228 protein-coding genes, 2 tRNA genes and 1 pseudogene are annotated in these 219,392 nt (G+C 68.0%); 95 read left to right on the plus strand and 136 right to left on the minus strand.

Translation table 11 applies throughout. From position 1 onward, the window contains the following. Positions 1-341: 341 nt before the first annotated feature. A complete protein-coding gene (locus ACP7A3_RS08955; protein WP_426255654.1) occupies positions 342-1,823 on the plus strand; it encodes a lipopolysaccharide biosynthesis protein in 1,482 nt (493 codons plus the stop codon). Positions 1,824-1,842: 19 nt separating this feature from the next. Here the strand turns inward: ACP7A3_RS08955 and ACP7A3_RS08960 are convergent, their stop codons facing one another. Continuing rightward, complete coding sequence (locus ACP7A3_RS08960) at positions 1,843-2,271, minus strand: CBS domain-containing protein (protein WP_426255351.1); 429 nt, start codon at positions 2,269-2,271, stop codon at positions 1,843-1,845. Between the two features lie 96 nt (positions 2,272-2,367). Between ACP7A3_RS08960 and ACP7A3_RS08965 the strand changes: the two genes are divergently transcribed. After that, complete coding sequence (locus ACP7A3_RS08965) at positions 2,368-2,676, plus strand: hypothetical protein (protein ID WP_043061179.1); 309 nt, start codon at positions 2,368-2,370, stop codon at positions 2,674-2,676. 214 nt (positions 2,677-2,890) lie between these two features. Here ACP7A3_RS08965 and ACP7A3_RS08970 read toward each other — a convergent pair whose 3' ends face one another. From ACP7A3_RS08970 to hisS, 4 genes are all read right to left on the minus strand, one after another. Continuing rightward, positions 2,891-3,817: a DUF4167 domain-containing protein gene (locus ACP7A3_RS08970; protein ID WP_426255352.1), complete on the minus strand. Its 927-nt coding sequence runs from the start codon at positions 3,815-3,817 to the stop codon at positions 2,891-2,893. A 280-nt stretch (positions 3,818-4,097) separates the two neighbouring features. Beyond that, a complete protein-coding gene (prmC, locus tag ACP7A3_RS08975; RefSeq protein ID WP_426255353.1) occupies positions 4,098-4,922 on the minus strand; it encodes a peptide chain release factor N(5)-glutamine methyltransferase in 825 nt (274 codons plus the stop codon). Between the two features lie 144 nt (positions 4,923-5,066). Beyond that, the gene (gene prfA / locus ACP7A3_RS08980) at positions 5,067-6,143 is read right to left on the minus strand and encodes a peptide chain release factor 1 (RefSeq protein ID WP_017980675.1); all 1,077 of its coding nucleotides are present in this window, start codon (positions 6,141-6,143) and stop codon (positions 5,067-5,069) included. A gap of 121 nt (positions 6,144-6,264) precedes the next feature. Further along, positions 6,265-7,509, minus strand: a complete 1,245-nt coding sequence (hisS, locus tag ACP7A3_RS08985) for a histidine--tRNA ligase (protein WP_426255354.1) — start codon at positions 7,507-7,509, stop codon at positions 6,265-6,267. A gap of 291 nt (positions 7,510-7,800) precedes the next feature. On the opposite strand from hisS, the gene ACP7A3_RS08990 reads away from it, so the two are divergent. The 3 genes from ACP7A3_RS08990 to ppa all read left to right on the plus strand — a co-directional run bounded on the left by ACP7A3_RS08990 (position 7,801) and on the right by ppa (position 11,210). Continuing rightward, positions 7,801-8,463 (plus strand): DUF1345 domain-containing protein, encoded by a 663-nt coding sequence (locus ACP7A3_RS08990; protein ID WP_426255355.1) that lies wholly within the window; start codon positions 7,801-7,803, stop codon positions 8,461-8,463. Between the two features lie 217 nt (positions 8,464-8,680). Continuing rightward, positions 8,681-10,597: a M61 family metallopeptidase gene (locus ACP7A3_RS08995; RefSeq protein WP_426255356.1), complete on the plus strand. Its 1,917-nt coding sequence runs from the start codon at positions 8,681-8,683 to the stop codon at positions 10,595-10,597. A gap of 34 nt (positions 10,598-10,631) precedes the next feature. After that, the gene (gene ppa / locus ACP7A3_RS09000) at positions 10,632-11,210 is read left to right on the plus strand and encodes an inorganic diphosphatase (protein WP_017980671.1); all 579 of its coding nucleotides are present in this window, start codon (positions 10,632-10,634) and stop codon (positions 11,208-11,210) included. Positions 11,211-11,466: 256 nt separating this feature from the next. Here the strand turns inward: ppa and ACP7A3_RS09005 are convergent, their stop codons facing one another. From ACP7A3_RS09005 to ispG, 5 genes are read right to left on the minus strand one after another with little or no spacing between them, the layout of a single operon-like run. After that, entirely contained in the window at positions 11,467-11,949 is a 483-nt protein-coding gene (locus ACP7A3_RS09005; protein WP_426255357.1) for a GNAT family N-acetyltransferase, read from the minus strand. After that, positions 11,946-12,839 carry a DMT family transporter gene (locus ACP7A3_RS09010; RefSeq protein WP_426255358.1) on the minus strand — a complete coding sequence of 298 codons (894 nt, stop codon included), beginning with the start codon at positions 12,837-12,839 and terminating at the stop codon, positions 11,946-11,948. Before ACP7A3_RS09010 ends, ACP7A3_RS09005 begins: the two co-directional genes overlap by 4 nt. Then, a complete protein-coding gene (locus tag ACP7A3_RS09015) occupies positions 12,836-13,219 on the minus strand; it encodes a type II toxin-antitoxin system VapC family toxin (protein WP_426255359.1) in 384 nt (127 codons plus the stop codon). The genes ACP7A3_RS09010 and ACP7A3_RS09015 overlap by 4 nt, the downstream gene beginning before the upstream one ends. After that, positions 13,216-13,491, minus strand: a complete 276-nt coding sequence (locus ACP7A3_RS09020; RefSeq protein ID WP_295562317.1) for an AbrB/MazE/SpoVT family DNA-binding domain-containing protein — start codon at positions 13,489-13,491, stop codon at positions 13,216-13,218. The genes ACP7A3_RS09015 and ACP7A3_RS09020 overlap by 4 nt, the downstream gene beginning before the upstream one ends. Positions 13,492-13,527: 36 nt before the next feature. Continuing rightward, positions 13,528-14,655, minus strand: coding sequence for a flavodoxin-dependent (E)-4-hydroxy-3-methylbut-2-enyl-diphosphate synthase (gene ispG / locus ACP7A3_RS09025; protein ID WP_043061168.1), 1,128 nt, complete (start codon positions 14,653-14,655; stop codon positions 13,528-13,530). 63 nt (positions 14,656-14,718) lie between these two features. Between ispG and ACP7A3_RS09030 the strand changes: the two genes are divergently transcribed. The 4 genes from ACP7A3_RS09030 to ACP7A3_RS09045 are packed head-to-tail and all read left to right on the plus strand — an operon-like array spanning position 14,719 to position 18,746. Next, positions 14,719-15,867, plus strand: a complete 1,149-nt coding sequence (locus ACP7A3_RS09030; RefSeq protein WP_426255360.1) for an acyltransferase family protein — start codon at positions 14,719-14,721, stop codon at positions 15,865-15,867. After that, positions 15,864-16,781 (plus strand): isoaspartyl peptidase/L-asparaginase family protein, encoded by a 918-nt coding sequence (locus ACP7A3_RS09035; protein ID WP_426255361.1) that lies wholly within the window; start codon positions 15,864-15,866, stop codon positions 16,779-16,781. Before ACP7A3_RS09030 ends, ACP7A3_RS09035 begins: the two co-directional genes overlap by 4 nt. A 16-nt stretch (positions 16,782-16,797) precedes the next feature. Next, a complete protein-coding gene (locus tag ACP7A3_RS09040; protein ID WP_426255362.1) occupies positions 16,798-17,838 on the plus strand; it encodes a DUF6624 domain-containing protein in 1,041 nt (346 codons plus the stop codon). A 47-nt stretch (positions 17,839-17,885) separates the two neighbouring features. Beyond that, on the plus strand, positions 17,886-18,746 hold the full coding sequence (locus tag ACP7A3_RS09045; protein WP_331361965.1) for a S1/P1 nuclease: 861 nt from the start codon (positions 17,886-17,888) through the stop codon (positions 18,744-18,746). A gap of 119 nt (positions 18,747-18,865) precedes the next feature. Here the strand turns inward: ACP7A3_RS09045 and ACP7A3_RS09050 are convergent, their stop codons facing one another. From ACP7A3_RS09050 to ACP7A3_RS09105, 12 genes are all read right to left on the minus strand, one after another. Beyond that, positions 18,866-19,102, minus strand: a complete 237-nt coding sequence (locus tag ACP7A3_RS09050) for a hypothetical protein (RefSeq protein ID WP_426268154.1) — start codon at positions 19,100-19,102, stop codon at positions 18,866-18,868. Continuing rightward, positions 19,089-19,310, minus strand: coding sequence for a hypothetical protein (locus ACP7A3_RS09055; protein WP_017980660.1), 222 nt, complete (start codon positions 19,308-19,310; stop codon positions 19,089-19,091). The genes ACP7A3_RS09050 and ACP7A3_RS09055 overlap by 14 nt, the downstream gene beginning before the upstream one ends. A gap of 12 nt (positions 19,311-19,322) precedes the next feature. After that, positions 19,323-20,219 (minus strand): SPFH domain-containing protein, encoded by an 897-nt coding sequence (locus tag ACP7A3_RS09060; protein ID WP_426255364.1) that lies wholly within the window; start codon positions 20,217-20,219, stop codon positions 19,323-19,325. A gap of 219 nt (positions 20,220-20,438) precedes the next feature. After that, on the minus strand, positions 20,439-20,963 hold the full coding sequence (pal, locus tag ACP7A3_RS09065; RefSeq protein WP_017980658.1) for a peptidoglycan-associated lipoprotein Pal: 525 nt from the start codon (positions 20,961-20,963) through the stop codon (positions 20,439-20,441). A gap of 56 nt (positions 20,964-21,019) precedes the next feature. Continuing rightward, positions 21,020-22,435, minus strand: a complete 1,416-nt coding sequence (gene tolB, locus ACP7A3_RS09070; protein WP_426255365.1) for a Tol-Pal system beta propeller repeat protein TolB — start codon at positions 22,433-22,435, stop codon at positions 21,020-21,022. A gap of 178 nt (positions 22,436-22,613) precedes the next feature. Then, positions 22,614-23,630, minus strand: coding sequence for a cell envelope biogenesis protein TolA (locus ACP7A3_RS09075; RefSeq protein ID WP_294213993.1), 1,017 nt, complete (start codon positions 23,628-23,630; stop codon positions 22,614-22,616). Next, positions 23,630-24,070 (minus strand): protein TolR, encoded by a 441-nt coding sequence (gene tolR, locus ACP7A3_RS09080; RefSeq protein ID WP_294314678.1) that lies wholly within the window; start codon positions 24,068-24,070, stop codon positions 23,630-23,632. Before tolR ends, ACP7A3_RS09075 begins: the two co-directional genes overlap by 1 nt. Positions 24,071-24,233: 163 nt before the next feature. Then, a complete protein-coding gene (gene tolQ / locus ACP7A3_RS09085) occupies positions 24,234-24,926 on the minus strand; it encodes a protein TolQ (protein WP_017980654.1) in 693 nt (230 codons plus the stop codon). Next, positions 24,923-25,387 (minus strand): YbgC/FadM family acyl-CoA thioesterase, encoded by a 465-nt coding sequence (locus ACP7A3_RS09090; RefSeq protein ID WP_017980653.1) that lies wholly within the window; start codon positions 25,385-25,387, stop codon positions 24,923-24,925. Before ACP7A3_RS09090 ends, tolQ begins: the two co-directional genes overlap by 4 nt. 63 nt (positions 25,388-25,450) lie before the next feature. Then, entirely contained in the window at positions 25,451-26,200 is a 750-nt protein-coding gene (locus tag ACP7A3_RS09095) for a hypothetical protein (protein ID WP_426255366.1), read from the minus strand. A 280-nt stretch (positions 26,201-26,480) separates the two neighbouring features. Next, entirely contained in the window at positions 26,481-27,467 is a 987-nt protein-coding gene (locus ACP7A3_RS09100; RefSeq protein WP_426255655.1) for an NAD(P)H-dependent flavin oxidoreductase, read from the minus strand. Between the two features lie 29 nt (positions 27,468-27,496). Continuing rightward, positions 27,497-28,756: an aspartate kinase gene (locus ACP7A3_RS09105; protein WP_017980650.1), complete on the minus strand. Its 1,260-nt coding sequence runs from the start codon at positions 28,754-28,756 to the stop codon at positions 27,497-27,499. Between the two features lie 53 nt (positions 28,757-28,809). On the opposite strand from ACP7A3_RS09105, the gene ubiG reads away from it, so the two are divergent. The 3 genes from ubiG to ACP7A3_RS09120 all read left to right on the plus strand — a co-directional run bounded on the left by ubiG (position 28,810) and on the right by ACP7A3_RS09120 (position 31,854). Beyond that, the gene (ubiG, locus tag ACP7A3_RS09110) at positions 28,810-29,571 is read left to right on the plus strand and encodes a bifunctional 2-polyprenyl-6-hydroxyphenol methylase/3-demethylubiquinol 3-O-methyltransferase UbiG (RefSeq protein WP_426255367.1); all 762 of its coding nucleotides are present in this window, start codon (positions 28,810-28,812) and stop codon (positions 29,569-29,571) included. A gap of 157 nt (positions 29,572-29,728) precedes the next feature. Beyond that, positions 29,729-31,138 carry a hypothetical protein gene (locus ACP7A3_RS09115; RefSeq protein WP_426255368.1) on the plus strand — a complete coding sequence of 470 codons (1,410 nt, stop codon included), beginning with the start codon at positions 29,729-29,731 and terminating at the stop codon, positions 31,136-31,138. Next, complete coding sequence (locus tag ACP7A3_RS09120) at positions 31,135-31,854, plus strand: DUF2334 domain-containing protein (protein ID WP_426255369.1); 720 nt, start codon at positions 31,135-31,137, stop codon at positions 31,852-31,854. Before ACP7A3_RS09115 ends, ACP7A3_RS09120 begins: the two co-directional genes overlap by 4 nt. A 369-nt stretch (positions 31,855-32,223) precedes the next feature. On the opposite strand, the gene ACP7A3_RS09125 is transcribed toward ACP7A3_RS09120, so the two are convergent. From ACP7A3_RS09125 to ACP7A3_RS09135, 3 genes are read right to left on the minus strand one after another with little or no spacing between them, the layout of a single operon-like run. Then, positions 32,224-33,408, minus strand: a complete 1,185-nt coding sequence (locus tag ACP7A3_RS09125) for a glycosyltransferase (RefSeq protein ID WP_426255370.1) — start codon at positions 33,406-33,408, stop codon at positions 32,224-32,226. 3 nt (positions 33,409-33,411) lie between these two features. Beyond that, positions 33,412-33,945 (minus strand): DUF2141 domain-containing protein, encoded by a 534-nt coding sequence (locus ACP7A3_RS09130; protein ID WP_017980645.1) that lies wholly within the window; start codon positions 33,943-33,945, stop codon positions 33,412-33,414. Continuing rightward, positions 33,942-34,886, minus strand: coding sequence for a hypothetical protein (locus tag ACP7A3_RS09135; RefSeq protein ID WP_017980644.1), 945 nt, complete (start codon positions 34,884-34,886; stop codon positions 33,942-33,944). Before ACP7A3_RS09135 ends, ACP7A3_RS09130 begins: the two co-directional genes overlap by 4 nt. 113 nt (positions 34,887-34,999) lie before the next feature. On the opposite strand from ACP7A3_RS09135, the gene ACP7A3_RS09140 reads away from it, so the two are divergent. After that, the gene (locus ACP7A3_RS09140; protein ID WP_426255371.1) at positions 35,000-36,142 is read left to right on the plus strand and encodes a glycosyltransferase; all 1,143 of its coding nucleotides are present in this window, start codon (positions 35,000-35,002) and stop codon (positions 36,140-36,142) included. Between the two features lie 6 nt (positions 36,143-36,148). Here the strand turns inward: ACP7A3_RS09140 and ACP7A3_RS09145 are convergent, their stop codons facing one another. Genes ACP7A3_RS09145 through pyrE form a run of 5 tightly spaced genes read right to left on the minus strand, consistent with a single transcriptional unit; the run spans position 36,149 to position 39,949 of the window. Then, positions 36,149-37,213 (minus strand): AI-2E family transporter, encoded by a 1,065-nt coding sequence (locus ACP7A3_RS09145; protein ID WP_043061155.1) that lies wholly within the window; start codon positions 37,211-37,213, stop codon positions 36,149-36,151. Positions 37,214-37,229: 16 nt separating this feature from the next. Then, positions 37,230-38,183 (minus strand): signal peptidase I, encoded by a 954-nt coding sequence (gene lepB / locus ACP7A3_RS09150; protein ID WP_426255372.1) that lies wholly within the window; start codon positions 38,181-38,183, stop codon positions 37,230-37,232. Then, entirely contained in the window at positions 38,180-38,590 is a 411-nt protein-coding gene (gene acpS / locus ACP7A3_RS09155) for a holo-ACP synthase (protein ID WP_017980640.1), read from the minus strand. The genes lepB and acpS overlap by 4 nt, the downstream gene beginning before the upstream one ends. A 49-nt stretch (positions 38,591-38,639) precedes the next feature. Continuing rightward, complete coding sequence (locus tag ACP7A3_RS09160; protein ID WP_017980639.1) at positions 38,640-39,371, minus strand: pyridoxine 5'-phosphate synthase; 732 nt, start codon at positions 39,369-39,371, stop codon at positions 38,640-38,642. Beyond that, positions 39,368-39,949 (minus strand): orotate phosphoribosyltransferase, encoded by a 582-nt coding sequence (pyrE, locus tag ACP7A3_RS09165; RefSeq protein ID WP_024310309.1) that lies wholly within the window; start codon positions 39,947-39,949, stop codon positions 39,368-39,370. The genes ACP7A3_RS09160 and pyrE overlap by 4 nt, the downstream gene beginning before the upstream one ends. Before the next feature lie 214 nt (positions 39,950-40,163). Here pyrE and coxB point away from each other — a divergent pair, with 214 nt between their 5' ends. From coxB to ACP7A3_RS09185, 4 genes are all read left to right on the plus strand, one after another. Continuing rightward, the gene (gene coxB, locus ACP7A3_RS09170; protein WP_426255373.1) at positions 40,164-41,315 is read left to right on the plus strand and encodes a cytochrome c oxidase subunit II; all 1,152 of its coding nucleotides are present in this window, start codon (positions 40,164-40,166) and stop codon (positions 41,313-41,315) included. Between the two features lies 1 nt (position 41,316). Next, a complete protein-coding gene (gene ctaD, locus ACP7A3_RS09175; RefSeq protein WP_426255374.1) occupies positions 41,317-42,978 on the plus strand; it encodes a cytochrome c oxidase subunit I in 1,662 nt (553 codons plus the stop codon). A 474-nt stretch (positions 42,979-43,452) separates the two neighbouring features. Further along, positions 43,453-45,201 carry a DUF1800 domain-containing protein gene (locus tag ACP7A3_RS09180; RefSeq protein ID WP_426255375.1) on the plus strand — a complete coding sequence of 583 codons (1,749 nt, stop codon included), beginning with the start codon at positions 43,453-43,455 and terminating at the stop codon, positions 45,199-45,201. A 5-nt stretch (positions 45,202-45,206) separates the two neighbouring features. Continuing rightward, positions 45,207-46,592, plus strand: a complete 1,386-nt coding sequence (locus ACP7A3_RS09185; protein WP_426255376.1) for a DUF1501 domain-containing protein — start codon at positions 45,207-45,209, stop codon at positions 46,590-46,592. A gap of 3 nt (positions 46,593-46,595) precedes the next feature. Here the strand turns inward: ACP7A3_RS09185 and ACP7A3_RS09190 are convergent, their stop codons facing one another. From ACP7A3_RS09190 to ACP7A3_RS09255, 14 genes and pseudogenes are all read right to left on the minus strand, one after another. Beyond that, positions 46,596-47,297, minus strand: a complete 702-nt coding sequence (locus ACP7A3_RS09190) for a GIN domain-containing protein (protein WP_426255377.1) — start codon at positions 47,295-47,297, stop codon at positions 46,596-46,598. A gap of 44 nt (positions 47,298-47,341) precedes the next feature. Then, the gene (locus ACP7A3_RS09195) at positions 47,342-48,067 is read right to left on the minus strand and encodes a head GIN domain-containing protein (protein WP_020486648.1); all 726 of its coding nucleotides are present in this window, start codon (positions 48,065-48,067) and stop codon (positions 47,342-47,344) included. Between the two features lie 66 nt (positions 48,068-48,133). Continuing rightward, positions 48,134-48,862: a GIN domain-containing protein gene (locus ACP7A3_RS09200; protein WP_426255378.1), complete on the minus strand. Its 729-nt coding sequence runs from the start codon at positions 48,860-48,862 to the stop codon at positions 48,134-48,136. A 148-nt stretch (positions 48,863-49,010) separates the two neighbouring features. Beyond that, the gene (locus ACP7A3_RS09205; RefSeq protein ID WP_017980630.1) at positions 49,011-49,544 is read right to left on the minus strand and encodes a CarD family transcriptional regulator; all 534 of its coding nucleotides are present in this window, start codon (positions 49,542-49,544) and stop codon (positions 49,011-49,013) included. A 209-nt stretch (positions 49,545-49,753) separates the two neighbouring features. Next, the gene (gene fdxA / locus ACP7A3_RS09210) at positions 49,754-50,095 is read right to left on the minus strand and encodes a ferredoxin FdxA (protein WP_017980629.1); all 342 of its coding nucleotides are present in this window, start codon (positions 50,093-50,095) and stop codon (positions 49,754-49,756) included. 102 nt (positions 50,096-50,197) lie between these two features. Further along, a complete protein-coding gene (locus tag ACP7A3_RS09215; RefSeq protein ID WP_426255379.1) occupies positions 50,198-50,491 on the minus strand; it encodes an RNA-binding S4 domain-containing protein in 294 nt (97 codons plus the stop codon). Beyond that, positions 50,484-52,958, minus strand: a complete 2,475-nt coding sequence (locus tag ACP7A3_RS09220) for a helicase-related protein (RefSeq protein ID WP_426255380.1) — start codon at positions 52,956-52,958, stop codon at positions 50,484-50,486. The genes ACP7A3_RS09215 and ACP7A3_RS09220 overlap by 8 nt, the downstream gene beginning before the upstream one ends. A 58-nt stretch (positions 52,959-53,016) precedes the next feature. Beyond that, on the minus strand, positions 53,017-53,202 hold the full coding sequence (locus ACP7A3_RS09225) for a Trm112 family protein (RefSeq protein WP_426255381.1): 186 nt from the start codon (positions 53,200-53,202) through the stop codon (positions 53,017-53,019). After that, positions 53,199-53,825, minus strand: coding sequence for an LON peptidase substrate-binding domain-containing protein (locus tag ACP7A3_RS09230; RefSeq protein WP_043061143.1), 627 nt, complete (start codon positions 53,823-53,825; stop codon positions 53,199-53,201). The genes ACP7A3_RS09225 and ACP7A3_RS09230 overlap by 4 nt, the downstream gene beginning before the upstream one ends. Further along, a complete protein-coding gene (locus ACP7A3_RS09235) occupies positions 53,822-54,730 on the minus strand; it encodes a tetratricopeptide repeat protein (protein WP_426255382.1) in 909 nt (302 codons plus the stop codon). Before ACP7A3_RS09235 ends, ACP7A3_RS09230 begins: the two co-directional genes overlap by 4 nt. A gap of 320 nt (positions 54,731-55,050) precedes the next feature. Next, a complete protein-coding gene (locus tag ACP7A3_RS09240) occupies positions 55,051-56,247 on the minus strand; it encodes an OB-fold nucleic acid binding domain-containing protein (RefSeq protein WP_426255656.1) in 1,197 nt (398 codons plus the stop codon). Then, positions 56,236-58,382, minus strand: a pseudogene (locus tag ACP7A3_RS09245) (PHP domain-containing protein); the annotation flags it as partial. The gene ACP7A3_RS09240 and the pseudogene ACP7A3_RS09245, both read right to left, overlap by 12 nt. A 157-nt stretch (positions 58,383-58,539) precedes the next feature. Continuing rightward, entirely contained in the window at positions 58,540-60,078 is a 1,539-nt protein-coding gene (locus ACP7A3_RS09250; RefSeq protein WP_426255383.1) for a Y-family DNA polymerase, read from the minus strand. Next, positions 59,990-60,760, minus strand: coding sequence for an ImuA family protein (locus ACP7A3_RS09255; RefSeq protein WP_426255384.1), 771 nt, complete (start codon positions 60,758-60,760; stop codon positions 59,990-59,992). Before ACP7A3_RS09255 ends, ACP7A3_RS09250 begins: the two co-directional genes overlap by 89 nt. A 152-nt stretch (positions 60,761-60,912) precedes the next feature. On the opposite strand from ACP7A3_RS09255, the gene ACP7A3_RS09260 reads away from it, so the two are divergent. Further along, positions 60,913-60,987 (plus strand) — tRNA-Gly (locus tag ACP7A3_RS09260). A gap of 279 nt (positions 60,988-61,266) precedes the next feature. On the opposite strand, the gene ACP7A3_RS09265 is transcribed toward ACP7A3_RS09260, so the two are convergent. Beyond that, the gene (locus ACP7A3_RS09265; protein ID WP_426255385.1) at positions 61,267-61,662 is read right to left on the minus strand and encodes a VOC family protein; all 396 of its coding nucleotides are present in this window, start codon (positions 61,660-61,662) and stop codon (positions 61,267-61,269) included. Between the two features lie 272 nt (positions 61,663-61,934). Here ACP7A3_RS09265 and ACP7A3_RS09270 point away from each other — a divergent pair, with 272 nt between their 5' ends. Then, on the plus strand, positions 61,935-62,582 hold the full coding sequence (locus tag ACP7A3_RS09270; RefSeq protein ID WP_426255386.1) for a YoaK family protein: 648 nt from the start codon (positions 61,935-61,937) through the stop codon (positions 62,580-62,582). 31 nt (positions 62,583-62,613) lie between these two features. Here ACP7A3_RS09270 and ACP7A3_RS09275 read toward each other — a convergent pair whose 3' ends face one another. From ACP7A3_RS09275 to ACP7A3_RS09310, 8 genes are all read right to left on the minus strand, one after another. After that, on the minus strand, positions 62,614-64,635 hold the full coding sequence (locus ACP7A3_RS09275) for a biotin carboxylase N-terminal domain-containing protein (protein WP_426255387.1): 2,022 nt from the start codon (positions 64,633-64,635) through the stop codon (positions 62,614-62,616). A 120-nt stretch (positions 64,636-64,755) separates the two neighbouring features. After that, positions 64,756-64,986 carry a hypothetical protein gene (locus ACP7A3_RS09280; protein ID WP_426255388.1) on the minus strand — a complete coding sequence of 77 codons (231 nt, stop codon included), beginning with the start codon at positions 64,984-64,986 and terminating at the stop codon, positions 64,756-64,758. After that, on the minus strand, positions 64,983-66,089 hold the full coding sequence (bioB, locus tag ACP7A3_RS09285) for a biotin synthase BioB (protein WP_426255389.1): 1,107 nt from the start codon (positions 66,087-66,089) through the stop codon (positions 64,983-64,985). The genes ACP7A3_RS09280 and bioB overlap by 4 nt, the downstream gene beginning before the upstream one ends. Next, complete coding sequence (locus ACP7A3_RS09290) at positions 66,086-66,772, minus strand: TlpA family protein disulfide reductase (protein ID WP_426255390.1); 687 nt, start codon at positions 66,770-66,772, stop codon at positions 66,086-66,088. The genes bioB and ACP7A3_RS09290 overlap by 4 nt, the downstream gene beginning before the upstream one ends. A 121-nt stretch (positions 66,773-66,893) precedes the next feature. Next, positions 66,894-69,098, minus strand: a complete 2,205-nt coding sequence (scpA, locus tag ACP7A3_RS09295; RefSeq protein WP_426255391.1) for a methylmalonyl-CoA mutase — start codon at positions 69,096-69,098, stop codon at positions 66,894-66,896. After that, entirely contained in the window at positions 69,085-69,504 is a 420-nt protein-coding gene (gene mce / locus ACP7A3_RS09300) for a methylmalonyl-CoA epimerase (protein ID WP_426255392.1), read from the minus strand. The genes scpA and mce overlap by 14 nt, the downstream gene beginning before the upstream one ends. Beyond that, the gene (locus ACP7A3_RS09305; RefSeq protein WP_426255393.1) at positions 69,501-69,806 is read right to left on the minus strand and encodes a TfoX/Sxy family DNA transformation protein; all 306 of its coding nucleotides are present in this window, start codon (positions 69,804-69,806) and stop codon (positions 69,501-69,503) included. The genes mce and ACP7A3_RS09305 overlap by 4 nt, the downstream gene beginning before the upstream one ends. Then, positions 69,787-71,313, minus strand: a complete 1,527-nt coding sequence (locus ACP7A3_RS09310; RefSeq protein WP_426255394.1) for an acyl-CoA carboxylase subunit beta — start codon at positions 71,311-71,313, stop codon at positions 69,787-69,789. The genes ACP7A3_RS09305 and ACP7A3_RS09310 overlap by 20 nt, the downstream gene beginning before the upstream one ends. Positions 71,314-71,413: 100 nt before the next feature. Between ACP7A3_RS09310 and ACP7A3_RS09315 the strand changes: the two genes are divergently transcribed. Further along, positions 71,414-72,814, plus strand: coding sequence for a helix-turn-helix domain-containing protein (locus ACP7A3_RS09315; RefSeq protein ID WP_426255395.1), 1,401 nt, complete (start codon positions 71,414-71,416; stop codon positions 72,812-72,814). A gap of 179 nt (positions 72,815-72,993) precedes the next feature. Then, the gene (locus tag ACP7A3_RS09320; RefSeq protein ID WP_426255396.1) at positions 72,994-73,794 is read left to right on the plus strand and encodes a DUF72 domain-containing protein; all 801 of its coding nucleotides are present in this window, start codon (positions 72,994-72,996) and stop codon (positions 73,792-73,794) included. A 68-nt stretch (positions 73,795-73,862) separates the two neighbouring features. Here ACP7A3_RS09320 and ACP7A3_RS09325 read toward each other — a convergent pair whose 3' ends face one another. From ACP7A3_RS09325 to ACP7A3_RS09335, 3 genes are all read right to left on the minus strand, one after another. Next, positions 73,863-74,249, minus strand: a complete 387-nt coding sequence (locus ACP7A3_RS09325; protein ID WP_426255397.1) for a hypothetical protein — start codon at positions 74,247-74,249, stop codon at positions 73,863-73,865. A gap of 240 nt (positions 74,250-74,489) precedes the next feature. Then, entirely contained in the window at positions 74,490-75,023 is a 534-nt protein-coding gene (locus tag ACP7A3_RS09330) for a YceD family protein (protein WP_426255398.1), read from the minus strand. Continuing rightward, on the minus strand, positions 75,020-75,538 hold the full coding sequence (locus ACP7A3_RS09335) for a ubiquinol-cytochrome C chaperone family protein (RefSeq protein WP_426255399.1): 519 nt from the start codon (positions 75,536-75,538) through the stop codon (positions 75,020-75,022). Before ACP7A3_RS09335 ends, ACP7A3_RS09330 begins: the two co-directional genes overlap by 4 nt. An 85-nt stretch (positions 75,539-75,623) precedes the next feature. Here ACP7A3_RS09335 and ACP7A3_RS09340 point away from each other — a divergent pair, with 85 nt between their 5' ends. Continuing rightward, positions 75,624-76,196, plus strand: coding sequence for an outer membrane protein assembly factor BamE (locus ACP7A3_RS09340; protein ID WP_053111676.1), 573 nt, complete (start codon positions 75,624-75,626; stop codon positions 76,194-76,196). A gap of 234 nt (positions 76,197-76,430) precedes the next feature. Here the strand turns inward: ACP7A3_RS09340 and pbpC are convergent, their stop codons facing one another. Continuing rightward, the gene (pbpC, locus tag ACP7A3_RS09345) at positions 76,431-78,551 is read right to left on the minus strand and encodes a penicillin-binding protein 1C (RefSeq protein ID WP_426255400.1); all 2,121 of its coding nucleotides are present in this window, start codon (positions 78,549-78,551) and stop codon (positions 76,431-76,433) included. A 255-nt stretch (positions 78,552-78,806) separates the two neighbouring features. Next, the gene (locus tag ACP7A3_RS09350) at positions 78,807-84,563 is read right to left on the minus strand and encodes an alpha-2-macroglobulin family protein (protein WP_426255401.1); all 5,757 of its coding nucleotides are present in this window, start codon (positions 84,561-84,563) and stop codon (positions 78,807-78,809) included. A gap of 238 nt (positions 84,564-84,801) precedes the next feature. Here ACP7A3_RS09350 and ACP7A3_RS09355 point away from each other — a divergent pair, with 238 nt between their 5' ends. Continuing rightward, positions 84,802-85,476 carry a glycosyltransferase gene (locus tag ACP7A3_RS09355; RefSeq protein ID WP_426255402.1) on the plus strand — a complete coding sequence of 225 codons (675 nt, stop codon included), beginning with the start codon at positions 84,802-84,804 and terminating at the stop codon, positions 85,474-85,476. A gap of 84 nt (positions 85,477-85,560) precedes the next feature. Here ACP7A3_RS09355 and ACP7A3_RS09360 read toward each other — a convergent pair whose 3' ends face one another. Beyond that, positions 85,561-86,775: a phage minor head protein gene (locus ACP7A3_RS09360; protein WP_017980600.1), complete on the minus strand. Its 1,215-nt coding sequence runs from the start codon at positions 86,773-86,775 to the stop codon at positions 85,561-85,563. Between the two features lie 152 nt (positions 86,776-86,927). Between ACP7A3_RS09360 and ACP7A3_RS09365 the strand changes: the two genes are divergently transcribed. After that, positions 86,928-87,533, plus strand: coding sequence for a hypothetical protein (locus tag ACP7A3_RS09365; RefSeq protein ID WP_017980599.1), 606 nt, complete (start codon positions 86,928-86,930; stop codon positions 87,531-87,533). A 112-nt stretch (positions 87,534-87,645) separates the two neighbouring features. Here ACP7A3_RS09365 and ACP7A3_RS09370 read toward each other — a convergent pair whose 3' ends face one another. From ACP7A3_RS09370 to ACP7A3_RS09405, 8 genes are all read right to left on the minus strand, one after another. Next, positions 87,646-87,894, minus strand: coding sequence for a hypothetical protein (locus tag ACP7A3_RS09370; protein ID WP_017980598.1), 249 nt, complete (start codon positions 87,892-87,894; stop codon positions 87,646-87,648). Continuing rightward, positions 87,891-88,070: a hypothetical protein gene (locus ACP7A3_RS09375; RefSeq protein ID WP_017980597.1), complete on the minus strand. Its 180-nt coding sequence runs from the start codon at positions 88,068-88,070 to the stop codon at positions 87,891-87,893. Before ACP7A3_RS09375 ends, ACP7A3_RS09370 begins: the two co-directional genes overlap by 4 nt. Then, entirely contained in the window at positions 88,070-89,632 is a 1,563-nt protein-coding gene (locus ACP7A3_RS09380; RefSeq protein WP_426255657.1) for a DUF935 domain-containing protein, read from the minus strand. Before ACP7A3_RS09380 ends, ACP7A3_RS09375 begins: the two co-directional genes overlap by 1 nt. Then, positions 89,632-91,233 (minus strand): hypothetical protein, encoded by a 1,602-nt coding sequence (locus ACP7A3_RS09385; protein ID WP_426255403.1) that lies wholly within the window; start codon positions 91,231-91,233, stop codon positions 89,632-89,634. Before ACP7A3_RS09385 ends, ACP7A3_RS09380 begins: the two co-directional genes overlap by 1 nt. Then, positions 91,230-91,772 (minus strand): phage protein Gp27 family protein, encoded by a 543-nt coding sequence (locus ACP7A3_RS09390; RefSeq protein ID WP_017980594.1) that lies wholly within the window; start codon positions 91,770-91,772, stop codon positions 91,230-91,232. The genes ACP7A3_RS09385 and ACP7A3_RS09390 overlap by 4 nt, the downstream gene beginning before the upstream one ends. Positions 91,773-91,776: 4 nt before the next feature. Beyond that, the gene (locus tag ACP7A3_RS09395; RefSeq protein ID WP_426255404.1) at positions 91,777-92,067 is read right to left on the minus strand and encodes a hypothetical protein; all 291 of its coding nucleotides are present in this window, start codon (positions 92,065-92,067) and stop codon (positions 91,777-91,779) included. After that, positions 92,064-92,522, minus strand: a complete 459-nt coding sequence (locus ACP7A3_RS09400) for a hypothetical protein (RefSeq protein WP_017980592.1) — start codon at positions 92,520-92,522, stop codon at positions 92,064-92,066. The genes ACP7A3_RS09395 and ACP7A3_RS09400 overlap by 4 nt, the downstream gene beginning before the upstream one ends. Before the next feature lie 102 nt (positions 92,523-92,624). After that, positions 92,625-93,569: a hypothetical protein gene (locus tag ACP7A3_RS09405; RefSeq protein ID WP_426257144.1), complete on the minus strand. Its 945-nt coding sequence runs from the start codon at positions 93,567-93,569 to the stop codon at positions 92,625-92,627. Between the two features lie 105 nt (positions 93,570-93,674). Here ACP7A3_RS09405 and ACP7A3_RS09410 point away from each other — a divergent pair, with 105 nt between their 5' ends. Next, positions 93,675-94,082, plus strand: a complete 408-nt coding sequence (locus tag ACP7A3_RS09410) for a hypothetical protein (RefSeq protein ID WP_145957888.1) — start codon at positions 93,675-93,677, stop codon at positions 94,080-94,082. 47 nt (positions 94,083-94,129) lie between these two features. On the opposite strand, the gene ACP7A3_RS09415 is transcribed toward ACP7A3_RS09410, so the two are convergent. The 12 genes from ACP7A3_RS09415 to ACP7A3_RS09470 form a co-directional block, all read right to left on the minus strand. Next, positions 94,130-94,804 (minus strand): thioredoxin domain-containing protein, encoded by a 675-nt coding sequence (locus ACP7A3_RS09415; protein WP_231292067.1) that lies wholly within the window; start codon positions 94,802-94,804, stop codon positions 94,130-94,132. Between the two features lie 349 nt (positions 94,805-95,153). Next, complete coding sequence (locus ACP7A3_RS09420) at positions 95,154-95,714, minus strand: hypothetical protein (protein WP_426255406.1); 561 nt, start codon at positions 95,712-95,714, stop codon at positions 95,154-95,156. Then, complete coding sequence (locus ACP7A3_RS09425) at positions 95,711-96,328, minus strand: phage protein GemA/Gp16 family protein (RefSeq protein ID WP_426255407.1); 618 nt, start codon at positions 96,326-96,328, stop codon at positions 95,711-95,713. Before ACP7A3_RS09425 ends, ACP7A3_RS09420 begins: the two co-directional genes overlap by 4 nt. Further along, the gene (locus ACP7A3_RS09430; RefSeq protein ID WP_426255408.1) at positions 96,321-96,503 is read right to left on the minus strand and encodes a hypothetical protein; all 183 of its coding nucleotides are present in this window, start codon (positions 96,501-96,503) and stop codon (positions 96,321-96,323) included. The genes ACP7A3_RS09425 and ACP7A3_RS09430 overlap by 8 nt, the downstream gene beginning before the upstream one ends. Then, a complete protein-coding gene (locus tag ACP7A3_RS09435) occupies positions 96,500-96,796 on the minus strand; it encodes a helix-turn-helix domain-containing protein (RefSeq protein WP_017980586.1) in 297 nt (98 codons plus the stop codon). Before ACP7A3_RS09435 ends, ACP7A3_RS09430 begins: the two co-directional genes overlap by 4 nt. Beyond that, the gene (locus tag ACP7A3_RS09440; RefSeq protein WP_331361890.1) at positions 96,793-97,074 is read right to left on the minus strand and encodes a hypothetical protein; all 282 of its coding nucleotides are present in this window, start codon (positions 97,072-97,074) and stop codon (positions 96,793-96,795) included. Before ACP7A3_RS09440 ends, ACP7A3_RS09435 begins: the two co-directional genes overlap by 4 nt. Then, positions 97,074-97,355 (minus strand): hypothetical protein, encoded by a 282-nt coding sequence (locus tag ACP7A3_RS09445; RefSeq protein WP_331361891.1) that lies wholly within the window; start codon positions 97,353-97,355, stop codon positions 97,074-97,076. The genes ACP7A3_RS09440 and ACP7A3_RS09445 overlap by 1 nt, the downstream gene beginning before the upstream one ends. Then, the gene (locus tag ACP7A3_RS09450; protein WP_331361892.1) at positions 97,356-97,730 is read right to left on the minus strand and encodes a hypothetical protein; all 375 of its coding nucleotides are present in this window, start codon (positions 97,728-97,730) and stop codon (positions 97,356-97,358) included. Positions 97,731-97,732: 2 nt separating this feature from the next. Further along, positions 97,733-98,383 (minus strand): hypothetical protein, encoded by a 651-nt coding sequence (locus ACP7A3_RS09455; RefSeq protein ID WP_017980581.1) that lies wholly within the window; start codon positions 98,381-98,383, stop codon positions 97,733-97,735. Further along, the gene (locus ACP7A3_RS09460; protein ID WP_331361894.1) at positions 98,383-99,132 is read right to left on the minus strand and encodes an ATP-binding protein; all 750 of its coding nucleotides are present in this window, start codon (positions 99,130-99,132) and stop codon (positions 98,383-98,385) included. The genes ACP7A3_RS09455 and ACP7A3_RS09460 overlap by 1 nt, the downstream gene beginning before the upstream one ends. Next, positions 99,129-100,937: a transposase gene (locus ACP7A3_RS09465; RefSeq protein WP_426255409.1), complete on the minus strand. Its 1,809-nt coding sequence runs from the start codon at positions 100,935-100,937 to the stop codon at positions 99,129-99,131. The genes ACP7A3_RS09460 and ACP7A3_RS09465 overlap by 4 nt, the downstream gene beginning before the upstream one ends. Then, complete coding sequence (locus ACP7A3_RS09470) at positions 100,934-101,161, minus strand: hypothetical protein (protein ID WP_017980578.1); 228 nt, start codon at positions 101,159-101,161, stop codon at positions 100,934-100,936. The genes ACP7A3_RS09465 and ACP7A3_RS09470 overlap by 4 nt, the downstream gene beginning before the upstream one ends. A 159-nt stretch (positions 101,162-101,320) precedes the next feature. On the opposite strand from ACP7A3_RS09470, the gene ACP7A3_RS09475 reads away from it, so the two are divergent. Further along, on the plus strand, positions 101,321-101,995 hold the full coding sequence (locus ACP7A3_RS09475; RefSeq protein ID WP_018250573.1) for a LexA family transcriptional regulator: 675 nt from the start codon (positions 101,321-101,323) through the stop codon (positions 101,993-101,995). After that, complete coding sequence (locus tag ACP7A3_RS09480) at positions 101,983-102,369, plus strand: thermonuclease family protein (protein WP_017980576.1); 387 nt, start codon at positions 101,983-101,985, stop codon at positions 102,367-102,369. The genes ACP7A3_RS09475 and ACP7A3_RS09480 overlap by 13 nt, the downstream gene beginning before the upstream one ends. Before the next feature lie 15 nt (positions 102,370-102,384). Here ACP7A3_RS09480 and ACP7A3_RS09485 read toward each other — a convergent pair whose 3' ends face one another. Together ACP7A3_RS09485 and ACP7A3_RS09490 are read right to left on the minus strand one after the other, a co-directional pair. Further along, positions 102,385-104,604 (minus strand): KAP family P-loop NTPase fold protein, encoded by a 2,220-nt coding sequence (locus ACP7A3_RS09485; protein WP_426255410.1) that lies wholly within the window; start codon positions 104,602-104,604, stop codon positions 102,385-102,387. Between the two features lie 38 nt (positions 104,605-104,642). Further along, positions 104,643-105,029, minus strand: a complete 387-nt coding sequence (locus ACP7A3_RS09490) for a hypothetical protein (protein WP_020486641.1) — start codon at positions 105,027-105,029, stop codon at positions 104,643-104,645. 202 nt (positions 105,030-105,231) lie between these two features. Between ACP7A3_RS09490 and ACP7A3_RS09495 the strand changes: the two genes are divergently transcribed. Genes ACP7A3_RS09495 through ACP7A3_RS09505 form a run of 3 tightly spaced genes read left to right on the plus strand, consistent with a single transcriptional unit; the run spans position 105,232 to position 106,147 of the window. Further along, the gene (locus ACP7A3_RS09495) at positions 105,232-105,441 is read left to right on the plus strand and encodes a YozE family protein (protein ID WP_017980573.1); all 210 of its coding nucleotides are present in this window, start codon (positions 105,232-105,234) and stop codon (positions 105,439-105,441) included. Further along, entirely contained in the window at positions 105,438-105,800 is a 363-nt protein-coding gene (locus ACP7A3_RS09500) for a hypothetical protein (RefSeq protein WP_231292065.1), read from the plus strand. Before ACP7A3_RS09495 ends, ACP7A3_RS09500 begins: the two co-directional genes overlap by 4 nt. Next, entirely contained in the window at positions 105,797-106,147 is a 351-nt protein-coding gene (locus ACP7A3_RS09505) for a hypothetical protein (RefSeq protein ID WP_426255411.1), read from the plus strand. Before ACP7A3_RS09500 ends, ACP7A3_RS09505 begins: the two co-directional genes overlap by 4 nt. On the opposite strand, the gene ACP7A3_RS09510 is transcribed toward ACP7A3_RS09505, so the two are convergent. Then, the gene (locus tag ACP7A3_RS09510; RefSeq protein WP_426255412.1) at positions 106,144-107,457 is read right to left on the minus strand and encodes a DUF6161 domain-containing protein; all 1,314 of its coding nucleotides are present in this window, start codon (positions 107,455-107,457) and stop codon (positions 106,144-106,146) included. The genes ACP7A3_RS09505 and ACP7A3_RS09510 overlap by 4 nt on opposite strands. 88 nt (positions 107,458-107,545) lie before the next feature. Between ACP7A3_RS09510 and ACP7A3_RS09515 the strand changes: the two genes are divergently transcribed. The 19 genes from ACP7A3_RS09515 to ACP7A3_RS09605 all read left to right on the plus strand — a co-directional run bounded on the left by ACP7A3_RS09515 (position 107,546) and on the right by ACP7A3_RS09605 (position 125,772). Further along, positions 107,546-108,484, plus strand: coding sequence for a hypothetical protein (locus ACP7A3_RS09515; RefSeq protein ID WP_426255413.1), 939 nt, complete (start codon positions 107,546-107,548; stop codon positions 108,482-108,484). A gap of 33 nt (positions 108,485-108,517) precedes the next feature. After that, the gene (locus ACP7A3_RS09520; protein ID WP_426255414.1) at positions 108,518-108,898 is read left to right on the plus strand and encodes a hypothetical protein; all 381 of its coding nucleotides are present in this window, start codon (positions 108,518-108,520) and stop codon (positions 108,896-108,898) included. Between the two features lie 47 nt (positions 108,899-108,945). Then, positions 108,946-109,896 (plus strand): capsid protein, encoded by a 951-nt coding sequence (locus tag ACP7A3_RS09525; RefSeq protein WP_426255415.1) that lies wholly within the window; start codon positions 108,946-108,948, stop codon positions 109,894-109,896. Positions 109,897-109,950: 54 nt separating this feature from the next. Beyond that, positions 109,951-110,289 (plus strand): hypothetical protein, encoded by a 339-nt coding sequence (locus ACP7A3_RS09530; protein WP_331361906.1) that lies wholly within the window; start codon positions 109,951-109,953, stop codon positions 110,287-110,289. Continuing rightward, positions 110,286-111,011 (plus strand): phage protein Gp36 family protein, encoded by a 726-nt coding sequence (locus tag ACP7A3_RS09535; RefSeq protein WP_426255416.1) that lies wholly within the window; start codon positions 110,286-110,288, stop codon positions 111,009-111,011. Before ACP7A3_RS09530 ends, ACP7A3_RS09535 begins: the two co-directional genes overlap by 4 nt. Next, positions 111,011-111,541: a phage virion morphogenesis protein gene (locus tag ACP7A3_RS09540; protein WP_426255417.1), complete on the plus strand. Its 531-nt coding sequence runs from the start codon at positions 111,011-111,013 to the stop codon at positions 111,539-111,541. The genes ACP7A3_RS09535 and ACP7A3_RS09540 overlap by 1 nt, the downstream gene beginning before the upstream one ends. Continuing rightward, a complete protein-coding gene (locus ACP7A3_RS09545) occupies positions 111,541-111,960 on the plus strand; it encodes a phage tail terminator protein (RefSeq protein ID WP_426255418.1) in 420 nt (139 codons plus the stop codon). Before ACP7A3_RS09540 ends, ACP7A3_RS09545 begins: the two co-directional genes overlap by 1 nt. Next, positions 111,961-112,167 carry a hypothetical protein gene (locus tag ACP7A3_RS09550; RefSeq protein ID WP_426255419.1) on the plus strand — a complete coding sequence of 69 codons (207 nt, stop codon included), beginning with the start codon at positions 111,961-111,963 and terminating at the stop codon, positions 112,165-112,167. A 4-nt stretch (positions 112,168-112,171) separates the two neighbouring features. Next, on the plus strand, positions 112,172-113,116 hold the full coding sequence (locus ACP7A3_RS09555; protein WP_426255420.1) for a hypothetical protein: 945 nt from the start codon (positions 112,172-112,174) through the stop codon (positions 113,114-113,116). A 12-nt stretch (positions 113,117-113,128) separates the two neighbouring features. Beyond that, positions 113,129-113,524 (plus strand): histidine kinase, encoded by a 396-nt coding sequence (locus tag ACP7A3_RS09560; protein ID WP_426255421.1) that lies wholly within the window; start codon positions 113,129-113,131, stop codon positions 113,522-113,524. Positions 113,525-113,661: 137 nt separating this feature from the next. After that, positions 113,662-113,871 carry a DUF1799 domain-containing protein gene (locus ACP7A3_RS09565; RefSeq protein WP_426255658.1) on the plus strand — a complete coding sequence of 70 codons (210 nt, stop codon included), beginning with the start codon at positions 113,662-113,664 and terminating at the stop codon, positions 113,869-113,871. Continuing rightward, entirely contained in the window at positions 113,868-117,608 is a 3,741-nt protein-coding gene (locus ACP7A3_RS09570) for a hypothetical protein (protein ID WP_426255422.1), read from the plus strand. Before ACP7A3_RS09565 ends, ACP7A3_RS09570 begins: the two co-directional genes overlap by 4 nt. Beyond that, positions 117,605-121,174, plus strand: coding sequence for a hypothetical protein (locus ACP7A3_RS09575; RefSeq protein ID WP_426255423.1), 3,570 nt, complete (start codon positions 117,605-117,607; stop codon positions 121,172-121,174). Before ACP7A3_RS09570 ends, ACP7A3_RS09575 begins: the two co-directional genes overlap by 4 nt. Positions 121,175-121,183: 9 nt before the next feature. Further along, positions 121,184-121,639, plus strand: a complete 456-nt coding sequence (locus tag ACP7A3_RS09580; protein WP_426255424.1) for a hypothetical protein — start codon at positions 121,184-121,186, stop codon at positions 121,637-121,639. Positions 121,640-121,654: 15 nt separating this feature from the next. Beyond that, positions 121,655-123,634 (plus strand): hypothetical protein, encoded by a 1,980-nt coding sequence (locus tag ACP7A3_RS09585; protein WP_426255425.1) that lies wholly within the window; start codon positions 121,655-121,657, stop codon positions 123,632-123,634. Beyond that, positions 123,627-123,992 carry a hypothetical protein gene (locus ACP7A3_RS09590; protein WP_426255426.1) on the plus strand — a complete coding sequence of 122 codons (366 nt, stop codon included), beginning with the start codon at positions 123,627-123,629 and terminating at the stop codon, positions 123,990-123,992. Before ACP7A3_RS09585 ends, ACP7A3_RS09590 begins: the two co-directional genes overlap by 8 nt. Then, positions 123,989-124,720, plus strand: coding sequence for a hypothetical protein (locus tag ACP7A3_RS09595; protein WP_017980552.1), 732 nt, complete (start codon positions 123,989-123,991; stop codon positions 124,718-124,720). The genes ACP7A3_RS09590 and ACP7A3_RS09595 overlap by 4 nt, the downstream gene beginning before the upstream one ends. 54 nt (positions 124,721-124,774) lie before the next feature. Then, positions 124,775-125,350 carry a glycoside hydrolase family 108 protein gene (locus ACP7A3_RS09600; protein ID WP_017980551.1) on the plus strand — a complete coding sequence of 192 codons (576 nt, stop codon included), beginning with the start codon at positions 124,775-124,777 and terminating at the stop codon, positions 125,348-125,350. Continuing rightward, positions 125,347-125,772: a hypothetical protein gene (locus ACP7A3_RS09605; protein WP_426255427.1), complete on the plus strand. Its 426-nt coding sequence runs from the start codon at positions 125,347-125,349 to the stop codon at positions 125,770-125,772. Before ACP7A3_RS09600 ends, ACP7A3_RS09605 begins: the two co-directional genes overlap by 4 nt. Before the next feature lie 29 nt (positions 125,773-125,801). Here ACP7A3_RS09605 and ACP7A3_RS09610 read toward each other — a convergent pair whose 3' ends face one another. Next, entirely contained in the window at positions 125,802-126,032 is a 231-nt protein-coding gene (locus tag ACP7A3_RS09610; protein WP_017980549.1) for a hypothetical protein, read from the minus strand. On the opposite strand from ACP7A3_RS09610, the gene ACP7A3_RS09615 reads away from it, so the two are divergent. The 6 genes from ACP7A3_RS09615 (at position 126,031) to ACP7A3_RS09640 (ending at position 131,940) form a co-directional block, all read left to right on the plus strand. Then, positions 126,031-126,312: a hypothetical protein gene (locus ACP7A3_RS09615; RefSeq protein WP_426255428.1), complete on the plus strand. Its 282-nt coding sequence runs from the start codon at positions 126,031-126,033 to the stop codon at positions 126,310-126,312. The two genes, ACP7A3_RS09610 and ACP7A3_RS09615, sit on opposite strands and share 2 nt — an antisense overlap. A 68-nt stretch (positions 126,313-126,380) precedes the next feature. After that, positions 126,381-127,277: a glycosyltransferase family 2 protein gene (locus ACP7A3_RS09620; RefSeq protein ID WP_426255429.1), complete on the plus strand. Its 897-nt coding sequence runs from the start codon at positions 126,381-126,383 to the stop codon at positions 127,275-127,277. Next, positions 127,274-128,290, plus strand: a complete 1,017-nt coding sequence (locus tag ACP7A3_RS09625; RefSeq protein WP_426255430.1) for a hypothetical protein — start codon at positions 127,274-127,276, stop codon at positions 128,288-128,290. The genes ACP7A3_RS09620 and ACP7A3_RS09625 overlap by 4 nt, the downstream gene beginning before the upstream one ends. A gap of 197 nt (positions 128,291-128,487) precedes the next feature. Further along, complete coding sequence (locus ACP7A3_RS09630; protein ID WP_043061052.1) at positions 128,488-129,402, plus strand: sulfite exporter TauE/SafE family protein; 915 nt, start codon at positions 128,488-128,490, stop codon at positions 129,400-129,402. Next, positions 129,399-130,187 carry a TIGR02186 family protein gene (locus tag ACP7A3_RS09635; RefSeq protein ID WP_017980544.1) on the plus strand — a complete coding sequence of 263 codons (789 nt, stop codon included), beginning with the start codon at positions 129,399-129,401 and terminating at the stop codon, positions 130,185-130,187. The genes ACP7A3_RS09630 and ACP7A3_RS09635 overlap by 4 nt, the downstream gene beginning before the upstream one ends. Before the next feature lie 67 nt (positions 130,188-130,254). Next, positions 130,255-131,940, plus strand: coding sequence for an ATP-binding protein (locus ACP7A3_RS09640; protein WP_017980543.1), 1,686 nt, complete (start codon positions 130,255-130,257; stop codon positions 131,938-131,940). Between the two features lie 138 nt (positions 131,941-132,078). Here the strand turns inward: ACP7A3_RS09640 and ACP7A3_RS09645 are convergent, their stop codons facing one another. The 3 genes from ACP7A3_RS09645 to ACP7A3_RS09655 all read right to left on the minus strand — a co-directional run bounded on the left by ACP7A3_RS09645 (position 132,079) and on the right by ACP7A3_RS09655 (position 135,474). Next, entirely contained in the window at positions 132,079-133,566 is a 1,488-nt protein-coding gene (locus ACP7A3_RS09645; protein ID WP_426255431.1) for a peptidoglycan DD-metalloendopeptidase family protein, read from the minus strand. Between the two features lie 151 nt (positions 133,567-133,717). Further along, a complete protein-coding gene (locus ACP7A3_RS09650) occupies positions 133,718-134,263 on the minus strand; it encodes an MAPEG family protein (protein ID WP_426255432.1) in 546 nt (181 codons plus the stop codon). Next, the gene (locus tag ACP7A3_RS09655) at positions 134,260-135,474 is read right to left on the minus strand and encodes a UbiH/UbiF/VisC/COQ6 family ubiquinone biosynthesis hydroxylase (protein ID WP_426255433.1); all 1,215 of its coding nucleotides are present in this window, start codon (positions 135,472-135,474) and stop codon (positions 134,260-134,262) included. Before ACP7A3_RS09655 ends, ACP7A3_RS09650 begins: the two co-directional genes overlap by 4 nt. A 557-nt stretch (positions 135,475-136,031) precedes the next feature. On the opposite strand from ACP7A3_RS09655, the gene ACP7A3_RS09660 reads away from it, so the two are divergent. Next, complete coding sequence (locus tag ACP7A3_RS09660; protein ID WP_147035065.1) at positions 136,032-138,359, plus strand: DNA translocase FtsK; 2,328 nt, start codon at positions 136,032-136,034, stop codon at positions 138,357-138,359. Between the two features lie 146 nt (positions 138,360-138,505). Here ACP7A3_RS09660 and ACP7A3_RS09665 read toward each other — a convergent pair whose 3' ends face one another. Further along, positions 138,506-139,234 (minus strand): Crp/Fnr family transcriptional regulator, encoded by a 729-nt coding sequence (locus ACP7A3_RS09665; protein WP_426255434.1) that lies wholly within the window; start codon positions 139,232-139,234, stop codon positions 138,506-138,508. An 11-nt stretch (positions 139,235-139,245) separates the two neighbouring features. Here ACP7A3_RS09665 and ACP7A3_RS09670 point away from each other — a divergent pair, with 11 nt between their 5' ends. From ACP7A3_RS09670 to ribA, 5 genes are all read left to right on the plus strand, one after another. Further along, complete coding sequence (locus tag ACP7A3_RS09670; RefSeq protein WP_426255435.1) at positions 139,246-139,857, plus strand: hypothetical protein; 612 nt, start codon at positions 139,246-139,248, stop codon at positions 139,855-139,857. Positions 139,858-139,917: 60 nt separating this feature from the next. Next, positions 139,918-141,843: a S9 family peptidase gene (locus tag ACP7A3_RS09675; protein ID WP_426255436.1), complete on the plus strand. Its 1,926-nt coding sequence runs from the start codon at positions 139,918-139,920 to the stop codon at positions 141,841-141,843. Between the two features lie 300 nt (positions 141,844-142,143). Beyond that, positions 142,144-142,758, plus strand: coding sequence for a LolA family protein (locus ACP7A3_RS09680; protein WP_017980532.1), 615 nt, complete (start codon positions 142,144-142,146; stop codon positions 142,756-142,758). Positions 142,759-143,197: 439 nt separating this feature from the next. After that, positions 143,198-143,980, plus strand: a complete 783-nt coding sequence (locus ACP7A3_RS09685; RefSeq protein ID WP_294218379.1) for an exodeoxyribonuclease III — start codon at positions 143,198-143,200, stop codon at positions 143,978-143,980. Then, positions 143,980-145,044, plus strand: a complete 1,065-nt coding sequence (gene ribA, locus ACP7A3_RS09690; RefSeq protein WP_426255437.1) for a GTP cyclohydrolase II — start codon at positions 143,980-143,982, stop codon at positions 145,042-145,044. Before ACP7A3_RS09685 ends, ribA begins: the two co-directional genes overlap by 1 nt. Before the next feature lie 6 nt (positions 145,045-145,050). Here ribA and ACP7A3_RS09695 read toward each other — a convergent pair whose 3' ends face one another. The 12 genes from ACP7A3_RS09695 to ACP7A3_RS09750 all read right to left on the minus strand — a co-directional run bounded on the left by ACP7A3_RS09695 (position 145,051) and on the right by ACP7A3_RS09750 (position 152,405). Continuing rightward, positions 145,051-145,539 carry an MmcB family DNA repair protein gene (locus ACP7A3_RS09695; protein WP_426255438.1) on the minus strand — a complete coding sequence of 163 codons (489 nt, stop codon included), beginning with the start codon at positions 145,537-145,539 and terminating at the stop codon, positions 145,051-145,053. Between the two features lie 49 nt (positions 145,540-145,588). Next, positions 145,589-146,251 carry a cell wall hydrolase gene (locus ACP7A3_RS09700; RefSeq protein ID WP_017980528.1) on the minus strand — a complete coding sequence of 221 codons (663 nt, stop codon included), beginning with the start codon at positions 146,249-146,251 and terminating at the stop codon, positions 145,589-145,591. Between the two features lie 153 nt (positions 146,252-146,404). Continuing rightward, complete coding sequence (locus ACP7A3_RS09705; protein WP_426255439.1) at positions 146,405-146,731, minus strand: DUF1491 family protein; 327 nt, start codon at positions 146,729-146,731, stop codon at positions 146,405-146,407. Continuing rightward, a complete protein-coding gene (locus ACP7A3_RS09710; protein ID WP_043061064.1) occupies positions 146,728-147,195 on the minus strand; it encodes a PaaI family thioesterase in 468 nt (155 codons plus the stop codon). The genes ACP7A3_RS09705 and ACP7A3_RS09710 overlap by 4 nt, the downstream gene beginning before the upstream one ends. Further along, a complete protein-coding gene (locus ACP7A3_RS09715) occupies positions 147,192-147,656 on the minus strand; it encodes a PTS sugar transporter subunit IIA (protein WP_295561969.1) in 465 nt (154 codons plus the stop codon). Before ACP7A3_RS09715 ends, ACP7A3_RS09710 begins: the two co-directional genes overlap by 4 nt. 66 nt (positions 147,657-147,722) lie before the next feature. After that, entirely contained in the window at positions 147,723-148,337 is a 615-nt protein-coding gene (gene hpf, locus ACP7A3_RS09720; protein ID WP_426255440.1) for a ribosome hibernation-promoting factor, HPF/YfiA family, read from the minus strand. 50 nt (positions 148,338-148,387) lie between these two features. After that, positions 148,388-149,083 (minus strand): DNA polymerase III subunit epsilon, encoded by a 696-nt coding sequence (gene dnaQ, locus ACP7A3_RS09725; RefSeq protein WP_043061066.1) that lies wholly within the window; start codon positions 149,081-149,083, stop codon positions 148,388-148,390. Between the two features lie 7 nt (positions 149,084-149,090). After that, complete coding sequence (coaE, locus tag ACP7A3_RS09730; protein WP_426255659.1) at positions 149,091-149,693, minus strand: dephospho-CoA kinase; 603 nt, start codon at positions 149,691-149,693, stop codon at positions 149,091-149,093. A gap of 11 nt (positions 149,694-149,704) precedes the next feature. Next, positions 149,705-150,517, minus strand: coding sequence for a shikimate dehydrogenase (gene aroE / locus ACP7A3_RS09735; protein WP_426255441.1), 813 nt, complete (start codon positions 150,515-150,517; stop codon positions 149,705-149,707). Continuing rightward, positions 150,514-150,861, minus strand: coding sequence for a hypothetical protein (locus ACP7A3_RS09740; RefSeq protein WP_426255442.1), 348 nt, complete (start codon positions 150,859-150,861; stop codon positions 150,514-150,516). The genes aroE and ACP7A3_RS09740 overlap by 4 nt, the downstream gene beginning before the upstream one ends. Next, a complete protein-coding gene (locus ACP7A3_RS09745; RefSeq protein WP_426255443.1) occupies positions 150,858-151,454 on the minus strand; it encodes a Maf family protein in 597 nt (198 codons plus the stop codon). Before ACP7A3_RS09745 ends, ACP7A3_RS09740 begins: the two co-directional genes overlap by 4 nt. 138 nt (positions 151,455-151,592) lie before the next feature. Then, complete coding sequence (locus tag ACP7A3_RS09750; protein ID WP_426255444.1) at positions 151,593-152,405, minus strand: pyruvate, water dikinase regulatory protein; 813 nt, start codon at positions 152,403-152,405, stop codon at positions 151,593-151,595. Between the two features lie 312 nt (positions 152,406-152,717). Here ACP7A3_RS09750 and hemE point away from each other — a divergent pair, with 312 nt between their 5' ends. The 4 genes from hemE to ACP7A3_RS09770 all read left to right on the plus strand — a co-directional run bounded on the left by hemE (position 152,718) and on the right by ACP7A3_RS09770 (position 156,678). Continuing rightward, the gene (gene hemE, locus ACP7A3_RS09755; protein WP_426255445.1) at positions 152,718-153,737 is read left to right on the plus strand and encodes a uroporphyrinogen decarboxylase; all 1,020 of its coding nucleotides are present in this window, start codon (positions 152,718-152,720) and stop codon (positions 153,735-153,737) included. After that, positions 153,737-154,183 carry a CopD family protein gene (locus ACP7A3_RS09760; protein ID WP_426255446.1) on the plus strand — a complete coding sequence of 149 codons (447 nt, stop codon included), beginning with the start codon at positions 153,737-153,739 and terminating at the stop codon, positions 154,181-154,183. The genes hemE and ACP7A3_RS09760 overlap by 1 nt, the downstream gene beginning before the upstream one ends. A gap of 166 nt (positions 154,184-154,349) precedes the next feature. Then, the gene (rho, locus tag ACP7A3_RS09765; RefSeq protein WP_024310316.1) at positions 154,350-155,606 is read left to right on the plus strand and encodes a transcription termination factor Rho; all 1,257 of its coding nucleotides are present in this window, start codon (positions 154,350-154,352) and stop codon (positions 155,604-155,606) included. Positions 155,607-155,973: 367 nt separating this feature from the next. Next, entirely contained in the window at positions 155,974-156,678 is a 705-nt protein-coding gene (locus ACP7A3_RS09770) for a TerC family protein (RefSeq protein WP_029720500.1), read from the plus strand. A gap of 33 nt (positions 156,679-156,711) precedes the next feature. Here ACP7A3_RS09770 and ACP7A3_RS09775 read toward each other — a convergent pair whose 3' ends face one another. Beyond that, entirely contained in the window at positions 156,712-157,422 is a 711-nt protein-coding gene (locus tag ACP7A3_RS09775; RefSeq protein WP_426255447.1) for a dienelactone hydrolase family protein, read from the minus strand. A 72-nt stretch (positions 157,423-157,494) separates the two neighbouring features. On the opposite strand from ACP7A3_RS09775, the gene ACP7A3_RS09780 reads away from it, so the two are divergent. Genes ACP7A3_RS09780 through ACP7A3_RS09810 form a run of 7 tightly spaced genes read left to right on the plus strand, consistent with a single transcriptional unit; the run spans position 157,495 to position 163,939 of the window. Then, on the plus strand, positions 157,495-157,740 hold the full coding sequence (locus tag ACP7A3_RS09780; protein ID WP_024310317.1) for a DUF6489 family protein: 246 nt from the start codon (positions 157,495-157,497) through the stop codon (positions 157,738-157,740). Continuing rightward, positions 157,740-159,014 (plus strand): tRNA uridine-5-carboxymethylaminomethyl(34) synthesis GTPase MnmE, encoded by a 1,275-nt coding sequence (mnmE, locus tag ACP7A3_RS09785; protein ID WP_426255448.1) that lies wholly within the window; start codon positions 157,740-157,742, stop codon positions 159,012-159,014. Before ACP7A3_RS09780 ends, mnmE begins: the two co-directional genes overlap by 1 nt. Before the next feature lie 54 nt (positions 159,015-159,068). Next, a complete protein-coding gene (mnmG, locus tag ACP7A3_RS09790; RefSeq protein ID WP_426255449.1) occupies positions 159,069-160,904 on the plus strand; it encodes a tRNA uridine-5-carboxymethylaminomethyl(34) synthesis enzyme MnmG in 1,836 nt (611 codons plus the stop codon). Continuing rightward, positions 160,901-161,518, plus strand: coding sequence for a 16S rRNA (guanine(527)-N(7))-methyltransferase RsmG (rsmG, locus tag ACP7A3_RS09795; RefSeq protein ID WP_426255450.1), 618 nt, complete (start codon positions 160,901-160,903; stop codon positions 161,516-161,518). The genes mnmG and rsmG overlap by 4 nt, the downstream gene beginning before the upstream one ends. Beyond that, a complete protein-coding gene (locus tag ACP7A3_RS09800; protein ID WP_017980507.1) occupies positions 161,515-162,297 on the plus strand; it encodes a ParA family protein in 783 nt (260 codons plus the stop codon). Before rsmG ends, ACP7A3_RS09800 begins: the two co-directional genes overlap by 4 nt. Beyond that, entirely contained in the window at positions 162,294-163,199 is a 906-nt protein-coding gene (locus tag ACP7A3_RS09805; protein ID WP_426255451.1) for a ParB/RepB/Spo0J family partition protein, read from the plus strand. Before ACP7A3_RS09800 ends, ACP7A3_RS09805 begins: the two co-directional genes overlap by 4 nt. Beyond that, positions 163,196-163,939, plus strand: coding sequence for a dienelactone hydrolase family protein (locus ACP7A3_RS09810; protein WP_426255452.1), 744 nt, complete (start codon positions 163,196-163,198; stop codon positions 163,937-163,939). Before ACP7A3_RS09805 ends, ACP7A3_RS09810 begins: the two co-directional genes overlap by 4 nt. A gap of 100 nt (positions 163,940-164,039) precedes the next feature. On the opposite strand, the gene holA is transcribed toward ACP7A3_RS09810, so the two are convergent. The 4 genes from holA to ACP7A3_RS09830 all read right to left on the minus strand — a co-directional run bounded on the left by holA (position 164,040) and on the right by ACP7A3_RS09830 (position 168,572). Next, positions 164,040-165,059, minus strand: a complete 1,020-nt coding sequence (gene holA, locus ACP7A3_RS09815; RefSeq protein ID WP_426255453.1) for a DNA polymerase III subunit delta — start codon at positions 165,057-165,059, stop codon at positions 164,040-164,042. Beyond that, a complete protein-coding gene (gene lptE / locus ACP7A3_RS09820; protein ID WP_063687028.1) occupies positions 165,056-165,571 on the minus strand; it encodes an LPS assembly lipoprotein LptE in 516 nt (171 codons plus the stop codon). The genes holA and lptE overlap by 4 nt, the downstream gene beginning before the upstream one ends. Next, entirely contained in the window at positions 165,568-168,066 is a 2,499-nt protein-coding gene (gene leuS / locus ACP7A3_RS09825; RefSeq protein WP_426255454.1) for a leucine--tRNA ligase, read from the minus strand. The genes lptE and leuS overlap by 4 nt, the downstream gene beginning before the upstream one ends. 62 nt (positions 168,067-168,128) lie before the next feature. Then, positions 168,129-168,572 (minus strand): DUF3576 domain-containing protein, encoded by a 444-nt coding sequence (locus ACP7A3_RS09830; RefSeq protein WP_017980501.1) that lies wholly within the window; start codon positions 168,570-168,572, stop codon positions 168,129-168,131. Positions 168,573-168,825: 253 nt separating this feature from the next. Between ACP7A3_RS09830 and ACP7A3_RS09835 the strand changes: the two genes are divergently transcribed. Beyond that, positions 168,826-169,521, plus strand: coding sequence for a hypothetical protein (locus tag ACP7A3_RS09835; protein WP_426255456.1), 696 nt, complete (start codon positions 168,826-168,828; stop codon positions 169,519-169,521). Between the two features lie 157 nt (positions 169,522-169,678). Here ACP7A3_RS09835 and ACP7A3_RS09840 read toward each other — a convergent pair whose 3' ends face one another. Next, positions 169,679-170,155 carry a thiamine phosphate synthase gene (locus ACP7A3_RS09840; protein ID WP_426257143.1) on the minus strand — a complete coding sequence of 159 codons (477 nt, stop codon included), beginning with the start codon at positions 170,153-170,155 and terminating at the stop codon, positions 169,679-169,681. Between the two features lie 69 nt (positions 170,156-170,224). Here ACP7A3_RS09840 and ACP7A3_RS09845 point away from each other — a divergent pair, with 69 nt between their 5' ends. Continuing rightward, positions 170,225-170,917, plus strand: a complete 693-nt coding sequence (locus ACP7A3_RS09845) for a YggS family pyridoxal phosphate-dependent enzyme (RefSeq protein ID WP_426255458.1) — start codon at positions 170,225-170,227, stop codon at positions 170,915-170,917. Next, positions 170,914-171,579: an HAD family hydrolase gene (locus tag ACP7A3_RS09850; protein WP_426255459.1), complete on the plus strand. Its 666-nt coding sequence runs from the start codon at positions 170,914-170,916 to the stop codon at positions 171,577-171,579. Before ACP7A3_RS09845 ends, ACP7A3_RS09850 begins: the two co-directional genes overlap by 4 nt. 92 nt (positions 171,580-171,671) lie before the next feature. Here ACP7A3_RS09850 and ACP7A3_RS09855 read toward each other — a convergent pair whose 3' ends face one another. Beyond that, positions 171,672-172,271 carry an ankyrin repeat domain-containing protein gene (locus ACP7A3_RS09855; RefSeq protein ID WP_017980496.1) on the minus strand — a complete coding sequence of 200 codons (600 nt, stop codon included), beginning with the start codon at positions 172,269-172,271 and terminating at the stop codon, positions 171,672-171,674. 60 nt (positions 172,272-172,331) lie between these two features. Between ACP7A3_RS09855 and ACP7A3_RS09860 the strand changes: the two genes are divergently transcribed. From ACP7A3_RS09860 to ACP7A3_RS09870, 3 genes are read left to right on the plus strand one after another with little or no spacing between them, the layout of a single operon-like run. After that, positions 172,332-172,925 (plus strand): SCO family protein, encoded by a 594-nt coding sequence (locus tag ACP7A3_RS09860; RefSeq protein WP_426255460.1) that lies wholly within the window; start codon positions 172,332-172,334, stop codon positions 172,923-172,925. Then, positions 172,922-173,350: a YcgN family cysteine cluster protein gene (locus tag ACP7A3_RS09865; protein WP_043061080.1), complete on the plus strand. Its 429-nt coding sequence runs from the start codon at positions 172,922-172,924 to the stop codon at positions 173,348-173,350. Before ACP7A3_RS09860 ends, ACP7A3_RS09865 begins: the two co-directional genes overlap by 4 nt. Further along, on the plus strand, positions 173,347-174,021 hold the full coding sequence (locus ACP7A3_RS09870) for a M48 family metallopeptidase (protein ID WP_426255461.1): 675 nt from the start codon (positions 173,347-173,349) through the stop codon (positions 174,019-174,021). Before ACP7A3_RS09865 ends, ACP7A3_RS09870 begins: the two co-directional genes overlap by 4 nt. On the opposite strand, the gene ACP7A3_RS09875 is transcribed toward ACP7A3_RS09870, so the two are convergent. The 4 genes from ACP7A3_RS09875 to ACP7A3_RS09890 all read right to left on the minus strand — a co-directional run bounded on the left by ACP7A3_RS09875 (position 173,997) and on the right by ACP7A3_RS09890 (position 179,113). After that, the gene (locus tag ACP7A3_RS09875; RefSeq protein ID WP_294313794.1) at positions 173,997-176,195 is read right to left on the minus strand and encodes a transglycosylase domain-containing protein; all 2,199 of its coding nucleotides are present in this window, start codon (positions 176,193-176,195) and stop codon (positions 173,997-173,999) included. The genes ACP7A3_RS09870 and ACP7A3_RS09875 overlap by 25 nt on opposite strands. 94 nt (positions 176,196-176,289) lie before the next feature. After that, positions 176,290-177,372 (minus strand): NAD(P)/FAD-dependent oxidoreductase, encoded by a 1,083-nt coding sequence (locus ACP7A3_RS09880; protein WP_426255462.1) that lies wholly within the window; start codon positions 177,370-177,372, stop codon positions 176,290-176,292. Continuing rightward, complete coding sequence (locus ACP7A3_RS09885) at positions 177,351-178,040, minus strand: methyltransferase domain-containing protein (protein WP_294218253.1); 690 nt, start codon at positions 178,038-178,040, stop codon at positions 177,351-177,353. The genes ACP7A3_RS09880 and ACP7A3_RS09885 overlap by 22 nt, the downstream gene beginning before the upstream one ends. Then, positions 178,037-179,113 carry a type III polyketide synthase gene (locus ACP7A3_RS09890; protein WP_426255463.1) on the minus strand — a complete coding sequence of 359 codons (1,077 nt, stop codon included), beginning with the start codon at positions 179,111-179,113 and terminating at the stop codon, positions 178,037-178,039. Before ACP7A3_RS09890 ends, ACP7A3_RS09885 begins: the two co-directional genes overlap by 4 nt. Positions 179,114-179,317: 204 nt before the next feature. On the opposite strand from ACP7A3_RS09890, the gene ACP7A3_RS09895 reads away from it, so the two are divergent. Then, positions 179,318-179,806, plus strand: a complete 489-nt coding sequence (locus ACP7A3_RS09895) for a hypothetical protein (protein WP_426255464.1) — start codon at positions 179,318-179,320, stop codon at positions 179,804-179,806. Positions 179,807-179,837: 31 nt separating this feature from the next. On the opposite strand, the gene ACP7A3_RS09900 is transcribed toward ACP7A3_RS09895, so the two are convergent. After that, a tRNA-Leu gene (locus ACP7A3_RS09900) sits at positions 179,838-179,924 on the minus strand. Between the two features lie 123 nt (positions 179,925-180,047). Here ACP7A3_RS09900 and ACP7A3_RS09905 point away from each other — a divergent pair. Continuing rightward, positions 180,048-181,412, plus strand: a complete 1,365-nt coding sequence (locus ACP7A3_RS09905; RefSeq protein ID WP_426255465.1) for an MATE family efflux transporter — start codon at positions 180,048-180,050, stop codon at positions 181,410-181,412. Here the strand turns inward: ACP7A3_RS09905 and ACP7A3_RS09910 are convergent. Further along, positions 181,381-182,169: an MJ0042-type zinc finger domain-containing protein gene (locus ACP7A3_RS09910; RefSeq protein WP_426255466.1), complete on the minus strand. Its 789-nt coding sequence runs from the start codon at positions 182,167-182,169 to the stop codon at positions 181,381-181,383. The genes ACP7A3_RS09905 and ACP7A3_RS09910 overlap by 32 nt on opposite strands. A gap of 181 nt (positions 182,170-182,350) precedes the next feature. Between ACP7A3_RS09910 and ftsE the strand changes: the two genes are divergently transcribed. The 4 genes from ftsE to ACP7A3_RS09930 are packed head-to-tail and all read left to right on the plus strand — an operon-like array spanning position 182,351 to position 185,172. Beyond that, the gene (gene ftsE, locus ACP7A3_RS09915; protein WP_426255467.1) at positions 182,351-183,061 is read left to right on the plus strand and encodes a cell division ATP-binding protein FtsE; all 711 of its coding nucleotides are present in this window, start codon (positions 182,351-182,353) and stop codon (positions 183,059-183,061) included. Next, the gene (locus tag ACP7A3_RS09920; RefSeq protein ID WP_426255468.1) at positions 183,058-183,942 is read left to right on the plus strand and encodes a cell division protein FtsX; all 885 of its coding nucleotides are present in this window, start codon (positions 183,058-183,060) and stop codon (positions 183,940-183,942) included. Before ftsE ends, ACP7A3_RS09920 begins: the two co-directional genes overlap by 4 nt. Positions 183,943-183,955: 13 nt before the next feature. Then, a complete protein-coding gene (locus ACP7A3_RS09925; protein WP_017980483.1) occupies positions 183,956-184,492 on the plus strand; it encodes a YdcF family protein in 537 nt (178 codons plus the stop codon). Then, positions 184,489-185,172 (plus strand): lysophospholipid acyltransferase family protein, encoded by a 684-nt coding sequence (locus ACP7A3_RS09930; protein ID WP_426255469.1) that lies wholly within the window; start codon positions 184,489-184,491, stop codon positions 185,170-185,172. The genes ACP7A3_RS09925 and ACP7A3_RS09930 overlap by 4 nt, the downstream gene beginning before the upstream one ends. Before the next feature lie 158 nt (positions 185,173-185,330). Here ACP7A3_RS09930 and ACP7A3_RS09935 read toward each other — a convergent pair whose 3' ends face one another. Together ACP7A3_RS09935 and hisC are read right to left on the minus strand one after the other, a co-directional pair. After that, complete coding sequence (locus ACP7A3_RS09935) at positions 185,331-186,236, minus strand: prephenate/arogenate dehydrogenase family protein (protein WP_426255470.1); 906 nt, start codon at positions 186,234-186,236, stop codon at positions 185,331-185,333. Beyond that, complete coding sequence (gene hisC / locus ACP7A3_RS09940; protein WP_426255471.1) at positions 186,236-187,342, minus strand: histidinol-phosphate transaminase; 1,107 nt, start codon at positions 187,340-187,342, stop codon at positions 186,236-186,238. Before hisC ends, ACP7A3_RS09935 begins: the two co-directional genes overlap by 1 nt. Before the next feature lie 75 nt (positions 187,343-187,417). On the opposite strand from hisC, the gene metX reads away from it, so the two are divergent. The 4 genes from metX (at position 187,418) to ACP7A3_RS09960 (ending at position 190,065) form a co-directional block, all read left to right on the plus strand. Further along, positions 187,418-188,548, plus strand: a complete 1,131-nt coding sequence (gene metX / locus ACP7A3_RS09945) for a homoserine O-acetyltransferase MetX (RefSeq protein WP_426255472.1) — start codon at positions 187,418-187,420, stop codon at positions 188,546-188,548. After that, positions 188,548-188,988 (plus strand): GNAT family N-acetyltransferase, encoded by a 441-nt coding sequence (locus ACP7A3_RS09950; protein WP_426255660.1) that lies wholly within the window; start codon positions 188,548-188,550, stop codon positions 188,986-188,988. Before metX ends, ACP7A3_RS09950 begins: the two co-directional genes overlap by 1 nt. Next, complete coding sequence (gene metW, locus ACP7A3_RS09955; RefSeq protein ID WP_244057242.1) at positions 188,985-189,572, plus strand: methionine biosynthesis protein MetW; 588 nt, start codon at positions 188,985-188,987, stop codon at positions 189,570-189,572. The genes ACP7A3_RS09950 and metW overlap by 4 nt, the downstream gene beginning before the upstream one ends. Before the next feature lie 85 nt (positions 189,573-189,657). Beyond that, positions 189,658-190,065, plus strand: coding sequence for a response regulator (locus ACP7A3_RS09960; RefSeq protein ID WP_017980476.1), 408 nt, complete (start codon positions 189,658-189,660; stop codon positions 190,063-190,065). Here ACP7A3_RS09960 and ACP7A3_RS09965 read toward each other — a convergent pair. The 6 genes from ACP7A3_RS09965 to ACP7A3_RS09990 form a co-directional block, all read right to left on the minus strand. Continuing rightward, the gene (locus tag ACP7A3_RS09965) at positions 190,062-191,585 is read right to left on the minus strand and encodes a sensor histidine kinase (RefSeq protein ID WP_426255473.1); all 1,524 of its coding nucleotides are present in this window, start codon (positions 191,583-191,585) and stop codon (positions 190,062-190,064) included. The two genes, ACP7A3_RS09960 and ACP7A3_RS09965, sit on opposite strands and share 4 nt — an antisense overlap. 14 nt (positions 191,586-191,599) lie before the next feature. Beyond that, positions 191,600-192,178 carry a single-stranded DNA-binding protein gene (gene ssb, locus ACP7A3_RS09970; RefSeq protein WP_426255474.1) on the minus strand — a complete coding sequence of 193 codons (579 nt, stop codon included), beginning with the start codon at positions 192,176-192,178 and terminating at the stop codon, positions 191,600-191,602. A gap of 17 nt (positions 192,179-192,195) precedes the next feature. Then, a complete protein-coding gene (gene feoB / locus ACP7A3_RS09975; RefSeq protein ID WP_426255475.1) occupies positions 192,196-194,058 on the minus strand; it encodes a ferrous iron transporter B in 1,863 nt (620 codons plus the stop codon). 13 nt (positions 194,059-194,071) lie between these two features. Beyond that, complete coding sequence (locus ACP7A3_RS09980; RefSeq protein WP_063686980.1) at positions 194,072-194,344, minus strand: FeoA family protein; 273 nt, start codon at positions 194,342-194,344, stop codon at positions 194,072-194,074. Between the two features lie 122 nt (positions 194,345-194,466). Continuing rightward, positions 194,467-195,138 carry a COQ9 family protein gene (locus ACP7A3_RS09985; RefSeq protein WP_426255476.1) on the minus strand — a complete coding sequence of 224 codons (672 nt, stop codon included), beginning with the start codon at positions 195,136-195,138 and terminating at the stop codon, positions 194,467-194,469. Then, a complete protein-coding gene (locus tag ACP7A3_RS09990; protein WP_426255477.1) occupies positions 195,135-196,088 on the minus strand; it encodes a DMT family transporter in 954 nt (317 codons plus the stop codon). The genes ACP7A3_RS09985 and ACP7A3_RS09990 overlap by 4 nt, the downstream gene beginning before the upstream one ends. Before the next feature lie 52 nt (positions 196,089-196,140). Here ACP7A3_RS09990 and ACP7A3_RS09995 point away from each other — a divergent pair, with 52 nt between their 5' ends. Next, the gene (locus tag ACP7A3_RS09995) at positions 196,141-197,214 is read left to right on the plus strand and encodes an alkene reductase (RefSeq protein ID WP_426255478.1); all 1,074 of its coding nucleotides are present in this window, start codon (positions 196,141-196,143) and stop codon (positions 197,212-197,214) included. A 45-nt stretch (positions 197,215-197,259) separates the two neighbouring features. On the opposite strand, the gene ACP7A3_RS10000 is transcribed toward ACP7A3_RS09995, so the two are convergent. The 3 genes from ACP7A3_RS10000 to recQ all read right to left on the minus strand — a co-directional run bounded on the left by ACP7A3_RS10000 (position 197,260) and on the right by recQ (position 200,089). Further along, positions 197,260-197,679, minus strand: a complete 420-nt coding sequence (locus ACP7A3_RS10000) for a hypothetical protein (RefSeq protein ID WP_063686974.1) — start codon at positions 197,677-197,679, stop codon at positions 197,260-197,262. A 7-nt stretch (positions 197,680-197,686) separates the two neighbouring features. Next, positions 197,687-198,121 (minus strand): TIGR01244 family sulfur transferase, encoded by a 435-nt coding sequence (locus tag ACP7A3_RS10005; RefSeq protein WP_043061013.1) that lies wholly within the window; start codon positions 198,119-198,121, stop codon positions 197,687-197,689. A gap of 198 nt (positions 198,122-198,319) precedes the next feature. Then, on the minus strand, positions 198,320-200,089 hold the full coding sequence (recQ, locus tag ACP7A3_RS10010; protein ID WP_426255479.1) for a DNA helicase RecQ: 1,770 nt from the start codon (positions 200,087-200,089) through the stop codon (positions 198,320-198,322). Positions 200,090-200,241: 152 nt separating this feature from the next. On the opposite strand from recQ, the gene ACP7A3_RS10015 reads away from it, so the two are divergent. After that, positions 200,242-201,153, plus strand: coding sequence for a hypothetical protein (locus ACP7A3_RS10015; protein ID WP_426255480.1), 912 nt, complete (start codon positions 200,242-200,244; stop codon positions 201,151-201,153). On the opposite strand, the gene ACP7A3_RS10020 is transcribed toward ACP7A3_RS10015, so the two are convergent. Then, positions 201,154-203,001, minus strand: coding sequence for an ABCB family ABC transporter ATP-binding protein/permease (locus ACP7A3_RS10020; RefSeq protein ID WP_426255481.1), 1,848 nt, complete (start codon positions 202,999-203,001; stop codon positions 201,154-201,156). A gap of 96 nt (positions 203,002-203,097) precedes the next feature. Between ACP7A3_RS10020 and ACP7A3_RS10025 the strand changes: the two genes are divergently transcribed. After that, positions 203,098-203,328 carry a hypothetical protein gene (locus ACP7A3_RS10025; RefSeq protein WP_017980462.1) on the plus strand — a complete coding sequence of 77 codons (231 nt, stop codon included), beginning with the start codon at positions 203,098-203,100 and terminating at the stop codon, positions 203,326-203,328. 140 nt (positions 203,329-203,468) lie between these two features. Here the strand turns inward: ACP7A3_RS10025 and ACP7A3_RS10030 are convergent, their stop codons facing one another. Beyond that, positions 203,469-204,143 (minus strand): energy transducer TonB, encoded by a 675-nt coding sequence (locus ACP7A3_RS10030; RefSeq protein ID WP_426255482.1) that lies wholly within the window; start codon positions 204,141-204,143, stop codon positions 203,469-203,471. Between the two features lie 222 nt (positions 204,144-204,365). Next, positions 204,366-205,712 carry a glutamate--tRNA ligase gene (locus tag ACP7A3_RS10035; RefSeq protein WP_426255483.1) on the minus strand — a complete coding sequence of 449 codons (1,347 nt, stop codon included), beginning with the start codon at positions 205,710-205,712 and terminating at the stop codon, positions 204,366-204,368. A gap of 91 nt (positions 205,713-205,803) precedes the next feature. Here ACP7A3_RS10035 and ACP7A3_RS10040 point away from each other — a divergent pair, with 91 nt between their 5' ends. Further along, entirely contained in the window at positions 205,804-206,739 is a 936-nt protein-coding gene (locus ACP7A3_RS10040) for a ribose-phosphate pyrophosphokinase (RefSeq protein WP_024310320.1), read from the plus strand. 109 nt (positions 206,740-206,848) lie between these two features. Here the strand turns inward: ACP7A3_RS10040 and ACP7A3_RS10045 are convergent, their stop codons facing one another. Together ACP7A3_RS10045 and ACP7A3_RS10050 are read right to left on the minus strand one after the other, a co-directional pair. Beyond that, complete coding sequence (locus ACP7A3_RS10045; protein WP_426294696.1) at positions 206,849-207,199, minus strand: PilZ domain-containing protein; 351 nt, start codon at positions 207,197-207,199, stop codon at positions 206,849-206,851. 24 nt (positions 207,200-207,223) lie between these two features. Then, positions 207,224-207,739: a sterol desaturase family protein gene (locus tag ACP7A3_RS10050; RefSeq protein ID WP_147036346.1), complete on the minus strand. Its 516-nt coding sequence runs from the start codon at positions 207,737-207,739 to the stop codon at positions 207,224-207,226. Between the two features lie 131 nt (positions 207,740-207,870). Here ACP7A3_RS10050 and sucC point away from each other — a divergent pair, with 131 nt between their 5' ends. The 3 genes from sucC (at position 207,871) to ACP7A3_RS10065 (ending at position 211,077) form a co-directional block, all read left to right on the plus strand. Continuing rightward, positions 207,871-209,070 (plus strand): ADP-forming succinate--CoA ligase subunit beta, encoded by a 1,200-nt coding sequence (sucC, locus tag ACP7A3_RS10055; RefSeq protein ID WP_017980456.1) that lies wholly within the window; start codon positions 207,871-207,873, stop codon positions 209,068-209,070. Positions 209,071-209,404: 334 nt separating this feature from the next. Then, a complete protein-coding gene (locus ACP7A3_RS10060) occupies positions 209,405-210,151 on the plus strand; it encodes an electron transfer flavoprotein subunit beta/FixA family protein (protein WP_426255484.1) in 747 nt (248 codons plus the stop codon). Continuing rightward, positions 210,148-211,077, plus strand: coding sequence for an electron transfer flavoprotein subunit alpha/FixB family protein (locus ACP7A3_RS10065; protein ID WP_426255485.1), 930 nt, complete (start codon positions 210,148-210,150; stop codon positions 211,075-211,077). The genes ACP7A3_RS10060 and ACP7A3_RS10065 overlap by 4 nt, the downstream gene beginning before the upstream one ends. Before the next feature lie 357 nt (positions 211,078-211,434). Here the strand turns inward: ACP7A3_RS10065 and ACP7A3_RS10070 are convergent, their stop codons facing one another. From ACP7A3_RS10070 to ACP7A3_RS10105, 8 genes are all read right to left on the minus strand, one after another. Then, positions 211,435-211,674, minus strand: a complete 240-nt coding sequence (locus tag ACP7A3_RS10070) for a hypothetical protein (RefSeq protein ID WP_043061002.1) — start codon at positions 211,672-211,674, stop codon at positions 211,435-211,437. A gap of 12 nt (positions 211,675-211,686) precedes the next feature. Continuing rightward, the gene (locus ACP7A3_RS10075) at positions 211,687-212,466 is read right to left on the minus strand and encodes a gamma-glutamyl-gamma-aminobutyrate hydrolase family protein (protein ID WP_426255486.1); all 780 of its coding nucleotides are present in this window, start codon (positions 212,464-212,466) and stop codon (positions 211,687-211,689) included. Further along, a complete protein-coding gene (gene epsC, locus ACP7A3_RS10080) occupies positions 212,466-213,434 on the minus strand; it encodes a serine O-acetyltransferase EpsC (protein WP_426255487.1) in 969 nt (322 codons plus the stop codon). Before epsC ends, ACP7A3_RS10075 begins: the two co-directional genes overlap by 1 nt. 90 nt (positions 213,435-213,524) lie before the next feature. Beyond that, positions 213,525-214,763, minus strand: coding sequence for an MFS transporter (locus tag ACP7A3_RS10085; RefSeq protein ID WP_426255488.1), 1,239 nt, complete (start codon positions 214,761-214,763; stop codon positions 213,525-213,527). Beyond that, the gene (nhaA, locus tag ACP7A3_RS10090; RefSeq protein WP_426255489.1) at positions 214,750-215,943 is read right to left on the minus strand and encodes a Na+/H+ antiporter NhaA; all 1,194 of its coding nucleotides are present in this window, start codon (positions 215,941-215,943) and stop codon (positions 214,750-214,752) included. The genes ACP7A3_RS10085 and nhaA overlap by 14 nt, the downstream gene beginning before the upstream one ends. Then, the gene (locus tag ACP7A3_RS10095; protein ID WP_426255490.1) at positions 215,940-217,154 is read right to left on the minus strand and encodes an MFS transporter; all 1,215 of its coding nucleotides are present in this window, start codon (positions 217,152-217,154) and stop codon (positions 215,940-215,942) included. Before ACP7A3_RS10095 ends, nhaA begins: the two co-directional genes overlap by 4 nt. A gap of 215 nt (positions 217,155-217,369) precedes the next feature. Next, the gene (locus ACP7A3_RS10100) at positions 217,370-218,953 is read right to left on the minus strand and encodes a lysine--tRNA ligase (RefSeq protein WP_426255491.1); all 1,584 of its coding nucleotides are present in this window, start codon (positions 218,951-218,953) and stop codon (positions 217,370-217,372) included. A 58-nt stretch (positions 218,954-219,011) separates the two neighbouring features. Beyond that, complete coding sequence (locus ACP7A3_RS10105; protein WP_018250585.1) at positions 219,012-219,323, minus strand: hypothetical protein; 312 nt, start codon at positions 219,321-219,323, stop codon at positions 219,012-219,014. Positions 219,324-219,392: the final 69 nt, after the last annotated feature.

A 219,392-nucleotide genomic window follows, 5' to 3' on the forward strand; every position in this document is an offset into this window, starting at 1 on the left:
AGACATACGAACGGCCTATTTGCTTAACGTGCATCCCGGGCCTTGAGGACCCGAAACACACGAGCCGCCGCCCACATGTCCCTTCATCTTACCTACAATGTCAAAGAGCCGACAAAAACCGACGCCCAGTCAATCCCTCTTTTTGGAGGGCGACCCCGGCGCCTGGATTTCGGTGACCGTAGAAGCGAACCGTGTGGTCCGTCGCTGCGGTGACGTCCCTCTAGGCGGGGTGTTCCGAACGGTCAAACACTTTTTTGCATTTTTCTTTCAGGGGACGTGCAAACCCGCAGAAAAGCTGGGATTTACGGGATGTGAAGACCCCCTCCCCTACCCCCCGCCGGATGGCCACCACCGCGAATCACGCCGACAACCCGCCCGAATCACTCGAGAATCAGGTGCGACGCGCGATTCTGTGGCGATCGGGCAGCCAAATTTTCGCGCAGACGGTGCAATGGGCCGCGACCTTCCTGGTCATCCGGATCCTCGATCCGCGCGATTACGGTCTGTACGCGATGACCTCGGTCGTGCTGGTGTTCCTCAACATGCTCAATGGCTACGGTCTGGCGAGCGGGCTGATCCAGCGCGATGACGTGACGCCGCATCAGACGCGGCAGCTGTTCGGGATGCTGATCGCGCTGAACGGCACGCTCGCGATCGTGCAGCTGATCCTCGCGCCGGTCGCCGCCGCCTATTACCGCCAGCCCGAAGTCGCACAGCTGTTGCGCGTGCAGGCGCTGATCTATTGCGTCACCCCCTTTGCGGCGCTGCCCTATGCGCTGCTCAGCCGGCAGATGGAGTTCCGGCGGCAGGCGACCGCCAATGTCGCCGCGTCGCTGGCGGGCGCGGCGACGGCGCTCGCGGGCGCGCTCGCCGGCCTTGGCGTGTGGACATTGGTGTGGGCGCCGATCGCGCTGTTCGCGGTGCGCGCGACGATGCTGACGTGGGGCGCCCGATCGCTGATGTGGCCGAGCTTCGACTTTCGCGGCGCCGGCCACCTCGCCCGCTATGGCGGGGTGATGGCGGCGGGGCAGTTCTTCTGGTTCCTGCAGAGCCAGGCCGACGTGTTCATCGGCGGCCGCTGGTTCAGCGCCCACCAGCTCGGCATCTACACCACCGCACTGTTCCTGGCGCAGATCTTCGTGTCGAAGTTCGTGCCGCCGCTCAACGAGGTGGCGTTCAGCGCCTATGCGCGCATCCAACATGACGACGCCGCGGTGTCGCGCGCCTTCGTGCGATCGGTGCGGATCATCATGCTGGCGGCGATGCCCTTCTACGCCGGCCTTGCCGTCACTGCCTATCCGTTGGTGCTGACGGTGCTCGACGCGAAATGGGTCGAGGTGGCGCCGGTCGTGCAGATCATCGCGCTGGCGATGCCGTTCATGACGATCCAGGTCCTCTATTCCCCCGCCTGCGATGCGCGCGGGCGGCCGGGAATCGGTGCGCGCAACGGCGCGTTCGGCGCGCTGGTGCTCGCCACGACCTTCCTGATCGGGGTGCATTGGGGGCCGGTCGGGCTCGCGTGGAGCTGGGTGGTGGCCTATCCCGTGTATCTGGCGGTGAGCAGCTGGCGGTCGCTGCCGGTGATCGGCGTCGCACCGCTGGCGCTGGTCCGGGCGGTCGCGCCGGCGGTGATCGCCGCCGCCGTAATGGCGGGCGTCGTCCGACTGGTGGAGGCGCTGCTGCCACCGCTCGCGCCGCCGGTGCAGCTGGCGATCCTCGTCGGCGTGGGGGCCGCGACCTATGGCAGCTGGCTCGCGCTGTTCGCGCGCGGCACGGTGCGCGAGCTGATCGCGATCCTGCGCAAGCGGCCGCTGCCGGCCTGACGGGGTCGTTCGACCCGTCCTATCCCTGCTGGATATAGTCGCGCATCGCCGCGGCATCCGCCTCGATCCGGTCGATACGGTATTTGACCAGGTCGCCGATCGAGACGAAGCCGACCATCCGCCCGTCCTCGACCACCGGCAGATGACGGATGCGCCGCCGCGTCATCAGCGACAGCGCGCCGATGACGTTTTCCTGCGCGCCGACGCTCTGCACCGGCTGCGTCATCACCTCGGACAGCGGCCGGTCGAGCGCGCCCGCGCCGGCCTGCGCCAGGCAATGGACGACGTCGCGTTCGGAAAAGATGCCCACTGGCACGCCATCGTCGCAGACCGGCACCGCGCCGATTCGCTTCTCCGCCAGCACCGCCACGGCCTCGCCGACGCTCGTCTGCGGGGTCAGCGCGATCACATCGTCGCCCTTGGTGCGCAGGATTGCCGCGATCGTCATGTTCATCCTCCTCCGTCACATCCGACTCGGTTTCGTCCGGCTCTTCGGGCCGGATCGGGGTTGAGCAGATCATGTTTGCGCGTCATTGGCAAAGCCATGGATCAGCGCCCCGCCGGACTGGACGATCCCGCGCTCGCGGCGCACGCCTGGGCGCGGTTTCGCAGCATCATGGCGTGGATGATCGCCGTCGCCGCGGCGTGCAGCGCGGGTGCGATCGTCGGCCTCGCCTGGGTGCATGGGCCATTGCGGCTGATCACCATGGCGGCGGTAATTGGCGGGGTCGGCGGATCGATCGCGCTCGCCGGCGCGCTGATGGGTCTGGTGTTCCTGAGTTCGGGCACCGGGCATGATGAACACGTCGAGCGGCACGACCCGCCCGCGCCGGGACCACGGCACGATCGCTAGACGGCGGGCGCGGAGGCACGCGTCCCCCCGCATCTTTGCACAACGATCCCCTCGTCGGCGTGAGCGGGGTCACGCGGCGCTCCCCCCGCATGCGTTGCGGCGAACGCCCGCCGGTGCAGGAGCGGCGTGTCCGAGTGGATGCCGCGACCACCAAAGCAAAATGGGCCGGCTCCTCATCGGAACCGACCCCTTCTGATATTCGGATAGCGCGCGCTTATTCGGCCGCGGGCACTTCCACCGCGGGCGTGCGCGGGGTGCGACGGCGGCGCGGCTTGGGCGCCTCTTCGTCGGAATCGTTCGCCGCAGCGATGTTGAGCGAAGGCGGCAGGCGATCGGCGTCGACGCCATTGCCCTGATCCTCGGCCGCGGGCGCTTCCACCTGCGCATCCCGACGCGGGCGACCGCGGCGCTTGGGCGCGGGGGCGTCGGCGGCGATCACGGTCTCGGCGCGCTCGGTGAGCGATTCGCCCTCTGCGATCGGATCGGCACGATGCTGGCCGGCGACCTCGACCGGCGCCTGCTCCGCCTCGAAGCGGGGCCGGCGGACGCGGTCCTCGCGCTGCGGGCGATCGTCACGCTGCTGGCGATCGTCGCGCTGGGGGCGATCCTCCCGATTGCCGCGCTCTTCGCGATTGCCGCGATCGTCCCACGTCCGGCCCTGGCGCTGGTCGCCATCCTGGCGGTCGCGATCCTGCCGATCCCGATCCTGACGGTCGCGGCTCTGGCGCTGCGGGCGGTCCTCGCGGCCCTGCCCGTCGCGCGCCTGCCCCTCGCCGTCCTGCTCGCCGGCCCGGATCGGTTCGCCTTCGTCGCCGTAATCCTCGTCGTCGTTCAGGTCGAACGGCTGCTGGCGGCGCGGCTGATTATCCTCGAAGCGGCCGCGCTGATCGGCGAGCACGCGGAAATAATGGTCGGCGAACTGCAGATAATATTCGGTGTTGACGCGGTCGCCCTGGCGCTGCGCCTCCATGGCGAGGTTCTTGTACTTCTCGAACAGCTGGTTCGCGTTGCCGCGCGCGCGGCTGTCGATGCGGTTGCCATTGTCGGGACGCCCCTGGCCACCCTGCCGCGGCCCGTTGTTGCCGCCGCCGTTGTTGCCACCACGGCCGCGACGGCGGCCGTTCTGCCGATTGTTAATCAAGCTGATGTCCCATGATCTGAGTAATGGTCCTCAAAACCAATCCGGCCCTTCGGGCCTGACGCACGGTCAAACGGTGCCATCCTTTGCGTCCGCGGCGTGCCCTGCGGGGCGACGCTGGAGCCTGTCACGGCCCCCGCCCATGCGGCGACCTGATGACGAAAGGATGCGGGTAACCGTCCTACGACCCCTTGTGATCGTCGATGGTGCTTGCCCCGGCCCGACCAATAGCTGGCGCGAGGGCGTTCCTACAAGCGAAATATGTGGATGGTCGTGCCATCTTTCAACCGGCGGCGCGGGGCGTGACGAGAAGGCAGCGGTCGCGTTGCCCCAGATCGCGATGGACGACGCTGTCGAGGCCGGCCGCAGCGAACAGCGCGGCGACCGCTGGGGCCTGGGTATGACCGATCTCCACCGCCGCACAGCCGCCGGGCGCGATCAGCCGCGCGAGCTGCCCCGCGAGCAGCCGGTAATCGTCGAGGCCATCGGCGCCCGCAAACAAGGCGGAGCCCGGTTCATGGCGGCGCACTTCGTCGGGCAGCGGCTCGTCGGTGCCGATATAGGGCGGGTTGGCGAGGACGAGATCGAAGCGCGCATCGATCGCCGCCGCCCAGTCGCCGCGGACGAAGGCGGTGCGGTGCGCCATCCCCAGCGCCGTGGCGTTCGATGTGGCATAGGCCAGCGCCTGCGCGGAGCGATCGACACCGATCCCGCGCGCCGGCCATTCGTCGAGCGCGGCGAGCAGCAGCGTCCCCGGGCCGGTGCCGAGGTCGAGCACGGTCGCGGGCGCGCGGCTGCCGAAATGCGCAAGTGCGGCGATCAGCAGCGTCTCGCTATCGGGTCGCGGCACCAGCGCACCGGGACCGACGGATAGGTCGATCGTCCAGAAGCCGCGCGTGCCGGTGATATAGGCCACCGGCTCATGCGCGGCGCGCCGTTCGACGAGGTCTGCGAAGGTGGCGGGGACGGGCCTCTCCATGTCGAGCAGCAGCGCGTTGCGATCGATCCCCAGCGCGTGCGCCATGAGCAATTCCGCATCGAGCCGCGCGGTGGGGGAAAAGCCGAAGCGCGCGGTGGCGTCGGCGAGCGCAGTGCGGAGTGGACTCACCGTCCACCCACTTCGTCATCCCGGCGAACGCCGGGAACCATGGACACGCGACGCATCGGTTGCACCCTCACGCTGGCCATACCGCCGTCCATGGATCCCGGCGTCCGCCGGGATGACGGAGGAAGGAAGCGGGGCCCTGCGCCCTCACCCATCCAGCGACGCCAGCCGTTCCGCCTCGTCCTCGGCGATCAGCGCGCCGATCAGTTCGTCCATCTCGCCCTGCAGGATTTCGGGCAGGCGGTGCAGCGTCAGGTTGATGCGATGGTCCGTCACGCGGCCTTGCGGGAAGTTGTACGTCCGGATGCGCTCGGATCGGTCACCGGATCCCACCATCGCGCGTCGCGTACCGGAGCGTTCGCTCGCCAGCCGCTCGCGTTCGGCTTCGTACAGGCGGGTGCGCAGCACCTTCAGCGCCTTGGCCTTGTTCTTGTGCTGCGACTTTTCGTCCTGCTGGATCACGACCAGGCCGGTCGGCAAGTGCGTGATACGCACCGCGCTGTCGGTGGTGTTGACCGACTGGCCGCCGGGGCCCGACGAGCGATAGACGTCGATGCGCAGATCCTTGTCGTCGATGCGCACGTCGACCTCTTCGGCCTCGGGCAGCACCGCGACGGTGGCGGCCGAGGTGTGGATGCGGCCGCCCGCTTCGGTGACGGGCACGCGCTGGACGCGATGGACGCCCGCCTCGAACTTCAGCTTGGCGAACACGCCCGTGCCGGTGACGCTGGCGACGACTTCCTTGAACCCGCCCGCATCGGACGAGGAGCTGGAGATCACCTCGACCCGCCAGCCCTGCGTTTCGGCATAGCGCTGATACATACGCAGCAGGTCGCCAGCGAACAGCGCCGCCTCGTCACCGCCGGTGCCGGCGCGGATTTCGAGCATCGCCGCACGTTCGTCCGCCGCATCGCGCGGCAGCAGCGCGAGCGCGAGGCGCCGGTCCGCCGCCTCCAGCGCGCGGGCGTTGTCGCGCAGCTCTTCCGCGGCCAGGCTGCGCAACTCCTCGTCGCCGGTATCCTCCGCCATATAGGCGAGGCTGTCCGCCTCCTGCCGCAAGCGCCGCACCTCGCTCGCTGCCTGCGCGACGGGTTCCAGCTCGGCATATTCCTTCGACACCGCGACGAAGCGGTCAGACGGCAGGTCGCCGGTCGCCATCTGCGCCTGCAACTCGTCCCGCCGCGCCTCAATCTGCGCGATCCGTTCGGGGGAGATGGTGGTCATGCGCGTGCCGCTCCCACTCCGTCATTCCCGCGCAGGCGGGAATCCGGACGCGCAGGCGTTGCGGCTCCTGCCAGACGGCAGCGGTTATGGATCCCCGCCTGCGCGGGGATGACGACGGGGGTCATCGCAGCGCCTCGGCCACGTCCGCAAAGGCGACCTTCCGCTGGTCCCCCGTCACCAGATCCTTCACCGCCACGACGCCCGCCGCCAGTTCGTCGTCGCCCAGGATCAGGGCATAGCGCGCGCCGAGGGCATCCGCCTTGGCGAGCCGCTGCTTCATCTTGCCCTTATACGCCATGTCGACCGCAACGCCGCCGCGACGCAGGTCGGCCAGCAGGCCAAGCGCGCGCGTTTCCGCAGCAGCACCCATCGGCACGATCACTGCGTCGACCGTCGCTTTCGCCGGCTCGTCCAGCAGCATCGCCAGCCGCTCGACACCCGCCGCCCAGCCCACGCCCGCTGTCGGCGCGCCGCCCAGCGACTCCACCAGTCCGTCATAGCGCCCGCCGGCGAGCACCGTGCCCTGTGCGCCGAGCCGGTCGGTGACGAACTCGAACGCCGTGTGCCGGTAATAGTCCAGCCCGCGCACCAGCCGCGGGTTGCGCGTCCACCGCACCCCCGCCGTATCCAGCCCCGCCGTCACCGCATCGAAGAAGGCGCGCGCCTCAGCCGTCAGATAGGCGTCGATATCGGGTGCGGCATCGGCGATCGGCCGGTCGCGCGGGTCCTTCGAATCGAGGATGCGCATCGGGTTCTTCTCGAGCCGGGTCAGGCTGTCTTCCGACAGGTCCCCGCGATGCGCCTCGAAATGCGCCACCAGCCCCGCGCGCCATGCGTCGCGCGTCTCGGCGTCTCCCAAGGTATTGAGCTGCAACGTCACGCCCTCGGCAATGCCTAGCTCGTGCAGCAGTTGGTCCGCCATCACCAGTAGCTCGACGTCCGCTGCCCGTTCGGGTGCGCCCAAAATCTCGGCGTCGATCTGGTGGAATTGGCGATACCGCCCCTTCTGCGGGCGTTCGTAGCGGAACACCGCGCCACTGGTCGCGACCTTCAGCGGCGCATATTGCTGCCAGCCTTCGGTCAGGAACGCGCGCGCGATACCGGCAGTGAACTCGGGCCGCAGGGTCAGCGAATCGCCGCCGCGGTCGGGGAAGGTGTACATCTCCTTCGACACGACGTCGGTCGTCTCGCCGATCGATCGCGCGAACACCTCGGTCGCCTCGAACACGGGCAGGTCGACACGGCTGAAGCAATACAGGCGGCGAACGCGTTCGAACGTCTCGATCACCGTTGCGAAGCGGCGCTGCTCGTCGCCGAAGATATCCTGGGTCCCGCGCACCCGGCGCGGCGTTTCGATACGGGCCATATGGTGGCGGTATCTAGGGTCCAGACCCATAACTGACAACGGCCGTGACGGAGCCGTATTTGGCGCCAGGCCAGGAGCAAGGAGGGAGCGATGCCGAAGCATCGTAACCGACGCGCGACGCCGCCCGGCGCCAAATACGGCCCGCCGGACGGCGTCGCTTGCTTGCGCGTGGCGCAGCCACGCGTCTGCGCTGCGCTCCTTGCCGGCGGGCGGCTCCGCGCGATCACGGTCATTGGCAGTTGTGGGTCTGGACCCTAGGCGACGCCGATGCCAAGCGCTAGCACCGGAAACATGACCAATCCGCGCCGCTATTGGGGAATCGGCAACCGCATCGCACCGCCGCGCTTCGCGCTGTTCGGGGCGATCTTCGCCATCGGGTTAGCCGCCCTGATCCCGATCGTCGGCAAGGGGCGCGGGATCATGGGGGCGTTCGATGCCGCCGCGATCGTCTTTCTCCTGTCGCTCGTCTCGCTGTTCCGCCACGCCAATGCCGCGCGGATGCGGCGGGCGACGCGGGAAAACGACGCCAATCGCGCGCTGCTGCTGGCGATCACCGCAGCGACGATGGGCGTGATCCTGGTCGCGGTGGCGGGCGAATTGAAGGGGCGCAACGATACGCTGGCGATCGTGCTGGTGGTGACGACGCTGGCACTGAGCTGGCTGTTTTCCAACATGGTCTACGCCATGCATTACGCGCATCTGTTCTACACCGCCGACGACGATGGCGAGGGGGACGCGGGCGGCATCGACTTTCCGGGGTGCAAGGAACCCGATTACTGGGACTTCCTGTATTTCAGCGCGACGCTGGGCATGACGTTCCAGACGTCGGACGTCTCCATCACCTCGCGCCGCATCCGCCGCGTCGTGCTCGGCCAGTGCCTTGCCGCCTTCGTCTTCAATCTGGGCGTCATCGCCTTCACCATCAACGTGCTGGGCGGCGGCGGCGGAAACTAAGTCCTTCTCGTCTCGTCACCCCGGATTTCATCCGAGGTCCCGCTGTTGCTCACAGAGAAAGAAGAAGCGGGATCCCGGCTCAAGGCCGGGATGACGGGCAGGGATTGCGGATGGTGCCAGATCACGGGGCGGAATTCCCCCTTGCCCGCGTAAGGGCTGGACGCCGCGGCTTTGCGAAGCTTACACCGGCGTATTCGTTTCTTGCCGAAGGCTCGCCATGCTCCGTTCCATCGCCGTCGCCTCCCTGCTCCTGTCCACCGCCGCACCGGCCCTTGCACAGGTCCCGCCGGGCAATTCGGCACCGCAGCCGGTGCCCTTCGTCGATACGATCCCGGCGCCGCAGGACACGCCCTATCCCGGCACGATCCTGCTCAACGTCGATGCGACCAACACCGAACAGGGCATCTTCCGTGTGAAGGAGACGATCCCCGTCGCCAAGGCGGGGCCGATGGCGCTGCTGTTCCCCAAGTGGCTGCCCGGCGCGCATAGCCCGCGTGGTGAGATCGAGAAGCTTGCCGGCCTCGTCATCAAGGCGAACGGCCGCGTCATTCCGTGGACGCGCGACATGGTCGACGTCTTCGCCTTCCACATCGACGTGCCGCAGGGCGCGCGCAATCTGGACGTCGAATTCCAGTTCATCTCGGCGACCAAGCCCGATCAGGGCCGCATCGTCGCGACGCCCAATATGATCAGCCTCGAACCCAATTCGGTCAGCCTGTATCCCGCGGGATATTTCACCCGTCAAATCCCGATCCAGATGACGGTGAAGTTCCCGACCGGCTGGACCGCGGCGGGCGCGGTGCCGGCCAAGGCGAACGGTTCGACCTACGTCTATGACAAGACGAATTACGAGATCCTGGTCGATTCGCCGCTGCTCGCCGGCCGATACGGCAAGACGTGGCCGCTGTCGGAGCGCGTGAACCTCAACGTCTTCGCCGACGATCCCAAGGAACTCGCCGCGACGCCTGAACAGATTGACGCGCACAAGCGGCTGGTTGAGCAGGCCGAAAAGACGTTCGGCTCGCATCATTACGACCATTACGAATTCCTGCTGTCGATCAGCGACCAGCTGGGCGGCATCGGGCTGGAGCATCACCGCTCGTCGGAGAACGGCGTGACGCCGGGCTATTTCACCGAATGGAATGCCAGTCCCGGCCGCCGCAACCTGCTGCCGCACGAATTCACCCACAGCTGGGACGGCAAGTTCCGCCGCGGCGCGGAGCTGTGGACGCCCGACTATCGCACGCCCATGCGCGACAAGTCGCTGTGGGTCTATGAAGGGCAGACGCAATTCTGGGGCTATGTGCTCCAGGCGCGCTCGGGCCTCGTCAGCAAGCAGGACACGCTGGACGCCTATGCCGGCATCGCCGGCAGCTACGATCTTGCCCCGGCGCGCCAGTGGCGCGACCTGATCGATACCACCAACGATCCCATCATCTCGGCGCGCCGACCCAAAGGCTGGACCAGCTGGCAGCGCAGCGAAGACTATTACAACGAAGGCCTGATGGTCTGGATGGAAGTCGATGCGATGCTCCGCCAGAAGTCGGGCGGCACCAAGTCGATCGACGATTTCGCCAAGGCCTTCTTCGGCATCCGCAACGGCGACTGGGGTGAGGTGACCTATACGTTCGACGACGTCGCCAACACGCTCAACGCCATCGTCCCCTATGACTGGGCAAGCTTCCTCACCAAGCGCCTGACCGAGACGGGCCAACCCGCGCCGGTCGATGGCTTCGCGATGAACGGCTACAAGCTCGTCTACACCGCCGAACCGACGAAATACTTCACCAACGCCGAGAAAAGCGGCGGCGTGAACGTCACCTATTCGATCGGCCTGTCGGTGGCCAAGGACGGCGAGGCGACCGCAGTGATCTGGGACAGCCCGGCGTTCAAGGCGGGCATGGACGTCGGCACCGTCATTCAGGCGGTCAACGGCACCGCCTATAGCGGCGACGTGCTGAAGGCGGCGATCGTCGCGGCACAGACCTCGAAGGAGCCGATCAAGCTGCTGGTCAAGAGCGGGCCGCGTTATCGCGAAGTCGCCATCGACTATCACGGCGGTCCCCGCTATCCGCGCCTCCAGAAGACTGGCACCGGCGAAACCGGACTCGACAAGCTTCTGATGCCGCGCTGAGGGGCAGCAGGCATAAGATTATCAAGGGACTTTCATGCGTATCGATCTGATTCCGGTCGGCAAGAGCCCGCCCGACGACCTCAACGTCATCATCGAGGTGCCGACCGGCGGCGAGCCGGTCAAATATGAGTTCGACAAGGCGTCGGGCGCGCTGTTCGTCGATCGCATCCTGCACACGCCGATGCGCTATCCGGCGAACTACGGCTTCGTGCCGCACACGCTGTCGCCGGACGGCGATCCGCTCGACGCGCTCGTCGTCGCGCGCTCGCCGTTCATCCCGGGCTGCGTCGTGCGCGCGCGTCCGATCGCGGTGCTCAATCTGGAAGACGAAGCCGGCGGCGACGAAAAGCTCGTCTGCGTGCCGGTCGATTCGACCTTCCCCTATTATTCGAACGTCGGGGAAAAGGACGATCTGCCCGAGATCGTCTTCGAACAGATCGAACACTTCTTCACCCACTATAAGGATCTGGAGAAGAAGAAGTGGGTGCGCATCGGCACCTGGGGCGACCGCGAGGAAGCGCGCCGCATCGTGATGGAAGCGATCGACCGCTACGACGCCGCCAAGAAGCAGGGCGAAGAGCCGCACGACCACGACGTCCCCGGCCGCGACTGATCCACGCCTAAAGTCCTCCCTCGCGTCAGCGGGGGAGGGGGACCGTTCGCGAAGCGAATGGTGGAGGGGGCGGCGCCACGCGCAACGCCCCCTTTTTCACGCCGCAAGCAACCGAACTCCTCCCCCACCAGGGGAGGTGGCAGCGCACACGCGCTGACGGAGGGGGAGGGATGCGGCGCCCGTGCTGCACGCAAATCGCTTATCTCTCCCACCATCCCTCGGCGGGCGCCGCGCGGCCCCCCCACCAGGGGAAGAATCAGGCCCCCGCCATCTGCCTGAGCGCCTCGCCCTCGACGCGCTGCACCGTCCAGTCCTCCAGCCCCACCGCACCCATCCGGCGATAGACCGCGATTGCATCGACATTCCAGTCGAGCACCGACCATTCGAAGCGCGCGCAGTTCCGCTCCACGGCTATGCCGGCCAGATGGCGCAGCAAGGCGCCGCCCACGCCCCGCCCACGTGCTGCCGGCGTCACGTACAGATCCTCCAGATACAGGCCCCGCCGCCCCTTCCACGTCGAAAAATTGTGGAAGAACAGCGCGAAGCCGACCGGCGCCCCCGCATCTTCGGCGATCACCGCTTCCGCTGCCGGCTGCGGCCCGAACAGCGCCTCGCCCAGCATCGCCTCGGTCGCCTCGACCGCATCGGGCTCGCGCTCGAACGCGGCGAGGTCCTGCACGAAGCGCAGGATCGTCGCGATATCGTCGGGCGTCGCGGGGCGGATCGGGATGTCGGTCATAACGATGCTTCCGTTTGCGGGGCGGGAATCGGGCGGCGCACCGCGACCAGGCACCCGGCGATGATGAGCACGGCGCCCGCGACCGTCCACGGCGACACGCGCTCGGCGAAGACCAGCCAGCCGAACAAGGCGGACCAGACGAAGGCGGTATATTCGACGGGCGCCAGCACCTGCGCCTCGGCGCGGGCATAGGCCCAGGCGAGTGCCACCGCCGACACCGATCCCAGCGCCGCCGATGCGGTGATCGCGGGCAGTTGCTCGACGCGTGGCACGCCTGCGAACCAGGGTGCGCCGATCAGCAGCAGTCCGCCCAGCACGATGCTGGTGAACAGCGCCACCTCCAGCGGATCGGCCGCCTGCGCCTGCCGTCGCAGCAGGATCAGGCTGCCCGCATACAGGACCGACGCGATCAGGATCGCGACGCTGCCCAGCACCATGTCTTCCGACGCGCGCGCCTGTACCTGACCCGCGGCGATCGCGAACACACCGAGGCTTGCGACCAGCGACCCACCGATCGCGCTGCGCTGGATGCGTTCGCCGAGCGTCAGCGCGGCCAGGAACAGCGCAATCAGCGGCGCGAGGAAGGTCAGCGCCACGCCCTGCGCCATCGGCACGCGCACGAGGCCCCAGAAGAACAGCAGCACCGACGCACCACCGACGCTGCCGCGCGCCAGATGCAGCCGCAGCGCCGCCCACGCCGGCCACCGCCCGCCCCGCGCGATGAAGATCGGCGCCAGCAACGCCACCCCCGCCACCGATCGCCAGAGCACGGCAAAGTAAGCGCCGCTCGCAATGGACAACCCTTTCATGATGGCGTCCATACCCGCGTAGACGGCAATCCCGCCTGCGGCGACGCCGAAGGCGGTGACGGGGGATGTAACGCGGCTCATCGGATCAGGCGGATGTCGACATCCAGTCCCAGCCCCATCCATTTGGCATCAGCGGTCAGGACGGTGCCATCCAGCATCAGTCCCATCGACAGACAGGCTCGATCGGCAAAGGACGTATCGGTCCCGGTCAGCTGCGAATGAAGGGCTGCCGAAATTCGAGCCTGACGGGCATCGAACGCGACGACCGAAATGCCCAACCGCGAGAGTTGCGTTTCGACCAGAATCGGATCCATGCCGCGGCGTGCGACCTTGTGGAGCACCTCATCGAGATTGACGGCGTTCAGCACAGCGCCATCGCAGACGTCCGCAACCATGTCGCCGCCCGTCTCGTCGAAGATCATCGCGAGAATGGCGGACGCATCGATGACAAGGGTGCTCACGCGCCCGTCTCGCCTGCTTCTCGCCGTGCCTCCGTCGCGCGGTCTTCGAGCAGCTCGGCAACGACGCTGCCGTGCGGAGCGATGTCTTCTCGCATCGACCGGAAGGATTGCCGGACGTCATCGACGATCTGCTCACGCGTTCGCAACACGACGGCGCCTTTGGCGTCGCGATCGATGACCAGCGAATCGCCGTCCTTGATGCCGAGCTCGCGGCGGATATCCGCCGGGATCACCACCTTGCCGCCCGCGATCACCTTGGCATGATAGGTCATGTCAGAACCTCCAGGTCCTGACCTATAGCACAGGACCTATTCGGCCGCCACGACCTGTGGCTCGGCTGACGCCGCCTCGATCTCCGCTGCCTTAGCTTCGACCAGCCGGACGATATGGTCGATCATGCCTTCGTCCTGCACGTGGTGGTCTGTCACGCCGGACAGATAGACCATGTGCTTGCCGTTGCCGCCGCCGGTGATGCCGATGTCCGTTTCACGCGCTTCGCCTGGGCCGTTGACGACGCAGCCGAGCACCGACAGGCTCATCGGTGTGCGGATGTGCTGGAGCCGTTCCTCGAGCGCCTGCACGGTACGGATCACGTCGAACCCCTGACGCGCGCACGACGGGCACGACACGACACGCACGCCGCGGTTGCGGATGCCGAGTGCCTTCAAGATTTCGAAGCCGACGCGCACCTCGTCCTCCGGCTCGGCGGAGAGTGAGACGCGGATAGTGTCGCCGATCCCGTACCAGAGCAGGCTGCCGATCCCGATCGCCGACTTTACCGTGCCGCCGACGAAGCCGCCCGCTTCGGTGATGCCGAGGTGCAGCGGGCAATCCACCGCCTCGGCGAGCTGCTGATAGGCCGCGACCGCCAGGAACAGGTCCGACGCCTTCACCGCGACCTTATATTCGTGGAAATCGTGGTCCTGGAGCAGCTTGATATGATCGAGCGCGCTTTCTACCAGCGCATCCGGGCACGGCTCGCCGTATTTTTCGAGCAGGTCTTTTTCCAGCGACCCACCGTTGACGCCGATACGGATCGCGCAGCCATTGGCCTTGGCGGCACGCACGACCTCGGCCACGCGCTCCGACGACCCGATATTGCCCGGATTGATGCGCAGGCACGCCGCTCCCGCATCCGCCGCCTCCAGCGCGCGCTTGTAGTGGAAGTGGATGTCGGCGACGATCGGCACGCGGCTGCCGCGGACGATCTGCTTCAGCGCCGCGGTCGATTCGACGTCGGGGCAGGAGACGCGGATGATGTCGACGCCTGCATCCTCGCAGCGGCGGATCTGGTCGATCGTCGCGCGGATATCGGGGGTGGGCGTGTTGGTCATCGTCTGCACGGTGACGGGCGCATCGCCGCCGACGGGAACGGTGCCGACCATGATCTGGCGGCTCTGACGGCGGACGATGTCGCGCCACGGACGTAAGGACATCGCGTCTATATACAGCAGCCGGGTTGCGGTTCAAAGACGCTGGTGTAGGGCAGCAGCAGTTCCATGACGCGTCCCCCAATTCCTCGCCATTACGGCCTCGACTGGCTGCGCGTCGCCGCCTTTGCGATCCTGATCGTCTATCACGTCGGCATGGTGTTCGTGCCCTGGGGCTTCCACGCCAAGAGCGCACATGGCGCCGACTGGGTGGTACTGCCGATGCTCGCAGTGAACGCTTGGCGATTGAGCCTGCTGTTCGTCGTATCGGGCTATGCCAGCCGCGCGTTGCTGGCCCGCGCGCACGGTCCCGGCGGCTTCCTGCGCCAGCGTTCGCTGCGCCTGCTGGTGCCGCTGGCATTCGGCGTCGCGGTGATCGTGCCGCCGCAAAGCTGGGTCGAGCTCGTCACGCAGCACGGCTATCGCGCCGGCTTCGCGACCTTCTGGACCCACGATTATTTCCGCTTCGGCAGGCTCGGCGGGATCGGCCTGCCCGCGCTCAACCATCTGTGGTTCGTCGCCTATCTGTGGTTGTACACGGCTGTGCTGACGGCTGGCGTCGCGCTGATCCGCACGCAGGCGCCGCAGCGGATATTCGACCGGCTGTTCGCCGGGCCGCTGCTGATGATCATCCCGACCGCGTGGCTGGTGTGCATCCACGGCTGGTGGTTCCCCATGGGATATGAGACGCACGATCCGCTCCATGACCTGATGGCGCATCTGAGCTACCTGCCCGCCTTCCTGTTCGGCTTCGCGCTGGCGGGATCGGCGCCGGTGCTGGCGGCGTGCGTACGCTGGCGCTGGGCGGGGCTAGCGATGGCGATCCTGGGCTATGGCTTCATCCTGGCGGTGGAGCTGGTCGGCGGCGACGCACCGCGCTGGCTATATCCCACCTACGGGGCCGCACATGCGCTGCAGCAATGGGGCGCGACGCTCGCGCTGATCGGCATGGCCGAGCGGCACTGGAATCGCGACGCGCCAGCGCGCGCCACGCTCACCGAGGCGGTCTTCCCATTCTACCTCGTCCACCAGACGATCATCGTCCTCGTCGCCTATTGGTTGATCCCCCCGCGGCTGGGCGGCGGCGCCGAATTTGCGGTGCTGATCGCCGCGACGATCGTCGGCTGCTGGGCCTTTTATGCGATCGGCCGCCGCATCGCGATCCTGCGCCCGCTGATCGGGCTGCGTCCCCTGTCGTCACAGAAGGTAGCATCATGAGCTGGTCCCTTGTCCTGCACGGCGGCGCCGGATCGATCGAGCGCCACCGCCTGACGCCCGAACAGGACGCCGGCGCGCGTGCCGGCCTGTCCCGCGCGCTCGACGCCGGCGGGGCGATCCTGTCGGACGGCGGCAGCGCGCTCGATGCAGTGGCAGCCGCCGTCCAGGTGCTGGAAGACGATCCGCACTTCAACGCCGGCCGCGGCGCCGCCTTCACCCGCGATGGCGGGATCGAACTGGATGCGGCGATCATGGACGGCGCCACGCGGGCGGCCGGCGCCGTCGCGGGGATCACGCAGACGCGCTCCCCCGTCGCGCTCGCGCGTCGGGTAATGGCGGCAAGCCCCCATGTCCTGCTGAGCGGCACCGGCGCCGAGCAGTTCGCACGCGACCAGGGCCTGGAGGTCGCACCCGAAGGCTGGTTCGAGACGCCCGAGCGCCGCCGCCAGCTCGACGAGATGCTGTCGCGCAACGCCGACGCCTTCGACGTCGACATGAAATATGGCACCGTCGGCGCGGTCGCGCGCGATGTGGCGGGCCATGTCGCCGCCGCCACCTCGACCGGCGGCGTCACCGGCAAGCGCTGGGGCCGGATCGGCGATTCGCCGCTGATCGGCGCGGGCACCTTCGCCGACGATCGTGCCTGCGCGGTATCGTGTACCGGATCGGGCGAATTCTTCATCCGCGTCGGCGTGGGGCATGAGATTGCGGCGCGCATCCGCCTCGCCAGGGACACAGCACAAGCGGCCGCGGACGCCGTGATGGCAGAGGTGCGCGCGCTCGGCGGCACCGGTGGCGTCATCGTCACGACGCCTGCGGGCGATGCGGTGTGGAGCCTCACCACCCCCGGCATGTACCGCGCCCGCGCCACCGCGGCCGGCGTGCGCGAGGTCGCGATCTACGGCGACGAGTGATCGTCACGATCCGGCCATGATCCGCACCGAGCATGGCATCATGATCCGCCGCCTCGCCCTGCTCGCCGCCGCTTTCCTCGCCACCGCCGAGGCGCCGTCCCCGCCCGCCACGCTGGCCCCCTATATCGCCGGCGGGACGTTCCGGCCGGGCGACTATGGCTGGCTGCGCGGTGCCTTCGATGACGCGACGCCTGCACAGAAGGCCGAATGGCACGTTCTCGAAGCATGGCTGAATCTGTGTCGCCAGGACAGTGCCGCACAGACCCGCGCCGAACTGATCGCGCTCGGCATCGCCGATCCTAAGATTCTCCCTACCGCTTACGGGGATGCGCCCTGCGGCGCGGTGGATCGGGCCTTTCCACAAGGCGACATGGGTAACGATTGGTCGCTGTTCCAGACGAAGCTGACAAGCGCCCGGCGCGTCGCCGACACGCTCGTCTGGTCGGCCGCGCTGGCGCAGGCGGTCGGCGACGAGGCGGGCGACATCCTGACCGCGCAGCTGATCGCCCGGCCGATCACCGATCAAGTCCTGCGCACGTCGCTCGCGTGGAATCAGGGTCCGACGAAGGGCGCGCCGCCGCTCGATCCGATGGAGGCGGGAATCGTCCGCGGACTCACCTGGTCTGCGATCGCCGCGCGCGATCATGCCAATACCGCATGGATGAAGACGGTGGTCGCCAAACACGGCTGGCCCACGATCGCCCTGGTCGGAGCGCAGGCGTCGTCGAGCGCCTGGATGTTGGTTCAGCATGCCGACGACGATCCCGTCTTCCAGCTCAAGATGCTGCGACTGATGGAGCCGCTTGCCGCCAAGGGCGACGTTTCGCCGAAGAATTATGCGCTGCTCTACGACCGGGTGATGCTGCAAATGGTGGGCACGCAGCGCTACGGGACGCAGATGAGCTGCGCGACGGGCAGCTGGCAGCCCTTTCCCTTGGAGGATGCTGCGAAGGTCGAAGGCTATCGCCGCGCCGCAGGACTCAACACGATGGCGCAGAACGCCGCGCGCATCCTGCGGGAAAACGGCCCCTGCCCGCCGATGCCCACAGCCCACTGACGCAAAGCCGCTTCTGCCCGTCACATTCCGACGCTAATACTAGGGTTATGACACTCGTCCGCTTTGCCCTTGCCGCGCTGCCCGCGCTCGTCCTCGCCGCGCCCGCCCAGGCCTATTGGGAGTTCGGGCATGAGACGGTCGCGAAGATCGCCTATGCCAACGTCACGCCGCAGACGCGCCGCGCGATCGACCGGCTGCTCGCGGAGACGCCGAAGCTCGACACGCCCGAATGCCCCGCGACGACGATCGAGGGCGCGAGCACCTGGGCCGATTGCGTCAAGCCGCTGAAGGGCCCCGATGGCAAGTCGCGCTTCGGCTATGCCTACACTTGGCACTTTCAGGACGTGAACATCTGCCAGCCCTTCACGCTGGAAGAGGCGTGCAAGGACGGCAATTGCGTGTCCGCGCAGATCACCCGCGACGTCGCGATCCTGAAGAACAAGCGCCTGCCGGCCAAGGAGCGGGCGCAGGCGCTCGTCTTTCTGATCCACTTCGTCGGCGACCTGCACCAGCCGCTGCACGCGGGCGAAAAGAACGACAAGGGCGGCAATGACGTCGCCGCTGCCTATGGCAGCTACAGCCCGAAGCGGTTCAACCTGCATTCGATCTGGGACGGCACGCTCGCCGAACGCGCGATCACGACCGGGCCGAGCCTCGTGCGCCGCTACCCCGCCGCCGAAAAGCGCCGCATCGCCGCGGGCAATGTCGTCGACTGGAGCCGCGAATCGTATCAGGTCGCCCACGACGTCGTCTATGCGAGCGCGCTGAAGGGCGATCCGTGTGCGCCCTCCCCCGCCAAGGTGACGCTGGACGAAGCGACCATCGAAAAGCTGGTTCCGGTCGCGCGGCTGGAAGTGGAGCGCGGCGGGCTGCGCCTCGCCAAGCTGCTGGATCAGGCGCTCGGGTGATCCAGCACCCCTTCGTCATCCCCGCGTAGGCGGGGATCCATAGCCTCTGACGTCGCGGCTCTGGTAAGACCTCCGAGGCTGGATTCCCGCCTCCGCGGGAATGACGGCGAGGGCGGCGGTTATCGCCAGCCCCGCCACGTCCAGCCACCGCGGGTCTTGGCGTACGCCACCCACACCACCGCGATCGTCGCAGGGATCACCACGAACACCGCCGCATGCGGCCATAGCCGTGGCGCCCCGATCACCACCGCCAGATAGGCCACCAGCACCGCCCATCCCTGCCACGCGATCGGCAGGCCCGCGCCGTAACCGAACCGCTTGGGCGCGAACCACGCGCCATCGTCACGCTCCTGCATCATCGTCCTCCTGCTGCTTGGGCGGGCGGCCGCGCTTTGCCGCGACCGGCGCTTCCAGCTTCACCCCCCGTCGGGCGAGCGCCTCGCGCAGCAGGCATTCGACCTGCGCATTGACACTGCGCAGGTCGCCCGCCGCGCTCCGCTCGATCGCCGCGTACAGCGCGGGATCGACGCGAAGCGGAAAGGCCTTTTTGGGGGGAGAAGCCATCGATCGATACGCTTACTGGTAGAGCGAGCCCGCATTGACGACGGGCTGCGTGTCGCGCTCGCCGCACAGCACGACCATCAGGTTGGACACCATCGCCGCACGCCGCTCGTCGTCCAGCTCGACGACGTTTTTCGCCGACAGTTGGTCTAGCGCGAGCTCGACCATGCCGACCGCGCCTTCGACCAGCGTCGTGCGCGCCGCGACCACCGCCTGCGCCTGCTGCCGGCGCAGCATCGCGCCCGCGATCTCCTGCGCATAGGCGAGGTGCGTGAAGCCGCATTCGTCGACGGTAATCCCCGCCACCGCCAGCCGTGCAATCAGCTCCGCACGCAGTTCCGCCCCCACCTGATCGTGGTTGCCGCGCAGCGTGATCTCCTGATGCTCGTAATCGTCATAGGGGTAGCGCGAGCCGATCGTGCGCACCGCCGCCTCGATCTGGACGTTCACGAACGCCTTGTAATCGTCGACGTCGAACAGCGCCTGTGCGGTGTCGGTGACGCGCCAGACGACCTGCGCCGCCATCTCGATCGGGTTGCCGCGCAGGTCGTTGACCTTGATCCGGTCCGAAATGACGTTGTTGGCGCGGACCGACACTTTCCGGCGCATCAGCCACGGCAGCACCCAGCGCAGGCCCGATTCGCGATCGGTGCCGGCATAGCTGCCGAACAAGGTGATCGCGCCCGCCTGATTGGGCTGCAACATGTAGAAACCGGCCGCGATGAACACGGTGCCGATCGCGCATAGCAGCGGCAAGATTGCAAGGATCGGCGGCATCGCGTCGGATGCGAGTTCGACGATGACGAACACCGCGATCACAACCAGCAGCGCCGCCAGCGCCAGCATCGTATAACCGCTCGCCGTGGCGGCACGCCGTTCCTGCGACCGCGTAAGACTCCCCTGTTGCACCACCCTGTCCTCCAATTAATGTGATATCACATTTATATCGGATTTCAGGGGATGCAAGGGGATTCGCTTTGACCCATCCCGTCACCCCGGCCGAAGAGTCGGGGTCCTGCTTTTTCATTCGGTCGGAGGAAGAAGCGGGACCCCGGGTCAAGCCCGGGGTGACGGGAGGGATCGGATCGTCAGCGGCCCATCGGGCCCGGGAGGGGAGCGCCCCTCGGTGCGTCAGTTCAGGACGACCGTTACCGCACGGCGGTTTTGCGCCCAGGCCGCCTCGTCCGAACCCAGCGCAACCGGGCGTTCCTTGCCATAGCTGATCGTGGTCAGGCGCGACGGATCGATGCCCTTGGCGACCAGATAGTTCTTGGCCGCATTGGCGCGGCGATCGCCCAGCGCCAGATTGTATTCGCGCGTGCCGCGTTCGTCGCAATGGCCCTCGATCGTCGCGCGGACGTTGGGATAGCGCTGCATCCACGCCGCCTGGCTGTCGAGGATCGCACGCGCGTCGGCGTCGATGTCGCTCTGGTCGGTGCCGAACAGCACCGTGTTCGACGTCACCGAGCGGCGGAAGTCGGCGTCGGAACCGGGCACGATCGCGCCATCGACCGGGCCGGTGTTGGCGGGCGGCGCGGTATTGAGGCCGGCGGTGTTGTCGACCGGGGGCGGCGGCAGCTGCTTGGGCTTGTGCGCACAGGCGGCGAGCGACGCCAGCGCCGCGCCGGTCAACAGGATGTTGGTCAATTTGGTCATCGTCGTGACTCCGTTGGTGATCGTTTCGCCCCCGAAACACCCCTGCCGAAAACGCGTCAGGGCCGCAAAGGTCCCCAGGCCGGATCCGAGCCGTCGAGCGGCGTCGGAATCTTGCGCTCGACCTGACCGGTCAGGTCGACCATCCATAGATCGGCCTTGCCCGAGCTGCCCGGCGTCGAGCGGTAGAAGGTGATGACGCGGCCATTGGGGGACCAGCTAGGCCCTTCGTCCTGCCAGCCATCGGTCAGAATCTTTTCACCGCTGCCAGACGGGGACATGATGCCGATCCGGAAATTGCCACCCAGCTTGGTGAAGGCGATCAGGTCGCCGCGCGGGCTCCACACCGGGGTCGCATAGCGCCCGCCGCCGAAGCTGATTCGCTGCTGGCCGGAGCCATCCGCATTCATCACATAGATCTGCTGGCCGCCCGACCGGTCGCTCTCGAACACGATTCTAGACCCGTCGGGCGAATAGCTGCCGCCGGTGTCGATGCCGGGCGAGGTGGTCAGCCGCTGCGGCGTGCCGCCCTGCGCCGAGACGCGGTAGATGTCCGTGTTGCCGTTCTGCGCCATCGAGAACAGGATCCAGCGACCATCGGGCGAGAAGCGCGGCGCGAAGGTAAGGCTGACGTTCTGCACCACCCGGCGCGGACGCCCGGAACCGAGGTCGTAGACGTAGATCGCCGGCTTGTCGTTTTCATAGCTCATGAAGACGATCGACTGCTGGTTCGGCGCGAAGCGCGGCGTCAGCACGATCGACTGGCCGTTGGTCAGGAAGCGGTGATTGGCACCGTCCTGGTCCATGATCGCCAGGCGCTTGATACGCTTGGCCTTAGGGCCCGTTTCGCTGACATAGACGACGCGGCTGTCGAAATAGGGGCCTTCGCCGGTCAGGCGCGCATAGACCATGTCGGCGCATTTGTGCCCGGCGCGCCGCCAGTCGGACGGCGCGACGACGAAGCCGGTGCGCTTCAGCTCGATCTTCGAAAAGACGTCGTACAGATAGCAGCCGATCGTCAGATTGCCGTCGCCATTGGCGCGCACGAAACCCTGCACCAGCGCCTGCGCCCCCGTGCCGCCCCAGTAATCGAAGGCCGGCGCGTTGACTTCCTGAAAGCCGACCGGGCGCAGCTGGTTGGCGCCGAGCGGCGTGAACAGGCCGGAATTGCGCAGGTCGTTGGCGATGATGTCCGCCATCTGCCGGCCAAGCGCATCGGTGCGGCCCGCGGGCGTATCGACCACCTCCGCTGTCGGCATGGCCGGGATGGCGATCGGCATCGGTGCGGAGACGCCGCCCGTGACCGACACTTCCAGCGGTGCGGGCGTCTGCCCGGCAGGCGCGGCCTGATCCTGCGGCGCCGGGGCGGCGGTGGCGGACTGCGCCGGGACGGGCGCCTGCTGCGCGAGGGCAGGCAGGGTTAGCGCAGGCAGGGCAACGGTAACGCTCAGCGCGACCAGCAACGACCGGATCATGACCATCCTCTCACATTCGATTCGCACGCTATCGGTTCCGCCTCCACTTCGTCACCCCGGACTTGGTCCGGGGTCCACCAAGCCGCATGGGCAACGCTGGAGCGGCTTGCCACTCCCCAAGCCCCAGAGTGGACCCCGGACCAAGTCCGGGGTGACGGAGTGGGTGGAGCCGGTGCCGTCACTGCAATTTCCAGTTGAAGCGGATCGCGTTCCATCCGCCCGACGGCGTCGAATAATATTCGGGTGGCAGTTTGAGCGGCGAACAGCCCTTGAACGCGGCGATCCCCAGATCGATCACGCGCTGCTTATACCGCTCGTTCTCGTCGGTGATGCCCGACTGGCGTACCATCTTCGGCGTCGCCGCGAGCGAGCCATCCTCGTTGAGCCGCAGGTCGAGCACCGTCAGGATTTCGTTCGCACCCGGCCCCGGATTGACCTGTCGCATCGCGCACGGCCGGATCTGGCGTTCGATCGCGTCGATGATCCCGGCCAGCGCCCGCGCATCGATCTTGGCGGCGCGCGGCGCGGTGGAGGTGCTGGTCGACTTCTCGCTGGTCAGCCCGGCGAGGAAGTTGTCACCCAGGCGCGAGCCGCGTGGACGTGCCGCCTTGGCGGTTTCGCTGCTACCGCTGCCCTTCGCGGCGGACGATTTGGCGGCGCTCGCCGACTTGCCTGTCCCGGCCTTCGCCGGTTCGGCGGCGGGTTTCGCCGCGGCTTTGGCGGGCGCGGGCTTCGCGGCCGGTTTGGGCGCCGCCTCGGCGACGGGGCGGGGCTTCGGCGCGGCCTTTACCGGCGCGGGTTTCGGTTTGGGCTGCGGCTTGGGTTCGGGTTTTGCCGGCTTCGGCTCCGCCTTGGGGGCGGGCTTGGGCGCCGGTTTCGGTTCGGGCTTGGGCTGCGGCGGCGCCGGCTTGGGTTCGGGCGGCGCGGGTTCCGGTTCTGCGGCGGGTTCGGGCTCGGCAGGCGCGGCGGCATCCTCCGGCTCGCCGGCATCGGGCGCGACCGACTGCGCCGGGGGCGTCACCGATTGCGGTGCCGTCGCTTCCAGCCCGACATCCTTGACGAGGCTGACCTCCATCGGCGTCTGCTGCAATTTCTCCGGATTGGGCGTAGCGAGAAAGCCGATCGACAGCAGGCCGAAGAGCACGATGTGCCCCGCAACCGCGATCCCCAGTCCGACCTTCTCGACGCGATCCATTAGTTCTGCTCGCCGCCTTCCACCGTCAGCAGCGACACGCGGTTGAGCCCGGCACGGTTCAGCTCGCCCATCACGCGCATCACCTGCCCGTAATCGAGCGCGCGATCGGCGCGCAGAAACACCTGCGGCGGCTGGCCACCCGCCTGCACCGCGGCGATCTGCTCCAGCCGCTGCGGCAGCGCCGCGGCGCTCACTTCCTCGTCATCGATGTACGTCTTGCCCTGCGCATCGAGCGACAGCTGCACCGGCTTCTGGTCTTGGTCCAGCGCCTTCGCCCGGCTGTCGGGCAGGTTCACCGGCACGCCTGCGGTCAGCAGCGGCGCTGTCACCATGAAGATGATGAGCAGCACCAACATCACATCGACCAGCGGCGTGACGTTGATGTCCGCCATCGGCGCGCGCCGGCCGCGGCCGCGCTGCGAGGGGAGGTTCATCGCCATCGTTAATGCCTCCCTCGCTTTAGCGGGCGAGGGGGACCGCACTCACAGAGCGTGGTGGAGGGGACGGCGGCGTAGCCGCCGTTCCACGGCGGCCCCCCTCCACCATGCTGCGCATGGTCCCCCTCCCCCGCTGAAGCGAGGGAGGACTGGATCGCGACGCCCCTCACCGCGAACCGTCCAGCTGGCGGGACAGCGTGGTGTGGAAGCCGTCGGCGAAGCGGTTCAGTGCCGCCTCGATCCGGTTCACGCCGTGGCTGAAGCGGTTGTAGGCGATCACCGCCGGAATCGCCGCGAACAGGCCGATCGCGGTGGCGAACAGCGCCTCGGCAATGCCCGGCGCGACGACGGCGAGCGACGAATTCTGCGCCTGGGCTATGCCGGTGAAGCTGCGCATGATCCCCCACACCGTGCCGAACAGCCCGACGAAGGGGGCGACCGATCCGATCGTCGCGAGGATGTTGAGCCGGTCGCCGATCCGGTCGATCTCGCCCGCCGCCGCCGCGCCCATCGCGGTGGCGAGGCGTTCGCGCGTGCCGTTCTTGTCGATCGTGCCGCCCGCGGTGGAGCGGCGCCATTCCTTCACGCCCGCGACGAACACGCGCGCCGACGGCAGGTCCTTGTCGCTTTCCGCCTTGTAGAAGGCGTCGATATCCTCCGCCTTCCAGAAATCGCGTTCGAAGCCGGCCATGCCCTTCCGGATCCGGCCCAGCCGCCGCCAGAAGGCGATGATCAGCGCCCAGGTCCAGATGCTGGCGCCGAGCAGGCCGAGCATCACGACCTTCACGACGATATCCGCCTGCAGGAACAGTGCGACGGGCGACAGCGTCGCCGCATCCATGTTGAACACCGGATTCATGAATTGGTCCCCTGCCAGATCAGGCGTTGGTAGATGGCGAGCCAGTCGGCCGGTTGACGCTTCGGCCGTCCCGATGGCGCGACGAGCGCCGCCGTGACCTCAGCTTCGGTCAGCACAAGCGAACCGCGCCTGACTGTTTGATGAATGACCACGCTCGCCGGGCTGGCGCGGATCACGCGGCTGGCGACGATCAGCGCGTCGTCGAGCCTGGCGGGCGCGCGATAGCGGATGGCGAGGTCGACGATCGCATAGGCGCCCTCGCCCGCCTCATGAACGGCACGCTGGTCGATCCCGGCGACGCGCAGCATGTCGGAGCGGGCGCGCTCCATGTAGCGCAGGTAATTGGCGTGGTAGACGACCCCCGACAGATCGGTGTCTTCGAAATAGACGCGCAGCGGGAAAAGGTGCTCGCGCCCCTCGAACCGTCCACCCGCGGGCTGGTCGATGCATCCCTCGTCCATTGCGAGGCGGCGTTAACCCAACCCGGCCCTAGGGGAAACCCTTAGCCGCGCCTGCGCACCGCCTTATTGCGTGACGGTGCCGGCATCGGCGAAGGCACTGGGGTCCAGTTTGAGGCGCGGATGCGCCGCCGGCGTCGCGGCCGGCACCGCCTGCACGACCAGCGGGCGCGGGGTGAACGACGTCACGCTCGCCATCCGCGTCGCCGCGGCCTGTTGCGCGCGCCATGCGTCATAGGCCGCGTAGAAATCGGTAAACGGCTTTTCGAGCACGGCGAGCCGGCCGGCGGCGAAGGCGGGCAAGTCTGCGGGTGCGACGCTCTGCACGTCGGTCAGCGTCGCAGCGGCGGCGTTGCAGAAGGCCTCATGCGCCGGCACCTGGCTGAAGAAATTGTAGAGCCGCGTCATCGCGTCGTCGTAACGGTCCTGCCAGTCGCCACCACCCGCCTTGAATTCGCTCGCGAGCCGCGTCTGCGCGGAGGCAAGCATCGCCTTCTGCGCGGTGAGCAACGTGTTGTAATCCGCCACGACCTGCACCGATTCGGGACCGCGGCAAGCTAGCGCCGCGACGTTCAACGCGGCGCGCAGGTGCCAGACCGCGCCGTCGGCACTGAGGTTGCGATTGGGAGTCGCATAGCGGCCATCGGCCATCAGTGCGGGGATCGGCATGCCGACATAGGCGCCCTTCGGCATCGTCAGCGGCGCGGGGGCGGGCTTGGGCAGCGTCGCCACGACGGGCGGCGGCTGCACCCGGCGCGTCGCACAGCCGGCGAGCAGCGCCAGCACGGTCATGGAAATGGCAATCGAACGGCGCATCGTCCCGGCGTCCCTTTCGCCCCCCGGCGTGTGAGGGCGACTCTGCGGTCGGATGGTTAACGAAGCGTTAGCGGTGCGATGAGCCGCGAACGGCTCGGGACAGGGCGCGCTACGCAATGGAGCGGCACCTCGCCTCTCTCCTTCGTCACCCCGGACTGGTTCCGGGGTCCACCGGGCCGCACGGGGAAGGCAGGAGGGTCACGCCATTCCCCTCGCCGCAGAGTGGACCCCGTAACGAGTCCGGGGTGACGGAGGGGTTGGGCCTATTATATGACCCCGATCACGCCGCCCGCTTGTCCAGCGCCGTGGCCGCTTCCGTCATCAGGCTGGCGATGATGTCCGCGATCGGCTCTTCCTTGGTCACCATGCCGACCGACTGGCCGGCCATCACGCTGCCGTGCTCGACGTCGCCGTCGATCACCGCGCGGCGCAGCGCACCGGCCCAATAATGTTCGATCTGCAACTGCGCCTCGGCCATCGCGACGCTGCCTTCGTCCAGGCTCTGCGCCACTTCGCGCTGCTTGGCGGTGAACAATTCGCCGCCGGCGTTCTTCAGCGCGCGCACGGGGATTACCGGCAGGCGCGGGTCGATCTGCACGCTCGCCACCGCGTCGCGGGCGCTGGCGCGAATGAACGCCTTCTTGAAATTGGGATGCGCGATCGATTCGGTCGCGCAGACGAAGCGTGTGCCGAGCTGCACGCCCGCCGCGCCCATGTCGAGATAGCCCGCGATCGCCTCGCCGCGGCCGATGCCGCCGGCGACGAACACCGGCACCGATTCGGCGATCTCGGGCAGCATCTCCTGCGCGAGCACGCTGGTCGAAACGGGGCCGATATGGCCACCGGCCTCCATGCCCTCAATCACCAGCGCATCGACGCCCGACCGGATCAGCTTCTTGGCGAGCGCCAGCGTCGGCGCGAAGCAGATGACCTTGGCGCCGCTCTCCTTGATCGCTTCCAGCGACCCCTTGGGCGGCAGGCCCCCGGCGAGCACGACATGGCCGACCTTGTGCTTGGCGCACACCGCGATCAGGTCGAAGAGCGCCGGGTGCATGGTGATGAGGTTCACCCCGAACGCCTTGTCCGTCAGCGCCTTCGTGCCCGCGATCTCGGCATCGAGCAGTTCGGGCGTCATCGCTCCGCACGCGATCACGCCGAACCCGCCGGCGTTCGACATGGCGGCGACGAGGTTGCGCTCGCTGACCCACGACATGGCGCCCGCCATGATCGCGACCTCGCTGCCGAGGAACGCGGCGCCGCGCGCCATGCGGCGCGTCAGGCGCTCTTCGCCGACGCTCACGCCGCCGCCTCTGCGTCGAGGCCATAGGCCGTGTGCAGCACGCGCACCGCGAGCTCGGTCTCGTCCTCGTGGATCAGGACCGACACCTTGATCTCGCTGGTCGAGATCGCCTGGATGTTGATCCCGCGCGCGCCGAGCGTCGTGAACATCGTGCTCGCCACGCCCGCATGGCTGCGCATGCCGACGCCGACGACCGAAATCTTCGCGACGCGCGTGTCATGGACCAGCTCGCCGAAGCCGATCGCCTCGCGGCCCTGATTCAGCGCCTCCAGCGACCGCGCCAGATCGGCGGACGGCACCGTGAAGGTGACGTCGGTCGAGCCGTGGTTGTGCGCGATATTCTGGATGATCATGTCGACGTTGATGTTCGCCGCCGCCAGGGGCTCGAAGATCGCGGCCACCGCGCCCGGCTTATCGGGGACGGATGTCAGCGTGATCTTCGCTTCGTTCTTGTCGTGCGCGATGCCGGTGATCAGCTGGCGTTCCACGTCGTCAATCTCCTCTTCGCCGACGATCATCGTGCCGGGCAATGTATCCGCCATCGGCGCGTCCTCGCCCGTGAAGGACGAGAGCACCTGAACGCGGACCTGTTCCTTCATCGCGAGGCCGACCGATCGGGTCTGCAACACCTTCGCGCCGACGCTGGCGAGTTCCAGCATCTCTTCGTACGTCACCTTGGCGAGTTTCCGCGCGCGCGGCACGATGCGCGGATCGGTGGTGTAGACGCCGTCGACGTCGGTATAGATGTCGCAGCGGTCCGCCTTCACCGCAGCCGCGACCGCGACCGCCGACGTATCCGACCCACCGCGCCCCAGCGTGGTGACGCGGCCATCCTCCGATCGGCCCTGAAAGCCGGGGATCACCGCCACCTCGCCCGCCGCCATGCTGGCGAGCAGCGCGTCCGTCTCGATCGTGCCGATCCGCGCCTTGGCGTGCGCGTCGTCGGTGTGGATCGGCAGCTGCCAGCCGAGCCAGCTGCGCGCCTGCACGCCTGCCGCCTGCAAGGCGATCGCCAGCAGGCCGCTGGTAATCTGTTCGCCCGCCGCGACGACGACGTCATATTCGCGTGGGTCGTACAGCGACGAGGCTTCGCGGCAGAAGCCGACCAGCCGGTCCGTCTCGCCCGCCATCGCAGACACGACGACCGCAACCTCGTTGCCCGCCTCCACCTCGCGTTTGACGCGCGCCGCAACGCTCCGGATGCGCTCGATCCCGGCCATCGACGTGCCGCCGAACTTCATCACGATACGTGCCATCGCGTCTCGCCAAACTCCTTGGGTGAAAGGGTGCGCCCTGATAGGTAGCGGCCATGGCAAGCGCAAGCAGCACGATCGATCCCTCCGGCGGCATTACCGGCGCCACCACCATCGACCCCCGCGAGGCCGATCATTTCGGACGCATGGCGAAGGACTGGTGGGACCCCAAAGGCTCGTCGGCGATGCTCCACAAGCTCAACCCGGTGCGGCTACGCTACATAAGGGCCGCGATCGACCTGCACTGGGACGGTGACGACACCAGCTTCACGCCGCTCGCCGACAAGGCGGCGCTCGACGTCGGCTGCGGCGCCGGGCTACTCGCCGAACCGCTCGCCCGGCTGGGCGCGGCCGTCACCGGCATCGATGCGGCGGCGGAAAATATCGCGGTGGCAGAAGCGCATGCGGCGCAGAGCGGCCTTGCCATCGATTACCGCGCGACCGGCATCGAACGCATGTCCGGCCGCTTCGACCTCGTCACCAGCCTCGAGGTCATCGAGCATGTCAGCGACCCCGCCGGCTTCGTCCGCGGCCTCGCCGAAGCGCTGAACGACGATGGCCTGCTGATCCTCTCGACCCCCAATCGCACCCCGCTCTCCCGCCTCGCGCTGATCACGCTGGCGGAGGGCACCGGCCGCATCCCGCGCGGCACGCACGATTGGGACAAGTTCCTGACCCCCGACGAACTTACCGACCTGCTAACCCGCGCCGGCCTGACGGTGACGGACGTGACGGGGCTGAGCTTTTCGCCCGCAACCGGCTTCACCTTGAGCGATTCGACCGCCCTCGATTATTTCGTGACGGCGAAGCGCGTCTAAGTCCTCCCTCGCTGAAGCGAGGGAGGGGACCGCGGCCGAAGGCCGTGGTGGAGGGGGCGTTTCCACCAACACGACGCCCACCGCGTCCGCCCCCTCCGTCACCGCTATCGCGGCGCCACCTCCCCCTGGCGGGGGAGGAATGATAACGGGGCGGCCCATGCCACTGCTTACCAACCCTCGTTTGCGGCTGCCCCTGCTGATCCTCGTCGCGATCGCGGCACGGGCGCTGACGTTCGGCAATCCGGTCGTCCATGTCGACGAGGAATTCTATTATGTCGCCGGCACCGCGCTGTGGCACGGCCTGCTGCCGTTCGTCGATGTGTGGGACCGGAAGCCCGTCGGCCTGTTCCTGCTCTACGCCCTCCCCGCCGGGCTCGGCTTTCCCGCCGGCATCTGGGCCTATCAGGCGATGGCGCTCGCGAGCCTGATCGCCACCGCGGCGCTCGTCGCGCGCCTCGCGACCCGCGCCGGATTCACCGCTGGCGCCACCGCAAGCGCGCTGGCTTATATCCTCTGGTTCGACCTGCTCGGCGGACAGGGCGGGCAGTCGCCGGTCTTCTACAATCTGCTGATGATCGGCGCCGCCCTGCTCGCACTGCGCGGCACGCGGCGCGCCGGTCTCGCGGCGATGGCGCTGGTCGGCGTTGCGCTGCAGATCAAATATTCGGTGGTGTTCGAGGGGCTGTTCCTCGGCCTGTGGCTGCTCTTCGACGACTGGCGCACGCGCAAAAGCCCCAGCGGCCTCGTCGGATACGGCATCGCCCTGATCGCCCTCGCGATGCTACCCACCGCGCTTGCCGCTGTCGCTTATGCGGCGATCGGCCAATGGGATGCCTTCGTCTACGCCAATTTCCTGTCGATCTTTCACCGCAACCCCGATCCGCTCGGCGAACTCGCCGGCAATCTCGGCCAGATCGTCCTCGTCATCTCGCCGATCGTCGCGATCGCCAGTCTGGCGCTGCACCGGAGCGCGATGACGCGCGCGCGCCGCTTCGTCGCACTCTGGCTCGCGGTGTCGATCGCAGGCGTGATCGTGTTCCGGCCGTGGTTCGACCATTATAGCCTGCCCGTCCTGTTGCCCGCCTGCGCCGCTGCGGCGGGCCTGCTGGGGCGCGACGACTGGCAGCGCTGGCGCACGCCCGCCCTGCTGCTGACCGCCGCGCTTGCCGGGCAGATCACGCTCGTCATCCAGCGCCTGGAGCGGGGCGAAGCGCGCCAGTTCGCGGCCCTCAGCGCCGCGGTCGGGCGCGGGCCGGGGTGCCTGTGGGTCTATTCGGGCAGCACGATGCTGTACGTCTCGACCGCACGCTGCGCGCCGTCGCGCTATATCGTCCCGAGCCACCTCGCCCGCACGCGCGAAGCCGGCGCCACCGGCATCGACCAGCAGCAAGAAATCCGCCGCATCCTCGCCGCCCGCCCCGCCGTCGTCGTCATGCGCCCGCCCTATGGCGGCGAACGGCCCGAAGCGCGCGCGGCGGTGATGGCGGCGATGGCCGCCGACTACGCCCTCGCCGCCGCGCTGCCGATGGGCAACGAGACGATCAGCGTCTATAAACGGCTGCGATGAAACGCCTGTTCGCCTCGATCCACGACGTCTCGCCCCGCTTCGAGGGCGAGGTCGACCGCCTGCTCGACCATCTCGCCCCCCATGTCGGCCGGCGCCTCGCGATGCTGGTGGTGCCGGACCATTGGTCGAGCGCGCCGATCACGCCAGCCTTCGCGACGCGCCTGCGTGGCTGGGCGGACGAGGGCATCGAGATGTTCGTCCACGGCTGGACGCACCGCGACGACAGCGCCCATACCGGCGCCGCCGCCTCGCTGAAGGCGAAGCACATGACCGCGGGCGAAGGCGAGTTTCTGGGCCTCAGCCATGCCGAGGCGCTGATCCGCATGCGCCGCGGCAAGGCGTTGGTCGAGGACATCACCGGCCGCGCCGCCACCGGCTTCATCGCGCCGGCCTGGCTGTATTCGCCGGGCGCGCGCGCGGCGCTGAAGGACGCCGGCTTCGCGTTGGCGGAGGATCATGCGCGCGTCTGGCAGCCCGGCGGCGAGGTCGTCGCCCGCGGGCCGGTCATCACCTGGGCGAGCCGCAGCCGGCCGCGGCAATTGAGTTCGCTGTTCGCCGCGGGCGCACTGCGGCATGTGCTGCAGCCGACCAGGAACGTGCGCATCGCGGTGCATCCGGGCGACACGACCGTGCCGGCGCTGATGCGCAGCATCACGACGACCTTCGCGGCGTTCGGGGGACACAAGCCGGCAGCCTATTCGGAGTTGCTAGGCTAAACTCACCTCCGTCACCCCGGACTTGGTCCGGGGTCCACAAGGCCGCAAGGGGATGGCAAGAGGCTCAAACCGTCCCCCTCGCCGCGGAGTGGACCCCGGAACAAGTCCGGGGTGACGTAGAGAGAAGGCCGCCTGCTTAGGCTGCAAATGCGACCCAGCGCCCTTGGCGATCACCTCGGGTTGATCCAACATGCAAGGCACAAGTCCGCGATCCACATGGATCGTCTGACGAACCCTCGACCCACCCACCCCGTCACCCCGGACTTGGTCCGGGGTCCACCGGGCCGCAAGGGAGTGGCAAGAGGCTCAAAACGTCCCCTCGCCGCGGAGTGGACCCCGGACCAAGTCCGGGGTGACGTGGGAGAAGCCTCAAGCGCTGAGCCGTATCCCGTCCTTGCGCGCGATTACGCCGGCGTAATGCGCGACCAACTCCGCCGCATGCTGCTCGTCGGTGCGCACCTTGCCCGCCGCGACGCCGGCCGCGCGGCGCACCACGGCGCGGTCGCGTGCCAGCATCCGCAGGATCGCATCGGCGCACGAATGCGCGTCGCGCTGGACATAGACCTCGGCGAACAACGGCTCGGCGATTTCCGCGGTGCCGCCGCCATCGGGCACGATTAGCGGCGTGCCGCTCGCCAGCGCCTCGGCCGGCACCAGCCCGAACGTCTCCGTCCCGCAGCCGTGGATATAGGCGTCCGCGCTCGCCATGATCGTCGCGAGGCGCCGGCGGTCGTAGACCGGGCGGAACAAACGGATGTGCGGGTTGGCGCCGATGTGACGTTCCAGCGTCTTGGTATCCATGCCCTGGCCCAGGATGACGAGGCCGACCGGCGCCTGCGTGCCGACGCGGCGCACCGCGTCGATCACCGTCGGCCAGCGCTTTTCGGGATGGTGCCGCCCGACGCCGAGCAGCAGGTGCGCGTCCGCCGGCAGCCCGCATTGCTGGAGCAGCGCGACGCGCAGCGCCTCGTCACGCAAACTGGGCGAGAAATGCGCCCGCTCGATCCCCAGCGGCATCGTCGCATCGACGCGCACGCCGCGCGCGCCCAGCTGCTTGGTCAGCGACGGGCCGTTGGTGACGATCGTGTCGTACTGGTCGAAGCAATGCGTCAGATAGCGGTCGTACCACGAAAACGCCCGCTCGATCCGCGGTGCCGAGGCGAAGGTCTTGAGCCAGCGCTTCGGATACGCCTCGACATTGTCGTTGTGCAGGAAGAAGGATCGGATCGCCCGCCCCTTCCACTGCGCGACGATCCAGGCCGAGCGCCACGGCGAGCAATTCTCGACGACGTCGGGGTCCAGCGCATCGAGCCGACGGTGGATCGGCTCGGCATCCCAGAACAGGCCGTAATTGGCGTCGAACGGCATGCCCGGCGCCTTGATATAGTGGATCGCGCCGCCGCCGGGTCGTTCCTCGATCCGATCCTCGCGACCGGGGGCGAGCACGATCAGCTCATGCCCCATCGACGCCAGCACCTCGATCTTGCGATCGATATAGGTGCGCACGCCGCCGCCGGTCGGCGAGTAGATCTCGTTGACGTCGACGATCCGCATCGCTCAGTCGCCCTTGACCGGGCCAAACCCGCCCAGGCCGCGCAGATATTGCATGCGGACGGTCCGCTCCACGGTGCCCCCGCCGACATCGATGATCGCCTGATCCACCTTGGGCCGCGACATGCCGAGCTTCCCCGTGCCGACGAAGCCGGCACCGTCCTGGAAGAAGTTGAACTTGTTCTTGCCGTCGCGGTCGTGCGTGACGAGCAGCGCATAGCGGCCGGGGCGCGGCACGCGGATGCAGACGTTGACCGGGCCGCTACCCGGCGTGTTCGCCCAGACGCGGCGGAAGGTCTTGCCCTCGGCGACGAGATTGTCGTCGTCCTTCAGGAAATCCGCCTCGGTCGCCGGATACAGTTCCAGCTTGATGCGGCCCTTGCGGTCCTTCAGGCCCGTCACCTGCACCAGGATCGCCGACCCGCCGCCGGCGCTGCACGCCGCGGCATCGCTGCCCAGCACCTGCGCGCCAGCCGGCGTTGCCGCCATCAGCAGTGCCGCGGCGAGGATCGCGCGCTTGGTCATATCCGGCGTCTTCATACCCGTTTCCTGGTCGCGAGATGGTAAAGGCTGAACCCCAGCACAAGCACCGCGTGCAGCAACAGCACGGCGGCGGCGGTGAAGGCGATCAGCTCCGACAAGGCCTGATCCTGCCCGATCATCAGGATCGCAAAATTGGCGAAAAGGAGGTCCTTGTTGGGCAGCAAAGGCAGGCGCGAGAACAACATACGCCCCGCCGACAGGAACACCCAGATGCCGAGCGGCACGCTGGGCATCGCGAGCGCCCAGGCCAGCGCCAGGAAGAACGCCCCGCCGACGAGGCGCAGGCAGTGGATCCCGAACACCGCCCACAGGTCGGCGCGCGGCAGCGAGAACACCTTCCGCGAAAAGATCAGGAAGGGCAGCGACGTGCCGAAGATCACCGCGAGGCTGCCGTAGACGTAGCGGACCATGTCGTGCGGGATCAGGTTGCGCCCGACCGGCAGTGCGATCGCGATCATCGCCAGCGTCACCGCATTGCCCGCGATCGCCGACAGGATCGACACGTCCTTCACCGCCCCGAACGGCGCCGCGACCAGCTGCGCCCGCTGGCGGGCCCAGGCGTAGAAATAGGCCTCGCCCGAATAGCCCATGACGACGTCGTTCGAGATGCGCTTCTTGTTGAGGGCGACGAAGCCCGCCGCGGGAATCCGCCACAGCCGGTAGAAGATCCAGTAATCCGCAAGCGGCGGGATGAAATACAGCGCCAGGAATGCGAGATAGAACCACGGGCTGTGCGGCGTCGCCCGCTCGAGACCGTCCAGCCCCGAGCTCAGCAGCTCGTGCGCGAGACCGCCGAGCATGGCGAGCGTCACCAGCCCGCCGATGATCGCCGGCCAGCGGCTGCGAATCGTCTTCAGGGGCTGCAGCCCGTCGATATCAGAGGAGGAGGACGGTTCGGTCTGGTCCGGGAACCCGTCTGCTTTATGATCGATCTGCACCCAGTGGTCCGAACATGAAGGTGGCGCGATGTAGCCGGCAGCGCGCCGACTTGCACATGAATTCCCTTTCACTGTCGTCTCGGGCAGCAATATGGCAAGAGGCGTAACGAACCATGGCCGCGACCCACATCCTCACCTATGCGCAGGACCTGGCCGGTGGCGGCGTCGAGCGTGCGCAATTGCGCCTTGCGCGCGGCTGGCTGGCCGCCGGACGTCGCGTCACGCTCGCGATCGGCGATGCCAGCGGCCCCCTGGCGTCCGAAATTCCACCCGGGCTGGAGATCGTGCCGCTCGGCAATCGCGGCTATCTGACGCAGGCGCGAATCGCCGACTGGGTCCGCAAACATGACCCCGATCTCATTTTCTGCGGTGGCAGCCATTACACGTTGGTCGCCGCCTGGCTGCGCTGGCGGCTGGGTGCGGACTGCCCGCCGATCGTCGGGAAATTGTCCAACGCCGTGACGCGCGGCGACCATGGCCGCGTCGCGGATGCCGCGCATCGGCTGTGGCTGGCGCAGCATGGCCGGTTCCTCGACCATCTCGTCGCGATGACGCCCGCCACCGCGGCGCAGGCCGCGCGCCTCACCGGCATGCAGCGGCGCACCAGCGTGATCCCCAACCCACCCGCGCCGCGGATTATCGATCCCACCGCGCCGGCGATCCCGCTGCCGCCGGGCCGCGTCGTGCTGGGCGTCGGCCGCCTGGTGCCGCAGAAGCGCTGGGACCGGCTGATCGCCGCGCTGCCGCTGATGCCCGAGGACGTGCAGGTCGTAATCCTGGGCGAGGGCGAATTGCGCGGGGCGCTGGAGCGGCAGGCGCGCGAGGCGGGGCTGGCGAACCGCGTCCATCTGCCGGGCCATGTCGCGGACCCGATCGCGGCGATGGCGGCGGCCCGCGTGCTCGCGCTGCCCTCCGACTACGAAGGCGTGCCGGGCGTCTTGCGCGAATCGCTGTCGGTGGGGACGCCGGTCGTATCGACCGCGTGCAGCCCGTCGGTACGCGAGATCGTGTCCTCGCCCGCGTTCGGCACGGTGGTGTCGGCGGACGACCCCGCCGTCTTCGCCGCGGCGCTGACGCGCTGGCTCGATGCGCCGCGCCCCGATCCGGTCGCGCAACCGGGCAGCGATTCGGCCGACCGCTATCTCATGCTGTTCGATCGACTTGCGGGCGAAGTCCGCGCCAGCCAGAAGGCGCGGCGCGGGGCCTATCCAGGCCCTGGCACATTACCCGTGCCGGCAACCCAGCCGCTGTCCTGACCGGCGTCAGCCCTCGGCGGTGTCGTCCCGCTCCGATTCGCGTTCGGCGCTGCGCTCCAACGCAGTCTTGACCATCGCGGTCATCGGGTCGGCCAGCGCCAGCCCCAGAATGCCGAACAGCGCGCTCGCCATAATCTGTGCGCCCAGCGTCAGCGCCGGCGGCAAGTCGACGGTCTTCTTCGCGACGATCGGCAGCAGCACATAGCCGTCGAACCCCTGCACGATCACATAGGTGCCGATCGCCCAGAAGCCGACATGCGTGCCGGCCGAAAAGCCCACCGCGATCATCAGCGCGCCGCTGATGAAGGCCCCGATATTGGGGATGAAGGCGAGCAGGCCGGTGAGGATGCCGAGGATCATCGCCATCGGCACGCCGCCGATCGCCAGCGCGGTGCCGGTCAGCACGCCCTCCGCGACCATGCCGAGCAGGCGCCCGGCGAGCAGGCGACGCAGCGTCTTGCCCATGCGTTCGAGGACGGTCGCGAACTCGGCGCGGTGATCGCGCGGCACCATCCATTCCAGCCCACGCTGGTAAGTGCGCGGGTCCATCGCGACGAACAGGCCGATGACGATGATCATGAACATCGTCGTCAGCGCACCGAAGGCGGTGCCGACCCACGAGGTGATCCGCCCGACCGACGACAGCGCCTGTTTGGCGATGCCGCTGACGTCGGACGCGCCGGGCATCAGCCCTTGCGAACTCAGCCAGCTCGCCGCGCGATTCGCCTGCGTTTCCAGCGTCGAGCGCAGCTGCCCGAACTGGTCGGCGACCTGCACGCCGGTGAGATAAAAGGTGCCGATCAGGAAGGCGATCGTCAGCAGCACGACGATCAGCAGTCGCCAGCCACGCCCGATCGGAAGCACCTTGCCGAGCAGCCGCACGCCGCCGTCGAGCAGCGCCGCAAAGACGAGGCCGGCGAAGATGATCAGCAGCGGCTGCACCAGGATCACCGCCAGCGCGATCGCGCCGGCGAGGCCCAACCAGACGGTCGCGCGCTTCAGCTCACGCCGGACGAACGGATCGCGCAGCTCATTGGGGCTGGCCTCCCGCGTGAGCGGCGCGTCCGTCATCGTGATGGTCCTTGCGTCAGTGGGTCTGGGCGGGATGGAGCGACAGGCCAGCCCGGCCCGAGCGCAGCGATCCCCACCAGGTCAGCGGGTTGAGCGTCGCATCGCCGTCGAGGCTGAAGGTCAGGAATTCCGCACGGCCGCCGAGATTCTCATACGGCACCGGCCCGCCCAGACCCAATTGGGTCAGCGGGAAACGGCTGTCCGCCGAGCGATCGCGGTTGTCGCCCATCAGGAAGACATGGTTGGCCGGAATGGTCACCGGGCCATAATTGTCGCCGGGGCTGTCGGGTTCCAGATCGACGGTGTCGTAATGGCGGCCGTTCGGCAGCGTTTCGGTGACGATCGGCAGGTGGCATACCTCGCCCTTGCCCCCCGGCGCCGGGCGCTTGGCACCGTAATAATCGGTTTCGCTGCACGGGCTGTTGGTGTCGACCGGAATGTCGACATAGTGGAGCGGCCCGCGTTTGATCGGCTTGCCGTTCAGGATCACCGTGCCGCCACGCACCGCCAGCGTATCGCCGGGCAGGCCGATGACGCGCTTGATGTAATCGTTCTGCGTACCCGGCGGCGTGACGATGACGACATCGCCGCGCGTCGGCATGCTGCCGAACAGGCGGCCTTGGATGAACGGCAGGCCGACGCTCCAGCTTTCCTCGGGCCGGCGCAGCACCAGCCCCTTGAAGATCGCGACCGGGTTGGGGATCGTCGGCGAGACGAACGACCAGCCATAGGCGAATTTCGACACCACCAGCCGATCGCCGACGCGCAACCCCGGCAGCATCGATTCGCTCGGGATATAGAACGGCTTGGCGACGAAGCTGTGGAAACCGAGCACGATCAGGACGAGCCAGAAGATGCCCTTCACCTCACCCCACCAGTCGGTCGTCTTCTTGGGCGACGCCTCGGCAGGCGGCGGCGCTACCGTCCCGTTCTGAGCGGACTCGTTACCGTCCAACACCGCTTCCTTCATGCTCTGGGGTCCGGGATCGCCTCGATGATCACAAAGGCCTGCGCCCAGGGATGATCGTCGGTCAGGGTCAGATGTACATGCGCGAGGTGGCCCTCGGGGATCATGGCGTCAAGCCTGTCCTTTGCACCGCCGGTCAGGCTGAGCGTCGGCGCGCCGGAGGGGGCGTTGACGACGCCGATGTCTTTCATGAACACGCCCGCCTTGAAGCCCGTGCCGACCGCCTTCGAAAACGCTTCTTTCGCGGCGAAGCGCTTGGCGAGCGTGCCGGCCTTGGTAAACGGCCGCTTCGCGGCCCGCGCGCGCTCGGCATCGGTGAAGACGCGGGTTTCGAAGCGATCCCCAAACCGGTCGAGCGACTGCTGGATCCGCTCGATATTGCACAGGTCGGAGCCGAGGCCGACGATCACAACCCCATTCCTCCCTGCGCGCAGCGCGGGGAGAGAAATAAGGCAGTCCTCACCCACGCGCGGCATCCATGTCCTCGCGCATCCGCCGCACGGCGCCGTCGAGGCCGACGAACAGCGCCTCGCCGATCAGGAAATGGCCGATGTTGAGTTCGCGCACCTGCGGGATGGCGGCGATCGGACCGACATTGTCGAAGGTCAGGCCATGGCCCGCATGCACCTCGATCCCGTTCTTCGCCGCCAGCGCCGCGGCGTCGGACAGGCGGCGCAGCTCGGCGGTGCGCGCCTCGCCGTCCAGTTCGGCGTAGCGGCCGGTGTGCAACTCGACGACCGGCGCGCCGAGGCGGATCGCCGCATCGATCTGCGCCGCATCGGGCTCGATGAACAGAGAGACGCGCACCCCCGCCTCGCGCAGCTGCGCGACGATGGGCGACAGGCGCTCGAACTGCCCCGCCGCGTCGATCCCGCCCTCGGTCGTGCGTTCCTCGCGCTTTTCGGGGACGATGCACGCCGCGTGCGGGCGGTGCTTCAGCGCGATCGCGAGCATTTCGTCGGTCGCCGCCATCTCCAGATTGAGCGGCACGGTCAGGCCGGTCGCGAGCCGCGCGATATCGTCGTCGGTGATGTGCCGGCGATCCTCACGCAGATGCGCGGTGATGCCGTCCGCCCCCGCCTCGACCGCCAGCAGCGCCGCCCGCACCGGGTCGGGATACCCCGACCCGCGCGCGTTCCGCACCGTCGCGACGTGATCGATGTTGACGCCGAGACGCAGATGCCCGGTCATGCCGCCCGGCTCCCCGGCTTGATCGCGGGGATCGCTTCCAGTTCGGGCGGCAAGGCGTCGGGCTGGTAGGTCGGCACGTCGAGCCGGATCAGCGGGAAGAAAGGCACGTCGAACGCCGCCTTGCCACCCGAACGGTCGACCAGCGAAGCCATGGCGATCACGCGCCCGCCCGCCGCCTCGATCGCGGCGATCGCCTCGCGGCTCGACAGGCCCGTGGTGACGACGTCCTCCATCATCAGCACCTCCTGGCCCGGCTCCAGGCGGAAGCCGCGGCGCAGTTCGAACGTGCCGGTGGGACGCTCGACGAACATCGCCTCGACGCCCAGCGCACGCGCCATCTCATGGCCCGCGATCACGCCGCCCATCGCGGGGCTGACGACCGCGCTGATCCTAGCCTTCAGTTCGGCGGGAATGCGCTGCACCAGCGCGTCGGACAGGCGGGCGCCGCGGCGCGGGTCCATCAGCACGCGCGCGCATTGCAGATAGCGCGAGCTGCGCAGGCCCGACGACAGGATGAAATGCCCTTCGAGCAGCGCGTCCGCGGCGCGGAATTCGGCCAGCACGTCGTCGTCGGTCATCGTCATTCGTCCCGCACAGGAAACCGTATCGTCGGCGCTCATAGGTACTCCGTCCCGCCCCCTCAAGCGCCCGGCCACCATAAACATGGGGGTAACGCTTGAGGCGGGGCGCCCTGCCGCGTATAGCCGTGGCAAAAGGGGTGCATTCGTGTGCCCATAACGGCCCGTTGCCGGGCGGGCGAGGGAACTGAACGGGGTGACGACACGCATGCGCATGAGGTTCAAGGGAATCGTGCTGGCCGCAGGGCTGGCGCTGACCGGCCTGGGGGCGAGCGCCGTGGCGCAGGCCCCCGCGTCGCCCGCTCCGCAAGGGGCCGCCGCCCCCGCGGGCGTGTCCAACATCGCCCCCACCACCGCCAACGCGACCGCGCCTGCGGCGCCGGAATCGCCTGCGCTCGCGATGGACGGCGCGCCGGCGATGACCGCCAAGCCCGGCGTCGGCCACCCGGTCGCCGGCCGCATCGGCTTGCAGCCGCAGGTGACGACCAATGGGCAGTTCGCCCACTGGTTCCACGATTCGATCCTGCTGCCGCTGATCATCTTGATCAGCCTGCTGGTGCTGGTGCTGCTGATCTGGGTCGTGATCCGCTATCGCCGCGCCGCCAATCCGATCCCGTCGAAGACCAGCCACAACACCGCGATCGAGGTGATCTGGACGCTGGCGCCGGTCATCATCCTGGTGCTGATCGCCGTGCCCTCGATCGGTCTGCTGCAAGCGCAGTTCAAGCCGGCTCCGGCGGGCGCGGTGACGCTGAAGGCGATCGGCAACCAATGGTATTGGTCGTATCAGTACCCGGATAACGGCGGGTTCGAAGTCACCGCCAACATGCTGAAGGAAAAGGACCAGGTCGCCAAGGGCGAACGGTTCCGCACCGATGCCGACGGTCCCCGCCTGCTCGCGGTCGACAATCGCATCGTGCTGCCGGTCGGCGTGCCGATCCGCCTGATCACCACCTCGCAGGACGTGATCCACAGCTGGGCGGTCCCCGCCTTCTGGATCAAGCTCGACGCGGTGCCCGGCCGCCTGAACGAGACGAGCTTCACGATCAAGGAACCCGGCCTGTACTTCGGCCAGTGCTCCGAATTGTGCGGCGCGCGCCACGCCTTCATGCCGATCGCCGTCGAGGCGGTGTCTCCTGCGCAGTTCGCCGCGTGGGTGAAGGCCAAGGGCGGCACGATGCCCGGCACCAAGGCGCCGTCGGACAAGGTGATCCCGCAGCCGGGCGCCGAGGGTTCGGCGACCAAGCAGGCGGAAGCCAAGGCAGCCGACGCCGCCACCGGCCCGGTCACCAACGCGACGACCGCCGCCCCCACCACCTCGCAGGGTGCGACCGGCAACCCGGCCACCGGCAACGCGGGACAGTAAGATGACCGATACCGCCCTTCACCCCAACGCCTTCGTCGCGCACGACGATCACGCGCATCATGACGCGGACCACAAGCCGGGCTTCTTCGCCCGCTGGTTCATGTCGACCAACCACAAAGACATCGGCACGCTGTACCTGATCTTCGCGATCGTCGCGGGGATCATCGGCGGCGCGATTTCCGGCCTGATGCGCGCCGAGCTCGCGCAGCCGGGCATCCAGTATCTGGTCGGCTGGGCGAACTTCCTGCCCGGCGGCGACGGCGGCCTCGACCACGCGCTTCACCTGTGGAACGTGCTCATCACCGCGCACGGCCTGATCATGGTGTTCTTCATGGTGATGCCGGCGATGATCGGCGGCTTCGGCAACTGGTTCGTACCAATCATGATCGGCGCGCCCGACATGGCGTTCCCGCGGATGAACAACGTCAGCTTCTGGCTGCTCATCCCGGCGTTCACGCTGCTGCTCGCCTCGCCCTTCTTCGGCGGCGCCGGCACCGGCTGGACGGTCTATGCCCCGCTGTCGACCTATGGCGAGCCGGGACCGTCGGTGGACATGGCGATCCTGTCGCTCCACCTTGCCGGCGCAAGCTCGATTTTGGGCGCAATCAACTTCATCACCACCATCTTCAACATGCGCGCACCCGGCATGACGCTGCACAAAATGCCGCTGTTCGTGTGGTCGGTGCTGGTCACCGCCTTCCTGCTGCTGCTCTCGCTGCCGGTGCTCGCCGCGGCGATCACGATGCTGCTGACCGATCGCAACTTCGGTACGACCTTCTTCGATCCGGCCGGCGGTGGTGACCCGATCCTGTACCAGCATCTGTTCTGGTTCTTCGGCCACCCCGAAGTGTACATCATGATCCTGCCGGGCTTCGGCATCGTCAGCCAGATCATCGCGACGTTCAGCCGCAAACCCGTCTTCGGCTATCTCGGCATGGCGTACGCCATGGTCGCGATCGGCGTTGTCGGCTTCGTCGTGTGGGCGCACCACATGTTCGTCACCGGCCTCAGCGTGAACGTGAAGATGTACTTCACCGCCGCGACGATGGTGATCGCGGTGCCGACCGGCATCAAGATCTTCAGCTGGATCGCGACCATGTGGGGCGGTTCGCTGACCTTCAAGACGCCGATGGTCTGGGCGATCGGCTTCATCTTCATGTTCACCGTCGGCGGCGTCACCGGCGTCGTGCTCGCCAACGGCGGCATCGACGATTACATGCAGGACACCTATTACGTGGTGGCGCACTTCCACTACGTGCTGAGCCTGGGTGCCGTGTTCGGCCTGTTCGCCGGCTTCTACTATTGGTTCCCGAAGATGTTCGGGAAGATGTACAACGAGTTCCTTGGTCAGGCGCACTTCTGGGTGTTCTTCATCGGCGTGAACGTGTTGTTCTTCCCGATGCACTTCCTGGGCCTGCAGGGCATGCCGCGTCGCTATCCGGACTATCCGGATGCCTATGCGACCTACAATGCGCTGGCGACGCACGGCTATGAGATCATGGCCGCGGGCATGGCGATCTTCTTCGTCAACGTGATCTATTCGCTGATCGCGGGTCCGAAGGCGCCGGACAATCCCTGGGGCGAAGGCGCGACGACGCTGGAATGGACGCTGTCCTCGCCGCCGCCGTACCACCAGTTCGAGACGCTGCCGAATATCGACTAAGGGGATGAGGCGGATAGCCGATGGCTATCCGCCGGTGCGATCGGCACAGCCGATCGCACGGCCCCGCCCGGCCGACGCGGCAAGGCCGCGATTGATCCCCGCCTCCGCGGGGACAGGCTTACGGGATTTACTCCCGTGACGGGCCAGCGATGAGAGACGAAGCCCCGGAGCGTTCCTCCGGGGCTTTTCTTTTGCCGAGCGTCCTCACCGGATTGGCGCGCGGAGAACAGGATGGGCAAGCATCCCCCCGCGGCGCGGTGGACCCCGGAACACGTCCGGGGTGACGACGTGGGTGGCGCGAGCCGTACCTGCCATTCCCTCGGTTCGTTACGCATACGACCAATCCGGCTCTGTATGCGCCGACTTGAGGCCGCACCCTGCTTATCCGTTAACACTTTGACACGTATGATGTCGGCGTCTTCGATACGTCGGCAGGTGGGTGCCGCCGTCGCGGGGGTGGGGACCGACAATCATATGCTGGACGCGGAACGGGCGGGCGCGGGGGCGTCGCCGGAAGACGTGGGCGACACCGGAGCGGACGATGCGCCGACGCTACCGATCGCCCTGGGCGGAGCGACGGGCGCTTCCGCCGCGCTGAAGATCGGCAGCGCGATTGCGCCCGCGGTGCTTCTCGCGGCCTGCGGTGGCGGAGGCGGCGGGTCGACGCCGACGCCGACCGCATCGACGCCGGTCGTCGTCACCCCCGCCGCGATCACCGCGACCCAGGCGAGCCGCTTCCTCGCGCAGACCACGATGGGCGCGACGCGCAGCATGATCGATACGGTCATCAGCCGCCGCTACGAAGGCTGGATCGACGACCAGTTCGCCTTGCCGCGCGCGACGTCGCATTGGGACTGGCTGGTGGCGAACGGCTATAACGTTGCCGCCAACATCAACAGCGAAACCGGCTTCGATGCGACGATGTGGCGGCAGATGATCGTCGAGCCCGGTCAGCTGCGCCAGCGGATCGGCATGGCGCTGCTCGACATGCTGGTGGTCGGCATCGGCGGCGTGAACCTCAACTGGAAACAGTTCGCCACCGCGGCGTATGTCGACGTGCTGCTGGACAATGCGTTCGGTAACTACCGCACGCTGCTGGGCGCGATCACCACCAACGCGGCGATGGGATCGTTCCTCACCTTCCTCGGCAATCGCAAGGCGAACACGACGACCGGCGCGCAGCCGGACGAGAATTACGCGCGTGAGCTGATGCAGCTGTTCACGCTAGGCCTCTACCAGCTCAACATGGACGGCAGCGTCAAGACGAACGGCGGCACCCCGCTGGAAACCTACGGCCCCGCCGACGTCAGCGGTCTCGCCTGCGTGTTCACCGGGCTCAGCCTGGCGAGCAACGTCAGCACGACGCCCGATCGCTATCGCCAGCCGCTGGTGATGAACGCATCGATCAACGAAACCGGCAGCGCGACCTTCCTCGGCACCACCGTCAGCGGCGGCGGTACGGCGGCGGTGGACAAGGCGCTCGATACGATCTTCGCGCATCCCAACATCGCACCCTTCGTGTCGAAACAGCTGATCCAGCGGCTCGTCACCAGCAACCCCAGCCCCGCCTATGTCGGCCGCGTCGCATCGGTCTTCGCCAACAACGGCTCGGGCACGCGCGGCGACCTGAAGGCCGTGATCAAGGCGATCCTGCTCGATACGGAGGCGCGTAGCGACGACGCGTTGACCGGCACGACCGCCGGCAAATTGCGCGAGCCGGTGATGCGGCTCACCGCCTGGGCACGGCTCGCCAAGATCAACTCCGCATCGAACGCCTGGGCGTTCGGCGACACGTCCAGCCAGTCCACCCGGCTCGCCCAATCGATGGGGCGCAGCGGATCGGTCTTCAATTTCTTCCGCCCCGGCTATGCGCCGCCCGCCACCGGGATCAGCAACGCCGGCCTCGTCGCGCCCGAATTCCAGATCACCAACGAACAGAGCGTCGTCGCCTACGTCAACTACATGCAGGGCTTGGTCGCCAATGGCACCGGCGACATGAAGCCCGATTACAGCGACCTGACCGCCAAGGCATCCGACAGCGCGGCATTGGTCGATGAGATCAACGTCGTGCTGGCTGCCGGCCAGCTAAGCAGCGCCACCGTCACCGCGATCCGTGCGGCGGTGGACAGCGTCGCGACGACCGCGACCAACGCCGCGACCAACCGCGTCGGCATCGCCCTGCTGCTGACGCTCGCCTCCCCCGACTTCCTGACGCAGCGGTGACCATTATGGACACGACCCGCGATTCCTCCCGCCGTGCCTTCCTGAAGCGCTCCGCCGCTTTGGGGCTTGCCGGCGTCGCCACACCCTTCGTCACCAGCCTTGCCGCGATTGGCGAAGCCGCCGCGGCCACCGCGACCGATTACAAGGCGCTGGTCTGCGTCTTCCTGTACGGCGGCATGGACTATGCCAACACGCTCGCCGCCTATGACGCGGACAGCTACGCCAAATATCTGGCGGCGCGATCGAACATCGCGCTGACCCGCGAATCGCTCAGCAGTACGTTGCTCAACCCGGCGACCGGCCTGCCCAATGGGCGGCAATATGCGCTGGCGCCGACGATGGGATCGCTGCTGCCGCTGTTCGACGCGGGCAAGCTCGCGGTGGCGCTCAACGTCGGCACGCTAGTGCAGCCGACGACCAAGGCGCAATATCAGGCGAACAGCGTGAAGCTGCCGCCCAAGCTCTTCAGCCACAACGACCAGCAAAGCTATTTCCAGGCGTCCAACCCCGAAGGCGCGACCAGCGGCTGGGGCGGACGGATGGGCGACCTGTTCCAGTCGGGCAATGGCGCGGCGACGCTGACCTGCATCAACGCCAGCGGCAATGCGGTGTACCTGACCGGCAAGTCGGCGGTCCAATATGCCATCGGCACCGGCGGCCCGATCGCGTTGCTCAACAATGCGACGTCGCTCTACGGATCGACCGTCGCGGCGGCGACGTTGCGCAGCCTGATGACGGGCAGCAACGGCAATCTGTTCGCCGACGAACATGCCCGCGTTTCGAAGCGCGCGCTCGACACCTATTCACAGGTCACCAGCGCGCTCGCCGGAGCGCCGGCCAGCGGCTTCTCGCTATTCCCCGGCAATAACGGCCTTGCCGATCAGCTGAAGATGGTCGCGCGCCTGATCGCCGTCTCGTCGCAGCTGGGCGCGAAGCGGCAGGTGTTCTTCGTGTCGATCGGCGGGTTCGATCTGCATGACAATCTGGTCGCGCAGCATCCCGGCTTGATGGGCAAGGTCGCCGATGCGATGCGCGCCTTCTACGACACCACCGTCGTACTCGGCGTCGCGGATCAGGTGACGAGCTTCACCGCATCCGATTTCGGGCGGACGTTGCAGTCGAACGACGACGGATCGGACCATGGCTGGGGCAGCCATCATTTCGTGCTGGGCGGTGCGGTGAAGGGCCGGCGCTTCTATGGCACTCCGCCGGCGATCGGCAACAACACCGCCGATGACGTGGGACAGGGCCGCCTACTGCCGACGATCTCGGTCGATCAATATGCCGCGACGCTGGCGAATTGGTTCGGGGTCAGCGGCGGGAACATGACGACGGTGCTGCCCAACATGGGCAATTACAATGCGTCGAGCTGGAACCTGGGCTTCGTCTGACGCTCAGCCGCAGGTGACCGGGGCGCCGGCGGGCGCGACGACGCGGCACTTCGGCCGGCCGGAGACCTCGACGGTGCCGAGGCCGGTACTCGTCACCTGCGCGGTATAGCGCGCCTGCGCCCGAACGGTCCCCGGTCCGTCGAGACGGACGACCACGTCGCCCGCGTCAAGGGCGCGTGCATCGATCGTCCCCGATCCGCCGTCGAACAGCCGCGCGGCGCCGACGCGGCCGGCGAGCGTGATCTGCCCGTCACCGACCTGCTGCGCGGCAAGGCGATCGCCATCGACCGACGCGGCGCCGATCGTTGCCGCGCCCATTGCGGCAAGATCGATGCTGGCGCCCTTCAGTTGGGCGGCCGAGACTTTGCTCGCCCCCGTCACGCTGATCGCGCTTAACCGCGGCGTCGACAACAGAATGCGCAGCGGCGTGGTGGGACGCGCCCGATCCTGCTCGGTCCAGGTGCCGGCGCGCGCGGTCCGGATCGTCAGCGTCGATCCCTCGACGCGGATGTCGACGTCCCCGATCGCGCCGTCGTTGCCCACCACGGTCGCGCCGGGCGATCCCGTCGTCACGGCCACCTCAAAGGCACCGAACACTCGCAACCGATCGAAGCTGCCGATCGACACGCGTCGCTCCCCCGCGCTCGCCGCCGACGGCAGCGCGAGGGACGACAGGACCAGCAGGGCGGAGACGGGACGGATCATGGTCGCAGCCTCGCACCGCCGCCACGCGGCGGCAAGAGCCTGCGTTATCGGCCGCAGCGGACCGAACCCGATCCCTTCTTCGACACGTCGCACTGCGCCGCCGCGCCCAGATCGACGTTGCCCGATCCCATCAGCTCCACCTTCGCCCGGCCGCTGACCGCGGCGCGGACGTTGCCCGATCCGGCGACGGTCACGTCCGCCTCGCCGACGCGCAGTCCCGCCGCGTCGAGGCTGCCCGATCCCATGACGTTGGCCTCCAATCGCTTGATCGCTCCCCCGGCCCGCAACGTGCCCGCACCCGCGATATTCACCTCGGCCGCGTCGGTGGTTAGCGCAGCGATGTTGAGATCACCCGATCCGGCGATATTCGCCTCGAACGTCGTGCCTTCGATCCGGTCGACCGTCATCGTGCCGGATCCGACGATATTGGCTTCGGACAGGCGCGGCAGCGTCACGAAGACCTTTACGCCCTTGCCGCCGCCGAAGCCGAACACACGCTTCTGGCGGCCGATGACCAGATCGCGGCCATCACGCGCGATGCGCAGCCTGTCGAGTTCGTCCGCCGGCCCCTCGGCGCGCACGGAAAAGGCGGTGCCGGCGCGCACGTCGACATCGTCGCCACCCGCCACCGCGATCCGGTCGAACCCCTCCACCGCATAGGTACGTGTCGGGCCGCTGCCGCTTGCAGGCACGGTGCTGCCCTCGTCGCTGCCGACCGAACAGGCGGTCAGCGATGCCGCTCCCATCAACGCGATTGCAATCCGGTGCATGGCCTGTCCCCTCTATGTGTATTGCTTAATTAATACACATAGAGGGGCATCGCAAGTCGCCTGTGGTCAGTTGCCGCAGCGCACCCGCCCGCCGCCGACCTTGCTGACCGTGCAACGCGCCTGCGGCCCCAGATCGACCATGCCGCTGCCCGCCATCGACACCTGCGCCGGACCGCTGACGGTGGCACGGACCGTGCCCGACCCGCCGACGGATACCTGTGCGTTGGAGGCGCGCAGACCGGTAGCGGCGATCCCGCCCGACCCGCCGACATTGGCCTCCAGCGTCCCCACCGTTCCCGCGGCAGAGATCATCCCCGATCCGCCGACGTTGAATTCTGCGGTCCGCGCATCGAGCGCGTCGATGCGCAGCGATCCCGATCCGCCGACACCGGCCGAGAACCGGTCACCGCCCGCGCGATCGGCGTTGAGGCTGCCCGATCCGCCGACACTGGCGGCACGGAGTGCAGGCATGGTGACGTGGACGACGATCTGCCGCTCCATCGCGCTGCTCTCGCGCTCGTCATAGCGCCGTCCGACGACCAGCGCCGATCCATCGCGCGCGATGCGGAAGTTGACGAACGCCGCCGCCGGCCCCTCCGCCCGCACGCTATAGCCATTGCCGATATGGACGACGACACGTTCCGACCCACCCAGTCGGATCGCATCGAAATCGCGCACCGGATAGACCATCGCCTCACCCTGCCGCTGCCCGGCGATACCAGGGCCATGGTCGCGTTCCGCGGTGATCGCAGCGGTGGCGGCGAGCGGGATCAGGGCAAGCGCAAGATATTTCATGGCGGGCATCCTCTCGTGGTGTGGCCGGATGCTAGCCGATCGCCTACAGATGTAAACACCAGATCGTTCGGAGGGGGGCACGACCGGCCAAACGAAAAAGGGCGGCCCGTTGCGGGGCCGCCCTCTTCGCTTGCACGCGGCGAACGGCTTACGCCGGCACCTTGTCCTTGTTGTAGATCGCCGCGGCGGCGCGCAGAATATCGAGGATCTTTTCCTGCGCCTTCAGCTCGTCCACCTCTTCCATCGCGGCGAGTTCGCGCGCGAGGCGGCTGCACGCCGCTTCGAAGATCTGGCGTTCCGAATAGCTCTGCTCGGGCTGGTCGTCGGCACGGAACAGGTCGCGGACCACTTCGGCGATCGACGCGAGGTCGCCCGAATTGATCTTCGCTTCATATTCCTGCGCGCGGCGCGACCACATGGTGCGCTTGACCTTGGGCTTGCCCTTCAGCGTTTCCATCGCTTCGCGCATCGTCTTGTCCGACGACAGCTTGCGCATGCCGACCGACTCGGCCTTGTTGGTGGGGACGCGGAGCGTCATGCGCTCTTTTTCGAAGCGGAGCACGTACAGCTCCAGGCTGGTTCCGGCGATCTCCTGCTTCTGCAGTTCGATCACACGGCCGACGCCGTGCTTGGGATAAACAACGTAATCACCGACATCGAAGGACAATGCCTTGGCAGCCATGAACGGGCCTTTCTAAGGTCGCATCGCTCGCGTGAACGGTCCGTGGCGGAAAACCGCTGGGCAGGACCGACGAGGATGGTTGGTACGAGTGTCTCCTGATCGGGCATGACTCATCCTGCCCGTCGTGGACCCATTTAACACACTCGCAACAAAATTACCAGCGCGGTTGAGTCGCTTAGCTTCGCTCAACCCACTGGAATCGCGCAACCTCAGTCGCCGGCACCCGGCTCGGGCGAGAAGAATTTGTCGTACTTGCCCTCGACACCCTTCATCGCGTCCGCGTCGGGCGGCGTCTGGTCCAGCTTGCGCGTGACGTTGGGCCATTGCGCGGAGAAGGTCGTGTTGAGCTCCAGCCACTGTTCCAGGCCGCTCTCGGTATCGGGCAGGATCGCCTCGGCCGGGCATTCGGGCTCGCACACGCCGCAGTCGATGCATTCGCTGGGGTTGATGACGAGCATGTTCTCGCCTTCGTAGAAGCAGTCCACCGGACACACCTCGACGCAGTCCATATACTTGCAGCGGATGCAGGCATCGGTGACGACGTAGGTCATGGGGCTTCCTTGCGGCCTTGGGCGATCGATCTCCGCCCTATGAACCAGGGGACGAAGAACGGGGTACGAACGCGAGGCTGCTATGCCGCGTTCCGGCTCACGTCAATCGATCGCGGGTGTCTGCGATACGTTCGCAACCAGTTCCTGGTAGCAACCTTGCGCTTCGGGTGCCGGTCCACGGCGCAGCGGCAGCGCCTCGACGCGCAGCACGCGGACGCGCCCCTGGTGCGCGAAGGTCAGGATATTGCCGACGCGCACCGGCGCCGCGCTGCGCCCCACCGGGCGGCCGTCGATGCGCAAACGCCCCTCGCACGCAATCGCCTGCGCCGCCTCGCGCGTCTTGGCGAGCCGCACGAACCACAGGTAGCGATCGAGCCGCATCGTCGCGTCAGCCATGCCCGCTCCATCCCGCGAGTGCCGCAAAGGCGCCGGTCGCAGGCGGTGCGGGCCGCGCCTCACGCCGGACCGTACGGCGCCCCTGCCAGATCCACGTCGGTGCCTCGCTGCCCCTCACGCTGCGAAAGCCCAGCTCTGCCATCAGCCGTTCGAACGTCGCCGGCTCGACGCCCATCGAAATGCCGAGCGCCGGATCGGGCGCGAACGGCTTCCTGCCCTGCCGCGCGTCATGCGCCGCGCGCGCGATCCGCTCGACCAAGTCGAGCCGCACCGCCTGGGCGCCGAGCGGTCGAAAACCACTAGCGACCTGCGCCCCCGGGCTGCCACGTGCCAGCACGCTCGCGCCTTCGCGTGGCAGCACGGGTGCCGGCCCCCGCACGCCGAGCAGCGCCGTCCGCCAGCGCGCCGCGCCGGGCTTGAGCAATCGCGCATCGAACAGGTCGAGCGCGCCGATCGTCACCCCCGCCTTGCGCAGCCGCTTGCGTTCGTCGGGCGACAGGCCGTCCACCGCCTCGCGCAAGGCAATCCGGGGGGCGAGCCCACCGGCCGCCTCCAGCTCGCCGGCCACGACGCGTAAGGCTGGCGTCGCCTGCGGATCGCGCGCCATATCGGCCAGCGCGATCAGTGCCGGCACGTGGCGGCGGAGCATCGCGTCGAACCAGCGGACCAGCCGCGCCTGCACGGCCTCACGCTGCGGCTTGGCGAGGCAATCGAGATCGCGCTCCAGCACCAGCTGCGGCCGCGCCAGCGAGCGCCCCGGCATCAGCTTGGCGACGCCATGCCCGTTCCAGACGATCATGCCGTCGACGAGGGTCAGCGCCGCATCATCTGCCGCCGCCAGCGCCTCGCCCCGCCGACCGCGTTCGGTCACCAGCCGTTTTTCTGCTGCGGCGAGCAACAGCCGGCGATCCGCGGCCCGCGCGGCCGGATCGACGGTGAAACGGAAGCCATCGAGCCGCCCGATCGGATGATCCTCGACCAGCACCTCGCCTTCCGGCCCGATCGTCACAGGCAGCAACGACGCATCCGCGCCGATCTGACGGATCAACGCCGTCGTGCGCTTGTCGACGAAGCGCTGCGTCAGGCTCGCGTGCAGCCCGTCGGACAGCCGTTCCTCGATCGCCTTGGCGCGATCGGCGCCCGCGGCGGGATCGGCGAGCCAGTCGGGGCGCTGCGCGATATAGGCCCAGCTGCGGATCGCCGCGATCCGCCCGGCGATCGTCTCGACATCGCCCGAAATCGTGTCGAGCCGTGCCACCTCGTCGGCGAACCATTGATTGGGGACGACGCCGCGCCCTTCGGACAGATAGGTGAAGACGCGCGACACGAAGCGTGCGTGCGGGTCGAGCCCCAGCTTGCGGAAATCGGGCAGGCCGCACGCCGCCCACAGCCGCTTCACCATCGCCGGCGATCGCACCCGGTCGCGCACCCAGCTCTCGTCCGCCAGCCGTTTCAGCACCGCAAGATCGGTCGCCTGCGGCGCGGCGAGCAGCACGCCCGGTTCGGGCCGCCGCTCCAGACTGGCGATCAGCGCGTCGATGCTGGCCAAGTCCGGCTCGCCATTACGCCAATAGAGGTTGCCGATCGGGGGGAAGCGATGCTCCTCGATCGCGAACACCTCTTCAGGCAGGAACGCGCCCGGCCCTTCTTCCGTCACGCCGCCGAACGTGCCATCGCGCTGGTGACGCCCGGCGCGGCCCGCGATCTGCGCCATCTCGGCAACGGTCAGCCGCCGGGTGCGGCGTCCGTCGAACTTGTGCAGCCCGGCAAAGGCGACGTGCGCGACGTCCATGTTGAGGCCCATGCCGATCGCATCGGTCGCGACGAGATAATCGACCTCGCCCGCCTGAAACATCGCGACCTGCGCGTTGCGAGTGCGGGGGGACAGCGCGCCCATCACCACCGCCGCGCCGCCGCGCAGCCGCCGCAGCATCTCGGCGACGGCGTAGACCTCTTCGGCGCTGAACGCGACGATCGCGGAACGCTTGGGCAGGCGGCTGATCTTCTTGGCGCCCGCATAGGTCAGCTTCGAAAAGCGCGGCCGCCCGATGATCTCGGCATCGGGCACCAGCGCGCGGATCATCGGCCTGAGCGCTTCAGACCCCAGGATCATCGTCTCCTCGCGGCCGCGCCGCCGCAGCAGTCGGTCGGTAAAGACGTGCCCGCGCTCCGGGTCGGTCCCCAGCTGCGCCTCGTCCAGCCCGACGAAGGCAACGTCGGTTTCCGGCATCGATTCGACCGTACACAAATGCCAGCGCGCGTTCGGGGGTACGATCTTTTCCTCGCCCGTCACCAGCGCGACCTGATCGGCACCCTTCAGCTTGACGACGCGGTCGTACACCTCGCGCGCCAGCAGCCGCAGCGGAAACCCCATGATGCCGCTGGAGTGCGCGCACATCCGCTCGACGGCGAGATGGGTCTTGCCCGTGTTCGTGGGTCCGAGGACCGCCGTAACCGCCGCTTTCATGGCAACAACATCGTGCGTCGCGGGCCGGTGCGCAATGATGGAGATGAAGGCGGGCGGGCTACAGCCGCCGCGCCTCCTCGGGCAGCATCACCGGTACGCCGTCGCGGATCGGATAGGCGAGGCCCGCCGCATCCGACACCAGTTCCTGCGCCGCCTCGTCATAGCGCAACGGCTGGTGCGTCACCGGGCAGACCAGCCGTTCGAGCAGCCAGGGATCGAGTGGGGCGGGGGCGGCGGCGCTCATTGCAGCGTCACCCGCTCGTCGCCGTCATGCCGGCCGAAGAATTGCATCAGCTGGATGATGAGCTCCGCGCGCGATTCAATATCCGACGCTTCGAGCAACGCCTGCTTCGCCGCGGCGTCGAACGGCGCGATCTGTGCGATGCCGTTGACCAGGCTTTCGTCGTCCAGCCGCCCCACCGCGTCCCAGTCGACCGCATAGCCCTGCGCATCGGCAAAGCGGCGCGATTCCTGCTCCAGCGACGATCGACGGCCCAGGGACAGCGTCTCGTCCGCCCGCACCGGCAGCAGCTCCGCCTCGATCTGGCGGAACGGCGTCGTCACGTCGAGTTCGCGCAACACGCGGAACAGCGCGACGCCCTCAAGCACCAGATTGTACCGGCCATCGTCCAGCGCCTCGACCTCGGCGATCTTGCCGACGCAGCCGATGTCGTACAGCGCCGACCGTTCCTCGACTGTCGCCGGCATCGTCAGCGGCTGGATCATCCCGATCCGCCGGTCGCGCGCCATCGCGTCCGACACCATCGCCCGGTAGCGGGGTTCGAAGATGTGCAGCGGCAGGTGCATCCCCGGGAACAGCAAGGCCCCGGGCAGCGGAAAGATCGACAGGCGGGTCGCTTGCGTCATCCGAAGAGGATCGCGGACAGGCGGCGACGCTGCGTGGACACCCAAGGGTCCATCAGGCCGACGACCTCGAACAGCTTGAGCAGTTGCTGACGCGCCGCGCCCTCGTTCCAGTCGCGCTCGGCAGCGATGATGTGGAGCAGATTGTCGGCCGCCGCGTCGCGATCGCCCGCCGCCATCTGGGCGTTCGCCAGCGCGAAGCGGCGCTCGTGATCGTCGGGATGCGCGGCGACCTCGGCGGCGAGACCCGCGGTGTCCTCGCCCTGCGGCGCGCTCTGTGCGAGCGCGAGCGCCGCCTTGGCGCGCTCGATCCCGGCGTCCTTGATGTCGGCGGGCAGCGCGTCGATCGCGGCCTGGGCTTCGTCGGTCTGCCCCGCCGCGACGAGCGCGCGAATGCGACCCGACAGGATGGCCGGATTGTCCGGCGCCATCTTGAACAGCTGGTCGAAGATCGACAACGCCCGCTCGGCATCGCCGCTCGCCAGCACATCCTCGCCCATCGCGATCAGCGGTTCGATCTCGGCGGCGGCATCGGCCGCTTCGGACTGGATCGGCAGCTGCTTCAGCAACTGGTCCAGGATCGTGCGCAGCTGCGATTCGGTGCGCGCGCTGGTCAGGTCGGCGACCAATTGCCCCTGGAACATCGCATAGACTGTCGGGATCGACTTGATCTGGAATTGCGCGGCGATGAACTGGTTCTTGTCGGTATCGACCTTGGCCAGCACCACGCCCTTGTCGGCATAGGCCGCGGCGACCTTGTCGAGTACGGGGCCCAGCGCCTTGCACGGCCCGCACCATTCCGCCCAGAAATCGATGATGACGAGGGACGTCATCGACGGTTCGACGACGTCGCGGCGGAAATCCTCGACCGCCTGCTTGTCGGCTGGCGACAGTCCTAACGTGGCCACGTCTTGCTCCCTTCGTCCATTCTTGGCGCCCATGTGGGGCAGGCAAGCGCCGACGCCAAGGCTTTTACTGCCAACTCCTCCCCCGCCAGGGGGAGGTGGCAGCGCGCCAGCGCTGACGGAGGGGGCGGACGGCGGTGTACTCACCCGCATAGACGCCGCCTACCTCCCCCTCCGTCACGCCTCCGGCGCGCCACCTCCCCCTGGCGGGGGAGGACTTGAGGTGGAAGCCAAGCGACGCCAGGCAGGGTGGCCTGAGCCTCCCGCTTTGCCCTTGTCGCTCGGTGGACGATGGAACGAATCGGAGTGGTCGACGGCGGACCTCAATGAAAGTCCCGCGATTTCGGCAGGATGCGCACATCCCGCGGATGCCGGCCGCGTGGATCCTGGCTGACGATCGGCTTCGGACGGATCACCTCATCCACCGGCGCGAGGGGCATCTGGCCGTCATAGTCCGACGACAGCCGCCGAAGCTCCACGGTGCGGTCATAGGCCTTGACCGTCATCAGATGGACGACGCCCTCCTCGCTGCGCTGGATCACGCCCTCCAGCACCAGCAAGCGCGCCGCCATGATCGCGCGCCGGTTCGCCTCGAAATCGCGCGCCCACAGCAGCGCGTTGGTGATGCCCGTCTCGTCCTCGATCGTGACGAAGATCGCATTGCCCTTGCCCGGCCGCTGGCGGACCAGCACCACGCCGGCGACGCGCGCGCGCCGCCCGTCCTTCGCCCGCGCCGCCTGCTCGCTCGACAGCACGCCCTCGGCGGCGAACAGCGGCCGCAGGAAGCGCATCGGATGGCCCTTCAGCGACAGGCGCGTCGTCTGGTAATCGGCCGCCACCTCTTCGCTGATCGGCATCGCGGGCAGCGGCGGATCGGCCTCTTCGCGCAATTCGGGTGCCTCCGCCGCGGCGAACAGCGCCAGCTGTTTGGGCGGTGTCCGCCGCACGTCCCACAAAGCGGCACGGCGGGGCAGCGCGATCGATCCGAACGCATCGGCATCGGCGAGCAGGTTCAGCCCCCGCGTCGGCAGGCCCGCACGGCCCGCGACCTGTTCGACGCTCGCAAAGGGCACCCCTCCCCGCGCATCGACCAGCGCGGTCGCCCAATCCTGCCGAAACCCATCGATCTGCCGAAACCCCAACCGGATCGCGAGATCGCCGTCCTCCGTGCGCTCGAGCGCATTGTCCCACGCGCTGGCATTCACGTCGATCGGCCGCACCACCACGCCATGCGCGCGGGCGTCCTCGACCAGTTGCGCCGGCGCGTAAAAGCCCATGGGTTGCGAATTGAGGATCGCGCAGCCGAACACCGCCGGGTGGAAGCATTTGATCCACGACGACACATACACCAGCCTTGCGAAGGACAGCGCATGGCTTTCGGGAAAGCCGTAGCTGCCGAATCCTTCGATCTGCTTGTAGCAGCGCTCTGCGAAATCGCGGCTGTAGCCGCGGCGGACCATGCCCTCGACCAGCTTTTTCTGAAAGTTGTCCATGCCGCCCACCTTGCGGAATGTCGCCATGGCGCGGCGCAGCTGGTTCGCCTCGTCCGGCGTAAAACCGGCCGCGACGATGGCGAGCTTCATCGCCTGCTCCTGGAACAGCGGCACGCCGTAGGTGTCCTTGAGCAGGTTACGCAATTCGTCCGGCGGACCGAAAGCAGGGTCGGGTGAGGGATAGTCGACCGCCTCCTCTCGGCGCGGCGACGCAGATAAGGGTGGACCATGTCGCCCTCGATCGGCCCTGGCCGTACGATCGCCACCTGCACGACCAGATCGTAGAGTCTCTTCGGCCTGAGGCGTGGCAGCATATTGATCTGCGCGCGGCTTTCCACCTGGAACACGCCGATGCTGTCGCCCTTGCACAGCATATCGTAGACGGCGGGATGCTCGTCGTTGGCGATCGTTTCGAGCTGGTGCGTCCCCAGACCATGCGCCGCCATCAGGTCGAACGCCTTGCGGATGCAGGTGAGCATGCCGAGCGCCAGGATATCGACCTTCATCAGGCCCAGACAGTCGATATCGTCCTTGTCCCATTCGATGAATGTCCGCTTCTCCATCGCACCGTTGTGGATCGGCACCGTCTCGTCGAGCCGGTTCTGTGTCAGCACATATCCGCCGACATGCTGCGACAGGTGGCGCGGAAATTCGAGCAATTGCCCCACCAGATCGCGCAGGCGGGCGATCTCGGGCGTTTCGATATCGAACCCGGTCTGGTTGAGATGCTTGTCCTCCAGCCGATGCGCGAAACTGCCCCAGATGGTACTGGTCAGTCGCTGGGTCACATCCTCGGACAGGCCAAGCACCTTGCCCACCTCGCGCACGGCACTGCGCGGGCGGTAATGGATTACCGTCGCCGCGATCGCCGCGCGATGCCGACCGTAGCGCTCGTAGATATACTGCATCACCTCTTCGCGGCGCTCATGTTCGAAATCGACGTCGATGTCGGGCGGCTCGTCCCGCTCGGCCGATACGAATCGTGAGAACAGCAGGTCGTGCTGCATCGGATCGACCGATGTGACGCCCAGCACGTAACAGACCGCCGAATTGGCCGCCGAGCCGCGCCCCTGGCACAGGATCGGCGGGTCGAGTGTGCGCGCGAAGCGGACGACATCGTGCACGGTCAGGAAGTAATGCGCGTATTCTCGATCCCGAATCAGCGCGAACTCTTCACGCAACAACCCAAGCAACTTGTCCGGCACATATCCGTCGTATCGATCGATCGCACTCTGCCATGCGAGGTGTTCCAGCCAGTCCTGCGCCAGCCATCCCGTGGGCACGGGTTCGTGCGGATATTCGTAGCGCAACTGATCCAGGCTGAACGTGATTCGATCGAGCAGACGAAGGCTTTCGGTCGCCGCATCGGGCCACGCTTCGAACAGGCGGGCCATTTCCTGCGGTGGCTTCAGATGACGCTCGGCATTGGCGGCCAGCAGACGGCCGGCGCGCGCTACCGTCCGCCCTGCGCGGATACAGGTCACAACGTCGTGGAGGGGCCGGGCGTCGGGGTGCGCATACAGCGCATCGGTCGTCGCCAGCAGCGGTACACCGGCGCGACGGGCCAAATCGACATAGCCCGCCAGTCGCCGCCGATCGGCACCGGCCCGCGGCATGGTGACGCCCAGCCACACACGCCCCGGCGCCATGTCCATAAGCAGCGAAAGGGTGGCGCCAAGTCCCCCATCGCTCCGCGTCGGTGGGAGCATCGCATCCGGCATGGCTTCGACCGGCGTCGCACTGCTCTGCGGCAAGGCGATCAGGAGGAGATCCTCACAATGACGGGCCAGGTCGCCGAGTCCCAGGATGCAGCCGCCCTTCACGGCGCGCCGGTTGCCGACCGTCAGCAGCCGGGTGAGCCGACCCCAGCCATGGCGGGTCGCTGGGTAGGCGACGATGTCTGGCGTGCCATCGGCGAACACCAGTCGCGCGCCCACGACCAATCGGAAGCCGATCGGCGGCAAGGCATTGCCAAGCAATCCCTTCTCCGCCCGTTGCAAGGCATCATAAGCGCGGACGACGCCAGCGACCGTGTTGCGATCGGCAATGCCGATCCCGGCAAGCTTCAGTTGCACCGCGCGGGCGACCATGTCGCTGGGCGGACTTGCGCCGTACAGAAACGAGTAATTGGTCGCCGCGACCAGCTCGACGAACCCGCTCATGATGCGATCGCACCGCCGGCCCCTTCTACCTCGTCACCCGAGAATCGTTCCGGGGTCCACCGGCTCGCCAGGGGGCGGCAGGAGCTTCCAGCCATCCCCCTCGCCGCGGAGTGGACCCCGGACCAAGTCCGGGGTGACGGAGTAGGCGGGGCGCCCCTCATGCGAACAGCCCATGGACGTACCAGCGCGGGTGCGCCTGTTCGCTGTGCAGGCCGTGGCGGAAGATCCAGAAGCGCCGTCCCCGGCGATCCTCGATCCGGTAGTAATCGCGCGTCGGGATGGCGCCGTCGTGCCGGCGCCACCATTCGCCGGCGATCCGCTCGGGCCCCTCGGCGCGCGCGACCTCGTGGACGCGGCGGCGCCAGCGGAAGCGGTGCGGCGGGCCGTCGGGCACCTCCGCCATCACCGCCTCGATCGGCTGGGGCGGATCGAACAGATAGATGGGCCTCAGCGGCGGTTCCCCCGCCTCCGTCTGCGGCCAGTCCCCCGCGGGCGGCGGTGCGGCAGCGGGCAGCATCAGTTCGGCCTGCTCGGGGATATGGCTGTCGCGCGGGGCGAATCGCCGCACCCGCTCGCGCCCCAGCCGGGTGGAGAGGCGATCGATCAGCTCCGCCACCGCCGGCGCCTGGGTCGCCCCCTCGCCGCCCTCCAGCCGCAGCTGCGCCGCATCGAGTCGCTCGGCGAGCGTCACGTCGAGCCGGATCAGGTCATAGCCGTAGCCGGGATCGAGCGGGTCGGCGAGCGCGTCGATCCGCTCGGCGAACAACCGCATCAGCAGCGCAATGTCGCGCGTCGGCTGCCCCGTCTCGATGCGCAGCGACTGGATGTGGCCGTCGCTGCGGAACAGCCGCGCCTCCCATCGGCGCCCGCCCTGATGGCGCTGGCCGAGCGTGTGTCCCGCCTCGCCTGCCAGTTCCTCGATCACCTCGAGCGCATAGTCGGTCCGCGCGATCGGTTCGGCAAAGCGCCGTTCCACCACCACCGGCGCGACGCGCACGCGGGGCCGGACCGGCGCCTTATAGTCGCCCGACAGCCGCCGCACCGCCGTCGCCGCTTCCTCGCCGAAGCGCGCGGCGATGCCGGCGAGCGGGCGCGCCATCACGTCGCCCACCGTCTTCAACCCCGCGCGGGTCAGCGCCACCGTCGCATCCGCATCCAGCTCCAGCGCCGCGACGGGCAGCCGCTTCACCGCACGCGTCTCGTCGGGCGCCGGCGCGCCGGCATAGCGGGCGAGCGCACAGGCGATTTCGGGCGTGTCGCCGAACGCATGGCGCGCCAGGATCCCACGCCGCGCCATCCGCGATTCGACATCGGCGGCGAGCGGACGCTCCCCTTCGAAAGCATGGACGCACCCCGCAATGTCGATCACCAGCGCGTCGGGGGGCAGCAGCGCCACCGTGGGGCTGTAGCGCGTGCAGCCATCCGCCAGCCGCTCCAGCCAGTCCATGTCGGCATGCGGATCGGCCGGAAACACCTCCAGCTCGGGCACGCGCGCGCGAGCATCGGCCAGCGTCAGCCCCGGCTCCAGCCCGGCGCGCGCTGCGGCCAGATCCGTCGCGGTCAGCCGGATCGCCTGACCCACCGTCTCGACGAAGGCGACCGGCGCCTCACCGCCGACGAACAGATGCGGCCGGGTGGCGCGCAGCCGCTCGATCGGGAGCCACGGAAAGACCAGCGCCAGATAGCGGCGCGTCACGGAAACTCTTGGCATCACGATCCCACTCCACACGCCAGCGCTGCCCCGCGGGGCCGCCACGCCGGCGCACACATTCGACGTCGAAAGCCGGCAGGCCCGGCGCGCCCTCCCCCAGCCCCTGATCCAGCGCGGTCGAAGGCACGGCGGCGACGCTCCACCGGGTGGCGGCAGCGCTTGCCACCGGTTCCGCGCCGATCCGCAGCGACAGCAATGTGACGCCCGACGCCTCCGCAGCCAGCATCAGCCGCCGCGTCGCAGTGAGGTCCAGCCCCGGCATCGGCCCGATGCTTTCGACCAGCACCATGCCCAGCCCCCCGCAGCGCGCCGCATCCGCCGCCGCGCGCAGCAGCGCCGATTCGTCGGCGACGACGACCAGCAGCACCGAATCGGCCGCCAGCCCCAGGTCTGCGAGGCCGCTGGCATGCAGCCGGCCTTGCGCGCGCTCCCCCGCCTCGGTGCGCAGCCACAGCAGCGGCACCGCCCCGGCGGCGAGCGCCAACGCCAGTCCGAACCCTGCGGCGCTCGCCCCGTCTTCGCCCTCCAGCGCATAGATTTCATGGAGTTGCGCCCGCGCCAGCCCTTCCTGTCGCCAGGCATCGACCGGTGCCGCCGCTGCTTGCGCAGACCCGCCGGCAGCGGCAAGGCCACGCAGACGGGCGATCAAAGCGGACGAGTCGGACATATATGTTCTTGTAATGTTCCATATATCGAGTCGCCAAGTCGAAATCGTGTGCGAAAATCACAAGATGGGGCTTGCGGCCCCGCGCAGTCGCCGCTAGTGGACGCGCCTCACCCAGCCGGTGGCTCCAACGAGCAGCCGGCACAGGCGCCAGAGCGGGCGTAGCTCAGGGGTAGAGCACAACCTTGCCAAGGTTGGGGTCGAGGGTTCGAATCCCTTCGCCCGCTCCAGTTTACTGAATAGTGTCATGTGGTTACGGCGGTCCTTCGGGGCCGTTTTTCAGCGTCCTCGGCCTGCCGCTCGGTAACGCAGTAGCATGGAGGAAGGCGACGCGGTCCAGTGACCGGCGCGCTGAGTCTTCATGGCACCAAGCGTTTTACCCCTGACCGCGGATGTGCCTCGCTCATCCCGATCCGATCTTGAAGAGTTGCCGGTGACCCCGGCAGGCATGATTCGCGCTCATCAGGCAATCCTGACCTCGTCAGTCATTCGATTCGTCGGCCATAGCGTCAGTCGAAGGGGGCCATGACGTCGGCAGGATGTTTGGTCGTGTGTTCGACATATTCGACCAGCATGCCATCGGCGTGACGCACCAGCATGTTGCGCCCGGTCGGAACCGGCTTTGCCGCTTCCAGAATCGTGCTGCCGATCGTCGGGAGATGCGCGGCGAACGCGTCCAGATCCTCGACCATGAAGGTCGCTTCGGTGGCACGGAACGGCGCCAGGCTTGCGTCGGTGCCGGCGATGAACAGGATCGAGGCGACCTGCGCCAGCTTCAGGTCATGTTCCGGATAGTCGAACGCCAGACGCCGCTTCTGCCCGATCAAGGCTTCATAGAAGCTGACGGCCGCATCGATCTCGTCGAGCGAAAGGTAGCGGCGGACGAGGATGTTCAGGATTCGCATATCGGTGGTGCTCCGAAGGCCGTGATGCCGACCATATCGCACCAGCCTGGCCGAACGCGCGCTGCGGGTCGAGCCCGGCGCCCGCGGGGCACTGGTGCAGGGCTTTGGCGGGGTAATGCTCTGCGGCGCGGTCTGCGCCACCGGCCTGTCGGGGCTGAGTTCGCTCGTCTTCGGCCGTCGGAAGGCTGCGATCGTCGATGCAGACGATGCCCCTCAACCCTCCCACGTCGCCCCTTGAGTCCCCGCCCGCTCTCCCCCAACACTCCCGGCTGATGACCCGCTACGACCGCCGCTTCTGGTTTCTCGCCGCCGGTCTTTCGGCGACGGCGGGTTATGTCGACGCGATCGGGTTCCTGCGGCTGGGCGGGTTCTTCGTGTCGTTCATGAGCGGCAATTCGACGCGATTCGCGGTCGGTGCGGTGACGGATGCGCATGTCGCCTATGTGGCGGGCGCGTTGATCGCGGGATTTGCGGCCGGCGTGGCGGGCGGGACATGGCTGTCGGTGCGGCACGGGGGTGGGCGCCTGCCCGTCTCGCTGCTGCTGATGGGCGCGCTGCTGGCGCTGGCTGCGGCGAGCGATGGACGATGGCCCGCAATGGCGACCAGCCTGATGATGGCGGCGGCGATGGGCGCGGCGAACACCCTCTTCCAGCGCGATGGCGAGGTGAGCATCGGCGTCACCTATATGACCGGCACACTGGTGAAATGCGTGCAACGGCTGACGGCGGCGCTGATGGGCAGCGGGCCGCGCTGGGCGTGGCTGCCCTATGCTTTGCTGTGGATGGGGCTGGTCGCGGGCGCGTGCGGCGGGGCCGCCGTCTATGGCGCGGTGGGAACGGCGGGCGTGTGGCTGGCGGTCGCCGCGATCGCGTTGCTCGCCGTCTATGCGCGCGCGATCGGGCAGCCACACGCCCCCTGACCGCCGGGCGCGCACGCCCGGCGGCGGTGGCTCATTCCATTTCGAGGATGATCTGGTCGACCGCCAGGCTGTCGCCCGCAGCGGCGGAGACCGCCTTCACCCGGCCCGCCTTCTGGGCGCGCAGGATATTCTCCATCTTCATCGCCTCGACCACGGCGAGCGGCTGGCCCGCTTCCACCGCATCGCCCGCGCCGACGTCGAGGCGGACGAGCAGGCCCGGCATCGGCGCGATCAGGAAGCGCGACAGATCGGGCGGCACCTTCTCGATCATATGCTGCGCGTACGGCGCGGCATGCGCAGGCAGGACGCGGACGTCGTGGCTCGCGCCGCGCGTCGTCAGGCGGAAGCCGCTGCGAATCGGCAGGATGCGCACGGTAAGCTGCGCATACTCCCCGTTTTCTCGGCCGATCTCAGCCTCTACCATCCGATCGCCGGGGGTATATTCCAGCGCGATGTCCAGCGCGTCGCCGTCGACGATGATGCCGTCGGTCGAAACCGCCACGGCATGGTCCTCGCCATCGATCCGCACCGCCCAGGCATGCGGCGGCTGCAGGCGGCTGCCGAGCTGGCCGTCGATCCGGCGCGCGCGATCGGCCTGCGCGGTCGCGGCGAAGGCGGCGATGGCGGCGAGATGGCGCTTGAGGTCGGCGTCGGCGGGAGCGCCGTGGAAGCCGTCGGGATATTCCTCGGCGATGAAGCCCGTGGTGATATTGCCCGACCGGAAGCGCGGATGCTGCATCAGCGCCGACAGGAAGTCGATGTTGGTGCCCGGCCCCTCGATCTCGAACGCGTCCAAGGCCGCGATCTGCGCGTCGATCGCCGCCTCGCGCGTCGGCGCCCAGGTGACGAGCTTGGCGATCATCGGATCGTAGAACATGCTGACCTCGCCGCCCTCGGCGACGCCGTCGTCGACACGGATGCGGGGTTCGTCAGCTTGCGTCGACGACGGCGTGGATTCGGGCGGATTGTACCGCACCAGCCGCCCGATGCTGGGCAGGAAGCCGCGATACGGGTCCTCGGCATAGACGCGGTTCTCGACCGACCAGCCGTTGATGCCGACCTGATCCTGGGTGATCGACAGCGGCTCCCCCGCCGCCACGCGGATCATCTGTTCGACGAGGTCGAGGCCGGTGATCTCCTCGGTCACCGGATGCTCCACCTGCAACCGGGTATTCATCTCGAGGAAGTAGAAGCTCTCGCCGGTCGTATCCGCGCCCGACACGATCAGCTCGACCGTACCCGCACTATAATAGCCCACCGCGCGGGCCAGCGCGACCGCCTGTTCGCCCATCGCCTTGCGCATCGCCGGCGTCACGAAGGGCGAGGGCGCTTCCTCGACCACTTTCTGGTGGCGGCGCTGCACCGAGCATTCGCGCTCGTTGAGGTACAGGATATTGCCGTGCTGGTCGCCGAGCACCTGGATCTCGATGTGGCGCGGCGATTCGATGAACTTCTCGATAAAGACGCGATCGTCGCCGAAGCTGGCGAGGCCCTCGCGCTTGGTCGCCTCGAACCCTTCGCGCACGTCCTGTTCGCTGTAGGCGAGGCGCATGCCCTTGCCGCCGCCGCCGGCGGACGCCTTCATCATCACCGGATAACCGATGTCGGTCGCGATCCGCACCGCCTCGTCGGTGTCGGCGATCTCCCCCAGGAAACCGGGGACGACGTTGACGCCCGCGTCCTTGGCGAGCTTCTTCGATTCGATCTTGTCGCCCATCGCGGCGATCGCGTTCGGCGGCGGCCCGACAAAGGCGATGCCCGCCTCGGCGCAGGCCTTGGCGAAGCTCTCGCGTTCGGACAGGAAGCCATAGCCGGGGTGGATACAGTCCGCGCCCGTCTCCTTGCCGGCGAGCAGGATCAGCTCGGCCTTGAGGTAGCTTTCCGCCGCGGGTGCCGGCCCCAGGCGCACCGCCTCGTCCGCCATCAGCACGTGGGGGGAGCGCGCGTCGGCATCGGAATAAACCGCGACCGTCTTGATCCCCATGCGCTTCGCGGTGCGGAACACGCGGCAGGCGATCTCACCGCGATTGGCGACCAGGATTTTCTTGAACATCCTCTTCTCCCCTCCCGCTCGCGGGAGGGGCCGGGGGAGGGCCTGTCCGCGCGGGATCGTTCTGATGGTGGGGAGGACAACCCCTCCCCGAACCCCTCCCGCTCCCGGGAGGGGCGATGGTTATGTCTTTCCGGTTTGCTTCACGATGCGACGAGCAAACCAATGGCAGAAAGTCACCGTGACGACGGCATAAATGGCCGTCACCACGACATTCGCCGCCATCATCATGGGAACCACGGCACGGCTTCCGCCAGCCAAGGTGATTGCCACAATCACCATTGGGGCGATCGTAAACCAATAGAGTGCCGAACCTACGGCAAACGCTATTGCCGGCCACCGAATGCGGTTCACTCCGCCGCCTCGGCCAACACCGCGTCACCCCGGGCTTGACCCGGGGTCCCGCTTCTTTCCACGGAGCCGCAGGCGCGGGACCCCGGCTCAAGGCCGGGGTGACGGGCACTGGGCTCCGCCGCCATCGGCGTCACGCCCAGCTTCGCGAACAGCGCGGCATCCTTGTCGTCGCCCGCATTGCCCGCGGTGAGCAGCTTGTCGCCGGTGAAGATCGAATTGGCCCCCGCCATGAAGCACAAGGCCTGCGCCGAATCCGACATGCTCTCGCGCCCCGCCGACAGGCGGACCATGCTCGCCGGCATGGTGATGCGCGCGACGGCGACGGTGCGGACGAACTCGATCTCGTCGATCTTGGCGAGCGGCGTGTCGGCGAGCATGTCGCCGAGAACGGTGCCTTTCACCGGCACCAATGCATTGACCGGCACACTGCCGGGGTGCTCGGGAAGGGTCGCCAGCGCATGGACGAAGCCGACGCGATCTTCGCGCGTCTCGCCCATGCCGACGATGCCGCCGCAGCACACGTTGATCCCGGCGCTCCGCACCGCATCGAGCGTGTCGAGCCGCTCCTTGAAGCTGCGCGTCGTGATGACGTCGCCATAGCGTTCGGGCGAGGTGTCGATATTGTGGTTGTAGTAATCGAGGCCCGCGTCGGCGAGTTGCTTGGCCTGGTGCGGCTCCAGCATCCCCAAGGTCATGCACGTTTCCATGCCCATGCCGCGCACGCCCTCGACCATCGCGACGATCGCGCCCATGTCGCGGTCCTTGGGGTTGCGCCACGCCGCGCCCATGCAGAAGCGGGTCGATCCATTGTCCTTGGCCTGCGCCGCCGCCTGCAGAACGCTGCGCACGTCCATCAGCTTCGTCGCCTTGACCCCGCTGTCGGCGCTGACCGACTGCGAGCAATAGCCGCAATCCTCGGGGCAGCCGCCGGTCTTGATCGACAGCAACGTCGACAGCTGCACCTGCCCCGCCGCGTGATGGGCGCGGTGGACGGTCTGCGCCTGCCACATCAATTCGTCGAAGGGCAGGTCGAACAGCGCTGCGATCTCGTCCCGCGTCCAGTCGTTGCGAACCGCGTTGCGCTCTGGCGTGGGCGCGCTCACTTGGCCATCGCCTGCTTCAGGCGCGCTTCCAGCGCCGGGGCCTCGGATGGCTGAAATCCATAGGACGTATAGACCTGCCGGCCTTTGCTGTCGAAGAGGTAGACCCGCGGGATGCCGACCTTTCCGTCGGGGATATCCTTGAGGTCGGCGGCGACGATCTGTTGATAGGCTTTGACGTCGGCAACGACATAGTCGCTATCGGACAGGCCGCCGCGCGCGAGGAAGCGGGCAATGGAATCGGCAGGCTGCGACGGATCAGGATTCCCATCCCTGCGATTGACGTAGACGAAGTTGTACCGGCCCGCCAAATCCTTGCGCATCTTGTTGAGATAAGGCGCCTCGACCATGCAGGGCGGACACCAGCTCGCCCAGATCGAGATGAGCGTCGGCTTTCCCGACACGATGCGTGATCCGAGCGTGATCGGCTTTCCGTCGCGCGTCTTCAACGGCACGCCGGCCAGGCTCGCGATCGAGCGTCCGTTCGTCGCGGCGCGCTCCTGCGCGGCGGCTGGGGAAGCGATCGCAAGGGACAGGCCAAGCGACCACGCTAATGTTGTTCCAAACCGCATATTCACTCCTACGCCGCCTGCAGCGAAATTTCTCGATCCGAATCGATCGCGCGTGTTGCCCGCCGCCCGGATAGATGCCGTGGCGGCGTAAACGCTCGTCGTCCGCGCTGCCATTGCACATTCTTCAACTGTGCCGCCCGCTCGCCTGTCAACCGCGTGGGGCATTAGCTGTGTATCAGCCGTCGCATCGATCCGCCCGCATAGTTCCCGCGCGCGGCGGTTAGGGCCAAACGGATCACGCGGCGTCCTCCTGCGGCGGCATGTTGTGGCCGAGCAGGCGCAGCACCTCTTCGGCCGCCTTGATGAGGTTGGTCCCGGGGCCGAAGATCGCCTGTACGCCCGCATCGCGCAGCGCCTGATAGTCCTGCGCCGGGATCACCCCACCGGCGATCACCTTGATGTCGGCGCGGCCGGCGTCGCGCAGGTGGCCGATCAGTTCGGGGATCAGCGTCTTGTGCCCGGCGGCGAGGCTGGAGGCGCCGACGACGTCAACATCCTTTTCCAGCGCCAGCACCGCAGCCTCCTTGGGCGTCTGGAACAACGGGCCGGGGACGACCTCGAACCCCAGATCGCCGAACATGCTGCTGACAAGATTGGCGCCGCGGTCGTGCCCGTCCTGCCCCATCTTCGCGACGAGCATGCGCGGTTTGCGCCCCAGCCGGCGTTCGGTAGCAGCAACGCCCTCGGCAAGCCGCTCCCAGCGCATGTCGTCGGTATAGGCGCCGCCATAGATGCCCTTCACCGGCGTCGGCTGCGTGCCAAAGCGGCCGAACACATCCTCCATCGCGGAGGAAATTTCGCCAAGCGTCGCGCGCGCGCGGGCCGCGTCCACGGCGAGCGCGAGCAAATTGTCCTTACCGCGCGCGCCCTCACGCAGCGCATCGAGTGCGGCGCGGCACGCCGCCTCGTCGCGGGTCGCCTTGACGCGTTCAATGCGGCGGATCTGTGCCTCACGCACCGCGACGTTATCGACATCGAGGATGTCGATCGGGTCCTCGTCGGCCTTGCGGTATTTGTTCACACCGACGATCACGTCCTCGCCGCGGTCGACGCGCGCGGCGCGGGCGGCGGAGGCTTCCTCGATCATCGCCTTGGGCCAGCCCGCCGCGACCGCCTTGGCCATGCCGCCTTCGGCCTGCACGCGCTCGATGATCTCCCACGCGCCATCGACCAGGCTCTGCGTCAGGCTCTCGATGTAATAGGAGCCGCCGAGCGGATCGACCACCTTGGTCATCCCCGTCTCTTCCTGGATCACGATCTGCGTGTTGCGCGCGATACGGGCGGAGAAATCGGTCGGCAGCGCAATGGCTTCGTCGAGCGCGTTGGTGTGGAGCGACTGCGTGCCGCCGAGCATCGCCGCCATCGCCTCGATCGTCGTGCGCATGACGTTGTTGTAGGGATCCTGCTCGGTCAAAGACACGCCGCTAGTCTGGCAGTGCGTCCGCAGCATCTTGCTGCGTTCGTCTTTCGCGCCCAGCTGCGTCATCGCGCGATGCCACAGCACGCGCGCGGCGCGCAGCTTGGCGATCTCCATAAAGAAGTTCATGCCGATCGCGAAGAAGAACGACAGGCGCCCGGCGAACTTGTCGATGTCGAGGCCGCTCGCCACGCCGTATTTCACATATTCCATGCCGTCGGCGATGGTGAAGGCCAGCTCGTGGAGCTGCGTCGCCCCCGCCTCCTGCATGTGATAACCCGAAATCGAGATGCTGTTGAACTTGGGCATCTCGCGGCTGGTATAGCCGAAGATGTCCGAAATGATCCGCATGCTCGGTTCGGGCGGGTAGATGTACGTGTTGCGGACCATGAACTCCTTGAGGATGTCGTTCTGGATGGTCCCGTCGAGCAATTTGCGGTCGACGCCCTGCTCTTCCCCCGCAACGATGAAGAAGGCGAGGATCGGGATCACCGCGCCGTTCATCGTCATGCTGACGCTCATCTGATCGAGCGGGATCCCGTCGAACAGGATCTTCATGTCCTCGACGCTGTCGATCGCGACGCCTGCCTTGCCGACGTCGCCGGTGACGCGCGGATGATCGCTGTCATAGCCACGATGGGTGGCGAGATCGAAGGCGACGCTCAGCCCCTTCTGCCCGGCGGCGAGGTTGCGGCGGTAGAAGGCGTTCGATTCCTCGGCGGTCGAGAAGCCGGCATACTGGCGGATCGTCCACGGCCGACCCGCATACATCGACGCGCGCACGCCCCGGGTGAAGGGCGCGAAGCCGGGCAGGCCGGGGTCTGCCGTCACGTCCTCGGCGGTGTAGAGCGGCTTGACCGCAATGCCTTCGGGCGTCGGCCAGGTGAGGTCCTTGCCCTTCACCTCCTTCGCGGCGGCGGCCTGCCAGTCGGCAAGCGTGGGGCGCGGCGTCGGTTCGGGGGTGGCGGGCGCCTTGGGCGCGGCGCCGCTGTCCTCGCCGGTGTTAGTCTCAATGATCGCCATGCGGCGTCTCCATCAGTTCGACGAGCACGCCGCCCATGTTCTTGGGATGTACGAAGACGATCGGTGTGCCGTGCGCACCGATGCGCGGTTCACCGAGCACGGTCGCGCCCTTGGCCTTCAGGTCAGCAACGGCGGCGTGGATGTCGGGCACTTCGAAACAGACGTGATGCTGCCCGCCCGCCGGGTTCTTCTTCAGGAAGCCCGCGATGGGGGAGCTATCATCATACGGCTCGATCAGCTCGATCTGCGTGTTGGGCGTGTCGATGAAGCACACCTTCACGCCCTGCGCCGGCAGGTCGAACGGCTCGCCGATCACGGTGGCGCCGAGCAGGGTGCGATAGGTCTCGATCGATTGGGAGATCGAGGGCGTGGCGATGCCGACGTGGTTGAGGCGGCCGAGGGTCATGCTGTTTCTCCGGTCGTCCGGCGCTGCTGGACTTCGTCTTTCAACGCCTGCTTTGTCTCGGCGGACAAGTGTGCGCTCGCTACGCCATCGATCGCCCCCTGAAGCGCCCAGACGGCGCATAGACTGACCTCGCGCGGGTGCGCCGCCTTCATCCGGCAATAGGTTCCCACCGCGCCCAACTCAGCTAACCGCTCGGGGCTATCGACGCCAACCTCGATCATCCAGCCAGCACTTTTCGCCGCCACATTGCGCAGCGCCGTCAGGCGGGCGAGACGTTCATCGTCAAAGGGGGATATTGTCATGCTTCTTCCACGGATTCTCGAGGCTCTTGCCGCGTAGCTTCCGCAAGCCCAGCGCGATGCGGCGACGCGTCGAGTGCGGCTGGATCACCTCGTCCACGAAGCCCTTGCTCGCCGCGACGAACGGGTTGGCGAAGCGCGCCTCATATTCCGCCGTCCGCTCCGCGATCTCCTCGGGCGTCTTTCCGCGGAAGATGATCTCCACCGCCCCCTTCGCGCCCATCACCGCGATCTCGGCGGTCGGCCACGCATAGTTCAAATCGCCGCGCAGGTGCTTCGACGCCATCACGTCATACGCGCCGCCATAGGCCTTGCGCGTGATGACGGTGATCTTCGGCACGGTCGCCTCGGCATAGGCGAACAGCAGCTTGGCGCCGTGCTTGATGATGCCGTTATGCTCCTGCGCGGTGCCGGGCAGGAAGCCGGGGACGTCGACGAACGTCAGAATCGGAATCTCGAACGCATCGCAGAAGCGCACGAATCGCGCCGCCTTCTTCGAGCTGTTGATGTCGAGCACGCCCGCCAGCACCATCGGCTGGTTGGCGACGATGCCGACGGTCTTGCCCTCGATCCGGCCGAAGCCGGTGATGATGTTCGCCGCATGCGCCGGCTGCGTCTCGAAGAAGTCCCCTTCGTCGACCACCTTCCGGATCAGCTCGTGCATGTCATAGGGCTGGTTGGCGCTGGCCGGCACCAGCGTGTCGAGGCTTGGCTCCAGTCGGTCCCAGGCGTCGGCGGTCGGGCGTTCCGGCACCGCCTCGCGGTTCGACAGCGGCAGGAAGTCGATGAAGTCGCGCGCGGCGAGCAGCGCCTCGATATCGTTCTCGAACGCATTGTCGGCGACGCTCGTCTTGGTGGTGTGCGTCACGGCACCGCCCAGCGCCTCCTGCGTCACCACCTCGTTGGTTACCGTCTTCACCACGTCGGGGCCGGTGACGAACATGTACGAGGAATCCTTCACCATGAAGATGAAGTCGGTCATCGCCGGCGAATAGACCGCGCCGCCCGCGCACGGGCCCATGATGAGGCTGAGCTGCGGCACCACGCCGGATGCCAGCACGTTGCGCTGGAACACCTCGGCATAACCGCCAAGGCTCGCCACGCCCTCCTGGATGCGCGCGCCGCCCGAATCGTTCAGGCCGATGACGGGCGCGCCGACCTTCATCGCGGTGTCCATCACCTTGCAGATCTTCTGCGCGTGGCGTTCGGACAGCGATCCGCCGAAGACGGTGAAATCCTGGCTGAAGACATAGACGAGCCGGCCATTGATCGTGCCCGATCCGGTGACGACGCCGTCGCCGGGGATCACCTGCTCCGCCATGCCGAAATCGACGCAATTGTGCTCGACGTACATGTCGATCTCTTCGAAGCTGCCTTCGTCGAGCAGGATGTCGAGCCGTTCGCGCGCGGTCAGCTTGCCCTTGGCGTGCTGCGCGGCGACGCGCTTTTCGCCGCCTCCGGCCCTGGCGGCGGCGCGACGGCGTTCGAGTTCGTTCAGCGTGGAAGACATGGGCAAACTCCTGCGCGGCTGTTTCTGCCGGTCTAGGCGCTGCTTTCAACTGTGGGTTTGCAAAATTGCAATTTGCATCTTTGCAAACTAGGCCCGTGCGATGACCGCCGAGCCGCCCCGCCCCCGTCTGTTCGCCGGCGATCGGGTGCGCACGCTGCGCGCGCGGCTGTCGCTCAGCCAGACGGCGCTCAGCCAGCGCCTTGGCATTTCGACCAGTTACCTGTCGCAGATCGAAAGCGGTGACCGGCCGATCACCGGCGGCGTCCTGGCGGCGCTGGCGCGCGCCTTTCCGCTCGACTGGGTTGACGTTGCGCCGGAGGAGGAATCGGCAGCGCTGGTCGCCGCGCTGGCGGCCGGGACCGACCCGTCCGTACCCGCCGCACAGCTCGACGAGGATGCGGTGCGCCGCGGCGTGCGCCAGCAGCCCCTGCTCGCACGACGGATGGCGGCGCTGCATGCCGCGCTTCAGCGCACGCAGGAGCAGCTGCGCGTGCTCGATGACCGCGTCGATGCCGGCGGCAGTCAGCCCGTGCCCCTGCCGTGGGAAGAGGTGCGCGACTGGTTCCAAGGCAGCGGCAATTACATCGACGCGCTCGATCGCTTCGCCGAAAGCCTCGCCGCCGATCTGTCCGGCGCGCGCGCCTATGCCGAACGGTTGGAGCGCGCCCACGGCATCCGGCTGATCGACGATGGCGATGCCCTGCGCAGCTACGATCCCGCCGCCGCGACGCTGCGCATCGACGCCGCGCAACCGATTGCAACGCGCGCCTTCCAGATGGCGCACCAGCTGATCCGGCTCGAGGCGGCGGACCTGATCGAGCGGATCGTCGCCGACGCTCCGTTGCAGTCGGAGGCGGCGCGCGAGCTGCTGCGCGTCGGCCTCGCCAATTACGGCGCGGGGGCGCTGATGATGCCCTATGCCGCCTTCCGCAGCGCCGCGCGGCAGCAGCGCCACGACGTCGACGCACTGCGTCAGCGCTTCGGCGTCAGCTTCGAACAGGTGTGCCACCGCCTCTCGACGCTGCGCCGGCCCGGCGCACCCGGCATCCCCTTCTTCTTCTGCCGAATCGACATGGCGGGCAACATCACCAAGCGGCATTCGGCGACGCGGCTGCAATTCGCGCAATATGGCGGCGCCTGCCCCCTGTGGGTCGCGCACGAGGCGGTGGCGATCAGCGACCGTATCCTCGTCCAGGTCGCCGAGATGCCCGACGGCGTGCGCTACGTTTCGATGGCCAAGGGGCTGGTGAAGGCCACCGCGAGCTACCGCCGCTCCCCCCGCCGCTATGCCGTAGTGCTCGGCTGCGAGGTCGAGCATGCCGCCGCCTTCGTCTATGCCGATGGGCTCGACGTCGCCGGTGCGGACAGCGCGACGCGGATCGGCCCCTCCTGCCGTATCTGCCCCCGCCGCGACTGCGACCAGCGCGCCTTCCCGCCGGTGGGCCGCGACCTGCTGATCGACCCCGACCGCCGCGGGATCGTGCCCTATCGCTTCGACTGAGTGCGCGCAGAGGCGCGGAGGACGCAAAGACGCCTCGTGCGCGGCAGCGCCTTTTCCCTGCTCATGCCCATTGTAGGGAGAGGACCGACGCCACCGGCGCAACCTCTCTGCGCCCTCCGCGTCTCTGCGCGAAAAATCTGCCTCGCCGCGAGGCATGTCCCCCGGTCGCACACGCCGTTATGCTCCCGCCCATGACGATACGAATCGGGATCGGCGGCTGGACCTATGAGCCGTGGCGCGGGACCTTCTATCCCGAAAAATGGCCGCAGAAGCGCGAGCTGGAATATGCCGCATCGCAGATGACCGCGATCGAGATCAACGGCACCTATTATTCCAGCTTCAAGCCCGCCAGCTTCGCCAATTGGGCCGCCGCGGTGCCCGACGGCTTCGTCTTCTCGCTGAAGGCGTCGCGCTACTGCACCAACCGCAAGGTCTTGGCCGACGCCGGCGACTCGATCGAACGCTTCGTCGGACAGGGCATCACGGAGCTGGGCGACAAGCTCGGCCCGATCCTATGGCAGTTCATGGCGACGAAGACGTTCGACGCCGACGACATGGGTGCCTTCCTCAAGCTCTTGCCAGCAAAGCACGACGGCATCCCCCTCCGCCACGCCATCCAGGTCCGCCACGACAGCTTCGCCGACCCCGCCTTCATCGCCATGGCGCGCGCGGCGAACGTCGCGATCGTCTACGCCGATTCGGCCGACTATCCCGCCATCGCCGACGTCACCGCCGACTTCGTCTACGCCCGTCTGGAAAATGCGGTGGAAGCGGAGCCCGCGGGCTACACTGACGCGGCGCTCGACCGCTGGGCGAAAGCGGCTCGCGACTGGCAAGCCGGCGGCCGCCCCGAGGGCCTGCCCTACGTCACCCCCGACACGCCCGCGAAGGCCCAGCGCGACACGTTCGTCTTCTTCATCAACGGCGCAAAAGTGCGCGCGCCGCACGGAGCCAAGGCGCTAATTGCACGGGTGGGATGATAGGCGAGGTCGACGCTGTACGCCAAATAGCGGACACTGCGGACGCACCGTACAATGCTGCGAAGGCCTTATGGCAGAGAACCTGGCTGCCAAGGCTGTTCTTTGAACTCGCGCAATGCGAACGAAGCCCATCTATCGAAGCCAACGTCTTTTGTAGCCCGCGCCGTGCATTCTTTCATGGCGGGAAATACTTGTTTGGGATCATCCTTCATGGCTTCAACCAGCTCTTGCGCTTCCGAAGCTTGATCAGGCTTCACTTGCCTAAAATACCAAGTTCTAAATACAAATATACTTTCTCTTTCAAGATCACTGGCGTTCGAGCGATCGGTATTCTTTTCAATATTGAGGAATATCACGGCGCAATCAAGATCTTTAGCCGGGTCTATCTTTTTAATTGAAGCCCCTCCGCACCCTGCAAGGACAAAAATAGCAAAGAATGGGACAAATATCTTCATAGATAGCCCTACCGTCCCATCCCCAATTTCATAGTTTCGTCATCATATGCAAAAACTGTAAAGGAATGTTTTAGTATTTCTCACTAAATTTTGGCGAATCATCAATAAAACATACAATCTCTAAATATAGATAATTTTAGTGATATTTATTCCGTTGTATGAAGGCCATCCGACCCACTGTCGCAATAGCGGACAAAGTGAATCGAAGATTGGGCTGGAATCCGTCGAAGACGGACAGCGTCAGCCAGCCTTTTGTCGCCCCCCCGCCAGCTTCGCCTTCAAATCCTTCAGCGCCCCGAACGGCCCGGCTTCTTCCTCGCTAATGACGCCGGCGGCCTTCAGCGCGTCGGCGGCGTCTGGGCTGCGGGGGAAGGGGTCGAGCGACAGCGCGAGGGTTTCGGCGGCGACCTCGCCGAGGTCGATTCCGCCGCCCTCGATCTCCACCGTGTCGAGCGCGCCGGCGTCGAGTTCCAACTCGTCCTGGCCGTCGAGCCGTTCGACGAACAGCAGCGCGACCGGTTCGTCGATCGTTGCAGGCAGCGGCACGCCCGTGACCGAACACGCCTGCGTCACCGCGCCCGTCACCCGACCGCGCACGGCGATGCCGGCGGCCTCGCGGCGTAGCGTCAGCTCTGCCTCCAACCGCTCGACCGCGATCAGATCGAAGCGCCGTGCCAGGGCGGCGCGTTCGTCGGCATCGGCATGGATGTGGACGGCACGATCGCCCGCGCCGATCGCGTCGAGGCGTTCGGGGCGGCTGAATTCGGGGGTCATGTCTCGTCTCCGGGCAGGTCTCCGGCGGTCAGGCGGTCGAGCGGCGTCGCGTCGAGCGCGGCGCGGAACGCAGTCAGGTGCTGCGCCACATGCGCCACGGCCTCCGGCGCAGGGGCCTCGCCGCGGTACAGGTTGCGGACCAGCGCCGGCGTCAGGTCGCCCGCCGCCAGCCCGTCGCGATAGGCGCCGAGGCGGCCGCCGAGCATGCTCATCATCTTGCCGACATGCTTGCCGACGACCAGGTCGCCCATGCCCATCTGCCGAAGTTGCCCGTCCATGTCGTCGACGAAGCGTTCGGTGAGGTGCGCCGACAGCGTCGCGGCGGCCGGCTCCGCCTCCAGCCGCAGCAGCACCATCGTCAGCACCGCGGCGATCATGTCGAACCGGCCATCGACCGTGTCGGGCACCGCGCCGGCCAGATACCAATGCTCCGCCCGCCCGCGCGTCACCACCGCATTGTACAGCGGCAGCGCCTGGTCCTGTCGCTCGCCGAACAATCGTCCCCACCAACCCACTGTGCGCCCGTCCTCCCTGCCACGCCCCGCGGCACTGCCGCTTGAAGCCTTGTCGTTCCTCGCATATCGAGGCGATCGGCGGGCGATGCAATCGATCCTGCGCGCGCCATGGGCGGGAAAGCCGCCGCTGGAGATTGTGATGAGCGTATCCGTTGCCCGTTTCGGCGCCCGCGCCCGTGCCCGCGTGGGTCTGATCGCGGGAGTGGCCTGTGTCCTGGGTGCCGGCGCCTGCACGCCGCTGCGGTCGCACCAGGGCTATATCATCGACGCCGATCTGGTGAATTCGGTGCAGCCTGGCGTCGACAACCGTGCATCGGTGGCGCAGGTGCTCGGCCGGCCGACGATCGCCAGCCAGTTCGGGGCGCAGGACTGGTATTACGTCTCGCGCGACAGCCGGAACCTCAACTTCCAGAAGCCCAAGGCGAAGGACCAGATCGCGCTGAAGATCACCTTCGATCCCAACGGCACGGTCAAGTCGGTGACGCGCACGGGCATCGATCAGATCGCCAACGTCGACCCGTACGGCAAGACGACGCCGACGCTGGGCAAAAAGCGCGGCTTCTTCGAGGATCTGTTCGGCAACATCGGCACGGTCGGCGCGGCGGGCGCCGGCGGCCCCGGCGGCAGCAACACCGGCGGCGGTCGCAACACGCCGTAAGGGCCCGGGCCTGCGCGGGCCGATCCGACGACCCTATAACGTCACCCCAGCACAGGCTGAGGCGATGGGCTGGCGCAGGCGTATCTTACCACCACGGCGTTGGCCGCGCCGCCTGCTACGCATCGGCGCGGCCGTGCCGTGCTTGGACCGGCACTGATCCCAAAAGGGGTTAAGGGATCAGTGGCGGCTAACGCGTCATGCGGGCTTTGGTTCGTTCGCGCCGCACGATTTTCGTCAGCGCACCGTGAACAGGATCTGGTCGACGATGCGGCCGCCGCCATCGACCAGCCGCAAGCGATGCAACCCCGGCCCCGGCATCACGGGTTCGCCGTGATCCGCCGGCCCCAGATCGCGCGAATCGAGCTGGATGCGATGCGCGGCAGCACTGCCGCTGACCCCGATCACCAGCCGCTGGCGATCTGCCGGAATGTCGGGATCGAGCGCATAGACGCTGCCCGCCACCGGATTGGTGAAGCGCGGGCGATGCGCCTCGGCCGGCGCGGCGGCGACCCGCGTCTGCGCGGTGCCCCGCACGAAAAACTCCTGCCGCGCCTGTTCGCGCGTGTCGGTGAAGGCGACACGGCTCGCGACGACATCGGCCGGCTTCGGCGGCGCGCGACCGGGCACGCGGGCATGCAAGGCCAGCATCACGTCGCGCCACACCGGCGCCGCGCCGCTGGTGCCCGACACCGCGCGCATCGGGTCGCCCTCCGCATTGCCGACCCACACGCCGACGGTGAAGCGATCCGAATAGCCGATGCACCAATTGTCGCGCATCGCCTTGGACGTGCCCGTCTTCACCGCCGCCCAGAACGGCAGGCGCAGAGCCGAATCGAGGCCGAAGGTCGCGGCGCGCGCATTGGGATCGGATATCATGTCGCCGACGATCCACGCCGCCGCCGGCGACACGATCGCGCGCGGCGCCACGCGCGGCTGGTCGAGTGTCAGCCGCAACGAGCTCCACCGCCCGCCTTGCGCCAGCGTGCGATACGCGTCGGCCTGCTCCAGCAGCGTCACCTCCGCCGATCCCAGCGCGAGCGAGAAGCCGTAATAGGCGCCGTCCTCCACCAATCCGCGATAGCCTAGGTCCCACAGACGATCGCGGAACGGCTCGACGCCGACGAGCAGCAGCGTCCGCACCGCCGGCACGTTGAGCGACCCCGCCAGCGCGATCCGCGCCGACACCGGTCCCTTGAATCCACGGTCGTAATTCTGCGGCACGTACAGGCCCGACGCGGTGTCGAGCTGCACCGGCGAATCGTCGAGGATCGACGCGGGGGTGAGGTAGCGCCGCTCGATCCCCAGCGCATACAGGAACGGCTTCAGCGTCGATCCCGCCTGGCGATAGGCATTGGCGTTATCCACCGCCGGTGCGGTCGACGCGCCGCCGATCCCGCCGACATAGGCGAGCACGTCGCCGCTCGCGTTGTCGACCACCACCACCGCGCCATCGCGCGCGCGCGTGCCACCGAGGCCGAGCAGCTGCCGCCGCAGCGCCGCGGCCGCCATCCGCTGCACCCCGGCGTCGAGCGTCGTGGTGATGCGCAGCCCAGGCTTCGTCAGCAACCGGTCCGACAGATGCGGCGCAAGGCCGGGATCGAGCGCCAGGCTGCGCGCCGGCCCCAGCATCGCCGCGACCTGCGGCGCGAACCGAGCACATGCCGTATCGCCCGACAGCGCACACGCCCGCCGCGCGATCGTCGACGCATCGGCGCGCGGATCGGGCAGCAGCGCGGCGAGCAGCAGTGCATCGTCGCGGGTCAGGCTGCCCGGCGTCTTGCCGAACAGCCCTAGCGCCGCCGCGCCGATCCCCTGCGCCTCGCCGCGATAGCCGGCGAGGTTCAGATAGGCTTCGAGGATCTGGTCCTTGCTCCACCGCGCCTCTAGCGCACGCCCCGCGCGGATCTGGCGCACCTTGTCGATCCACCCGCGCGCGCCCGGCCGCGCCAGCGTCGGCGACAGGAATCCCGCGACCTGCATCGACAGCGTCGACGCACCACGTGCCCGCTGCCGCTCGAGCCGCGCGCGCGTCGCCCCGGCCAGCGCCAGCCAGTCGACGCCGCCATGATCGAAGAAGCGATGATCCTCCGCCCGCACGATCGCGGCGCGGGCATCGGGCGCGATGGCTGACAGCGGCGTCCAGGCGAGCCGCCGCGCCGCGAAATCGACGCGGGCGCTGTCGATCAGCGCGCCGTGCCGATCGTACAGCCACGCCTCCGACGGCCGCCACCGCGCACGGACGGTGGCGTAATCGGGGAGGGGTGGTGGCCGTGTGGCATAGTCGAGGCCGCCACCGAGAACGGCGACGGCGCCGACCAGTGCGAGGGCGCGCCGAGGGGTGAAACGGAACGCCACGTCAGACGCTCAGGCCAGCAGCCCCGCCGCTCTGCCACCCCGCTTGCCCCACCCACTCCGTCACCCCGGACTGGTGCCAGAGTCCACCGTGGGGCTGGGGGGACGGCCTGCGCGTCCAGCCTTCCCCCTCGCCGCGGAGTGGACCCCGGACCAAGTCCGGGGTGACGGGGGATGTGAGGCGACCGCAGCGCCCCCATCCAGGGCGTCCTGATCCGGCGCTGCATCGCCGCGCCCTCCTCGCAATGACAGCCCCCCTCACCGCTGCCCCACCACCACCGGCTGGTTCGGCACCTGCGCCCGCACGCTCGGCGAATACATCGCCTCCACCCGCGTCGGCGGCAGGCTGAACCGGCCCGCGCCGTTCAGCCGCAGCGCATAGCTTACCGTGAAGCGCCCGCGCGGCACCCAGGCGAAGAAGCCGCGCCAGCTGTCGTTGCCGCGCTCGATGTACGACGGTTGCACGCCATCGCTATCGCCGCCCTCCCCCAGCATCTGCGACTGGTTGGCGAGGTCGCCGATGATCGTCGCGCCCGCGGGGATCGGATCGTCGACCACCACCCAGTTGCGCTCGGCGCTGGCATCGACGGTGATCGTCACGCGCAGCACGTCGCCGCGCGTCAGCTGCCCGGCTTTGCGCGCCTGCACCACCTGCACCGTCCGCGTCGCGCGGTATCCGGCGAAGACCGGACTGGTCAGTGGCACGGCGGCGCGCACGAGCACGGTCGCCCATGGCCCCGCCCCGCCGCTTTGGCGCAGCACCAGCGGCGTCTGTGCGGACGGCAGCGGCAGGCTGACCGTCCGCGCGTCGGCAGCGAGCGGCCAGCTGCGCGACGCGCTCGCCGCGCCCAGCTGCAGCGTCGTCGTGCCCACGATCGCCTGCGCCGGATACAGCCCGGCGAACTTGCGCACCGCCACCGCACCCCAGGCATTGGCGGTCGTCGTGTCCCAATGGCCGCGCGACTGGCGCAGGCTGACGCCTACCATCATCTTCGCCGCCTCGTCCTGCCAGCCCGGTCGCCCGAGCGTGACGAGCAGCGCCTTGATCGCCGCCTCGTCGCCCGACGCCATCAGCCACCACGGCGCCGACGACGCGTCGGATAGATCGAGCCGCGTGCCTTCGTACACCAGCCGGCTGCGCAGCACGCCTTCCGCCTGCGCCTTCAGCGCCGCCGCATTGGCGGCGGGCACCCGGTCGAGCGCGGCGATATAATCGGCGAGCAGCGAGGTCGGCATGTCCTGTGCCGGCAGGCCGATCTGCCCCAGCATTGCGGGCGTGGCTTCCCCGGCCCGCGCGAGCGCTGCGAACGCCACCAGCTTCTGCTGGCGCGGATCGCCATAGGTCTCATGCCGGACGCGGCCGTCGAGCACCGCCTTCAGCCCCTCCACCATCCGCCCGCGCGAAGCCGGCGGCAGCGGCAGCCCCGCCTCGCTGGTCAGCGACAGCACATAGGCGGTCAGCGCCTCCGACCCGTCGAGCGATTCGCGCGGCCAGTAGCGCAGCAGGCCGTCGGATGCCTGATAGGTCGGGATCGCCCCCGCCAGCGCGCTCCACCGCGCCGCATCGCCGAGCGCGACGATCCGGCTCAATTGCTGTTCGAAGCAATTGTACGGATAGCGCGTCATGTAATCGCGCACGCCCGCCAGCGGCGGCGCGAGCGTGTCGGTCAGTTGCACGTCGACCGATCCGCGCCCAGGCAGCGCCCCCGCCGGTGCCGCGATCGGCAGGCTGGTAGCGTCGCTGACCCGGGTCAGCGCTGCCGCCCAGGTTTCGACCGGCACCGCCGCCACCACCTGCTGGCTGACGGACAGCCGGTCGCTTGCCTTGCCGTCCTTCGACGTGGCCGTGACCTGCCAGCGCAGCGTCCCGCTCGCCTGCGGCGCGGTCAGGTTCCACGCGACCGGCACCGCGCGTCCGGCGGGGATCGTCACTGTCAGCGGCCGCCCTTGCGCGATCCGCGGGAACACCTCCACCTTGGCAGTGACGGTCATCGGGTGATCGCTGCCGTTGCGCAGCGTAAAGCCCGCCGCATACCAGTCGCCGCTGCGCACCAGCGGCGGCAGGCCAGCATAGACCGACAGGTCCTGCGCGGTGCGGATCGCCGTCGATCCGGTGCCGAACAGGCCGTTGCCGTCGGTGGCGATCGCGACCAGCTTGAACGACGACAGCGCATCGGACAGCGGCACGCGCAGCGTCGCCCGCCCGCTGGCGTCGAGCGGCACCTGCCCCTGCCACAGCAGCACCGGCTTGAAATTCTCGCGGTTGATCGCCGCCGCGGCATCGCCGCCGCCACCGCCCGCTTCCACCGCCTTGCGCCCGTAATGCCGCTTGCCGACGACCTGCATCTGCGCGGTCGAGGTGAGCACCGACAGCGGCCGCTCGCCCATCATCGCCGTCAGCACGTCCCAGCTGTCGTTGGGGGCGAGCTGCAACAGCGCCTCGTCCACCGCGACGAAGGCGACATCCGCGCTGGTCGCCGGGGAGCCATCAGGCCGCTTCACCTGCACTGCGACCGCCGCCGTGCCGCGCGGCGCGAACCGTTCGTGATCGGCTCTCACCGTCACGCCCAACGTATGCGTCTCCCACCCCACCTTCACCTTGGCGATACCGAGCCGGAAGGCGGGCTTGGCGAGGTCGACCAAAGCGGTCGGTTCGGGCGCGGGTTCGCTCTTCACCAACCCCAGCGACTGGCCGATGCCGCGCAGCCAGCTGGTCCAGCCGCTTTCCACCCGCCCGCGCACCGCGAGCACGGAGACGAAGACGTCGGGTGCATACGATCCCGGCATCGGCACCTCGACCACCGGATCGGTGCCGCTGAGGTCGGTGACGAAGCTCGACAGCACGCCCTCCCGCTCCACCGTCACCAGCGCGGTCGCGGCGCGGAACGGCATGCGCACCTGGAATCGCGCCGTCTCGCCCGCCTTGTAGGCAGTGCGTTCGGGGATCACGTCCATCCGGTCGCCATTGTCGCCGCCGAACCACCAGGCGTCGTCGCCGACCAGCCACACCGATTGCACCGCCCGCGCGACATTGCCGTCCGCATCGGTCGTCGTCGCCACTGCATAGACCTCGCCCGACACGCCGGGATCGATCGTGCAGCTGGCCAGCCCCTGCGCATCGGTGGTGGCGCTGCAGGCCGCCGCCAGCTTCGTCGTGCGCATCTGGTTGTCATAGGCGTAGAAGCCGCCGATCAACCGCCGGCGCGCGGTGAGAATCTGGCGGCTGTACAGCGCGACCGAGACCGTCTGCCCCTTGATCGGCTTGCCGCGCGCATCGAGCGCGACGAACTTCAGCCGCAGGTCGTCCTGTTTCATCAGCCAGCCGTCGGTCTTGATGCCCAGCTGCACCGCGGACGGCAGGATCGGGATGACGCGGCTGGCGGTCAGCACCTCGCCATTGGCGTCCTGATAATCCATCTCGACGCGCATGTCGGCGAGTCCGTCGAGCGCGGGCACGTCGACGTTGATATGGCCCGTACCGTCGCCGCTGAGGGTCGCCGGCAGCGTCTGCGTCGGGGGCAGCGGCGTCTCGCGATCGTCGCCGTCGCCGTTCATCGCGCGCTTACCTTCCTCCACCTTGGCACCGCCGAAGGTGTACGCCTCATAGCCTTCCGGGTTGGCGCTATGCGCGAACCAGCCGACGCGCACGTCGACGGGCAGGTTGCTCGCGCCGCCGCCGGACAGGTAGCCGACATACAAATCGAGCGGCAGCGACTTGGGCCGCACCGCCGGCGCCTTCGGCCCGGTCACGCTCGCCCGCATCGTCGGCAATTTGTATTCGTCGACCTTGAACGACTGCGATGTGTAGGTGACGTCGTCACCCCGCACGCCATCACGCACGATACGCAGGTCATAGTCGCCCATCGGCGCGCCCTGCGGCACGGTCCAGCTCGTCTCGCCCACCCCGCGCGCATCGATATTGAGCGGCAGGTCGAACTGCGTGTCCGATCCCCGATGCGCGAGGCGCAATGTGCCGCTGAATCCCGGCGGGATCGCAAAGCCGCTGCCGTCCGGCCGGCGGACGATATGCTTCATGTGGATCGTCTCGCCCTGGCGCACCAGCGCGCGGTCGAAGACCGTATGGAACGTCTCGGACGGCGCCGAATAGCCATAGGGCAGTTCGAAATCGTACGGCCGGATGCCCTCGCCCCACGTCGTCAGCGCAAAGCTGAAATCGTCGCCGCTGCGTGCAGACACCATCAACGGATGCGCGGTCGAGGTATCGGAACAGCTGCCGTACGTCTCCGGCTCGGGCAGCCCCTTGGGCACCATCAGACCGCCGCTGCGATCGGTGACGCCGCGCGCCAGCACGCGGCCGGTGCAGCTGTCGCTCACCTGCACGCTGGCATTGGCGACCGGCTTACCGCTGTCGAGCGCCGTCACCCAGGCAAGGCTGCGCTCGCGGCCCCATTTGAAATGCACCGCCATGTTGGTGACGAGCGCCGCGGTCGCGACATAGCGCGGCGCGTTGCGTCCCAGCAGCGACCGCCCGAGCCGCGGGCTGGCGAGTTCGACGACATAAAAGCCGGGTTTCCCCAGCGGAATGCCGACGACCTCGAATTCGCGGCCCTTGCCCGGCAGGCCCAGCTTCAGCCCCGCGCCCTGGTCGCCGAGGATCGACCGGTCGCCGGTGTGGTTGATGCGCGCCACGACCTCGTCACCGCGCTTCACGTCCTCGATACGAGTCTCGCCCGCCGCGGCAACGGTGCGAAGCCATTCGGCGACCGCCGCATCCGAATCGCCCACCTTCAGCGTCCGCCCGCCGATCGCCAGGCTCTTGCCCTGCAACGCCGGTTCGACGTTGCGCACGGTGACGGGCAGCACGCCCCCTTGCGCCGATTCGAGGATGCCGAAGTCAGCGGCGAACTTCACCAGCGGCGGTGCTTCGTCGAACTTCACCTCCAGCGGGAAGCGTTCGGCGTTGCTCAAGACTCGTCCGCTCTCGTCCTTGATCCCGGCGGGCAGCGTCAGCTTCGCGGTCGCATCGGCGGGCAGCGGCGCCTTGAAGATGACGTCGCTGATCGTCGCCTTCTTCCTGTCGTCGTCATCGAACGTCGGCGCGATCGATTTCCCGTCCGCAAAGGTCAGGCGAATCGCCGCGGCCTGGCTCATCGGCACCGGCGCGGTGAAGCGGACGTACGCCGGCTGCACCGGACTGCACCCGGCCTGCGGATTGGTGCGGCTGCATTCGAAGCGCGCCGCGAACGGCTTGCGCACGGTGAAGTCGAACCGCTGGTCCGTGCCCGCGAGCTTGCCCGACGCCGAGGCAATCCCCTTGCCCCACACCAGCGCCATGTCGCGCCCCGGCGGCAGCGCGCGGCGGCATTTCAGCGCGGTGATCCCCGCATAGGCGGCCTGTCGCTCCGCAGGCGTGGCCGGCACCGCTTCGGGCAGCCCCGCATTATCCAGGAAGCTGCGCACCGACCAGTTGCGCGTCCCCATCTCGCCCAGCAGCTTCGCCGGCAGGCCGGCATCGAGCACGTCGACCGGAATCTTCTCGCCTAGCCCATCGACCGCACAATAGGCGTTGGCGGCCACCGAAGCGCGCGTCGGCACCACGGGCGCGGCGACCAGGAACACCTGATCCTCTTCGATCTCGTCCCCCGACGGCAGCACCGCGAGCGCGCGCGGCCCGCCCGCCTCGACCGTGTAATTCGCCCGCCCGGAGAAGCTGTAGCCCGATACGCTCTTCAGCCCCTCGACCGCGTCGAAGCTGCATTTGGCATCGCCGGTCAGCGGCGCGGCGAAATCGAACACCCAGGTCTGCGGATCGACCCAGCGGCCTGTGCCGGCACAGCCGGTCTTGAACGGCGCCTTCGCCCGCGGGTCGCCCAGCGGCACCATCGCCTGATTGAAGCGGATCGTATAGCGTTCGATCGCACCGCCGCCATTCGCACCGGCGCCGCCCGTGCCGGGCTGGGCGAGCACCACCTGCGGGCTGTCGTCACCGAACGCCGCGACGGGCGCCAGAGCCAGTGCCAGCACCGCCAACCGTACCGCCGCATTCCGCCGCATGCCCGCCCCCCGCTGTTGCGCCATGTCTAGGCGGTTCGCGGGGCCGAATCCAGCGGGCCGAAGCTGCCTGCCCCACGCGAATATGCAGGCGATTATTGATCCGATTCGCGCGAACACCTCGAAGCCGGCGGCAAGACCGGCCCGTTATCTTGGGCCAATTCATATCGATGCCAGAAGCGACTTGCCGAACTTTGGTCCGTAATGGAGGTTTGTAACCGGGCGGACCGGGGGGTGGCGCGTGGATTGGATCACCGCGATTATTGACGCCGCTGCGCGCGAAACCATGTTGTTCGCCGCGGCCGGCCTGTTGATCGGCGGGCTGGACGATCTGATCGTCGACCTGTGTTTCCTGGTACGACGCGGAATGGGACGCGGCGCCATTCCCGCGCATCTAAATCTACTAGCGGCGCCGACCGACAGCGGATGCCTCGCGATCTTCGTGGCTGCCTGGGACGAACAGGCGGTGATCGGCCAGATGCTCGCCACCGCCGTCGCGCGCATCGATCATCCCGATTATCGGCTCTACGTCGGCGTCTATCCCAACGATCTCGGCACGATTGCCGCGGCGCGTGCGGTGGCGGCGACCGACCCGCGCATCCGCGTGATCGTCTGTGGTTGGTCAGGGAACCGGGAAGGCGGTCGGGGCGGGATACAATGGGATCGGGTGGGATCGATCGGGCTGGATATCGCGGAAAACGGCGGCTGGGCGGTGCACGCACGGGCATTTCGAGGTTGCTGGCCAATCCGACGGCGGCGTTCCCAGTTCGGGTGGCGGGGTCGCGGCGATCGCTGGGCGGATGAGGCGCATTTCCCGATTCCCGGTTCGGCCGCGTTCCCGGTTTGCCGATCGGCGCGATTTGCACGTGGGCTGCAAGCGTCCTACATCGGCGATGCGACGCGCGTGACACGGTGAATCTGCCTGCCGTAGGACCGCTCCGGGCAGGGAGCGGGATCGCATGCGAGGGGATGGCAGTCCTCGCCGCGCGTCGTCCCTTCCTTACAGATCGATCCTGTCGGCGCCGGCGATCAGCTGCGCGATCGTGCGCGGGTTCGCGAAGCGATAGCTGACGAGGTACAGTTCGCGCCCGCCCGCCGCCGCCTTCACCACCGCGAGCCGCTGGCGCCCGTCGGCCTCGCGGAACAGAAGCAGCCGGTTGTCGCCCTGGCGATAGACCGCGTCGGGCGCGGCGCCGATCTGCGGCAGCTGGCGATAGTCGGCGACGGAGAGTTCGGGATGCCCCTCGCTCCGCCCCGTCCGGCCGAGCTGCTTGGCGAAGGTATCGCTCGACAGGCGCACGACATGCGCCTCGCTGCCGATCGCAGCGGAGAGGTCCGGCGCCAGCACCATCACCGGGAACACGCCGCCCGGTTCGTGCAGCGTTTCGAGGAAGGCATCCGACTGGACGAGGTCGTCGAGCGTCGCGCGCGCCGCGGCAAGGTCGACCGGCGCCGCCGCCTCCAGCGAGCGCATCGCCTTTTCGGCGACCGCGCGCAGGCTGGCCTTGCCCGGATTGTAGCCGAAGCCTGGCGAGATGCCTGCCGGCACCGCGATCGGCGCGGCGCCCGCGGGCGTGAACGCCACCGGCGGGCCATCATCGGGCACGTCCGAAACCGTCCACCCCTTCGCCGTCATCTCGCGCTGCGACAGCTGGCGCACCGTGCAGCGGCAGAACCAGCCGCAGGGCGGGAAATGCGTGTCCCACCAAGGGTGGTCGACGGGCAGGATCACGCCATGCCAGCGCCGGTGCTCCGGCCGCGTCCGGCTGTCCATGACCGCGACGTAGCGGAGGAAGGGGCGCACGTCCTTCAGCTCCTGGATGCGCGCCCAGCGCCCGGCGGCGCGGCTGACGCGCAGGTTGGTGTCGTAGATCGTGCGCAGCCGCCGCGCGCCGACGTGCACGATGTCGTCGGTGCCGGTCAGGCTGCGATCCTGCACCTCGCCCCACCAGCCCTGGCGCTTCAGAAAGGGGACAAGGTTCGCCTGCCAGTGTTCGAACGTGCCGCCGTTCGCCAGCATGTCGGCGAGGCTCGCCTGGATTTCGGCAAGCAGATCGAGGTTGGCGACCTTGGCGACGGTGAAGGCGCGGGCGTGTTCCTCGTGCATCATCTCCGACCAGCGCACCGTCGCGCGCAGCGTGTCCCGCGCCTCGAAGGCGCGGACGGTGGCGTCGGGCGCGAGGTGGATCAGGCTGCTGATAGGTCTGTTAGTCATGCTGTAATGTTCATCGAACTAACGTGCCGACCAGACCGCGATTTTTGGCGAGTGAAATGAATAGCGAAGCAACAACAAAAATAGCTTGGGGATAGTACAGCCTTACACCCAATGAATGGACCGCATTTTCGGCGGTTGCCACGCTTGGCGCGATGGTTGTCGCGATTGTGGCGGTCATCGCAACGGGGGCAGCTGTTTGGGCGTCCATCCGTATCCCTCAAAAAGTCGCTAACCAGGCGAAGGAGGATGCGAAGGCGGTAGATAAAGCTCGTAAAGACGAAGAACAGAAAAAAGCGGATGCGGCAGCCAAGGCCGAGGAAGCCGCGATCGCGATGCGTTACCGTGAGGTGGCCAATGCCGTTTCGGGGGCGCTTGACCTCCTTCGTGACACGGTATCCCGCGTACAAGCCGCTTATGATCCGACAAATCCTGAAAGAGGCGCGACGGCCGATTTCCGAAAAGAGACGAACCGCTTCGGCGCCCAAGCCGCATACAAGTCTGGAACTTTGGATATTCTTGCGAGAATGCCTGGACTGACCGACGGAGCGATCGACAGCTGCGTGGGTGCATCCATTGCGATGCAACGCATTGTGAGCGCAGTTCAGAAGGGCTTTTTTTCGGGCGGCACAGGCCCCGAGAACCTGCAAGCCGCTTTGGTGATCGGCCACGAGGTTAAAGGTCGGATCGAGGGAGTTATCCTCTACAATGATGTGAAAGACGCCGGCCCTGTTTCGCCGTTGCCACCAACGCTTTTCTGACGAACATTTGTGTAAGCGACGATCTTCGACAAACGCACACTGATCTACCCACTTCATCTTTTCGCACTCAACGTCGAGGTGGCTCACGCCTGAATCGCGACTGCTCCCTCCGCTACAAGTTTTGCCGGGCGATCCCCGCATCGGTCAGCCGGAAGAAGCTGATGTAGGGCACCTTCAGCCACGTCGCGGGCTTGAGGTCGACCTGTCGCGCGAGCGCCGGGCGGCCGGGGGCATCGCGCATCAGGCTGACCAGCGTCGCCCAGGCGACGCCCTGCGCCTGCAGGTCGGCGAACTGGCGCAGGATCACAGGGTCGAGCGTGGCCAGCGCCCGGCGCTGAGGGCGGGTCAGGCGGCGGGTCATCGGCGGCGCCCGTCGCGGCAGGGGGCGCAGCGTCCGCCGACGAGGCGCGGCGACCAGCTGTCGCACGTCCGGCAGTCGCCCGGCTCCCCGGCCGGCACAACACGCACCGCGCCCGCGATCTGGCGTTCGAGCAGGCGGTCGGCGATGTCGCCGGCGCGATCGGCGTCGTCGGCCATCAGGCGTCTCCGCCCGGATCGGTCAGCGCGTCGAGGCGCAGCGCGAAGCCGGCGCGTGCCAGCCGCTCGACCAGCGGGTCGAGGTCGGCCAGCTCCGCCTCGCGCGCCAGGATCGCGGCGGCCTCGTCGGGCGAGCGCGCGGCGGCGAGCTGGCGGACGAGCGGATCGACCAACGCGTCCGCGGCGCGGCGCCAGCCCTCGTCGGCCATCGCCGCCTCCACCGCCTCGTCCACCACGTCGCGGGGGTGGAGGACGGGCACGAGCGCCTCGGCCAGCGCCACCTTCAGCGGCGCGGCATCGTTGGCGGCTGCGGGCGGCGCGTCGGGCGGCGCATCCGCACCGGCGGGCGGCTCGACCGGCGTGGGGGCGGCCTTGCGTTCGTAGCCGTCGCCATAGCGGTCGCGGAAACTGTCGTCGGTTCGCACCCAGCCCAGGCGGCCCAGCACCTCGTCGGTGTCCGCCGCGGCCTTCAGGTCGTCCTCTTCCTCGACGATGCGCACGACGCGCGGGGACGCCACGTCGGCACCGAAATTGAGGTCGGTCCACCAGCGTGCCGGGCCGGCGTTGAACCCGTCCGACAACAGGTCTGCATCGGCCTTCACGACCTCCAGCTTCACGTCGGCGTGGACTTCGCCCTGCGCACGGCTCGACCCGTTGTCGGTCGTCATCGTCTGCGACAGGATCACCTTGGCGATCGCGCCGTCCATGTAGCGGCAGACCGCCTGGAAATCGGCGCCGGACTGGGCGAGCGTCAGCAGCTCGACATCCATGCCCGCCGGAATCGCGAAGCCGCTGTCGTTGGCGATCGCCTGGATCGCGGCGAGCAGCTTGTCGATGTCCTTCTGCGCCGATCCGCGCGGGTAGATGCCCTTGGCGGTCGGCACCGCGAACTTGTCGAGGAAGATGTTCCAGAAGCGGACGCCGTTCCGCTTGAACAGCGTCGGCCAGTAGAGCCATTCCGCCAGCCCCTCGCCATAGGGCGTGTCGTCGTCGGTGCCGCCCGCCGTCACCACCCAGAACTTGCGCGGCGGCAACGCCTCGCCCGCGGGCGCGGTGCGGGTGAGCAGGCGCAGGTCGCCCCTGGCGTCATAGCGGAAGCGGCGCGCGTGGCGGACGTGGATCGGCAGGCTCTGCGCGCCCGGCACCCAAGTCAGCAGGCCGTCGAGCATGCCCCAGTGCAGTTCGGCGACCTGGATCCCGTAGAAGCTCGCCCACAGCATCTTTTCGGTCAGCCGGTCCCAGCCGATCCGCTCCAGTGTCGCCTTCAGCGCATCGCCCGCGGCGACGGCGCGGGGGTCCGCCTCGTCGCCGGGCAGCACGTCCCATTCGCGGCTGACCACCGCGCGGATACGCTGCTCCATACAGCTTTTCACCTGGTCGTCGCGGCGGATGCGTTCGTAGACGCCCCAGTCGGGCGAGGCGCCGAGCTTCGGGTCGCGCGCCTGCTGCAGGTCCTGGATGTAGGGCCGGGTGATGTCGCGGCCATCGCCGGTCGTCGCGATGCTGGCGGCAAGGTCGGCGGGCACGCGCGCGGGCGCCTTGCGGGAAAAGGGCCACACCATCACCAATCCCCCCGGCCGCCGAAGCGATCGTGCCGGCGCACCGTGCCGAAGCCGGTGTCCGTCGTTTCATAGTCGCCGCCCTGGCTGCGCGGCTGGCCGGCGGCGTGCACGTCGATCGGCTGGACATCCTCGTCCGCCGCGCCGACCAGGTTCATCAGCGCGATCGCATAGTCGCCGTGGCGCTTGCCCTTGGCGCCGTCCGCCTTGGCGTCGATCCGGTCGACCACCATCGGCACGCCGCGCACCAGCTTTACGAGGCGCAGGTCGTCGAGCACGCCGTCGCTGCGCGGGATCAGCAGGGTGCGATCCTCGAACCGCGCCTTCAGCCGGGGCATGCGCGCGAGGTAGATCGCCTGCGTCGCCATCACGCCCTCGATCCGGTCGGCGCCGAATTCCTCGACCATGTCTTCGGCGAGCTGCTGGCCGTTGCCGCGCGCGTCCATCTTGCCGGCCGACCAGTTGGGCAGCGTGCGACACAGCCAGACGAGGATGCGGAACTGCGCCCAGAAGGGCACGCCCAGCATCTCGATGCCGAGGCGGTTGTGAAGGACGAGCTGCGCATCCTCCTGCCCGCAGGCGATCACGGAAAGGTCGGACGAACGCGCGAAATCCTGGCCGAAGAACGACCGGGCGTGGGGATCGAAGGTCGCGACGACGGGCGCCAGCACGCGCTCGATCCACTCGTCGATCCACGCCTCACGCCAGGCGCGCACTGCGTCGCGCACGGCGTCGCCGATCGGCGCGCCCGGCCCCGCCAGCAGACCGCCGGCGGTGTCGAAATCCTTGCCGGGCACGAGGCGGACGACGGCATAGGCGGGCGACATGCACGCCTCGATCGTCGCACGGGGCAGGAAGACGCCCGATCCCTTGGCGGGGACGACGTCCAGCTCCTCCTCGGCGGCATCCTTGTAGGTGTTGCGCAGGTCGGCCTCCCACGCCGCCTCACCTTCGGCGGTCCATGTCTTGCCGGTGCGCAGGCAGATGCGGCGGTAGAGGCCGTGGGCGATCGCATCCTTCAGCGTCAGCCGCTGGACGACGCCCTTGCGCTGCCCGCCGCGAATCTCGCCGATCAGCTCGTTGAACGGATTGTCGGCGCCGTCATGCGTCGAGATGACGACGACGCGTCCACCCCACATCAGCAGCGCCAGCGCCGCCTTCAGCACGCCCCAGAAGTCGTCGTGGAAGGCGGCTTCGTCGATGATGACGACGCCCTGCATGCCGCGCAGCGACCGCGGCTTGGACGACAGTGCGACGATCGCCTTGCCGCTGGGAAAGTCGATGCGAAGCGCCAGGATGCCCTTGTCCGACCCGTCGTCGAACAGGAATTCGTCGGACGCGGTCGCCGCGGCGTCGAACGCCTTCGCGAAATCGCCGCAATAGGCGATGAATTCGCGGGTCATGTCCTTGTTGTAGGCCAGGTAATAGACGTTGGACGGGCGATGCGCGGGCGATGCGGTCAGCACCGCATCCGCCGCGAAGCCATAGGTCAGCCCAGTGCGGCGGCTCTTCTCCGACACGAACAGCGGGTGCGCATGACTCAGCTCGATCGCCTCGATCTGATATGGCAGCAGGACGGCGGGCGCCTCGGCGGGCAGGGTCATGCCGACAGTCCCAGGATACCGAGCCGTACCGCGCGCAGCGTCGCCTCGCTGGCGCCCGCGGCGCGGCCGGCGGTTTCGGCATCGGCGGCGGCGCGTTCGCGCGCGCGGCGCGCTTCCTCCTCGCGGATTTTCGCCTCGCGCTCGATGTCGATCTTCGACGCGCTGGTCGCGTCCTTCACCGCCTTCGCCAGGCGCGAGAGGTCGAGGACGGACAAATCCTCCTCCGCCTCGCCGGTCATGTGCGGCATCAGCACGCGCGTCGTCAGCGAGGTCATCAGCTGGATCATCATCCGGCCCTGCAGGTCGTCGGCGCTGCCGAATTCGCGGCCGAACGCCTCGGCGACGCTGCGCATGTCCCGTTGCTGCTTCGCCAGTTCGGCGAAGCCCTTGGTGTAGCGGCCGACCGCGGAGCGCGATGCGTCGCCGCCCATGTCGCGGATGCGCGCGACGATCGCGTCGATCGTCTCGCGCCGCTCGATCGCGTCATGCACCGCCGCCAGGATCGCGGGCGGCAGCGCATCGATGGTGGAGCGCGCCATGGCGTCAGTCTCCGGTGCGGTGCCGACTGACGCCCTCGACCGTCAGCTGGCCGGTCGCGACATCGCGGCCGTCGGCGAGCACGCGCGCGACGGTGTAGGGACCCAGCGCCTCGGCATGGACCAGCCCGGCAGCGCCCAGCCACAGCAGCTGCTCGGCCACGTCACGTGCGGCGACGCGATGGCCGAGGCTGCGCAGCTGCAGCGCCAGCGTGTCGTGATTGTGCTCGCCGCCGATCTCCTCCAGCAGGTCGAGGATCGCGCGGCGGACGATGGGGAGCGCGAGCGGCGGGATCATTCGGCGCTCATCCCGCGCTCGATCAGCATGCGCAGATATTCCTGCGTCGTGTCGTGCTGCTTCGACAGGCCGCCGATATGACGTTCGAGGCCCTGGACCGAGGCGACGACCTTGGTCAGTTCGGTGTTGAGCGCGTGGCGGGTCGGCGGCTTGACCAGCTCGGCCTCGGCGACCTTCAGCCGGCTTTCATGGTCGCCCAGCTGATCCTTGATTCGCTCGTAGCGGGCGTCGCGCTCGCGCCGGTCGCTGGCGAGTTCGGCATCGATGCGCGTGCTTTCGGCGCGCGCGTCCTGGCGCACCGTGGTGAAGGCGCCGTCGACGCGGTTCTTCTCGACGACCGCGTCCGCCTTGGTAACGAACTGCGCCTTCAGCCACAGCACCGCGCAGCCGACCATCATCGGCGTGAGAAAGACCGCGACCTGCCAGCTGACGGTCCAAATTTGAAACCACGACAATGAACGCACCCCGGTTGTGTCGGGGTGGGTGTGCTGGAAGGAACGCGCCGGGGACGCCTTCCGCAACCGGAAGGGCGATCCCGGCGATCACCCCCGATGCGTTCAGTCTCGCTTTCCTCGTGGGAAAAGTTCATCCATCCGCTTGTTGACGCACATCGTTACCTCCTGCTTCTCAACGAAGCCGCGTTCGATGCAGCGGAGCAAAACCGAGCATCCGATACGATCGATTTTCTTGTCGCCGCTGCTCTCGGTCGCCCTGCAGAATCGCTCGCTTCTGCTGACTTTCCTGATCGATAGCTTCATTCTCTGAAAACTGCGGGCCAAGACAACAATATCATCCTGGCTGGTCACCTCGTTACCATTATCCTTCTGAGGCACAGATGGAGTCAAAACATCCGCGCTAGGCCTGGCCGGCGCGATGATGCTCGGAGATATCTCAGCGGAACGCGCAATCGGCGCCACGGACTGTGGCGATCGTGTTTCGACCTCACTCGACAGCGACTGGCGCGTTGACAATGGAGGCACGGCCAGCGGAATTGCCGCTGCGGTGCTACCATCATTCACCGTTCCTTCCGATTTCTCGCACGGCCCAATCAACCGGCCAATGATCGTCTTCCTGCCAGACGAGCGCCCCCCCGATCGGTTCAGCACGTCGGTATACTCGTCGATCTCAAAGGACGTATCGCTTATGATACCGGAATATCGGTACGAAAAGTCGACCGATATCGTGCTGCATCTCCGGCGGCCGGAAAGACGGTCATTTTTCAAGTCGATAGTAACCGTGGAACACTTTTCCATCATGCCTTCACGGCGCTGTCTCTCAAGGACGCTCTGAAGCGCGCTCAGACCGTTTCTGTCCCCCACACACACTTTCTGTGGCTGCCGCGTCTCGACACTCTGACCGCGCATCCGGGCCGGCAAAGTCTCGCGCACCTCCCACTCGCCGGCAGCCATTTTTGGTAATTTCCCATTGACTACAATATCTTGATCCTGAGCAAATACATAGCTCCCAAAGCAAGCCAAGGCTGATATCGCGGCGATACGCAAAAGGGATCTCATGAGATAACCGTCCTTTTATTTCTTGCGGAGCGAGTTACTGCATGCATAACATGTTGTTCCGCATTCTAGCGGAGTAAAACGGGAGGATTATTGATGAAGAGCGTAGCCATTGCCGCCGCGATTCTACTTTTCCCATCTGCTGCCTTCGCGCAATCGGCACAAACTGGCCCTGACGGACGTTACAAAAACGCCGTCGCAACACGAGCATTTCCCGCTACCGTATCATCAAGGCTTTCGGCGGAAGAACCCTTCAAAAACGCAGTACTGCTTCGATCTGGATCGGGGAACGTCAACGCAAAATCGCTCCTGAAAAGAGTGGCCGATCCTGATAGGTTCGACGATCCAATATGGGAGGCGCGTCAGGAATGCATCTACAATTGTCACGCTGACGCAGATTCCTTGGCGTGGCAAAATTGCGTAGGCCTCAACTACGATGCGCAATATTACTGCGAAGACTCGTACAGGCAGCAGGCGGAAAACTGCGAAAGTGGCTGTGGGTAACAATAGGCGATAAGAGAGGGGTGTAGGGGTTTTGTCCTGCACCCCCGCTAAAAGGGCTTCTTCAAAGGATTCCATCCCTTGAACAGCTCTCCTCTTGTTATAAAAACAGGTGTTCCTGAAGCCCCGACTCGCCTGAAAAAATCTCTGTTTCGCCTGATAATCACATCTGACTTAGACAGAGCAGGTTCGGTAATGGCTGCCTTCGGATCAATACCGACATTCATCGCAAGCTTTTCCGCGTAGGCGCGACTGGGCCGATCAATCGCCATTAATCCCTCAAAGTATTCCGCGAACTCTTCGTTCGATTGCGCCATCATACCGATCCGAGCGAAGTATGCGGAATCCTCCCCCAGGATGGGAAGATCGTGAATGAATATTGAAACCTCCCCATTCTTGAATTTCGGATCGTTGATTAATGATTTGATAGCTTTTTTGCACACTGCGCAATTATAGTCCGTGAACATCGCCACCTTGATCGGCGCATTCATGCTGCCCAAGCGATTTCCGTATTCATCTGAGTACAACCAGGAAGAGCTAGCGGAAATCGCCGCCATGACGGCCTTGGTATCCTCCTGCTCCTGATATTGAGCCAAGCGGTTGAGCGCTTCTTGAAGGGCTTCCGGGTGCTTTATATAATATTGAGACAGCCGCTCCCCGGGATCTGCGCAAGCCGTCAACCCGGCCAGCAAAATCGCGGCTGCTACAAAACACGTCGCCTTCATTATCCCCCCCTGCCACGCGCGCAGAATAATTATCAGCTTCTGTGACACCCGTCATGCTCGGGGGATTTAGCGGTGCGGTCAACAGAAATAAGCTTGTCTCGAAATCACTATCGACAGGCTTATTTACCGATAGGTGATTTCCGCGCTTTCTGGTTCCGAACAACGATTTATAGGAACGATTGGAAGATCGTCTTCTATGTATTTCGGTGAGCCAACAGCGAAACAGCACACTCGGATTGGTGCATATCTGGCGGCGGCGCGGCTTGGTCGCGGCAAGCCAACGGTGCGGCCTGTCGAGGCAAACCTGCAGGTCCGTGACGGGCGCGCCCACCCGCGAAATGGATAAGCCTTAGGCGCGGCGATCGCAACGAGGATCGGTCAGCAATGCGAAGAGGTCTCCCTGCCGGGGAAAGCGTGATACCGCCGCGGCCGGCTCCATGGCGCATCCCTCGTCCGTCTCGTTGAGGAGGTGACTTAGATACGTGCGGCTCGTGCCCAGCACCTTGGCCGCGTCCGCCCCGCTGATCCGCTTGGCACGTACCGCAGCGAGGACGACAGCCCGCCGCGCGCGCGCGATCGCCACCCGTCCGACCGGCACGAGCAGCCGGTTGCCGCCATAGATGTCGGCGATCGCTGCCGCAGTCGCTGCGTCGACCACCTCGGCGAAGGGCGAACGCGCGGGATCTCGGCCGATATAGACCTGCGTGCCACCGAATCGAGCGACGATACACAGCGTCGTATACGCGCCGATGTGATCGGCCATCTCGGTCATCTGCTGCGTCCAGCCGGGGCCGGGCCGCACGTCGGCGGGGATCGGCAGTTCGTCGAGGCGCGGGAGCCGGCCACGCGCCTGCCAGCGGTCGAGCGCGGCGGCGGCTTCGGGCAGCGCGGGGACGGCGGCGTCCGTCATCGCGCGCGCTCCCGGCGCCAGCGCTTGCCCAGCGCCCGAATCGCCTCGTCCCAGCTGCCCGCCGGCCATTGCACCGGATCGCCGGGCAGGATCGCGCGCAGCATCGTGTCGACCGGGGTGGCGGGATCGATGCGGGTGGCGATTGCGGTCGCAACGGCGCGGCGATCGGCGATGGGATCGCCCGGCATCGGCCAGGCCACGCCTTCGCGCGTTGCCCAGTTCTTCAGCGCCTCGATCACGCGATGCGCGGCGCGGGCGTCGAGGAAGCGGAGCGCGTCGCGGCCAGTCTGGCGCTTCACGAACGCACCGATCGCGCGATCGTCGGGCTGGTCGATCGCGCCCAGCCAGTAGAGCGTCCACCACAAGGCGCGGACCTTGCCGACATGCGCGCGATCGCCGCCGCGCGGCGCCTGCGTGCGGTTGAGCCGGTCGAGCACGCGGGCGAGGTCGGTCGTGTCCATGTCGGCCTGCGACGCCTTGCCGGTCGCGGCGAGCTGGATCGCGCGGCGGTCGTCGTCGCCGATTCCCTGCGCCCGGCAAGCGGCACGCACCGCGCGGATCAGGCGCACGCGCGCGTCGGCGCCAGCGGCTGGCTTGCGGTGCGCCTCAGCCATGCGCCACCTCCGGCGCCAGTGGCAGCGCGGTGCCGCAGCGCCCGCATTCCGCCGCGTGCCGGCCGAGCAGCCAGGCGCGGTGCCCGCAGCCGGGACAGGCGGTGCCGGCGACATAGCTCGGCTGATAGCCGCGGCCGGCCTGCGCGGCGCGATAGTCCCGGCGCGGCGCGATCATGGCTTATCGTGCCCCAGGATGCCGCGCAGCAGCTGGTCGGTCAGCTGGCGGAACGGCGCGTCGCTCGCGCGCAGTGCCTCCGCGCGACGATGGGCGTGGAGCGTGGTCGAATGATCGCGCTCGCCAAGCGCGCGCCCCAGCCCGGCGAAGCTCGCGCCGGTCGCCTGCCGTGCCACCCACACCGCGGCGAAGCGCGCGCGCAGCACGCGGTCGCGCTCCAGCAGCGCCGGCACGGTGACGCCGAACGCCTCCGCCACCTCGGCGACGATCGCCGCGACGGCCGGCGCGGTCACTGGACGCTCCCGACGACGGTGGTGGCGGCCGCGACGACGCTTTCGCCATAGACGCGGACGATCAGGTCGCCGAGCCGCCCCATGCCGGCATCGCTGAGGTAGCAGACGAGCGCGGTGCCGTCGGCATGCCGCAGGGTGAGCGCGAGTCGCCGGTCGTCGCCCTCACCATCCAGGCCGATGGCGATCCCCGCGGCCTGATTGGGAACGGGATCGCGCAGGACATGTGCGATCGAAGCGGTGAAGCCGTGCATCGGCGTCAGCCGGATGATGTCGGTCATCAGTGCACCCCTGGAGCACGGGGCAAGACCGCGCCCAGTCGCTCGCGCTGGAAAGCGGCGAGGCCGGTGAGGTCGGCGGCGCGATTCTCGATGCCGGCGAACAGGTCGCGCAGCACCATCGCGGCGAGCGTCCCCGCCTTTTCCTCGGCGCGCGCCTCGCTGGCGACAGCGGACAAGGTGCGGCGCATCACCTCCAGTTCGGTGCGGCCCATCGGCTTGCCGCTGGCGATCGCGGCCGACACGTCGGCGACAAGGGTCTGCAGGTCGGTTGCAACGGTCATTCAATCCTCCTCGGGACGGTCGGTGTTGTTGGGGCAGTCGGGGCAGGCGCGGGCGAGCTGGACCTGCGCCCAGTTCGCGGGGCGCGTGCGGCGGCGGTTGGCGATGCAGCGCTTGAGCGGCGTCACCCCGAACACCGGGCACATCACCTGCTCGGCGCCGAGCGCAGCGCGGACGAGCGTTTCGACCTCGGCGAGGTCGCCGGGGTATTTGGCGTTGACGATGCGGCTGACGACCGCGCTGTTATAGCCGATGCGGTTGCCGGCGATGCGCTGCCCGCTGCGGTCGCATTCGTCGGCGAGCAGCAGCACCCAGGCGGGGGCCTCCGCCCCCCAGGCGGCAAGCGCCTTGTCGCGGTTGGTAAGGTTAAGAGACATGGTTAACCCTCCCCCCCGGCCGCAGCGGGGTCGGTATCCTTCCGCCGCAGGCTGACCGCGGCGGGCGAGATGTCGGTGGCGATGCCGGTGTTGCCGTCGACGACCAGGCGGCGACGAACGCCGTCCGCCACCTGCTGGCGCACGACCGGCGCTTTTGGCCCGGTGTTGCGGACGAGGCGATAGGTCGACCAGCTGCCGGTCTGGCTGTTGCCGCGGGCGAGCTGGCGGACGTGGCCCGAGCGGTGGAGGACGTTGAGCATCTCCTCCGTCGACCGGCGCGAGACGCCCGCGGTCATCTGCAGCGTCGGCACGTCGAAGCTGCCGTGACGCGACAGGACGCGCATCGCGCTCCACAGCGCCTCGCGCGCGGTGCGGCGGCGCACGGCGATGCGGCCGGTAAGGTCGACGCGCGGGGGCCTCGGCGTGCGTTCGGTCGTGTCGGTCATGGCAAAGCGCCGGGGCGAACCCTCCGTCCGCGTGACCAGGCCGGCGCTGACCCAGCGCGACAGGCGGTGCTGGATCGCGTTGGGGTGTGCCGCGGTGGCAAGGTGCAGTTCGTGGACGGTGGCCGGCGCCGCGGCATCGCTGAGCGCGCGCCACAACGGTTCCTCCACCTCCGGCCGGACATCGAGATAGACGGCATAGCCGGGCATCACGCCGCCTTCCGGGTCAGCACCGCGCCGGTGCGGAACTTGCGCCCGTCCCAATCGGCCAGCGCGATCCGGGCGCGGCCGGCGGCGATCGCGTGCTTCTGCACCATCTGCAGGTTGGTCACGAGGCGGCGGGTGATGCCGCCGGTCGCCGCCAGGATCGCGTCGAGCAGATCGTCGGCGACATCGACCTTCTGGCAGTAATAGGCACGCAGCAGCCGCGCGTCGCGCAGGTCGGCGGGCTGCGCCGGCGTGGCGACCAGGATGCGGTTGTCGAACCGCTCCCACGCCTTCAGCTTGGCGGGCAGTGCCTCCTCGCCGATCATCAGCACCGGCACGCGGGCGTTGTCGTGGATGTCGCGGATGATCTCGACCGACTTTTTCGTCACGAGGTGATCCATCTCGTCGACGATCAGCGGCTGCGGTTCCTCCAGCAGCTGGTCGACCACCTGATCGAGCAGCCGGGGCGCGGTGCGCGCCGGGCTGGTGATGCCGATCTCGGTCGCGATCGCCTCCAGCAGCGAACGCTGCGTCCAGATCGATTTGGCGACCACATAAGCGGCGTTCAGCCGGGCGGCGACGGTCGCGGCGGCGACCGACTTGCCGTAGCCCGACGGGCCGTAGAACAGGCCCATGCGCGGCGAGCCTTCCTCGGCATCCTGGCAGTCGAGCATCGTCGACAGCCCCAGGCGCATGTTGGTGAGCTGCGCGGGTTCGCTGATGCCGCGCGCGATGGGCATGGAATCGGTCACTGGCTGATCTCCCTCAGGGGCTGAAGCGGGGCAGGCGCGGCGGATCGCCGCGCCTGGAAGGGACCGCGCAAGATCTTGTCGGCGCGATATTCGGAGGACTGGGCGTGCAGCCGGGCGGCGGCGAGCGCATCCGGCGCGACGGTCTGGCCGGCGGCATGCGCGGCCAGGATACGGTCGGTGTCGGCGATGCGATCCTCGACCGGGACGGGCGCGCGGCGCGCGGGCGCGCGGCGGGTCGTCGCCTCCAGCGCCGCATCGTCGGGCAGGTCGGGTGCGGCGTCGGGGATGCTGGCGAGCATCGGCGTGACGTGCGCCGCGGCGCGGACGGGCAAGGTCGCGAGCTTGCCCGCCGCCTCGGCATCGCGGCGCAACAGGTCGTCGCGGGCGCGCTCGAACGAAAAGTCGCGGCGCTTGGCGCGCAGCTCGGCGCGCTGTTCGGCCATCCATGCCGCCTGCTGGCGCCGGGCCTCCACCGCGAACCGCTCTTCCGACAGGCCGGAGCGTTCGGCGTTGACCGCGGTGGCGATATACTGGCCATCGGCATCGAACACGAAGATCGCGCCCAGATCGTCCTCGTCGCGGCGGAGCATCACCTGCCGGCCGACCCAGGCGGCAAGCGGCGCCGCCCAGTAGCGGCCGTGCTTCCACTGCACGCCGCGCTTGGTGACGGTGGCGGGGCCGATCGCGGCGGACAGCGCCAGGCGCAGCGCCGCCTCGTCGGGGGCGGCGCGGGCGGGTCGCGGTGAATTGGTCCAGCGCGCGATCGGGCTGGCGCCAGTGCCGGCATGGTCGCGGACGTGGTACACGCCGTCCAGCCAGGCGTTGATGACGACCTGCAGCTCGGCCGCTGTCAGTTCGGGGACGATCACCGCGCGGCCGGTGCGCACCTTCGCCGCCTGGCGCAGCTTTGCCGCCTGGGCGACATTGTGGCCGGCGAAGCCGTCGAGCAGCGCGGCGCGTTCGCGGGTGAAAGTGCCGAACATGCGCTCGACGAACGGTTTCTTGTCGCCGCTGGCGGGCGGCACCGGCTCATGTTCGATGCCGAGCAGCGGCAGCGCGGTCGCCATCGTCTGGTTGATGTAGCCCGATCCCTGATCGGTGCGCAGCCGTTCGGGCATCACGCCCCAGGCGGTGATCGCGGCGATCAGCGTGCGGCGCACCGCCTGCGCGCTTTCCGAATCGACGACCAGGTAGAAGGTGCGGCGCGACCAGACGTCGACGATGCCCAGGATCGACTTGCGCCCTTCGCGGCACAGCACGTCGGCGCGGGTGGTGTCGATCTCCCACACCTGATGCGCATGGGTGACGGCGGCGTCGGCGCGACCGAGCGCCAGGCGGTAGCGGCTCTTGTACAGATCGGGATCGCGCATCGAGGCCAGCAGCGCGGGTTTCTCGGCTTCGATCCGGCCGATGAAGCGGGCGAGTGTGCGGCGCGAGGGCAGCACAGCAAAGCGCGTCGACAGCAGTTCCAGGATGCGCGCGGCCGACAGCGGCCGTTCGGCGAGCAGCACCTCCACCGCATCGGCGACCGCCGGGTTCTGCGTGAAGAAATCGGTGCCCTTCGGCCGGCCGATCGCGGCGACGCCCGCCTGCGCCGCCCAGCGATCGGCAAGGTCGCGGCGCGCCGCTTCCGGCAGGTCGGCGACCGCATATTGCCGCCCGCCGCCCCGCCCGACGCGCGCGATCGACGCCCAGCCGGCCCGCTCGGCGAGCAGCTGCACGCCGCGCTTCGTTTCCGGCAGGCCGTCCAGCGCGAGCGCTGCGATCTCGCTGGGGGACAGATGGGTGCGGCCGACCAATGTCATGCCGACTTGCCAGACCGAGTTTCGGGCCGGTAGTTATCCACCACGCCCCGGATGTCCCGCGGCGCATCTTGGAAGAGGCCGTTGATGGCGCGCTGCACGCGATCGCTCTTGCGACCCGCCAACACTCCGCTGACCGACTTGAGCGGCAGATTTTCCGCGCGTTCGAACGCCTTGAGGCTGCCGAAGCGTTTGCGGATCGCAGCCTTGACGTCTTCGCGGTGCAAACGCGGCCTCCACCTGTTGCCTGCTGACAAATCAGCAAGGGGGTCTTTCATGCCGAAAAGTCGGCCTGAAAACTCGTTATGCTCAAATGTGGGCGGCATCAAGCCGAAAAGTCAGCATGAGGCGTGGTCCATGCCGAAAATTCGTCGCGAGAATGCGGCATGACCGTCGATGTTGATCATCAGTCGATGGAGGACCGCATCGCAGCAGCGCTGGGCCACCGCGATTATGCCTGGCTGTCGCATGCGGCAGGCATCCCGATCAGCACGCTCAACGGCTACCGTCGCAAGGGCTTCGTCAAGACCGAGGCGGTGATCGCGATCGCCGCGGCGCTGGAGGTCAGCCTGGACTGGCTGCTGCTCGGCCGCGGCGAGATGCGCGACGGCCATGTCGCGACCGACGACGGCGACGTGCTGAGCGTGCCGGAATTCGACATCGAGGTCGCGGCCGGCGCCGGACGCTTCAGTTTCGATCGGCAGGAGCCGATGGGCTATTGGCCTTTCCCCAGCGCCTGGCTCGCCCAGTTCGGCAATCCCAAGCACCTCAAGCTGGTGACGGTCGTCGGCGACAGCCAGGAACCCGAGTTCGGCGACGGCGACCGCGTGCTGGTCGACACCAGCGCGAACCGCCCGCGCGACGGCATGCACGTCGTGCGTCGCGACGGCACGCTGCTAGTGAAGCGCCTTCAGATGCAGGGCGCGACGATCGTCCTGAAGAGTGCCAACCCGGTCTACACCGACATCGTCGTCGAGGTGGAAAGCGAGGAGGGCACGTTCGAGGTGCTGGGCCGCGTCGTCGGCGCGATCAAGGTGGTGGGCAACCCATGGCGCCGCTGATCGCGCTTGCCTGGGTGACGCTGGCCGTCCCCTGCCACGCGATCGACGGCGACACTATCAAATGCGGGACCGAACGGATCCGCCTGCTCGGCATCGATGCGCCGGAGATGCCCGGCCATTGCCGCCGCGGGCGCGTCTGCGTGGAGGGCGATCCCTATGCGTCGAAGGACGCGCTGGCGGCGATGCTGAAGGGCAAGGTGCGGATCGACCGGGTCGGGTACGACCACTACGGCCGCACGCTGGCCCTGGTGGAGGCCGGCGGGCATAATATCGCGTGCATGGCGCTTGAAGAGGGGATTGCGACCTACAAGGCTTGGTATGATAACGAAGGCCGAATACGACAAGCATGCAAGCGATCGTCTGCGCGACAATAAATAGCGCTGCATGGCCTAACCAGTTTGGTCCGCCTCGTGTTGCTGCCAAGTTGCCATTAGTGCGTCGAGATCCTCTCCGTCGAAGCGCATATTAGATTTGAGTGAACGGATTGCAGCCTCCGCGGCCGCCACAGGGGGAACGCCTTGTGCGAGCTGGCTGAGCCGCTTTACGATCTTCGATGGCTGCTTGAAGAATGCCGATAGTGCGTCGAGCGACAACGAGGAATTCACCGAGTAAAGCTTAGACACAAAAGTCAACAACCAGCCGTCGGATTGCGCACGGGCCTCGATGCGGCTTTTAAGGTCGTCCCGGCCGCCCGCCTGTGACCAGGCATAAAGGATATTCGTCGCGGCTTGGTGATTCAGTACGCCATCGAGACCCATGGCGTCGTATCGACGCAACATACCGATGCGAATCTCTTCGAACGTCTGAGCAGATGCCAGACATTCGTGCACGTTTCCACGGTCGCCGAAAAACCCCTGATTGAACGTCTCGTCCCGAAGCAGATAGGTCAGAAACCCAAGCGATGTTCCGTTGGTAAATAGCAACCGGAAAAGGCGCTGGAACCGTTCTGGTTCCACACCGTCATGGAGCTGCCGCAATACAGCTCGTAACAGATACCAGACCTGGGGATAGCCCCAATCATCGATCCCAACCGCGGCGAGATCATCCGCTGCTTCGCTCAGGCCCATCACGAGAGCCTCCAGCGGCCATGTGCTATACACCTCCCGGTCCGTGTACCGAAACTCGTCGAGCAATCTTTCGGCTTTGCTAGCGCCCGCGTCACCCTTTTGCAGCCCCATCGAGACGATCAGATATTTTACATTTTCGGCGCTCGCGTTTGCTGCAGTCAAAAGACGTTGAACGTCATCTTCCGTTACAGCGTCCGGCGAGTCTATAAGAGTAAAGAAAAGGCGTGTATAACTCGGATTGGCAAGCAGCCCGTCGTTACTCCTTCCACCATAACGCCCTTTCTTTAACTGGTAAAAAAGACGTTCATCCTTCTTCTTATTGAAGGCTTGAGTTTGGATTCCGGGCAGATGACGCTCAAGTTCAAACTGAATTTTGTCCCATTCAAGCCCGTCGGCTGCAAGCGCGGCGTTCAAGCCCTTTCCCATTTCCGCTTGCTGATCTGACGATACGACTACTCGACCGCTGGAGAGGGCTACGCTTGCGACAAGATATTCCTCAATCCAGCCGTACAAATTTGGATGCCCAACCGCGATCATGCGCAACCATACAAGATCGGCCAAATCCACGCGTGACTGAAGACTAGGCCAATAAACCCGCAGGCTGTCCAGCACTCTGACAACGGCGCGGGGTGTGCCCATAACTCGACCACCTGTCTGATCAATGACCTGCTGGAGCTGGCTGACCCGGTCTTGACGACCTTGTGCGAAGCCTTGCAGCTGCGTCGAGAACCAGCGGCGGAGCGCGAAGGATTCTGGCTGCGGGACCGCAACTGCAGTCTGAATAATCTTTTCGAGATAATTATTGCCGTTGGGCAAGCCCATGCCCGCTTCGATTGCATGAGCAAGAATGCGTCTGTCGTAGCAGAGCAGGTAGGACACGTTCGGAAAATCGGCGACGGAACGCACAAGGCGCAGCAGCTCCGCAATTTCCTTCGGCTCCAGCCTGTCGACATCGTCAATCGTTACGACAATCCGACAGTCGAGCTTGAGGAGGGACGCTGATAGCCTCTCCTTCTGTTCTACCAAAGTGGGGCCTTCCGTTTGCTCAGCGGCTGCGGCGGCGATCTTTTCGATGATATCACCGGCAATGGTCGCTCCGGGAACAAATAGGCCAGCGACGCCAGCTAATTTGCCGACGGGACCCAGATGACGGGCGAAACTCTTCACCTGGGCCGCAACATCCTTTGCGGCCAACGTCGTTGCCCTCGTCGCATCTCCTCCCTCGCGTTCCAAGCCGGCAATCGCCTTGGCGAGTTCCTCGAAAAGAGAGTTCAGCAGTTGATCGCGGTCTCCGATGAGCCATGGCCGGAACTCGACCGCTGCAACTTTTCCTGTGTCCATGGCGCGCAGCTTTTTGAGGGAAAGCGCGAGTAAGCTGGACTTCCCTGATCCCCATTTCCCCTCAAGGCCAAAGACGAAACCCTTACTGCCGGGTTGTACGGTGAGCGCATCGGCGATGCGATCGGCTAATGATGAAAAGCCAAATCGGTCTTCGTCATCCGTACGGATCGGGCGATCACCGTCAAATTCTGCCATGCTCATGTTGAACACTATGGAGTGCGAGTAGCTGAAAGCAATACTTACAATATTCGACGCGGCCCTTCCACGGTTCGGGTCGTGCAATGAGTCTGCCAGACGCTATCAAATGACACACGATTGTTCTCAAGTGCAGCTTCACCAGCGCCGTTGGCTGCGTGCCACCCCTCATGCATCTCGACCTGCCCGTATTTCCGCACCAGATCGTACACCAACCGCAGCGTCGGCTTGCCTGCCCCCGGCGGCGCCTTAATCTCGGCGCACGCGAGAAACCCCGGCTCGCCGCCCGCGTACCAGCTGGCCACAACCGGCGCGGGGGCCGGGGCTTGTTCCTGAGCAGCGAAGCGTTCGACCGCCGCCTGATCCTCCGGTTTCAGCGCCTGGCTTGAACACCCCGCGAGCGCCAGCGCGGCCAGCAGTGCCTTTCGCATCGAATCCCCCATCCTTCCGATCGCGACCGTAAGGCCTCTGGAGGCGCGCGTCAGCGGCTCGACGATGTCCGGTCTCCGAAAGGGTGCGCATCGCGCTGTGCGGGCTGCACAGGGGCAGGACGGCGGCTTGGCGATCGACGGACTCGACAGATGACCGACCCGGCGGCATGTTCCTGTTCTGTTCTGCGAATCGGGAGGTCATATGCAGCAGCAGTTCGGCGGGTGGCTCGTCACCCAGAAGGGGCGGATCGACTGGATCGGGCAGCTGGCGGACAGCGCGGCGCGCGATCCGCGGTTTCCGCAACGCGCTGATCCCGATGGGGTACGCGCGCACCTGATCGCGCGCGGCGCCGACGGCGACATGTTCGAGATGCTGGACGATGCCGAACGCGAATGGCGGCGCGGCGCATGAATCGCGATCCCCTGACCGGCCGTTTCATCAGCCATGCCGAAGCGTGCGCGCTGATCGTGGCAGCGGGCGATCGGCGTCGCCGCTGGGAGCGGCGCGAGCGGCTGGGGCCGCCGGCCGCGGTGATCCTCGCCAATCCAACCGACCGCTTCCCGCGCTGGCGCCTGCGCGTGTTCGATCGCTGCTGGCCATGGCGGGCCTCGCGCGGGCAGGCGGTGGCCGACGCGCTGGCGAGCCGCAACGGCCGGCGCGAGGACGGCACCTTCTATCTCGACGCCTGCGCCTTCATCCAGCGCGACCCGCCACCGTTCCTAGAGCTGGCACGTCGACGCTACGCCGCGATCGAGGATGTCGAACGATGAGCCTGAGCCGGTGCGAGACGATCGGCGACTGTGCCCGGCATGGTATCGTGGTCGAGGTCACATGTCGGGGATGCGGACGCCGCCGGTATTTCGTCCCCGGCTGTCTGCTCGCCTCTCGCGATCCGCGGCGGCGGAGCCTGCGGTCGAACATCGACCTTCAGCGTTTGGGCACGATGATGCGTTGCAGCGGCGGGAACGGTCACGTCGGTTGCAATACGCGCGGGGCCAGTGTGCGCGGCATCCATCCCGATTTTCTGCCGCGCACCCCCGCTGGCGTACCCGCGATCGCCTGGCTCAACGCCAACGATCGCGAGCGCCGCCGCCTGGAGCGGATCGCGCGGGGTTAATTGTTACCGCCCTTCGCGCTGGCGATCGACGACAGCAGCGCGGCCGGTGTGATCCCTGGCGGGCCATCGTCGCGCACCATGCCGTCCTGCACCGGGCGGAACAACGCCTGGAGAACGATCGGCCGGTCGGCCTTATTCGCCGCCTTCGCCTCGATCAGACCGAGATATGCTTCCATCATCGCGCCCCGCGCGCTGGCGTCGATCGCGAGATGATGCTCCGTCGTATATAGCCGCACGAGGATGCGCATGGCCCAGAGATACATGGTCAACCACGCCAGCGTGATCGCCCCGGTGAAGATGAGTTCGTAGTGAAATGTGGGTCGGAGCGTGCCAGCAGTTGTTTGAGTCGGCTTGCCGGGGATGATCGCCGCGTCGAATAGTGGTCTAGCCCACTGGAACGCCCGTACTGCGATAAATACGGCCAGCACCAACCCGACGATACCAACGACGACTGACCGCGCTCTCCATTTATTTGCGTCCGTGGTATGTTTTAGCGCACGCTCTTCCCAAAGCTTGGCGGGCTTTGCCAGCTGGCGCTGTTCCTTTTGAGCGGCGACCCACCCATCCACTTGAGTTTGCGCATCCCGCATGGTGCTCGCAAAATTACTCTGCGCAGCTGCGACTGCCGATTTGTTTGATGCCTCAATCTCAGCAGTCTGATTGCCGAATTTACGCCAATTTTCGACGGCCTCGGCCTTATAGGTTGTTAGCTCCGCATCGATTTGAGCTCTCTGCTGCGCAGCGGTTTCAGCAGTCGTTGCTATTAGTTCGTCCGCTTTGCGGATTGCTTTCGTTAGATCGTCCAAACGCGTGTTGATGCTGACTGCATGCGTATTGAACGCATCCTCCTCATCTTGCCTATCAAACTCAGTTCGTATGTTTTTCATGCGATCAAAAAGAAAGATTCCTTTGAACGCTATATCATCCTCCCAGTCTAATTTTCCTTGCGCAAATCCAGCGGCAAGCGCAGCACTATCCGCAGCCACAAGACCCAATCGCCCCGCAACGAAAATTAGAGCCTGACCGGACGGAGAATCGATCATGACCAGATCACGTCGGCGATCTTTATGAACATAACTGTCAAATTCACCGTCTTGATCTCCCTTGCGTCGGACCCCATCAAGGAAAATCTTCAGTTCTTTCCACCCCTCTAAAGGCGCAGTCGAGGGACGCATCCCTTCAAGGCCAACGACATTAAAAGCCTGCTGCCATCGCTCGATCTCGTCCTGCACCCAAAGAGTCGCCGCCCTGACATCAGGGAATTCTCTTGTCGAACCTCTGGCCCGATCGAGTATTTCAATTTTTACCATCCTACCCCTCCCCGAATGTTGAACGCTATCCCACGACTTCCGCGAGCGGAAGTCCTGCGCTGATCGCGCGCGCGCGTAATTCCGCGGCATGGCCCGCGCTATTCGCATCCTCCGTCCCGGCACCTTCACCGATATTCATGGCACCAAGGTCACGTTCGCCCAGGCGGACCTCGACGACCTGATCGCCTCCTACGACGCAGGGAGCGATCCCGCCCCGCTGGTCGTCGGCCATCCCAGCACCGACGCCCCCGCATATGGCTGGGTCGGCGCGCTCGCGATGGAGGACGGCAACCTCGTCGCGCTGCCGTCCGAAGTCGCGCCCGCATTCGCCGAGGCGGTGGAGGCCGGGCATTACCGCAAGGTTTCGCCGCAGCTCTATCCGCCGCACAGTCCCGCCAACCCCAAACCCGGCCACTGGTATCTCCAGCACGTCGGCTTCCTCGGCGCGGCGGCGCCGGCGATCAAAGGGCTGGGCACCTACGCCTTTTCGGACGCGCCGGCCGGCGCGGTTACGCTCACCATCGAGGAATTTCCCGTGACGACTGCCTCCCAGCAGCCGGTGGACGCGGTCGCGTTCGCCGAACAGATCGCCGCGCTCGACGCGCGCGAGACCGCGATCACCGCCCGCGAGGCGGCGCTGGCCAAGGAACGTCGCGACGCCGCGCATGCCGATCACGTCGCCTTCGCCGAGGCGCTCGTCACCGGCGCGCGGCTGGCACCGGCGGGCCGCGACCGGGTGGTCGGCCTGCTCGACCATCTCGACGCGACGCAGCCGATCGCGTTCGACGAGGGCGATGCCAACCGGATGACGCCCGCCGCGGCGTTCCGATCTTTGCTGGACGGCGCGCAGCCGGTGATCGCGCTGGGCGAACATGCCGGCGCCGATCGCCCCGCCCCCGACGCGGAGGCCGACCCTGCGCTGATCGCCCGCCGCGCGGTCGCCTTCGCCGAGAAGAGCCGCGCCGCCGGCACCGCGATGACCATCCAGCAGGCCGTCCGCATCGTCACCGACGATCCGGCCGCCTGATCCTCCACCCCCTCACACCACAGGACACCCATCATGGCCGGACGTACCGACGGTCTCATCAAGACCTTCCGCGCCGGGGCGGCGATCGCCCCCTATCTCTTCGTCAAGTTCGGCGCCGACGACCAGAGCGTCGTCCCCGCCGCCGCCGCGACCGACGACATCCTCGGCAGTAACGTCGAACTCGCCGCCGCGCAGGGCGAGCGGATCGACGTGGCGCTGGGCGGCCTGCCCGAAATCCGCCTGGGCGGTCCCGTCGCCCGCGGCCGGCCGATCACCTCGGACGCCGCCGGGCGCGCAGTCGAGGCGGCGCCCGCTGCCGGTGTGCGCGTGCGCATCGCCGGCTTTGCGCTGTCGACCGGCGTCGCCGGCGACATCGTCGCCTACCGCGCCGCGCCCGGCTTCGTCACCGGCTGACGCCCCCTTTCACGCCCCCTTCACCCCGCTTTCAGGACACATTTCCCATGGCCGTTTCGCCTTATCCCATCGACCCCGCGCTCACCGCGATCGCCATCGCCTACAAGAACCAGGGCTATATCGCCGACATCGTCGTGCCGCGCATCACGGTCGGCAAACAGAACTTCACGTTCATGCAGTACGGCATGAACACCTTCTTCGACACGCCCGACACGCTGATCGGCCGGCGCGGGCAGGCGAACCAGGTGACGATGGACGGCGTCGAAATCCCCGACGTCACCGAGGATCACGGCCTGGAGGCGCCGGTGCCGCAGGCGGATGTCGCCAACGCCGATGCGCGCTACGACCCGCTCGGCAATGCCGCAGCGCTGACGACCGAGCTGATCGAGGTGCGGCGTGAAATCCGTGCAGCGGCGCTGATCTTCAACCCCGCGACCTACGATCCCGGCCTGCGCGTCACGCTGGCGAGCACCGACCAGTTCGACAACAAGGACGCGGACGCCGACCCGGAGCGCAACGCCGTCACGCGCATCTCGGACGCGCTCGACAAGTCGCTGCTGCGCCCCAACCAGATGGTGTTTGGCCAGCGCGGCTGGACCAAATTCCGCCGCCTGCCGAGCATCGTGAAGGCGATCCGCGGCGATCGCGGCGGTGGCCTCGTCACCCGCGACGAGGTGGCGGCGCTGTTCGAGGTGAACGAGGTCGTCGTCGGCCAGGCGTTCGGCAACCAGGCGCGCAAGGGCCAGGCGGCGCAGATGAGCCGGCTGTGGGGCAACCACCTCGCGCTCACCTACAAGGCGCCGGTGCTCAGCCGCGAGACGCCGACGTTCGCGGGCACCTTCACCTGGGGCGAGCGCGTCGCATCGCAGCGCGAGATGAAACCGGGCGAGATGGGCCTGCGCGGCGGCACAGCGGTGCTGGTCGGCGAGAGCGTGAAGGAGCGCGTGATCGCCGCCCAGGCCGGCTATTTCTTCGAAAGCGCCTTCTCCGCTGCCTGATCCCCGCCGCGCGGCGGGCATCGATCCGCCGCGCGCCCAGCCCCAGAGCCTGCCATGACCTACCCCTATCGCGTCGCGCGCACCGTGATCTTTCGCGGCAAGGAACACGCGCCCGACACCCCCATCACCTTCGACGCCGACCATCCCGCCGAGGTGGCGGCCCGTGACGACCTGCTCGACCTGGGCGCGATCGACGATGATCCCGACTTCGCCGAGGTGGAACAGCTGAAGGCCGCCGCGCCGTCGAAGCCCCGGCCGCTGTCCCGCCAGACCAATGCGGAGCTGCTTGCCACCGCCGCGGCCGAGGGCGTCGACGTGCCCGGCGACGCCACCAACGCCGTCCTGATCGCCGCGATCGAGGCGAAGCGCGGGGCGGCCGGTGCCGGCGCATGATCGTCACGCTGCTCAAACAGCCGGGCGAAACGCTGCGGCCGGTCGTGCCGTTCGCCACCTCGGCGCCGATCGCGGCCATCCTCGCCACCACCACCGTCGCGCGCGGCCTCGTGCCCGGCGGTCCGCCGCTTGTCGCCGCGGCGAGCGTCGCCGGCGGCAGCGTCACGCTCGCGCTCGTCGGGGGTGCGGACGGCGAACGGTATCTCGTCACCGTTCGCGCGCGCGACGCCGCGGGCGCTGAGCTGGAGAGCGAGGTCGAGGTGACGGTGATCGACTGCACCTGGGCCTTGCCGGACGGCGGTGCGCCGTGGCTGGGCATCGCGGGCTTCGTCCGCCGCTTCGGCTTGGACGAGGTGGTGCGGATGACCGACGCCGACGGATCGGGGCGGATCGATCGCGACCTGCTGGTCGATGCGCTGACCGACGCGCAGGCGATCGCCGCCGCGCATGTCGCTGATCGCTATGCGCTGCCGCTCGCCAGCGTGCCGCGCGTGCTGGAGATGGCGGTCGGCGACCTCGCTCGCGCCCGGCTCTACCCGCGCGGCGCACCCGACGGCGTCGCCGACCAGGCGAAGGCGGCAGCGCGGCTGCTCGAACGGCTACAGGCGGGGCAAGTGTCGCTGGGCCTGCCCGCCGCCGAGGCGCCGGCCACCGCCAGCGACACGCCGGTGCTGATCGCACCGGGCCTGCGCGCCTATCCCGACCGGCTGGCGGATTATTGATGGCCGCGTTCGATGTCGCGATCACCTTGCGCGACGACGTGTCGGACGCGCTCGGCCGGCTGGCGACGGCGGGCGTCGACATGACGCCGGTGATGAAGGATATCGCCGGCCACCTCGCCGACACGACGCGCGAGCGGTTCGAGACGAGCCGCGATCCCGATGGCGTGCCCTGGAAGCCGTCGCGCCGCGTGCTCGGCCTCGACGGCAGCAGGGACGGCCATGGCCCGTATCGTCCCGACGGCAAGACGTTGGTCGACAGCGGCGACCTGCTCGCCTCGATCGCCGAGGACTGGGGCAGCGACTATGCCGCCGCCGGGCCGGAGGCGTCGGGCGGCGCGGCGATCTATGCGGCGATCCACCAGTTCGGCGGCACGATCCGGCCCAAGGTGAAGGCGGCGCTGTCGTTCGCCGGCCGGCTGTTCGCCAGCGTCCTCATCCCGGCCCGCCCCTATCTCGGCTTCAATAACGAGAACGCCGATTATGCGATCGGCGCGATCGACGACTATCTCGCCCGCGCGATGGCCGGCTGATGCACCTGTCGCTGACCCCCATCGTCGAACGGCTGCGCGCGGCGGGCTTTCGCCAGGTCGAGGGCGTGCTGGAACTGGCCGGCAAGCCCGACGAGCCGCGCATCGTGCCGGCGCTGTTCGTCGTGCCCACCGGCGAACGCGCCGGCGCCAATGCCAACGATGTCGGCCGCAACCAACCGGTCGATGTCGGCTTTTCGGTGTTCGTCGCGGTCGACGGCGCGCGCCGCAACGCCGCCGGCATTTCCGAGGAGCTGACCGTCCAGGTGCGCGCCGTGAAGGACGCGGTGGTCGGCTGGACGCATCCCGATGCCGCGCGCGCGTGCGCCTATTCGGGCGGGCGGCTGGCTTCCGCAGCCGGAAGCCGGGTCAGCTGGGAGGTGCGGTTTACGACACGCTATCACGAACGAAGGACGAGCTAGGTGGCCCGCGACATCAAGACGACCCAGGCCGATCCCACGGCCCCGCGCCCCGTCGATCCCGACGGCCGCCAGCGCGACGACTGGGGCCTGCCGCTGAACGGCCCAGCCCGCGCGCGTGCGCTTGGCCTCGCCGGCAAGCCCGACCCGCGCGACGATCCCGCCGCCTGGGCGCCCGCCCCTGTTTCCGCCACCCCGCCCCAGGACTGATACGATGGTCGCCACCACCAAGGTCATCTTCCGCAAGAAGGAAGCGACCTACGCCACCGACGCCGCGCCAACCGGCGCCGCCAATGCCGCGATCACGCGCAATTTCACCGCCAAGCCGGTCGTCACCGATCGCCTGGCGCGCAACCGCGACAGCAATGTGCGCGGCCGGACCAAGGACGCGCCGTCGAACGTGCGCGCGACCTTCGGCTACGAACTGGAAGCCGCCGGCAGCGGCACGCCCGGCATCGCTCCGGCCTGGATGGAGGATTTGGAGGCGTGCGGCATGGCCGCGCCGGTGCTGACCGCGGGCGCCAGCGCGGTGCAGCGCTTCGCCCCGATCGGCGCAGCGCTGTCATCGCTCACCGCCTATCACTTCCACGGCAACCAGCGGCGCATCAACATCGGTGCGCGCGGCACCTTCTCGTTCGACTTCACCGCCGGGGCCGAGCCGGTGTTCAAGCTCGACTTCACCGGCCTGCTGCCGGCGACCGCCGACTTCGGGATCAGCGATACCGCGCCCGGCGCAATCACGCTCGACCAGTGGAAGGACCCGGTCGAGGTCAACGACGACAACACCGATTTCACCCTGGGCGGCTATGCCGCGGTGCTGCGCGCCTTCACCGGCGATGTCGGCGCCGAGGTGAAGCTGCGCAGTCTGGTCGGCGCACGCTACGTCAACCGCGGCAACCATGCGATCACCGGCCGCATCGTGTGCGAGGCGCCGACGATCGGCGCCAGAAACTATTTCCGCACCCTGAAGGCCGGCGACGAGATCCCGGTCCAGCTGATCCACGGCACGACGCCGGGCAACATCGTCCAGCTCGACGGCGCACACCTGCAGATCACCGAGATCGACCTGCAGGAGGAGGACGACACGCTGATGCTGTCGATCGCCTACGGCCTCAACGTCGGCACGACGCCCGACGACCTCGTCATCACCGCCAAGTAAGGACGCCGTTCCGTGACCACGCTCCCCTTCAAGATCGTGAAGCAGCCGCGCGCCTGGTGGCCGGTCGCCTGGCCCGGCGTCGCCGAGGACGGCGGCATCGTCGACAATCGCATCGAGCTGCGCATGCGGCTGCTGAAGGTCGACGAGGCCGGCCAGTTCATCCGCGACGCGATGCAGGCCGCCAAACGCGAGGGCGACGAGGGTGTCGACCTTGCCGCCATCTACGCCGACCTCGTCGCGCGGATCGCCGACGACTGGCGCAACGTCCATGCCGAAAACGGCGAGCCGTTGCCCTGGAACGCGGCGAACCTGCGCCTGCTGATGAACGAGCCGAACATGTTCACCCACGTCTTCCGCGCCTTTCGCGCCTGCCTCGCCGGACAGTCGGGGATTCGCGAGGGAAACTGATAGCCATCGCGCGCGGCTGGGCCGGCGGGCGCGGTGGCGGACAGCCGGCCTACGACGCCGCGACCGGCAGCGCCGCCGCCGCGATCGCCGCGATCGCGGCGCGCCGGGCGGGTGGGCGGAGCGACGACGCGCCCGAAATCGGGCCTGAGGACTGGGATGCGGTGCGCCTGTTCTACCGCCTGCACGGCCAGTGGCGGGTGCATGCGATGTCCGGCGTGCGCCTGGGGATTGATTATGCCGCGGTCGCGCCGACCGCGACGCTGATGGGGATCGACATGACGCCGGCGCTGTTCGACGACATCGCAATCATGGAGCGCGCGGCCCTCGCCGTGTTCGCCGCCGCATGACCGAGCTCGTTGCCCGCGTCGTCCTGCGCGCCGATTCGCGCAGCCTCGTCACCGAAGCCGATCACGGCACCGCGGCGGTCGACCGGCTGGGCGATGCCGCCACCAGGGCGGGCGCCGACGCCAAGGCGCTGGGGGCCGGCGCGGAGAGTGCCGCCGCCGGGGTGCGCGAGACCGGCACGGCCGCCACGGGCGCGGCCGGCGCGGTCGCGGCGCTGGGTGCGGCGGGGCGCCAGGCCGGCGCCGCCGCGCAGGGCCTCGCCACCGACCAGCGCCAGGCGGCCGCCGCCACCGCAGACCTCGGTGGCCAGCAGCAGCAGGGCAGCGCGCGCGCCGCATCGCTCGCCGCGGCGAACGCCCAGCTCGCCCGCGAGATGGAAAGTGCGCGGGCCGACGCCGCGCAGCTGACGACCGAACTGCGCCAGCTCCAGGAGATCAACGCCAGCCTGGCGGGCCGCGTCGACGTGCTCGAATCGCGGCTGAAGAGTGCGAACCGCGAGCATCGCGACGGCGCCGTCTCGTCCGAGCGGCACGCATTCGGCATCCGCAACCTGGGTCAGCAGTTCGGCGACCTCGGCCTGTCGATCGCTGGCGGGATCAGCCCGGCGCGCGCCTTCGGCCAGCAGGCGGGGCAGATCGGCTATGCCATGTCCGAACTGGGCGGCAAGGCGGGCAAGGTCGGTGCCTTCCTCACCGGCCCATGGGGTATCGCGCTCACCGTCGCCGCCGCGGTCGCCGCGCCGTTCGTCGAAGAGCTGTTCAAGGCCGGCGATGCCGCCGACGCCGCGAAGGTCGGCGCCGATGGGCTGAGCGAAGCGCAAAGCGTGCTGGGTGCGGTGTTCGACCTCACCACGGGCAAGCTCAAGAAGCAGAACGAAATGCTGCTGCTCAACGCGCGGCTGACGGCGATCAACCTGCGCGGCGAGGCATCGAAGCTGCGCCAGTCGTCCGCGCAGGCGTTCGAGGGAGCAGGGCGCCAGTCGATCGCGGACAAGCTGACGGGCGCGGCGCAGGGCAGCGGCCAAGGCCTCGGCGGGATGCTCGTCGGGGCGCTGGCCGGCACGGACACCGGATCGCAGAACGCCCGCAACCTGCGCAGCGTCGTCACCGGGCTGCAATCGGGCAAGATCACCTCCGCAGCGGCGCTGCGCGCGTCGGAAAAGATCGATTTCTCCGGTGTCAAGATCAATCGCGAGCAGTTCCAGCAGGCGCTGATCGACGCGGCGACCGCGCCGGTGAAGGATCGCATCGCCGATCAGATCGACAAGTCGCTGACCGATGGCGTGCTGGCGCCGGAGCTGCGCCGCGACAAGCCTGCGGGCAAGCCGAAGAAACCGGCCTCGACCGCCGCACGCGACGAATTTGGCCGTGACGCCGGCGACCGGATCGCCGCGATCACCGGCCAGTTCGACCGCACGCCCAGCGCATTGCAGAAGACCAATGTCGAGATCGCCAAGCTCGACGACCTGATCGACGACCTCGGCCGCCGCAAGCCGCCGGGGTTCGAAGGGCTGATCGCCTCGGCCGAGGCGGCGAAGACGGCGGTGCGGCGCGGGTTGATCGAGACGGTCGCCGAATCGTTCGACCGGCCGCGCACGCTCGCCGACCAGGCGGCGAAATCCTACCGCCAGCTCGACGCGATCGCCGCCGACCTGGAACAGCGCCGCCCGCCCGACCTCGGTCCCCTGCTCGCCTCGGTCGAGCAGGCACGTGGTGCGATCGCCGAGGGCCTCAACCGGCCGTTGCGCGAATTCGTCGAGAGCCAGGAACAGTCACTGGCGGTCGGCCGGCTGATCGCCGCCGGCCGCGACGACGAGGCGGAGGCGCTGCGCGTCATCAACCAGCTCCAGCGCGAGATGGGGCCGCTGACCGAACGCCAGAAGGCGGCGGTGCTGGCGACGACGCAGGCGCTCGCCGCGCAGGATCGCCAGATCGAGCGCAATCGTCAGCGCCAGCAGCTCTACATCGACGCGCTGTCGCAGATGCGCGACATCGTCCGCGCCGCGACGCAGGATTTCGCGCGCGGCGACCTCGGCCAGTTCCTGAAGGCGCCGGGGCGGCTGCTCGACACCTTCCTGTCGCTGAAGGCCGACGACCTATTCGACCGCTTGTTCGAGGATGCGTTCCGCGACCTGCGCGACCAGGTGAAGGGGACGAGCGTCGTCGAGGATGCGTCCGCGCGGATGGCGGATGCGGTCGACGCCGTGTCGGGCCAGACCCGGCAGACCACGCACGCGCTGGGCGACCTCGCCGACGCGGCGAGCGGTGCCGCCGGCGCGATGCGCGGGACGAGCGCCGGCCTGCCCGCGGCGACCCCGGACGGCGGCGCCGACATCGTCGTCACCGGCCGGCGCGACCGGCTGAAGCCGGAATCGCTCGTCGCCAGCGGCATCGAGCGGCTGGCGACGAAGCTCGGCCAGCAGATCGGCATCGACAAGGACAAGGCCGGCCAGATCGGCAAGTGGATCGGCGAGAAATCCTCGACCGCGCTGGCCGGTGCCGCGACCGGCACCGTCGTCGCCGGTCTCGCCAATTCGCTGGGGCTGAAGATGAGCGGCGGCGGCGCGCAGATCGGCGGCGCGATCGGGAATTTCCTGCCCATCCCCGGCGGGTCGATCATCGGCGCGATCGCCGGCGGCCTGCTGGGCGGGCTGTTCAAGAAGGCGAAGTACGGCACCGCGACGATCAGTTCGGACGGGACGTCGACCAGCGTCGGCGCGTCGGGCAACAACGGCGCGGCGAAGGGCACGGCCACGGGCCTCGCCGGCCAGGTGCAGCAGGGGATCGCGCAGATCGCCCAGCAGCTGGGCGGCGTGCTCGGCAAGTACACCGTGTCGATCGGCACCTATGACGGCAAGTATCGCGTATCGACCAGCGGCCAGACCGGCGAGATGTCGTTCGGCAAGAAGAACCGCGCGAACTGGGCGACGCTGAAGGATTTCGGCGACGACCAGGCGGGCGCGATCGCCTTCGCCATCGCCGACGCCATCGCCGACGGCGCGATCGCCGGCATCTCGCCCGCGGTCGCGCAGGCGCTGCGCTCGTCGAGCGACATCAACGCAGCGCTGGCCGAGGCGCTGAAGGTCGCCGACCTCGAAAAGCTGCTGGGCGGGGTGACAGGCCAGCTGCAATCCATCTTCAAGACCTTCGACACCACCGCGGCCGAGCGCGTCCGGCTCGCCAAGGCCTATGGCCTCGACCTGCTGGCGGTCGAGAAGCTCAACGCCGAACAGCGCGCCGACCTGCTCGACCAGACGCTGAAGGGGCGGATCGGGTCGCTGAAGGAGCTTTTGTCCAACCTGACCTATGGCGACCTGTTCGAAGGGTCGGCGGTGGATCGCCGCGCCGCGATCCGGCGCGAGATGGAGGAGGCGAAGGCGGATGCGGAGGCGGGCGTCGCCGGCGCCGCCGATCGCTATGCCGCCCTCGCCCGCCAGCTGATCGAAACGTCGAAGGAAGCCTTTGGCACCGCCGGCCCCGAATATGCCGCCGACCGGGCAGAGGCGCGCGCCGAGATCGAGCGGATCATCCAGCTCGAAACGCAGCGCGTCAACGCTGCCGCCGGCGTGGGCCAGGCGACCGCCAACGCCGTCGTCGCGGGCAATGCGCTGACCCAGCAGCTCGTCGCACAGCAGGGCGAGACCAATGCGCTGCTCGGCGCGCTGGTCGACCTCGCCGCCGCGCCGCGGGGCGGCGCCGTGTTCGCCGACCTCGCGCTCACCACGCGGGGGGCGGCATGACCGCGGTCGTGGCGGTGGAAGCCGCACCCTGGGATGCGGCGACCGGCGCGGCGGTGCCGGTGCGGCTCGCCGGCGGCGGGCAGCGCCATCACACCTGGAAGGGCGGGACCGACTGGCGCGGCGGCATCGTCAGCGTGCCGCTGGCGCAAGCGGCGCTCGGCTTCGACCGCGACGGCTTCACCGGCGGCGCGATCGCCACCACCGCCGCATTAGGCTTCATGCCATCGATGGCGTCGACCGCCGCCTTCCTCGCCGCGCTGATGTGGGAGGATGCGCCGATCACCGTATCGGTCGGCGACGATGCCGCAGGCGAACCGGTGCTGACGCCGCTGATCGCCGGCACCGTCGCGGGCTATCGCATCGGCGGCGGCCGGTTCGAATTCACCCTGTCCGACATGGCGGCGGGCCTCGCCAAGCCGCTGGTCACGGCGACCTTCGCCGGCACCGGCGGGATCGAGGGCGACGCCGCCGCCACCGGACGCCTCAAGCGGCGCAGCTGGGGCGCGTGCGCCAATGTCGAAGGGCGCATCCTCCTTGCCGCGCACAATATCTGGGAATTCGGCGATCCGGCGCGCCCACTTGCGGGTTTCGGCGCGGTGCGCGACCGTGGCCGGGCGGGGCCGCTGATCGTCGTCGGCTGGGCGGGATCGATCGCCGACACGCTGGCGGCGCTGAAGGCCGCTGCGCCACCAGCCGGCGGTGCCGCGGTGGCGCCGGCGATCGCCTGCGTCAAATGGTGGACGCAACCGTCGGGACCGCTCACCGCCGACCTTCTGGGCGAAACGGGCAACGGCTATGTCGAGACCGTTGCCGCGATCGCCGCGCGGATCGCCGCGGCCGCGGGCGTGACGCACGTCGCGGACCTGGCGGCGTTCGTCGCAGCCCGGCCGCACCCCGCCGGGCTGCACGCGGGCGAGGCCAGCGAAAGCGCTGCGGCGATGCTCGACCGACTGTTGCTGCGCACCTCGCTCGCCTGGGGCGTGTCGCCGGCGGGGGTGCTGGAGCTGCGCTCGCTCGCCTTCGCCGATCCGGTCGAAACGATCCGCTTCGCCTCGGTCGAGCGGGTGGGCGGCTTCGCGCCGGTGACGACGCTGTCGATCGGCTATGCGCACAATCACCGCCCGCATACCGATGCCGAGATCAGCGCAGCGGTGCTGGCGGGCGATGTCACCTATGCCGACGGCACGCCCGTCGAGGCGCTGAAGCCCGCCGAAGCCGGCGCGACCAACAGCGCTGATCCGCAAAGCGCGTTCGGCGGCAAGAAGGTGATCGACGCGCTCCAAGTGATGGAGCGGGTGCCGGTGATCGCCGCCGACGTGTCCGACCTGCGCGATGCGCGCGGCCGGCTCGATGCAGCAGTGGCTGGCTTGCGCGAAGACAGCGACGCGGCCGGCGCGGCGATCGGCGCGCTGGACGATGCGATCGCCAACGGCGCCGCGGCCCGCCGCCAGATGGAGCAGGACGCCGGCCGGTTGTCGGCCGCGTCGCTCCAGCTGCTGCTGATCGCGGACGGCCTGACCCAGCGGCTGCGCGACGCCGGCATTGCCGTCGACCCGAACACCGGCGTCGTCCGCATCTATGCCGTCGATGCGCTCGCCGAACGCCAGCGCTCGGCGGAGATCACGCTCGATGCGCAGGCCGCGCTCATCCGGTCGAAAACGTCGAGCAGCGAGGTCGACGAGAAAATCCTGAAGGCGGTGCTCGATCCCGCCCAGGTCGCCCAGCTCGAACCGATCATCGCCCGCCTCGCCGCGATCGAGGTCGCCCAGGACGGTATCCGCGCCGAGCTGCGCACCAAGGCCGAGCTGGTCGAGCTGTCACGCGCGGTCGCCCGCCTCACGACCGCCGAACAGGCGATCAGCGCCACCGACGCGCTGGTGCGGACCAAGGTCGCCCAGACCGCGTTCGACCAGGCGCTGTTCCGCATCACGTCGGCCGAGCAGACCCTGCAAGCCTATGGCGACGTGTCGCGTCTGTCGCTCGAACTGCGCCAGACGCGCGCGGACAATCGGGAGAGCGGCGCCGGCCTGCTCGCCGCGGTGCTGGCGGGCAACGACGCGGCGGTGCGGCAGATCAGCGCGCAGGCCGATTTGCGGCAGGAGCTTTACGCCAGCATCACCGGTGTCGGCGATGCGCTGACGTTGGAGGTGCGGGCGCGGACGCTGCTCGCCGCGACGGTCGGCGACCTGGATGCGCGCTCCGTGCAGGACCGCCAGTTGCTGATCCGCGCCGACGCGGTGCTCGCGCAGGATATCGACGGGCTGCGCGCGGCGTCCGACAGCCAGGCCGGCGAGATCGCGACGCTGCGCAAGACCTCGGTGGATGCCATCGGCGGCATCACTGTGCTCGGCACGACGCTGCGCCAGCAGGTCCGCCGCGCGAGTGAGGCGGACGGCGCGACGCTCGCCGGCGTGCTGGCGGGTGACGAGGCGGCGCGGCGGATCGCCACCGGGCTTGCCGAGGTGCAGACGCAGCTGACCGCGACGCTCGTCGCCGGTTTCTCGGCCGCGGCGGGCGAGCGGCTGGCACTGCGCGCGCAGATCGACGCGGCCGACGCGCGGTACACGCGTGAGGTGCGGGCGACCGCCGACCGCTTCAAGTCGGTGACGCAGGCGATCACGGCGCTGGAAACCGAATACGGCCGCCAGTCTGCCGACCTCGTCGCGACGCGAGCCGAGATCGCCGATCTGGCGCGCACGACCAGCGCGGCCGACAAGGCGACCGCAGAGCTGATCACCGGACTGCGCGCGATCGTGAACGATCCGGCGACGGGGCTTGGCAAGACGCGGGCGGAGCTGACGGCGCTGACCGATACGGTCGCGACCCAGAACACCGCCGCAGTCCGCCGGCTTGAAACGCTGGAGGCGAGCGTCAACGACCCGACGACGGGGCTCGCGAAGACGCGGGCGGCGCTGGCGGACCTCGCAAAGGCATTCTCCGACGAGCTGTCGGCCAATGCCGAATCCTTGCGCGAGGTGCGCGCCAGCATCGGGACGGCGACGAAGGAGGTCGCCGCCCAGGCGGAGCAGGCGCGCAGCGCGGGCGAAACCCGTCTGCGCACCGATATCGCGGACAAGTACGAACACACGATGGACGCCATCGACTTGGCCAACGTGCTGCGCGATGCGGGTGATGCTGCAAATCGCTCCGCGATCGGGCAGGTCGACAGCCGCGTTACCGACGTCGCTCGCGCCCAGGCGAGCGACAAGGCGGCGCTGGCGGAAAGCATCAAGCAGGTGTCGACGACGGTCGGCGGTCATACGACCACGATCGACTTTCTGCTCCGATCGCTCGACGGCAAGGAAGCGGTCGCCCAGCTGACGATCAACGCCAATGGCAAGATCACGGGCTTCGTCATCAACGGCCAGGAAAGAGTCTTCGCCGTCGCGGCCGACAAATTCGTCGTCGGCAACAGCCAGATTTTCGAGATCGACACGGCCACGGGACAGACGGTGGTCAACGCCATCAAAGCGGGGATCATCACCGCGCGCGAGATCGCCGCGGGCGCCGTTCAGCAGACGGTCTTTGCCGTCACCGATGCCGACATCGTGATCCAGTACGGGTGAGGGGCGCGCATGGCGGTTGAACAGACCCCGGACGAACCGGGCATCGGCGATCCCGGTGGCGGTGGCGGCGGTGGCGGCGGAGGCGGCGGGGGCGGTGGAGGCGGAGGCGGAGGCGGAGGCAACACCGGCGTCGTCGTTCGAACGCTGACGATTCCCAAGTCACAGGACGCCAGCCTGTTGCGTGTGCTGGTCAGCGCCGACCTGTCCAGTCCCGACGACCTTCAGCTGATCGCCTACCTCACGATCGGGGGCGTCATCCGCAAGGTGACGCCGGTGAACCTGATCTTTGATGGCCTTGCTAGCAAAGCACAGGGGCCGCTCACGATGGTGACGGCCGTACCTGGGCTGCCTGCCGGCCAATACGAAGCCGTTCTCTCGATCCGCAATCTGGAGCCGGACGGCGCGCTGACCGTGAAGGCCGGCCTCTACATCGAATTCGTTGAAATCAAGCGCGCGGCGCTCTGAGCAGAAGGAAGAATCATGACGTGGTATCAGAGCGGCAGCGTGACCGTGACGCAGGGATCGGCGACTGTCACGGGCGCCGGCACCGACTTCATGGCGCCCAACGTCTTCCCCGGCGACGGCTTCGTCGACGAGGCGGGCTACACTTATGAGGTGGTGGGCGCGCAGTCGTCGACGCAGCTGACGATCAGCCCGGCCTATCGCGGCGCGAGCGGCGGGGGCCGCGGTTATAAGATCATGCCGCTTCAGGATTACCAGCGATTGCTCGCCCAGCGCGCGGCCGATCTGATCGGCAGCTTTGCCTCCGTGCGCGATGGTGTCGGCCAAGGAATGTTCCCCGACGGCACTGCGGCGGCACCTGGCATCCGCTTTTCCGCGGACCAGGACTCTGGGCTTCGACGCCTCGGTTCGAACATTATCGCCCTTGTTGCCGGCGGCGTCGATCGCCTGACGCTGGATGGCGACGGTGCGACCGTCAGCACGGGGGGTGGGCCAGCCAGATTGACGATCGCCGCTACTGCGGAAGCGGGTCGGGGTGGCTCCATTCTCTTCACCCGAGCCGGGGCGGCGTCGGGCTTCATCGGTGACGCTGGCGCGGCGCTCGGCGGCACGGAAACGACCGGCTTGGTGTATTATACGTATGGCGGCGATCCTCATCGCTTTTTCGCAGGCGGTGCGGAACGCATGCGAGTTACCAATGCAGGGGCCGTCGGGATCGGCACGCCAACGCCCGCCGCCAAGCACCACGTCAACGAAGCCAGCGCAGCGCCCTGTTACTCAATGATCGGCAATCCGAGCGGGATGACACGGATTGGGGTGCGTCCGGATGGCGCCTCGCAGGTGCTGTCTTACGCGGGCCAACCGCTGTTGCTGGGCAGCGATAATCTCGGCGGTGTCGTCACCGAATGGGGGCGCTTCGACGCTGCCGGCAACCTGCTGGTCGGCGTCGGCGATGGTTCTCGCCATCGCATTACGAAGACGGGCGCCGAGACGCAGATCGTAGTGGAAATCGGCACGCCGACCGCCATCAATGCACTGTTCTATGCGGTGACGGGCGGGGTCGGGTCGAGTGTGCGGTCGGGCATGACGTCGCGCGCGGACAGCACGACGGGCCGTTCGATCAATGCTGGCGGCACGATCAACGCCAGCGGCGCCGACTATGCGGAATATGTCCGCAAGTCGCTGGCGTGCGGCACGATCCTGAAGGGGGACGTCTGCGGCATCGACAGCAACGGCGAGCTGACGCGGACCTGGGCTGACGCCCGCCGCTATGTCGTCAAATCGACCGATCCGAACCTCGTCGGCGGTGACACCTGGGCGGCGCACCTCGGCCCGCGCCCCGAAGAGCCGCTGTATGCCGCGCCGACCTATGGCGGATCGGCCGAGCCGACCAAGCCGATCGAGCCGACCGCCTTCGTGCCGCCGGTGATCGAGATGCCGGTGCAGCCGGTCCGCGCCGATGGCGAGGATGACGACGCCTATCTGCTGCGGCTCGCCGCGTTCCTCAACGACCGGAACGCCACGATCGCCATGGCGCAGGCGGCGGCTGACGCCCAGGTCGAAGCCGCCAAGGCGCAGGTCGCCTATACGGCGGCCGTCGAACAGTATCAGGCGGACCTCGCCGCCTATCGCGATGCGCAGGCGGCATATCGCACCGCGGTCGACGCGGCCGAGGCGGCGCATGCCGTCGCGCTCGCCGCGCATGGCGAAGCGCTGACCGCCTGGGAGGCCGAGCTGGAAGCCGCCCGTCAGACGGTCGACCGCATCGCCTTCTCGGGGCAGGTGCCGGTCAACGTCGACGCCGATACCCTCGCCGCGTGCCAAGCGGCGCTGGGCGATGGCGTGGCGGTCTACCTCGTCGCGGTCGCCCGCGGCGCCGGCATCGGCGTCACCGCCGTGCGCGAAGCCGACATGACGCTGCCGCTCTACATGCGCCGCCTTGGCGCCGTTTGGGCGATCCGCGACGGCCGCCCCTGGATCGACGTGCAGCATGGCTGACGCCGCCGTCTCTGCCGGCTTCGCCGCTTGGCTTAAGGCCGAACAGCGCATGCTGCCCGTCGCCGTGCCCGGCGCCACTCGCTGGCCGCGCGGACGCACGATCGCGGTCGCCACCCCCTTCGCGACGGTGGAAGGCGCCCAGGCAGAGGGTGCGCGCCTCACCGCCTTCTACGCCGCCCCGCTCGTCCTGGATCGCGCGATCGTCGTCGGGCGTCGCGCCGACCTGTGGGGGCGCTGCATCGCGGTCGATTACGCACGCTACGGCTATGCGCCCGGCGACCTCGTGTTCGTGATCGGCGCGCAGGAACTGGACAACGGCACCACCCAGCTCACCGTGCTGCGCAGGCTGGCGGCATGACGCTCGCGATCCTCCAGCCGCTCGCCCTCACCCTCGACGCCGCGCGGTCGAGTGCGGGCAGCGGCCTTGCCAATCTCGCGACGCCCAACCCGCGCGAGGCGTTCGTCGCCGCCGGCACCGCCGCGACGATCATCGTCGACCTGGGCAGCGTGCAGGCGTTCGACACGGTGCTGCTGGGCTTCACCAACGCCGCCGCCACCGACCGTATCGCAGTCGCGCCGGGGCTGGACGCCGAGGCGGTGGCAGGCAGCTTCGCGCATTCCTTCCGGCGCGCGCCGGTACTGCGCCATGGCCTCGCGATGCTGCCCGCCCCGGTGCGGTCGCGCTACCTGCGGCTCCAGGTCGAGACGGCCGCGCCGCTCGTCGCCGGCATTGTCGTCGTCGGCGAGGCGCTGCGCCCGAACCACGACTGGAACGCCGGCCGACCGATAATCGACACCGGCCGCGTCGAGCGCCTGCTGGGCGGCGGTTTCGGGAAGGACCGCGGCGTGGCGGCGGGCGGTTGGCAATGGGTGATGCCGGACCTGTCGCCGGACCTCTCCGAGCGGCTCTACGCGCTGGCGCTCGATGTCGGCCTCGCCGGCGAGTTGCTGGTGATCGAGGACCCGGCGGTCACGCCCGCGCTCAACGAGCGCATCCACTGGTCGCTGTTCGGCAAGTTCGAGCCGTTCGAACGCCAGCCGGACGGCACCGCCAAATGGGCGATGCAGGTCCAGGACTGGGCCTGATCGTCCGCGCGCGGAAGCCGAACCCATCCGCCGCGACGCGATACCCCGCCACCCATGCCCGCCCCTTCCGATCCCTTCGCCCTCGCCGCCGCCCACACGCTCGGCATCGAGGGCGGCTATGCCGACGACCCCGCCGACCGGGGCGGCAAGACGCAATGGGGCATCACCGAAGCGGTCGCCCGCGCCGACGGCTACACCGGCGACATGCGCGCGCTGCCCAAGGCGCGCGCGCTGGCGATCTACCGTCGGCTCTACTGGGATCGCATCGGCCTCGACTGGATCGCCGCGGTCGATTCCGCGGTCGCGTGCGAGGTGTTCGACACGGGCGTGAACCAGGGCGTCGCCATCGCCGGGCGCTTCCTCCAGCGCGTGCTCAACGTGCTCAACCGCGCGGGTCGCGACTATCCCGACCTCGTCGTCGACGGCGTCGCGGGTCCCGCCACCGCGGACGCGCTGCGCGCGCTGATCCGCGTGCGCGGGCGCGAGGGGCGCGACGCGCTGCTCGCCTATCTCGATGCCCTCCAGGGCGCCCGCTACGTCGAGATCGCCGAGGCGCGTGCGGCGAACGAGGCCTTCACCTTCGGCTGGGCGAAGCGGCTCGGCACCCTGTTCACGAGGACCCCCGCATGACCCCTGCCTTCCGCACCGCCGGAACCCCTTCGCCGCTGGCGGCAGGGACGCACGACGACGACCGGCTGGCGCCGGCGATCCCGTTCGACGCCGACCGCGCCGGCACGCCCGAACCGATCGGCGTCATGGCGCTCGCCGGCGAGATCGTCGACCTCGGCGCCGACGCCCCGCGCTGGCTGACCTTCGCGCTGCGCTCGATCAGGCCGCTCTGCATCGGCGCGCTGATGGCGATCCCGACGGTCGGCGCGGCGAGCGTCGGGACGGTGGCGCTCTTCAGCCCCGCCCGCGCCGACGCGATGGTCGTCGCCTCCACCGCGTTCCTGCGCGGCATCCCCGCCGATGTGCTGATCCTGATCGGCACGCTCGCGTCGGGCTACGGCTTGGCGAAGACGGTCGAGCGGCTGCGGGGCACGCGGCCGTGACCGGCGCCTTCAGCGGCGTTGCACGGCTGTTACCGGGCGGCTGGCCGGTCGCCGGGGCGGCGCTCGTCGCGCTGCCGCTGGCGTTCGGGCTGGGCCGCTGCACGGTCGACACCTCCGCCCGCTGCGCTGCCAGGACCGCCGGCCACGCGGCCGAAACGCTGCGCACCGACCGCGCCGCTGACGCGCAGGCCACCACCACCCGCCGCACCGACGACCAGACCATCGCGGCCAAGTCCCGCGCCATCCAAGAGGCCACGCATGCGCTTCCCGACCACGCCCCTAGCGCTCGCCAGCATGCTCGCGCTTGCCGCCTGCTCCACCAGCAGGGTGCCGCCCCAGACCTTCTCCGCACCTCCGGCTGTTGACCTCGCGATCGAGGCCGAACCCGCCATCCCGCCCACCGCCGCCACCAGCGAAGCGGCCTACGAGGATTACAACCAGGCGATCCTCGACTGGGGCCGCCGCGGCTGGTCCGCCCTGCAACGCATCTGCCGCTGGACCGCCGACCACGCCGTCCCGCTAGACTGCACCCCACGCTGAAGGTTGGCCAAAAACTCACCTGACAAATCGCGCCGACCGCGCCGAGCGCGACTTTTTGGCCAACTTTTTTGGCCAGCTACAATGTCGTCCACGCCGCCGAACTCACCGTGTTCGACACGCTGATCGAGGGATGCGCCGTGGTGCAGCTGCCCGTGCTGCCGCTGGTCCGCCGCGGATCGTTGGTATCCGGCCATTATGCCGACGAATTCGCCTATGCGCATATCGTCCAGCAGCCGGTGCGCGCGATGCTGGGCGCTGCGATGCCGCTCGCCGGCACGGGCTGTGCGATCGCGACCGACATGCTCGCGGCCATCGCCGCGGATCGGGGCGGCGCGCCGTTCGACGACACCAGCCTGACCGAGGATTACGAGCTCGGCCTTCACATCGCCGAACGCGGTGGCCGCAGCCGCTTCGCCCGCGTGCGCGATCCCCGTGACGACAGCCTGATCGCGGTGCGCGCTTATTTCCCCGACAGCGTGCCCACCGCCACGCGGCAGAAGGCGCGGTGGATGACCGGAATTGCGCTCGCCGGATGGGATCGCACCGGCTGGGGACGGCCGCAGGCGCTGGCCGATCACTGGATGCGCTTTCGCGACCGGCGCGCGCCCGTGTCGGTGCTGGTGCTCGCAATCGCTTATGCCGCGATCCTCCTGTGGCCGCTGTCGGTCGGCCTGCACTGGCTGACCGGCACTGCGGTGGCGGATGACCGGCTCGCCGACTGGCTGCTGACCGCAACCACATTGCTGCTCGTCTGGCGGCTGGGCATGCGGGTCGGCTGCACCGCGCACGATCATGGCTGGCGCCAGGCGGGCTGGTCGCTGCCCCGATTCTTCGTCGGCAACATCATCGCGCTGATCGCCGCGCCACGCGCGATCCGGCGCTACCTCACGCTGCTGCGCGGCGGCCCGCTGATCTGGGACAAGACCGCGCACGCCTTTCCGGAGCCAGGCACGCCGCTGGCATGACCGGCGGGCGCCCCTTGCGCTTTCTCGCGATCGTGCTCGGCGGCTGGATCGGCATGCGAACCCTGGCCCTGTTCCGGACAGGCGACCTGCCGCTGGCGCCGCTCGCTGGCCCGGTCGAGCATATCGTCGCCGCGCTCGGGATCGGACCGGCGGAGGCGGCCGCGCGCGGGCCGCTCCCGCCGAGCGGAGCCACACCGATCCCACGGCCGAACCGCCCGCCGATCGCGCCGCCACCACCACTGTCGCGCATCCCGACCGCCGCCGCCGGGACGGACGGCGACCGCCCCGCACCCGCCACGACGACGACGACGACGACGACGCCCCGCGCCACGCCGCCCCCGCCCCTGCTCCCGCTCGCAACGCCCGCCGCGATCACCCCGCGGGGACCATCGCGTCTTGCCGGCAGCGTCTGGGGTATCACCCGCGACGGCGGGATCGGGCAGGCCAGCGGCGGCCAGCTCGGCGGATCGCAGGCGGGGATCCGCCTTACCTATGCGCTGGGCGCATCGCGCCGCGTCGCGCTCGCGGCGCGGCTCTCGACTCCGCTCGCCAGCCGCGGTGCGGAAGCGGCGCTGGGCCTCGACTGGCAGCCGACCCGATTGCCGATCCACCTGCTCGCCGAGCGCCGCATCGCGATCGACGGCGGCCGCGGCGGCACGATGCTCGGTCTCGTCGGCGGCTATGGCCCCGCGCCCGTCGCCGGGCCGGTGACGGTCGAGGGCTATGGCCAGGCGGGACTGATCGCGCGCGACGGCACGGAAGCCTTCGTCGATGGCGCACTCCGCCTCGCGTATCCCGTCGCGCGCCGGGGCAAGGCGCGCCTCGACGTCGGAATCGGTACATGGGGCGGCGCGCAGCGCGGCGCCGGGCGACTCGACATCGGCCCGTCGCTCGGCCTCGTCGTGCCGGTCGCAAACCACAGCCTCCGCCTCACCGCCGACTGGCGCCAGCGCATCGCCGGCGATGCCCGCCCCGATTCGGGTCCCGCCCTCTCGATCGGCACCAACTTCTGACGGCGGGCCCCGAGCGCCCCCTCCCGTCACCCCGCCCTCGAGACGAGGCCCCGCTTTTCCGGCGGTCAATCCAAAGCGGGACCCCGGATCAAGTCCGGGGTGACGAGATACGACTAGTCACTGTCCGGCACGACCCGCCAACCCGCACGATGACGATGGTCCTAGTCCCGCGGCGCCAGCCGCGTATAAAGCCTTTCGTGGACCTCTACCTCCCCATCGCCAACCTGTCGGTCAACGCGCTGGTCATCATCCTGCTGGGCGGCGGCGTCGGGCTGCTGTCGGGCATGTTCGGGGTCGGCGGCGGCTTTCTGACGACGCCATTGCTCATCATCTACGGCATTCCCCCCACCGTCGCCGCCGCCTCCTCGGCCAGCCAGGTGACGGGCGCGAGCGTGTCGGGCGTCTTCGCGCATTTCCACCGCGGCGGCGTCGACGTGAAGATGGGCAGCGTCTTGGTTGCCGGCGGTATCCTCGGCAGCGGGGCGGGGGCGTGGATCTTCCAGCTGCTCAAGGCGAGTGGCCAGATCGATACGGTGATCGGCGTCGTCTATGTCGCGATGCTGGGGTCGATCGGCACGCTGATGGCACGCGAATCGATCGGTGCGATCGGCGTCGCCAAGGGCCGCGTCCGCCCCCGCGCGCGCAAGCGGCGCCACCACCCGCTGGTCGCCGCGCTGCCGCTGCGCACGCGGTTCTACGCCTCGGGCCTCTACATCTCGCCGCTCGCGCCGTTGCTGCTCGGCTTCTTCACCGGCATCCTCACCATCCTGCTCGGCATCGGCGGCGGCTTCATCCTGGTGCCGGCGATGATCTACCTGCTCGGCATGGCGACCAGCGTCGTCGTCGGCACCAGCCTGTTCCAGACGCTGTTCGTCACCGCGGTCGCGACGATGGTCCACGCCACCACCACCAAGGCGGTCGACATCGTGCTCGCCGGCCTGCTGCTGCTCGGATCGGTGACGGGGGCGCAGCTGGGCGCGCGCTTCGCCAGCCGGGTGAAGCCAGAATATCTCCGCCTCGCGCTCGCGATCATGGTGCTGCTCGTCGGCCTGCGCATCCTGCTCGGCCTCGTCTGGCGGCCGGAGGAAATCTTCACGGTCGAGCTGACGTGAGCGCCCGCGCGGCTCTGCTGCTCGTCGCGCCGGCGCTGCTTGCGTCGTCGGCGCCGCCGGGCGGCTTTGCGACGGCAAAACCGGTGCTCGTCCCCGACGTGTCGCAGCGCCAGATCGAGATCGCCTACAGCTTTACGGGCGCGGAGCTGCTGCTGTTCGGCGCGATCCTCTACCCCGGCGGCCGCCTGCCCCCCGGCGAATCGCCGACCGATATCGTCGTGATCGTGAAGGGCCCGACGCAATCGGTGCTGGTCCGCGAAAAGGAAAAGATCGCCGGCATCTGGGTCAATGCCCAGCATCAGCGCTACAGTTCCGCGCCCAGTTTCTACGCGCTCGCCTCGTCGCGCCCGATCGACCGGATCGTCGACGAACGCACCCGCGCGATCTACGAACTGGGGCTCGACAGCCTGCAATTGTCCCCCGGCTCCAATGCGGTCAGCACGGTCGAGCATCGCTTCCAGCAGGGCCTCGTCGACCTGCGCCGCCGGGCCGGCCTGTATGTCGAGGCGCCGCGCGCGGTCGAGATCACCGACGACGTCCTGTACCGCGCGCGACTCACCATCCCGGCGCGCGTCCCCGTCGGGCGATTCACCGCCGAAACCTTCCTGATCCGCGACGGCCGCGTGCTGGCGGCAGCGGTACGCGACATCGATATCCGCAAATCGGGCTTCGAACGCTTCGTCGCGCGCGCCGCCGAACGGCATGCGTTTCTCTACGGAATCGCGGCGGTGGCACTGTCGATCGCGCTCGGCTGGGGCGCCGGCTGGGTCGCGCGCCGTGTGTGACCGTTCCCAACGCTAAATTAACCAGCGCCCTCTACCTTTGGTCCGGTATGAACGGGGATCGGGCGTGATGAACGATATGGCGGGGGCGGGTTCGTTTTCGCAAGGTACGCCGTTGAGCGCGGCGGACGTGCAGGAAACGATCGGCCTGTCCGGCGCACCGATCGGTTGCGTCCTGACGATCGCGGGCAGCAGCAGCCGTGTGCTGTTCGACCGCAATGCGCTGGCCCTGTCCGCGCAAGGATCCGATCCGGTTTCCGCCGGCGCGGGCCAGGTCGGCACCCAAATTAAGATGCGCATCGGCCAGTCGTGGCTGGTCGCCAACGTCCGCAGCCTGACGCTGCGCGACGGATCGAGCGACTGGGTCGCGGCCGAAATCGACTTCCTCGGCGAAGGCATGGAGGAGCAGCTGACCGGCCGTCTGTACGGCTTCCGCCGCGGCGTGACGCGCTATCCGATTCCGGGGTGCGAGGTCTTTCCGATCACCACCGCCGACCTTCAACAGATCTATTCGGCCAGCAACCGCGCGCATATCCAGATCGGCACCGTCTATCCGACCCGCGACGTGCGCGCCTCGCTCTACATCGATGCGATGCTCGGCAAGCATTTCGCGCTGGTGGGTTCGACCGGCACCGGCAAATCGACCAGCGCCGCGCTGATCCTCCACCGCATCTGCGAACTGGCGCCGCAGGGCCATGTGCTGATGATCGATCCGCACGGCGAATATGGCGCCGCCTTCGGCAACAACGGCGCGCTATACGACGTCAACAATCTCCAGATGCCCTATTGGCTGATGAACTTCGAGGAGCATTGCGAGGTCTTCGTCACCGCCCGCGGCGAAGACAGCCAGCTCGACCGCGACATCCTGGCGAAGTGCCTGCTCATGGCACGCGGCAAGAATCGCCTGGGCCAGGGCGTCGCCAAGCTCACCGTCGACGCGCCGATCCCCTATCTGCTCAGCGACCTCACCAATTTCATCAGCCTCGAAATGGGCAAGATGGATCGCGCCGGCGATACCGCCCCCTATCTCCGCCTCAAGACTAAGATCGAAGAGATTAAGGCCGATCCGCGCTACGGCTTCATGTTCTCCGGCATGCTCGTCGCCGATTCGATGGCAGATTTCCTCGCCCGCATCTTCCGCATGCCGGGCGGCGGCAAGCCGATCTCGATCATCGACGTGTCGGGCGTGCCGTCGGAAATCACCTCGGTCGTCGTCGCGATGCTCAGCCGCATGACCTTCGACTTCGCGATCTGGGCGCGCAACGAGCCCAGGCGCCCGATCCTGCTCGTCTGCGAAGAGGCGCACCGCTACATCCCGAGCAGCCTAGGCGCCGACGGGCGCAACGCCTCGGTCGGCCGCATCCTCGGCCGCATCGCCAAGGAAGGGCGCAAATATGGCGTCAGCCTGGGGCTGATCACGCAGCGCCCGTCCGATCTCGAGGAAGGCGTGCTGTCGCAATGCGGCACAATCATCGCGATGCGCCTCAACAACGAACGCGACCAGGCCTTCGTCCGCGCCGCGATGCCGGAAGGCGCGCGCGGCTTCCTCGATGCGATCCCGGCGCTGCGCAACCGCGAATGCATCGTCTGCGGCGAAGGCGTCGCGGTGCCGATCCGCGTCAGCTTCGACAACCTCGAACCCGCCAAACAACCCGCGTCCACCGACCCCATTTTCTCGCAACTCTGGTGCGACGCCGGTGGCGAAGACGATATCATCGCCCGCACCATCCTCCGCTGGCGCGCCCAGGGGCGGTGAGTCGGACGCGCTGCGCCCAATCCAGCCGTCATCCCAGCGCAGGCTGGGATCTCCCGATGATGGCGCGCCGCAGGAGCCGCTGAAGACCCCAGCTTTCGCTGGGGTGACGCTCTCAAACGGGCGCCAAGCGGGACCCGTCTACCGCCCGCCCACTGGCACCGCGAGCAGCCCCGCCGCGTAATTCCGGAACCGCCGCAGGTCGCTGCCCGATAGCGCCGCGACGCTGGCGAAGCTGATCGAGCGCGGGTTTACCGTCTGGCCGTTGCGCCACACTTCCCAGTGCAGATGCGGCCCCGTCGACAGGCCGGTCGAGCCGACATAGCCGATCACCTGCCCCTGCCGCACATGCTGGCCACGCGTCACCGCGATGCGGCTCATATGGCCATAGCCGCTGGCAAGGCCGCCGGCATGGCCGAGCTTGACGAAATTGCCGTAGCCGCCCGATCGCCCTGCGCCCTGCACCACGCCATCGAGCACCGCATAGATCGGCGCGCCATAAGGCGCACCGATGTCGACGCCCTTGTGCATTTTCAGATAGCCGAGCAGCGGATGCATGCGAAATCCGAAGGACGAGGTGATCCGCCCCGCCACCGGCATGCCCATGAAGCCGCGGCGTTCGCTCTGCCCCTTGGCGTCGAACCAGCTCGCATGGCCGTCCGCATCGTCCCAGCGGACGAGTTCGACCTTGCGGCGCCCCTGGTCGATGCCTGCGAACAGCAGGTCGCCGAGCCGCTGTTCGCCCGTCGCGGCGCGATCGCGCTGAATGATCAGGTCGAAGCTGTCGGCGGCCCCCACGTCGCGGCCGATCGACAGGCGCGTCGCAAGCGCCTTGATATAGCTTTCCACCACCCGCGCCGGCGCACCCGCGGCGCGTGCCGAGCGGTACAGGCTGGAGCCGACGAGGCCCTGGATGCGCAGCGGCGTGCGGTCGACCGCGATCGGCTGGCGCGTCAGCACCAGGCCGGTGGCAGCCCGATCGAGCGTCAGCGCCAGATCGAAGCGCGCGCGCAGCGACAGCTTTTCGAGCGGCCGGGCGACGGTGCGCGTCGGTCGGCGGCCGAGCGTCAGCGACAGGCGCGTGCCCGGCTGGATGTCGTCGAGCGATACCGCCTGCGCGATCAGCTCCGCCGCACGCGCCGCATCGGCGCGGCCGACGCCGGCACGGGTGAGGACGTGCGCCAGCGCATCGCCCTCGCCCAGCGTCGCGCTCAGCTCGACATGCGGGCGTTCGGGTGCCTCGGCGAGTGGCGAGACGAGGTCGTTCGCCGCCATGCGATGGCCAGTGTCGCCGCCCCAAGCCAGCGGCGCGATGGCCTGGCCGCGCGCCTCTTCCCAGGCAGTGCCGTCGAGCGCCGCGGGCGCCGCGCCGACCAAGGGGCGGATACCGGGATTGAGCGCCCAGACCGTCGCCAGCAGGCCGGTCAGCGTCGCGAGGCCGCGCCACCAGTCGCGCGTGCCGATCTGCGCGCCGAGGTCGGGCGCCCAGTCGATCGCGCCCCAATCGATACCGAACAGCCCCGGCGTCCGCACCGCCGGCCGCGCGCCGGGCACGCCCGGCAGGCGCACGAACGGGCGCGCCGCGGTGCCGCCGGCCAGCTCATAGCCTTGATCGTTGCGCAAAAACACGCGGGCGGCGCCTCATGATCCATGCGCCGCGTCCCCCCGGCGTCAGGGTGGCAGCGTTGTGGGGCCAAAGCGCTAAAGTCAAATTAACCGCGGAATGTGCGGGTTACGCCTGCGACGAGCCGGTTGCCCGCTGCGGCAGACGGGGGCCGGACTAGCGCAGCAGCGCCAGCGCCGCCATCAGCAGCGCCGCAACGCTGGGATAGAAGGTCAGGCCGAAGCCCAGCGCGCGCGCCGCCGCGCCGTCGCGATAGCCGCTCCAGAACAGCAGCCGCCCGGCCGAGAAACAGGCCGCGAATAGCGCAACGGCCACGCGCGCATGATCGTCGAGCAGCGTCAGCGCACCATAAGCGATCGCGGCGAGCAGCGCCTGTTCGGCGGTGTTGCGCAGGATGGCATTGGCCGCATCGACACGCGGGTCGACGCCGTCGCCGCCATCGATCGCGCTGGCCGAAGCGAAGCGCCGCCGCGCGACGTCGCCGATCGCCGCCGCCACCCACAGGCCCAGCGTCAGCAGCGCGACGCCCAGCGTCCAGCCGCGCGCCTCCAGCATCATCGCGTCGCCACGGCGATAGCCGATCAGCGCCAGCGCCACCGTCACGACGATGGCGATGCCCATGGCGCGCGTCACGCCCGCCTGCGCGCGGGCAAGCGGCGTCGCGGGTGCCCGCTTCGCCGGATCGACCGGCGTCTCGCTCACACCAGCAGGCCCTGCAGCAGCTTGGGCAAGGTGCCGCTTTCGCCCCGCGCCTCGGCCATAAAGCGGTCCTTCAGCGGCGGCAGGCGATCGACCGCCGAAATGCCGAAGCGGCGCACCGCACTCGCCGTCTTGCCCGGAATGCCGAACAATCGCGTCAGCGTATCGGTGGCGGCGGCGACCATGAACGTGTCGAGCCCGCGCCAGCGCTGATAGCGTTCGAGCAGCGCCGGATCGCCCAGGTCCAGACCCAGCCGTTTGCCCTCGACCAGCACCTCCGCCAGCGTCGCGACGTCGCGCAGGCCCAGGTTCAGCCCCTGCCCCGCGATCGGATGGATGCCGTGCGCAGCGTCACCGACCAGCGCCAGCCGCTCCGCAGTGATCCGCGCGGCATGGTGGAAGCCCAGCGGATAGCTTGCGCGCGGCGATGCTGCGCTGAGTTCGCCCAGGAACCCGCCCATCCGCTTGGTCGCCTCTGCCAGGAAGGCCCGGTCGCCCAGCTTCATCATGCCCGGCCCGTCCGCGCCCTTCACCGACCAGACGATCGCCGATCGATGGCCGATGTCGTCGTCGGGCAGCGGCAGCAGCGCGAAGGGCCCCGCGGGGTAGAAGATTTCGTAGGCGACGTCCTCATGGGGATATTCGTGATGGAAGGCCCCGACGATCGCGGCATGGTCATATTGCCAGCGCGCCACCGGGATACCCGCCGCCTCGCGCGTCGGCGAATTGCGCCCCTCCGCCACGATCACCAGCGGCGCGGTGACGGTGGTGCCGTCGCTCAACGTCGCGGTGACCTGATGCTCGCCGCGTACCAGATCGGTCGCGCGTGTCTGCATGCGCAGGTCGACGTGGTGCGCGGCGGTCGCGGCGGCGAACAGCGCGGCGCGCAGCGCCTTGTTTTCGTACATCGTGCCGAGCGGATCATCGTTGTCGCCAGGCCGGAAATCGAGCTTGCCGGGCGCCAGCCCGTCGCTGACCCGGATATGCCGGATCGCGCAGCCCTTGCCCGCCAGCGCCTTGCCCACGCCGATCGCATCCAGCATCCGCCCGCTCGCGCTGGCGATCGCCGACGCGCGCCCGTCGAAGCCGGGGGCATGGACCACCGCGGGGTCGGCGGGATCGACGACGATGCTCGTAACCCCATGCGCGTCGAGCGCCAGTGCGAGCGTGGCGCCGACCAGGCCGCCGCCGAGGATGATGACGTCCGAATTCATGTGCATCCCTCTACAGGTCGCTGCGCACCGTGCCAACGCTCCCTACGGTCGTGGGGCAGGCGTTGTTCCCGGCGGGGGAGCGGTTCGGAAAGTCACAAAAGTCACGCCGACGCACGTGGTTTTCGAAACGGGGGGCCTGCGGTGAGACAGAGCGTGGGCAGGCGTGACACGGATGGGGCGTGTAGGACAGCGGGAATGTGGTCGGCCGCATTCGTCTCCGCCATTCAATGGGTTGGCGGGCGGCGGCGGTAGCGGCGATCCAACGGGTCCGATGCTTCGTAGCCGACGCCTTGTCCCTGAACTGTTTTGTCCCATCCCCGTTCACCTGGTGAGCAGGTTGCCGAGCCTCCAAGGCTCGGCTGAAACCATCCGGGGGATGGTTTCACCTGCTCACTGTCGAAGGGCGGCTATCCGCGAGCGCGTCGCTGATGGCACGCGCCCTTCGACAGGCTCAGGGCGAACGGGTGAAGCAGGCGATCGGCCCGCCATCTTGACGGAATCGCGCCATCGGCCGATGAACCCGCGTTAACTTTTCGGAACATTGAAGGAATCGAGCGATGGCGAGCCGTGCGCAGCCAGGGCTGTTGCGTGAGACGGTGAAGGCGGGCGCCGTGCGGGGCGGCGCGTTGGTCGCCGCGATCGCGCTGTTCGTCGCCACCGCGGTGATGGTGCTCGCGCTGGCAAGCTATCGCGCCAGCGACGCCGCGCTCAACACCGCCTCCGGGGGCCCGGTGCAGAATCTCGCCGGCCCGCCCGGCGCCTGGTTCGCCGACCTCGCGCTCACGCTGTTCGGCCCGGCGGTCGCCCTGCTGCTGCCGATCGCGCCGATCGTCGCCGCGCGGCTGTGGCGCGATCGGCCCGCGGGGCGCTGGCTCGCGATGCTGCGCAATGCCGCGATCGGCGTGGCGCTGATCGCCGCCGCGCTCGCCTTCGTCTCCGATGCGTCGGTGCTGGCGCTGCCGGCCGGCTGGGGCGGCGTCGCCGGCCTGTCGATTGCGAAGGCGGTGGAATGGGGCCTGTCCTTCATCGGCCAGCCGGGCGCAGAGCGCTGGGCGGCACGCGGCATCGGCCTGATCGTCGGCATCGCCGGTATCGTGATCTGGGCGAAGAGCCTCGACATCGACCTCGGCGACCGCCGCTTCCGCCTGCGCCGCACGCGTGGCGACGCGATCGGTGCCGATGACGATGGCGACGATCTGTACGACGACGCCTATGACGACGGGGACGAGGAACCGCTCCAGCTCGCGCGCAAGGTCGTCGAACCGCGCGCGGTCGCGACGCCAGACCCGCGTCCCGCCCCCAACATCGCCGACCGCAATCTCGCGCCCTCCGCCGCCAAGCCCAAGCCCAAGCAGCAGAGCCTGGATCTCGGCCACAGCTATACGCTGCCGCAGCTCGACCTGCTGACCCCTGCGCCGCCGGCGCCGAAGGGCACGATCGACAAGGCGTCGCTGGAGCGCAACGCGCGCCTGCTCGAAAACGTGCTCGACGATTTCAAGGTGCACGGCGTCATCAACGAAGTGCGCCCCGGCCCGGTCGTGACGATGTACGAGCTCGAGCCCGCGCCGGGCATCAAGGCCAGCCGCGTCATCGCGCTCGCCGACGATATCGCGCGCAACATGTCGGCGATCTCGGCGCGCGTCGCGGTGATCCCGGGGCGCAACGTCATCGGCATCGAACTGCCCAACCAGAAGCGCGAATCGGTGTCCTTGCACGAACTCGTCGGCAGCCAGACGTTCGAGGATCAGGCCGCACAGCTTCCCATCATCCTCGGCAAGAACATCGCCGGCGATCCGGTGATCGCCGACCTCGCGCCCATGCCGCACCTGCTCGTCGCCGGCACCACCGGTTCGGGCAAGTCGGTCGGTCTCAACTGCATGATCTTGAGCCTGCTCTACCGGCTGACGCCCGAGCAGTGCCGGATGATCATGATCGATCCCAAGATGCTCGAACTGAGCATGTACGACGACATCCCGCACCTGCTGTCGCCGGTCGTCACCGATCCCGCCAAGGCGGTACGCGCGCTCAAATGGGCGGTTGAGACGATGGAGGATCGCTATCGCCAGATGTCCTCGGTCGGCGTGCGCAGCCTGGCGGGCTTCAACGACAAGGTCCGCGCGGCGAAGGCCAAGGGCCAGCGCCTCGGCCGCCGCGTCCAGACCGGCTACCACCCCGACACCGGCCAGCCGGTGTATGAGGAAGAGCAGCTCGACTACGAACCGCTGCCGCAGATCGTCGTCATCGTCGACGAGCTTGCCGACCTGATGATGACCGCGGGCAAGGAGGTGGAATTCCTGATCCAGCGCCTCGCGCAAAAGGCACGCGCGGCGGGCATCCACCTCATCATGGCGACGCAGCGCCCGTCGGTGGACGTCATCACCGGCGTCATCAAGGCGAATTTGCCGACGCGCATCAGCTTCCACGTCACCAGCAAGATCGATAGCCGCACGATCCTGGGCGAACAGGGCGCCGAACAGCTGCTGGGCCGCGGCGACATGCTCTACATGCCCGGCGGCAAGGGCATCGTCCGCGTCCACGGCCCCTTCGTCAGCGACGACGAGGTGCGCGCCATCGCCGATCACTGGCGCGCACAGGGCCAGCCCGATTACATCAGCTCGGTCACCGAAGAGCCCGAGGACAGCTTCGCGCTGGACGGCGCGCCGGAGGGCGAGGACACCGCCGAGGACCAGCAGTATCGTGCCGCGATCCAGCTGGTATGCGAATCGCAAAAGGCGTCGACCAGCTGGCTGCAACGCCAGTTGCGCATCGGCTACAATTCCGCGGCGCGGCTGATCGAACGCATGGAAAAGGACGGCATCGTCGGCCGCCCCGACCATGTCGGCCGCCGCGAAGTGCTGCGCGATACCGAAGGCCACGCGATCTGAGGCAGGGGGGGGTGCGCTTCACGTCCCCTATTCGTCATTCCCGCGCAGGCGGGAATCCATACACTCCGAACCGTCTTGGGTCCCACGAACGGTAGCCAGTCTGGATTCCCGCCTTCGCGGGAATGACGGGATCTTTTGCCGCCCCCCTACCGCGCCGCCGGCAGCCACGCCGGCTCGAACGCCGGCTGGCGCGGCGGCAGCGGCGAAAGCTGCCGCAGGCGATCGACGTCGAGCAGCCGCACGCGATGCCCCGTCCGCGCGATCAGTCCCTCGTCCTCCAGCGCACGCACCGTGCGGTTGACGTGGACCCCGGTCAGCCCGAGCAGATCGCCGATCACCTCCTGCGTCAGCGGCAGGTCGAACGCATCGTCCTCCACCATGCCGATCGGCGTCAGCCGGGTGTGCAGGTCGACCAGCAGCCGCGCGAGCTGTTCGCGGGCCGAGGCGTTGCCGGTGATCGCCAGCATGTCCATCAGCGCCAATCGCTCCATCTGCACCGCCACCGTGAACAGCGCGGCGAGCCGCGGCGCCGTCTCGTACAACCGCCCGAACCGCGCATAGGGCACGAGGGCCGTCACCGATTCGGTGATCGCGGTCAGCGTGTCCGCCGCCTTCGACAGCACCATCGTCGGCGTGCCGAGCATGTCGCCGGGCAGATGCACCTTCTGGATCAGGCGGTTACCGCTGCGCAGGATGATCGACGAGGCCACCCATCCTTTCAGGTGCAGGTAAAAGCCGCTCACCGCATCGCCTTCGCGCTGGAAGGTTTCGCCGCGTCGGCGCACTACCTCGCCATCGCCGAGCGTGCCGAGCAATTCGACTTCGGTGCGGGTGAGATCGGCGAACGCGCGGTAACGGTGGATCGGGTACGTCATATGCGTCAGGTTTGCCGACCGTTACGCTAGCGTTCAAGCTGAACCCCCTTGATGCAGAGCAGGACGCCGGCATGATGGCGCGCTCGCGCCGAAGGGCGGCATCGATCATGACACGCATCACCGGCCGCGCGCGATCCTGTCTGGCGCTCCCGATCCTCGCACTGCTCGCGACCGCGGCCGCCCCGGTTCCGCCATCAGCGCGCGAGCGTGCGGTGATGGACGCGATCGAGCGCAGCATCGTCCTGCCGGCAAAGGCTTGGCCGCTGGCCGCCTATGGGCGCAACTATGCCTGGGCGGACCCGACGCAAGTGGTCGCCACCTACCTGTTGCCCAGGCCTTCTTCCCCCCCGGCCGAGCAGTGCAGGGTCATGCAAGACTCCGTGATGCGGCCCTGTTCCGGCCGGGATATCTCGGATATTGCACGACAGGAGGCCGAAGCCCGTGCCGCCGAAACGCCCGCCGGGCATCGTCGCTGGTTCGCGCGCCCGGGGGAATGGCCCACAATCTTCGATGGCGGCTGTGCGCAGGTAAATGTCGCCTATGACGTTCCCAATCAGCGGATCACCCAGGTGGCGTGCAACGGCGACCTGACGGCCCCGCCCCCCGATCGTCAATTCCCTTGATCCCCGGCGTCAAGCTGGCAAGGTGTAGCTAAGACATAATACACCGGGGAGTATCGTTCGATGAAACGCATCGCCGCCGCCGCCGCGCTTCTGCTGGCCGGCACCGCCATGGCGCAGGACAGCGCCACCATCGCTCCGCCCGCCGCGATTCAGGCGGATGGTATCCCGCCGGTGCCGCAGGCGCTCGCCGATGCGACGCGGCCCTATATGGAGTCGCGCTCGTCGGCGTTCGGCGGCTGGAATCCGGTGACGCGCGGGGTGCTGATCGCGACGCGCTTCGGCAATACGGTGCAGGCGCACGAGGTTGCGATGCCGATGGGCGCGCGCCGCCAGCTGTCGTTCGAAGCGGATGCGATCGCCCGCGCGAGCTACGCGCCCAAGCGCGGCGACGTGATGGTCGTGCAGAAAGACGTCGGCGGCAGCGAATTCTGGCAGCTCTACACGCTGCGGGACGGCCGCCTGACGCTGCTGACCGACGGCAAGAGCCGCAACGCGATCAACGCCTGGAGCCATGACGGCCGCTGGCTCGGCTATTCGTCGACGCGGCGCAACGGCGCGGACAACGACCTCTACGTCATCGATCCGCGCAATCCGAAGAGCGACCGGCTGGTCGCGCAGGTGAAGGGCGGCGGCTGGGCGATCAGCGACTTCGCACCCGATGCGAAGACCGCGGTCGTCACCGAATATCGCTCGGTCAACAAGACCAACCTGTACCGGATGGACGTCGCGACCGGCGCGATGACACCGATCGGCGATCCTGCCGCCGCCATCGCCTATGGCGAGGCCAAGTTCGCGCCCGATGGCACCTTGTGGGTGACGTCGGACGAGGGATCGGACTTCCAGCGCCTCGGCACGATCGATCCGAAGACGGGCCGCTTCACCGCGGTCGCCCCCGAACCTAAGTGGGACGTCGACGCCTTCGACATTTCGGACGACGGCCGCACCATCGCCTATGTCGTCAACGAAGCCGGCATCGACCGGCTGAAGCTGCTCGACGTCGCCAGCCGCCGCGCCCGCACCGTGCCGCTGCCCGCCGGCAGCATCGGCGGCGTGGCATTCGCGCCCTGGGGCGCGCTGGGCTTCTCGCTCAATTCCGCCAAGGCGCCGACCGACACCTATTCGCTCGATCCCGCGACGCTGACGGTGACGCGCTGGACGGCAAGCGAAACCGGCGGGCTCGATCCCGCGCGCAACGTCGAGCCGGAATTCGTCGAGGTGAAAAGCTTCGACGGCGAACCGGTGTCGGGCTTCCTCTACCGCCCCGATCCCAAGCGCTGGCCCGGCAAGCGCCCGCTCCTCTTCAACATCCACGGGGGACCGGAGGGGCAGTCGACCCCCGGCTTCCTGGGGCGCAACAATTACCTGCTCAACGAATTGGGCATCGCGCTCTTCTATCCGAACGTCCGCGGCTCGACCGGGTTCGGCAAGCGCTTCGTCGCGCTCGACAACGGGCCGTTCAAGCGCGAGGATTCGGTGAAGGACATCGGCGCCTTCCTCGACCGGTTCGACAAGGACCCACGCATCGATTCGAAGCGGATCGCGGAGACCGGCGGCAGCTACGGCGGCTATATGTGTTACGCGCTCGCGATCCGGTACGGCGACCGGTTCAAGGCGGCGAACTGCATCGTCGCCATCTCCAACTTCGTCACCTTCCTCGAAAATACGCAAAGCTATCGCCGCGACCTGCGCCGCGTTGAATATGGCGACGAGCGCGATCCCGCCCAGCGCGCCAAGCTGGTCGAGATCAGCCCGCTCACCCGCGCCAAAGAGCTGAAGATCCCGCTGATGGTCGTCACCGGCGGCAACGACCCCCGCGTGCCCGCATCGGAAGCCAATCAGATGGTCGCTGCGGTGCGCGCCAATGGCGTCCCCGCCTGGCACCTGCTCGCCAAGGACGAAGGCCATGGCTACGCCAAGAAGGAGAATCAGGACTATCAGTTCTGGACCAGCCTGATGTTCTGGCAGGCGAACCTGCTGGGGAAGTGATGGATCGGGTGGCATTTAAGCACTTGCGATCAAACGATGAATTAGAATCACCGCCCTCATACCCCGGCCGTACCGCACCCACCCTCACCCTTCGCCGCCTATGGCGGCTCCCTCCCTCTCCCAATGGGAGAGGGAGGGAGCGGCGCAGCCGCGGAAGGGGGGAGGATGGGCCCACGACATCACCTTCAAAAACGAACCGATCGTTTTCTTTTGGGTGTTCACGTCGTCCATGTTCCCGGCACCAACACCCGCCCCGACAGTTAAGGGCCGGTTCAACGCCTTCCCCCCATCAGGACCCGCATGACCCGATACGCTCTTGCTCTCGCCCTGCCGATCGCACTCGTCGCGCCGGCCGCTCTGCCCGCCCAGGCGACCGGCGACCTCGCCGCGGTGCAGCGCCACCTCCAGTCGGTCGAGACGATGACCGCCGACTTCACGCAGACCGACCGCAACGGCAAGGTGCTGACCGGTACGTTCACGCTGAAGAAACCGGGCAAGCTGCGCTTCCAGTATGAAAAGGGCGTGCCGATCCTGATCGTCGCGGAAGGCGGCGCGCTGACCTTCATCGATTATTCGGTGCGGCAAGTGCAGCGCTGGCCGATCAAGAATTCGCCGCTGGGCGTGCTGCTCGATCCGACGCGCGACATCACCCGCTATGCCAAGCTCGTCCAGACGGGGAACGACCGCGTCGTCTCGGTCGAGGCGAACGATCCCAAGCATCCCGAATATGGCAAGATCACGTTGATCTTCGCCCGCGACTCGGCGGCCCCGGCAGGACTCGCGTTGCAGGGTTGGGTCGCGCTCGACAGCCAGAACAACCGCACGACGATTCGCCTGTCGAATCAGCGATTCGGCGTGCCGGTGAGCGACCAGACGTTCAAATGGAACGATCCGCGGAGGCCGAACGTCCGCTAGGCCGGGTTCATTCATGTACCCGACAGGTTTGCTGGCCTAGAGACGTCCTCGCGGATGTGGGGCGTTCGGGATTTTTTCCCCCTGTTGCCCGGATGACCATCAACCACTTCCCGCCTGCGTGACGAACGCTAGGTCGGCCCTCGCTCCATGCCCCCGGAGCGAGGGCCTTTCTGCGTAGGGCGGCTTGCGCCACCCTGGCGCAAGACTCGCCCAAGCGCGGCCAGCGGGCAGAGCCCGTCCGACGTAATGGGCTTCGCCCATGACGCACCCCTCTTCCCGTTTGCCCCGAGCCGGTCGAAGGGCACGTTGCCACCAGCGTGAAGCTCGGGGAAAGCTGCCCTTAGACAGGCTCAGGGCGAACGGAATGCGCGTGGCGCATACGGCCCCAAGGTCGGCCCGAACCTTGCCCCCCTCCCCGCCCCCGCCTAGATGCACCGGCGTGAAGATCGTCTCCTGGAACATCAATTCGGTCCGCTTCCGGATCGCCATCGTCGAACAGTTCCTGCGCGAGGTGGAACCCGACATCCTGTGCCTCCAGGAAACCAAGGTCGTTGACGCCGACTTCCCGTTCGATGCTTTCAGGGCATTGGGTTACGACCATATCGTCATCCACGGCCAGCGCATGCACCATGGCGTCGCGATCCTCAGCCGCGTGCCGCTGATCGAGGACGACCGCTTCGACTGGCAGGCGAACCAGGAAGCGCGCCATGTCGGCGTCCGCCTGCCCAACGGCGTCCGACTGGAAAACGTCTACGTCCCCGCCGGCGGTGACGTTCCCGATCGCGACGTGAACCCCAAATTCGGCCAGAAGCTCGACTTCGTCGAACGGATGACGCGCTGGTCGGAAACGCTCGACGTGCCGACCATCCTGACCGGCGACTTCAATATCGCGCCGCTGCCCAGCGACGTGTGGAGCCACAAGGCGCTGCTGAAGGTCGTCAGCCACACCCCCATCGAGGTCGAGGCGCTCGATCGCCTCCAGGCCTCGAACGATTGGGTCGACCTGGGGCGGCATTTCCACCCCGCCCCCGCGCGCCTTCACACGTGGTGGAGCTATCGTTCGCCCGATTGGACCAAGAACGACCGCGGCCGCCGGCTCGACCATATGTGGGCGACGCGCGACGTCGCGGAGAAGGCCACGGCGCATGTCGTGCACGAAGCCTGCCGCAGCTGGCTGAGCCCATCGGACCATGTGCCGATCCTGACCGAGTTCGCCTTCTGATGAGCGCGTCCGCCCGCGATGTCGCGCGCGCGATCGACGCGCTGCGCCGCGGCTGGCCGATCGCCATCGCCGCACCGGGTGAGGCCCCCCTGCCCCTGCTCGCGGTCGAAACCGCCGATCCGATCGGGCTCGAATCCTTCGTGGGCGAGGGCACATTCCCGCTGCTCATCTCCAACGGCCGCGCCGCGACGCTGAAGCTGTCCAACCAGCTTGCCGCCGCCGATCCCGATACGCCGGTCGCGGTCGAACCGGCGCCGTGGCTCGACTTTTCCACCGCGGTCGCGCTCGCCGATCCGCAGTTCGATCTCGCGACGCCGCTGAAAGGGCCGTTCCGCACGATGGCGATCGATCGCCCGGCGGCGAGCCTCGCGGCGATCCGGCTGGCGCGGATCGCGGGACTGCTGCCGGCCTTCGTCCTCGACGGCACCGGCGCGGAGGTGACGATCGATCCGGCCGCGATCGACGCGCATCAGGCATCCGGCGCGTTGCGTCTCGCGACGCGCGCCCGGCTGCCGGTCGACGGCGCCGAGGAAGCCGAGATCGTCGCGTTTCGCTCGCCCGATTCGAGCGACGAACATGTCGCACTCCTGGTTGGCCAGCCCAATGGGTCACCGCCGCTGGTCCGCCTGCATAGCGAATGCCTGACCGGCGACGTGCTCGGCAGCCTGAAATGCGACTGCGGGCCGCAGCTGCGCGCGGCGATCGAGGCGATCAAGGCGCAGGGCTGGGGCATGTTGCTGTATCTGCGACAGGAAGGCCGCGGGATCGGCCTGGTCAACAAGCTGCGCGCCTATGCGTTACAGGATCAGGGGTTCGACACGGTCGATGCCAACACGCGGCTGGGCTTTGCGATCGACGCGCGCGATTTCGGCGTGGCGGCGCGGATGCTGTCGCTGCTGGGGCAGCGCACCGTGCGGCTGTTGACCAACAACCCGGCCAAGGTTGCGGGGCTGGAAGCGGCCGGCGTGACGGTGATCGAACGCGTCGCGCATGCGCTGCCGCCCAACCCCCATAATGCGCGCTATCTGGCGACGAAGCGGGACCGGACCGGCCACCAGCTCTGACTCCGCTCAGACGAACGCCTCCGGATCGGTGAATCCCGTCAGCCGTCGCGCTGCACGCCGCGCGAAGGCGAGGGTGCAGCGTTTGCGAACGTGCGCGGCCAGCGGCACGCTATGCGCCTCACGCAGGATCGCCGCATCGTAGCGATCGGCGACGATCACGCCCGTCCGCTCCGGAAGAAAGGCCGCACCGTCCAGCGGCGCGGTATCGAACCCCGCCGGCACCGCCCAATAATAGCGGTCGCAGTGACCGAGATAGTCGGGCCATTTACCGTCACCCATCAGGTCGGCGCGCGACACCTTGATCTCGACGATCACCAACTGTCCGCGCGCGTCGATCGCCATCAGGTCGGCACGGCGGCCGCCCTCCAGCGGGACTTCGGGGATGGTGACGAGGTCGTGGCGCAGCATCATCCGCGTGACGCCGCGCGCGACGTCGGCGGCGCAGATCGCGGGATCGCCGCCCTCAACGCAAGAAACCGGAGCCATGTCGAGCATGACTCCGGTTTAGAACATTCAGCGAACGAGGCAAGCGCCCCGTTGCGGATCAGCGATAGAAGACGTGGTTGCCGATCATCGCGATCTTGGTGACATTGGCACCGGGGCGACGGTTCGGCGTGTTGAAAAACAGTGCCTTGGGCGCCGGGCTGTCCCAGGCCGCGTCCAGCGCGACGCGCGCGACGGCGAGGGCGGTGCGGTAGGTCGCGCGGCCTTCGTCGATCGCCGGGATTTCACCGTGGCGTACGAAGCTGAACTGGCCGCGCTGCTTCACGACCGAGCAGATATCGCTGGGGAAGCGGCCCGACTTCGAGCGGTTGATGATGACGTTGGCGACGGCGAGCTGGCCAGCGAGCGGTTCGCCCTTCGATTCGAAATAGATCGCGCCGGCGAGGCAGCGCTGCGTCTCGTCGACGTCGGCGCTGTCCTGCGCGGCAACGGCTTCGGCGAGGCTGTTATACTCTTCGTCTTCGCTGGCTTCGACCGTGGGGAGCGGCTGGACCACCGGCTTGGCGGGTCCGAACGTCGCGGCAACGGGAGCGGGAGAGACGGGGACCGATGCCGGAACGACCGGATCGGTGGAGGGGGCGGTCGGTGCGGGAATCGCGGTGCGATTGAGATCCGAGGCCCGGACCGGCGAGCTGTGGCTGATCAGGCCCGCCAGAGAGAAAGACATCACCGCGATGGCCGCGGCGCGCTGCAAAATCGTCATCAACGTATTCGATATGCGGTTGGACCACGGACCCGATCAGTCAGGCTGATCGTCCGGGCATCCCCCCGACTGCGTCACCGACCCGGATCGCACCCAGGCGCGGCACAACGCGCATTCAACGTGCGCGAGCCATCGTCACACATCCGTCACGAGTCAATTCGACAGGATCGTTTCAGCGGCGAACCGTTCGGCTTCCGGGATATCCAGTTCGACGACCCATAGATCGGGGTCGCGACTGCGCCGCCGTCGCCAATAGGCTTCGGCACCATCGGGCGGGACCGATTCGGCTAGAATTGCCACGCCATCGAAGTCGATCGTGCGTTCGAGAACCCGAACCAGAGATGAACGGGACTCGATCAGCAGCAGAATGGCGCCCCCTTGCGGATCGCCCTTCGCCCGAACCATCGCCATGCCGCCCGCATCGTTGATCCGGCGCAGCAGCGCACCGACCACCAGATGCGTCGGCAGCCGCTCGCTCACGATGCGGCGCGATAGCCGGGCAGGCCGGACAGCGCGATCTGCGAGCGCATGAACGTGCCGGTGCCGCGCGCCGCCTCCTCGCCATCGGCGTCGATCAGCCGCGCATCGGCGACATAGACGCGGCGCTTGCCGCTGATCCAGCGCCCTTCGGCGATGACGGGCCCCGCCTTCATCGGCCGGGTAAGCAGCAGGTTGAATGCCGTCGTCAGCAGAAACCGGTCGGTGACGAGGCTGTTCGCCGCATAGAAAGCGGCGTCGTCCAGCATCTTGAAATAGCTGGTGCCATGCGCGGCGCCGGCCGCGTGATAATGTTCGGGCCCGATCAGGAAGTGGATGCGCGCGACACCCGCCGCCACGATTTCGAGCCGCGATTCGAACAGGCGGTTGATCGGTGCGGCAGCGTAGAGCGATTCGAGGCTGCGATAATGCGCCTGTGCGCCGCTGTCGTCGGCCGTCCCGCTCACGCCGCGTCGCGTGCCGCGTCGGCGGTGAACAATGCGTAGAGCGCATCGGGCGATCCCGCGCCGCGCAGCTTCGTAAGGAACGTTCGGTCGCGTAAGCGCCGCGACACGCGGGCGAGCGCCTTCAGGTGATCCGCACCGGCATCGACCGGCGACAGCAGCATGAACACCAGATCGACGGGCAGATCGTCGACCGCGTCGAATTCGATCGGCTGGGCAAGGCGCATGAAGACGCCGGTCACCGCGGGCAGATCGGGCAGGCGCGCATGCGGAATGGCGACTCCGCCGCCAAAGCCGGTCGAGCCGATCTTTTCGCGCGCCGCCAGCAGTTCGGCGGTCAGGCGACCGTCGATACCCAGACCCTCGGCCGCGGACGCAAGCTGCGCGAACAAAGCCTTTTTATGCGCGACGGCGACGTCCTTATAGACCGCCTCGGGGCGCAGCAGATCGCTGAAGTCGTTCATCCCGGTCTCGAATAAAAGAAAAGGGCCCCGCCGGGCCCGTAACAGTACCGGCGGGGGGTGGAAAGATCAGCTTGCGGCGGGCTGCTGTGCCTGCACGCTGCCGCGCTGGGGCTCGACCCAGCCGATGGTGCCGTCGCCGCGACGATAGACCATATTGTAGGCGCCGGTGCCCGCATTCTTGAACAGGAGCGCCGCGGTATTGCGCAGATCGAGCATCATCACCGCATCCGACACGCTGGCATCGGGGATGTCGACGCGCGTTTCGGCGATGATGAGCGGCGCGTCGCCCACATCGTCCTCGCTCGCTGCCGGCTCCCGGAACAGCGTATAGCCCGCATTGTCATAGCCCATGTCTTCCTGAATGGCCGCCGCCTCGCTGGCGTGGCGATCCTTCAGGCGGCGCATGTAGCGACGCAGCTGCTTTTCGATCTTTTCGGCTGCCCCGTCGAACGCGAGGTGCGCCTCTTGCGCCTGGTGGCTGCCCTTCAGCACCAGACCCTTCATGACGTGCACCACGATATCGCAGCGGAAGCCGACGTCATGCGGCCCCTTGCCGAACGTCACTTCGGACGAAATGGCGCGCGCGAAATGCTTGGTGGCGATACCCTGAAGCCGGTCGCTCACATGATTCTTGAGCGCGTCGCCGGTTGCGACCTGATGACCAGAAATCCGGATATCCATCGTCTTCTCCATTGATAGGGGCTGACCTGTTGGCCTTTGCCCGGTTGGCGTTAATCGAACGCCGCGACCCCCCAGATTGGATCCTGCAACTTGGAAACAAATGCCGCATGGGCGGCAAGTTCCGCCTCGGACGGGCGGAAGGTGCGCGGCGGGCGTACCGTGACCGGACGGCGGACGACCGGCGCCAGCGTGTCCGCGGTCGCGACCTCGCTGACCAGCCCCAGGCCGATCTGCCGTCCGCCCATCAGCTCGACATAGACCTGCGCCAGCAGCTGTGCGTCGAGCAGCGCGCCGTGGTGGACACGGTGCGACCGATCGACACCATAGCGGGTGCAGAGCGCATCGAGCGTATGCTTGGCGCCGGGATGGCGGCTGCGCGCGATCTGCAGCGTGTCGACCATCCGCGTCTTGTGGCAGATCGGCGGGAAGCCGAGCGCGCCCAGCTCGCCGTTCAGGAAGCCGAAGTCGAACGAGGCGTTGTGCGCGACGAGCGGCGCATCACCCAGAAAGTCGAGCAGCTCCGCCACGCCCTCGGCGAACACCGGAAACTTCGACAGGAATGCCGCGGACAGGCCGTGGACGCGCTCGGCCTCGGCCGGCATGTCGCGTTCGGGGTGGTAATAAGCGTGAAAGGTGCGGCCGGTTTCGACCCGGTTGACCATCTCGACACAGCCGATTTCGACCAACCGATCGCCTTCGCTGAATTTGAAGCCGGTGGTCTCGGTATCGAAGACGATCTCACGCATTACCCTCTTATCCGCCTGCTTCGGCCCTCATGCAAGCGATGACGCGGCGGACGGCCTCTCGCGTCTGGTCGATCGCGACATCGGTGGCGATGACGACGTCGGCACGCGTGCGCTTCTCCGCATCGGGCATCTGGCGTGCGAGAATGGCGTCGAATTTGGCGGGCGTCATGCCGGAACGGGCGAGCGTGCGCGCCCGCTGCACCTCGGGGGCTGCCGAGACGACCGCGATCCGGTCGACATGCGCGTCGCCGCCGGTTTCGAAGAGCAGGGGAATGTCGAAGACGACGAACGCCGCATCGGCGTTGGCGGCGAGGAAAGCCGCACGCTCCTCCGCCACGGCGGGGTGGACGATCCCCTCCAGCCGGCGCATCGCGTCGTCATCGCCGAGGACGGCCGCCGACAGCTTCGCCCGATCCACACCCCTATCCGACGTGGTGCCGGGAAACGCCGCCTCGATCGCCGCGACGACACGGCCGCCGGGGCCTTGCAGGCGATGCACCGTCGCGTCGGCGTCGAACACCGGCACCGCCTCGGCGGCAAACATCGTGGCAACCGTCGACTTGCCCATACCGATCGAGCCCGTGAGGCCGAGGATAAGCGGGCGCGCGATCGACGGAGCGGTCACGCCAGCAGCGCCTCGCGAAGCTCATCGTCGCGATCGCGTGGGGGTGCGACGCCGAAGAACAGTTCGAACGCCAGCGCCGCTTGGCCGATCAGCATCTCGAGTCCATCGACTGTCTCCAGCCCTCGCGCGCGCGCTGCCGCGAGCAGGGGCGTTTCGAGCGGCGAATAGACGATGTCATACACGACGCTATCGTCGTCGAGGTCGGGCAGGTCGACGGGCAGGGGGGGCTGGCCGGTCATGCCGAGCGTGCTGGCGTTGACCAGCAGCGCGGTGTCGGGCGGCACCGGTGCGGTCAAAGGCAGCGCCTGCCCCTTGAGGCCGAAGGACGACAGCAATACCCCCGCCTTCAACACGTTGCGGTTGAGCAGCGTCACCGGCCCCACGTTCATCCGGGCGAGCGCGAACAGCACCGCGCGCGCCGCGCCGCCGGCCCCGATCACCGTGACCGGCCGATCGGCGATATCGAACCCAGCGATCGGCGCATAGAAGCCGCCGGCATCGGTGTTGGTCCCGACCAGCGCGCCGTCCTCGGCGCGGAAGACGGTGTTGATCGCACCGATGCCGCCGCGCACGTCCCCGCGATCCTCGACATGGTCGAGCGCGGCAAGCTTGTGCGGCATCGTGATGTTGCAGCCACGCCAGGCGGGATCGTCGCGCCGCTCGGCGAAGAAGCGCGGCAGGTCGTCGGTCGTGACCAGCGTCTTGCGATAGTCGGCGTCGAGGCCCAGCTGATCGAGCCAGAACCGATGGATGATCGGCGATTTCGACTGCGCGATCGGATCACCGATCACGTCTGCATAAGGGGTCATGAAGAATTCCGGCATTCGAAGCGACCGTCGCAGACGAGGTCGATGGTGAGCGCGCCCACACCGATCAGCACGACCGGCGCGGCCAGCGCGAGGATGGCGGCGAGCAGCAACGGACGACGTTTCGCCGCAAACTTTGCCAGCGCCGCGACGATGCCGAGGACCAGCGCCCCGATCAGGCAGGGCAAGGCAGACATCAGGCCGACGAACAACACGGTCAGTGGCCAGCCGCCCGCATTCGGTGAATCATAGAGCATCGGCGAAAACAGGATCGCCATCGCCGCGAACGGCAGGCCGAGGCCGGCGATCACCGCCACGATGATGGCCAGCGCGCGATCGCCGTTCATGCGAGCAGCATCCCGCGGACGCGCAAATAATCGAGCACGTTGAGCAACGGCAGCCCCAGAACGGTGAATTGACTCCCCTCGATGCGGCTGAACAGCTGCGCGCCGGGTCCTTCGATCCGATAGCAGCCGACGCAGCCGCTGATCGCCGGCCATTCCTGGTCGAGATACGCCTGGATGAAGACGGGGGAGAGGGGGCGGACATGCATCCGCGCCGCCTCGACATGGCGCCAGACCGGGCGTCCGGCTTCGGCGATCACCGCGGCGCTCCACAATTCATGGCGCGTGCCCGACATGGCGGCGAGATGCTCGGCGGCCTGGTCGCGCGTCTCGGGTTTGTCGAGCAGGCGACCATCAGCGAGCGCGACGACGCTGTCGCTCCCCAGCACCAGCCGGTCGGGGTGGCGCAGGCTGACCTTCACCGCCTTCAATTCGGCAAGCGCATCGGCCAGGTCGCGCGGGGATCGACCGGCGAGCGACGCCTTGGCGGCATCCTCGTCGACGCCCGCCGCAGTCGCGTCGAACGGAACGCCAGCCGCGGTGAGCATCGCTCGGCGCGAGGCGCTTTGCGAGGCGAGGAGGAGGGGTTGGTTCAAGATCTCACCTTCATTCGTCATCCCGGCGAACGCCGGGATCCATGGATACGACGCATCCCGAGGTGGCGCACACCACGAGCGGCGCGTGACCATGGATCCCGGCGTTCGCCGGGATGACGCATATAAGGGGCACAGCGATCACGCTGCCTTCCGCTCGTTCGCCAGCGCGATGATCGCCGCCGCCGTCTCCTCGATCGAGCGGCGCGTCACGTCGATCACCGGCCAGCCATTGTCGGCGAACATCCGCCGCGCAAAGGCGATCTCGCGTGTCACCGCTTCCTCCTCGACATAGGCCGTATCGGGCATCTGGTTGAGCGACAGCAGGCGGTTGCGCCGGATCTGGATCAGCCGGTCGGCGCTGGTCGTCAGCCCCACGACGAGCGGGCGCTTCAGGTCGAACAGCATCCGCGGCGGCGGACTTTCGACGACGATCGGGATGTTCGCGGTCTTCCATCCGCGGTTGGCGAGATAGATGGAGGTCGGAGTCTTCGACGACCGCGACACGCCCGCCAGGACGATATCCGCTTCCTCCCAATCCTCGTGCGCGATGCCGTCGTCATGCGCGATCGTCCATTGGATCGCATCGACGCGGGCGAAATAGGCGGCGTCGAGCGCGTGCTGGCGCCCCGGCCGTGCCTTTGCCTGCTGGCCGAGCAAGCCCGACAGCGCATCGTTGACCGGATCGAGCGGCGCCACCGCCGGCAATCCCAGCGCCAGACAGCGCTGCTCCAGGATGCGGCGGGTCGCGGCGTTCACCAGCGTGAAGATCACCAGACCCGGGTTCTGCGCGATCTCCTGCAGGATGCGCTCCAGATGCGCCTCGGTGCGCACCATCGGCCAAAAATGGCGCACGGTCTCGACGTCGTCATATTGCGCGAGCGCGGCCTTCGCGATGTTCTCCAGCGTCTCACCGGTCGAGTCCGATAGAAGGTGGAGGTGGAGGCGAATCATCGCGACCTCCGGGGCAGACCTGTGGACAACATGGGGATGATCGATAGGACAAGTCGGCAGGTCCGCCAAGCGACCCTCATGCCGTGGACAACCCGCATTTCATCCACATGTTCGCCAACATGGCACGTTTTTATCCACAGATCGTGGAAAACGGGGACACGGCGAACCGAATCGACACGATTCCGCGCGTCCTTGCCCGTCAACCTGTGGGTGATTAGGGCATGAAACCGCTTATCCCGTATTCCACGTGCCAATCACTTCATCATCCTTTCTAAGAATCTTATTATAGGAAGAAGGACGCTGACCGATCCTGTGAACAAGCCGCTGCTCGCCACGCTGAAGGGTGCGAAGCCGGCCGTGCCGCCGATGTGGCTCATGCGTCAGGCTGGGCGCTATTTGCCCGAGTATCGCGCACTGCGGGCGGAGAAGGGCGGCTTCCTGGCGCTGGCCACCGATCCGGTCACGGCGGCGGAGGTGACGTTGCAGCCGATCCGCCGCTTCGGTTTCGACGGCGCGATCCTGTTCTCCGATATCCTGATGGTGCCCTGGGCGCTGGGGCAGGAGCTGACGTTCGGACCGGGCGAGGGGCCGCGGCTGACCCCGCCGTTGGTCGATCATGCGCTGGGGGCGCTGGAACGGGTGCCTCAGCGCCTCGAACCGGTCTATGCCACCTGCGCACGGGTGGCGGCCGCCTTGCCGCCCGAGACCACCTTTCTGGGCTTTGCCGGCAGTCCCTGGACGGTCGCGACCTATATGGTGGCGGGGCAGGGGTCGAAGGATCAGGGCGAGACGCGCGGGTTCGCTTATGCCGACCCGGCTGCGTTCGGCGCGATCATCGATGCGATCGTCGCGATGACGATCGACTATCTCGCCCGCCAGATCGAAAGCGGGGTGGAGGCGGTGCAGCTGTTCGACAGCTGGGCAGGATCGCTGTCGCCGGATCAGTTCGAACGCTGGGTGATCGCGCCCAATGCGGCGATCGTCGCCGGACTGCGGGCCCGCTGCCCCGATGCCGTCATCATCGGCTTTCCCAAGGGGGCAGGGGGCAAACTCCCCGCCTATGCCCGTGAGACCGGCGTCGACGCGATCGGGCTCGACGAGACGGTGGACCCGGCCTGGGCGGACGCGGTGCTGCCGCAGGGGTTGCCGGTACAGGGCAATCTCGACCCGTTGGCGTTGCTGGCCGGCGGTGCGGCCTTGGACGCGGGCATCGACCGGGTGCTCTCCGCCTTCCGCGACCGGCCGCACGTCTTCAACCTCGGCCACGGCATTGGCCAGTTCACCCCGATCGCGCATGTCGAGCATCTGATCGAACGGGTAAGGAGCGCGTAATGGAAGCCCTGGCAGGCGCCTATCTGTGGATCGTCGCGGCGCACGTGATCTTCGTCATCTTCTGGATGGCGGGGCTGTTCATGCTGCCGCGCTACCTCGTCTATCATCAGGAGGCGCTGGCGGCGGGGCGCAGCGACGAGGCGGCGCAATGGGTGGAACGCGAGGGCAAGATCCGCAGTATCATCCTGACCCCGGCGATGATCGTGGTATGGGTGCTCGGCCTGACGCTCGCCACCGTGGGCCAGCATTGGGGCGAGGGGTGGCTGCACGCCAAATTCGCCCTCGTGCTGCTGCTGTCGGGCTATCACGGCTGGGCGGTCGGCTATGCCAAGCGGCTGGCGCGCGGCGAGATGCGGCTCGATGGCCGCACGCTGCGCATGATCAACGAGGTGCCGGCGCTGCTGGCGACGGTGATCGTCGTGCTGGTGTTCGTAAAGCCGTTCTGAGCGCAACGCCGTTCTGCGCTTGACGAGGGGCTTGCCCCCTCTTACCTCCTGCCGACGCGTAGAGCCGCCGCCCGGTGGCTCCGCGTTCCTCCTCCGGCTGTTCGTCGCTGCGGTTCCTTCGCCGATCTGAAGCCTCTCCCCACTGCCTACGCATTCGGATTATTCCATGCATCTTAAAGACTTGAAGAAGAAGACCCCCGCCGACCTGGTCAGCATGGCCGAGGAATTGGGGGTCGAGGGCGCCTCGACGCTGCGCAAGCAGGATTTGCTGTTCGCGATCCTGAAGGTGCAGGCGGAGAATGGCGACCAGATTATGGGCCTCGGCACGATCGAGGTTCTGCAGGACGGTTTCGGCTTCCTGCGCTCGCCGGAAGCGAACTACCTCGCCGGCCCGGACGATATCTATGTGTCGCCCAATCAGGTCCGCAAGCACGGCCTGCGTACGGGCGATACCGTCGAAGGCGAGATCCGCGCGCCCAAGGATGGCGAACGCTATTTTGCGCTGACCAAGCTCACCTCGGTGAACTTCGACGATCCCGAAGCCGTCCGCCACCGCGTCAACTTCGACAACCTGACGCCGCTGTATCCGGAATCGAAGCTGACGCTCGATCCCGCCGATCCGACGCAGAAGGACAAGTCGGCGCGCGTCATCGACATCGTGTCTCCGCAGGGCAAGGGCCAGCGCACGCTGATCGTCGCGCCCCCCCGCGTCGGCAAGACGGTGATGCTCCAGAACATCGCCAAGGCGATCACCGACAATCACCCCGAGGTGTTCCTGCTCGTCCTGCTGATCGACGAGCGGCCCGAGGAAGTCACCGACATGCAGCGCAGCGTGAAGGGCGAGGTGGTGTCCTCGACCTTCGACGAACCCGCGCAGCGTCACGTCCAGGTCGCCGAGATGGTGATCGAAAAGGCCAAGCGCCTGGTCGAGCACAAGAAGGACGTCGTGATCCTGCTCGACTCGATCACGCGCCTCGGCCGCGCGTACAACACCGTCGTGCCGTCGTCGGGCAAGGTGCTGACCGGCGGTGTCGACGCCAATGCGTTGCAGCGCCCCAAGCGCTTCTTCGGCGCGGCGCGTAACATCGAAGAGGGCGGCTCGCTCTCGATCATCGCCACCGCGCTGATCGACACCGGCAGCCGCATGGACGAAGTCATCTTCGAAGAGTTCAAGGGCACGGGTAACTCCGAAATCGTCCTCGACCGCAAGGTCGCCGACAAGCGCGTCTTCCCGGCGCTGGACGTCGGCAAGTCGGGCACGCGCAAGGAAGAGCTGCTGGTCGACAAGGACAAGCTCAGCAAGCAGTGGGTCCTCCGCCGCATCCTGATGCAGATGGGCACGATCGACGCGATGGAATTCCTGCTCGACAAGATGAAGAATTCGAAGACCAACGAAGACTTCTTCGACAGCATGAACCAATAGCCGCAGCCGAGTGCGGCCTGCCGCATGCTGCGGTAGGACTCGCACCGGCTCGGCCGGCGGGTGCGCCCAGGCGCAACCCGTCCGACGCGGGCTTTGCGCGCGTCCGGCACGAGGCCCCCAACTCCTCCTCCGCCATGGGGAGGTGGCATGCCGAAGGCATGACGGAGGGGGAGACCGCGACAACCTCCGTGTCTTTTACCTCCCCCTCCGTCACGGCTTCGCCGCGCCACCTCCCCCTGGCGGGGGAGGAATTGTTGTTTGTTGGCTTTTCTGTTCAAGCCCCATCACCAACTCCCTCATCGCTTTCGCGCGCTGCCGCGTTATGCACAGGCATCAACCGGGAGTTTGAATAGTGTCCATCATCGCCATGCTGAGCGCGGCCGCCGCCAGCGGGCCGGGGTCTCCGGCCGAGATCTGGCAGCATATCATCAACGATTTTTCGAACATCACGACGCCCGCTGCGCTGTCCGCGTTCGTGCAGGTGCTGATGATCGACGTCGTGCTGGCGGGCGACAATGCGATCGTCGTCGGCGCGTTGGCCGCGGGCCTGCCGGTCGATCAGCGCAAGAAGGTCATTCTGATTGGCATTCTTGCCGCGCTCGTCCTGCGCATCATCTTCGCGCTGGCGGTCAGCTGGCTACTCGGCGTGATCGGGCTGATCTTTGCGGGCGGCATCCTGCTGCTGTGGGTTGCATGGAAGATGTGGCGCGAACTGCGGGGCGAGCACAACGCCGGCTCGCCTGAGGTCGACGGCGACGAGACCGCCGGCTTGAAGCCGGCCAAGAGCTTCGCTGCCGCCGCCTGGGCGGTCGCGGTCGCCGACGTGTCGATGAGCCTCGACAACGTGCTCGCCGTTGCCGGCGCGGCGCGCGACCATCCCGGCATCCTGATCATCGGACTGCTGCTGTCTGTCGCGCTGATGGGCATCGCGGCGAACCTGATCGCCAAATATATCGAGCGCTATCGCTGGATCGCCTACGTCGGGCTGGCGGTGATCGTCTATGTCGCGGGCAAGATGATCTACGAAGGGGTGGTCGACCCCAATGTCGGGCTGATGAAGCTGTTTGGATAAGGGAAGGGGGGCCGCGAAGCCCCCCTTTTCATGTCAGCCGAGGTGCGCCGCGAAGAAGCTGGCGGTGCGCTGATCGGCAAGGTTCGCAGACTCGTCCGAACGGCGTTGACCAAACTCGGTTGCGAAGCCGTGGTCCTCGCCGGGATAGTCGAACAGCGTCACCTTGGGGTGATCGTCCAGCCCGGCGTGCATGCGGGCCTGCGCGTCCTTGTCGACGAAATGATCCTCCTGCGGAATGTGGAGCAGCACCGGATGGGCGATTGCATGCGCTTCGCCCAGCAATCCGTCGATGCCGACACCATAATAGCCGACGCTGGCGTCCACATCGGTACGGGCTGCGGTCATGAAGGCGAGGCGACCGCCCAGGCAATAGCCGACGACCCCGACCTTGCCGCCTTCGGCCAGCATGCCCCGCGCGGTGCGGATCGTCGCTTCGATATCGCGGATGCCGGCATCCTGATCGAACTGCCCCATCAGGTCGAGTGCGCGTTGCATCTGGTCCGGAACGTCCGGGTCCAGCTCGACGCCCGGTGCGATCTGCCAGAACAGGTCGGGGGCGAGCGCAAGATAGCCATCCGCCGCCAGCCGATCGCATTTGCTGCGGATGCCGGTGTTCACGCCGAAGATTTCCTGAATGACGACGATCGCCGCACGCGGCGTGCTCGCAGGTTCGGCGACATAGGTGTCGAAACGGCCTTTGCCGTCTAGCGTGTCGATGGTGATCGTCCGGGACGTGGCAGTCATGGGTGCTCCTCTCGCGCAGCCGATCCGGCTGGGCTATGGCAAACGCCACAGGGCCGCAACGGGATGCATGCGATGAAGGTAACGGTGGACGTCGATCTGACCCCGGAAGAGGCGCGCCGCGCGATGGGCCTGCCCGACCTGACGCCGCTGCACGAACGCTATGTCGCCGCGATGCTGGAAACGATGAACGGACAGGTCCGTCCCGAACTGCTCGAGAACATGATGAAGAGCTGGGCGCCGATGGGCGAAGCGGGCTTTGCGATGTGGCGCCAGATGTTCGAGACGGCGACCAAGACGGGCGGCGGCTCGGGCAGCTGATGACGACGATCTTCGCGCTGTCGAGCGGCGCGGCGCCGGCTGGTATCGGGGTCATCCGGGTGAGTGGTCCAGACGCAATGGCGGCGGTGGCCAAGCTGGCGGGGTCCTTGCCGCCACCCCGCGAGGCACGGGTACGCGCGTTGCGGGACACCAGGGGTGCGCTGCTCGATCGCGCACTCGTGCTGGTCTTTCCCGGACCGGCAACGGCCACCGGCGAAGATCTGGTCGAATTGCATTGCCATGGCGGCCGTGCGGTGATCGCAGCGGTGCTGCGGGCGCTGGGCGAGCAGCCTGGCCTCCGCCCGGCGATCGGAGGCGAATTCACGCGCCGTGCGCTGGCGAACGGGCGCATCGATCTGGCCGAGGCTGCGGGTCTCGCCGACCTGTTGTCCGCCGACACCGAGCGGCAGCGCGTTGCGGCGCTTGCAGCGGCAGAAGGCGTGGTGAGCCAGCGCGTGCGCGGCTGGCTCGATCGGCTGGCGATGCTGTCGGCGATGGTCGAGGCGCAACTCGATTTTGCGGATGAGGACGATGTCGACGACGACGCGGCGGCGATGGCTGCGGTGGTCGAGGGTCAGCGCGCTCTGGCCACGGAACTGGCGGCAGTGCTCGCCAACCCGCCCGTCGAACGGCTGCGCGACGGGATCAACGTGGTGCTCGCAGGCCCACCCAATGCGGGGAAGTCGACGCTCATCAATCTGCTCAGCCAGCGCGAGCTTGCGATCGTCTCTCCGATCGCCGGCACGACCCGGGATCGGATCGAGGCGACCGTGGTGCGGGACGGTCTGGTCTATGTGCTCACCGATACGGCGGGGCTGACCGAAAGCGATGATCCCGTGGAGCGGATCGGCGTCACGCGCGCGGAGAATGCGATGGTCGCGGCGGACGTTTTGCTGTGGCTGGGCGATACCCCGCCACCGCCCGACGATGCGATCTGGCTGCACGCGCGGGCCGACGTGCCCGGACGGGTTGCAGCGGAGGGAACGCAGGCGGCGGTGTCGCAGGATGATGCCTCCAGCGTCGAGGCGGTATGGCGTCTGATTGCTGCTCGGGGGGAGGCCATGGTCCCCCGAGGTGACGCGCTGGCGTTTCGCGAAAGCGAACGCGCAGCCTGTCGGGATGCTCTGGACGCGATCCTGCAGCCGGATGGCGACCCGCTAGTCATCGCCGAGCAGCTGCGATTGGCACGACGGGCACTGGCCACGATCCTCGGCATCGATGCCACGGAGACGATGCTCGACGCCCTGTTTGGACGCTTCTGCATCGGCAAGTGATGTTCCACGTGGAACAGTTTTGACGTTCCGCACGCGCTGGCATAGGCGCATCGCATGTATGACGTGATCGTCGTCGGTGGTGGCCATGCCGGCACCGAAGCCGCCGCTGCCGCCGCGCGCCGCGGTGCAAACACCTTGTTGCTCAGCCACGACCGACGCTTGATCGGAGCGATGTCGTGCAACCCGGCGATCGGCGGCTTAGGCAAGGGGCATATCGTTCGTGAGGTCGACGCGTTCGATGGCCTGATCGGCCGTGCCGCCGACGCAGCCGCGATCCACTACCGGATGCTCAACCGCAGCAAGGGTGCGGCGGTACAGGGACCACGCATCCAGGCGGACCGGCGACGCTATGCCGCGGCGATCCAGGCCATGCTCGCCGCCCTCCCGACGCTGACGATCGGCGGAGGCGATGTCGACGCATTGGTCATCGACGGGGGGCGCGCGACCGGTGTGGTATTGGGTGACGGCGCACGGATCGCAGGGCGGACCGTGGTGCTGGCGACCGGCACCTTCCTTGGCGGCCGGATGTTCAGGGGTGACGAACGCCACGAGGGCGGTCGTATTGGCGAGCGCGCGGCGCGCAAGCTGGCAGAGCAATTGCGTGCGCTGGCGTTGCCGCTGTCGCGTCTGAAAACCGGCACCCCGCCCCGGATCGACGGTCGCACGATCGATTGGGCGCGGCTCGCCGAGCAGCCGTCCGATACCGATCCATGGACCATGTCGCCGATGACCACGGCGCGTCTGCTGCCGCAGGTCGCCTGTGCGATCACCCGCACCAACGGCGCGACGCACGATGCGATCCGCAGTGGGCTCGATCGCTCGCCGCTATTCGGGGGGGCGATCGCGGGGCAGGGGCCCCGCTATTGCCCGTCGATCGAGGACAAGGTGCATCGCTTTGGTGACCGGGACGGGCATCAGGTCTTCCTTGAGCCCGAGGGACTGGACGATGCCACCGTCTATCCAAACGGCCTGTCCACGTCCTTGCCCGTCGATGTGCAGATCGCGATGATCCGTAGCATCGCGGGACTGGAGCGCGCGACGATTACGCTTCCGGGCTATGCCGTGGAATATGATTATCTCGACCCGCGCAGTCTGGACGCGACGCTTGCGTTGGCGGCCATTCCCGGCGTCTATTGCGCGGGGCAGATCAACGGCACGACGGGCTATGAGGAAGCGGCGGGGCAGGGCCTCGTCGCCGGCCTCAACGCGGCAGCGACTGCGTGTGATCTGGAGCCCTGCGTGCTCGATCGCGCTTCGAGCTACACGGGTGTGATGATCGACGACCTGGTGTTGCAGGGGGTCACCGAGCCCTATCGCATGCTGACTGCGCGCGCCGAATATCGGTTGTCGCTGCGCGCCGACAATGCGGAGACGCGGCTCGGCCCGATCGCCGAACGGCTTGGATGTTTGAGCGACTCCCGGCGAGCACACCAGCGCGATCTGCGCGAGCAACGAGCGACGATCCGCGCAGGATTGTCGGGGATGGTCACCGCATCGCAACTCGCCAAGCGCGGTGCGAAGGTCGCGCAGGATGGCAGCCGACGGACGGCCTATGAATGGCTGCGTATGTCGGGCGTCACGCTCTACATGGTCGCGCCCGACGTGGTCGGCATCGCCCCGACTGGGGTCCTCGACGAGGTGATCGAGGATGCGCGCTACGCCCCCTATCTTGAGCGGCAGGCCGAGGAGGTCGAGCGGATGCGTCGTGACGAGCATGCGCTGCTGCCGTCCGATCTGGATTATGGCGCGGTGCCGGGGCTGTCGAACGAGATGATCGATCGCCTCTGCAAAGCGCGTCCGGGCTCGCTGGGCGCGGCCTCGCGGGTGCAAGGCGTGACCCCGGCGGCGTTGTCCGCCATCTATCTTTACGCACAAAGGCGGGCAGCATGACCGAAGATGACGCTCGCGCATTGATGACGGCGCGGTTCGGACCGGGACGCGTTCAGCGGATCGGCGCGTTCTTAGATATGGTAGTTGCCGAGAACGACCAGCAAAATCTGATCGCGCCATCGACGATCGATACGATCTGGGTGCGCCACGCGTTCGACTCGGCACAGCTGATGTTTCACGTGGAACAATCGGCGGAGTCGTGGCTCGATATTGGCACCGGGGGCGGTTTCCCCGGCATGATCGTCGCGCTGCTCTTCGACGGCAAGGTGACGATGGTGGAACCACGGAAAAAGCGCGCCACGTTTTTGCAGGCATGTGTCGACCACCTCGGCATCGCCAATGCGGATGTGGTGGCGAGCAAGGTCGAGGCCGTCTCGGGACGGTACGACATTATCTCCGCCCGCGCGGTGGCATCGGTCAAAAAGCTTTTGCAAGCAGCAGCGCCATGCGCCAAACCAGACACGCGCTGGATCCTGCCTCGTGGTCGGATCGAACCGGAGCAGCTTACCGCGCTCCGCCGCCAGCGCGACAGAGTGTTTCACGTGGAACATAGTCTTACCGATCCGGACTCGGCGATCCTTATCGTCGATCGTCACAAGGGGCGCGCTTCATGACCTGTATCGCCGTCGCCAATCAAAAGGGTGGGGTGGGCAAGACCACCAGCGCGATCAACCTCGCCACGGCACTGTCGGCGACCGGCAAGAGCGTCCTGCTGATCGATCTCGACCCACAGGGTAACGCGTCGACCGGTCTCGGCATCGGTCAAGCCAAGCGCGGGCGGTCGAGCTATCACGTCCTCGTCGGCGAGGCGGAGATCGCCGATGCTGTCATCAGCACGCCGGTGCCACGCCTCGATCTGGTGCCGGCGACGCAGGATCTGTCGGGCGCCGAGATCGAGCTGGTCGAGTTCGATCACCGGACCCATCGCCTCGATCGCGCGCTGGCGCAGGTAAAGGGGCGCTGGGACATCGTGTTGATCGATTGCCCGCCGTCGCTGGGTCTACTGACCATCAACGCCATGGTGGCAGCCGACAAATTGCTCGTGCCGCTGCAATGCGAATTCTTCGCGCTGGAAGGGCTGTCGCAGCTGCTGACTACGGTCGAGCGGATTCGCGAACGCTTCAATCCCGGCCTCGCCATCCTCGGCGTCGCGCTCACCATGTACGACCGTCGCAACCGCCTGACCGATCAGGTCGCGGCCGACGTCCGCGCGGTATTGGGGCAGGTGGTGTTCGATACGGTGATCCCGCGCAACGTCCGCCTCTCTGAGGCACCGAGCCACGGTCTGCCCGCGCTGATCTATGATCATCGCTGTTCGGGATCGCAGGCCTATATCGACCTTGCGCGTGAGCTCATCGCACGCCTGCCGCAAACAGCCGCGGTGGCGGCATGAGCGATGGGAGCAAGCGCAGCCGTCCCGCCGGGCTGGGGCGGGGCCTCAGCGCGTTGCTGGGTGAGATGGCGATCGAGGCACCCGTCACGCCCGGTGCCAAAAGCAACACGCCGAGCGGTGTACGCATGCTGCCGGTCAGCGCGTTGGCGCCGCACCCCGATCAGCCGCGTCGCCATTTCGATGACGCGCTGCTCGACGAACTCGCCGCCTCGATCGCCGCGCGCGGGCTGATTCAGCCGATCGTCGTCCGTCCGCACGGTCACGATTATCAGATCGTTGCGGGTGAACGCCGCTGGCGTGCGGCGCAGCGAGCGCGGCTGCACGAGGTGCCCGTCGTCGTCCGCGACTTCGACGATGCGCAGACGCTCGAGATCGCGCTGATCGAGAATATCCAGCGCCAGGATCTCAATGCGATCGAAGAGGCGCAGGCGTATCAGCGGCTTGCGGGCGAATATGGTCATACGCAGGAAGCGCTGGCCAAGATCGTCCACAAATCGCGCAGCCACGTCGCTAACCTATTGCGACTACTGGAACTTCCGGCGGATGTGCAGGCGCGCGTCACCGATGGCTCGTTGTCGATGGGCCACGCCCGCGCGCTGCTCGGTGCGCGCGATGTCGAGATACTGGCGGAGCAGGTCGTCGCTCGCGGCCTGTCGGTGCGCGAGACCGAAAAGCTCGCCCGCGGCGCCAAGCCGGAGAGGGCAGGGGGCAGCCGGGGTGGTGGCGCGGCCCCACAGGCGCCTGACGCCGATATCGCGGCACTGGAGCGCCAACTGTCCGACCTGCTCGGTCTGAACGTCCGCATCGCCCACAGCGAAAAGGGCGGCACGCTGACGCTGACCTATGGCACGCTCGACCAGCTCGACATGGTGTGCCAGCGCCTGACCGGCGACACGATATGATCCTCCGCTCGGACGAGCACGACGATCTGCCGACGCCGGATGGCGGTGTGATGCGGACGCACTGGTTCCGCCCGGTGGCGGAGGGGCGTTATCCGGGGCTGCTGCTGTTTTCGGAAATCTATCAGGTCACCGACCCGATCCGCCGGCTCGCGGCGTTCTTCGCGGGGCACGGCTATGTCGTGGCGGTGCCCGAGGTCTATCACGAATACGAGGTGCCGGGCACGGTGCTCCGCTACGATCCGCCGGGCACCGATCGCGGCAATGCGCTGAAGATCGCGAAGCCCGTCGCGGCCTATGACAGCGATGCGCGGATCGCGCTCGACGCGCTCGTCGCGCATCCGGCCTGCACCGGCGCGCTGGGAACGATCGGCGTGTGCCTGGGCGGCCACCTGGCCTATCGCGCCGCGCTCGATCCGCGGGTCCGCGCCGCCGCGTGTTTCTATCCCACCGATATCCACAGCGGCACGCTGGGCGAGGGGCGCAACGATGACAGCCTCGCGCGTATGGCCGATCTCAAGGCGGAGACGCTGTTCGTCTGGGGCCGGCAGGACCCGCATGTCCCTTATGCTGGGCGAGAGGCGATCCGGACTCACCTCGAAGAGGTGGGGGCGACGTATGAATGGCATGAGGTGAACGCGCAGCACGCATTCCTGCGCGACGAGGGGCCGCGCTACGATCCAGCGCTGTTCGTCACGGCAACCGGCTGGGCGCTGGCGCTGTTCGGACGGGTGCTGCGGTAAAATCGACCTGATCGTCATCCCACGGAGGCTGGGATCTGCCGGTTATAGCGCGCACCAAGAGCCCGGCTTGCGCCGGCGTGACGGTACGAGCGACGCGGGTCTACCCCCGCCGCTCGACCCCACGCGTCAGTTCGGTGAGCGCATGGTCCGCGAGAACGCCGCCCGCATTGCCACTCGCCATTACCGCCCGCTCGGCATGCCGCACCCGGTCGAGCGCGGCCGCCAGCATCGCGGCATTCCAGCGCCGCAGCGCCTGCGCGGTCGCGGCTTCTTCCCGAAAGAAGACGCGATGGCGCTTGAACACGCTGTCCTGCCCCGCACCGGCGTCGATCTCCGCCTTCATCTCGGCCAGCGTCATCAGCTTGCGCGCAAGTTGGCGTAGCCACGGAATGGGCGAGGTGCCGGCCTCGCTCAGCCGGGCCAGTTCCGCACCCAGCACTGCGGTCTGCCCGCCGACGACGGCGTCCACCACCCGGCTCGTCTCCGCTTCGCCCAAATCCGCGCCGATCGCGTCGAGCGCCGTATCGTCCAGGTCGTGCGGGCGGTCAGGCGCCGCGTCGAGGAACAGCGCCAGTTTCTCGATCTCACGCGCCAGCACCGCACGATCGCCGCCGCAGGCTGCCGCCAGCCGCGCCGGCACGGTGCCGCCGGGGCGCAGGCCCGCATCGCGCGCCATGCTCGCTGCCAGGCGCTCCAGATCGGCCGCGGTGGGTTCATAGGCGCCGAACGCCATCGCCCGGCGCGAATCGATCGCCAGCTTGACGATCTTGGCGGTCGATTTGACCGTTGGGGCCAGCGCCACCACGGGGTTGCCGGCATGATCCGCCTCCAGCAGCGCGGTGAACGCCTCCAGGCATTCCTCACCCGCCGGGGACACGCGGATATGCCGCGCACCACCGAACAAGGACATGGAGGCCGCCTCGTCAGACAAGCGCGCCGGATCGGAGCGCAGCGTTGCGCCGTCCAGATCGATACGCTCCGCCTCCGGCCCCATCGCCTTGGCGAGCAATCCGGCAAGCTCCGCCGCCGCCGAGGCATCGGGACCGTGAAGCAGATACAGGCGGATATCCGGTGACGGGCGTTCCAGCGCCGATCGGATATCGCGCGCGTTAGCCTTCATCGCCCCGCAGGACGGCCGTTGGCGTAGACGGCAAGGCGCGAGACGATCTGGTCCGCGACGATCCCCGACAGGCGCTCCAGCGCCGTATTTTCCGCCGCGATCGTCGCATATTCGGATTGGACGACGTCGATGCCCGCGTCCGATCCTGCCGTTGCATCGACCAGCACGCTGCCGTCGTTGAGGTCGACCAGCTGATAGCGCGCGCGCAGCGTCCGCCGTTCGCGCGTCACGCTGTCGTCGCGCCGGACGCCGAAGCCGGCGATCTTGTCGTCGAGCTTCACGTCGAGGCGATAGCGCGGCGCATTGCTGCCATCCGCAGCCAGCCGGTCGCGCAACGCATTGCTCATCAACCATCCGGCTTTGCCCTCGATCGGCGCGACCTCGACATGCGACAGCGTGCCCGCGACCGCGCCGCCCGCACCGCCGCCATACAGCGGCTTGAGACCGCAGGCGCTGGCCATCAGCGCGAGCGGTACGAGGAGCGTCAGGCGAAGCGCGGGAAAACGGATCATGCGACGATATTCACTAATCGGCCGGGAACGACGATCACTTTTTTGGGGGCCTTGCCGTCGAGGCTGCGGACGATCTTGTCGCTGGCCAGCGCCACGGCCTGCAGCGTGTCGCGGTCCATGTCCTTCGGGACCGTCAGCGTATCGCGCAGCTTGCCGTTGACCTGCACCGCGATCGTCACCTCATCCTCGACCAGCAGGCGCGCATCGACGTCGGGCCAAGGCGCATCGGCGATCAGGCCGTCCATGCCCTTCGCCGCCCAGGCCTCCTCGGCAATGTGCGGCACCATCGGCGCGACGAGCAGCATCAGCGTGTAGACTGCATTCCGGCGCGAGGCGCCGGGCGCGGCACGTTCGATCGCGGTGACCAACTCGTACAGCCGTGCGACCGCTTTGTTGAACGCCAGCGCCTCGATATCCTGTTCGATACCCAGAATCGTTTGGTGCAGCTTGCGATCGAGCGCGGCATCGTCGCCGTCACCCGGTTCCGGCGTTTCGCCGTCGAACAGGCGCCACAGCCGCTGGACGAAGCGCCATGCGCCCTCGATCCCCGATTCGCTCCACGGCAGGTCGCGCTCGGGGGGCGAGTCGGACAGCATGAACCAGCGCGTCGCGTCGGCGCCGTAGCGGTCGACGATCGGTTCGGGATCGACCGTGTTCTTCTTCGACTTCGACATTTTCTCGACGCGGCCGACCGTGATGGGTTGGCCGGTCGCAGTTTCGATCCCGTCGCGAATGTCGCCGGGCGATAGCCAGCGGCCGTCGGTGGATTTGTACGTCTCGTGCGTCACCATGCCCTGGGTAAACAGGCCGGTGAACGGCTCGGCGATGTCGAGCAGCCCCATGTGCTTGAGCGCCCGCGTCCAGAAGCGCGCGTAGAGCAGGTGGAGGATCGCATGCTCCACACCGCCGATATATTGCCCGACCGGCAGCCAGCTTTCGGCGACCGCGCGGTCGAACGGCTTGTCCTTGGGCTGGCTGGCGAAGCGGATGAAGTACCAGGACGAATCGGCGAACGTATCGAGCGTGTCGGTCTCGCGCAGTGCCGGCTTGCCGCACGACGGACAATCGACATGCTTCCACGTCGGATGGCGATCGAGCGGGTTGCCCGGCACGTCGAACGACACGTCGTCGGGCAGCACGACGGGCAACTGGTCCTTCGGCACCGGCACGACGCCACAGCTGTCGCAATGGATCACCGGGATCGGCGTGCCCCAATAGCGCTGGCGGCTCACGCCCCAGTCGCGCAGGCGATAGACGGTCGACCCCTTGCCCCAGCCGCCTTGCTCGGCCTTCGCGATGACCGCGCGCTTGGCGGCCTCCACGTCCATTCCGTCGAGGAAGGACGAGTTCACCAGCGCGCCCGGATCCGTATAGGCCTCGTTGCCCTCGAAGATCGGATCGGTCGTGTCGCCATCGGCGACGACGCGCTGCACCGGCAGGTCGTACTTGCGCGCGAAATCGAGGTCGCGCTGGTCGTGCGCCGGTACGCCCATCACCGCGCCGGTGCCGTACTCCATCAACACGAAGTTCGCGATATAGACGGGCAGCTTGCGCTCGGCATCGAACGGATGCGCGGCGGTGAGGCCGGTGTCGTAGCCCAGCTTTTCCTGCGTTTCCAATTCGGCCGCGGTCGTGCCGCCTTGCTTGCACCGCGCGATGAAAGCGGCAACCTCCGGGTTGCCAGCCAGCGCCTGCGCGATCGGATGGTCCGCCGCCACCGCGACGAAGCTCGCGCCGAAGATCGTGTCGGGCCGCGTCGAGAACACCTCGATCGTCTCGCCATTCGACACCTGGAATCCGAAGGTCAGGCCCTGGCTCTTGCCGATCCAGTTCTCCTGCATCAGCTTGACCTTGTCGGGCCAGTGCGCCAGCTTGCCCAGCCCCTCGATCAGCTCGTCGGCGAACTGCGTGATCTTCAGGAACCACTGGTTCAGCTTGCGCTTCTCGACCAACGCGCCCGACCGCCAGCCGCGCCCGTCGATCACCTGCTCGTTGGCAAGCACGGTCATGTCGACCGGATCCCAGTTGACCGCCGATTCCTTGCGATAGACCAGGCCGTTTTCGAGCATGTCGAGGAACAGCGCCTGTTCGTGCCCGTAATAATCGGGCTTGCAGGTGGCGAGCTCACGGCTCCAGTCAAGCGCGAAGCCCAGGCGCTTCAGCTGCGCCTTCATCGTCTCGATATTGGCGAGCGTCCACGTGCCCGGATGCACGCCCTTTTCCATGGCGGCATTCTCGGCCGGCATGCCGAACGCGTCCCAGCCCATCGGGTGGAGCACTTCATAGCCACGCATCCGGCGGAAGCGCGCCAGCACGTCGCCCATCGTATAGTTGCGGACATGGCCCATGTGGATGCGCCCCGACGGATAGGGGAACATCTCGAGGACGTAGCTTTGCGGCTTGCCGCTGTTATCCTTGGCGGCAAAGGTCTGGCGATCGTCCCAGACCTTCTGCCAGGCCGAGTCCGCGGTCAGCGCGTTGAAACGCGTGGTCATTCAGCAATTTCCGTTATCAGCGCGGTGCCGGCCGCAAGGGGGCTCGGCACCGCAGGCAGGCATCAGCCCGCGATAGACGCCCGGCGCAGGTCGCGGGCGCGGGTGAGGATGATGTCTTCCAGCTTCTGCGTCGTCGCGGCCTGCACCGGCGCCGACACCCACTGGCCGCCGCGGTTCACTTCGCGCAGCGCCGCGACACGGAGCGCATCGGCACGCAGGTCCTGGTCGAGGATCGACACGGTCACCTTCATCCGCTCGGTCGGCACCTGCGGGTTGACGTACCAGTCGGTGACGATGACGCCGCCGTTGGAATCGGTCTGGAGCAGCGGCATGAACGACAGCGTGTCGAGGCTCGCGCGCCACAGGTAGGAGTTGACGCCGATCGTCGTGATCTTCGACGCGGCGAGATCGGCGCTCGCGACGGTCTTATTGCCGCGACCACCGCAAGCGGCGAGCGGCAGGGCGATGGCGGCGACCATGAGGGCGGTGCGCAACGAGCGGATCATGGGCGTGACTGTCCTGCAGAAAAAGAAGCGCTCTCGCTCTATAGATGCGCACGATCACCCGCAAGCGAGCCGTGATTCGACCGGATTGGAACGATCGGCCGCCGAAACCTGTGTGCCGATTGCAACAGTCGGACAAAATGATGCCTGAGCCAGCAATACTTCCATATTGGCGCGCGCCGGAATCGTGTTAGGCGCGTTGCAGCGGGAGTCGAGGGGACTGCTTGTGTTTGCGAAGCGTGCCGGTGGGCGTGCGATGACTGTGTTGATGGCGGGAGCGCTGGTCGCTGCCGGCGTCGCCGTCGCGCCCGCATTCGGCGCCGCCGAACGCGCCCAGCCCGCCCGTCGTATCACGTCTGCCACGCCGCGCTTTACGGGATCGTTCACTCCGGCCGCGGCCGACCCGCGACTCGCCGCGGCGATCGCGCGCGGCGGCCTCGACGGCATGGACTTCCGCTTCACCCCGGCAGAGGCGCGGCAGGACAAGCGCGCCGTGACCGTCGCGGTCCGCGTCCGCTCGAACCGCGTCGCGCTCGCCGATGCCGCCCGCACCACCGCCTCGGCACCGACCGTCGGCATCCAGCCGATCGCCTACAATCTCGGCGCTTCGGTGGGCTGGAAGCGCTTCGCGGTCTCAGGGGGCATCAACCACATCGATCTCGGCCCCGTGCCGGGCAGCCGCGAATCGACCGATGTCGCGCTCACCTATCGCGCCGGCCGCGCCAGCAGCCGCGTGATGGCGGTCTCCGATCGTCCGCTCGACACCACGACGAAGCTGACTCAGGAGCCCTCGAGCTATTCGGTCGACGTCAGCAGCTCCTATTCGCTGACCCGCAACCTCGATCTGACCGCCGGCATGCGCTACCGCTCGGATCGCGACCGCCTGACCCGCCTCGACGATACGCGGCGCGACAGCCAGTCGGTCTACGTGGGCACCGCCTTCCGCTTCTGATCGCTGATGACGGGGCGGGCGTGACCTGACCACACGTCACGCAGCAAAGGCTGGGATCTCCTGGCGAGCGCGCGCAGCAGCAGCACACTGCGGCTAATCGAAACATTGTCCCCCGTCATTGCGTCGCTACGCTCGCAATGACGGCAAAAGGGGTCGATTAGCGCCTGCCCGGCATCAGCCCATCGATCGCCGCCCAGCCATCGAAGCCATAGCGGCGGATCGCCAACCAGCGTGCGCCCGTCATCCCGCCGAGCGCGACACGGCCGCCGCCAAGCCCTCGTCCGATACCCGCCGCTCGCCGCACACCCAGCGTCCGCGCACCCGGATGCGACCGGGTGGCAAAGACCGGCGACACGAACAGGTACGCAGCCCCCGCGCGGATACCGCGAATCGCCTCGCGCCGGTCATGTGCTGCATGGGTGAGGGCCCGCCGACCGCCATGCGACCCGACGCCCGGCATCCCGCCGGCCGCACTGATCCGCAACTGGCGTGCCGCCGCCAGCCGCCGCACCGTCAGGAACAGCCGGTGCCGCTCGCCTCGCGGCAGGCCGTAATGGCGGAACACCACGCCAGCGCCAGGCGGCAGCGCGCGGATCGCGGGCAGCAGCGCCGCACCGATGCGTTCGTCGGTCATCAGCCACGCATGACGGCGGGGAGACAGATTGCGGTTCAGATCGGCCACCACCCCGCTATAGCGAGCGTCATGACCGCCGACACCCTGTCCCCGCCTGCGCCCTCCGCTCTCCACAATGTCACCACCGCCATCGCCCAAGCCGCGCACATCGCCGGCCGGAAGGCGGAGGCGGTGACGCTGATCGCCGTCTCCAAGACGCACGACGCCGATGTGATCCGCCCGCTGCTCGACGAAGGCCATCGCGTCTTCGGCGAAAATCGCGTTGCCGAGGCGGCGGAGAAATGGCCGACGCTGCGCGCGGCCTATCCGGGCGTGTCGCTCCACCTGATCGGCCAGCTCCAGTCGAACAAGGCCGACGACGCGGTCGCGCTGTTCGACGCGATCCATTCGGTGGATCGCCCGTCGCTGGTCGAGGCGTTGGGCAAGGCGATGGCGAAGACCGGCCGCCGGCCCGACTGTTTCGTGCAGGTCAATATCGGCGCGGAAGACCAGAAGGGCGGCTGCGCCATCGCCGATCTGCCCGCCCTGCTCGATCAGGCGCGCGCTGCCGGTCTGCCGATCGTCGGACTGATGTGCATTCCGCCCGCGGACGTCGAGCCCGCACCCTATTTCGCGCTTCTCGCCAAGCTGGCGCGCGAGGCTGGCCTGACCGGGCTCAGCATGGGCATGTCGTCCGATTATCCGACCGCGGTGACGATCGGGGCGACGCACGTCCGCGTCGGCAGCGCCTTGTTCGGCGCGCGTGGCGGAGCCGCCGCATGACGCCGCGTGGCCTGTTGTTCGACTTCGACGGCGTGCTGATCGAGAGCGAATTCGCCGGCAACCGCCAGCTTGCCGAATGGCTCACCGACGCGGGCTATCCGACGACCCCCGCAGATTCGATGGCGAATTTCATGGGGCTCGCCGGCCCCGATTTCCGTACGGCGATCGAGGCGTGGATCGGCGGCCCGATCCCCGCAAGCTTCGACGCGGCGCGGGACGCGGAGGATGCGCGCGCGATGGCGGAGGGGATCGATGCGGTGGCCGGTGCCGTCGCCTTCGTGCGCTCGCTACCCGCTGATCTGCCGCGCGCGGTCGTCTCGTCCAGCCCGACGCGCTGGATCCGCCGCCACCTCGACCATATCGGGCTCGCCGACGCGTTCGGAGACCATATCTACAGCGGCCGCGAGCACGTGACCCGCGGCAAGCCCGCGCCCGACCTCTATTGGCATGGCGCTGCGGCGATCGGCGTGCCGATCGAGGCGTGCGCGATCCTCGAGGACTCCCCGGTCGGCGCCACCGGCGCGGTCGCGTCCGGCGGCCACGTCATCGGCCTGTGCGCCGGCACGCATTGCGCCATCGGCCACGACGCGCGGCTGAAGGCGCTGGGCGTCCAGGCGATCGCGCACGACTTCACCGAGGTCGCACGACTGTTGGGCCTTTAATCCACCCCGTCATGCCGGCCCTGCGCCGTGGCACCGATCATTCCTCCCCCTGGCGGGGGAGGATCGTGCAACCCCGCAGAGGTCGGACCGTGTTACAGCCGCGGGCCGGACACCTGCGCGCGCACCTTCTTCGGCGCATCCTTGAACAGCGCCACCATCGCCGGATTGCGCGAATCGCGCACCGCATAGTCGCGCGCCGAAAGACCGGCGAGATTGTCCGTCTGGTCGGGGTCGGCGCCCTTGTTGATGAGCGTGCGCGCGATGCCTTCGTTGCGGGTGTTCACCGCCAGGATCAGCGGCGTCTGGCCCGACGAATTGGCGAGATTGGGGTTCGCCTTGAACATCAGCAGCAGGTCGACCAGATCGTCGCGTCCGGCCATCACCGCCAGCGCCAGCGGCGTATTACCCTTGGCATCGCGGATGTTGGGATCGGCCTTATGCTGCAGCAGATACTGCATGTAGAGATTGCCCGAATGACTCGTCAGGTCGTGCAGCGCGCCGCGGCCGGTGGTGGGCGATTTGGTGTTGATGATCGTGCTGCCCGGCGTTTCGATCATCGTGGTGACGGTCTTGCCGTCCTCCTTCTCGATCGCCTGCAGGAATTTGTAGCTTTCGGACTGTTGCTGCGCGGCGGCGGGGGTGATCACGGCGGCGGCGAGGCTGAGGGCGAGCAGGAAAGGGCGGCGGATCATCGTAGGTCCCTTGGACAAGACTTGCGGGCGCACCGGTAACAGATCACAGCTGCCACGGTCATGAACATTCTGCGCCTCGCCCGCCTCGCCGTGCCCGCCGCCGCTCTGGCGGTGGCCGCCTGCCAGCCCGCAGCCACTACGGCGCCGCCGCTTGCCGGCGCGAAGATCGGCGGGCCGTTCAGTCTAGTCAATCAGGACGGCCGCACCGTCACCGACCGCGATTTCGCGGGCAAATACCGCATCATGTATTTCGGCTACACCTATTGCCCCGATGTCTGCCCCACCGATGCGGCGGCGATCGGCAAGGGCGTGGCGTTGCTCGCCAAGAGCGATCCCGATCTCGCCAAGCGGATCGTACCGATCTTCGTCAGCGTCGATCCCGAACGCGACACGCCCAAGGTCCTGAAAAGCTTCGTCTCCGCCTTTTCGCCGCAGATGGTCGGGCTGACCGGCACGCCCGCCCAGATCACCGCAGTGTCGCAGGCCTATGGCGTGTTCGCCGGCAAGGGCGAAGCGCAGCCCGGTGGCGGCTATCTGGTGAATCACAGCCGCGCCACCTATCTGATGAGCCCGGACGGCAAGCCGCTCGCGCTGCTGCCGTCGGACAAGGGGCCGCAAGCCGTGGCCGACGAGATCAAGCGCTGGGCGAGATGAATAAATTCTGGGAGCTGCCGATCGAGCAGCTCGATCGCGGCCAATGGGAGGCTCTGTGCGACGGCTGTGGCAAATGCTGCATCCACAAGCTGGAGGACGAGGATACGGGCGAGGTCGTGCCGACCAACGTCGCCTGCCGGCTCTTGAACCGCCGCACCGGCTTTTGCTCCGACTACAAGCATCGCCGCGCCTATGTGCCCGAATGCGTGCGGCTGACCGCGGGCAACGTCCGCGACATCGACTGGCTGCCCAGCACCTGCGCCTACCGCCTGCGCGCGGCGGGCGAGCCGTTGCGCGACTGGCATTATCTGATCAGCGGCGATCGCGAGACGGTCCACACCGCCGGCATCTCGGTGCGCGGTTGGACGGTCAGCGAGGACGATGTCGGCGACCTCGAAAACCATATCGTCGATCGCGAGCTGTGAGCGACCCGTTCGAGGTCGTCCGCCATCCCACCGCGCGGCGCGTGCGCCTGTCGATCGATCCGGCGAGCGGCCGCGCGCGGCTGGTGTTGCCGCGCCGCGCCGCGTTGAAGCCCGCGCTCGCCTGGGCGCGTGGCAAGACGGAGTGGATCGCGGAGCAGCAGGCGCGTCTGCCGGTGGCGCGGCCCTATGCGCCGGGCATGGTGCTGACCGTCGCCGACCGGCCGCTGACGATCGACTGGCAGCCGGGTAGCCGCCGCCGGGTCGAAGTGGTGGGCGACACGCTGTCGCTATCCGGCCCACTCGACACGCTGCCGCGCCGCGTCGAGACGTGGCTGAAGCGCACCGCGCTAACCCAATTGGCTGACGACACGGCCTATTTTGCCGCCAAGGCCGGCGTGATCGTGACGAAGGTCGCGATCGGCGATGCGCGCGGGCGCTGGGGCAGCTGCGCCGTCGACGGCGTCATCCGCTACAGCTGGCGGTTGATCCTGGCGCCGGGCTGGGTGCGCCGCGCGACGGTGGCGCATGAGGTCGCGCACCGCGTCCACATGAACCACTCGCCCGCCTTCCATGCGCTCGTCGCGCAGCTGTACGACGGCGATCCGACGCCGGCACGCGCCTGGCTGCGCACGCAGGGTGCAGGGCTTCACTGGGTCGGGCGATCGTCCTGAACCGGGCGCTGTAGCGGCGCGCGCGGCGGCAGATAGCCATCGCGCGGCGGCGGGCCCTGCCGCGACGGAGCGGTGGCGGAGGGCGCACGCTGCCCGTCCCGCACGCCATCACGCGGCGCTGGATCGCGCGACGGCGCATCGCGGCCGGTCACGCGATCGATCAGGTCGTTGAGCTGCTGCTGCGGCGGCGTGTCCGGGGCGCCGCCGTCCGCCGGTTCGCCCTGCGCCTGCGGGTCGCTTTCGCGCGGCGCCTGCGGCAGCGGATTGCCATCCGGGTCGACCATCGGCGCGCCCGCAGAGCCATCGTCGGGCTGACCGTAATAGGCCTCCTCATCCGGCTCCAGCTGCCAGTCGGGCAGCGTCACCTGCGTATCGAACTGCTCGATCGGCCGGTTGGCGGTGGCGGGCTTCATGAACGCCGCCCATGCCTTGGCCGGCGCGGTGCCGCCGTGCAGCCCGGCGACGGGCTTGGCGTCGTCGCGGCCCATCCACACGCCGGTGGTAAGCCCGCTCGAGAAGCCCAGGAACCAGCCATCCTTCAGCGAGGTGGTGGTGCCGGTCTTGCCCGCGACCGGCCGGCCGATCTGCGCGGCGCGGCCGGTGCCGGTATTCACCGCGGTCTGTAACAGGTCGATCATCTCGGCCGCGACATAGGGCGCGACGAGCACGCGGCTGCGATCCACCTCGTGGCTGTAGATCGTCTGGCCGTTCGCGGTGACGCGGGTGATGCCGTACGGCGTCACCGCGACGCCCTTGTTGGCGACGCTGGCGAAGGCGCTGGTCATGTCGATCAGCCGCACGTCGCTGGTGCCCAGCACCATCGCGGGATGCGTGTTGATCGGCGTCGTGATGCCGAAGCGGCGCGCCATCGCGGCGATAGTGGAAAAGCCCACTTCCTGCCCCAGCTTCGCCGCCACCGTATTCAGCGAATAGGCGAAGGCGGTGCGCAGACTGACCGGCCCCGAATTGCGGCGCGAATCGTTGCGCGGGCTCCACCCGTCGATCGTTACGGGTTCGTCGACGATCGTATCCTCGGGCTTATGCCCGGCCTCCAGCGCGGCGAGATAGACGAACAGCTTGAACGCCGATCCCGGCTGGCGCACCGCCTGCGTCGCGCGGTTGTAGATCGAGGTGACGTAATCCTTGCCGCCGACCATCGCGCGCACGCCGCCATCGCGATCCAGGCTGACGAGCGCGCCCTGCACGCCGTTCGGCGCATTGGCGCGAATCGCCGCATCGGCCTCGCGCTGCATCGCGGGGTCCAGCGTCGTCCACACCTCCAGCGGCGCGCTGGTCTCGTCGATCAGCGTATCGAGCTGCGGCAGCGCCCAGTCGGTAAAGTAGCGCGCGCTGTTCTGCTGGCGTTCGGGCGTCAGCTTCAGGTCGGCGACGTCCGCCGCCTGCGCCTGCGCCTCGGTGATGTCGCCTGCGCGCACCATCTGTTGCAGCACCACCCCGGCGCGGCCGCGCGCGGCCTCGGCATCGGCGGTGGGCGAGTAATTGGACGGCGCCTTCACCAGCCCGGCGATCACCGCGGCCTCGCCGATGCTCAGGTGATTCGCGCCATGGCCGAAGAACTTCCGGCTCGCGGCGTCGATGCCATAGGTGCCGCCGCCGTAGTACATCTTGTTGAGGTACAGCTCGAGGATCTCGTCCTTGCTGAACTTGCGTTCCAGCGCGAGCGCCAGGATCCATTCGCGGAATTTGCGCCCGAACTTCTTCTGGTTGTTCAGGAAGACGTTGCGCGCCAGCTGCTGCGTGATCGTCGACCCGCCCTGCACCCAGCGCCCGCGTTCGAAGCGGACCTGCACCGACCGCGCGATGCCGATCGGGTCGACGCCCGGATGCCCGCGGAACCGGCGATCCTCGACCGCGACGGTCGCCTGCCGCATGATCCTGGGGATCTGCGCATAGGGCAGCCATTCGCCATAGCTCGGCCCCAGCGAGGCGATGATGCTGCCGTCGGCGGCATGGACGCGGATCATCTGGCCGTTGGGCGAGCTTTTCAGCTCGTCGAAGCTCGGCAACTGCGAGCGTGCGACATAGACCGCGATCACCAGCGCGCCGAAGGCGAGGATGCCGAGACCGATCAGAATCTGGAGGGTAACGACGATCCGCCGGCGCCAACGAGAGCGGGGGGCGGGAGCGGAGCGGGAGGTGCGCGCACGAGCCATGGAGGCGCTCGCGATTACGCGCTTCCGGGGCGGGTCACAAGCACGCGCGCATCGTGCCGCGCCGATTTGCGCGGACGCTGCGACCGGTGGCGGCTCAGCCCGCCACCCGCGTCGCGCTGGCGATCAGTCCGATGAGCCCGGGCGGCGCCAACGCCACACCCAGCGCGGCCCAGCGCCGCTCCGCCAGCGTCCGGATCGCGCCTGCGACCGCCATCGGCCGGATCAGCTGCCGCGCGAACCGCGCCTGCCACGCCGCCGATCCGGCGGGGCCGTCGCGCAGGCACGCGTCCGCGGCGCTGATCCCGCTCGCCAGCGCGATGCCCATGCCTTCGCCGGCCAGGCTGGGGATGACGCCCGCCTGGTCACCCAGTCGGAACAGCCCCGCCGCGCCGCCGCGCTCGCGCCAGCCATAGGGCACGTTGGCGATCGCATCGATCGGCGCATCCGACGCGCGATAGCCGAGCCGCTCGCCCAACCGCGGATGCGCCGCGCCCAAGGCGTCCAGCAGCGCGGGCAGGCTGCCCGCCTCGTGCAGACGCGACCGGTGGACCGCCATGCACAGATTGGCGCTGCCATCCTCCTGCAAGGCGATGCCGGCATAGCCGCGGTCGAACAGGTGCAGCTCGATCCGCCCGCGCAGCGCCTGCTCCAGCGCGGGTGCCGGGCCCAGCCGTACGCGCACGCCCAACGTCGGGTCCGTGCCGCGCGCCTCCGCCGGCCGGGCGAGGCCGCGCAGGTCGTGCTTGCCGGTGGCGAGGAACAGCGCGTCGCCGCGCAGCGGGCAGCCGTCGTCCAGCCACACCGCATCGCCCTCTACCCGGCGCACGGTGACGCCGGTTTCCAGTCCCGCGCCGCTCGCCTGCGCCTGTTCGCGGAGCAAGGTGTCGAGCCGCCGCCGTGACACGCCGACGGCGGGGCGGGGCAGGCGTGCGGTCCGTACGCGCTGGCCCGCGAACAGCACCACCTCGGTCAGCCGATCGCGGTTGAGCGCATCGGCGTCGATACCCAGTTCCTTCAGCCGATCGAGCGTTCGCCAACTCACGAAACCGCCGCACAGGGCATCCGCGGCCGCATGCCGCTCGAGCAGCAGCGGCGTCACGCCACCGCGCGCCAGGCGGATCGCTGCGGCCGATCCGGCCGGCCCGCCGCCGACGATCAGCGCAGCCGTTCGACGCATAGCCGGAAGGGGAAGGCGCGGAACACCCGCGCATGGGAGATACCCGCCTCTGCGAGCAGGGGTGGCCATTCGGCCGGCCGATAGGAGCGCGCGATCGACAGCGTCCCGTCGTGCCGCACGATCGGATGCCAGCGCGCGATGCGCGCAAGCAGCGGGAAGCCCGCATGCGCGAAACCGTGCCGATGCAGGTCGTTGACCAGCCAGCCACGCGTCGCTTCGGCCTCCATGAAGCGCAGGAAGGCGATCAGCTGATCATGCGTCATATGGTGCGCGACCAGGCTCGACAGGATCACGTCCCATCCGCCGCCCGCCAGATCGGCATAATCGCCGGTGATCCAGCGGATCGGCAGTTCGGGTGGGGTATGCGCGCGGGCGGCCGCCTCGCTGCGCGGGTTGAGGTCGACGCCGACCAGCTCGACCGGCAGCCGCCGCTTCGCCGCCCAGCGCGCGATCCGCCGCAGCATGTCGCCGTCGCCGAACCCGACGTCGAGGATGCGCAGCCGGTCGGCGCCGCGCGCGGCCCGCGCCAGGAAGCGCAACGTCGGTCGCGCCGCCATCGTGACGACGTTGACGCGGGCAAGGTCGGCGACCACCGCGGCATAGACGTCCGCGGGCAGATCGTCCGCGTCCATCAGTTCGTCCGCCTGGGCACGGGTGGCGAGCGTCATGCCACGAACCGCAGCCGCAATCCTTCGGCGGCAAGCCCGGGACCGAAGGCGAGTGCGACACCCTGATCCACCGCGGGCGGCGCGGCGAGCAGGCGGGCCAGCACGAACATCAGCGTCGCCGACGACATGTTGCCATTGTCGCTCAGCACCGCGCGCGACGCCGCCAGCGCGGTGCCGTCGAGCGCCAGCGCGCCCTGCACGGCATCCAGGATCGATCGTCCGCCGGCATGCACCGCCCAGAACAGGTCCTGCGCCGGCGCCCCGTCGGTCAGCGTCGCGACCAGCGCGGGATCGTGCAGCGCGGTGGCGATGCGTCCCGGCACCGCCCCGTCCAGGTGCATCGCAAAGCCCGTGTCGGTGATATTCCAGCGGATCAGCGCCTCGCTGTCGGGCAGCGTCGCGGCAAAGGGCGCCTCCAGCATCAGCCCCTGCGTCTCCGCATCGGCGCCCGTCACCAGCGCCGCGGCGGCACCATCGCCGAATTGCAGCATGGCGAGCAGCGGCTCGATCTCGTGCGTCGCCTGCAGATGCAGCGTCGACAGCTCCACCGTCACCACCAGCACGCGGGCGGCGGGGTCGGACCGGACGATATGCCGCGCGGTGCGCAACGCGACCACTGCGGCATAGCAACCCATGAAGCCGATCAGCAGCCGCTCCGCGGTCGGCAGGCCCAGCCGCGCGGCGATGATCTGGTCGATTCCCGGCGCGACGAAGCCGGTGCAGCTCGCCACGACCAGATGGGTGATGCCATCGAGCTCCACGCGCGTCGCCAGATCGTCGATCGCGGCGAGGGCCAGCGCCGGCGCGGCTTCGGCATACACCGCCATCCGCGCCGCCGTACCGGGCAGCGCGTCCGCATAGAATCCGCCCGCATCGACGGGGCTGCGTCCTGCGCTGCCCGGCAGGACCGACCAGCGATGCGAGATACCGGCGCGCGCAGCCATGCGATCGAACAGCGTGGCATGGCGCGGCTCGACCTGGGCCTTGGCCCAGCCGATGAAGGCATCGTGGATATCGTTCGCGGGCACGGCCGTACCGATGGCGCGCAGGCAGGCGTAAGGGGGGAGCGGCACCGGGGTCCTTCACACGTCCGCCGAAACGGCGAACGACAGGCAAGAACGCGTCGCCGCCGAAATGGATGCATGCCTCACGATAAAATGGCGATTGGTGCGTTTCGGTCGCATCGGGGGTAATGGAATTCTCCGAGAATTTCTTGTGTTTCCCGATGGATGTCGCATAGATTTCCGTTCGACAATTAACGCATTGGGGGGCGCCGGATGGCGGGGGAATCCATTGCCGGGCTGGTCAAGGACCTGACGGCACAATTGTCGGCCATCGCCAGTGAATTTGGCGCGCGCGCGGATCGGCTCGCGTATGGCGATACCGGCGACGAAACGCACGACCGGCCGAGCCGCGACGAGGCGGCGGCGGCACCCGATGCGCGCGAGCTCGCCAAGCAATTGTTGGCGCAGCGCATGGCGCGTTTCGATCACTTTCCGGCCGAATTGTTCCACGAGCCCGCGTGGGACATGCTGCTCGCGCTGTTCGTCGCGCATGAGGAGCGGCGGACGCTGAACGTCAAGGCGCTGGTCGGCACCGCGCACACGCCCGTTACCACGTCGCAGCGCTGGATCGATCATCTGCACAAGCTGAAGCTGGTCGATCGCGTCATCGATCCGCACGACCGGCGGCGCATGGAGGTCTCGCTCAGCGACACCGGCCAGACCGCGGTCCGCGCCTATCTGCGCCGGCTGGGCGCCGCCTGACCGACGGGCGTTCTGCGATTTTTTCGAAAAGTGGTGCGGCCGAGAAGACTCGAACTTCCACGGGCTTTCGCCCACAACGACCTCAACGTTGCGCGTCTACCAATTCCGCCACGGCCGCACGTGATGAGAATACCGGGCGGAGCCGGCATCTGGCAGGCGCAGGCCCCTAGCAAAGCGTTTCATGCTCCGCAAGCGCCCCTTTTTCGTTTTCGCGGCCTGCCCACTCCGGTAGCGCGGGGCCATGACGGTCCGCCAAGCTCTTTCGACCCATGGCGAAACCCGGCGCCTGCTGGCGCTCGCCTGGCCGGTGGTGCTGACCAGCCTCAACTGGACGCTGCTGCAGGTGACCGACGTGATGGTCGTCGGTCTCGTCGCCACCGAAGAGGTGGCGGCGCTGGGCGCCAGCCGCGCGCTGGGCTTCGTCGGCATCGTCGCCGGCCTTTCGTGGCTGTCGGGCGTGCTGGTGATGGCCTCGCGCGCCGACGGCGCGGGCGACCTGCCGCGCACCGGCGGCGTGCTGCGCGAAGGGCTGGTGCTGGGGCTGCTGCTCGGCGTCGCGATCGGCGGGCTGTTCCTGGTTGCCGCCGAACCCCTGCTCGCGCTGGTCGGCGTCGCGGCGGACCGGATCGACGAAAGCGCGCGCGTCGTCCGCGCCTTTGCCATCGCCTTTCCGTTCCAGCTGGTGAACGTCGCTGCCGCCTTCTTCCTCGAAGGGGTCAGCCGCCCCGGCCGCGTCGCCGCGGTCAATCTGTCGGTGCTGCCGGTCAACGCCGTGCTCGCCTGGGCGCTGTCGGCAGGGCATCTCGGCCTGCCGGCATTGGGGGCGGTGGGGGCGGCGCTCGCGACCAGCATCGCTTCGCTGCTCGGCGCCGCCGGAATGGTGGCGAGCGCACTCACCCTGCCGCGCGCCCGGGAGCGTGAGGTGCGGCGCACCGACCGTGCCGCCTGGGCCGGCGTGCCGCGCGGTGTCGTGGCGCTCGCCGCCTTCGGCCTCGTCCCCGCGATCGCCTCGGGGCTGGAGCTTGCCGGCTTTTCGATCCTGATCGCGCTGTCGACGCAATTGGGCGACGTCGCCGCCCATGCCTTTCAGATCGTCTTTTCGATCCACAACGTCACCTTCGCCATCGCGATCGGACTGGGATCGGCGGCGGGGGTGCGTGCGGGCAATGCGGTGGGGGAGGGGCAGCCGGCCGCCGCCATCCCTCGCACGCTGATCGCGGTCGGGCTGGCGATCGGTGCGCTCGGCCTGCTGATGCTGATCTTACGGGCGACCGCGCCGGGAATCGTCGCGCTGTTCCCGGCAACGGCACCCGTCCATGTCCTCGGCACCGCGATGTTGGCGGTCTGGGCGCCGTTCATCGTCTTCGACGGTATCCAGGTCGTGCTGATGTACGCCTTGCGCAGCCTCGGCGATCAGGTGGCGGCGGGGGTCAACAGCATCCTCGCCTATTTCATTGTGTCAGGCGGCTTGGGCTGGTGGCTGGTGCATCAGGGGATGGGGCCGATGGCGCTGGTCTGGGCGTCGGGCCTCGGCATGGTGGCCGCCGCGGTGCTGCACGGCGGCCGGTTCGCGCTTATGGGTTGGCGGCTTCGCCGGCAAAGCTGAGCTCCAGCCGCTTCGAATTGGACGGCACGTCCAGCTTGGCCGAATTGAAGTCGATCGACGCACCCGGGTTCAGCGTCCGCTGCTGCGGATTGATCGTCCAGCTGTAGACGATGCGGCCCTGGGCATCGCGCAGCTCGGCGCGGATATCCGGCACGCGCTGCTTTTCGGACGACGGATTGGTGATCTGCCCGCTGACCGCGAACAGTTCGGATCCGTTTTCCAGCTCGCGCCGCTCGATCGGATTGTCCTTCAGCCGCAGCGGCGATTCGTCGGTGCCGACCGGCAGGCCGACGCGCGCGAGCAGCCCCGGCGCACCGACGAACAGGATCGCGCCGATCCCGGCGATCAGCAGCAGCCCGACCAGCACCGCGATCACCGTCCAACGGCGCAGCGCGTTGCGGCGCGGCCGGAACGGCGGGCGATGCGCGAAGGCGTCATAGTCCGGCGCGGCAACGACGGGCTCGGGCGCGGCGACGCGCGCCCCCGGCAGCACCGCGGGCTCCAGGAACGGTGGCGGCGCCTCCTCGTCGGGCGCATCGGGCAGGTCGAAGCGCGGCTGGTCCGCCATGACGGGCGGCGGCGGAGGAGGGGGAGGGGGAGGGGGCGGGGGCGCGGCAAGCGCTTCCTCCTCGGGCACCGGCGGTTCCTGGAACCAGCTGTGCCGGCAATTGGCGCAGCGCACGGTGCGGCCCTCCACCCCGATCGCGCTGTCGGGCACCAGATAGCGGGTGCTGCATTCGGGACATTCGAGGATCATGCGCGACGCTTTACGACAGATGGCCGTGCGGGGAAGAGACCTCCGCGGGATGGCGGCGATTGTAAGCACGTGCGCCGCCTGCGTGGCAAGCTTGAAGCCGCGGCGTCGCCATGCGAAGGCTTGATCGAACACGGCCGCTGACGGCCCTTGGCACCTAGATGGAGCGGTTGCGGCCAGGCGCATGGCAAATATCGTGCAGTTCGAAAATGTTGGGCTGCGGTACGGCACCGGGCAGGAAACACTGTCCGACATCAGCTTCACGCTGACCAGCGGCGCCTTTTATTTCCTGACCGGGGCAAGCGGCGCCGGCAAGACCTCGCTGCTGAAGCTTCTCTACCTCGCGCAGCGCCCCAGCCGCGGCATCATCCGCCTGTTCGGGGAGGATGCGGTGACGATGCCGCGCGCGCGCCTGCCCGGATTTCGCCGCCGTATCGGCGTCGTCTTCCAGGATTTCCGGTTGGTCCCGCACCTGTCCGCCTGGGACAATATCGCGCTGCCCCTGCGCGTCGCCGGGGTGGAGGAAGCCGATATCGAACAGCCGGTGCGCGAAATGCTCGCCTGGGTCGGGCTGGCCGACCGTGCCGGTGCGCGGCCTGCGACGCTGTCGGGCGGCGAGCAGCAGCGCGTCGCCATCGCCCGCGCGGTGATCGGCCGCCCGGAAGTGCTGGTGGCGGACGAACCGACCGGCAACGTCGATCCCGACATGGCCGATCGCCTGATCCATCTGTTCGAATCGCTCAACAAACTGGGCACCACCGTCGTCGTCGCCACGCACGACCTGCACCTGCTCAGCCGCGTCGCGGGGGCGCAGATGATGCGGCTCGACAAGGGGCAGCTGCTCGATCCCACCGGCTCGCTCCGCTATCCGCCGACGCTGAAGGGGCTGGTATGAGCACCGGAGGCACCAATCGCGCCGACCGCCGCGTGCTGGACGAGGCGGGCGGCTTTCGCGCGATGACGGGGGTGATGGCGATCATGCTGTTCCTCACCCTGCTTGCCGCCGCGCTCGGCCTCGGCACGCGCCAGTCGGCGACGGCGCTCGAACGCCAGCTCGCCGGGCGGCTGACGGTGCAGGTGGTCGATGGCAGCCCGGTCGCGCGCGACGCGGTCGCCGCACGGATCCTCGCCGTGCTGCGCGCGCTGCCCGACGTGCGCCGAGCGACGCCGGTGCCGCGTGCCGAGCTGATACGTCTGCTCGAACCGTGGCTGGGGCGCAGCGACGCCGATCCCGACCTGCCCGTACCCGCGATGATCGACGTCGATCTCGCTGACGGCGCCGATGCCGGCCGGATCGTCGCGGCGGTCCACGATATCAGCGCGACGGCGCGGATCGACCGGCACCAGCGCTGGATGTCGCCGGTCGGCAGCTTCCTCGACACGCTGACCTGGCTCGCGCTCGGCCTCGTCGCACTGATGCTGGCGGCGACCGGCGCGGTGGTGGTGCTTGCCGCACGTGCCGGGCTGGAGACGCATCGCGCGACGATCGAGGTGATGCATATGCTCGGCGCAACCGACGTGCAGGTCGCGCGCCTGTTCCAGCGCCGCCTCGCGCTCGATGCGGCGATCGGCGGAGTCGCGGGCAGCGTCGCCGCGCTCGCCATGCTGCTGTTCCTCGCCACGCGCGTCGCGGCGCTGGGGTCGCAATTGCTCAGCGGCATCACCTTGTCCTTCAGCGACTGGGCGTTGCTGGTCCTGCTGCCGGTCGGCTTCGTCCTGCTCGCGACCGTCATCGCGCGGGTCACGATCGTGGCCGCCCTCAGGCGCATCCTGTGACGGGGCGCCTGCTATGATCGTGCGGCTGATGGGGTTCGCCGCGCTCGGCTGGTGCCTGGGCTTTGCCGCCTTCATGCTGCTGCTGCCGCCGCCGCTCACCGGCAACACCACCGATGCGATCGTCGTGCCGACCGGCGGCGCGGGGCGGATCGATCGCGGCATCGCGCTGCTGCAGGCCAGGCAGGCGCGGCGGATGCTCGTCACCGGCGTCGCGCCCGGCGTGCGGCCGATCGACCTCGCCCGTACCTATCACACCTCGCCAAAGCTCTTTGCCTGCTGCATCGATCTGGGCGCCGATGCCGTCGATACGCGCTCGAACGCCGAGGAAACCGCCGCCTGGGTAAAGACCCACGGCTATCGTACCGTCCGCCTCGTCACCTCCGACTGGCATGTGCCGCGCGCACGGATGGAGCTGGCGGCGGTGCTGGGGCCGGGCGTCATCGTGATGGGGGATGGCGTGCCCAGCACGCCGCGGCTCGGCACGCTCGTCAACGAATATAACAAGCTGCTGCTGCGCCGCGTCGCGCTGTGGCTGGGGATCGGGGCATGAATCGCCTGCGCACGTTGCTGTTTTCGCTGTTCTTCTACGGCCTGTCGGTGCCGATCGTGCTCGCGGTGCCCATCTCTGCGCTGTTCGGCCGGCGCGCGGTGATGCGGCACGCGCATCTCTGGGCGCGGATGCACCGGCTGCTCTACCGTACCATCATGGGCATCCGCGTCGTCGTGGAGGGGCAGCGCCCGGCAGGGCCCGTCTTCTACGCCGCCAAGCATCAGGCGATGTTCGAAACGCTGGAGCTGCAATTGCTGCTCGGCGGCCCGGCGATGGTCATCAAGCGCGAACTCAGCCGCATCCCGTTCTGGGGCTGGGCGGCGCTGCGATATGGCGGCATCGTCGCCGATCGCGAGGCGTCGGCGACCGCGCTGCGATCGATGATGCGCGATGCCAAGGCGCTGAAGGCGGAAGGCCGCTCGATCCTGATCTATCCCGAGGGCACGCGCGTCGCGCCGGGTGAGCGGCCGCCGCTGCAATCGGGTTTCGCCGGCCTCTACCGGGCGCTAGGCATGCCGTGCGTGCCGATCGCGCTGGACACGGGCCGCGTCTGGCCCCGGCACGGGCCCAAGCGCCCCGGCACGGTGACGATCCGCATCGGCGACGTCATCCCCGCCGGCCTGCCCCGCGACGAGATCGAGGCGCGGGTTTATGCGGCGATCAACGTGCTGGACGTGTAGGATCGGGTTGCCGGCTACATCCCCCAACTCGTCATTGCTTCGCTACGCTCGCAATGACGGACGATAGCTCTGTCCCGTCCCGACAGAAACCGAAACGATAGGCCTCGAACGGTTCTGTTCAGCTGTTCATGGTGTCCACGTCGCCGTAATTGGAACGCTCAGTGGCTCCGCCCGAAATCCGGCTTGGCGTCGTCCTGCCCCTGTTCGATGATCGACCGGCGGATCGCGCGCGTCCGGGTGAACAGGTCGAACAACTGGTCGCCGTCGCCCCACCGGATCGCGCGTTGCAGCATCGTCACGTCCTCGGTCAGCCGTTGCAGGATCTCCAGCACCGCCTCGCGATTGTTCAGGAACACGTCGCGCCACATCGTCGGGTCGGACGCGGCGATGCGGGTGAAGTCGCGGAAGCCGCCGGCCGAAAATTTTATGACCTCGCTCTGCGTCACCTCTTCCAGGTCGCTCGCGGTGCCGACGATCGAATAGGCGATCAGGTGCGGCACATGGCTGGTCACCGCCAGCACCAGGTCGTGATGCTTGGGCGTCATCACCTCGACCTGCGCGCCGAGCGCCTCCCAGAAGGCGCGCAGCCGCAGCGTTGGCGCTTCTGCCATGCCCTCTTCGGGGGTCAGAATGCACCAGCGCCCGCGGAACAGCGTCGCAAAGCCCGCCTCGGGCCCGCTATGCTCGGTGCCGGCGACCGGATGGCCGGGCACGATCGTCGCCTCCGGCAACACGGCGCGCAGCGCGGCGAGCACGCTCTCCTTCGACCCGCCCACGTCGCTGACGATCGCATCGGCGGGCAGGTCGTCGGCGAATTCCGCCGCTACCGCACCCATCGCGCCGACCGGCACGCACAGCATCACGAGGTCGGCATCGATCACTGCCGCGCCCGCGGTATCGGCGATATCGTCGGCGAGCTCGATCCGCTCCGCGATGGCGCGCACCTCGGGCGAGGCGTCGTAACCGGTGATCCGCACCGTCGGCATCGTGGCCCGCACCGCGCGCGCCACCGACGAGCCGATCAGCCCCAGCCCGATGATCGTGACGCGCGCGAAGGGCAGCATCAGCCCGCCTTTTCCACCTCGGCGCGCAGCACATCGACCACCGCGCGCATTTCCTCTTCGGTGCCGATCGTGATGCGCAGGCCATGGGGCAGCCCTTGGCCGGGTAGCCAGCGCGTTGCATAGCCCGCCGCCATCAGCGCCTTGTACGCGTCCTTGGCGGAGAGGCCGCCCTCGAACAGCACGAGCACGAAATTGGCCTTGCTCGGCACCGCGCGCAGGCCCGGCAGTGCGTCGACCTGTTCGCTGAACCACCCGCGCCACTGGCGATTGTGTTCGCGGCTGTGCGCGACGAAGGCCGCATCGTTCAGCGCCGCGGTCGCGGCGGCCTGCGCCCCGATGCTGAACGCGAAGGGTGCGCGGATGCGGTGCATGGCGTTGATGATCTCCGCCGACGCATAGCCCCAGCCCACCCGCTCGGACGCGAGGCCGAAAATTTTGGAGAAGGTGCGCGTTACCAGCACGTTGGACTGCGTGCGCGCCAGCTCCAGCCCGCCGTCGTCGTCCTCGGGCTCCAAATATTCGGTATAGGCCTGGTCGAGTACCAGCAGCACCGACTTGGGCAGCCCGGCGTGAAGCCGCGCGATCTCCTCGCGGGTGGAATAGGTGCCCGTCGGATTGTTCGGGTTGGCGACGAACACGACCTTGGTCTTCTCGGTCACCGCGGCCAGGATCGCATCGACATCGGTCGCATAGTCGCGATCGGCGACGATCACCGGCGTCGCGCCGACGCGCCGCGTCGCAATCTCATACACCGCAAAGCCATAGCGGACGTGGATGATCTCGTCGCCCGGCCCGGCGAAGGTGCCGGCGGCCAGGTGCAACACCTCGTCCGACCCGGTGCCATAGATCAGTCGCTCCGCCTCGACGCCGTAATGGCTGGCGAGCGCGCCGCGCAGATCGACCGCGGCGGCGTCGGGATAGCGCTCCAGATGCCCCGCCGCGTCGCGATACGCCGCCCGCGCGCCCTCGGGCGTGCCGAACGGATTCTCGTTCGACGACAGCTTGACGACCTTGCGGCCATCCTCGCTGGTCGCACGACCGGGGATGTAGGGGGCGATGCCCAGGATCCAGGGCTTCGGGGCGGGGGCGGTTGTGGTGTCCGACATGGCCGCGAGCCTTAGCGGGGCGGCGCCGACGTTGACAACTTGCTTCCACGCGCGCCCCGCCGTAGCGATGCGCCCATGAGCGAGGATATGCGGTTCGGCTGCGGGCGACAGGCGACGCTGCCGGGGCCGCTGCGCCTCGATGGCGGCACGTTGCTGTCGCCGGTCGAGATCGCCTACGAAACCTATGGCACGCTCGACGCCGATGGCGGCAATGCGATCCTGATCTGCCACGCGTTGACCGGCGATCAGCACGTCGCCTCGACGCATCCGCGCACCGGCAAGCCCGGCTGGTGGACCCGCCTCGTCGGCCCGGGCAAGCCGATCGACCCGGCGCGCGATTTCGTCATCTGTTCGAACGTCATCGGCAGCTGTATGGGGTCGTCCGGTCCGGCGAGCATCAATCCTGCGACGGGGCGCCCCTGGGGCATGGCCTTCCCGGTCATCACCATCCGCGACATGGTGCGTGCGCAGGCGATGCTGCTCGACCATCTCGGCGTCGCACGGTTGAAGGCCGTCGTCGGCGGCTCGATGGGGGGCATGCAGGCGCTCAGCTGGGCGGCGACCTTCCCGGATCGCGTCGCCGCGGCGATCGTCATCGCCTCGACTGCCCGCCACTCTGCGCAAAACATCGCCTTCCATGAGGTCGGCCGCCAGGCGATCATGGCCGATCCCAAATGGCGCGGCGGCGACTATTACGATGGCGATCCCCCCGCCGCCGGCCTCGCCGTCGCGCGCATGGCCGCGCACATCACCTATCTGTCCGAAGCTGGCCTCACCGAAAAGTTCGGCCGCCGCCTGCAAGCGCGCCCGGGTAAGCAGGACGGCGCCAAGAGCTTCGGCTTCGACGCCGATTTCCAGGTCGAAAGCTATCTGCGCCATCAGGGCCTCGCCTTCGTCGACCGGTTCGACGCCAACAGCTATCTCTACATCACCCGCGCGCTCGATTATTTTGATTTGGCCGAGGAACATGGCGGCCTGCTCGCCAACGCCTTCCGAGGGCCGGCGACGCGCTTCTGCCTGGTCAGTTTCGATACCGACTGGCTGTATCCGACGCAGGAATCGCGCAACATCGTCGCCGCGCTCAACGCTGCCGGCGCACCGGTCAGCTTTGTCGAGCTGTCCAGCCCCTATGGCCACGACGCCTTCCTGCTCGACGCGCCGGAGATGAACCGCGTGATCGACGGTTTCCTGAAAGGCGGGCGATGATGGACCTTGGGATCGACCTCGACGACAACAAGGACCGGCTCGATATCGCGCGCATCCATGGCTGGCTCGCGTCGAGCTATTGGTCGCCGGGGATCGAGCGCTCGCTGCTCGAACGCGCCATCGCCGGCTCGCACTGCCTGGGCGCTTACGCTGGCGGCGAGCAGGTGGGTTTCGCCCGCGCGATCACCGATCACGCGACCTTCGCCTGGATCGCCGATGTCTGGGTCGACGAAGCGGCGCGGGGGCAGGGGCTGGGGCGGCGCATGGTCGGCTGGTTCGTCGACCATCCCGCCTTTGCCGGCATCCGCCGCATCGGCCTCGTCACCGCCGACGCGCACGGCGTGTACGAGGCGCTCGGCTTCCACGCGCTGCTCCGCCCCGATCGCTTTATGGAGCGTCTGTCGCCCGCGGCCGCCGCGCTGTTGAAGGCGGCGTCATGACGCTGCGCCCCGACCTCGCCGTCATCGCCGGCCATGTCGCGCAGGGATCGCGCGTGCTCGACATCGGCTGCGGCGACGGCGCATTGATGGCTGCGCTGCGCGACCAGCGCGGGTGCGACGCGCGCGGGCTGGAGTTGGACGCCGGCAATGTCGCGGCGGCGGTGGGGCGCGGGCTGTCGGTGATCCAGGGCGACGCCGATATCGATCTGGCCGCCTATCCCGATCGCAGCTTCGACTATGCGATCCTCAGCCAGACGCTGCAGACCGCGCGAGCACCTGACGTCGTGCTCGATCATCTGCTCCGCATCGGCCGTCGCGCCTTCGTCAGCTTCCCCAATTTCGCGCAATGGCGCATCCGCCTGTCGCTGCTGTGGGGTGGGCGGATGCCGGTGACGCGGCAGTTGCCCGAACAATGGTATGACACCCCCAACATCCATCACGTCACAATCGACGACTTCCGCGCCTTCCTGAAAGCGCGCGGCGTGACCGTGGAGGGGGCATGGTTTCTGTCGGGTGACCGGCAACGCAGTTCGGCAGCGGCCAACCTGCTGGCACAGCATGCGGTTTTTCTGTTGCGGCGTTGACGGCGCACGTCCGTATCGGACATAAACCTGTGCGGTTCGGAACAAACCTATGTGAAAGCGGTTTCTCGGCTCCGAGCCAGGATGGATGATGACCAAAACCGCACTAATCGTCGAGGATGAGATTTTTGTCGCCCTCGACCTGGAGCGTATCCTGGTTGATGGTGGCTATCAGGTCGCCGGCATCGCCGCGGATGCGGAAAGTGCGTTACAGGCGGCACCGGGTTGCGGCTTCGCCTTCGTCGATGTCAACCTGCGCGACGGGCCGACCGGCCCGCGTATAGCGGAACAGATCGCGCGCGATTATGGCGTGAAAGTCGTCTTCGTCACCGCCAATCCGGCACAGATCGATTGCGGGCGTGACTGCGCGCTGGGCTATATCCGCAAACCGTTCAGTGAATCGGCGATCCTCGCTGCGGCGGCTCTTGCGGCGGAGGGGCGGTCACCCGCCGCCAACGACGATATCGTCCTGCTCGATTCGAGCCGTCAGGCCTAAGCGCGGTTCAGCGTCGCGATCGGCACGCGGACCGTCACGACCAGTCCCTCGGCCTTCCATTCGCGCGTCACCACCCCGCCAAGCTGCCGCACGGCGGACAGTTCGATCAGCTGGCTGCCGAAACCGTGCGGCCCATCCGGCGCGGCGACCGAGGGGCCGCCGCGTTCGCTCCAGCACAGCACGACGTCCGCGTCGTCGCGCGCGACGGTGACGTCGACGGCACCGTCCTCGCTCGACAGCGCGCCATATTTCATCGCATTGGTGGCGAGCTCGTGAAACAGCAGCGCGAGCGGGGTGGCCGAGCGATCGTCGATCGTGACCGCATCGCCGCTGACCGTGATCGGCTGATAGTCCCCACGCCGATAGGGTTCGAACAACTCGCTGAGCAGGCCGTGCAGCGAATTCTGCTGCATCGCGGGCCGCGAGTTGGGGCTGTGTGGCCGTACGAAATCATGGGCGCGCCCCAGCGCGATGATCCGGTCACGCAGATCGGCGGCGGCCGGCGCGAACTCGGGTCGCGCGCGCGCCGCGAACGAAATCAGGCCGGAGATCACCGAGAAGATGTTCTTGATCCGGTGCGACAGTTCCTGGCTGATCAGTTCGCGCTCGTGTAGCGCCAGTTTCTGTTCGTGGATGTCGGTACAGGTGCCGAACCAGCGCGTGATCTGCCCGTCCGTGTCGCGGATCGGCAGGGCTCGGCCCAGGACCCAGCGATAGGTGCCGTCGGCATGGCGCAGGCGATATTCGATCTGATACGGCGCGCCCGTTTCCAGCGAGTGGCGCCATATCTCCCATGCGCGGGCCTGATCGTCGGGATGGAACATGTCGTTCCATCCCTCGCCATCGGTCGATCCGTCCGGCACGCCGGTAAATTCGTACCAGCGCGCGTTGTAATAATCGTGGAATCCGTCGGGCAGCGTCGACCACACCATCTGCGGCATGGTGTCGGCCAGCGTGCGGAAGCGATCCTCGCTGTCGGACAGGCGTTGGCGCGTGTCGCGATCGGTGCGGCGCCACGTGGCGGCATCGCGGCTGTCGCGCAGCCGGGCCATCACCGCCTCCGCCAGCGTTTCCAGCCCTTGCCGTTGCAGCGGGGTCAGCCCCTCGGGCCGTGGCCGGGTGTCGAGCACGCACAGCGACCCCAGCGGCACGCCGTCGTCGGCGACCAGAGGTGCGCCGGCATAGAAGCGGATGTGCGCCTCACCCGTCACCAGGGACATGGCGGAAAAGCGCGTATCGCGCGTCGCGTCCGGCACCACGGTGATGCCGTGTTCCATCATGGCGAACGCACAGAAGGACGTGTCGCGCGGCGTTTCGGTCATGTCGACGCCGGTGTGCGACAGGAAGGTCTGGCGCGTCGCCTCGACCAGGCTGATCAGCGCGATCGGCGCGTCGCACAGGGCCGCGGCAAAGTCCGTGATCCGGCTGAGCGCGGCATCGTCGCGCAGCGACTGCGGGTCGTGCGCGGCGAGAGCTTCGGCCCGGCGCGTCTCGCTCGCCGGTTCACAGACGGGTGTCATCGCTGAACGACGGCTCAGAACGGCACGTCGTCGTCGAGATCGTCGGCGAAGCCGCCGCCCGGACCACCACTCTGCCCGCCGCCGAAGCCACCACGGCCGCCGCCGGATGCCCCACCAGACGAACCGCCGCGGCTGCCGCCGCCGTAGCTGCCGCTCGATCCGCCACCGAAATCGTCGCCGCCGCCCCAGTCGTTGCCGCCACCGCTACGGCCGCCACCGCCGCCGCCGCCCTGGCCGCCATTGGGACCGTCGAGCATGGTCAGCACGCTGTTGAAGCCCTGCAGCACGATCTCGGTCGAATATTTATCCTGACCGTTCTGGTCTTGCCATTTGCGGGTCTGGAGCTGGCCCTCGATATAGACCTTCGATCCCTTGCGCAGGAACCGCTCGGCGACGTTGGCGAGGCCTTCGTTGAAGATCGCGACCGAATGCCATTCGGTCTTTTCCTTGCGCTCGCCGCTGTTGCGGTCCTTCCACGATTCGGACGTGGCGATGCGCAGGTTGACCACCTTGCCGCCGTTCTGGAAGCTGCGGCTTTCGGGGTCGCGCCCCAGGTTGCCGACCAGAATGACCTTGTTGACGCTGCCCGCCATGAAATGCCCCGAAATGCCTAGAGGCCGGCGAACACCGCCAGCCAGTATGTGAGTCCGGCCATGATGTAGGCGGCAGCAAACAAATAGCCAACCATGAACAACGGCCACTTCCACCCGTTCGTCTCGCGTCGGGTCACGGCGATCGTGCTGATGCACTGCGGTGCGAAGACGAACCACATCAGGAAGGCGAGCGCGGTCGGCAGCGTCCAGCGGCCGCGAATCTGGTCGGTGATGCGGTCGGTGCCGCTGCCGTCCTTGTCGTCGATCGCATAGACCGTGCCGATCGCCGACACCGCGACCTCACGCGCCGCCATCGCCGGGAGCAGTGCCAGCGCGATGTCGCGGTTGAAGCCGATCGGCTTGACGACATATTCGATGCCATGGCCGATCCGGCCGGCGACCGAATAGTCGACCGGACTGATCCCGCTGCCCTCGGGCGGCTTGGGGAAGCTGAGCAGCAGCCACAGCACCACGGTCGTCGCCGCGATGATCGTGCCCGCACGCTTCAGGAAGATCACCGCGCGCTGCCACAGTCCCAGCGCGACGTCGCGCATCCGCGGCATCTGATATTTGGGCATTTCCATCATGAAGCCCGACGAGGCGCCCTTGGTGACGGTACGCCGCAGGATCAGCGCCGCGACATAGGCGCCGGCGATGCCCGTGATGAGCAGCCCGAACATCACCACGCCCTGCAACCGCACGAAGGGCAGCAGCGGCGTGTTGGGGATCATCGCGCCGATGATGAGGGTGTAGACCGGCCAGCGTGCGCTGCACGTCATCAGCGGCGCGATCAGGATGGTGGTCAACCGGTCCTTCTCGTCGTCAATCACGCGCGTCGCCATGATGCCGGGAACGGCGCAGGCGAAGCTCGACAGCAGCGGGATGAACGCGCGTCCCGACAGGCCGACGGTCGCCATCAACCGGTCCATTAGGAAGGCCGCGCGGACCATATAGCCCGACGATTCGAGTACGAGGATGAAGAGGAACAGGATCAGGATCTGCGGCAGGAAGACGATCACCGCGCCCACGCCGGCGATCAGCCCGTCGGTCAGCAGCGAGCGGACGAAGCCGTCGGGCATCGCGCTCTTGATCGTATCCTGCAGCGCGCCGAAGCCCGCATCGATCGCGTCGGCGGGCACGGTCGCCCAGGTGAACACCGCCTGGAACATCACGAAGAGGATCGTCACCAGCAGTAGCGGCCCCGCGACCGGGTGCAGTGCCACCGCGTCGAGCGCATGCGCCCAGCGCCGCCCCGCCGTCTCCGACACCGTCGCCGCCGCGGCGATCTGTCGCGCGCGGCGTTGCAGCGTCACGATATCGTCGTCGATGCTGCCATCCGAGGGGCGCAGGCGCGTCGCCGCGCCGCCGACCAGAATCGATCCCAGCGCCGCCCGCAGGCCGTCCAGCCCGCGCTTGCGCACCGCGACGGTCGCGATCACCGGCACGCCCAGCTCGCGCTCCAGCACCGCCGCGTCGAGCGTCAGCCCGTCGCGTTCGGCAAGATCGACCATGTTGAGCGCGACGACCACCGGCAGGCCGAGCGCGATCAGCTGCAACGTGAAGCGCAGATGGTTGTCGAGATTGGCCGCGTCGACCACCACCACGAGCGCGTCGGGCAGGCGTTCGAGGCTGCTCGCGCCGGTGACGACGTCGCGCGTCACACGTTCGTCGGGGCTGGAGGGTTCGAGGCTGTAGGCGCCGGGCAGGTCGATCAACTCAACCGGGCGACCATCGTCCAGCACCAGCCGGCCCGAATGGCGCTCGACGGTGACGCCGGGATAATTGCCGACCTTCTGCCGCGCGCCCGTCAGCGCGTTGAACAGCGCGCTCTTGCCGGCATTGGGATTGCCGACCAGCGCCACCAGCGGGGCTGCATGCACGGTCTGCGTCGGCTTATTCGGCGCCGGCCGGCAGCGCGACGTGGACGGCTCCCGCCACCGCGCGGCGCAGCGCGACGGTCATCCGCCCGATCCGGCAGGCGATCGGGCCGTTGCCCAGCGAGGCGCGGTGCAGCACCTCGACCGACACGCCCTCATCGAAACCCAGTTCGCGCAACCGCCGCGCCTCGGGCGCAGCGAGTCGCGCCCAGTCGATCCCCGCCACCGTCGCCGGCTGACGCCGGGGCAGCGAGACGAGATCGAGGGATGGCGTACGCGACATATCCATGCTGCGAGTGATTATCATTTACGCAGGGGCGAGTAAAGGGTGCGTCTCCGACCTATCGCGATGCGACGCGACGCGCGGCCTACAGTCCGTCACCCCGAACCAAGTCCGGGGTGAAGTAGTGCTCACACCACCGGATAGCGCAGCCGCCCGACGAAGCGCGACAGGCTGGGCCGGTGCTCGTAGCGCTTGACGAACCCCGCCTTGGCCTTCTCGAACCGCATGATCCCGTCGATCCGCCGTGACAGGAACGCGCGGGTGTCGGCCTGCCCTTCGCTGTCGTCGTCCAGGAACACCGTGATCGTCGCGGTATAGACGCCGAGCAGGATCGTCCGCTTGGTGTAATGATTGTAGTCGGTTGCGGTATCGCCGGCCATGCGCCACATCGTATCGACGCTGCGCCAGCCGAGCTTCGCCGCCCGCGCGACATTCTGCGGCATGGCGAGGATGGTCAGCGCGCGGCGCAGCGCCTCGCGATCGGGGGCCAAAGCGTCCAGCCGCGACTCGACCAGTCCCGCGATGCGTTCGCGGATCTTCATCGTCGCAAGGCGTTCGGGCGGCAGTGCCTGCGCCATGGCCGCATCGATGTGCGCGAACCAGGCATCGATCATGTCGACCGCACCGCCGGAAAAGGCGAGTCGCGCGACGTCGCGGTCGATCCCCGCCGCCTCGGCCGCCATATCGCGCGCGGCGTCGCCCCAGCCGTCGAAGGCGGCGTTGGCGGCGATGCCGGGGGCGAGCGACACGCGAATCTCGTCGAGCGTCAGGTCGCTGGTGTCGATCGTATCCTGGGTCATGCCGCCATCTCCTGCGCCCGCGCGCGCGCCGGTGCAACCTCGGCGCGGCGTACCAATACCAGCGCCACCGCGACCAACGCCACGCCGATCCAATCGGCTCCCTGCAACCGCTCGCCATAGGCGATCCAGCCCACCGCGCCGGCGACGATCGGCTGGATCAGCAGCGCGATGCCGACGATCAGCGGCGACATGCGGCCCAATGCGTAGATCATGCAGCCCTGCCCGAAGACCTGGCTGACGAGGGCGAGCCCGAGCAGCGCGCTCCAATGGCCCGGCCACACCCGCTCGCCAAGCAGCACCGCGAACACGAGCAGCGGCAGCGCCGTCGCGCAGCTCGCCAGCGCCAGCGCAGGCAGTGGTCGCATCGTTTCGCGCACCTTGGCCATCATGATGAAATAGACGGTGTAGAGGATGCCGGCGACGATGCAGAGCAGGTCGCCCGCCAGGTTACGCGGATCGACCTGATACGACCGGCCCATCAACAGCCCGGCGCCGACCGCCGCGAGCAGCAGCGCGATCCCCTGTCCGCGCGATGGCCAGGCGCGCGCCACCAGGAATCCGTACAGCGGATAGATCAGGATCGCCGAATTGCCGAACAGCGTCGCATTGGCCATCGTCGTGCGCACGATGCCGAGGTGCCAGCTTGCCAGATCGGCGGCGAAGGCGACGCCGCCGACGGCGATCAGCAGCCACAGTCCGCCCGGCATCCGCACCGGCCGGGCGCCTGCCGCCAGCGACAGTGCGGCGAGGAAGGGGATCGCCAGCGTGATCCGCCAGAACCCGGCTGCCACCGGCCCGACATCGGCCAACCGCACGAACCACGGCCCGAACGCCAGCGCGATATTGGCCAGGATCAGCGCGACGAAGCCCAGCGCGGGCGCGGTGTCCGTAGCGGCAACCGGAACCGTTGGCGCAGGCACAGTTTTTCTTGTGGGGTCGGGCCGATGCATGCCGCCCTGTAGCGTCCTATCTTCCCCGCGTCAGGCCACTAACGGAGCATCCATGCCGAGCCTTTTCGACCCCATCCAGCTGGGCGACATCGACGCCGCCAACCGCATCTTCATGTCGCCGCTGACCCGCGGCCGCTCGACCGACGGCCATGTGCCGACCGAGATTATGATCGACTATTACCGCCAGCGCGCCAGCGCCGGCCTCATCATCACCGAAGGCACCGGCATCAGCCAGGAAGGGCTGGGCTGGCCCAATGCGCCGGGCCTGTGGACCGACGAGCAGGTCGAGGCGTGGAAGCCGGTGACCGCGGCGGTGCATGAGGCGGGCGGCAAGATCGTCGCGCAGATCTGGCACATGGGCCGCCTGTCGCGCCCCGACGTGATCGGCATGACGCCGCTGTCGTCCTCGTCGACGCGCGCGCCCTATCACAAGGAGCCGAACCCCTATGGCGAGGCGCGCGCCGCGACGCTCGATGATATCGCCCGTGTGCAGGACGATTACGCGACCGCCGCGCGCAATGCGATCCGTGCCGGCTTCGATGGCGTGCAGTTGCACGGCGCCAATGGCTATCTCATCGACCAGTTCCTGCGCGACGGCACGAACCATCGCGACGACGATTACGGCGGCAGCCCGGAAAACCGCATCCGCTTCATGCGCGAATCGGTGGCACGCGTCGCCGATGCGATCGGTGCGGGCCGCACCGGCATCCGCCTGTCGCCCAACGGTGAAACGCAGGGCGCTGACGACAGCGACCCCGCCAGCGTCTTCGTCCCCGCCGCGGCGGCGCTCGACGCGCTCGGCATCGCCTTCCTCGAACTGCGCGAACAGGGCCCCGACGGCACATTCGGCAAGAGCGACGTGCCCAAGCTCAGCCCCGACATCCGCAAGGTCTTCAAGGGCCCGCTGGTGCTGAACCAGGATTATGACGGCGCCAGCGCGCAGGCCGATCTGGATTCGGGTGTCGCGGATGCGATCGCCTTCGGTCGCAAATATATCGCCAATCCTGATCTGGTCGAACGCCTGCGCCAGGGCGCGCCGCTCAACCAGGACGACCCGAAGACCTGGTATAGCAAGGGCCGCGAGGGCTACACCGACTATCCCGCGCTGGAAACGCAGGACGCGTAATCTGCCTGCCCCTCCTCCGGCCGTGCCGGGGGAGGGACATCGGCCTCAGCCGATCATCTTCTTGAGGTCCGCCGGCGCCAGCCGCCGCACGTCGAGCGCATCGACGCCTGCGATCAGCACCCGGCCCATGCGCCGGTCGCCGCTGTCGATCTCGATCCCCTCGACCGTCGAGCGCAGCGCGAGCCAGGCGATCTCGCACACCGTGATCCTCTTGCCATAGCGGCGCATCACCGCGACGCGGCCCGCGCGATCGACCGCCAGTGCGCCCACGCCATCCGCACCGACCACCGCACCCAACGTCTCGAATCCGCCCAGCGCCTCGTCCGCCGCCGCGGCGGCCTCCTCGGGCGACTCGATCCGCCCGACGCGTCCGCGACGCACCGCCCAGACGATGCCGCCGACGACCAGCAGCACCACTAGGCCCGCGATCAGCGCGATCCCGATCGCCGTCTCATCGAACCGCATGGCCGGATCACTGCCCGCCGGCGAGCGCGTCCAGCGTCGGGCGCATCCCCGACAGATCGTAGCCGGCGGCGCGCGCCTGGGCGACCAGCAGTTCGGGGTTGCGCCCCGCCTTCGCCGCGGCCAGCGCCCACAGGTTGCAGCTGCGCGTCCCCGACCGGCAATAGGCGAGCACGGGCCCGTCCGCGCCGACCAGCGCCTGCGTCATCGCGTCGATTTGCGGGTGCGAGAAGCCGGCATGCGTGATCGGGATCGCGACATAGGTCAGGCCCGCCGCCTCTGCCGCGGCGCGGATCGCCTCGCCCGCCGGCTGGCCCGCTTCCTCCTCGTCGGGGCGGTTGTTGACGATGCCCACAAAGCCCGCCGCCTTGATCGCCGCCATGTCCTCAGGCGAGATCTGGGGGGCGACGCTGATGGATTCGTTGATCGTGCGGATATCGGCCATCCGGTCCCGTTACGCGATCAACCGAGCCGCGTCAGCCGTTTTGGTCACGGTCCGACAGGATTTTAGTGCAGCGATCGCCCAGTCCACAACCACCGTTCGTGCTGAGCCTGTCGAAGCACAGGCGTCCCCACGCGCGACGCCGCGCGGGGTAGCATGCCCTTCGACAGGCTCAGGGCGAACGGGGGACTTGGTTCGCCGCTAATCCGCCGCGCGGATCACCTCCAGAAACGCGTCGCCATACGCCTCCAGCTTCCGCGCGCCGATGCCGGACAGGTGCATCAGTGCTGAGCGGCTGGTCGGCCGCTGCGCCGCCATCTCGCGCAATACCGAATCGTGGAAGATGACATAGGGCGGCACGCCGGCCTCCTTGGCCAGATCGCGGCGGCAGGTGCGGAGCGCCTCGAACAGCGGATTGTCGGCGGGGTTGATCGCGATGCCGGCATCGCGCTTCTTGCCACGTGCGCGCTTGGGCGGCAGAACCAGCATCACCCGTGCGCCCTCCTTCAGGATCGGTCGCGCGCCCGGGCCGAACTCCAGCCCACCATGCGCATTGGTCCGCAAGGCATCGCGCAGCAGCAGCGCACGTGCCACCGGCTTGACCAGCGCCGCCTCTTCGCCCTCCACGATGCCCCACACGGACAGCGCCTCATGCCCGCGATCGACGCTGCGGTCGGTCGACTGGCCGAGCAGCACCTGCTCGATATAGCCCGCGCCGAACAGCTGGCCGGTACGGAAGACGGCGGACAAAAACTTCTGCGCGACTGTCGTCGCATCGACCGCATCGGGGGACCCCAGGCAATTGTCGCAATTGCCGCAGTCTTCGATGAGGTCTTCGCCGAAATGCTTCAGCAGGATGCGACGCCGGCAGCCCGCCGTCTCGACCAGCGCCCCCAGCGCGGCCAGTCGCGTCCGTTCGCCGGCCTGCCGCTCAGGCTCCACCTCGCCGATCCGCTGGCGCGCACGCGCGAAATCCTCCGCACCCCAGAACAGATGCGCGACCGCCGGATCGCCGTCGCGACCCGCGCGGCCGGTTTCCTGATAATAGGCCTCGATCGATTTCGGCAGGCCGGCATGCGCGACGAAGCGTACGTCGGGCTTGTCGATGCCCATGCCGAACGCGACCGTGGCGCAGATCACCATGTCTTCGCTCGCGACGAAATCCGCCTGGTTTTTCGCGCGGATATGCTGCTCCAGCCCCGCATGATAGGCGCGGGTCGGCCGGCCGGTGCGGGCGAGCGCCTCCGCCAGTTTTTCCGTTGCCGCGCGCGTTTGCGCATAGACGATGCCGGGGCCGGGCGTGCCTGCGATGACGTCGGCGATCTGCTTGGTCGTGTTCGCCTTGGGGCTGATCGCATAGCGGATATTGGGCCGGTCGAAGCCCGACACGATCAGCCCATCCTGCGGAATGCCGAGCTGCGCGAGGATATCGGCGCGGGTATGCGCGTCCGCGGTCGCGGTGAGCGCCAGCCGCGGCACGTCCGGGAAGGCATCCATCAGCGGTGCAAGCAGGCGATAATCGGGGCGGAAATCATGCCCCCATTCGCTGACGCAATGCGCCTCGTCGATCGCGAACAGGCTGAGCTTCGCGCTGCCCAGCAATTCGCGGAAATGCCCGGTTGAGGCGCGTTCGGGTGCGATATAGAGCAGGTCGAGTTCGCCAGCCTTGAACCGCGCGATCGTCTCGCCACGATTCTGGTCGGCGCTGGTTAGCGTGCCTGCGCGAATGCCCACCGCTTCGGCGGCACGCAACTGGTCGTGCATCAGCGCGATGAGCGGCGAGACGACGACGCACGTCCCCTCCAGCATCACCGACGGCAATTGGTAGCACAGCGACTTGCCCGCGCCGGTCGGCATCACCCCCAGCGTCCGCTCGCCGGCCAGCACCCGCGACACCACCTCTTCCTGCACGCCGCGGAACCCCGCAAAGCCGAAGACGCGGGACAGGGTGGGCAGGGGATCGGGACGCATTACCGGCTCATGTAGGCGGGACCCGGCGCGGGCGCCACCCGTCGCACCCTTGCCAGCTACGCAAAACAGGCTGGCTCCGGCCTTCGATCCGTCACCGAAACGACACGATCGCCCTGTCTCTTGCCTATGGCCACGGCGGGAGGAAACAGGCGATGCGCAGGACGATGACGATGACGATGACGGTGACGACGGCGCTGCTGCTGATCGGTGCGGCGCCAGCGCCGCGAGAATATGTCGTGCCCGCTGACGGCGTGGTCGCGGCGCGGTTGAACGGCGTGGGCTTACGCCTGCGGATCGATCCCGGCACGACGGCGATGCCGCTCGTGACCGACGAGATCGCAACGCGCGCGCAGGTCAAATCCGGCATGTTCGGCACGCTCTATGGCGTCGGGCCGGTCCATATCGCGGGAAAGACCGGGGTCGCAAAGCTCGACCTGGCTGGCACGATCTTAAAGCGCCGCATCTCCTTCGCGCCCAAGGCGTATGCCGAGGGTTTCGATGGCGTGATGGGGCCTGGTGGGCTGGAGGCCCCCGTCATTCGCTTCGCGCTGCGTCCGTCGATCCCCGGCGAGCGCACCGTCGCGCTGCCGATGGTCGATCAGGGTGGGCTGATGGCCGGCTGGGCCGAACGCTTCGCGCTGATCGAGGTCGGGGGCCAGCCGCTGCGGGTCCGTTTCGATCCGCACCATCCCCGCACCCTCGCCACCGCGGGGGCCGCAGTGCGGTTGGCCTCGGCCTTCGACGGGACGATCTCGGGCGTGGCCGGACAGCAGGAGATTGCCTTCGGCATCAAGCGTCCGATCCGTACGCTGACACTGGCGCGCGCGCTCGGCGTCGGGCCGCTGTCGCTGCATACGCTCGGGGTGCGGACCATGGACAACGGTAATGCATCGGACATCGCCGAGGCAGGGACCAAGGCCGATCCCAATGAGATCGTCGTCACGGCCAAGGGCAAGCACGACCCCAACCGCGATCGCCTGTCGCTGGGCGCCGATACGCTCGCGCACTGTTCGTCGATCGTGTTCGACAAGCCGGCCAGGGCGATTCGCCTGACCTGCGCCTGATCACTCCGCCGCCAACGCGCCCTCGCCGGCGCCAGCGACATCCTCGTCGTCGCGCTCCTGTGCCTGGCGTGCCCACATCTCGGCGTAGAGCCCGCCGCGCTTCAGCAGCTCCGCGTGCGTACCACGCTCCGCCACCTGGCCACCGTCGAGGACGACGATCTGGTCGGCATGCACCACCGTCGACAGCCGGTGCGCAATGACGATCGTCGTGCGACCGCGCTCGATCGCCTTCAGCGTGTCGAGGATTTCCGCCTCGGTCCGGCTGTCGAGCGCACTGGTTGCCTCGTCGAGGATCAGGATCGGCGGGTTCTTCAGCAGCGTGCGCGCGATCGCGACGCGCTGCTTCTCGCCGCCCGACAGCTTGAGCCCGCGCTCGCCGACGCGGGTCGCGAAACCGTCGGGCTGGCGCTCGATGAAGCCGGCGATCGCCGCGCCTGCCGCGGCCTGGGCGATCTCCGCGTCCGACGCGCCTTCGCGGCCATAGCCGATGTTGTAGCCGATCGTGTCGTTGAACAGCACGGTGTCCTGCGGCACGATGCCGATCGCGGTGCGTAAGGAGGCCTGTGTTACAGTGCGCACGTCCTGCCCGTCGATCGTGATCGCGCCCGCATCGACGTCGTAGAACCGGTACATCAGCCGCGCGAGCGTCGACTTGCCCGCGCCCGATGGCCCCACCACCGCCAGCGTCGTGCCCGCCGGAATGTCGAGGTCCAGCCCCTTCAGAATTTCGCGATCGGCATCATAGCCGAAATGCACGTCCTCGAACCGCACGCGCCCGCGATCCACCACCAGCGGCGCGGCGTTCGGTGCGTCGACGACCTCGGCGGGCGTATCGATCAGCGCGAACATGCTCGCCATGTCGATCACGCCCTGGCGGATCGTGCGATAGACCATGCCGAGCAGGTCGAGCGGCCGGAACAGCTGCGACAGCAAGGTCGACACGAACACCACGTCGCCCGCGGAAAAGCGCCCCTGGCTCCACCCCCAGGCGACATAGGCCATGCCGCCGCCAAGCATCGCGTTGGTGATCAGCGCTTGCCCGACGTTGAGCCAGGCGAGGCTGTTTTCCGACTTGGTCGCCGCGGCGGCATAGGCGCTGATCGCCGCGTCGTAGCGCTTCGCCTCGCGCTCCTCTGCGCCGAAATATTTGACCGTCTCGAAATTCAGCAGCGAATCGACCGCATGCGCGACCGCGCCGGTGTCGAGGTCGTTCATCTGCGCCCGCAGCGCGTTACGCCAATCGGTCACCTTCTGCGTGAAGACGATATAGATCGCGACCATCGCCACCGTCGCCGCAACCAGCGGCCAGCCAAAGCTGGTCCAGAAGATCGTCAACACCATGGCCAGTTCCAGCACCGTCGGCGCGATATTGAACAGCAGGAAATACAGCATCGTATCGATGCTCTTGGTGCCGCGTTCGACCACCTTGGTGACGGCGCCGGTGCGCCGTTCCAGATGGAAGCGCAGCGACAGACCGTGCAGGTGACGGAAGACGCTCGCCGCCAGTCGCCGCGTCGCATCCTGCCCGACGCGTTCGAACACCGCGTTGCGCAGATTGTCGAACAGCGTCGTCGAAAAGCGCGATGCGGCATAGCCGACCACCAGCAGCACGACGATCGTGACGAGGCTTCGGTCGCCGACGCTCATCCGGTCTACCGCATATTTCAGCGTATAGGCCGCGCCGAAGACCTGAACGATCTTGCTCGCGACGACGAGCAGCATCGCGACGACGATGCGCGCCTTCAGCCCCGTTTCACCCGCGGGCCACAGATAGGGGAGGAAACGGCGCAGCGTCGGTAGCAACGGCTGGTCGGCGCGGGTCTGGCTGGTCGGATCGGTGGGCGGCATTGCCGCTTATGTAGGCACGGCGTCCCGGCGAAGAAAGCGCGGCGCGGAACATACTAGCGCCCTCGCGAATTTTACCAGTTGACAAGCGAGGGCATCATGGAACCGTTGTTCTACGTGATGGCGATCATGGGCTGCGGCGACGGCAACGTCCAATGCACCGAGGCTCGGGTCGTCCCGATCCACTATCAGTCGATGGCGCAATGCCGGGCGGCACTGCCCGATCAGCTCGCGCGCAACACGGACGTGCCCTATCCGATGATCGGCGCGCAATGTCGTACGTCGGGCGCGCAAATCGCAAAGGCGGACATCAAGCCGCGTCGGTCGTAACCCGGCTTCGGCGACCCCAGGTGGCCGTCATCCCGGCGCAGGCCGGGGTTTCCCAGCGTTAGCGACTGGCAGGAGCCGGGAACGGCTTTGGCCCGCCTTGGGGTGACGGGTCCCGGACGGACGCGTCACCCCATGCGGTTTCAGCCGGCATCCTCCATGCGGAACGTCAGCGTCATCGTCCGCCACGCCTCGACCGGCACGTTGCCGCGCGTCGCCGGCTTGAAGCGCCACGCCTTCAGCGCCCGTTCCTGCGTCGTGCGCCAGAAGGCATCACTGGTCGCATTGACCTGTTCGATCTGCTTTACGCGCCCGTCGGCGCCGACCAGCACGCGCACCGTCACGCGGCCATCGCGATTGGCGCGGCGTTCGACCGCGGGATAATCCGGCTGGAAGGCGTCGGCGTAGCGCGAATCGATGCTGGGGCCGACAAACGGCAGTGGTGCGGGCGGTGCCGGCGCCTCGACCGCCGGCCCGGGATCGGTGCCGATGATCTTGGTCGGTGCCGGTGGCGTCGGGATCGTCGTTAGGGCGAGATCGGTCGGGTTGGTCGGCACCGAGATTTCCGGCACGGGTGCCAGGATCGTCTCGGTCGCATGATGCGGCGCCGTTTCGGCTGGCTTCACCTCGGGGATCGGCGGCGGAGGTGGCGGGTCGAGCGGGATATTGCCGATGACCAGCACATGGTCGGGGCCCTCGGGCAGGATCTTCGGCCCCGCGAACATCAGCGCCGCGACCAACGCGGCGTTGATCACGATGGCGGCGGTCAGTCCACCGGGGTTGAAACGGGTCGGCTTGGCGTAGCGGTCTGCATACATCGTCCGTCTCCTCTCTGTCGGGTCGCCCTCGACCGGGGCGACGCCGCTCAGACATGAAACGTTACACCATAACATAGTGCCGTCAAGGGGTTGGGCGATGCCGCTTAGCGATGGAGAGGCAGGCGGGCAGGGCACCAAGGTCTCACGCCTAGCGGGACGCCTGCCCGCGCGATTTACCCGTCCGAACGGCGATCTTGGCGCGCCCGAGACGTGCGACGGATCTTATCCAGCCGCGTCCGCTGCGTCCCGCAGGCGTGCGACGGCGCGCGGCTGGCCGATGAGCGGCAACAGCGCCGTCATGTCGGGGCCGTGGTCCAGCCCGGTCAACGCCTGACGCAGCGGTAGAAACAGCATCTTGCCCTTGCGGCCCGTCGTCGCCTTGAGCGCTGTCGTCAGCGCTGTCCAGGCGTCGTCACCCCAGTCCAGGCCCTCTGCCACTACCGCCGCTTCGCTAAGATAGGCACGTGCCTCGTCGTCCTGCATCGGCGCGGCGATCGGCCCCTCGATCACCTGCCACCAGTCCGCCGCCTCGGCGACGCGCGACAGGTTCGGCCGCACCGCATCCCATTCCGCCGCGCCCATGCCGTCGGGCAGCCGATCGGCCACCGCGTCATAGGCCAGCTGGTGGACGATCCGCGCATTCACCTGCGCCAGCTCCGCCTCGTCGAATCGCGCCGGCGCGCGGCCAAAGCGCGCGAAGTCGAAGGCGGTGATCAGCGGCGCGGGATCGACCATCGGCTCGACCGGATCGCTCGTCCCGATCCGCGCGAGCAGCGCGACGACCGCCTGCGGCTCGATGCCCGCGTCGCGAAAATGCGCGACGCCCAACGACCCCAGGCGCTTGGACAATTTTCCTTCGGCACCGGTCAGCAGCGCTTCGTGCGCGAAGGCGGGTGGCGTGACGCCCATCGCATCGAACATCTGCAATTGCAGCGCGGTGTTGGACACATGGTCCTCGCCGCGCACGACATGCGTGATGCCCAGGTCGGCATCGTCGATCGCCGACGGCAGCATATACAGCCACGATCCGTCGGCGCGGCGCACGACGGGATCGCTCATCCTCTTCGCATCGAAGCTTTGGGGCCCGCGGATCAAATCGTCCCAATGGATCGGTGCGTCATGATCCAGCTTGAACCGCCAGTGCGGCGCGACGCCATCCGCCTCAAACTGCGCCTTTTGCGCATCGCTCAGCGCCAGCGCCGCGCGATCGTAGACCGGCGGCAGGCCGCGCCCGAGCAGGATCTTGCGCTTCAGGTCCAGCTCCTGCGCGCTCTCATAGGCCGGATAAATGCGCCCCGCCGCGACCAGTGCATCGAACCGCGCCTGATACAGCGCGAATCGCTCCGACTGGCGCACCTCGGCATCGGGCGTCAGGCCCAGCCAGGCGAGATCGGCGCGGATGCCGTCGACGAACCGCTCCTCGGACCGCTCGGCATCGGTATCGTCGATGCGCAGCACGAACCGCCCGCGCTGCCCCCGCGCGAACATCCAATTGTGCAGCCCCGCCCGGATATTGCCGACGTGGAGCATGCCGGTGGGAGAGGGGGCGAAGCGGGTGATGACGGTCATGCTCGCGCTCCTACCGCTGCGGGCGGGCGAAGCGAAGCGGTTTGCGAAAGGCGCCATCGACGATAAAGGGCGGCGCAAGGGAGCCCAGCGCATGAAACTGATCACCGGCAATTCGAACCTTCCGCTCGCGCAGGCGATCGCGAACTATCTCGAAAGCCCGCTGACCGACGCGCTGGTCCGCCGGTTCGCCGACGAGGAGATCTTCGTCGAGATCCAGGAAAACGTGCGCGGCGAGGACGTGTTCGTGCTCCAATCGACCGGCTTCCCGGCGAACGACAATCTGATGGAGCTGCTGATCATCATCGATGCGCTGAAGCGCGCGTCGGCCAAGCGCATCACGGCAGTCATCCCCTATATGGGCTATGCGCGTCAGGACCGGAAACCGGGGCCTCGCACGCCCATCTCGGCCAAGCTTGTCGCCAATCTGGTCACCGTCGCCGGCGCCGACCGCGTGCTGTCGGTCGACCTCCACGCCGGGCAGATCCAGGGCTTCTTCGATATCCCGACCGACAATCTCTATGCCGCACCCGTGATGAGCGCGGACATCCATGCGCGCTTCAAGGGTCGCAACCTGATGGTCGTCTCGCCCGACGTCGGCGGCGTCGTGCGTGCGCGCCAGCTCGCCAAGCGACTCGACAATGCCCCGCTGGCGATCGTCGACAAGCGTCGCGAGCGTGCCGGCGAATCGGAAGTGATGAACATCATCGGCGACGTCGAAGGCCGCTTCTGCATCCTGGTCGACGATATCGTCGATTCGGCCGGCACTTTGTGTAACGCCGCGGCGGCACTGCGGCAGGCGGGGGCGGAGGATGTCGTCGCCTATGTCACGCACGGCGTCCTGTCGGGCGGCGCGGTCGCGCGCGTCGAGGGATCGGTGCTGACCGAACTCGTCATCACCGATTCGATCGGCAATCACGAATCGATCGGCGCGACGTCGAAGATCCGCCACCTGCCGATCGCGCCGCTGCTGGGCGAGGCGATCAAGCGCATCGCCGACGAAACGAGCGTGTCGTCGCTGTTCGACTGACGGGCGCAGGCGCGGCCACGCCCGCGCCAATGCGCGACGCGTAGCGCCCGACACGGCCAGCGGGCGCGCAGCGCGACCCGACTGACGGCGGCTTTGCCGGCGTCAGCGCCTATCGCTGGCTGAGCGCGATGATATGGTCGAACACTGCCGGGTGCAGCGGCTTGGCGAAGGCGCAGCCATATTGCGTCTTGTCCCGCCACGCGACCACGGCTTCCAGACCGGCCAGCCCCGGCAGCGTCAGCCACACGATCGTGCCCGGCCATAGCGTGAAGGACGTTTCGGCGCGGAACCCCATCAGCGACAGGTCGGTCACGTCGATTTCGAACCGGGTCTGTCCGCGATCGCGCAGATGCGCGCGCATCGTCACCGCCTTGCGCAGCGATCGGCGCGACTCGGCGCCCTCCTCCGTCCCGTTGAGGGCGATGGGCTGGTACGGCGGCGTGAAGGTCCGCTGTTCCATGGCTGTATCGTGCCACGGAAGGCGTTACTTTTCTGCCAACGGCTCCCCGGCGGGCGCCCGCACCCCCTGCCGCCCGCGCCGCTTGAGTTCGGCCTTCAAGGCTTCGGGCCGGGGAGCGACCAGGAAGCCGAAGCTGACGTTGCCCTCGCGCGTCTCGATGACATGGTGCAGCCGATGCGCCTGGACGATCCGCTTCATGTAGCTGGACTTGGGCAGATAGCGCGTCGGAATCCGCTGATGGACGATGATGTCGTGGAAGCCGAAATAGATCGCGCCATAGGCTGCGATCCCCGCGCCGATCCATGCGAAGCCCGGCCACCAGCCCAGCTGTACCCCGCCGAGCAGCAGCACGAACGAGGGCACCGCGAAGATCGCGGCGTACAGGTCGTTGAGTTCCCAATTGCCTTCGCGTTTGGTGTGGTGGCTCGCATGCAGGAACCAGCCCGGCCCATGCATGATCCAGCGGTGCGCGGCATAGGCAAAGCCCTCCATGCCGATCACCGTCGCCAGAAACAGAAGGATGCCGATCGGCCAGGACATGCGTATTCCATCTAATGCGAAGCGTTTGCGATAGCGATCGATCCCCGTGCTATATCCGGGGTGGATTCGTCGCGCCGCCTGTGCAAAGGGCGGCGGCAATCTCCTCTTTATAGCATAATGCGAGGCAGGCCATGAACATCCACGAATATCAAGCCAAGGAACTGCTGGCGAAGTTCGGCGTGCCCGTGCCGGCAGGCTTTGCGGCGCTCAGCGTCGAGGAAGCGGTCGAGGCATCGAAGAAGCTCCCCGGACCGCTCTACGTCGTGAAGGCGCAGATCCACGCCGGCGGCCGCGGCAAGGGCAAGTTCAAGGAACTGGGCCCCGACGCCAAGGGCGGCGTCCGCCTCGCCAAGACCGCTGACGAAGTCCGCGCGCACGCGACCGACATGCTCGGCAACACGCTGGTGACGATCCAGACCGGCGACGCCGGCAAGCAGGTCAACCGCCTGTACATCACCGACGGCGTCGACATCGCGAAGGAATTCTACCTCGCGCTGCTCGTCAACCGCGCGACCGGCCGCGTCTCGATGGTCGCTTCGACCGAAGGCGGCATGGACATCGAGACCGTGGCGCATGATACGCCCGAGAAGATCCATTCGATCGACATCGACACCGCGACCGGCTTCATGCCGCATCACGGCCGCGCCGTCGCCGCCGCGCTCGAACTGACCGGCGATCTCGCCAAGCAGGCCGCCAGCGTCGCGTCGAAGCTGTATGACGCGTTCCTGGGCACCGATGCCGAGCAGATCGAAATCAACCCGCTCGCCGTCACCGACGATGGCAAGCTGGTCGTGCTCGACGCCAAGGTCGGCTTCGACGGCAACGCGATGTTCCGTCACAAGGACCTGATGGAGCTGCGCGACACCACCGAAGAGGACGCGATGGAGCTGGAGGCGTCGAAGTACGACCTCGCCTACATCAAGCTCGACGGTGACATCGGCTGCATGGTCAACGGCGCCGGCCTCGCCATGGCGACGATGGACATCATCAAGCTGAACGGCATGTTCCCGGCCAACTTCCTCGACGTCGGCGGCGGCGCGAACAAGGAGAAGGTCACCGCGGCGTTCAAGATCATTCTCGCCGATCCGGCGGTGAAGGGTATCCTCGTCAACATCTTCGGCGGCATCATGAAGTGTGACATCATCGCCGAGGGCATTGTGGCTGCCGCCAAGGAAGTGAACCTGTCGGTGCCGCTGGTCGTCCGCCTGGAAGGCACGAACGTGCAGGCCGGCAAGGACATTCTGGCGAACTCGGGCCTCGCGATCGTTCCCGCCAACGACCTGGGCGATGCCGCGAAGAAGATCGTCGCAGAGGTCCAGAAGGCCGCGTGATCCCCAAGTCCTCCCCCGCAAGGGGGAGGTGGCGCCGCGCAGCGGTGACGGAGGGGGAGGGTAAGGGGGCGTTCGTAATGAAGGCCGTTCCTGACCCCCCCTTCGATCATTCGGCTGATGCCGAACGGTCCCCCCCCTGGCGGGGGAGGACTTTGCGATAGAAAATTCCTCAGGCTCGGGCATCATGTCCGGGCCTGATTCGTTTGGGCGGTAGACCTGCCGTTACGGCAACCGGCGCTTTCCGTACCGGACTTGCGAAAGGCACGGAAAACCGCCATCTCACCCGCCGATACGACGCCAAAAAGGCGTCGGAGGCGCAATCGGAAGGAAGCCTATGAAGGTGCTGGTGCCGGTCAAGCGCGTGCTTGACTATAACGTGAAGCCCCGCGTGAAGGCGGACGGGTCGGGCGTCGACCTCGCCAACGTCAAGATGAGCATGAATCCCTTCGACGAAATCGCCGTCGAAGAAGCGATCCGCCTGAAGGACAAGGGCGTGACCGAGATCGTCGTCGTCTCGATCGGCGAGGCGAAGGCGCAGGAAACGATCCGCACCGCGCTCGCGATGGGCGCCGACCGCGGCATCCTGGTGACCAGCGAGACTAAGGTCGAGCCGCTGGGCGTCGCCAAGATCCTCGCCAAGATCGTCGAGGAAGAGCAGCCGAGCCTCGTCATCCTGGGCAAGCAGGCGATCGACGACGACAACAACCAGACCGGCCAGATGCTCGCCGGCCTGCTCGGCTGGGGCCAGGGCACGTTCGCCTCGAAGGTCGAGCTGACGACGAGCGACGTCACCGTGACGCGCGAAGTCGATGGCGGCCTTGAGACCGACAAGTTCCCGCTCCCCGCGATCGTCACCACCGACCTGCGCCTCAACGAGCCGCGCTATGCCTCGCTGCCCAACATCATGAAGGCGAAGTCCAAGCCGCTCGCGCAGAAGACCGCCGCCGATTACGGCGTCGACGTCACGCCCCGCATCACGACGCTGAAGGTCGTCGAGCCGGGCAAGCGCCAGGCCGGGATCAAGGTCGCCGATGTCGACGAACTCGTGACCAAGCTGCATGCCATGGGGATTGCCAAGTGAAGACGCTCGTCTGGGTCGAACACGACGGTCAGACCGTCAAGGATGCCACGCTGTCGGCGGTGACCGCCGCATCGAAGCTGGGTGAGGTGCATCTGCTCGTCGCCGGCCAGGGCGTCGATGGCGTCGCGCAGGCGGCGGCGAAGATCGCTGGCGTCGGCAAGGTGCATGTCGCCGACGATGCGGCCTATGCCCATGCGCTCGCCGAGAATATCGCGCCGCTGGTGGTGGAGCTGATGGGGCATCACGATGCCTTCGTTGCGCCGTCGACCACCACCGGCAAGAACGTCGCGCCGCGCGTCGCCGCGCTGCTCGACGTGATGCAAATCAGCGACATCCTGTCGGTCGAGGGCGAGGATACGTTCACGCGGCCGATCTACGCCGGCAATGCGATCGCGACCGTCCAGACGTCGGATGCCAAGAAGGTGATCACCGTCCGCGGCACTGCCTTCGAAAAGGCGGCGGCCGAGGGCGGCTCCGCGGAGATCGAAGCGGTGGCGTCGGCCGGCGACAAGGGCGTGTCGTCCTATGTCGGGTCCGAGATCGCGCAGAACGCGCGTCCCGAACTGACGTCTGCGAAGATCATCGTGTCGGGCGGCCGCGCGCTGCAGAACGGCGAGAACTTCCACGCTTTGATCGAACCGCTCGCCGACAAGCTCGGTGCCGGCGTCGGCGCATCCCGCGCCGCCGTCGATGCGGGCTTCGTGCCCAACGACTATCAGGTCGGGCAGACCGGCAAGATCGTCGCACCGGAAGTATATATCGCGGTCGGCATCTCGGGCGCGATCCAGCACCTTGCCGGCATGAAGGATTCCAAGGTCATCGTCGCGATCAACAAGGATGAGGACGCCCCGATCTTCCAGGTCGCGGACATCGGCCTTGTCGGCGACCTCTTCAAGGTCGTGCCGGAACTCACCGAGAAGCTGTGAAGGCGGAAGGCGGGCAACGCGGGTTGCCCGCCGGTGACAGCAGGCGCAGCCTCGCTGTCATCCGCCGACACGGCCAGCGCCGCCAAAGCGGCGACTGACGGCGCGGGATTTACTCCCGCGTCGTGCGGTTGGAGGGGTTGGCGGGGTTTGGCCCTCTTCGCCGCCTGACATGTCATCCAAGCGATGGGCAGCGATCTCCCGGCGCAGCGCACCAATAGCCGCCAAAGCCTCCGGCATTCGCTGGAGCGAGGTCGTGTTGAAGCCCCCCACACAAAGAGACGGCCCGACACCAGCAATGTCGGACCGCCAGTCTACGCCTAGGGAGCTTACCTTGGCGTGTTCGAAAAGGGGTAGGTGTTACAGCGCGTTGCCGGCTGCCGGGGCGGTGGCGTTGTCCGTGACATTGCCGGTCAGCGCGGTATCGCCGGCAGCCGAATTGCCGTCCGTTTCCAGACCCGCTGCATTGTCGAAGACGGCGCCGTCGTCGTTGAGCGTGACCGTTTCCGCACTGGTGTTGCCCGATTCGGTCTTGGGGCCACAGGCGGCGAGGCCCAGCGCGGCGAGGCCGAGGACGGGCAGCAGGATGGCAGTCTTCATGTCGTTCTCCCTTTAGAAACCGGATGGTGGTGAAACGGGTGGGCGTCCGTGGTGCAGGGCGGCGCCGATCAGCGAAAAGAAGGCGCGGCTGGCGGGCGAATCGGGCGCGTCCCATTCGGGATGCCATTGCACACCCAGCACCTCGCCGCCGCAGGGGCGCGCCGACACCGCCTCGACCAGGCCATCGTCTGCCGCGATCGCCTCGATCGAGAGGCCGCGGCCCAGCCGGTCGATGCCCTGTTGATGCACCGAATTGACGCGGACGCGGCGGGCGCCGGTCGCACCGGCAAGCCGGCCATCGGGGGTCAGCTCCACGTCATGGCCGTGGTCGAACAGCGAATCGTAATCACCCTCCCACGCGCCACGATGGTGGCGGCCGGGATGGCTGGCCGCGGCCAGCGTGCCGCCGAACAGCACGTTGATCTCCTGCAACCCGCGGCAGATGCCGAAAACGGGCTTGCCCGCCTCGATCATCCGTCCGGCAAGCGCCAGCGCGACCTCGTCGCGGCAATGGTCCGTCACCTGATCGCTTGGCAGCGGTGCGCCGCCATAGCGACCGGGCGCGACATGGCTGCGCGATCCGGTGAGCAGCAGTCCGTCGAGCACCGCGGAGAGCGTGTCGGTATCGGCGGTCCCCGGCATCGCGGGCACCAGCAGCACCGTCGCCTGCGCCAGCGTCGTCAGCGGCGCGATGAAGCGGCTCGCGACGACCTGCACCGGTCGTGCCGCGACTTCGTTGCAGCACAGCACCCCGATGACGGGACGGCGCGACAGGGGGCGGGCCTGCCCCATCACACCAGCGCCGCGACCAGCGTGTCGCGCAACGCGAGGCTGGCGGAGGGCGCGAGCAAAGTGGCTTCGGGCTGCACCACCACGCCGCCGGCGGGCACGTCGTCGAGCAGCCAGACGTTGCCGCCGATCGTCGCGCCGTCGCCGATCGTGACGCGGCCAAGGATCGTCGCGCCGGCATAGATGACGACATCGTCGCCGACGATCGGATGGCGCGCGTACCGTTCGCGTGGGGATCGCCGCGCCGCGCCCAGCGGACTGCGCGCGCCGAGCGTCACGTGCTGGTACAGTCGCACACCGGTGCCGACGATCGCGGTTTCGCCGATGACGACGCCGGTGCCATGGTCGATGAAGAAACGCGCACCGATCGTCGCACTGGGGTGGATGTCGATCCCGGTGCGCTCGTTGGCGAGTTCGGAGATCATGCGCGCGACGATCGGCGCGCCCAGAGTGTGCAGCTGGTGCGCGATACGGTGATGCAGGCTGGCGATGGCGCCCGGATAGCAGACGAGGATTTCGTCGGTGCTGCCCGCGGCGGGATCGCCCAGGAAGGCGGCCTCGACGTCGCTGTCGATCAGCCGGCGGATATCGCCGAGCGTGCCGGCGAACAGCCGCACGATCGTCGCGGCCTGATCCGCGGCGAAGGCGGTGCGCGCCTCCATCTGCCAATAGCCGAGCTCACGGTCGATCTCGCGTTCCAGATCGGCGAAGGCGGCGGTCAGCTTGGCGGCGACGAAATGATCCTCGTCCTTCGGCGCGACACGTTGCTGGCCCAGACGGCGGGGATAGAGCGCTTCGGCGAGCAGCGCGACGATGCGCTCGATGGCTTCGCGCGAGGGGAAGATCGCTGCGGCGCGCTGCGGCTGTTGGCGGTCGCGCCACGCTGCCCGGGCGCTGCGCAGCGCGCCCACCGCCTCGACCAGCGTCGCGCCGGCGGTAGGGGATTCGGGCGGTGAGGACAGCGTCGGCATGGCAAGTCTCCCAGACCTGCGAGCATATCCCTCCATTCTGATGGGAATAGAAAGAAAAGCTTTGCCGCCGACAAGATGGGCCCGGTTCGGTCAGGCCGCAGGCAGTCCGGGTCCGTTCGTTTCGGGCATCGGCAGCGGCGGTATCCGGGTCAGCAGCAGCGCCACCACCAATGCCAGAGCGCCGAGGATCAGACAGAATAGCGTCACCCCTGGCCAAGCGCTGCGGCTCCACGCGATGCCGCCGGCCGAGCCCAGCACGCTCGATCCAAGGTAATAGAAGAACAGATAGAGTGCGGCGCCCTGGCCGCGATGGCCCGCCGCGCGCCGCCCGACCCAGGCGCTGGCGATCGAATGCGCGCCGAAGAAGCCGATCGTCACCAGCGCGATGCCGACGACGACCAGCCACAGCGGTGTCGCCGCCGCGACGGCGATGCCCGCGATCAACACGACGATCGGCAGCCAGAACACCCGTCGCCGCCCGACCCGTCCCGCAAAGCCGCCGAACAGCGTCGAACTCACCGATCCCAGGATATAGAGCAGGAAGACCATGCCGACCGCCGCCTGGCTGAGGCCATACGGGGGCGCGATCAGGCGGAAGCCCGCGTAATTGTACAGCGTGACGAACAGGCCCATCAGCAGGAAGGCTTCGGCGTAGAGCAGCGGCAATGCCCGGTCGCGCAGCAGGGTCGCGATGCCGGCGAGCGGGTTGCGTGCGGTGCTCGCGACGAAGCGGCGCGACGGCGGTGCCAGCCGGCGAAACGCTTCCGCCATCACCACGCCGGCGAAGCCGACGCCGCCCAGCGCCCAGCGCCAATCCGCAACGTCCGCGATCAGGCTGGCGATCAGCCGCCCGCCCATGCCGCCCAGCGCGCTGCCGGCAATGTACAGCCCCATCGCCGCCCCCACCGTCGCCGCATCCACCTCTTCGGCGACATAGGCCATCGCGACCGCCGGCACGCCGGCGAGCGCAAGGCCGGTGAGCAGCCGGAGTGCCAGCAGCGCATGCCATCCCGGTGCCACCGCCGCGGCGAGCGTCAACAGCCCCGCCGAAAACATCGCCGCGATCATCAATGGCCGCCGCCCGATCCGGTCGGACAGGACGCCCGCAAACAGGATTGCGATCGCCAGCGGTCCGGTTGCGAGCGACACGGCCAGCGACGCGCCCTCCGCACTCAGCGCATAATCGTGTGCGAACAACGGCAGCAGGGGTTGGACGGCGTAGAGCAGCGAAAAGGTCGAAAAGCCCGCGAACAGCATCGCCAGCGTCAGCCGGCGATAGGCGGGCGTGCCCAGCGCAATGGGCGCGATCACCGAGTCAGTGGGTGGCATGCGCCCGGCGTCCCGCGATCACCAGCACCGCCGCGCCTGCCAGCGCCGAAGCGATCGAACCGGCGAGGACGCCGATCTTAACCGCGTCCATCTGCGCAGGATCGGCGAAGGCGAGGCCACCGATGAATAGGCTCATCGTGAAGCCGATGCCGGCGATCAGCGCCATGCCGTACAGCTGCCCCCAGCTCACCCCCGCGGGGCGGCGTGCGATCCCCAGCCGGTCTGCGCCCCAGATCGCTGCCAGGATGCCGGTCTGCTTGCCCAGAAACAGTCCGAGTGCGATGCCGAGCACCAGCGGCTGGGCGAACGTCTCCAGCCCGACGCCGGTCAGCGACACGCCGGCATTGGCGAAGCCGAACAGCGGCACGATGGCAAAGGCGCTCCACGGATGCAGCGCATGCTCCAGCCGGTGGAGCGGCGATCCCGCCTCATCGCGGCGGATCGGCACCAGCATGGCGGTCATCACGCCGGCGATCGTCGCATGCACACCCGATTGCAGCACGAACAGCCACAGCGCGGCCCCTGCCAGAAGATAGGGCCACAGCGCCATCACCTGCCGCCGGTTGAGGACGTAGAGCACCAGCAGCGCAAGCCCCGCGCCGGCCAGCGCCAGGACGCGGATCGAATCGGTATAGGCGACGGCGATGATCGCCACCGCGCCCATGTCGTCGACGATCGCGACGGTGGTCAGCAGCAGCTTGAGCGACGAGGGCACGCGCGATCCAAGCAGCGCCAGCACGCCGATCGCAAAGGCGATGTCGGTCGCGGCGGGGATCGCCCAGCCGGGCTGCAATCCCGGCGTATCGCCCGCGACGAGCAGGAAGACGAGCGCCGGCACCGCCATCCCCGCGACCGCGGCGATGAACGGCAGCCGCCGCCGGTCGGCGCTGGCCAGCCGGCCACCGACGAACTCCCGCTTGATCTCCAGCCCGACGAGCAGGAAGAACAGCGCCATCAGCCCGTCGTTGATCCACAGGTGAACGGTCATCGGCCCCAAAGCGGGCGCGAGCGTCGGGCCGATCTGCGCGTGCAGCAGCGCCTCATAGCCATGCGCCGTCGCCGGCCAGTTGGCGGCGGTCATCGCCAGCGCGGCCGCGGCGATCAGCACGATCCCACCCGCCGCCTCTCCGTGCAGAAAGGCGCGCAGCGCGTGGCGGCGATGGGCGGAGGCCTTGGTCATCCCGTCTGACGTAACGGCTCGCGCCCTGCTGGCAAGCCGAACCCGCCGCGCTCGATGGCGAACGAGACCGCCCAGATCGCAAAGCCGCCCAGCGCCAGACCGGCGCCGACCAGTCCGGTCGACGTCCAGCCGAGCCCGCCCGCAATGGCGAGGCCCCCCAGCCACGGGCCGATCGCGTTGGCGGTATTGAACGCCGAATGGTTCAGCGCCGCGGCCAGCGCCTGCGCGTCACCCGCCACGTCCATCAGCCGCGTCTGCAATACCGTGCCCAGCGCACCCCCTAAGCCGATCGCGAAGACGTCGGGGATCAGCGTCCACAGACTTCCCGCACATAAGGGATAGACCGCCAGCGACGCCGCCGACCACAGCAGCAGCGCACCCGCCGTCGGCATCAGCGCCCGGTCCGCGAAGCGCGGCACGATCAAATTGCCGATCGTCATGCCGGCACCGAACACCGCCAGCATGATCGGCACGGTCTGCGGTGCCACGCCGGTGACGTCGTGCAGCGTCGCGGCGAGATAGGTGTAGACCGCGAACATGCCGCCGAAGCCGATCGCACCGGTGCCGAGCGTCAGCCACACCTGCCGCCGCTTGAGGGCGCCGAGTTCGCGCAAAGGGCTGACGCTGCGATCGGGGCTGTCGATGGGGGCCAGCACGGCGACGAGGCTCGCGGTGGTCAGCGCCAGGAGTGCGACAAGCGCAAACACCCAGCGCCAGCTCGCCATTTGCCCCAGCCAGGTCGCAACCGGTACGCCGACGATCGTCGCAACGGTCAGGCCCAGCATCACGCGTCCGACCGCCTGCGTCCGCTGCGCGGTCGGCACCAGCGACGCGGCGACGAGCGAGGCGATTCCGAAATAGGCGCCATGCGGCAGGCCTGCGAGGAATCGGAACGCAAGCATCCAGCCATAAGACGGCGCGAGGGCGGACAGCGTATTGCCGATCGCAAACAGCGCCATCAGCCCGATCAACAGGCTGCGCCGCGCCATACGGGCCGACAGCACCGCGATCGTCGGTGCGCCGACCACCACGCCCAAGGCGTAGGCGCTGATGATATGCCCCACGGTCGGCGCGTCGATGCCCAGCCCGCGGGCCAGGTCCGGCTCCAGGCTCATCGCCGCAAATTCGGTCGTCCCGATCGCAAACCCGCCAACGGCGAGCGCAAGATGGACGAGGCCGGGATGCGCCTCGGCAGTCTGTCGTAACGTCATGGATGCTGCCCTAACCGACCTTGCTGCAGTGCAGCAAGATCAATGGCCAAGGGCGGCGCGTAGTTCCGCTTTAGTGCGCAAGAGCGATGGTAGATCCGCCCAATTCCTCCCCCGCGTCAGCGGTGGAGGGGGCGTTTCCGCAAACACGACCTCCGCCGCATACCTCCCCCTCCGTCACCGCTACGCGGCGCCACCTCCCCCTGGCGGGGGAGGACTTAGGCAGTGACCTTCGCCAGCGCCTCAGCGATCAGCGTCCGGCTGTTCTCCACCCCGTACAGCGCGATGAAGCTCCCCATGCGCGGCCCCTGTTCGGACCCCAGCAGTGTCTCGTACAGCGCCTTGAACCAGTCGCGTAAGCTTTCGAAGCCGGCGGTCTTGCCGATCTCGTAGACAACGTTCTGGATATCCTCCGCGCTCGCGTCGGCGGGTAGCGCGGCGAGATCGGCGTCCAGCCGGCGCAGCGCCTCCACCTCGACGCCTTTGGGTGCACGGCGCTTCAACGTCGGCGCGACGAAATCGCGGGCATAGGCCAGGGCATAGCCGATCAGTCGGTCGAGCTCGGGGTCGCGCTCGGGCGTCGCATCGGGCACATAGTTGCGCAGATAGCCCCATACCTGCTCCTTGCTCGCCTCGCCCATCACGCCGACGAGGTTGAGCAGCAACCCGAACGTCACCGGCAACGTCGCGCTGGGCACGTTGCCGTCGTGGATGTGGTGGACGGGGTTGCCGAGCTTCTGCGGTATTTCCTGCGTCGGATAATTGCCGCGGAACTGCCAATAATCGTCGACCGCGCGCGGGATGACGCCGAAGTGCAGCGCCTTCGCCTTCTTGGGCTCGCGATAGGCGAAGAAGGCCAGGCTCTCTTCCGGCCCATAGGTCAGCCACTGGTCGAGGCTGAGGCCGTTGCCCTTGGACTTGGAGATCTTTTCGCCCTTTTCGTCGAGGAACATCTCGTAGTTGAAGCCCTCGGGCGGGCGTCCGCCGAGCACGCGCGCGATCTTCGACGATTGCGTCACCGAATCGATCAGGTCCTTGCCCGCCATTTCGTAATCGACGCCGAGCGCCACCCAGCGCATCGCCCAGTCGACCTTCCATTGCAGCTTCGCCATGCCGCCGAGCGCCGACTGGACGATCCGTTCGCCGCTCTCGTCGGTGAAGGCGATCGTGCCGGCGTCCGCGTCGACCACCTCGACCGGCACCTGCAGTACGACACCGCTCGTCGGGCTGACCGGCAGCACGGGCGAATAGGTCTCACGCCGTTCCGCCCGCAGCGTCGGCAGCATCACGTCGAGGATGCCCTGGTAATGGCGCAGCACGCCCTTGATGGCGTCGTCGAACTTGCCGCCCTCGTAATAGTCCGTGGACGAGGCGAATTCGTAGTCGAAGCCGAACCGGTCGAGGAAGGCACGCAGCATCGCATTGTTGTGCGCGGCGAAGCTGTCGAACTTGCCGAACGGATCGGGGATGCGGGTCAGCGGCTTGCCGAGATGCTCGCGCAGCATGTCGCCGTTGGGGACGTTGTCGGGCACCTTGCGCAGGCCGTCCATGTCGTCGCTGAACGCGATCAGGCGCGTCGGCTGGTCGCTCAGCGCATGGAAGGCGTTGCGCACCATCGTCGTGCGCAGCACTTCGTTGAACGTGCCGATATGCGGCAGGCCCGACGGGCCATAGCCGGTTTCGAACAGGATCGGTGCGCCACCGGGCTTGCCGTCCGGAAAGCGTTTCAGCAGCTTGCGCGCCTCTTCGAACGGCCAGGCCTTGGAGTCGAGAGCGACGGAGCGCAGATCGGTATCGGTCATGATGCGCGCCGGACTAAGGTTCCGACGCGCATCCCGCAACACTTTGGATCGCGGCGCCTTAGCGGCAGCGACGTTTGGCGGTGATCGTGCGATCGATCGCCCGGCCGGCAAAGGCACCGCCGACGCCGCCCGCGATCGTGCCGAGCGCGCCATGGCCGAGCAGCGAATTGCCGACGAGCGCACCGCCGACGCCGCCCGCCACCAGGCCCGTCGTCCCGCTCGAATAGCGGCAGCCGTGCGCGTAGCGATAGCCGCGCTCATGCGCATAGCGGTGGTGATGCCGCTTGGCCTCGGCCTTGCTGACCGGCAGCGCGACGCTGGCAGGCAGGACGAGCGAAGCAGCGGTGAGCGCGAACAGCATATGGCGCATGATATATTTCCCTTTCGTGTCGAACGATGTCTGCCGAACGAGCGATAAAGGGCGCGGTTTCATGAATGC

Source organism: Sphingomonas sp. DC5200-1, assembly GCF_049897245.1.
Taxonomy (GTDB): Bacteria; Pseudomonadota; Alphaproteobacteria; order Sphingomonadales; family Sphingomonadaceae; genus Sphingomonas; species Sphingomonas aquatilis.

Excerpts from the sequence above, each read along its gene's own strand:
- ACP7A3_RS09375 (WP_017980597.1), bottom strand. The coding sequence starts at position 88,070 with ATGGCCGACGACGCCGATCGCGCCGGCGACATCGCCGACCGCCTGCTC.
- ACP7A3_RS09910 (WP_426255466.1), bottom strand. The coding sequence starts at position 182,169 with ATGATCCTCGAATGTCCCGAATGCAGCACCCGCTATCTGGTGCCCGAC.
- ACP7A3_RS09715 (WP_295561969.1), bottom strand. The coding sequence starts at position 147,656 with ATGAACGACTTCAGCGATCTGCTGCGCCCCGAGGCGGTCTATAAGGAC.
- sucC (WP_017980456.1), top strand. The coding sequence starts at position 207,871 with ATGAACATCCACGAATATCAAGCCAAGGAACTGCTGGCGAAGTTCGGC.
- ACP7A3_RS10085 (WP_426255488.1), bottom strand. The coding sequence starts at position 214,763 with ATGCCACCCACTGACTCGGTGATCGCGCCCATTGCGCTGGGCACGCCC.
- ACP7A3_RS09570 (WP_426255422.1), top strand. The coding sequence starts at position 113,868 with ATGACCGAGCTCGTTGCCCGCGTCGTCCTGCGCGCCGATTCGCGCAGC.
- ACP7A3_RS09760 (WP_426255446.1), top strand. The coding sequence starts at position 153,737 with ATGGAAGCCCTGGCAGGCGCCTATCTGTGGATCGTCGCGGCGCACGTG.
- ACP7A3_RS09315 (WP_426255395.1), top strand. The coding sequence starts at position 71,414 with ATGACCGCCGAGCCGCCCCGCCCCCGTCTGTTCGCCGGCGATCGGGTG.
- ACP7A3_RS09700 (WP_017980528.1), bottom strand. The coding sequence starts at position 146,251 with ATGACGATTTTGCAGCGCGCCGCGGCCATCGCGGTGATGTCTTTCTCT.
- ACP7A3_RS09595 (WP_017980552.1), top strand. The coding sequence starts at position 123,989 with ATGACGCTCGCGATCCTCCAGCCGCTCGCCCTCACCCTCGACGCCGCG.
- metW (WP_244057242.1), top strand. The coding sequence starts at position 188,985 with ATGACGCTGCGCCCCGACCTCGCCGTCATCGCCGGCCATGTCGCGCAG.
- ACP7A3_RS09205 (WP_017980630.1), bottom strand. The coding sequence starts at position 49,544 with ATGGCTGCCAAGGCATTGTCCTTCGATGTCGGTGATTACGTTGTTTAT.
- nhaA (WP_426255489.1), bottom strand. The coding sequence starts at position 215,943 with ATGACCAAGGCCTCCGCCCATCGCCGCCACGCGCTGCGCGCCTTTCTG.
- ACP7A3_RS09265 (WP_426255385.1), bottom strand. The coding sequence starts at position 61,662 with ATGCGAATCCTGAACATCCTCGTCCGCCGCTACCTTTCGCTCGACGAG.
- ACP7A3_RS09860 (WP_426255460.1), top strand. The coding sequence starts at position 172,332 with ATGAACATTCTGCGCCTCGCCCGCCTCGCCGTGCCCGCCGCCGCTCTG.
- ACP7A3_RS09230 (WP_043061143.1), bottom strand. The coding sequence starts at position 53,825 with ATGACGCAAGCGACCCGCCTGTCGATCTTTCCGCTGCCCGGGGCCTTG.
- ACP7A3_RS10015 (WP_426255480.1), top strand. The coding sequence starts at position 200,242 with ATGCGCAGGACGATGACGATGACGATGACGGTGACGACGGCGCTGCTG.
- ACP7A3_RS09480 (WP_017980576.1), top strand. The coding sequence starts at position 101,983 with ATGGCGCCGCTGATCGCGCTTGCCTGGGTGACGCTGGCCGTCCCCTGC.
- ACP7A3_RS09020 (WP_295562317.1), bottom strand. The coding sequence starts at position 13,491 with ATGACCTATCATGCCAAGGTGATCGCGGGCGGCAAGGTGGTGATCCCG.
- ACP7A3_RS09430 (WP_426255408.1), bottom strand. The coding sequence starts at position 96,503 with ATGATCGCGCCGCGCCGGGACTATCGCGCCGCGCAGGCCGGCCGCGGC.
- ACP7A3_RS09395 (WP_426255404.1), bottom strand. The coding sequence starts at position 92,067 with ATGATCCCGCCGCTCGCGCTCCCCATCGTCCGCCGCGCGATCCTCGAC.
- dnaQ (WP_043061066.1), bottom strand. The coding sequence starts at position 149,083 with ATGCGTGAGATCGTCTTCGATACCGAGACCACCGGCTTCAAATTCAGC.
- ACP7A3_RS09455 (WP_017980581.1), bottom strand. The coding sequence starts at position 98,383 with ATGCCCGGCTATGCCGTCTATCTCGATGTCCGGCCGGAGGTGGAGGAA.
- leuS (WP_426255454.1), bottom strand. The coding sequence starts at position 168,066 with ATGACCACGCGTTTCAACGCGCTGACCGCGGACTCGGCCTGGCAGAAG.
- ACP7A3_RS10030 (WP_426255482.1), bottom strand. The coding sequence starts at position 204,143 with ATGTATGCAGACCGCTACGCCAAGCCGACCCGTTTCAACCCCGGTGGA.
- ACP7A3_RS09105 (WP_017980650.1), bottom strand. The coding sequence starts at position 28,756 with ATGGCACGTATCGTGATGAAGTTCGGCGGCACGTCGATGGCCGGGATC.
- ACP7A3_RS09045 (WP_331361965.1), top strand. The coding sequence starts at position 17,886 with ATGACACTCGTCCGCTTTGCCCTTGCCGCGCTGCCCGCGCTCGTCCTC.
- ACP7A3_RS09220 (WP_426255380.1), bottom strand. The coding sequence starts at position 52,958 with ATGAAAGCGGCGGTTACGGCGGTCCTCGGACCCACGAACACGGGCAAG.
- ACP7A3_RS09520 (WP_426255414.1), top strand. The coding sequence starts at position 108,518 with ATGGCCGGACGTACCGACGGTCTCATCAAGACCTTCCGCGCCGGGGCG.
- prfA (WP_017980675.1), bottom strand. The coding sequence starts at position 6,143 with ATGACCACCATCTCCCCCGAACGGATCGCGCAGATTGAGGCGCGGCGG.
- rho (WP_024310316.1), top strand. The coding sequence starts at position 154,350 with ATGCATCTTAAAGACTTGAAGAAGAAGACCCCCGCCGACCTGGTCAGC.
- metX (WP_426255472.1), top strand. The coding sequence starts at position 187,418 with ATGAGCGAGGATATGCGGTTCGGCTGCGGGCGACAGGCGACGCTGCCG.
- ACP7A3_RS09830 (WP_017980501.1), bottom strand. The coding sequence starts at position 168,572 with ATGATCCGCTCGTTGCGCACCGCCCTCATGGTCGCCGCCATCGCCCTG.
- ACP7A3_RS09075 (WP_294213993.1), bottom strand. The coding sequence starts at position 23,630 with ATGGATCGCGTCGAGAAGGTCGGACTGGGGATCGCGGTTGCGGGGCAC.
- ACP7A3_RS09610 (WP_017980549.1), bottom strand. The coding sequence starts at position 126,032 with ATGCGTGGCCTCTTGGATGGCGCGGGACTTGGCCGCGATGGTCTGGTC.
- ACP7A3_RS10075 (WP_426255486.1), bottom strand. The coding sequence starts at position 212,466 with ATGGGGCAGGCCCGCCCCCTGTCGCGCCGTCCCGTCATCGGGGTGCTG.
- ACP7A3_RS09445 (WP_331361891.1), bottom strand. The coding sequence starts at position 97,355 with ATGACCGTTGCAACCGACCTGCAGACCCTTGTCGCCGACGTGTCGGCC.
- ACP7A3_RS09180 (WP_426255375.1), top strand. The coding sequence starts at position 43,453 with ATGCTGGACGCGGAACGGGCGGGCGCGGGGGCGTCGCCGGAAGACGTG.
- ACP7A3_RS09885 (WP_294218253.1), bottom strand. The coding sequence starts at position 178,040 with ATGACGCTCGCCACCCGTGCCCAGGCGGACGAACTGATGGACGCGGAC.
- ACP7A3_RS09410 (WP_145957888.1), top strand. The coding sequence starts at position 93,675 with ATGAAGAGCGTAGCCATTGCCGCCGCGATTCTACTTTTCCCATCTGCT.
- ribA (WP_426255437.1), top strand. The coding sequence starts at position 143,980 with ATGAGCGCGTCCGCCCGCGATGTCGCGCGCGCGATCGACGCGCTGCGC.
- ACP7A3_RS09450 (WP_331361892.1), bottom strand. The coding sequence starts at position 97,730 with ATGTCTCTTAACCTTACCAACCGCGACAAGGCGCTTGCCGCCTGGGGG.
- ACP7A3_RS10005 (WP_043061013.1), bottom strand. The coding sequence starts at position 198,121 with ATGGCCGATATCCGCACGATCAACGAATCCATCAGCGTCGCCCCCCAG.
- ACP7A3_RS09475 (WP_018250573.1), top strand. The coding sequence starts at position 101,321 with ATGACCGTCGATGTTGATCATCAGTCGATGGAGGACCGCATCGCAGCA.
- ACP7A3_RS09740 (WP_426255442.1), bottom strand. The coding sequence starts at position 150,861 with ATGAACGGCGATCGCGCGCTGGCCATCATCGTGGCGGTGATCGCCGGC.
- ACP7A3_RS09185 (WP_426255376.1), top strand. The coding sequence starts at position 45,207 with ATGGACACGACCCGCGATTCCTCCCGCCGTGCCTTCCTGAAGCGCTCC.
- ACP7A3_RS09575 (WP_426255423.1), top strand. The coding sequence starts at position 117,605 with ATGACCGCGGTCGTGGCGGTGGAAGCCGCACCCTGGGATGCGGCGACC.
- ACP7A3_RS09660 (WP_147035065.1), top strand. The coding sequence starts at position 136,032 with ATGGCGAGCCGTGCGCAGCCAGGGCTGTTGCGTGAGACGGTGAAGGCG.
- ACP7A3_RS10000 (WP_063686974.1), bottom strand. The coding sequence starts at position 197,679 with ATGCGGTTCGATGAGACGGCGATCGGGATCGCGCTGATCGCGGGCCTA.
- ACP7A3_RS09510 (WP_426255412.1), bottom strand. The coding sequence starts at position 107,457 with ATGGTAAAAATTGAAATACTCGATCGGGCCAGAGGTTCGACAAGAGAA.
- ACP7A3_RS09585 (WP_426255425.1), top strand. The coding sequence starts at position 121,655 with ATGACGTGGTATCAGAGCGGCAGCGTGACCGTGACGCAGGGATCGGCG.
- mnmG (WP_426255449.1), top strand. The coding sequence starts at position 159,069 with ATGTATGACGTGATCGTCGTCGGTGGTGGCCATGCCGGCACCGAAGCC.
- ACP7A3_RS09425 (WP_426255407.1), bottom strand. The coding sequence starts at position 96,328 with ATGGCTGAGGCGCACCGCAAGCCAGCCGCTGGCGCCGACGCGCGCGTG.
- ACP7A3_RS10020 (WP_426255481.1), bottom strand. The coding sequence starts at position 203,001 with ATGCCGCCCACCGATCCGACCAGCCAGACCCGCGCCGACCAGCCGTTG.
- ACP7A3_RS09200 (WP_426255378.1), bottom strand. The coding sequence starts at position 48,862 with ATGAAATATCTTGCGCTTGCCCTGATCCCGCTCGCCGCCACCGCTGCG.
- ACP7A3_RS09850 (WP_426255459.1), top strand. The coding sequence starts at position 170,914 with ATGACGCCGCGTGGCCTGTTGTTCGACTTCGACGGCGTGCTGATCGAG.
- ssb (WP_426255474.1), bottom strand. The coding sequence starts at position 192,178 with ATGGCGGGCAGCGTCAACAAGGTCATTCTGGTCGGCAACCTGGGGCGC.
- ACP7A3_RS09095 (WP_426255366.1), bottom strand. The coding sequence starts at position 26,200 with ATGCGCCGTTCGATTGCCATTTCCATGACCGTGCTGGCGCTGCTCGCC.
- ACP7A3_RS09290 (WP_426255390.1), bottom strand. The coding sequence starts at position 66,772 with ATGGCAGCGCGGACGACGAGCGTTTACGCCGCCACGGCATCTATCCGG.
- ACP7A3_RS10035 (WP_426255483.1), bottom strand. The coding sequence starts at position 205,712 with ATGACCGTCATCACCCGCTTCGCCCCCTCTCCCACCGGCATGCTCCAC.
- ACP7A3_RS09325 (WP_426255397.1), bottom strand. The coding sequence starts at position 74,249 with ATGAAGATATTTGTCCCATTCTTTGCTATTTTTGTCCTTGCAGGGTGC.
- ACP7A3_RS09960 (WP_017980476.1), top strand. The coding sequence starts at position 189,658 with ATGATGACCAAAACCGCACTAATCGTCGAGGATGAGATTTTTGTCGCC.
- ACP7A3_RS10095 (WP_426255490.1), bottom strand. The coding sequence starts at position 217,154 with ATGACGTTACGACAGACTGCCGAGGCGCATCCCGGCCTCGTCCATCTT.
- ACP7A3_RS09775 (WP_426255447.1), bottom strand. The coding sequence starts at position 157,422 with ATGACTGCCACGTCCCGGACGATCACCATCGACACGCTAGACGGCAAA.
- ACP7A3_RS09930 (WP_426255469.1), top strand. The coding sequence starts at position 184,489 with ATGAATCGCCTGCGCACGTTGCTGTTTTCGCTGTTCTTCTACGGCCTG.
- ACP7A3_RS09310 (WP_426255394.1), bottom strand. The coding sequence starts at position 71,313 with ATGTCTTCCACGCTGAACGAACTCGAACGCCGTCGCGCCGCCGCCAGG.
- ACP7A3_RS09770 (WP_029720500.1), top strand. The coding sequence starts at position 155,974 with ATGCTGAGCGCGGCCGCCGCCAGCGGGCCGGGGTCTCCGGCCGAGATC.
- ACP7A3_RS09215 (WP_426255379.1), bottom strand. The coding sequence starts at position 50,491 with ATGGCTGACGCGACGATGCGGCTCGATCGCTACCTGTGGTTCGTGCGG.
- ACP7A3_RS09120 (WP_426255369.1), top strand. The coding sequence starts at position 31,135 with ATGAAACGCCTGTTCGCCTCGATCCACGACGTCTCGCCCCGCTTCGAG.
- ACP7A3_RS09240 (WP_426255656.1), bottom strand. The coding sequence starts at position 56,247 with ATGGCGACATTCCGCAAGGTGGGCGGCATGGACAACTTTCAGAAAAAG.
- tolB (WP_426255365.1), bottom strand. The coding sequence starts at position 22,435 with ATGATCCGGTCGTTGCTGGTCGCGCTGAGCGTTACCGTTGCCCTGCCT.
- lptE (WP_063687028.1), bottom strand. The coding sequence starts at position 165,571 with ATGATCCGTTTTCCCGCGCTTCGCCTGACGCTCCTCGTACCGCTCGCG.
- ACP7A3_RS09040 (WP_426255362.1), top strand. The coding sequence starts at position 16,798 with ATGATCCGCACCGAGCATGGCATCATGATCCGCCGCCTCGCCCTGCTC.
- ACP7A3_RS09465 (WP_426255409.1), bottom strand. The coding sequence starts at position 100,937 with ATGACATTGGTCGGCCGCACCCATCTGTCCCCCAGCGAGATCGCAGCG.
- coxB (WP_426255373.1), top strand. The coding sequence starts at position 40,164 with ATGAGGTTCAAGGGAATCGTGCTGGCCGCAGGGCTGGCGCTGACCGGC.
- ACP7A3_RS09605 (WP_426255427.1), top strand. The coding sequence starts at position 125,347 with ATGACCCCTGCCTTCCGCACCGCCGGAACCCCTTCGCCGCTGGCGGCA.
- ACP7A3_RS09255 (WP_426255384.1), bottom strand. The coding sequence starts at position 60,760 with ATGTCCGACTCGTCCGCTTTGATCGCCCGTCTGCGTGGCCTTGCCGCT.
- ACP7A3_RS10025 (WP_017980462.1), top strand. The coding sequence starts at position 203,098 with ATGGAACCGTTGTTCTACGTGATGGCGATCATGGGCTGCGGCGACGGC.
- ACP7A3_RS09855 (WP_017980496.1), bottom strand. The coding sequence starts at position 172,271 with ATGATCCGCCGCCCTTTCCTGCTCGCCCTCAGCCTCGCCGCCGCCGTG.
- ACP7A3_RS10045 (WP_426294696.1), bottom strand. The coding sequence starts at position 207,199 with ATGGAACAGCGGACCTTCACGCCGCCGTACCAGCCCATCGCCCTCAAC.
- ACP7A3_RS09195 (WP_020486648.1), bottom strand. The coding sequence starts at position 48,067 with ATGCACCGGATTGCAATCGCGTTGATGGGAGCGGCATCGCTGACCGCC.
- ACP7A3_RS09675 (WP_426255436.1), top strand. The coding sequence starts at position 139,918 with ATGAAACGCATCGCCGCCGCCGCCGCGCTTCTGCTGGCCGGCACCGCC.
- ACP7A3_RS09545 (WP_426255418.1), top strand. The coding sequence starts at position 111,541 with ATGCACCTGTCGCTGACCCCCATCGTCGAACGGCTGCGCGCGGCGGGC.
- hpf (WP_426255440.1), bottom strand. The coding sequence starts at position 148,337 with ATGGATATCCGGATTTCTGGTCATCAGGTCGCAACCGGCGACGCGCTC.
- ACP7A3_RS09590 (WP_426255426.1), top strand. The coding sequence starts at position 123,627 with ATGGCTGACGCCGCCGTCTCTGCCGGCTTCGCCGCTTGGCTTAAGGCC.
- ACP7A3_RS08955 (WP_426255654.1), top strand. The coding sequence starts at position 342 with ATGGCCACCACCGCGAATCACGCCGACAACCCGCCCGAATCACTCGAG.
- ACP7A3_RS10060 (WP_426255484.1), top strand. The coding sequence starts at position 209,405 with ATGAAGGTGCTGGTGCCGGTCAAGCGCGTGCTTGACTATAACGTGAAG.
- ACP7A3_RS09145 (WP_043061155.1), bottom strand. The coding sequence starts at position 37,213 with ATGACGGACGCGCCGCTCACGCGGGAGGCCAGCCCCAATGAGCTGCGC.
- ACP7A3_RS10070 (WP_043061002.1), bottom strand. The coding sequence starts at position 211,674 with ATGAAGACTGCCATCCTGCTGCCCGTCCTCGGCCTCGCCGCGCTGGGC.
- ACP7A3_RS09420 (WP_426255406.1), bottom strand. The coding sequence starts at position 95,714 with ATGACGGACGCCGCCGTCCCCGCGCTGCCCGAAGCCGCCGCCGCGCTC.
- ACP7A3_RS09525 (WP_426255415.1), top strand. The coding sequence starts at position 108,946 with ATGGCCGTTTCGCCTTATCCCATCGACCCCGCGCTCACCGCGATCGCC.
- epsC (WP_426255487.1), bottom strand. The coding sequence starts at position 213,434 with ATGCCGACGCTGTCCTCACCGCCCGAATCCCCTACCGCCGGCGCGACG.
- ACP7A3_RS09555 (WP_426255420.1), top strand. The coding sequence starts at position 112,172 with ATGGTCGCCACCACCAAGGTCATCTTCCGCAAGAAGGAAGCGACCTAC.
- pyrE (WP_024310309.1), bottom strand. The coding sequence starts at position 39,949 with ATGACCGACGACGACGTGCTGGCCGAATTCCGCGCCGCGGACGCGCTG.
- ACP7A3_RS09640 (WP_017980543.1), top strand. The coding sequence starts at position 130,255 with ATGAACGATATGGCGGGGGCGGGTTCGTTTTCGCAAGGTACGCCGTTG.
- ACP7A3_RS09925 (WP_017980483.1), top strand. The coding sequence starts at position 183,956 with ATGATCGTGCGGCTGATGGGGTTCGCCGCGCTCGGCTGGTGCCTGGGC.
- ACP7A3_RS09780 (WP_024310317.1), top strand. The coding sequence starts at position 157,495 with ATGAAGGTAACGGTGGACGTCGATCTGACCCCGGAAGAGGCGCGCCGC.
- ACP7A3_RS09090 (WP_017980653.1), bottom strand. The coding sequence starts at position 25,387 with ATGGACGAGGGATGCATCGACCAGCCCGCGGGTGGACGGTTCGAGGGG.
- ACP7A3_RS09380 (WP_426255657.1), bottom strand. The coding sequence starts at position 89,632 with ATGGTGTGGCCCTTTTCCCGCAAGGCGCCCGCGCGCGTGCCCGCCGAC.
- ACP7A3_RS09505 (WP_426255411.1), top strand. The coding sequence starts at position 105,797 with ATGAGCCTGAGCCGGTGCGAGACGATCGGCGACTGTGCCCGGCATGGT.
- ACP7A3_RS09125 (WP_426255370.1), bottom strand. The coding sequence starts at position 33,408 with ATGCGGATCGTCGACGTCAACGAGATCTACTCGCCGACCGGCGGCGGC.
- ubiG (WP_426255367.1), top strand. The coding sequence starts at position 28,810 with ATGGCAAGCGCAAGCAGCACGATCGATCCCTCCGGCGGCATTACCGGC.
- ACP7A3_RS09905 (WP_426255465.1), top strand. The coding sequence starts at position 180,048 with ATGACGGTCCGCCAAGCTCTTTCGACCCATGGCGAAACCCGGCGCCTG.
- ACP7A3_RS09360 (WP_017980600.1), bottom strand. The coding sequence starts at position 86,775 with ATGACTAACAGACCTATCAGCAGCCTGATCCACCTCGCGCCCGACGCC.
- ctaD (WP_426255374.1), top strand. The coding sequence starts at position 41,317 with ATGACCGATACCGCCCTTCACCCCAACGCCTTCGTCGCGCACGACGAT.
- ACP7A3_RS09655 (WP_426255433.1), bottom strand. The coding sequence starts at position 135,474 with ATGAATTCGGACGTCATCATCCTCGGCGGCGGCCTGGTCGGCGCCACG.
- ACP7A3_RS09800 (WP_017980507.1), top strand. The coding sequence starts at position 161,515 with ATGACCTGTATCGCCGTCGCCAATCAAAAGGGTGGGGTGGGCAAGACC.
- ACP7A3_RS09100 (WP_426255655.1), bottom strand. The coding sequence starts at position 27,467 with ATGGCGCGCGGCGCCGCGTTCCTCGGCAGCGAGGTCGCGATCATGGCG.
- ACP7A3_RS09035 (WP_426255361.1), top strand. The coding sequence starts at position 15,864 with ATGAGCTGGTCCCTTGTCCTGCACGGCGGCGCCGGATCGATCGAGCGC.
- ACP7A3_RS09340 (WP_053111676.1), top strand. The coding sequence starts at position 75,624 with ATGCAATCGATCCTGCGCGCGCCATGGGCGGGAAAGCCGCCGCTGGAG.
- ACP7A3_RS09950 (WP_426255660.1), top strand. The coding sequence starts at position 188,548 with ATGGACCTTGGGATCGACCTCGACGACAACAAGGACCGGCTCGATATC.
- ftsE (WP_426255467.1), top strand. The coding sequence starts at position 182,351 with ATGGCAAATATCGTGCAGTTCGAAAATGTTGGGCTGCGGTACGGCACC.
- ACP7A3_RS09615 (WP_426255428.1), top strand. The coding sequence starts at position 126,031 with ATGCGCTTCCCGACCACGCCCCTAGCGCTCGCCAGCATGCTCGCGCTT.
- ACP7A3_RS09665 (WP_426255434.1), bottom strand. The coding sequence starts at position 139,234 with ATGACGTACCCGATCCACCGTTACCGCGCGTTCGCCGATCTCACCCGC.
- ACP7A3_RS09990 (WP_426255477.1), bottom strand. The coding sequence starts at position 196,088 with ATGCATCGGCCCGACCCCACAAGAAAAACTGTGCCTGCGCCAACGGTT.
- ACP7A3_RS09495 (WP_017980573.1), top strand. The coding sequence starts at position 105,232 with ATGCAGCAGCAGTTCGGCGGGTGGCTCGTCACCCAGAAGGGGCGGATC.
- ACP7A3_RS09415 (WP_231292067.1), bottom strand. The coding sequence starts at position 94,804 with ATGAAGGCGACGTGTTTTGTAGCAGCCGCGATTTTGCTGGCCGGGTTG.
- ACP7A3_RS09385 (WP_426255403.1), bottom strand. The coding sequence starts at position 91,233 with ATGACCCTGCCCGCCGAGGCGCCCGCCGTCCTGCTGCCATATCAGATC.
- tolR (WP_294314678.1), bottom strand. The coding sequence starts at position 24,070 with ATGGCGATGAACCTCCCCTCGCAGCGCGGCCGCGGCCGGCGCGCGCCG.
- ACP7A3_RS09270 (WP_426255386.1), top strand. The coding sequence starts at position 61,935 with ATGACCCGCTACGACCGCCGCTTCTGGTTTCTCGCCGCCGGTCTTTCG.
- ACP7A3_RS09805 (WP_426255451.1), top strand. The coding sequence starts at position 162,294 with ATGAGCGATGGGAGCAAGCGCAGCCGTCCCGCCGGGCTGGGGCGGGGC.
- ACP7A3_RS09140 (WP_426255371.1), top strand. The coding sequence starts at position 35,000 with ATGGCCGCGACCCACATCCTCACCTATGCGCAGGACCTGGCCGGTGGC.
- ACP7A3_RS09440 (WP_331361890.1), bottom strand. The coding sequence starts at position 97,074 with ATGACCGACATCATCCGGCTGACGCCGATGCACGGCTTCACCGCTTCG.
- holA (WP_426255453.1), bottom strand. The coding sequence starts at position 165,059 with ATGAAGGCTAACGCGCGCGATATCCGATCGGCGCTGGAACGCCCGTCA.
- ACP7A3_RS09845 (WP_426255458.1), top strand. The coding sequence starts at position 170,225 with ATGACCGCCGACACCCTGTCCCCGCCTGCGCCCTCCGCTCTCCACAAT.
- ACP7A3_RS09005 (WP_426255357.1), bottom strand. The coding sequence starts at position 11,949 with ATGACCGACATCCCGATCCGCCCCGCGACGCCCGACGATATCGCGACG.
- ACP7A3_RS09965 (WP_426255473.1), bottom strand. The coding sequence starts at position 191,585 with ATGACACCCGTCTGTGAACCGGCGAGCGAGACGCGCCGGGCCGAAGCT.
- ACP7A3_RS09625 (WP_426255430.1), top strand. The coding sequence starts at position 127,274 with ATGACCGGCGGGCGCCCCTTGCGCTTTCTCGCGATCGTGCTCGGCGGC.
- ACP7A3_RS09995 (WP_426255478.1), top strand. The coding sequence starts at position 196,141 with ATGCCGAGCCTTTTCGACCCCATCCAGCTGGGCGACATCGACGCCGCC.
- mnmE (WP_426255448.1), top strand. The coding sequence starts at position 157,740 with ATGACGACGATCTTCGCGCTGTCGAGCGGCGCGGCGCCGGCTGGTATC.
- ACP7A3_RS09695 (WP_426255438.1), bottom strand. The coding sequence starts at position 145,539 with ATGCTCGACATGGCTCCGGTTTCTTGCGTTGAGGGCGGCGATCCCGCG.
- ACP7A3_RS09810 (WP_426255452.1), top strand. The coding sequence starts at position 163,196 with ATGATCCTCCGCTCGGACGAGCACGACGATCTGCCGACGCCGGATGGC.
- ACP7A3_RS09350 (WP_426255401.1), bottom strand. The coding sequence starts at position 84,563 with ATGCGGCGGAATGCGGCGGTACGGTTGGCGGTGCTGGCACTGGCTCTG.
- ACP7A3_RS09330 (WP_426255398.1), bottom strand. The coding sequence starts at position 75,023 with ATGACCCCCGAATTCAGCCGCCCCGAACGCCTCGACGCGATCGGCGCG.
- ACP7A3_RS09225 (WP_426255381.1), bottom strand. The coding sequence starts at position 53,202 with ATGAGCGCCGCCGCCCCCGCCCCACTCGATCCCTGGCTGCTCGAACGG.
- mce (WP_426255392.1), bottom strand. The coding sequence starts at position 69,504 with ATGACCCTCGGCCGCCTCAACCACGTCGGCATCGCCACGCCCTCGATC.
- ACP7A3_RS10050 (WP_147036346.1), bottom strand. The coding sequence starts at position 207,739 with ATGTCCTGGCCGATCGGCATCCTTCTGTTTCTGGCGACGGTGATCGGC.
- ACP7A3_RS09840 (WP_426257143.1), bottom strand. The coding sequence starts at position 170,155 with ATGACCGACGAACGCATCGGTGCGGCGCTGCTGCCCGCGATCCGCGCG.
- ACP7A3_RS08995 (WP_426255356.1), top strand. The coding sequence starts at position 8,681 with ATGCTCCGTTCCATCGCCGTCGCCTCCCTGCTCCTGTCCACCGCCGCA.
- ACP7A3_RS09485 (WP_426255410.1), bottom strand. The coding sequence starts at position 104,604 with ATGAGCATGGCAGAATTTGACGGTGATCGCCCGATCCGTACGGATGAC.
- ACP7A3_RS09895 (WP_426255464.1), top strand. The coding sequence starts at position 179,318 with ATGGCGGGGGAATCCATTGCCGGGCTGGTCAAGGACCTGACGGCACAA.
- ppa (WP_017980671.1), top strand. The coding sequence starts at position 10,632 with ATGCGTATCGATCTGATTCCGGTCGGCAAGAGCCCGCCCGACGACCTC.
- pal (WP_017980658.1), bottom strand. The coding sequence starts at position 20,963 with ATGACCAAATTGACCAACATCCTGTTGACCGGCGCGGCGCTGGCGTCG.
- aroE (WP_426255441.1), bottom strand. The coding sequence starts at position 150,517 with ATGACCCCTTATGCAGACGTGATCGGTGATCCGATCGCGCAGTCGAAA.
- ACP7A3_RS09540 (WP_426255417.1), top strand. The coding sequence starts at position 111,011 with ATGGCCGCGTTCGATGTCGCGATCACCTTGCGCGACGACGTGTCGGAC.
- hisS (WP_426255354.1), bottom strand. The coding sequence starts at position 7,509 with ATGGCCCGTATCGAAACGCCGCGCCGGGTGCGCGGGACCCAGGATATC.
- ACP7A3_RS09515 (WP_426255413.1), top strand. The coding sequence starts at position 107,546 with ATGGCCCGCGCTATTCGCATCCTCCGTCCCGGCACCTTCACCGATATT.
- hisC (WP_426255471.1), bottom strand. The coding sequence starts at position 187,342 with ATGTCGGACACCACAACCGCCCCCGCCCCGAAGCCCTGGATCCTGGGC.
- ACP7A3_RS09920 (WP_426255468.1), top strand. The coding sequence starts at position 183,058 with ATGAGCACCGGAGGCACCAATCGCGCCGACCGCCGCGTGCTGGACGAG.
- ACP7A3_RS09935 (WP_426255470.1), bottom strand. The coding sequence starts at position 186,236 with ATGCTGCCCTTCGCGCGCGTCACGATCATCGGGCTGGGGCTGATCGGC.
- ACP7A3_RS09055 (WP_017980660.1), bottom strand. The coding sequence starts at position 19,310 with ATGGCTTCTCCCCCCAAAAAGGCCTTTCCGCTTCGCGTCGATCCCGCG.
- ACP7A3_RS09865 (WP_043061080.1), top strand. The coding sequence starts at position 172,922 with ATGAATAAATTCTGGGAGCTGCCGATCGAGCAGCTCGATCGCGGCCAA.
- ACP7A3_RS09880 (WP_426255462.1), bottom strand. The coding sequence starts at position 177,372 with ATGCGTCGAACGGCTGCGCTGATCGTCGGCGGCGGGCCGGCCGGATCG.
- ACP7A3_RS09190 (WP_426255377.1), bottom strand. The coding sequence starts at position 47,297 with ATGATCCGTCCCGTCTCCGCCCTGCTGGTCCTGTCGTCCCTCGCGCTG.
- ACP7A3_RS09750 (WP_426255444.1), bottom strand. The coding sequence starts at position 152,405 with ATGATTCGCCTCCACCTCCACCTTCTATCGGACTCGACCGGTGAGACG.
- ACP7A3_RS09500 (WP_231292065.1), top strand. The coding sequence starts at position 105,438 with ATGAATCGCGATCCCCTGACCGGCCGTTTCATCAGCCATGCCGAAGCG.
- ispG (WP_043061168.1), bottom strand. The coding sequence starts at position 14,655 with ATGTCCTTACGTCCGTGGCGCGACATCGTCCGCCGTCAGAGCCGCCAG.
- ACP7A3_RS09130 (WP_017980645.1), bottom strand. The coding sequence starts at position 33,945 with ATGAAGACGCCGGATATGACCAAGCGCGCGATCCTCGCCGCGGCACTG.
- ACP7A3_RS09980 (WP_063686980.1), bottom strand. The coding sequence starts at position 194,344 with ATGGATATGTCGCGTACGCCATCCCTCGATCTCGTCTCGCTGCCCCGG.
- ACP7A3_RS09275 (WP_426255387.1), bottom strand. The coding sequence starts at position 64,635 with ATGTTCAAGAAAATCCTGGTCGCCAATCGCGGTGAGATCGCCTGCCGC.
- ACP7A3_RS08960 (WP_426255351.1), bottom strand. The coding sequence starts at position 2,271 with ATGACGATCGCGGCAATCCTGCGCACCAAGGGCGACGATGTGATCGCG.
- tolQ (WP_017980654.1), bottom strand. The coding sequence starts at position 24,926 with ATGAATCCGGTGTTCAACATGGATGCGGCGACGCTGTCGCCCGTCGCA.
- ACP7A3_RS09305 (WP_426255393.1), bottom strand. The coding sequence starts at position 69,806 with ATGACAATATCCCCCTTTGACGATGAACGTCTCGCCCGCCTGACGGCG.
- ACP7A3_RS09985 (WP_426255476.1), bottom strand. The coding sequence starts at position 195,138 with ATGACCCAGGATACGATCGACACCAGCGACCTGACGCTCGACGAGATT.
- ACP7A3_RS09050 (WP_426268154.1), bottom strand. The coding sequence starts at position 19,102 with ATGCAGGAGCGTGACGATGGCGCGTGGTTCGCGCCCAAGCGGTTCGGT.
- recQ (WP_426255479.1), bottom strand. The coding sequence starts at position 200,089 with ATGCGTCCCGATCCCCTGCCCACCCTGTCCCGCGTCTTCGGCTTTGCG.
- ACP7A3_RS09010 (WP_426255358.1), bottom strand. The coding sequence starts at position 12,839 with ATGAGCCGCGTTACATCCCCCGTCACCGCCTTCGGCGTCGCCGCAGGC.
- ACP7A3_RS09580 (WP_426255424.1), top strand. The coding sequence starts at position 121,184 with ATGGCGGTTGAACAGACCCCGGACGAACCGGGCATCGGCGATCCCGGT.
- ACP7A3_RS10040 (WP_024310320.1), top strand. The coding sequence starts at position 205,804 with ATGAAACTGATCACCGGCAATTCGAACCTTCCGCTCGCGCAGGCGATC.
- ACP7A3_RS09115 (WP_426255368.1), top strand. The coding sequence starts at position 29,729 with ATGCCACTGCTTACCAACCCTCGTTTGCGGCTGCCCCTGCTGATCCTC.
- ACP7A3_RS08965 (WP_043061179.1), top strand. The coding sequence starts at position 2,368 with ATGGATCAGCGCCCCGCCGGACTGGACGATCCCGCGCTCGCGGCGCAC.
- ACP7A3_RS09600 (WP_017980551.1), top strand. The coding sequence starts at position 124,775 with ATGCCCGCCCCTTCCGATCCCTTCGCCCTCGCCGCCGCCCACACGCTC.
- ACP7A3_RS09370 (WP_017980598.1), bottom strand. The coding sequence starts at position 87,894 with ATGACCCGCCGCCTGACCCGCCCTCAGCGCCGGGCGCTGGCCACGCTC.
- ACP7A3_RS09875 (WP_294313794.1), bottom strand. The coding sequence starts at position 176,195 with ATGGCTCGTGCGCGCACCTCCCGCTCCGCTCCCGCCCCCCGCTCTCGT.
- ACP7A3_RS09680 (WP_017980532.1), top strand. The coding sequence starts at position 142,144 with ATGACCCGATACGCTCTTGCTCTCGCCCTGCCGATCGCACTCGTCGCG.
- ACP7A3_RS09320 (WP_426255396.1), top strand. The coding sequence starts at position 72,994 with ATGCTCCCGCCCATGACGATACGAATCGGGATCGGCGGCTGGACCTAT.
- ACP7A3_RS09160 (WP_017980639.1), bottom strand. The coding sequence starts at position 39,371 with ATGACCGGGCATCTGCGTCTCGGCGTCAACATCGATCACGTCGCGACG.
- lepB (WP_426255372.1), bottom strand. The coding sequence starts at position 38,183 with ATGAAGGAAGCGGTGTTGGACGGTAACGAGTCCGCTCAGAACGGGACG.
- ACP7A3_RS09490 (WP_020486641.1), bottom strand. The coding sequence starts at position 105,029 with ATGCGAAAGGCACTGCTGGCCGCGCTGGCGCTCGCGGGGTGTTCAAGC.
- ACP7A3_RS10105 (WP_018250585.1), bottom strand. The coding sequence starts at position 219,323 with ATGCGCCATATGCTGTTCGCGCTCACCGCTGCTTCGCTCGTCCTGCCT.
- ACP7A3_RS09530 (WP_331361906.1), top strand. The coding sequence starts at position 109,951 with ATGACCTACCCCTATCGCGTCGCGCGCACCGTGATCTTTCGCGGCAAG.
- ACP7A3_RS10100 (WP_426255491.1), bottom strand. The coding sequence starts at position 218,953 with ATGACCGATACCGATCTGCGCTCCGTCGCTCTCGACTCCAAGGCCTGG.
- rsmG (WP_426255450.1), top strand. The coding sequence starts at position 160,901 with ATGACCGAAGATGACGCTCGCGCATTGATGACGGCGCGGTTCGGACCG.
- ACP7A3_RS09365 (WP_017980599.1), top strand. The coding sequence starts at position 86,928 with ATGGTTGTCGCGATTGTGGCGGTCATCGCAACGGGGGCAGCTGTTTGG.
- ACP7A3_RS08990 (WP_426255355.1), top strand. The coding sequence starts at position 7,801 with ATGACCAATCCGCGCCGCTATTGGGGAATCGGCAACCGCATCGCACCG.
- ACP7A3_RS09030 (WP_426255360.1), top strand. The coding sequence starts at position 14,719 with ATGACGCGTCCCCCAATTCCTCGCCATTACGGCCTCGACTGGCTGCGC.
- ACP7A3_RS09535 (WP_426255416.1), top strand. The coding sequence starts at position 110,286 with ATGATCGTCACGCTGCTCAAACAGCCGGGCGAAACGCTGCGGCCGGTC.
- scpA (WP_426255391.1), bottom strand. The coding sequence starts at position 69,098 with ATGGCGATCATTGAGACTAACACCGGCGAGGACAGCGGCGCCGCGCCC.
- fdxA (WP_017980629.1), bottom strand. The coding sequence starts at position 50,095 with ATGACCTACGTCGTCACCGATGCCTGCATCCGCTGCAAGTATATGGAC.
- ACP7A3_RS09835 (WP_426255456.1), top strand. The coding sequence starts at position 168,826 with ATGACTGTGTTGATGGCGGGAGCGCTGGTCGCTGCCGGCGTCGCCGTC.
- ACP7A3_RS09390 (WP_017980594.1), bottom strand. The coding sequence starts at position 91,772 with ATGGCGCGCTCCACCATCGATGCGCTGCCGCCCGCGATCCTGGCGGCG.